Annotated in this window: 230 protein-coding genes, 5 tRNA genes, 3 pseudogenes and 1 riboswitch (2 of these 239 cut by a window edge); of the genes and pseudogenes, 141 read left to right on the top strand and 97 right to left on the bottom strand. The window is 63.0% G+C overall.

The genetic code is table 11. From position 1 onward, the window contains the following. Window positions 1-314, bottom strand: the beginning of a protein-coding gene (yaaA, locus tag ACVRRC_RS06550; RefSeq protein WP_017244355.1) for a peroxide stress protein YaaA. It extends 466 nt beyond the left edge of the window; the window shows 314 of its 780 coding nt (coding positions 1-314); it begins with the start codon at window positions 312-314; the stop codon falls past the left edge of the window. A 135-nt stretch (window positions 315-449) separates the two neighbouring features. Here yaaA and dmeF point away from each other — a divergent pair, with 135 nt between their 5' ends. From dmeF to moaE, 5 genes are all read left to right on the top strand, one after another. Then, the gene (gene dmeF, locus ACVRRC_RS06555; RefSeq protein WP_472996779.1) at window positions 450-1,481 is read left to right on the top strand and encodes a CDF family Co(II)/Ni(II) efflux transporter DmeF; all 1,032 of its coding nucleotides are present in this window, start codon (window positions 450-452) and stop codon (window positions 1,479-1,481) included. A gap of 259 nt (window positions 1,482-1,740) precedes the next feature. Next, complete coding sequence (locus ACVRRC_RS06560) at window positions 1,741-3,129, top strand: PhoH family protein (RefSeq protein ID WP_011912354.1); 1,389 nt, start codon at window positions 1,741-1,743, stop codon at window positions 3,127-3,129. A 102-nt stretch (window positions 3,130-3,231) separates the two neighbouring features. Beyond that, window positions 3,232-3,702 (top strand): cyclic pyranopterin monophosphate synthase MoaC, encoded by a 471-nt coding sequence (gene moaC, locus ACVRRC_RS06565; protein WP_014596023.1) that lies wholly within the window; start codon window positions 3,232-3,234, stop codon window positions 3,700-3,702. Beyond that, on the top strand, window positions 3,699-3,947 hold the full coding sequence (locus ACVRRC_RS06570; protein ID WP_011912356.1) for a MoaD/ThiS family protein: 249 nt from the start codon (window positions 3,699-3,701) through the stop codon (window positions 3,945-3,947). The genes moaC and ACVRRC_RS06570 overlap by 4 nt, the downstream gene beginning before the upstream one ends. 2 nt (window positions 3,948-3,949) lie before the next feature. After that, window positions 3,950-4,408 (top strand): molybdopterin synthase catalytic subunit MoaE, encoded by a 459-nt coding sequence (moaE, locus tag ACVRRC_RS06575; RefSeq protein WP_014596024.1) that lies wholly within the window; start codon window positions 3,950-3,952, stop codon window positions 4,406-4,408. 4 nt (window positions 4,409-4,412) lie between these two features. Here the strand turns inward: moaE and ACVRRC_RS06580 are convergent, their stop codons facing one another. From ACVRRC_RS06580 to ACVRRC_RS06590, 3 genes are all read right to left on the bottom strand, one after another. Continuing rightward, window positions 4,413-4,577, bottom strand: a complete 165-nt coding sequence (locus ACVRRC_RS06580) for a hypothetical protein (protein ID WP_014596025.1) — start codon at window positions 4,575-4,577, stop codon at window positions 4,413-4,415. A 142-nt stretch (window positions 4,578-4,719) separates the two neighbouring features. After that, entirely contained in the window at window positions 4,720-6,150 is a 1,431-nt protein-coding gene (gene rhlB / locus ACVRRC_RS06585; protein ID WP_041771663.1) for an ATP-dependent RNA helicase RhlB, read from the bottom strand. 184 nt (window positions 6,151-6,334) lie between these two features. Further along, window positions 6,335-6,991 (bottom strand): alpha/beta hydrolase, encoded by a 657-nt coding sequence (locus ACVRRC_RS06590; RefSeq protein WP_125882387.1) that lies wholly within the window; start codon window positions 6,989-6,991, stop codon window positions 6,335-6,337. A gap of 325 nt (window positions 6,992-7,316) precedes the next feature. Here ACVRRC_RS06590 and ACVRRC_RS06595 point away from each other — a divergent pair, with 325 nt between their 5' ends. The 6 genes from ACVRRC_RS06595 (at window position 7,317) to ACVRRC_RS06620 (ending at window position 16,021) form a co-directional block, all read left to right on the top strand. Beyond that, window positions 7,317-8,345 (top strand): amino acid ABC transporter substrate-binding protein, encoded by a 1,029-nt coding sequence (locus ACVRRC_RS06595; protein ID WP_013982037.1) that lies wholly within the window; start codon window positions 7,317-7,319, stop codon window positions 8,343-8,345. A gap of 87 nt (window positions 8,346-8,432) precedes the next feature. Further along, window positions 8,433-9,617: an amino acid ABC transporter permease gene (locus ACVRRC_RS06600; RefSeq protein ID WP_013982038.1), complete on the top strand. Its 1,185-nt coding sequence runs from the start codon at window positions 8,433-8,435 to the stop codon at window positions 9,615-9,617. 4 nt (window positions 9,618-9,621) lie between these two features. Continuing rightward, window positions 9,622-10,719 carry an amino acid ABC transporter permease gene (locus tag ACVRRC_RS06605; RefSeq protein WP_048328686.1) on the top strand — a complete coding sequence of 366 codons (1,098 nt, stop codon included), beginning with the start codon at window positions 9,622-9,624 and terminating at the stop codon, window positions 10,717-10,719. Window positions 10,720-10,728: 9 nt separating this feature from the next. Then, window positions 10,729-11,496, top strand: coding sequence for an amino acid ABC transporter ATP-binding protein (locus ACVRRC_RS06610; protein WP_014596028.1), 768 nt, complete (start codon window positions 10,729-10,731; stop codon window positions 11,494-11,496). A gap of 112 nt (window positions 11,497-11,608) precedes the next feature. After that, window positions 11,609-15,505, top strand: a complete 3,897-nt coding sequence (gene purL, locus ACVRRC_RS06615) for a phosphoribosylformylglycinamidine synthase (protein WP_053527962.1) — start codon at window positions 11,609-11,611, stop codon at window positions 15,503-15,505. Between the two features lie 198 nt (window positions 15,506-15,703). Next, window positions 15,704-16,021, top strand: a complete 318-nt coding sequence (locus ACVRRC_RS06620; RefSeq protein ID WP_013982042.1) for a YqfO family protein — start codon at window positions 15,704-15,706, stop codon at window positions 16,019-16,021. A gap of 40 nt (window positions 16,022-16,061) precedes the next feature. On the opposite strand, the gene ACVRRC_RS06625 is transcribed toward ACVRRC_RS06620, so the two are convergent. Then, window positions 16,062-16,565 carry a L,D-transpeptidase family protein gene (locus ACVRRC_RS06625; protein WP_014596030.1) on the bottom strand — a complete coding sequence of 168 codons (504 nt, stop codon included), beginning with the start codon at window positions 16,563-16,565 and terminating at the stop codon, window positions 16,062-16,064. Window positions 16,566-16,612: 47 nt separating this feature from the next. Further along, window positions 16,613-17,179: an NUDIX hydrolase gene (locus ACVRRC_RS06630; RefSeq protein WP_472996780.1), complete on the bottom strand. Its 567-nt coding sequence runs from the start codon at window positions 17,177-17,179 to the stop codon at window positions 16,613-16,615. Between the two features lie 185 nt (window positions 17,180-17,364). On the opposite strand from ACVRRC_RS06630, the gene ACVRRC_RS06635 reads away from it, so the two are divergent. The 4 genes from ACVRRC_RS06635 to purT all read left to right on the top strand — a co-directional run bounded on the left by ACVRRC_RS06635 (window position 17,365) and on the right by purT (window position 19,982). Then, the gene (locus ACVRRC_RS06635) at window positions 17,365-17,982 is read left to right on the top strand and encodes a CoA pyrophosphatase (protein WP_011912366.1); all 618 of its coding nucleotides are present in this window, start codon (window positions 17,365-17,367) and stop codon (window positions 17,980-17,982) included. A gap of 61 nt (window positions 17,983-18,043) precedes the next feature. Beyond that, window positions 18,044-18,565: a gamma carbonic anhydrase family protein gene (locus tag ACVRRC_RS06640; RefSeq protein WP_013982047.1), complete on the top strand. Its 522-nt coding sequence runs from the start codon at window positions 18,044-18,046 to the stop codon at window positions 18,563-18,565. Further along, entirely contained in the window at window positions 18,562-18,753 is a 192-nt protein-coding gene (locus ACVRRC_RS06645; RefSeq protein WP_011912368.1) for a DUF1289 domain-containing protein, read from the top strand. Before ACVRRC_RS06640 ends, ACVRRC_RS06645 begins: the two co-directional genes overlap by 4 nt. Before the next feature lie 47 nt (window positions 18,754-18,800). After that, on the top strand, window positions 18,801-19,982 hold the full coding sequence (gene purT, locus ACVRRC_RS06650) for a formate-dependent phosphoribosylglycinamide formyltransferase (RefSeq protein ID WP_011912369.1): 1,182 nt from the start codon (window positions 18,801-18,803) through the stop codon (window positions 19,980-19,982). Between the two features lie 28 nt (window positions 19,983-20,010). Here the strand turns inward: purT and ACVRRC_RS06655 are convergent, their stop codons facing one another. Beyond that, window positions 20,011-21,297, bottom strand: a complete 1,287-nt coding sequence (locus ACVRRC_RS06655) for an HlyC/CorC family transporter (RefSeq protein ID WP_011912370.1) — start codon at window positions 21,295-21,297, stop codon at window positions 20,011-20,013. A 17-nt stretch (window positions 21,298-21,314) separates the two neighbouring features. Continuing rightward, entirely contained in the window at window positions 21,315-22,115 is an 801-nt protein-coding gene (locus tag ACVRRC_RS06660; RefSeq protein WP_013982049.1) for a cytochrome C assembly family protein, read from the bottom strand. Between the two features lie 247 nt (window positions 22,116-22,362). Here ACVRRC_RS06660 and ffh point away from each other — a divergent pair, with 247 nt between their 5' ends. From ffh to thrC, 10 genes are all read left to right on the top strand, one after another. Next, a complete protein-coding gene (ffh, locus tag ACVRRC_RS06665; protein WP_013982050.1) occupies window positions 22,363-23,739 on the top strand; it encodes a signal recognition particle protein in 1,377 nt (458 codons plus the stop codon). A 194-nt stretch (window positions 23,740-23,933) separates the two neighbouring features. Beyond that, window positions 23,934-24,185 (top strand): 30S ribosomal protein S16, encoded by a 252-nt coding sequence (gene rpsP, locus ACVRRC_RS06670; RefSeq protein ID WP_011912373.1) that lies wholly within the window; start codon window positions 23,934-23,936, stop codon window positions 24,183-24,185. A gap of 5 nt (window positions 24,186-24,190) precedes the next feature. Next, window positions 24,191-24,727: a ribosome maturation factor RimM gene (rimM, locus tag ACVRRC_RS06675; RefSeq protein WP_011912374.1), complete on the top strand. Its 537-nt coding sequence runs from the start codon at window positions 24,191-24,193 to the stop codon at window positions 24,725-24,727. Window positions 24,728-24,732: 5 nt separating this feature from the next. Continuing rightward, window positions 24,733-25,485: a tRNA (guanosine(37)-N1)-methyltransferase TrmD gene (gene trmD, locus ACVRRC_RS06680; protein WP_011912375.1), complete on the top strand. Its 753-nt coding sequence runs from the start codon at window positions 24,733-24,735 to the stop codon at window positions 25,483-25,485. A gap of 44 nt (window positions 25,486-25,529) precedes the next feature. Next, window positions 25,530-25,880, top strand: a complete 351-nt coding sequence (rplS, locus tag ACVRRC_RS06685; protein WP_011912376.1) for a 50S ribosomal protein L19 — start codon at window positions 25,530-25,532, stop codon at window positions 25,878-25,880. 181 nt (window positions 25,881-26,061) lie between these two features. After that, on the top strand, window positions 26,062-26,958 hold the full coding sequence (xerD, locus tag ACVRRC_RS06690) for a site-specific tyrosine recombinase XerD (RefSeq protein ID WP_045633021.1): 897 nt from the start codon (window positions 26,062-26,064) through the stop codon (window positions 26,956-26,958). A 149-nt stretch (window positions 26,959-27,107) separates the two neighbouring features. Further along, window positions 27,108-27,836 (top strand): disulfide isomerase DsbC N-terminal domain-containing protein, encoded by a 729-nt coding sequence (locus ACVRRC_RS06695; protein ID WP_472996781.1) that lies wholly within the window; start codon window positions 27,108-27,110, stop codon window positions 27,834-27,836. A gap of 104 nt (window positions 27,837-27,940) precedes the next feature. After that, entirely contained in the window at window positions 27,941-28,429 is a 489-nt protein-coding gene (locus ACVRRC_RS06700) for a GFA family protein (protein ID WP_011912379.1), read from the top strand. A 102-nt stretch (window positions 28,430-28,531) separates the two neighbouring features. Beyond that, window positions 28,532-29,836, top strand: coding sequence for a homoserine dehydrogenase (locus ACVRRC_RS06705; RefSeq protein ID WP_045159294.1), 1,305 nt, complete (start codon window positions 28,532-28,534; stop codon window positions 29,834-29,836). Window positions 29,837-29,906: 70 nt separating this feature from the next. Next, on the top strand, window positions 29,907-31,316 hold the full coding sequence (thrC, locus tag ACVRRC_RS06710; protein WP_013982056.1) for a threonine synthase: 1,410 nt from the start codon (window positions 29,907-29,909) through the stop codon (window positions 31,314-31,316). A 100-nt stretch (window positions 31,317-31,416) separates the two neighbouring features. Here the strand turns inward: thrC and rnt are convergent, their stop codons facing one another. Further along, window positions 31,417-32,091, bottom strand: coding sequence for a ribonuclease T (gene rnt / locus ACVRRC_RS06715; RefSeq protein WP_013982057.1), 675 nt, complete (start codon window positions 32,089-32,091; stop codon window positions 31,417-31,419). Beyond that, window positions 32,088-33,131: a dihydroorotase gene (gene pyrC, locus ACVRRC_RS06720; protein WP_472996782.1), complete on the bottom strand. Its 1,044-nt coding sequence runs from the start codon at window positions 33,129-33,131 to the stop codon at window positions 32,088-32,090. Before pyrC ends, rnt begins: the two co-directional genes overlap by 4 nt. 163 nt (window positions 33,132-33,294) lie before the next feature. On the opposite strand from pyrC, the gene ACVRRC_RS06725 reads away from it, so the two are divergent. The 3 genes from ACVRRC_RS06725 to gloA all read left to right on the top strand — a co-directional run bounded on the left by ACVRRC_RS06725 (window position 33,295) and on the right by gloA (window position 35,978). Beyond that, window positions 33,295-34,188: a flagellar protein MotY gene (locus tag ACVRRC_RS06725; RefSeq protein WP_020308878.1), complete on the top strand. Its 894-nt coding sequence runs from the start codon at window positions 33,295-33,297 to the stop codon at window positions 34,186-34,188. Between the two features lie 84 nt (window positions 34,189-34,272). Continuing rightward, the gene (locus ACVRRC_RS06730; protein ID WP_011912385.1) at window positions 34,273-35,490 is read left to right on the top strand and encodes an argininosuccinate synthase; all 1,218 of its coding nucleotides are present in this window, start codon (window positions 34,273-34,275) and stop codon (window positions 35,488-35,490) included. A 95-nt stretch (window positions 35,491-35,585) separates the two neighbouring features. Then, on the top strand, window positions 35,586-35,978 hold the full coding sequence (gene gloA / locus ACVRRC_RS06735) for a lactoylglutathione lyase (protein WP_011912386.1): 393 nt from the start codon (window positions 35,586-35,588) through the stop codon (window positions 35,976-35,978). Window positions 35,979-36,018: 40 nt separating this feature from the next. Here gloA and ACVRRC_RS06740 read toward each other — a convergent pair whose 3' ends face one another. The 8 genes from ACVRRC_RS06740 to rsxA all read right to left on the bottom strand — a co-directional run bounded on the left by ACVRRC_RS06740 (window position 36,019) and on the right by rsxA (window position 43,213). Next, complete coding sequence (locus tag ACVRRC_RS06740; protein ID WP_013982061.1) at window positions 36,019-36,198, bottom strand: PA3496 family putative envelope integrity protein; 180 nt, start codon at window positions 36,196-36,198, stop codon at window positions 36,019-36,021. A 108-nt stretch (window positions 36,199-36,306) separates the two neighbouring features. Continuing rightward, window positions 36,307-36,945: an endonuclease III gene (gene nth / locus ACVRRC_RS06745; protein WP_125856707.1), complete on the bottom strand. Its 639-nt coding sequence runs from the start codon at window positions 36,943-36,945 to the stop codon at window positions 36,307-36,309. 10 nt (window positions 36,946-36,955) lie between these two features. Then, complete coding sequence (locus tag ACVRRC_RS06750; RefSeq protein WP_013982063.1) at window positions 36,956-37,669, bottom strand: electron transport complex subunit E; 714 nt, start codon at window positions 37,667-37,669, stop codon at window positions 36,956-36,958. Further along, entirely contained in the window at window positions 37,666-38,439 is a 774-nt protein-coding gene (rsxG, locus tag ACVRRC_RS06755) for an electron transport complex subunit RsxG (RefSeq protein ID WP_017244340.1), read from the bottom strand. The genes ACVRRC_RS06750 and rsxG overlap by 4 nt, the downstream gene beginning before the upstream one ends. A 1-nt stretch (window position 38,440) precedes the next feature. After that, window positions 38,441-39,469: an RnfABCDGE type electron transport complex subunit D gene (locus ACVRRC_RS06760; RefSeq protein ID WP_011912391.1), complete on the bottom strand. Its 1,029-nt coding sequence runs from the start codon at window positions 39,467-39,469 to the stop codon at window positions 38,441-38,443. Window positions 39,470-39,576: 107 nt separating this feature from the next. After that, entirely contained in the window at window positions 39,577-42,060 is a 2,484-nt protein-coding gene (rsxC, locus tag ACVRRC_RS06765; protein ID WP_472996783.1) for an electron transport complex subunit RsxC, read from the bottom strand. Beyond that, window positions 42,057-42,632 carry an electron transport complex subunit RsxB gene (gene rsxB, locus ACVRRC_RS06770; protein ID WP_011912393.1) on the bottom strand — a complete coding sequence of 192 codons (576 nt, stop codon included), beginning with the start codon at window positions 42,630-42,632 and terminating at the stop codon, window positions 42,057-42,059. The genes rsxC and rsxB overlap by 4 nt, the downstream gene beginning before the upstream one ends. Next, window positions 42,629-43,213, bottom strand: a complete 585-nt coding sequence (gene rsxA, locus ACVRRC_RS06775) for an electron transport complex subunit RsxA (protein ID WP_011912394.1) — start codon at window positions 43,211-43,213, stop codon at window positions 42,629-42,631. The genes rsxB and rsxA overlap by 4 nt, the downstream gene beginning before the upstream one ends. Window positions 43,214-43,445: 232 nt before the next feature. Here rsxA and ACVRRC_RS06780 point away from each other — a divergent pair, with 232 nt between their 5' ends. Continuing rightward, window positions 43,446-43,868, top strand: coding sequence for a hypothetical protein (locus tag ACVRRC_RS06780; protein ID WP_472996784.1), 423 nt, complete (start codon window positions 43,446-43,448; stop codon window positions 43,866-43,868). 7 nt (window positions 43,869-43,875) lie between these two features. Here ACVRRC_RS06780 and ACVRRC_RS06785 read toward each other — a convergent pair whose 3' ends face one another. The 3 genes from ACVRRC_RS06785 to ACVRRC_RS06795 all read right to left on the bottom strand — a co-directional run bounded on the left by ACVRRC_RS06785 (window position 43,876) and on the right by ACVRRC_RS06795 (window position 47,235). After that, entirely contained in the window at window positions 43,876-44,982 is a 1,107-nt protein-coding gene (locus ACVRRC_RS06785) for an enoyl-CoA hydratase/isomerase family protein (RefSeq protein ID WP_243364879.1), read from the bottom strand. Window positions 44,983-45,015: 33 nt separating this feature from the next. Next, on the bottom strand, window positions 45,016-45,834 hold the full coding sequence (locus tag ACVRRC_RS06790) for an enoyl-CoA hydratase (RefSeq protein ID WP_472996785.1): 819 nt from the start codon (window positions 45,832-45,834) through the stop codon (window positions 45,016-45,018). 156 nt (window positions 45,835-45,990) lie between these two features. After that, window positions 45,991-47,235 (bottom strand): ABC transporter substrate-binding protein, encoded by a 1,245-nt coding sequence (locus ACVRRC_RS06795; RefSeq protein WP_011912397.1) that lies wholly within the window; start codon window positions 47,233-47,235, stop codon window positions 45,991-45,993. A 250-nt stretch (window positions 47,236-47,485) separates the two neighbouring features. On the opposite strand from ACVRRC_RS06795, the gene ung reads away from it, so the two are divergent. Further along, window positions 47,486-48,181 carry a uracil-DNA glycosylase gene (gene ung / locus ACVRRC_RS06800; protein ID WP_013982071.1) on the top strand — a complete coding sequence of 232 codons (696 nt, stop codon included), beginning with the start codon at window positions 47,486-47,488 and terminating at the stop codon, window positions 48,179-48,181. A 36-nt stretch (window positions 48,182-48,217) separates the two neighbouring features. Here ung and ACVRRC_RS06805 read toward each other — a convergent pair whose 3' ends face one another. From ACVRRC_RS06805 to ygfZ, 3 genes are all read right to left on the bottom strand, one after another. Continuing rightward, window positions 48,218-48,733 (bottom strand): DUF4142 domain-containing protein, encoded by a 516-nt coding sequence (locus ACVRRC_RS06805; RefSeq protein ID WP_011912399.1) that lies wholly within the window; start codon window positions 48,731-48,733, stop codon window positions 48,218-48,220. Between the two features lie 142 nt (window positions 48,734-48,875). Beyond that, window positions 48,876-49,712, bottom strand: coding sequence for an HDOD domain-containing protein (locus ACVRRC_RS06810; protein ID WP_011912400.1), 837 nt, complete (start codon window positions 49,710-49,712; stop codon window positions 48,876-48,878). A 107-nt stretch (window positions 49,713-49,819) separates the two neighbouring features. Then, window positions 49,820-50,767 carry a CAF17-like 4Fe-4S cluster assembly/insertion protein YgfZ gene (gene ygfZ, locus ACVRRC_RS06815; RefSeq protein WP_472996786.1) on the bottom strand — a complete coding sequence of 316 codons (948 nt, stop codon included), beginning with the start codon at window positions 50,765-50,767 and terminating at the stop codon, window positions 49,820-49,822. A gap of 146 nt (window positions 50,768-50,913) precedes the next feature. Here ygfZ and ACVRRC_RS06820 point away from each other — a divergent pair, with 146 nt between their 5' ends. Both ACVRRC_RS06820 and ACVRRC_RS06825 read left to right on the top strand, forming a co-directional pair. Then, on the top strand, window positions 50,914-51,168 hold the full coding sequence (locus ACVRRC_RS06820; RefSeq protein ID WP_011912402.1) for an FAD assembly factor SdhE: 255 nt from the start codon (window positions 50,914-50,916) through the stop codon (window positions 51,166-51,168). Next, window positions 51,152-51,607, top strand: a complete 456-nt coding sequence (locus ACVRRC_RS06825; RefSeq protein ID WP_011912403.1) for a protein YgfX — start codon at window positions 51,152-51,154, stop codon at window positions 51,605-51,607. The genes ACVRRC_RS06820 and ACVRRC_RS06825 overlap by 17 nt, the downstream gene beginning before the upstream one ends. Here the strand turns inward: ACVRRC_RS06825 and nadB are convergent. Beyond that, on the bottom strand, window positions 51,576-53,192 hold the full coding sequence (nadB, locus tag ACVRRC_RS06830) for an L-aspartate oxidase (protein WP_013982075.1): 1,617 nt from the start codon (window positions 53,190-53,192) through the stop codon (window positions 51,576-51,578). The genes ACVRRC_RS06825 and nadB overlap by 32 nt on opposite strands. Before the next feature lie 347 nt (window positions 53,193-53,539). Between nadB and rpoE the strand changes: the two genes are divergently transcribed. The 12 genes from rpoE (at window position 53,540) to pdxJ (ending at window position 63,971) form a co-directional block, all read left to right on the top strand. Beyond that, window positions 53,540-54,121: an RNA polymerase sigma factor RpoE/AlgU gene (rpoE, locus tag ACVRRC_RS06835; protein WP_003282114.1), complete on the top strand. Its 582-nt coding sequence runs from the start codon at window positions 53,540-53,542 to the stop codon at window positions 54,119-54,121. A gap of 31 nt (window positions 54,122-54,152) precedes the next feature. Then, the gene (locus ACVRRC_RS06840) at window positions 54,153-54,740 is read left to right on the top strand and encodes a sigma-E factor negative regulatory protein (protein ID WP_014596050.1); all 588 of its coding nucleotides are present in this window, start codon (window positions 54,153-54,155) and stop codon (window positions 54,738-54,740) included. 8 nt (window positions 54,741-54,748) lie between these two features. After that, a complete protein-coding gene (locus ACVRRC_RS06845; RefSeq protein WP_014596051.1) occupies window positions 54,749-55,693 on the top strand; it encodes a MucB/RseB C-terminal domain-containing protein in 945 nt (314 codons plus the stop codon). Then, entirely contained in the window at window positions 55,690-56,142 is a 453-nt protein-coding gene (locus ACVRRC_RS06850; protein WP_013982078.1) for a SoxR reducing system RseC family protein, read from the top strand. The genes ACVRRC_RS06845 and ACVRRC_RS06850 overlap by 4 nt, the downstream gene beginning before the upstream one ends. Window positions 56,143-56,177: 35 nt before the next feature. Then, window positions 56,178-57,599, top strand: a complete 1,422-nt coding sequence (locus tag ACVRRC_RS06855; RefSeq protein ID WP_011912408.1) for a DegQ family serine endoprotease — start codon at window positions 56,178-56,180, stop codon at window positions 57,597-57,599. Window positions 57,600-57,778: 179 nt separating this feature from the next. Next, window positions 57,779-59,578: a translation elongation factor 4 gene (gene lepA / locus ACVRRC_RS06860; protein ID WP_013982080.1), complete on the top strand. Its 1,800-nt coding sequence runs from the start codon at window positions 57,779-57,781 to the stop codon at window positions 59,576-59,578. A gap of 1 nt (window position 59,579) precedes the next feature. Then, complete coding sequence (gene lepB, locus ACVRRC_RS06865) at window positions 59,580-60,434, top strand: signal peptidase I (protein ID WP_011912410.1); 855 nt, start codon at window positions 59,580-59,582, stop codon at window positions 60,432-60,434. A gap of 92 nt (window positions 60,435-60,526) precedes the next feature. Next, window positions 60,527-60,904: a DUF4845 domain-containing protein gene (locus tag ACVRRC_RS06870; protein ID WP_011912411.1), complete on the top strand. Its 378-nt coding sequence runs from the start codon at window positions 60,527-60,529 to the stop codon at window positions 60,902-60,904. Then, the gene (rnc, locus tag ACVRRC_RS06875; protein WP_013982082.1) at window positions 60,901-61,590 is read left to right on the top strand and encodes a ribonuclease III; all 690 of its coding nucleotides are present in this window, start codon (window positions 60,901-60,903) and stop codon (window positions 61,588-61,590) included. The genes ACVRRC_RS06870 and rnc overlap by 4 nt, the downstream gene beginning before the upstream one ends. Next, a complete protein-coding gene (gene era / locus ACVRRC_RS06880; protein ID WP_013982083.1) occupies window positions 61,583-62,494 on the top strand; it encodes a GTPase Era in 912 nt (303 codons plus the stop codon). Before rnc ends, era begins: the two co-directional genes overlap by 8 nt. A 48-nt stretch (window positions 62,495-62,542) precedes the next feature. Then, window positions 62,543-63,232 (top strand): DNA repair protein RecO, encoded by a 690-nt coding sequence (gene recO / locus ACVRRC_RS06885; protein WP_013982084.1) that lies wholly within the window; start codon window positions 62,543-62,545, stop codon window positions 63,230-63,232. After that, on the top strand, window positions 63,225-63,971 hold the full coding sequence (gene pdxJ / locus ACVRRC_RS06890; RefSeq protein ID WP_019407281.1) for a pyridoxine 5'-phosphate synthase: 747 nt from the start codon (window positions 63,225-63,227) through the stop codon (window positions 63,969-63,971). The genes recO and pdxJ overlap by 8 nt, the downstream gene beginning before the upstream one ends. A gap of 56 nt (window positions 63,972-64,027) precedes the next feature. Here pdxJ and ACVRRC_RS06895 read toward each other — a convergent pair whose 3' ends face one another. Further along, on the bottom strand, window positions 64,028-64,234 hold the full coding sequence (locus ACVRRC_RS06895) for a DUF2905 domain-containing protein (protein WP_061374109.1): 207 nt from the start codon (window positions 64,232-64,234) through the stop codon (window positions 64,028-64,030). Beyond that, window positions 64,219-65,169 (bottom strand): LysR substrate-binding domain-containing protein, encoded by a 951-nt coding sequence (locus tag ACVRRC_RS06900; protein ID WP_011912417.1) that lies wholly within the window; start codon window positions 65,167-65,169, stop codon window positions 64,219-64,221. Before ACVRRC_RS06900 ends, ACVRRC_RS06895 begins: the two co-directional genes overlap by 16 nt. A gap of 138 nt (window positions 65,170-65,307) precedes the next feature. Here ACVRRC_RS06900 and ACVRRC_RS06905 point away from each other — a divergent pair, with 138 nt between their 5' ends. Then, complete coding sequence (locus tag ACVRRC_RS06905) at window positions 65,308-65,580, top strand: hypothetical protein (protein WP_231099676.1); 273 nt, start codon at window positions 65,308-65,310, stop codon at window positions 65,578-65,580. Between the two features lie 19 nt (window positions 65,581-65,599). Here the strand turns inward: ACVRRC_RS06905 and cmoB are convergent, their stop codons facing one another. From cmoB to lon, 4 genes are all read right to left on the bottom strand, one after another. After that, window positions 65,600-66,562, bottom strand: coding sequence for a tRNA 5-methoxyuridine(34)/uridine 5-oxyacetic acid(34) synthase CmoB (cmoB, locus tag ACVRRC_RS06910; protein ID WP_049325610.1), 963 nt, complete (start codon window positions 66,560-66,562; stop codon window positions 65,600-65,602). Further along, the gene (gene cmoA / locus ACVRRC_RS06915) at window positions 66,559-67,302 is read right to left on the bottom strand and encodes a carboxy-S-adenosyl-L-methionine synthase CmoA (protein WP_061374162.1); all 744 of its coding nucleotides are present in this window, start codon (window positions 67,300-67,302) and stop codon (window positions 66,559-66,561) included. The genes cmoB and cmoA overlap by 4 nt, the downstream gene beginning before the upstream one ends. Window positions 67,303-67,367: 65 nt before the next feature. After that, window positions 67,368-67,772, bottom strand: a complete 405-nt coding sequence (locus tag ACVRRC_RS06920; RefSeq protein ID WP_017245691.1) for a protease inhibitor I42 family protein — start codon at window positions 67,770-67,772, stop codon at window positions 67,368-67,370. A gap of 128 nt (window positions 67,773-67,900) precedes the next feature. Next, window positions 67,901-70,276: an endopeptidase La gene (gene lon / locus ACVRRC_RS06925; RefSeq protein ID WP_013982089.1), complete on the bottom strand. Its 2,376-nt coding sequence runs from the start codon at window positions 70,274-70,276 to the stop codon at window positions 67,901-67,903. Between the two features lie 156 nt (window positions 70,277-70,432). Between lon and ACVRRC_RS06930 the strand changes: the two genes are divergently transcribed. The 3 genes from ACVRRC_RS06930 to putP (ACVRRC_RS06940) all read left to right on the top strand — a co-directional run bounded on the left by ACVRRC_RS06930 (window position 70,433) and on the right by putP (ACVRRC_RS06940) (window position 76,359). Next, the gene (locus ACVRRC_RS06930; RefSeq protein WP_017245692.1) at window positions 70,433-71,188 is read left to right on the top strand and encodes a helix-turn-helix domain-containing protein; all 756 of its coding nucleotides are present in this window, start codon (window positions 70,433-70,435) and stop codon (window positions 71,186-71,188) included. Between the two features lie 263 nt (window positions 71,189-71,451). After that, a complete protein-coding gene (putA, locus tag ACVRRC_RS06935) occupies window positions 71,452-74,613 on the top strand; it encodes a bifunctional proline dehydrogenase/L-glutamate gamma-semialdehyde dehydrogenase PutA (RefSeq protein WP_472996787.1) in 3,162 nt (1,053 codons plus the stop codon). Between the two features lie 261 nt (window positions 74,614-74,874). Further along, window positions 74,875-76,359 (top strand): sodium/proline symporter PutP, encoded by a 1,485-nt coding sequence (gene putP, locus ACVRRC_RS06940; RefSeq protein ID WP_472996788.1) that lies wholly within the window; start codon window positions 74,875-74,877, stop codon window positions 76,357-76,359. Window positions 76,360-76,493: 134 nt separating this feature from the next. On the opposite strand, the gene ACVRRC_RS06945 is transcribed toward putP (ACVRRC_RS06940), so the two are convergent. Then, window positions 76,494-76,718, bottom strand: a complete 225-nt coding sequence (locus tag ACVRRC_RS06945; RefSeq protein ID WP_011912425.1) for a DUF3203 family protein — start codon at window positions 76,716-76,718, stop codon at window positions 76,494-76,496. A gap of 224 nt (window positions 76,719-76,942) precedes the next feature. On the opposite strand from ACVRRC_RS06945, the gene ACVRRC_RS06950 reads away from it, so the two are divergent. Together ACVRRC_RS06950 and putP (ACVRRC_RS06955) are read left to right on the top strand one after the other, a co-directional pair. Further along, window positions 76,943-78,955, top strand: a complete 2,013-nt coding sequence (locus tag ACVRRC_RS06950) for a TonB-dependent receptor (RefSeq protein WP_239329985.1) — start codon at window positions 76,943-76,945, stop codon at window positions 78,953-78,955. 195 nt (window positions 78,956-79,150) lie between these two features. Continuing rightward, window positions 79,151-80,635, top strand: coding sequence for a sodium/proline symporter PutP (putP, locus tag ACVRRC_RS06955; protein ID WP_014596058.1), 1,485 nt, complete (start codon window positions 79,151-79,153; stop codon window positions 80,633-80,635). A gap of 164 nt (window positions 80,636-80,799) precedes the next feature. Here the strand turns inward: putP (ACVRRC_RS06955) and ACVRRC_RS06960 are convergent, their stop codons facing one another. Next, complete coding sequence (locus tag ACVRRC_RS06960) at window positions 80,800-81,615, bottom strand: DUF1206 domain-containing protein (protein ID WP_019406456.1); 816 nt, start codon at window positions 81,613-81,615, stop codon at window positions 80,800-80,802. A 136-nt stretch (window positions 81,616-81,751) separates the two neighbouring features. On the opposite strand from ACVRRC_RS06960, the gene pcaQ reads away from it, so the two are divergent. The 12 genes from pcaQ to pcaC all read left to right on the top strand — a co-directional run bounded on the left by pcaQ (window position 81,752) and on the right by pcaC (window position 92,963). Then, window positions 81,752-82,672 carry a pca operon transcription factor PcaQ gene (gene pcaQ / locus ACVRRC_RS06965; protein WP_472996789.1) on the top strand — a complete coding sequence of 307 codons (921 nt, stop codon included), beginning with the start codon at window positions 81,752-81,754 and terminating at the stop codon, window positions 82,670-82,672. 110 nt (window positions 82,673-82,782) lie between these two features. Further along, on the top strand, window positions 82,783-83,502 hold the full coding sequence (pcaH, locus tag ACVRRC_RS06970; protein WP_019406454.1) for a protocatechuate 3,4-dioxygenase subunit beta: 720 nt from the start codon (window positions 82,783-82,785) through the stop codon (window positions 83,500-83,502). A gap of 12 nt (window positions 83,503-83,514) precedes the next feature. Then, complete coding sequence (pcaG, locus tag ACVRRC_RS06975) at window positions 83,515-84,120, top strand: protocatechuate 3,4-dioxygenase subunit alpha (protein WP_048328705.1); 606 nt, start codon at window positions 83,515-83,517, stop codon at window positions 84,118-84,120. Next, window positions 84,110-85,204: a cell division protein ZapE gene (zapE, locus tag ACVRRC_RS06980; protein ID WP_472996790.1), complete on the top strand. Its 1,095-nt coding sequence runs from the start codon at window positions 84,110-84,112 to the stop codon at window positions 85,202-85,204. Before pcaG ends, zapE begins: the two co-directional genes overlap by 11 nt. 10 nt (window positions 85,205-85,214) lie before the next feature. Next, window positions 85,215-86,144: an AEC family transporter gene (locus tag ACVRRC_RS06985; protein ID WP_061374119.1), complete on the top strand. Its 930-nt coding sequence runs from the start codon at window positions 85,215-85,217 to the stop codon at window positions 86,142-86,144. 68 nt (window positions 86,145-86,212) lie between these two features. Continuing rightward, window positions 86,213-87,055 carry an IclR family transcriptional regulator domain-containing protein gene (locus ACVRRC_RS06990; protein ID WP_019406450.1) on the top strand — a complete coding sequence of 281 codons (843 nt, stop codon included), beginning with the start codon at window positions 86,213-86,215 and terminating at the stop codon, window positions 87,053-87,055. Between the two features lie 190 nt (window positions 87,056-87,245). After that, entirely contained in the window at window positions 87,246-88,103 is an 858-nt protein-coding gene (locus ACVRRC_RS06995; RefSeq protein WP_020308029.1) for a CoA transferase subunit A, read from the top strand. Further along, entirely contained in the window at window positions 88,103-88,885 is a 783-nt protein-coding gene (locus ACVRRC_RS07000; protein WP_011912436.1) for a CoA-transferase subunit beta, read from the top strand. The genes ACVRRC_RS06995 and ACVRRC_RS07000 overlap by 1 nt, the downstream gene beginning before the upstream one ends. Continuing rightward, window positions 88,882-90,087, top strand: coding sequence for a 3-oxoadipyl-CoA thiolase (gene pcaF, locus ACVRRC_RS07005; RefSeq protein WP_472996791.1), 1,206 nt, complete (start codon window positions 88,882-88,884; stop codon window positions 90,085-90,087). Before ACVRRC_RS07000 ends, pcaF begins: the two co-directional genes overlap by 4 nt. A 223-nt stretch (window positions 90,088-90,310) precedes the next feature. Then, complete coding sequence (locus tag ACVRRC_RS07010; RefSeq protein WP_106442929.1) at window positions 90,311-91,672, top strand: 3-carboxy-cis,cis-muconate cycloisomerase; 1,362 nt, start codon at window positions 90,311-90,313, stop codon at window positions 91,670-91,672. Window positions 91,673-91,680: 8 nt separating this feature from the next. Further along, a complete protein-coding gene (gene pcaD, locus ACVRRC_RS07015) occupies window positions 91,681-92,469 on the top strand; it encodes a 3-oxoadipate enol-lactonase (RefSeq protein ID WP_014596068.1) in 789 nt (262 codons plus the stop codon). A 95-nt stretch (window positions 92,470-92,564) separates the two neighbouring features. Continuing rightward, a complete protein-coding gene (gene pcaC / locus ACVRRC_RS07020; protein WP_014596069.1) occupies window positions 92,565-92,963 on the top strand; it encodes a 4-carboxymuconolactone decarboxylase in 399 nt (132 codons plus the stop codon). A 219-nt stretch (window positions 92,964-93,182) separates the two neighbouring features. On the opposite strand, the gene ACVRRC_RS07025 is transcribed toward pcaC, so the two are convergent. The 4 genes from ACVRRC_RS07025 to metG all read right to left on the bottom strand — a co-directional run bounded on the left by ACVRRC_RS07025 (window position 93,183) and on the right by metG (window position 96,331). Further along, a tRNA-Gly gene (locus ACVRRC_RS07025) sits at window positions 93,183-93,256 on the bottom strand. A 79-nt stretch (window positions 93,257-93,335) separates the two neighbouring features. Then, window positions 93,336-94,028, bottom strand: coding sequence for a pseudouridine synthase (locus tag ACVRRC_RS07030; protein WP_472996792.1), 693 nt, complete (start codon window positions 94,026-94,028; stop codon window positions 93,336-93,338). Further along, a complete protein-coding gene (locus ACVRRC_RS07035) occupies window positions 94,028-94,234 on the bottom strand; it encodes a cysteine-rich CWC family protein (protein WP_472996793.1) in 207 nt (68 codons plus the stop codon). Before ACVRRC_RS07035 ends, ACVRRC_RS07030 begins: the two co-directional genes overlap by 1 nt. Before the next feature lie 57 nt (window positions 94,235-94,291). Further along, window positions 94,292-96,331: a methionine--tRNA ligase gene (metG, locus tag ACVRRC_RS07040; RefSeq protein WP_125865223.1), complete on the bottom strand. Its 2,040-nt coding sequence runs from the start codon at window positions 96,329-96,331 to the stop codon at window positions 94,292-94,294. 170 nt (window positions 96,332-96,501) lie between these two features. On the opposite strand from metG, the gene apbC reads away from it, so the two are divergent. Further along, window positions 96,502-97,596: an iron-sulfur cluster carrier protein ApbC gene (apbC, locus tag ACVRRC_RS07045; RefSeq protein WP_472996794.1), complete on the top strand. Its 1,095-nt coding sequence runs from the start codon at window positions 96,502-96,504 to the stop codon at window positions 97,594-97,596. A 104-nt stretch (window positions 97,597-97,700) separates the two neighbouring features. On the opposite strand, the gene ACVRRC_RS07050 is transcribed toward apbC, so the two are convergent. After that, complete coding sequence (locus ACVRRC_RS07050; protein WP_003282211.1) at window positions 97,701-97,910, bottom strand: cold-shock protein; 210 nt, start codon at window positions 97,908-97,910, stop codon at window positions 97,701-97,703. Between the two features lie 327 nt (window positions 97,911-98,237). On the opposite strand from ACVRRC_RS07050, the gene dcd reads away from it, so the two are divergent. Further along, window positions 98,238-98,804, top strand: a complete 567-nt coding sequence (gene dcd / locus ACVRRC_RS07055; RefSeq protein ID WP_013982166.1) for a dCTP deaminase — start codon at window positions 98,238-98,240, stop codon at window positions 98,802-98,804. Window positions 98,805-98,864: 60 nt separating this feature from the next. Here dcd and ACVRRC_RS07060 read toward each other — a convergent pair whose 3' ends face one another. The 5 genes from ACVRRC_RS07060 to napE are packed head-to-tail and all read right to left on the bottom strand — an operon-like array spanning window position 98,865 to window position 102,969. After that, on the bottom strand, window positions 98,865-99,461 hold the full coding sequence (locus ACVRRC_RS07060) for a cytochrome c3 family protein (protein WP_011912445.1): 597 nt from the start codon (window positions 99,459-99,461) through the stop codon (window positions 98,865-98,867). A gap of 10 nt (window positions 99,462-99,471) precedes the next feature. Next, complete coding sequence (locus ACVRRC_RS07065; RefSeq protein WP_011912446.1) at window positions 99,472-99,960, bottom strand: nitrate reductase cytochrome c-type subunit; 489 nt, start codon at window positions 99,958-99,960, stop codon at window positions 99,472-99,474. 11 nt (window positions 99,961-99,971) lie between these two features. Next, window positions 99,972-102,476, bottom strand: a complete 2,505-nt coding sequence (gene napA / locus ACVRRC_RS07070) for a nitrate reductase catalytic subunit NapA (RefSeq protein WP_472996795.1) — start codon at window positions 102,474-102,476, stop codon at window positions 99,972-99,974. Then, on the bottom strand, window positions 102,476-102,730 hold the full coding sequence (locus tag ACVRRC_RS07075; RefSeq protein WP_014596119.1) for a chaperone NapD: 255 nt from the start codon (window positions 102,728-102,730) through the stop codon (window positions 102,476-102,478). The genes napA and ACVRRC_RS07075 overlap by 1 nt, the downstream gene beginning before the upstream one ends. Window positions 102,731-102,789: 59 nt before the next feature. After that, window positions 102,790-102,969, bottom strand: a complete 180-nt coding sequence (gene napE / locus ACVRRC_RS07080) for a periplasmic nitrate reductase, NapE protein (RefSeq protein WP_011912449.1) — start codon at window positions 102,967-102,969, stop codon at window positions 102,790-102,792. Window positions 102,970-103,152: 183 nt separating this feature from the next. On the opposite strand from napE, the gene ACVRRC_RS07085 reads away from it, so the two are divergent. Beyond that, window positions 103,153-104,328: an MFS transporter gene (locus ACVRRC_RS07085; protein ID WP_045158859.1), complete on the top strand. Its 1,176-nt coding sequence runs from the start codon at window positions 103,153-103,155 to the stop codon at window positions 104,326-104,328. A 15-nt stretch (window positions 104,329-104,343) separates the two neighbouring features. On the opposite strand, the gene ACVRRC_RS07090 is transcribed toward ACVRRC_RS07085, so the two are convergent. The 4 genes from ACVRRC_RS07090 to ACVRRC_RS07105 all read right to left on the bottom strand — a co-directional run bounded on the left by ACVRRC_RS07090 (window position 104,344) and on the right by ACVRRC_RS07105 (window position 107,098). Then, window positions 104,344-104,838 carry a SprT family zinc-dependent metalloprotease gene (locus ACVRRC_RS07090; RefSeq protein WP_151320142.1) on the bottom strand — a complete coding sequence of 165 codons (495 nt, stop codon included), beginning with the start codon at window positions 104,836-104,838 and terminating at the stop codon, window positions 104,344-104,346. 63 nt (window positions 104,839-104,901) lie between these two features. After that, window positions 104,902-105,603, bottom strand: coding sequence for a Yip1 family protein (locus tag ACVRRC_RS07095; RefSeq protein ID WP_011912452.1), 702 nt, complete (start codon window positions 105,601-105,603; stop codon window positions 104,902-104,904). A 162-nt stretch (window positions 105,604-105,765) separates the two neighbouring features. Then, window positions 105,766-106,365: a Yip1 family protein gene (locus ACVRRC_RS07100; RefSeq protein ID WP_011912453.1), complete on the bottom strand. Its 600-nt coding sequence runs from the start codon at window positions 106,363-106,365 to the stop codon at window positions 105,766-105,768. A gap of 139 nt (window positions 106,366-106,504) precedes the next feature. Beyond that, a complete protein-coding gene (locus tag ACVRRC_RS07105) occupies window positions 106,505-107,098 on the bottom strand; it encodes a DNA-J related domain-containing protein (RefSeq protein ID WP_013982171.1) in 594 nt (197 codons plus the stop codon). 133 nt (window positions 107,099-107,231) lie between these two features. On the opposite strand from ACVRRC_RS07105, the gene ttcA reads away from it, so the two are divergent. The 15 genes from ttcA (at window position 107,232) to nhaD (ending at window position 118,939) form a co-directional block, all read left to right on the top strand. After that, window positions 107,232-108,056 carry a tRNA 2-thiocytidine(32) synthetase TtcA gene (gene ttcA / locus ACVRRC_RS07110; RefSeq protein WP_011912455.1) on the top strand — a complete coding sequence of 275 codons (825 nt, stop codon included), beginning with the start codon at window positions 107,232-107,234 and terminating at the stop codon, window positions 108,054-108,056. Window positions 108,057-108,216: 160 nt separating this feature from the next. Next, the gene (locus tag ACVRRC_RS07115; protein WP_017244708.1) at window positions 108,217-108,345 is read left to right on the top strand and encodes a hypothetical protein; all 129 of its coding nucleotides are present in this window, start codon (window positions 108,217-108,219) and stop codon (window positions 108,343-108,345) included. A 266-nt stretch (window positions 108,346-108,611) separates the two neighbouring features. After that, on the top strand, window positions 108,612-109,688 hold the full coding sequence (locus ACVRRC_RS07120; RefSeq protein ID WP_427756738.1) for a 3-deoxy-7-phosphoheptulonate synthase: 1,077 nt from the start codon (window positions 108,612-108,614) through the stop codon (window positions 109,686-109,688). A gap of 141 nt (window positions 109,689-109,829) precedes the next feature. Continuing rightward, entirely contained in the window at window positions 109,830-110,501 is a 672-nt protein-coding gene (locus ACVRRC_RS07125; RefSeq protein ID WP_020307259.1) for a DNA-3-methyladenine glycosylase I, read from the top strand. A gap of 58 nt (window positions 110,502-110,559) precedes the next feature. After that, the gene (locus tag ACVRRC_RS07130; protein ID WP_045157704.1) at window positions 110,560-110,925 is read left to right on the top strand and encodes a DUF2946 domain-containing protein; all 366 of its coding nucleotides are present in this window, start codon (window positions 110,560-110,562) and stop codon (window positions 110,923-110,925) included. Between the two features lie 105 nt (window positions 110,926-111,030). Then, complete coding sequence (locus ACVRRC_RS07135) at window positions 111,031-111,582, top strand: putative natural product biosynthesis protein (RefSeq protein WP_407042756.1); 552 nt, start codon at window positions 111,031-111,033, stop codon at window positions 111,580-111,582. A gap of 343 nt (window positions 111,583-111,925) precedes the next feature. Then, entirely contained in the window at window positions 111,926-112,105 is a 180-nt protein-coding gene (cydP, locus tag ACVRRC_RS07140; protein WP_013982177.1) for a cytochrome oxidase putative small subunit CydP, read from the top strand. Next, window positions 112,102-113,733: a cytochrome ubiquinol oxidase subunit I gene (locus tag ACVRRC_RS07145; RefSeq protein ID WP_472996796.1), complete on the top strand. Its 1,632-nt coding sequence runs from the start codon at window positions 112,102-112,104 to the stop codon at window positions 113,731-113,733. The genes cydP and ACVRRC_RS07145 overlap by 4 nt, the downstream gene beginning before the upstream one ends. 10 nt (window positions 113,734-113,743) lie before the next feature. Next, the gene (gene cydB, locus ACVRRC_RS07150; RefSeq protein ID WP_472996797.1) at window positions 113,744-114,886 is read left to right on the top strand and encodes a cytochrome d ubiquinol oxidase subunit II; all 1,143 of its coding nucleotides are present in this window, start codon (window positions 113,744-113,746) and stop codon (window positions 114,884-114,886) included. Window positions 114,887-114,929: 43 nt separating this feature from the next. Beyond that, entirely contained in the window at window positions 114,930-115,034 is a 105-nt protein-coding gene (gene cydX / locus ACVRRC_RS07155) for a cytochrome bd-I oxidase subunit CydX (RefSeq protein WP_003292563.1), read from the top strand. Continuing rightward, window positions 115,031-115,327 (top strand): cyd operon YbgE family protein, encoded by a 297-nt coding sequence (locus ACVRRC_RS07160; RefSeq protein WP_013982180.1) that lies wholly within the window; start codon window positions 115,031-115,033, stop codon window positions 115,325-115,327. Before cydX ends, ACVRRC_RS07160 begins: the two co-directional genes overlap by 4 nt. A gap of 105 nt (window positions 115,328-115,432) precedes the next feature. Beyond that, window positions 115,433-116,197 carry an NAD-dependent protein deacylase gene (locus ACVRRC_RS07165; protein WP_472996798.1) on the top strand — a complete coding sequence of 255 codons (765 nt, stop codon included), beginning with the start codon at window positions 115,433-115,435 and terminating at the stop codon, window positions 116,195-116,197. 67 nt (window positions 116,198-116,264) lie between these two features. After that, window positions 116,265-116,897 carry a C40 family peptidase gene (locus tag ACVRRC_RS07170; protein WP_048328718.1) on the top strand — a complete coding sequence of 211 codons (633 nt, stop codon included), beginning with the start codon at window positions 116,265-116,267 and terminating at the stop codon, window positions 116,895-116,897. 76 nt (window positions 116,898-116,973) lie between these two features. Beyond that, window positions 116,974-117,498 (top strand): C40 family peptidase, encoded by a 525-nt coding sequence (locus tag ACVRRC_RS07175; protein ID WP_053528123.1) that lies wholly within the window; start codon window positions 116,974-116,976, stop codon window positions 117,496-117,498. A 187-nt stretch (window positions 117,499-117,685) separates the two neighbouring features. Next, window positions 117,686-118,939: a sodium:proton antiporter NhaD gene (nhaD, locus tag ACVRRC_RS07180; RefSeq protein WP_011912465.1), complete on the top strand. Its 1,254-nt coding sequence runs from the start codon at window positions 117,686-117,688 to the stop codon at window positions 118,937-118,939. Between the two features lie 22 nt (window positions 118,940-118,961). Here nhaD and ACVRRC_RS07185 read toward each other — a convergent pair whose 3' ends face one another. Beyond that, window positions 118,962-119,765, bottom strand: a complete 804-nt coding sequence (locus ACVRRC_RS07185) for a metallophosphoesterase family protein (protein ID WP_013982184.1) — start codon at window positions 119,763-119,765, stop codon at window positions 118,962-118,964. Window positions 119,766-119,910: 145 nt separating this feature from the next. Beyond that, window positions 119,911-120,130: riboswitch (cobalamin riboswitch) on the top strand. 118 nt (window positions 120,131-120,248) lie between these two features. Here ACVRRC_RS07185 and btuB point away from each other — a divergent pair. From btuB to ACVRRC_RS07250, 13 genes are all read left to right on the top strand, one after another. Next, entirely contained in the window at window positions 120,249-122,102 is a 1,854-nt protein-coding gene (gene btuB / locus ACVRRC_RS07190) for a TonB-dependent vitamin B12 receptor (RefSeq protein ID WP_053528122.1), read from the top strand. Between the two features lie 46 nt (window positions 122,103-122,148). Then, window positions 122,149-122,718, top strand: coding sequence for a hypothetical protein (locus tag ACVRRC_RS07195; protein ID WP_053528121.1), 570 nt, complete (start codon window positions 122,149-122,151; stop codon window positions 122,716-122,718). Continuing rightward, the gene (gene cobO / locus ACVRRC_RS07200; RefSeq protein WP_011912469.1) at window positions 122,715-123,326 is read left to right on the top strand and encodes a cob(I)yrinic acid a,c-diamide adenosyltransferase; all 612 of its coding nucleotides are present in this window, start codon (window positions 122,715-122,717) and stop codon (window positions 123,324-123,326) included. Before ACVRRC_RS07195 ends, cobO begins: the two co-directional genes overlap by 4 nt. Before the next feature lie 132 nt (window positions 123,327-123,458). Then, window positions 123,459-124,751: a cobyrinate a,c-diamide synthase gene (locus ACVRRC_RS07205; protein WP_017244694.1), complete on the top strand. Its 1,293-nt coding sequence runs from the start codon at window positions 123,459-123,461 to the stop codon at window positions 124,749-124,751. After that, on the top strand, window positions 124,748-125,395 hold the full coding sequence (gene bluB / locus ACVRRC_RS07210) for a 5,6-dimethylbenzimidazole synthase (protein WP_017244693.1): 648 nt from the start codon (window positions 124,748-124,750) through the stop codon (window positions 125,393-125,395). The genes ACVRRC_RS07205 and bluB overlap by 4 nt, the downstream gene beginning before the upstream one ends. Next, on the top strand, window positions 125,392-126,192 hold the full coding sequence (locus ACVRRC_RS07215) for a cobalamin-binding protein (protein ID WP_014596135.1): 801 nt from the start codon (window positions 125,392-125,394) through the stop codon (window positions 126,190-126,192). Before bluB ends, ACVRRC_RS07215 begins: the two co-directional genes overlap by 4 nt. Continuing rightward, the gene (gene cbiB / locus ACVRRC_RS07220) at window positions 126,189-127,100 is read left to right on the top strand and encodes an adenosylcobinamide-phosphate synthase CbiB (protein ID WP_472996799.1); all 912 of its coding nucleotides are present in this window, start codon (window positions 126,189-126,191) and stop codon (window positions 127,098-127,100) included. The genes ACVRRC_RS07215 and cbiB overlap by 4 nt, the downstream gene beginning before the upstream one ends. Then, window positions 127,093-128,082: a threonine-phosphate decarboxylase CobD gene (gene cobD, locus ACVRRC_RS07225; RefSeq protein ID WP_313288307.1), complete on the top strand. Its 990-nt coding sequence runs from the start codon at window positions 127,093-127,095 to the stop codon at window positions 128,080-128,082. Before cbiB ends, cobD begins: the two co-directional genes overlap by 8 nt. Then, window positions 128,079-129,536: a cobyric acid synthase gene (locus tag ACVRRC_RS07230; protein ID WP_243364136.1), complete on the top strand. Its 1,458-nt coding sequence runs from the start codon at window positions 128,079-128,081 to the stop codon at window positions 129,534-129,536. Before cobD ends, ACVRRC_RS07230 begins: the two co-directional genes overlap by 4 nt. Window positions 129,537-129,538: 2 nt before the next feature. After that, on the top strand, window positions 129,539-130,057 hold the full coding sequence (cobU, locus tag ACVRRC_RS07235) for a bifunctional adenosylcobinamide kinase/adenosylcobinamide-phosphate guanylyltransferase (RefSeq protein WP_045157696.1): 519 nt from the start codon (window positions 129,539-129,541) through the stop codon (window positions 130,055-130,057). Next, complete coding sequence (gene cobT / locus ACVRRC_RS07240; protein ID WP_472996800.1) at window positions 130,057-131,106, top strand: nicotinate-nucleotide--dimethylbenzimidazole phosphoribosyltransferase; 1,050 nt, start codon at window positions 130,057-130,059, stop codon at window positions 131,104-131,106. The genes cobU and cobT overlap by 1 nt, the downstream gene beginning before the upstream one ends. Beyond that, entirely contained in the window at window positions 131,103-131,681 is a 579-nt protein-coding gene (gene cobC / locus ACVRRC_RS07245; RefSeq protein WP_313288314.1) for a histidine phosphatase family protein, read from the top strand. Before cobT ends, cobC begins: the two co-directional genes overlap by 4 nt. Before the next feature lie 8 nt (window positions 131,682-131,689). Continuing rightward, window positions 131,690-132,421: an adenosylcobinamide-GDP ribazoletransferase gene (locus ACVRRC_RS07250; protein WP_125459674.1), complete on the top strand. Its 732-nt coding sequence runs from the start codon at window positions 131,690-131,692 to the stop codon at window positions 132,419-132,421. Here ACVRRC_RS07250 and ACVRRC_RS07255 read toward each other — a convergent pair. Further along, entirely contained in the window at window positions 132,418-133,353 is a 936-nt protein-coding gene (locus tag ACVRRC_RS07255; protein ID WP_125872424.1) for a LysR family transcriptional regulator, read from the bottom strand. The two genes, ACVRRC_RS07250 and ACVRRC_RS07255, sit on opposite strands and share 4 nt — an antisense overlap. Before the next feature lie 130 nt (window positions 133,354-133,483). On the opposite strand from ACVRRC_RS07255, the gene ACVRRC_RS07260 reads away from it, so the two are divergent. Further along, window positions 133,484-133,885: a RidA family protein gene (locus tag ACVRRC_RS07260; RefSeq protein WP_013982199.1), complete on the top strand. Its 402-nt coding sequence runs from the start codon at window positions 133,484-133,486 to the stop codon at window positions 133,883-133,885. Window positions 133,886-133,898: 13 nt separating this feature from the next. Here ACVRRC_RS07260 and modC read toward each other — a convergent pair whose 3' ends face one another. From modC to modA, 3 genes are read right to left on the bottom strand one after another with little or no spacing between them, the layout of a single operon-like run. Continuing rightward, on the bottom strand, window positions 133,899-134,996 hold the full coding sequence (gene modC / locus ACVRRC_RS07265; protein WP_472996801.1) for a molybdenum ABC transporter ATP-binding protein: 1,098 nt from the start codon (window positions 134,994-134,996) through the stop codon (window positions 133,899-133,901). Further along, window positions 134,993-135,673, bottom strand: a complete 681-nt coding sequence (gene modB / locus ACVRRC_RS07270) for a molybdate ABC transporter permease subunit (protein ID WP_003283954.1) — start codon at window positions 135,671-135,673, stop codon at window positions 134,993-134,995. The genes modC and modB overlap by 4 nt, the downstream gene beginning before the upstream one ends. Before the next feature lie 4 nt (window positions 135,674-135,677). Beyond that, entirely contained in the window at window positions 135,678-136,436 is a 759-nt protein-coding gene (modA, locus tag ACVRRC_RS07275) for a molybdate ABC transporter substrate-binding protein (RefSeq protein ID WP_013982201.1), read from the bottom strand. A gap of 147 nt (window positions 136,437-136,583) precedes the next feature. Between modA and ACVRRC_RS07280 the strand changes: the two genes are divergently transcribed. After that, on the top strand, window positions 136,584-137,132 hold the full coding sequence (locus ACVRRC_RS07280; RefSeq protein WP_045157688.1) for a glutathione peroxidase: 549 nt from the start codon (window positions 136,584-136,586) through the stop codon (window positions 137,130-137,132). Window positions 137,133-137,178: 46 nt separating this feature from the next. On the opposite strand, the gene ACVRRC_RS07285 is transcribed toward ACVRRC_RS07280, so the two are convergent. After that, on the bottom strand, window positions 137,179-138,501 hold the full coding sequence (locus ACVRRC_RS07285; RefSeq protein ID WP_243364130.1) for an outer membrane protein transport protein: 1,323 nt from the start codon (window positions 138,499-138,501) through the stop codon (window positions 137,179-137,181). Between the two features lie 196 nt (window positions 138,502-138,697). After that, window positions 138,698-139,543 (bottom strand): sulfurtransferase, encoded by an 846-nt coding sequence (locus ACVRRC_RS07290; RefSeq protein ID WP_472996802.1) that lies wholly within the window; start codon window positions 139,541-139,543, stop codon window positions 138,698-138,700. Between the two features lie 136 nt (window positions 139,544-139,679). Here ACVRRC_RS07290 and rnd point away from each other — a divergent pair, with 136 nt between their 5' ends. The 13 genes from rnd to ACVRRC_RS07355 all read left to right on the top strand — a co-directional run bounded on the left by rnd (window position 139,680) and on the right by ACVRRC_RS07355 (window position 149,803). Further along, window positions 139,680-140,804 (top strand): ribonuclease D, encoded by a 1,125-nt coding sequence (gene rnd, locus ACVRRC_RS07295; RefSeq protein WP_472996803.1) that lies wholly within the window; start codon window positions 139,680-139,682, stop codon window positions 140,802-140,804. Continuing rightward, window positions 140,801-141,094 (top strand): YcgL domain-containing protein, encoded by a 294-nt coding sequence (locus ACVRRC_RS07300; RefSeq protein WP_011912541.1) that lies wholly within the window; start codon window positions 140,801-140,803, stop codon window positions 141,092-141,094. The genes rnd and ACVRRC_RS07300 overlap by 4 nt, the downstream gene beginning before the upstream one ends. 90 nt (window positions 141,095-141,184) lie before the next feature. After that, complete coding sequence (locus tag ACVRRC_RS07305; RefSeq protein ID WP_011912542.1) at window positions 141,185-141,592, top strand: hypothetical protein; 408 nt, start codon at window positions 141,185-141,187, stop codon at window positions 141,590-141,592. 126 nt (window positions 141,593-141,718) lie between these two features. After that, window positions 141,719-142,168 carry a YcgN family cysteine cluster protein gene (locus tag ACVRRC_RS07310; RefSeq protein WP_013982207.1) on the top strand — a complete coding sequence of 150 codons (450 nt, stop codon included), beginning with the start codon at window positions 141,719-141,721 and terminating at the stop codon, window positions 142,166-142,168. Between the two features lie 72 nt (window positions 142,169-142,240). Then, window positions 142,241-143,461 (top strand): M61 metallopeptidase family protein, encoded by a 1,221-nt coding sequence (locus ACVRRC_RS07315; protein ID WP_279947061.1) that lies wholly within the window; start codon window positions 142,241-142,243, stop codon window positions 143,459-143,461. A 42-nt stretch (window positions 143,462-143,503) separates the two neighbouring features. After that, a complete protein-coding gene (gene ltaE, locus ACVRRC_RS07320) occupies window positions 143,504-144,520 on the top strand; it encodes a low-specificity L-threonine aldolase (RefSeq protein ID WP_472996804.1) in 1,017 nt (338 codons plus the stop codon). Window positions 144,521-144,690: 170 nt separating this feature from the next. Continuing rightward, complete coding sequence (alaS, locus tag ACVRRC_RS07325) at window positions 144,691-147,315, top strand: alanine--tRNA ligase (RefSeq protein WP_049326326.1); 2,625 nt, start codon at window positions 144,691-144,693, stop codon at window positions 147,313-147,315. Between the two features lie 79 nt (window positions 147,316-147,394). After that, entirely contained in the window at window positions 147,395-148,633 is a 1,239-nt protein-coding gene (locus tag ACVRRC_RS07330) for an aspartate kinase (RefSeq protein ID WP_013982211.1), read from the top strand. Between the two features lie 180 nt (window positions 148,634-148,813). Further along, window positions 148,814-148,999: a carbon storage regulator CsrA gene (gene csrA, locus ACVRRC_RS07335; RefSeq protein ID WP_003283978.1), complete on the top strand. Its 186-nt coding sequence runs from the start codon at window positions 148,814-148,816 to the stop codon at window positions 148,997-148,999. Between the two features lie 62 nt (window positions 149,000-149,061). After that, a tRNA-Ser gene (locus ACVRRC_RS07340) sits at window positions 149,062-149,152 on the top strand. Window positions 149,153-149,262: 110 nt separating this feature from the next. Next, a tRNA-Arg gene (locus ACVRRC_RS07345) sits at window positions 149,263-149,339 on the top strand. A 69-nt stretch (window positions 149,340-149,408) separates the two neighbouring features. Further along, window positions 149,409-149,485: transfer RNA gene (locus ACVRRC_RS07350), tRNA-Arg, on the top strand. Between the two features lie 72 nt (window positions 149,486-149,557). After that, on the top strand, window positions 149,558-149,803 hold the full coding sequence (locus ACVRRC_RS07355) for a hypothetical protein (RefSeq protein ID WP_472996805.1): 246 nt from the start codon (window positions 149,558-149,560) through the stop codon (window positions 149,801-149,803). Window positions 149,804-149,889: 86 nt separating this feature from the next. On the opposite strand, the pseudogene ACVRRC_RS07360 reads toward ACVRRC_RS07355, so the two are convergent. After that, a pseudogene (locus ACVRRC_RS07360) lies at window positions 149,890-150,015 on the bottom strand (DUF4124 domain-containing protein); the annotation flags it as partial. Window positions 150,016-150,344: 329 nt separating this feature from the next. Between ACVRRC_RS07360 and mgtE the strand changes: the two are divergent. From mgtE to ACVRRC_RS07380, 4 genes are all read left to right on the top strand, one after another. After that, the gene (gene mgtE / locus ACVRRC_RS07365; RefSeq protein WP_013982213.1) at window positions 150,345-151,787 is read left to right on the top strand and encodes a magnesium transporter; all 1,443 of its coding nucleotides are present in this window, start codon (window positions 150,345-150,347) and stop codon (window positions 151,785-151,787) included. A 140-nt stretch (window positions 151,788-151,927) separates the two neighbouring features. Further along, window positions 151,928-152,170: an OadG family protein gene (locus ACVRRC_RS07370; protein WP_084901178.1), complete on the top strand. Its 243-nt coding sequence runs from the start codon at window positions 151,928-151,930 to the stop codon at window positions 152,168-152,170. 22 nt (window positions 152,171-152,192) lie between these two features. Continuing rightward, a complete protein-coding gene (gene oadA / locus ACVRRC_RS07375) occupies window positions 152,193-153,968 on the top strand; it encodes a sodium-extruding oxaloacetate decarboxylase subunit alpha (RefSeq protein WP_186416129.1) in 1,776 nt (591 codons plus the stop codon). A gap of 10 nt (window positions 153,969-153,978) precedes the next feature. Then, window positions 153,979-155,115 carry a sodium ion-translocating decarboxylase subunit beta gene (locus ACVRRC_RS07380; RefSeq protein ID WP_014596192.1) on the top strand — a complete coding sequence of 379 codons (1,137 nt, stop codon included), beginning with the start codon at window positions 153,979-153,981 and terminating at the stop codon, window positions 155,113-155,115. A gap of 309 nt (window positions 155,116-155,424) precedes the next feature. Here the strand turns inward: ACVRRC_RS07380 and ACVRRC_RS07385 are convergent, their stop codons facing one another. The 4 genes from ACVRRC_RS07385 to ACVRRC_RS07400 form a co-directional block, all read right to left on the bottom strand. Beyond that, window positions 155,425-155,748: an Arc family DNA-binding protein gene (locus ACVRRC_RS07385; protein ID WP_013982217.1), complete on the bottom strand. Its 324-nt coding sequence runs from the start codon at window positions 155,746-155,748 to the stop codon at window positions 155,425-155,427. Window positions 155,749-155,960: 212 nt separating this feature from the next. Next, window positions 155,961-156,146, bottom strand: coding sequence for a PA3371 family protein (locus ACVRRC_RS07390; protein ID WP_013982219.1), 186 nt, complete (start codon window positions 156,144-156,146; stop codon window positions 155,961-155,963). Between the two features lie 42 nt (window positions 156,147-156,188). Next, window positions 156,189-156,401, bottom strand: coding sequence for a hypothetical protein (locus ACVRRC_RS07395; RefSeq protein ID WP_106442969.1), 213 nt, complete (start codon window positions 156,399-156,401; stop codon window positions 156,189-156,191). Between the two features lie 17 nt (window positions 156,402-156,418). Beyond that, complete coding sequence (locus ACVRRC_RS07400) at window positions 156,419-156,565, bottom strand: hypothetical protein (protein ID WP_472996806.1); 147 nt, start codon at window positions 156,563-156,565, stop codon at window positions 156,419-156,421. Window positions 156,566-156,678: 113 nt separating this feature from the next. On the opposite strand from ACVRRC_RS07400, the gene ACVRRC_RS07405 reads away from it, so the two are divergent. Continuing rightward, window positions 156,679-156,755, top strand: a tRNA-Arg gene (locus tag ACVRRC_RS07405). Window positions 156,756-156,853: 98 nt separating this feature from the next. Here the strand turns inward: ACVRRC_RS07405 and ACVRRC_RS07410 are convergent. The 4 genes from ACVRRC_RS07410 to flgA form a co-directional block, all read right to left on the bottom strand. Next, window positions 156,854-157,597 carry a flagellar brake protein gene (locus ACVRRC_RS07410; RefSeq protein ID WP_472996808.1) on the bottom strand — a complete coding sequence of 248 codons (744 nt, stop codon included), beginning with the start codon at window positions 157,595-157,597 and terminating at the stop codon, window positions 156,854-156,856. A 62-nt stretch (window positions 157,598-157,659) separates the two neighbouring features. Next, window positions 157,660-158,130 carry a flagella synthesis protein FlgN gene (locus tag ACVRRC_RS07415; RefSeq protein ID WP_041771675.1) on the bottom strand — a complete coding sequence of 157 codons (471 nt, stop codon included), beginning with the start codon at window positions 158,128-158,130 and terminating at the stop codon, window positions 157,660-157,662. Between the two features lie 39 nt (window positions 158,131-158,169). Continuing rightward, complete coding sequence (gene flgM, locus ACVRRC_RS07420) at window positions 158,170-158,499, bottom strand: flagellar biosynthesis anti-sigma factor FlgM (protein ID WP_013982224.1); 330 nt, start codon at window positions 158,497-158,499, stop codon at window positions 158,170-158,172. Window positions 158,500-158,606: 107 nt separating this feature from the next. Next, on the bottom strand, window positions 158,607-159,347 hold the full coding sequence (flgA, locus tag ACVRRC_RS07425; protein ID WP_020699866.1) for a flagellar basal body P-ring formation chaperone FlgA: 741 nt from the start codon (window positions 159,345-159,347) through the stop codon (window positions 158,607-158,609). Window positions 159,348-159,433: 86 nt separating this feature from the next. Here flgA and ACVRRC_RS07430 point away from each other — a divergent pair, with 86 nt between their 5' ends. The 18 genes from ACVRRC_RS07430 to ACVRRC_RS07515 all read left to right on the top strand — a co-directional run bounded on the left by ACVRRC_RS07430 (window position 159,434) and on the right by ACVRRC_RS07515 (window position 175,198). Next, complete coding sequence (locus ACVRRC_RS07430) at window positions 159,434-160,366, top strand: chemotaxis protein CheV (RefSeq protein WP_014596200.1); 933 nt, start codon at window positions 159,434-159,436, stop codon at window positions 160,364-160,366. Beyond that, window positions 160,356-161,225 (top strand): protein-glutamate O-methyltransferase CheR, encoded by an 870-nt coding sequence (gene cheR, locus ACVRRC_RS07435; protein ID WP_386416351.1) that lies wholly within the window; start codon window positions 160,356-160,358, stop codon window positions 161,223-161,225. The genes ACVRRC_RS07430 and cheR overlap by 11 nt, the downstream gene beginning before the upstream one ends. A 193-nt stretch (window positions 161,226-161,418) precedes the next feature. Next, a complete protein-coding gene (gene flgB, locus ACVRRC_RS07440; protein WP_013982228.1) occupies window positions 161,419-161,823 on the top strand; it encodes a flagellar basal body rod protein FlgB in 405 nt (134 codons plus the stop codon). 11 nt (window positions 161,824-161,834) lie between these two features. Then, the gene (gene flgC / locus ACVRRC_RS07445; protein WP_013982229.1) at window positions 161,835-162,278 is read left to right on the top strand and encodes a flagellar basal body rod protein FlgC; all 444 of its coding nucleotides are present in this window, start codon (window positions 161,835-161,837) and stop codon (window positions 162,276-162,278) included. A gap of 19 nt (window positions 162,279-162,297) precedes the next feature. Further along, window positions 162,298-162,981, top strand: coding sequence for a flagellar hook assembly protein FlgD (gene flgD / locus ACVRRC_RS07450; RefSeq protein ID WP_017244651.1), 684 nt, complete (start codon window positions 162,298-162,300; stop codon window positions 162,979-162,981). A 30-nt stretch (window positions 162,982-163,011) separates the two neighbouring features. After that, on the top strand, window positions 163,012-164,481 hold the full coding sequence (locus ACVRRC_RS07455) for a flagellar hook protein FlgE (protein ID WP_019407239.1): 1,470 nt from the start codon (window positions 163,012-163,014) through the stop codon (window positions 164,479-164,481). A 198-nt stretch (window positions 164,482-164,679) separates the two neighbouring features. Next, window positions 164,680-165,420 carry a flagellar basal-body rod protein FlgF gene (flgF, locus tag ACVRRC_RS07460; RefSeq protein ID WP_013982232.1) on the top strand — a complete coding sequence of 247 codons (741 nt, stop codon included), beginning with the start codon at window positions 164,680-164,682 and terminating at the stop codon, window positions 165,418-165,420. Between the two features lie 35 nt (window positions 165,421-165,455). Then, a complete protein-coding gene (gene flgG, locus ACVRRC_RS07465; protein ID WP_014596204.1) occupies window positions 165,456-166,241 on the top strand; it encodes a flagellar basal-body rod protein FlgG in 786 nt (261 codons plus the stop codon). An 81-nt stretch (window positions 166,242-166,322) separates the two neighbouring features. Continuing rightward, a complete protein-coding gene (gene flgH, locus ACVRRC_RS07470) occupies window positions 166,323-167,018 on the top strand; it encodes a flagellar basal body L-ring protein FlgH (RefSeq protein ID WP_013982234.1) in 696 nt (231 codons plus the stop codon). A 14-nt stretch (window positions 167,019-167,032) separates the two neighbouring features. Then, on the top strand, window positions 167,033-168,133 hold the full coding sequence (locus tag ACVRRC_RS07475) for a flagellar basal body P-ring protein FlgI (RefSeq protein ID WP_013982235.1): 1,101 nt from the start codon (window positions 167,033-167,035) through the stop codon (window positions 168,131-168,133). An 11-nt stretch (window positions 168,134-168,144) separates the two neighbouring features. Further along, complete coding sequence (flgJ, locus tag ACVRRC_RS07480; RefSeq protein ID WP_013982236.1) at window positions 168,145-169,320, top strand: flagellar assembly peptidoglycan hydrolase FlgJ; 1,176 nt, start codon at window positions 168,145-168,147, stop codon at window positions 169,318-169,320. A gap of 3 nt (window positions 169,321-169,323) precedes the next feature. Continuing rightward, window positions 169,324-171,339 (top strand): flagellar hook-associated protein FlgK, encoded by a 2,016-nt coding sequence (gene flgK, locus ACVRRC_RS07485; RefSeq protein ID WP_045158518.1) that lies wholly within the window; start codon window positions 169,324-169,326, stop codon window positions 171,337-171,339. Between the two features lie 11 nt (window positions 171,340-171,350). Next, on the top strand, window positions 171,351-172,616 hold the full coding sequence (gene flgL, locus ACVRRC_RS07490) for a flagellar hook-associated protein FlgL (RefSeq protein WP_472996810.1): 1,266 nt from the start codon (window positions 171,351-171,353) through the stop codon (window positions 172,614-172,616). Between the two features lie 121 nt (window positions 172,617-172,737). Continuing rightward, window positions 172,738-173,055, top strand: a complete 318-nt coding sequence (locus tag ACVRRC_RS07495; protein WP_013982239.1) for a ComEA family DNA-binding protein — start codon at window positions 172,738-172,740, stop codon at window positions 173,053-173,055. 376 nt (window positions 173,056-173,431) lie between these two features. Next, complete coding sequence (locus ACVRRC_RS07500) at window positions 173,432-173,872, top strand: YkvA family protein (RefSeq protein WP_013982240.1); 441 nt, start codon at window positions 173,432-173,434, stop codon at window positions 173,870-173,872. 167 nt (window positions 173,873-174,039) lie between these two features. Next, entirely contained in the window at window positions 174,040-174,366 is a 327-nt protein-coding gene (locus tag ACVRRC_RS07505) for a helix-turn-helix transcriptional regulator (RefSeq protein ID WP_013982241.1), read from the top strand. Then, window positions 174,363-174,731: a hypothetical protein gene (locus ACVRRC_RS07510; RefSeq protein WP_013982242.1), complete on the top strand. Its 369-nt coding sequence runs from the start codon at window positions 174,363-174,365 to the stop codon at window positions 174,729-174,731. Before ACVRRC_RS07505 ends, ACVRRC_RS07510 begins: the two co-directional genes overlap by 4 nt. Continuing rightward, the gene (locus ACVRRC_RS07515) at window positions 174,731-175,198 is read left to right on the top strand and encodes a tetratricopeptide repeat protein (protein ID WP_181120240.1); all 468 of its coding nucleotides are present in this window, start codon (window positions 174,731-174,733) and stop codon (window positions 175,196-175,198) included. Before ACVRRC_RS07510 ends, ACVRRC_RS07515 begins: the two co-directional genes overlap by 1 nt. Here ACVRRC_RS07515 and ACVRRC_RS07520 read toward each other — a convergent pair. Both ACVRRC_RS07520 and ACVRRC_RS07525 read right to left on the bottom strand, forming a co-directional pair. After that, window positions 175,165-176,958 (bottom strand): EAL domain-containing protein, encoded by a 1,794-nt coding sequence (locus tag ACVRRC_RS07520; protein ID WP_472996812.1) that lies wholly within the window; start codon window positions 176,956-176,958, stop codon window positions 175,165-175,167. The genes ACVRRC_RS07515 and ACVRRC_RS07520 overlap by 34 nt on opposite strands. Window positions 176,959-177,056: 98 nt before the next feature. Continuing rightward, entirely contained in the window at window positions 177,057-179,141 is a 2,085-nt protein-coding gene (locus ACVRRC_RS07525; RefSeq protein ID WP_019407233.1) for a carboxy terminal-processing peptidase, read from the bottom strand. Window positions 179,142-179,317: 176 nt separating this feature from the next. Between ACVRRC_RS07525 and ACVRRC_RS07530 the strand changes: the two genes are divergently transcribed. Beyond that, entirely contained in the window at window positions 179,318-180,280 is a 963-nt protein-coding gene (locus ACVRRC_RS07530) for an NAD(P)H-quinone oxidoreductase (protein WP_472996813.1), read from the top strand. Window positions 180,281-180,326: 46 nt separating this feature from the next. On the opposite strand, the gene ACVRRC_RS07535 is transcribed toward ACVRRC_RS07530, so the two are convergent. The 6 genes from ACVRRC_RS07535 to minC all read right to left on the bottom strand — a co-directional run bounded on the left by ACVRRC_RS07535 (window position 180,327) and on the right by minC (window position 184,840). After that, window positions 180,327-181,616, bottom strand: coding sequence for a M18 family aminopeptidase (locus ACVRRC_RS07535; RefSeq protein WP_014596213.1), 1,290 nt, complete (start codon window positions 181,614-181,616; stop codon window positions 180,327-180,329). A 67-nt stretch (window positions 181,617-181,683) separates the two neighbouring features. Further along, entirely contained in the window at window positions 181,684-182,253 is a 570-nt protein-coding gene (locus ACVRRC_RS07540) for a class I SAM-dependent methyltransferase (protein WP_472996814.1), read from the bottom strand. Then, complete coding sequence (locus ACVRRC_RS07545; protein ID WP_125875601.1) at window positions 182,253-182,888, bottom strand: RluA family pseudouridine synthase; 636 nt, start codon at window positions 182,886-182,888, stop codon at window positions 182,253-182,255. The genes ACVRRC_RS07540 and ACVRRC_RS07545 overlap by 1 nt, the downstream gene beginning before the upstream one ends. Window positions 182,889-182,948: 60 nt before the next feature. Further along, complete coding sequence (gene minE, locus ACVRRC_RS07550; protein WP_003301267.1) at window positions 182,949-183,206, bottom strand: cell division topological specificity factor MinE; 258 nt, start codon at window positions 183,204-183,206, stop codon at window positions 182,949-182,951. After that, entirely contained in the window at window positions 183,203-184,018 is an 816-nt protein-coding gene (minD, locus tag ACVRRC_RS07555; RefSeq protein ID WP_013982251.1) for a septum site-determining protein MinD, read from the bottom strand. Before minD ends, minE begins: the two co-directional genes overlap by 4 nt. A gap of 96 nt (window positions 184,019-184,114) precedes the next feature. Continuing rightward, complete coding sequence (minC, locus tag ACVRRC_RS07560) at window positions 184,115-184,840, bottom strand: septum site-determining protein MinC (RefSeq protein ID WP_013982252.1); 726 nt, start codon at window positions 184,838-184,840, stop codon at window positions 184,115-184,117. A gap of 158 nt (window positions 184,841-184,998) precedes the next feature. On the opposite strand from minC, the gene ACVRRC_RS07565 reads away from it, so the two are divergent. Beyond that, complete coding sequence (locus ACVRRC_RS07565; RefSeq protein WP_472996816.1) at window positions 184,999-185,946, top strand: lipid A biosynthesis lauroyl acyltransferase; 948 nt, start codon at window positions 184,999-185,001, stop codon at window positions 185,944-185,946. Window positions 185,947-186,069: 123 nt separating this feature from the next. Here the strand turns inward: ACVRRC_RS07565 and ACVRRC_RS07570 are convergent. Continuing rightward, window positions 186,070-186,705, bottom strand: a pseudogene (locus ACVRRC_RS07570) (pirin family protein); the annotation flags it as partial. Between the two features lie 51 nt (window positions 186,706-186,756). Between ACVRRC_RS07570 and ACVRRC_RS07575 the strand changes: the two are divergent. After that, on the top strand, window positions 186,757-188,343 hold the full coding sequence (locus ACVRRC_RS07575; RefSeq protein ID WP_200650012.1) for a recombinase family protein: 1,587 nt from the start codon (window positions 186,757-186,759) through the stop codon (window positions 188,341-188,343). Between the two features lie 52 nt (window positions 188,344-188,395). Continuing rightward, window positions 188,396-188,710 carry a hypothetical protein gene (locus tag ACVRRC_RS07580; RefSeq protein ID WP_472996817.1) on the top strand — a complete coding sequence of 105 codons (315 nt, stop codon included), beginning with the start codon at window positions 188,396-188,398 and terminating at the stop codon, window positions 188,708-188,710. 361 nt (window positions 188,711-189,071) lie between these two features. Here the strand turns inward: ACVRRC_RS07580 and ACVRRC_RS07585 are convergent, their stop codons facing one another. The 17 genes and pseudogenes from ACVRRC_RS07585 to ACVRRC_RS07665 all read right to left on the bottom strand — a co-directional run bounded on the left by ACVRRC_RS07585 (window position 189,072) and on the right by ACVRRC_RS07665 (window position 200,705). After that, window positions 189,072-189,626: a tyrosine-type recombinase/integrase gene (locus ACVRRC_RS07585; protein ID WP_368851879.1), complete on the bottom strand. Its 555-nt coding sequence runs from the start codon at window positions 189,624-189,626 to the stop codon at window positions 189,072-189,074. 126 nt (window positions 189,627-189,752) lie between these two features. Continuing rightward, a complete protein-coding gene (locus tag ACVRRC_RS07590) occupies window positions 189,753-190,007 on the bottom strand; it encodes a hypothetical protein (protein ID WP_472996818.1) in 255 nt (84 codons plus the stop codon). 225 nt (window positions 190,008-190,232) lie between these two features. Further along, window positions 190,233-190,937: a hypothetical protein gene (locus ACVRRC_RS07595; RefSeq protein WP_472996819.1), complete on the bottom strand. Its 705-nt coding sequence runs from the start codon at window positions 190,935-190,937 to the stop codon at window positions 190,233-190,235. 367 nt (window positions 190,938-191,304) lie between these two features. Then, window positions 191,305-192,168 (bottom strand): hypothetical protein, encoded by an 864-nt coding sequence (locus ACVRRC_RS07600; RefSeq protein WP_472996820.1) that lies wholly within the window; start codon window positions 192,166-192,168, stop codon window positions 191,305-191,307. A 10-nt stretch (window positions 192,169-192,178) separates the two neighbouring features. Continuing rightward, complete coding sequence (locus ACVRRC_RS07605; RefSeq protein ID WP_472996821.1) at window positions 192,179-192,568, bottom strand: hypothetical protein; 390 nt, start codon at window positions 192,566-192,568, stop codon at window positions 192,179-192,181. Between the two features lie 48 nt (window positions 192,569-192,616). Further along, on the bottom strand, window positions 192,617-192,892 hold the full coding sequence (locus ACVRRC_RS07610; RefSeq protein WP_472996822.1) for a hypothetical protein: 276 nt from the start codon (window positions 192,890-192,892) through the stop codon (window positions 192,617-192,619). Then, window positions 192,892-193,365 (bottom strand): hypothetical protein, encoded by a 474-nt coding sequence (locus tag ACVRRC_RS07615; RefSeq protein WP_472996823.1) that lies wholly within the window; start codon window positions 193,363-193,365, stop codon window positions 192,892-192,894. The genes ACVRRC_RS07610 and ACVRRC_RS07615 overlap by 1 nt, the downstream gene beginning before the upstream one ends. A gap of 188 nt (window positions 193,366-193,553) precedes the next feature. Beyond that, window positions 193,554-194,468, bottom strand: coding sequence for a hypothetical protein (locus ACVRRC_RS07620; RefSeq protein ID WP_472996824.1), 915 nt, complete (start codon window positions 194,466-194,468; stop codon window positions 193,554-193,556). Continuing rightward, the gene (locus tag ACVRRC_RS07625; protein ID WP_146032431.1) at window positions 194,440-194,625 is read right to left on the bottom strand and encodes a hypothetical protein; all 186 of its coding nucleotides are present in this window, start codon (window positions 194,623-194,625) and stop codon (window positions 194,440-194,442) included. Before ACVRRC_RS07625 ends, ACVRRC_RS07620 begins: the two co-directional genes overlap by 29 nt. A gap of 416 nt (window positions 194,626-195,041) precedes the next feature. Beyond that, window positions 195,042-195,206 (bottom strand): hypothetical protein, encoded by a 165-nt coding sequence (locus ACVRRC_RS07630; RefSeq protein ID WP_472996825.1) that lies wholly within the window; start codon window positions 195,204-195,206, stop codon window positions 195,042-195,044. Between the two features lie 2 nt (window positions 195,207-195,208). Continuing rightward, window positions 195,209-195,391 (bottom strand): hypothetical protein, encoded by a 183-nt coding sequence (locus tag ACVRRC_RS07635; RefSeq protein WP_472040308.1) that lies wholly within the window; start codon window positions 195,389-195,391, stop codon window positions 195,209-195,211. A gap of 485 nt (window positions 195,392-195,876) precedes the next feature. Next, the gene (locus ACVRRC_RS07640; protein ID WP_151320577.1) at window positions 195,877-196,362 is read right to left on the bottom strand and encodes a hypothetical protein; all 486 of its coding nucleotides are present in this window, start codon (window positions 196,360-196,362) and stop codon (window positions 195,877-195,879) included. Between the two features lie 896 nt (window positions 196,363-197,258). Continuing rightward, complete coding sequence (locus ACVRRC_RS07645) at window positions 197,259-197,714, bottom strand: hypothetical protein (RefSeq protein ID WP_472996826.1); 456 nt, start codon at window positions 197,712-197,714, stop codon at window positions 197,259-197,261. 173 nt (window positions 197,715-197,887) lie between these two features. Beyond that, window positions 197,888-198,118: pseudogene (locus tag ACVRRC_RS07650) on the bottom strand (pirin family protein); the annotation flags it as partial. Between the two features lie 93 nt (window positions 198,119-198,211). After that, window positions 198,212-198,967 (bottom strand): MlaA family lipoprotein, encoded by a 756-nt coding sequence (locus tag ACVRRC_RS07655; protein ID WP_472996993.1) that lies wholly within the window; start codon window positions 198,965-198,967, stop codon window positions 198,212-198,214. A 4-nt stretch (window positions 198,968-198,971) separates the two neighbouring features. Next, on the bottom strand, window positions 198,972-200,264 hold the full coding sequence (locus ACVRRC_RS07660; protein ID WP_014596220.1) for an alpha/beta fold hydrolase family protein: 1,293 nt from the start codon (window positions 200,262-200,264) through the stop codon (window positions 198,972-198,974). A 219-nt stretch (window positions 200,265-200,483) separates the two neighbouring features. Beyond that, window positions 200,484-200,705, bottom strand: coding sequence for a DUF2061 domain-containing protein (locus tag ACVRRC_RS07665; RefSeq protein ID WP_013982257.1), 222 nt, complete (start codon window positions 200,703-200,705; stop codon window positions 200,484-200,486). A gap of 279 nt (window positions 200,706-200,984) precedes the next feature. On the opposite strand from ACVRRC_RS07665, the gene ACVRRC_RS07670 reads away from it, so the two are divergent. The 5 genes from ACVRRC_RS07670 (at window position 200,985) to ACVRRC_RS07690 (ending at window position 205,805) form a co-directional block, all read left to right on the top strand. Continuing rightward, on the top strand, window positions 200,985-201,299 hold the full coding sequence (locus ACVRRC_RS07670) for a DUF485 domain-containing protein (RefSeq protein WP_014596222.1): 315 nt from the start codon (window positions 200,985-200,987) through the stop codon (window positions 201,297-201,299). Beyond that, window positions 201,299-202,954 carry a cation acetate symporter gene (locus ACVRRC_RS07675; protein WP_013982259.1) on the top strand — a complete coding sequence of 552 codons (1,656 nt, stop codon included), beginning with the start codon at window positions 201,299-201,301 and terminating at the stop codon, window positions 202,952-202,954. Before ACVRRC_RS07670 ends, ACVRRC_RS07675 begins: the two co-directional genes overlap by 1 nt. A gap of 238 nt (window positions 202,955-203,192) precedes the next feature. Further along, window positions 203,193-204,002 (top strand): SDR family oxidoreductase, encoded by an 810-nt coding sequence (locus tag ACVRRC_RS07680; protein ID WP_014596225.1) that lies wholly within the window; start codon window positions 203,193-203,195, stop codon window positions 204,000-204,002. A gap of 131 nt (window positions 204,003-204,133) precedes the next feature. Then, window positions 204,134-205,264, top strand: a complete 1,131-nt coding sequence (locus ACVRRC_RS07685; protein WP_014596226.1) for an MFS transporter — start codon at window positions 204,134-204,136, stop codon at window positions 205,262-205,264. A 112-nt stretch (window positions 205,265-205,376) separates the two neighbouring features. After that, window positions 205,377-205,805, top strand: a complete 429-nt coding sequence (locus ACVRRC_RS07690) for a hypothetical protein (RefSeq protein ID WP_472996827.1) — start codon at window positions 205,377-205,379, stop codon at window positions 205,803-205,805. A 12-nt stretch (window positions 205,806-205,817) separates the two neighbouring features. Here ACVRRC_RS07690 and ACVRRC_RS07695 read toward each other — a convergent pair whose 3' ends face one another. The 5 genes from ACVRRC_RS07695 to ACVRRC_RS07715 all read right to left on the bottom strand — a co-directional run bounded on the left by ACVRRC_RS07695 (window position 205,818) and on the right by ACVRRC_RS07715 (window position 213,998). Next, the gene (locus ACVRRC_RS07695; RefSeq protein WP_017244639.1) at window positions 205,818-206,045 is read right to left on the bottom strand and encodes a YheU family protein; all 228 of its coding nucleotides are present in this window, start codon (window positions 206,043-206,045) and stop codon (window positions 205,818-205,820) included. A gap of 31 nt (window positions 206,046-206,076) precedes the next feature. After that, entirely contained in the window at window positions 206,077-208,821 is a 2,745-nt protein-coding gene (locus tag ACVRRC_RS07700) for a hybrid sensor histidine kinase/response regulator (protein ID WP_045158512.1), read from the bottom strand. 196 nt (window positions 208,822-209,017) lie between these two features. Next, a complete protein-coding gene (locus ACVRRC_RS07705; protein WP_011912610.1) occupies window positions 209,018-210,223 on the bottom strand; it encodes an osmoprotectant NAGGN system M42 family peptidase in 1,206 nt (401 codons plus the stop codon). A 125-nt stretch (window positions 210,224-210,348) separates the two neighbouring features. Beyond that, window positions 210,349-212,088: an N-acetylglutaminylglutamine synthetase gene (gene ngg, locus ACVRRC_RS07710; RefSeq protein ID WP_013982264.1), complete on the bottom strand. Its 1,740-nt coding sequence runs from the start codon at window positions 212,086-212,088 to the stop codon at window positions 210,349-210,351. 137 nt (window positions 212,089-212,225) lie between these two features. After that, window positions 212,226-213,998, bottom strand: coding sequence for an N-acetylglutaminylglutamine amidotransferase (locus ACVRRC_RS07715; protein ID WP_472996829.1), 1,773 nt, complete (start codon window positions 213,996-213,998; stop codon window positions 212,226-212,228). 176 nt (window positions 213,999-214,174) lie between these two features. On the opposite strand from ACVRRC_RS07715, the gene ACVRRC_RS07720 reads away from it, so the two are divergent. Next, complete coding sequence (locus ACVRRC_RS07720) at window positions 214,175-214,648, top strand: MarR family winged helix-turn-helix transcriptional regulator (protein WP_170800404.1); 474 nt, start codon at window positions 214,175-214,177, stop codon at window positions 214,646-214,648. A 6-nt stretch (window positions 214,649-214,654) separates the two neighbouring features. Here the strand turns inward: ACVRRC_RS07720 and ACVRRC_RS07725 are convergent, their stop codons facing one another. The 3 genes in view from ACVRRC_RS07725 to egtB are tightly spaced (at most 3 nt apart) and all read right to left on the bottom strand, a layout consistent with a single transcriptional unit that may run on beyond the window. Next, window positions 214,655-216,424 (bottom strand): S8/S53 family peptidase, encoded by a 1,770-nt coding sequence (locus tag ACVRRC_RS07725; protein WP_019407225.1) that lies wholly within the window; start codon window positions 216,422-216,424, stop codon window positions 214,655-214,657. Window positions 216,425-216,427: 3 nt separating this feature from the next. After that, on the bottom strand, window positions 216,428-217,390 hold the full coding sequence (egtD, locus tag ACVRRC_RS07730; RefSeq protein ID WP_011912615.1) for an L-histidine N(alpha)-methyltransferase: 963 nt from the start codon (window positions 217,388-217,390) through the stop codon (window positions 216,428-216,430). A 2-nt stretch (window positions 217,391-217,392) separates the two neighbouring features. Next, window positions 217,393-218,435: the 3' portion of an ergothioneine biosynthesis protein EgtB gene (gene egtB / locus ACVRRC_RS07735; RefSeq protein WP_014596233.1), read on the bottom strand. The gene runs 253 nt beyond the window's last position; the window shows 1,043 of its 1,296 coding nt (coding positions 254-1,296); its start codon lies beyond the right edge, outside the window; the stop codon is at window positions 217,393-217,395.

The raw sequence follows: 218,435 nt of genomic DNA on the forward strand, positions 1-218,435 counted from the left end.
TGCGCGAACAGCAGGTCGTCTTCGGTGAAGTCATCGGCGTTGAGTCCGGTATAGACGTCACCCTTGAACGCAAGCAGCGCCTGCTTGGCGTTGCTCGGGGTGAACGCCGGTGTCCAACTGCCGTAGCGAGCAACGTTCAACGCTGCCAGCTTGTCGGAGAGGTGCATCAGTTCGCTGATCTGCGCCGGCGAGTAGCGACGAAGCAATTCGATCAACTGCTGTGAGTGGTCGAGGTACTGGGGCTGGGTGAAGCGTTCGGTTATCGGGGGCGTGTCGTAATCGAGTGTCTTGGCCGGGGAAATCACCATCAGCATGCAAGGTCTCCTTTCTGATGGCGCGATTGTAGGGGCACGGCCGGCGAGTCTCCAGCTATGGGCGTCATAGCCTCTGGTGTTGACCTTGCCCGTGGGGCAAGGCGCAAGCTAGTGCCAGTCGAGTTAGGAGTTCGTATGTCTGACTGCAATCACGCGCAATGGCAACCGCCACATGATTACCGCCCGCTCGAGCGCCGCTCGGAACGGCGGACATGGGCGGTGGTGATTCTCACCGGTCTGACGATGCTGCTGGAGATCGCCGCCGGTTACTGGTTCAACTCCATGGCATTGCTCGCCGATGGCTGGCACATGGCCTCGCACATGGTCGCTATAGGCCTCGCGGCGCTCGCGTATCTGTTGGCGCGGCGCTATGCAGCGGACCATCGTTTCACGTTCGGCACCTGGAAGATCGAGGTGCTGGCCGGTTTCGCCAGCGCGCTGCTGCTGGTGGTGGTGGCCCTGTTCATGATCGGTGAGTCGTTGCTGCGCTTCTGGGCGCCGGCGGCGATCGGCTTCGATGAGGCGCTGGTGGTTGCGGTCGTCGGCCTGCTGGTGAATCTGTTATCGGCCTGGTTGCTGCGGGACCAGCATGATCACGGCCACGGCCACGGCCACGGCCACGGCCACGGCCACGGCCACGGCCACGGCCACGGCCACGGCGATGATGCCCATAGCCATGCTGAGCGGGGTCATGCGCACGCACACGGTGCGCCAGGCAAGGACCTCAACCGCCATGCAGCCTTCATCCATGTGTTGACCGATGCCCTGACCTCGGTGGCGGCCATCATCGCCTTGCTGGGCGGCAAGCTCTTCGGCTGGGGCTGGCTTGACCCGGCGATGGGCATCATCGGCGCCCTGGTGATTCTCGTCTGGGCCCGCGGTCTGTTGAGCGATACGGCCAAGGCGCTGCTGGACCGTGAGATGGATGACCCGCTGGTGGGCAAGGTGCGCGAGGCGCTTGAACGGGTGCCCGACACGGAGGTCACCGACCTGCATCTGTGGCGTGTGGGGCGATCGCAGTACAGCTGCATCCTGAGCGTGGTGACGCATCAGCCCCACACGGCCGACCGCTACAAGGCGGCGCTGCAACCCTTTGCGCAGCTGGTGCACATCACCGCCGAAGTGAATCGCTGCGGCGAAAGCGCGCACCTTGATTCTCGACAATAACGCGCAGGAAAGCCGCGAGCCAAGGCCCTGTGGTCGATTCGTGAAAAAAAGCCGTGTTCAACGGAAAAGTCTTTTGCCTGTCATAAGTTTTACGGTATTACCAAGTTCAGACCGCCGAACCCTGCGACACAGGTGGCGGCTCCTGGGCAGCCCCGAATCCACCGGCTTCCCTCGTCCGCTCATCCCCAATCGCACGGCGGTCACTCTGCGGCGGAGCGCTTATCCGCTTCGCTTCTGACCCTAGAAGAAGGTGATCGGTATGGATGACTACGGCAGATCTCGCGCCACCCAGCCCACGCTCTACGTCCTCGACACGAACGTCCTGATACACGATCCCAACGCCTTGCTGAATTTCCAGGAACACCAGGTCGCCATTCCCATGACCGTGCTGGAGGAGCTCGATCAGCTCAAGACCGGCAAGCACAGCGTGGCGGCCGAGTGCCGCCAGGCGATCCGCCTGATCGACAAGCTGCTGGGCGATGCCACGCCGGAAGAAGTCGAGTTGGGTGTGCCGATCCAACGTGGCAAGAGCGGCCCATCCGGCAGCCTTTCGATCCTGATGAGCAAGGGCGGCGACTCCATCGCACTCCCGGAAGACCTGAACGACAACAAGATCATCAATCAGGTGGTCAGGCTCAGCAAACAGCGGCCCGAGGTCCCCGTGGTGTTGGTGACCAAGGACATCAACATGCGCCTGAAGGCGCGAGCCTGCGGGGTGGCGGCCGAGGATTACCACACCGATCAACTGGTCGACGACATCGGCCAGCTATCGCGGGGCTATCACAGTGTCAGTGGATCCTTCTGGGACCGGGTGAGCAAGGTGGAGACCCACCAGGGCCATGGGCGCACCTGGCATCGCGTCCAGCTGATCGACAACCTGCCGGCGGTGCACATCAACGAATTCATCATCGACGAGCAGGGCTTCGTGGGTTGGATCAAGGGCATCAAGGCCGATGAGCTGCTGCTGCTCGACCTGCATCAGGAGCCATTGCTGCACCAGGAAGCCTGGGGGTTGCGCCCGCGTGATATCCATCAGGCGCTGGCATTGTTCGCCTTGCTCGATCCGGATATCCATCTGGTCAACCTGTCCGGCGCCGCCGGCTCGGGCAAGACCATTCTGGCGCTGGCGGCGGCCATCGAGCAGACCGTGGTCAGCAAGCGCTACCGGCGCATCATTGCCACCCGCAGCGTGCAGGGGCTGGACGAAGACATCGGCTTCTTGCCCGGCACCGAGGCCGAGAAGATGGAGCCCTGGCTGGGGGCGATCACCGACAATCTCGAAGCGCTGCACATGGACGACGAGAACACCCACGGCAGCATCGATTACATCCTGCAGAAGGTGCCGTTGCAGTTCAAATCGCTGAACTACATCCGCGGCCGTAGCTTCCAGCAGAGCCTGATTCTGATCGACGAGTGCCAGAACCTGACGCCGCACCAGATGAAGACCATCATCACCCGTGCGGGCAACGGCTCGAAGGTGGTCTGTCTCGGCAACCTGGCGCAGATCGATACGCCCTATCTGTCCGCGACCAGCTCCGGGTTGACCTACCTCACCGAACGCTTCAAGGACTTCTCCCACGGCGTCCATATCACCCTGCAGGGTGTGCCGCGCTCGGTACTGGCGGAGTACGCCGAAGCGCACATGTAAGCAGCGGCGTGCAGTCAGCGATGCCCGGTCGTACCTCTTATGGGGGCGGGCTCATCGCTGACGGCTGGGGTAGACTCCTGATTTTCAGATCAGGAGCGCCGAATGCTCACCCATCTCGATTCTCAAGGCCGGGCCAGCATGGTCGACGTCACCGACAAGGCCGTGACGGCGCGCGAAGCCGTGGCCGAGGCGCGCGTCCGCATGCTGCCGCAGACGCTTCAGCTGATCCAGCAGGGCGGCCATCCCAAGGGCGACGTGTTCGCCGTCGCACGCATCGCCGGCATCCAGGCGGCGAAGAAAACCCATGAACTGATTCCGCTCTGTCACCCGCTGCTGCTGACCAGCATTAAGGTCGAGCTCCAGGCCGATGGCGAAGACAGCGTCCTGATCCGAGCGGTATGCAAGCTGGCGGGGCAGACGGGCGTGGAAATGGAAGCGCTGACCGCTGCCAGCGTCGCGGCGTTGACCATCTATGACATGTGCAAGGCCGTTGACCGCGGCATGGTGATCGAAGGGGTGCGCCTGCTGGAGAAGCTGGGCGGCAAGAGTGGGCATTGGCAGGTGCAGGCATGATTTCGATTCAGTTCTTTGCCCGTTATCGGGAAACCCTAGGCAGCGATGGCGAGCGCATCCAATGGGATGAATCGTTCGGCAGTGTGGATGATGTACGCCAGTACCTCCTGGCGCGCGGTGGCGTCTGGGAGGTACTCGGCGAGCAGAATCTGATGTGCGCGCGCAATCAGGAGCTGTGTGGCCTCGATGAAGCCGTTGTCGATGGCGACGAGGTGGCCTTCTTTCCTACCGTGACCGGAGGTTGAGCATGGCGGTTCGTGTTCAACAGGGCTCGTTCGATCCCGGCGCGGAGCTGAACGCGCTGCATGCCGCCAATCTGGGAATCGGCGCGGTCGCCGGCTTCGTCGGCTACGTGCGGGACTTCAATGACGGGCAGGATGTGGCCGGCATGTTTCTCGAGCATGCGCCCGGTATGACGGAAAAAGCGCTGGAGAAGATCGTGCAGGAGGCCGAACAGCGCTGGCCGTTGCTGCGCCTGGATGTACTGCACCGGGTCGGCCCGCTGGAGCCGGGCGAGCCGATCGTGTTCGTCGGGGCCGCGAGTGCGCATCGCGACGCCGCCTTCGACGCCTGCCGCTTCGTCATGGACTACCTGAAAACCCGGGCGCCATTCTGGAAGAAGGAAAACACCGCGGCCGGCCCGCGCTGGGTGGAAGGCCGTGCCAGTGATCAGTTGGCGGCCGAGCGTTGGAACGAGAAAAGCTGAGCCTTCAATAGAAGGTGATGTACATCTTAAAGGCCAGCGTGGAAAACATCGTGAGAATGCCGAGGCTCAGCAGTCCGACGCCCCATTGCTTGTCCCGGTAGTTGAAGCCCACGCAGAGCAGAACGAAACCGATGACGATGAGCGTCAGGAGCCAGTGCATGCTGTCCATCGGTGAACCTCCGAATACTGATACCTGGCTACAACTCTAGCCGCTTCGGCTGGGCCCCGGCCTGATTCAGGTCATCTGCGGGCGCGCGTGGTGCCGCAGCGCGGACGGACGCGGCAGCGGCACCGCGTCCATGAAGCACTCGTCAGCGGGAACGCGGCACCGGGGCGAGCAGTTCCGCCGGTGGCATTTCGCACTGAATCTTGCGGCCGATCAGCGCCTCGATGGGTGGCAGGGCGAAGGCATCGTCCTCCCCGGCGAAGCTGATGGAGGTGCCGCTGGTGCCGGCGCGGCCGGTGCGACCGATGCGATGGACGTAATCGTCCGGGTCTTCAGGCAGGGTGAAGTTGATCACATGGCTGATGCCGTCGACGTGAATGCCGCGACCGGCGACGTCGGTGGCGACCAGCACGCGAATCTTGCCCTCGCGAAAGCCCTCCAGCGTGCGGATGCGCTTGTGCTGCGGGACGTCGCCGGACATCTGCGCTGCACTGATGCCATCCTTGGTCAGGCGCTCTTCGATGCGTCGTACTTCGTCCTTGCGATTGGCGAAGACCATTACCCGCGTCCAGTCGTTCTGGGTGATCAGGTTGTACAGCAGCTTGTACTTGTCGCTGCCGGCAACGGCATAGACGTGCTGCTCGACGGTATCGCTGGCCACGTTCTCCGGTTCGATCTCGACCACGGCGGGGTTGGTCGTCCACTGCTGCGCCAGGTTCATCACGTCGTCGGTGAAGGTGGCGGAAAAGAGCAGGGTCTGGCGTTCGCTCTTGGGTGGCGTCTGCCTGATGATCTGGCGGACCTGCGGGATGAAGCCCATGTCGAGCATGCGGTCGGCTTCGTCGAGAACCATCACCTCGACCATGTCCAGATGGACTTCGCCGCGCTGGTTGAAGTCCAGCAACCGGCCAGGGGTAGCCACCAGGATGTCGCAGTAGCGCGACTCCAGCTGCTTGAGCTGCTTGTCGAAATCCATGCCGCCGACAAAGCTCATCACGTTGAGTCCGGTGTACTTGGTCAGGTCCAGCGCATCGTTGGCGATCTGCACCACCAGTTCGCGAGTCGGAGCGATGATCAGGGCACGCGGCTCGCCCATGTAGCGTTCCTTGGGCGGTGGCGTTTCCAGCAGCTGGGTGATGGTCGAGATCAGGAAGGCCGCCGTCTTGCCTGTGCCGGTCTGTGCACGGCCGATGGCATCGCGGCCCTTGAGCGTGTAGCCCAGCACCTGTGCCTGGATCGGTGTGCAATAGGGGAAGCCCAGGTCATGGATCGCGTGCATCAGCTCCGGTGCGAGCTTGAAGTCATGAAAGCGGGTCTTGCCTTCGGCCGGCTCGACTACGAAGTCTTCCAGCTTCCAGGCCGGCGCGGCGGGTTTCGGCGGTTTGCTGCTGCGCTGGCGACGCGGTTTGTCGGCGCTGCGCTGGGAGGGTTGCGGCTTGGACTGGGTTTCGTCCGTCGCGCCCGGCTGCGTCACGGGGTCGGGTTGCCGTTCGGTAGTGGCAGATGGGGCGCCGGTGGGTATGCCGGCCCGCTCGTCCGGGGCCTTGCCAAAGATTTTCTTGAGTGCTTTGAGCACGGTCTTCTCGTCGTCGAATTGGGAAAGAATCGCGCGTCAGTGTAATGCAAGACGCAAACCTGGCGAAGCCTCCCGCCCCGGCGGGGTCGGCCGGCGCGGTGGCACCGGTCGACGAAGGCAGGCGTGGCGCGGCGCGCCGCCTGCCACGATTGCCGCACGCCTGGCTTGCGCTCGATGCGCCGGGTCAGCCAAGGCGTTCGGCGAGCCAGGTGCCGATGTCACGGATTTCCTCCGGCAGTACCTCATGGCCCATCGGGTAATCGCGCCAGGTCGCGGCGACGCCGGCGCCCTGCAGAGCCTGATAGGCCGCATGGCCCATCACCATGGGCACGACATCGTCGCGGCTGCCGTGCAGGCATAGCACCGGATACCGCAGCGCGGTTGGGGAGAACGCCGGGGGCTCGGTAAAGGTAGGCGCATAGGTCGAAAGCGCGATGACGCCACCCAGCGGCCCCTGCCAGCGCAGAAACGCGGTGTGCAGCACAACCGCGCCCCCTTGGGAGAAGCCGGCAAGGAAGATGCGTGCCGGATCGATTCCTGCGTCACGTTGCGCCTCGATCAGCGAGATGACCTGCTGTGCCGAAGCCTCCAGTTGCTCGCGATCGATCGCGCGGGCTGGGCTCATGGTGAGGATGTCGTACCAGCTCGGCATGCTCCATCCGCCGTTGATGGTCACCGGCCGTGTCGGCGCCTGGGGTAGCACAAAGCGTGTGCTGTGCAGGCGCTGTTGCAGGGCCTCGGCCACCGGCAGGAAGTCATAACGGTCTGCGCCCAGGCCATGCAGCCAGATGACGCACGCGTCTGCGCTGGCGGTGGGTTCGAGGATCAGCGGTTCGCTCATGGATCGGCTCCAGTTCAGGGCAAGTCGCCTCGTCTTGGGGCAGGCGGGCGAGGAAATAGCGCGAGGGTACTCGCTCCTGCGACCGGATTGAACCCGCCCTAGAGCGTGGCGGGGCGGCGTCGCATCGAGCTGGTATGCCGCTTGCTTTGGCTGCCTGGCTCTGAACGGAACGGCCCTGGCGAGCGGGGCCGAGGCAGTGGAATAAAGAACATTGCCGATCATAAACGGACGACTAGACTCAGGTCAGGCTGCGGCCGCTTCGCTGGTCAAGGCATCGAAGCGCCAGGCCCGAACCCGAGAATAAGAAAGCAAACTGGAGGTTTCGATGATTAGGGTGAAATCCACACTGGCTGCGCTGGGTGCTGCGTCACTGCTGGGCATCAGCGGGCTGGCGCAGGCAGGGGCGACCCTGGATGCGGTGCAGAAGAAAGGATTCGTGCAGTGCGGTATCAGCGATGGCCTTCCGGGCTTCTCGTTCGCCGATGCCAAGGGGCAATTCCAGGGGATCGACGTGGACGTGTGCCGCGCGGTCGCCGCGGCCGTGTTCGGCGATGCTACCAAGGTCAAGTACAGCCCGCTGACCGCCAAGGAGCGCTTCACCGCGCTGCAGTCGGGGGAAGTGGATGTGCTGTCGCGCAATACCACCTGGACCAGCTCGCGGGACGCCGCGATGGGGCTGAACTTCACCGGCGTGACCTACTACGACGGACAGGGCTTCCTTGTGAACAAGGAGCTTGGGGTGTCCTCGGCCAAGGAGCTGGACGGTGCCACGGTGTGCATCCAGGCCGGCACCACCACGGAGCTGAACCTGTCCGACTATTTCCGCGCCAATGGCCACAAGTACACCCCCATCACCTACGACACCTCGGACGAAAGCGCCAAGTCGCTGGAGTCCGGCCGCTGCGACGTGCTGACCTCGGACCAGTCCCAGCTCTACGCACAGCGCATCAAGCTGGCCAAGCCTGACGACTACGTCGTATTGCCTGAAGTGATTTCCAAGGAGCCGCTCGGCCCGGCCGTTCGCCAGGGTGACGAGGAGTGGTTCGATATCGTGCGCTGGACGCTGTTCGCCATGCTCAATGCCGAAGAGCTCGGCGTGACCTCGGCCAACGTCGAGGAGATGGCTAAGAGCACCAAGAATCCTGACGTGGCGCGTCTGCTGGGTGCCGAAGGCGAATACGGCAAGGATCTCAGACTGCCGAAGGATTGGGCCGTCCAGATCGTCAAGCAGGTAGGCAACTATGGCGAGATCTTCGATCGCAACGTGGGTGCCGGCAGTGAGCTGAAGATCGAGCGTGGCCTCAATGCCCTGTGGAACAAAGGTGGATTGCAGTACGCGCCGCCGGTGCGTTGAGCCTCCGTGGCCGGCCTCGTGCCGGCTCGTTTCATGGATGAGTACGGCCGATCCGCGAGGGTCGGCCGTGCGGTATGAGGATTTTCGATGCGTTCGATCGCCAGAGGCACCGCGCCCCGACGTTCGCTGCTGACCGATCCACGAGTACGCGCCTGGGTCTTCCAGGTGATTGCAGTGTTGGCAGTGGTGGCGTTCGGCTGGTACCTGTTTCATAACACCCAGAACAATCTTGCCCATCGCGGCATCACGTCCGGATTCGGCTTTCTCAACAACGCCGCCGGCTTCGGTATTTCCCAGCATCTGATCGACTACAGCGAAAGCGACAGCTACGGGCGCGTTTTCTGGGTCGGTCTGCTCAACACCCTGCTGGTCAGCGTAATCGGGATCGTCCTGGCCACCATCATGGGCTTCATCCTCGGCGTGGGGCGCCTCTCCAGCAACTGGCTGATCCGCCAGCTGGCGACGCTTTACATCGAGATCTTCCGCAATATCCCGCCGCTGCTGCTGATCTTCTTCGTCTATTTCGCCGTAATCAGCCCGCTGCCGGGGCCGCGCAACAGCCTGAGCCTGTGGGATGCGGTGTTCGTCAACAATCGTGGCGTGCAGATGCCGGCGCCCAGTGCCGCCGATGGCTTCTGGGCGTTCTGGCTGGCGCTGCTGGTCGCGCTGGTCGCCGTGGTAATGCTGCACCGCTGGGCGCGGGCGCGACGGCATGCAACAGGACGCATGTTCCCAGTGTTCTGGACGAGCCTCGGGCTGTTCATCGCCATACCCTGGTTGGTGACGCTCGTTGCCGGGGCACCGTTCAGCTGGGAAGTGCCGGAGCTGCAGCGCTTCAACATCCGCGGCGGCTGGGTGGTGATACCGGAGCTGGTGTCGATCGTGGTGGCGCTTTCGGTCTATACCGCGGCCTTCATCGGAGAGACCGTGCGTTCGGGCATCCAGTCGGTCAGCCATGGCCAGACCGAGGCGGCCGCATCGCTCGGCCTGCGTCCGGGGCAGGTCCTGCGGCTGGTCATCGTGCCGCAGGCTTTGCGAGTGATCGTGCCGCCGCTGACCAGCCAGTACCTGAACCTGGCGAAGAACTCGTCGCTCGCAGCGGCGATCGGTTATCCGGACATGGTTTCGCTGTTCGCCGGTACGGTGCTCAACCAGACCGGGCAAGCCATCGAAACCATGGCCATCACCATGAGTGTCTATCTGGCCATCAGCATCAGCATCTCGCTGCTGATGAACTGGTACAACAAGCGCATTGCGCTGATCGAGCGGTGAGCGCATGACCATTCATACCTTCAAACCCGACCTGCCGCCACCAACGATCAGCATCGGTGCGCTCGGCTGGCTGCGGGCGAATCTGTTTTCCAGCTGGATCAACACGCTGCTGACCCTGGTCGGGCTCTATCTGCTCTGGTTGATCGTGCCGCCGGTACTGGAATGGGCGATCTTCAAGGCTGACTGGACCGGCGACACGCGGGCCGATTGCAGCCGCGAAGGTGCCTGCTGGGTGTTCGTGCAGGTCCGCTTCGGCCAGTTCATGTACGGCTTCTACCCCACGGAGCTGCGCTGGCGGGTCGATGCGGCGGCATGGTTGGCGATCATCGGCGCGGCGCCACTGTTTCTGCGGCAGATGCCGCACAAGCTGCGCTACGGCATCGGTTACCTGCTGGTCTATCCGCTGCTGGCCTACTGGCTGTTGCATGGCGGATTCCTCGGGTTGCAGACGGTGCCGACCAGTCAGTGGGGCGGCTTGATGCTGACGGTGGTGATCGCCGCGGTGGGCATTGCCGGCGCCTTGCCTTTGGGCATCCTGCTGGCGCTCGGACGACGCTCGGACATGCCGGCCATCCGGGTGCTCTGCGTGACCTTCATCGAGTTCTGGCGCGGCGTACCGCTGATCACCGTGCTGTTCATGTCGTCTGTGATGCTGCCGCTGTTCCTGCCCGAAGGCATGAACCTCGACAAGCTGTTGCGGGCGATGCTGATGGTGGTGTTCTTCGAGGCCGCCTACATCGCCGAAGTGGTACGCGGCGGCCTGCAGGCGATCCCCAAAGGGCAGTACGAGGCGGCGGCCGCCATGGGTCTGGGCTACTGGCGCAGCACGCTGCTGGTGATTCTGCCGCAGGCCCTGAAGCTGGTGATTCCGGGCATCGTCAATACCTTTATCGCCCTGTTCAAGGACACCAGCCTGGTGATCATCATCGGCCTGTTCGACTTCCTCAACAGCATCAAGCGCGCTACGGCGGACCCAGCCTGGCTGGGTATGTCCACCGAAGGCTATGTCTTCGCCGCGCTGGTGTACTGGATGTTCTGTTTCGGCATGTCCCGCTATTCCATGCGCCTGGAGCGCAAGCTGGACACCGGCCACAAGCGTTAGGAGTGAGATATGAATGATTCAATCGCGCAGGCCGGGCAGGCAAGCGAGCCGGTCATCCGCATGCAGGGCGTGCACAAGTGGTTCGGGCAGTTCCATGTGCTCAAGGACATCAACCTGTCCGTGCGGCAGGGCGAGCGCATCGTGTTGTGCGGGCCGTCCGGGTCGGGCAAGTCCACCACCATCCGCTGTCTGAACCGCCTGGAGGAGCACCAGCAGGGGCGCATCGTCATCAACGGCGTCGAGCTGACCAGCGACCTCAAGCAGATCGAGGCGATTCGCAGCGAAGTCGGCATGGTCTTTCAGCATTTCAACCTGTTCCCGCACCTGACAGTGCTGCAGAACTGCACGCTGGCGCCCATGTGGGTGCGCAAGCTGCCACGCCGGCAGGCCGAGGAGGTCGCCATGCATTATCTGGAGCGGGTACGCATTCCGGAGCAGGCCAACAAGTATCCCGGGCAGCTTTCCGGTGGCCAGCAGCAGCGCGTGGCGATCGCCCGCGCCCTGTGCATGAAGCCGAAGATCATGCTGTTCGACGAGCCTACCTCGGCCCTCGATCCGGAAATGGTCAAGGAAGTGCTGGACACCATGGTCAGCCTCGCCGAAAGCGGCATGACCATGCTCTGCGTGACCCACGAGATGGGCTTCGCCCGAACGGTGGCCGACCGGGTGATCTTCATGGACAAGGGTGAAATCGTCGAGCAGGCCGAGCCGGAGGTGTTCTTCACCAGCCCGGTGAACGACAGGACCAAGCTGTTCCTCAGTCAGATCCTGCATTGAGCGAGGCCGAAGGGGAGACCGTCGGGGCGGACGGCGTTCGGCTGTCTTCGGCCGGCCGTCATGGGCTAGAATACGCGCCCCGACTGCTCCCCCCTCCGAGGCTGTTCCGACGATGTTGATCCTGCGCGGTGCTCCCGCTCTTTCCGCCTTCCGTCACGGCAAGCTCCTGGCACAACTGACCGAAAAGGTTCCCGCCGTCAGCGGGTTGTATGCCGAGTTCGCCCATTTCGCCGAGGTTTCCGGCACGCTTGGCGCGGATGAGCAGAACGTACTGACCCGTCTGCTGAAGTATGGCCCCAGCGTACCGGTGCAGGAGCCGGCCGGTCGGCTGTTCCTGGTGGTGCCGCGCTTCGGCACCATCTCGCCCTGGTCGAGCAAGGCCAGCGACATCGCGCATAACTGCGGCCTGGAGAAGATCCAGCGGCTGGAGCGGGGTATCGCCTACTACGTGCAGGGCGAGTTGTCCGACAGCGATGCTCAGCTTGTCGCTGCCGCGCTGCATGACCGCATGACGCAGCTGGTGCTGGGCCGGTTCGAGGAAGCCGCCAACCTGTTCAGTCATGCCGAACCGAAGCCGCTCACGGCGGTGGACGTACTCGGCGGCGGTCGCGCCGCGCTGGAGAAGGCCAACGTGGAGCTGGGCCTGGCCCTGGCCGAGGACGAGATCGACTACCTGGTGCAGGCCTTCAGCGGGCTGGGACGCAACCCGCACGACATCGAACTGATGATGTTCGCCCAGGCCAACTCCGAACACTGCCGGCACAAGATCTTCAATGCCAGTTGGGATATCGATGGCGAGAGCCAGGAAAAATCCCTGTTCGGCATGATCAAGAACACCTACCAGCTGCACAGCGAAGGCGTGCTGTCGGCCTACAAGGACAATGCCGCGGTCATCGTAGGCAACGTCGCCGGTCGCTTCTATCCGAATCCCGAGACGCGCGAGTACGCCGCGAGCCAGGAGCCGGTGCACATTCTGATGAAGGTGGAAACCCACAACCACCCGACCGCCATCGCTCCGTTCCCTGGTGCTTCCACCGGCTCGGGCGGCGAGATTCGCGACGAAGGTGCGACCGGGCGCGGCGCCAAGCCGAAGGCTGGCCTGACCGGTTTCACCGTATCCAACCTGAACATTCCCGGCTTCGAGCAGCCCTGGGAGAAGCCTTACGGCAAGCCCGAGCGCATCGTCACGCCGCTGGACATCATGATCGAGGGCCCGCTGGGCGGCGCCGCGTTCAACAACGAATTCGGCCGTCCGGCGCTGACCGGCTACTTCCGTACCTTCGAACAGGCGATCAACACGCCTCGTGGCGAGGAAGTACGGGGCTATCACAAGCCGATCATGCTCGCCGGCGGCATGGGTAACATCCGCGAGGAGCATGTGCAGAAGGGCGAGATCTCGGTCGGCGCCAAGCTGATCGTGCTCGGCGGCCCGGCCATGCTGATCGGTCTGGGTGGTGGCGCGGCATCCTCGATGGCCACCGGCACCAGCTCGGCGGACCTGGACTTCGCCTCGGTGCAGCGCGACAACCCGGAAATGGAACGTCGCTGTCAGGAGGTCATCGACCGCTGCTGGCAGCTGGGCGAGCACAACCCGATCAAGTTCATCCACGACGTCGGTGCCGGCGGCCTGTCCAATGCGTTTCCGGAGCTGGTCAACGATGGTGGCCGTGGCGGTCGTTTCGAACTGCGCAACATCCCCAACGACGAGCCGGGCATGGCGCCGCTGGAGATCTGGTGTAACGAGTCCCAGGAGCGTTACGTGCTCTCCGTCGATGCGGCCGATTTCGAGCGCTTCAAGGCCATCTGCGAGCGTGAGCGCTGCCCGTTCGCGGTGGTCGGCGAGGCCACCGAGGAGCCGCATCTGACCGTTGCCGACAGCCATTTCGGCAACAAGCCGGTGGACATGCCGCTCAACGTGCTGCTCGGCAAGGCGCCGCGCATGCACCGCACTGCCAGCCGCGAAGCCGAGCTGGGTGACGACTTCAGCGCCGCTTCGGTCGATCTGGCCGAGGCCGTGACTCGCGTGCTGCGCCATCCCGCCGTGGCCAGCAAGAGCTTCCTGATCACCATTGGCGATCGCAGCATTACCGGTCAGGTGGCGCGCGATCAGATGGTCGGTCCGTGGCAGGTGCCGGTGGCCGACTGTGCCGTCACCGCGACCAGTTATGACGTCTATACCGGCGAAGCCATGGCGATGGGCGAGCGCACGCCGCTGGCGCTGCTGGACGCCCCGGCGTCGGGCCGCATGGCCATTGGTGAAACGCTGACCAACCTTGCCGCTGCGCGGATCGAGAAGATTTCCGACATCAAGCTGTCGGCCAACTGGATGGCCGCAGCCGGTCATCCGGGCGAGGATGCGCGGCTGTACGACACCGTTCGCGCCGTCGGCATGGAGCTTTGCCCGCAACTGGGCATCACCGTTCCGGTGGGCAAGGACTCGATGTCGATGAAGACGCGCTGGTCGGAGGAGGGGGGCGAGAAGAGCGTCACCTCGCCACTGTCGCTGATCGTCTCCGGTTTCGCTCCGGTCGCCGACATCCGCCAGACCCTGACTCCGCAGCTGCGCCTGGACAAGGGCGCCACCGACCTGATCCTGGTCGATCTGGGCCGTGGTCAGAACCGCATGGGTGCCTCGATCCTCGCTCAGGTGTACGGCCAGATCGGCCGTCAGGCGCCCGACGTCGATGACGCCGAGGATCTGCAGGCCTTCTTCGCCGTGGTCCAGGGCCTGAATGCCGACGGTCTGCTGCTGGCCTATCACGACCGCTCCGACGGTGGTCTGCTGACCACCGTGCTGGAGATGGCCTTCGCCGGTCATTGTGGCTTGAACCTGAATCTCGACGGCCTGCTGGACAGCGCCGACGACATCGCCGCCTTGCTCTTCAACGAGGAACTCGGTGCGGTGCTCCAGGTGCGGCAGGATGACACCGAGATCGTGCTGGCGCAGTTCAGCGCGGCCGGATTGGGCGATTGCGTCGCCGTGATCGGGCAGCCGGTGAACAATGGCCATGTGTCGATCAGGCACGGCGAGAACGAAGTGTTCGCTGGCGAGCGCCGTCTGCTGCAGCGCCAGTGGGCCGAGACCAGTTACCAGATCCAGCGTCTGCGCGACAACGCCGAGTGCGCCGATCAGGAGTTCGATGCACTGCTGGAAGAGGACAACCCAGGCCTGAGCGCCAAGCTCAGCTTCGACGTCAACGAGGACATCGCCGCACCCTTCATCAAGCGCGGCGTGCGCCCCCAGGTGGCGGTGCTGCGCGAGCAGGGCGTCAACGGCCAGGTGGAGATGGCCGCCGCGTTCGATCGCGCCGGCTTCGCAGCGGTCGACGTGCACATGAGCGATATCCTTTCCGGCCGCGTCAGCCTGGACGAATTCAAGGGTATCGTCGCGTGCGGCGGCTTCTCCTACGGCGACGTGCTCGGTGCTGGCGAGGGCTGGGCCAAGTCGATTCTGTTCAATGCCCGCGCGCGGGACGGTTTCCAGGCGTTCTTCGAACGCAAGGACAGCTTCGCCCTCGGCGTGTGCAATGGCTGCCAGATGATGAGCAACCTGCACGAGCTGATCCCGGGGACGGAGAACTGGCCGCACTTCGTGCGTAACCGCTCCGAGCAGTTCGAGGCACGCGTGGCGATGGTGCAGGTGCAAGACTCGCCGTCGGTCTTCCTGCAGGGCATGGCCGGATCACGCCTGCCGATCGCCATCGCCCATGGCGAAGGTCATGCCGAGTTCGAGAGCGAGGAAGCCATGCTACAGGCCGATCTGTCCGGCACCGTGGCGCTGCGTTTCGTGAATAACCACGGCAAGGTCACCGAGCGTTACCCGGCCAACCCGAACGGCTCGCCGCGCGGTATCACCGGTCTGTGCAGTCGTGACGGTCGCGTGACCATCATGATGCCGCACCCGGAGCGTGTTTTCCGCGCCGTGACCAACTCCTGGCGCCCTGACGAGTGGCAGGAAGACGGCGGCTGGATGCGCATGTTCCGCAACGCCCGGGTCTGGGTCGACTGAGCGTCCTGCTGAGCGCTACCAGATAGCCCGCTCGACGCATGCGTCAGCGGGCTTTTTCCTTTGTGAACCCGTTCCATGAACCGCGCGCCTCGGCTGTCGTCTCAGCTATGACGCACCGCACCGTTTGGTAGTTGCGTTGATGGCAAGCTGCCACCTCACTGCCTGGCGCCCGCCGGGTTCACCTGCATGGAGAGTTCGATGTACAAGCTGTGTTTCTATGTTCCGGACAGCCATCTGGAAGCGGTCAAGAAAGCAGTGTTTGCGATTGGCGCTGGCCGGATCGGTGCCTACGACAGCTGCTGCTGGCAGGTGCTGGGGCAGGGGCAGTATCGTCCGCTGGAAGGCAGTCAGCCCTTTCTCGGGCAAACCGGGCAGGTGCAACACGTGCCGGAGTGGAAAGTGGAGATGGTGGTCGCCGACGAGCTGATTCACGACAGCGTCAAGGCGATGAAAAAGGCCCACCCCTACGAAACGCCGGCCTTCGACGTCTGGCGTCTATCGGACATGCAGTTCTGATTCGATTGCCTGCTGGCGTGGCCGGCAGGCGCTTCCCGGCTTAGGGGCGTATCTCGATCAGGGTTCCGTCCTTCACCAATCCCCAGATTTCCCGCATGTCGCTGTTGGTGAGCGCGATGCAGCCCTCCGTCCAGTCGAGGGTGTGGAAGAACCATTCGGGATACTCTTCGTCCACTGGCGTGCCGTGCAGCATGATCATGCTTCCCGGGGCCACACCTTCCTGTTGCGCGCGCGCCAGGTCGCGTGCGTTGGGATAGGAGATGTGCATCGAGAGGTTGTACTTGTCGCTGGTCTTGCGCCAGTCGATCCAGTAGAAGCCTTCCGGCGTGCGCATGTCGCCCTCCCGCTGCTTGGCACCGTTCGGCTGTTTTCCGAGGGAGATGCGATAGCTCTTGAGCGTCTGCCCGGCGCTGACCAGATGGAGCTTGCGCTCGGATTTGATGACCAGCACCTTGTCGATGGGCGAGCCGCCCAGGCTGGGTGTCGCATTGGCGTGGGAGAAGGCGGTAAAGGTGAGGCAGAGCAGAGCGAGCAGCCAACGCATGGGGCTTTCCTGTCGAACTTCATCAGACCTGTGACCCGTTCGCCGACTCAGTCTGCCCGAGCGTTTTGTGGCTGGCGGTTCCGATAGCTCGTCACGGCCTCGGTGCGCACCGGGAAGGTCTGCTGCACCCGGTCGGCGAAGAAGCATTCTAGGGTACGGCCGATGGTCGGAAAAGCCAGCTCGGACCAAGGGATGTCCTGTTGTTCGAAGAGCTTCACCTCCAGGCTCTCGTCACCGGCACAGAACTCCAGATCCACCAGCTGAGCGCGAAAGAACATGTACACCTGATTGATGTGTGGCAGATCGAACAAGGTGTAGAGCTGCAGGTCCGTGACACGGGCGCAGGCTTCTTCGAGCGTCTCGCGTTCCGCTGCCTGCTGCAGGGTTTCGCCGTTCTCCATGAAGCCTGCCGGCAAGGTCCAGTAACCACGACGTGGCTCGATGGCCCGTCGGCAGAGCAGCACCTGGTCGCCCCAGATTGGCACGCACCCGGCGACTATTCGCGGGTTTTCATAGTGCACAGTGTGGCAACTGCCGCAGACGAAGCGCGGGCGGTTGTCCCCGTCCGGGATGCGGATCAGTACCGGGTTGCCACACTGGTTGCAGTAATTCATGGACGAATTCCTGTCGATTCCGGCAAATCTTGGTCCGTTCGCGATGATTCGGCAAGGAAGCCGCGGACCTCAGTGAGACCGACCGCGCATGTCGGTGTTCGTCCGCTTCTCATGGCTTTTCCGAGGTCTTGGGCGACTGCGCCTTTCATGCCATGATGCCGGTCAAAGACGAAACGAGAATATTCATGCTGGACACAATACTCCGACGGGTGCGCGGCCATTGCCCGTATCTCCTGGCGCCGGAGGACCGCCTGCCCGAGGCGGCCGTGTTGATGCCGATCACTCGCAGCGAGTCGCCGGAACTGGTACTCACACTCCGAGCGGCCGGCCTGTCCACCCATGGCGGGGAGGTCGCATTCCCTGGCGGTCGCCGCGATCCGGAAGACCGCGATCTGCTGCAGACTGCGCTGCGAGAGGCCGAGGAGGAGGTCGGGCTGGCGCCTGGCATGGTAGAGGTCGTCGGCCCGCTCAGCAGCCTGGTATCGGTGCATGGCATCCACGTCACGCCCTATGTCGGGCTGGTTCCCGACTACGTGGAGTACCGCGCCAATGACGCCGAGATCGCCTCGGTGTTTTCGGTGCCGCTGGAGTTCTTCTGCCAGGACCCGCGTGAGGTCACCCATCGCATCGACTACCAGGGCCAGAGCTGGTACATCCCGTCTTACCGTTATGGCGAATACCAGATATGGGGGCTGACGGCGATCATGATCGTCGAGCTGGTCAACGTGGTGTACGACGCCGGCATCGAAATGCGCCGTGCACCCGCTGCGTTCGTCGACCTGTCCGGGCGCGGCAAACCCTGAGCCACGCCGGTGACGCCGTCGGCGTCCCGGCGTTCATCATCCGACAACAAGAGGTGTCTGCGTGAAATACCGTCTGGGAGAGTCGCGAGTCGATGCACATCCGCAAAGCTGGGTGGCGCCCAATGCCACGCTGGTCGGCAAGATTCGTCTCGATGCTGGTGCCAGTGTGTGGTTCGGTGCGGTGCTGCGCGGCGACAACGAGCTGATTCATATCGGCGAGAACAGCAATGTGCAGGACGGTAGCGTGATGCACACCGATATGGGCCATCCGCTGACGCTGGGAACTGGCGTGACGGTGGGTCACAACGCCATGCTGCATGGCTGCACGGTGGGTGACTACAGCCTGATCGGCATCAATGCGGTGGTGCTCAACGGGGCGAAGATCGGCAAGCACTGCATCATCGGCGCCAATACGCTGATTGCCGAAGGCAAGGAAATTCCCGATGGCTCGCTGGTGGTGGGCTCGCCCGGCAAGGTGGTCCGCGAGTTGAGCGAGGAGCAGAAGAAAATGCTCGAGGCCAGCGCCGCTCACTACGTGCACAACGCCCAGCGCTACGCGCGTGATCTGGAGCCAGACGAGTGAGTGTCGCGGAAAAACCTGTCGCTTCCCCCTGTGTCAGCCTCTGCGCGCTGGACGAAGACGACCTGTGCGTCGGCTGCCAGCGCAGTGCTGACGAGATTCGCCGCTGGGGCCAGATGAACAACGAGGAGCGTCGCCTGGTACTGCAGCGTTGCGGCGAAAGGGCCCGTCTCGGCGGCCAGCTGATGTAAGACGTAGCCTTACCCGGTTCGTGTTTTCAACCGTAACGAGGAATCCCATGCCAAGAATAGGCACTCCGCTGTCGCCCAGTGCGACCCGTATCCTGCTCTGCGGCTGCGGCGAGTTGGGCAAGGAACTGGTCATCGAGCTGCAGCGCTTCGGCGTCGAAGTGATCGCCGTGGACCGTTATGCCAATGCGCCAGCCATGCAGGTGGCGCACCGCAGCCATGTGCTCGACATGCTCGACGGCGCCGCGCTGCGTGCCGTCATCGAGCAGGAGCGTCCGCACTACATCGTGCCGGAGATCGAGGCGATCGCCACTGCGACCCTCGTCGAGCTGGAGCGTGAAGGCTATACGGTGATCCCGACCGCCAGGGCTGCCCAACTGACCATGAATCGCGAAGGCATCCGCCGCCTGGCTGCTGAGGAGCTGGGGTTGCCGACCTCACCCTATCGCTTTGCCGACACGCTGGACGAGTGCCGCGCCGCCGCCATGGCGCTGGGCTTCCCGTGTCTGGTCAAGCCGGTAATGAGTTCCTCTGGCAAGGGGCAGTCGGTGCTGCGCAGCGACGCGGACATCGATGCGGCCTGGGAATATGCGCAGGCCGGTGGCCGCGCCGGTCGCGGGCGGGTCATCGTCGAAGGCTTCATCGATTTCGATTACGAGATCACTCTGTTGACGGTGCGTCATGCCGGCGGAACCAGCTTCTGCGAGCCGGTAGGGCATCGCCAGGAGAAAGGCGACTATCAGGAGTCCTGGCAGCCGCAGCCCATGGCACCGGCGGCGCTGGCCGAGGCGAAGCGCATCGCGCTGGCGGTCACCGATGCGCTGGGCGGGCGTGGCATCTTCGGGGTCGAACTGTTCGTCAAGGGCGAACAGGTCTGGTTCTGCGAGATATCGCCGCGGCCGCACGACACCGGTCTGGTCACGCTGGTCTCGCAGGATCTGTCGGAATTCGCCTTGCATGCGCGGGCCATCCTTGGCCTGCCGATTCCGGTCATTCGCCAGCTGGGGCCTGCGGCGTCGGCCGTGGTGCTGGTGGAGGGGGAGTCGACTCAGGTGAGCTTTGGCAACCTCGCGGAAGTGCTGGCCGAGCCCGATACCGCGCTGCGCCTGTTCGGCAAGCCTGGCGTCAGCGGTCAGCGGCGCATGGGCGTGGCGCTGGCACGAGACACTTCCATTGATGCTGCGCGGCAGAAGGCGCTACGCGCCGCGGCAGCGGTGAAGATCGAGCTCTGAGTGCAGCGGAGCCGGCTCTGGGTCGGCTCTAGCCCACTTGCTGCTCAGTCGATGGCGTCGCGCTCACGGTCCAGGCACGCACGCTTTTTACCCGATTGTCGGCTGCCTGGAGGATCTCCAGGCGATAGTTGCCGATCTGCAGGCAGATGCCGCTATCGGGGATATGCTCCAAGGCTTCGGTGATCAGCCCGTTGAGCGTCTTGGGCCCGTCGCAGGGGAGGTGCCAGTCCAGCGCACGGTTCACCTCGCGGATATAGGCCGCGCCATCGATGACCAGCGTGCCGTCTTCCTGCGGGTGGATGTCGGGGCTGCGCAGGGTATCCTGATTGCTGAATTCGCCGACGATCTCTTCGAGAATGTCCTCGAGCGTGACGACGCCGCGAACGTCGCCGTACTCGTCCACGACGATGCCGATCCTGCGCTTTTGTTTCTGGAAGTTCAGCAGCTGAGTGGAAAGCGGCGTGTTTTCCGGCACGAAGTACGGCTCGGTACAGGCGGCAAGCAGGCTTTCCTTGGTCAGCTGGTCGTGGCTGAGCAGGCGGGCGATCTGTCGCATGTGGACGATGCCCTCGATCTGGTTGATGTCGTTGCGGAACACCGGCAGACGCGTGTGCGGAGTGGTGCGCAACTGGCTGATGATCGCTTCCAGATCGTCATCGAGGTCGATACCGGCGACCTCGTTGCGCGGAATCATGATGTCGTCGACCGTCACTCGTTCCAGGTCGAGAATGCCCAGCAGCATACTCTGGCGATTGAGGGGCAGGTCGCTGCCCGATTCGCGCACCACGCTGCGCAGTTCCTCGGTGGACAGGCTGTCATTGCCCTTGTTGGACAGGTCGACGCCGAGCAACCCGAGCAGACCGTTGCTCACCCAGCTGAGCATGGCGACCAGGGGGTAGAGCACCTTCTGCAGCATCTTCAGTGGCAGACTGACCGGGTAGGCGATGATCTCCGGGCGCAGCGCCGCCAGCGTCTTGGGTGTGATCTCGCCGAATATCAGCAGGATGATCGTCAGGCCGATGGTTGCGATGGCGATGCCTGCTTCGCCCCACAGCTGCATCGCCAGCACTGTGGCAATGGATGAAGCAAGGATGTTGACGAAGTTGTTGCCGACCAGAATGGTGCCCAGCAGGCGGTCGGGGTGCGCCAGCAGCTCGCTGGCACGGCGGGCGCCACGATGGCCCTCCTTGGCCTGATGTCTGAGGCGGTAGCGATTGAGGCTGAGCATGCCGGTCTCGGAGCTGGAAAAGAACGCCGAGCACAGCAGCAGAAAGACCAGCAGGCCGACGAGAAAGCCGGGGTGTAGATTTTCCACGAGTTAGCCTGTTCGCTTCAGATATGCAGGATGAATTCGCGGACCAGCTTGCTGCCGAAGTACGCCAGCATCAGCAGGCAGAAACCAGCCAGCGTCCAGCGGATGGCCTTGTAACCGCGCCAGCCGAGTTGGTGCCGGCCCCACAGCAGCAAGCCAAATACGACCCAGGCGACCACCGAGAGCAGTGTCTTGTGGACCAGATGCTGGGCGAAAAGGTCATCGAGGAACAGCCAGCCCGACAGCAGCGATGCGGAGAGCAGTGCCCAGCCTGCCCAGAGGAAGCCGAACAGCAGGCTTTCCATGGTCTGCAACGGCGGGAAGTTGCGGATCAGCCCCGAAGGGTGCTTGTGCTTGAGGTGGTGGTCCTGCAGCAACAGCAGCAGCGCCTGGAACACCGCAATGGTTAGCATGCCGTAGGCCAGGATCGACAGCAGGATATGCGCGAGGATGCCCGGCTCCTCGGTGATAGCCGGTGCGGTGCCGGATGGGGCGAATTCTGCGAAGAGCACCGTCAGGCAGCCTAGGGGAAACAGAAGCAGCAGCAGGTTTTCCACGGGCATGCGGTACAGCGCCAGCAGTATCAGTAAGATGACGGCGGCGGCGATCAGGCTCGATGCGTTGAAGAAGTCCAGGTGCAGGCCGCTGGGCGACAGCAGCTGAATGAAGAGGCTGACCCCGTGGGCAAGCAATGCGAGCAGGCCCACGGCCAGCAGCAGGCGTTTGTCCGGCACGGTGCGTTGTGCCAGTCGCAAGCTTTGGTAACCCGTGACGCCGGCGTAGAGAATGGCGGCGGCAAGGCTGGGTAACAGAGGGTGCATAGGTTCCGCTAACGGGCTCGAAAGGTCGTGAGTGTGGCACAAACGCCCGAGGCACAAAAGCTGCGGCAAGGTTACGCGGCTCGTGGTGGGAACTGCTTCGTGTGGGGCCGCTGTCGCCGCACCTTCAGCAGGGCGGATCGGCGGCATGGATCGCGTCTGCTGAGAAAAGCGACGTGTGCGGGGTACCGGCGGGGCGTCCGCACCTTCTATAATCGCGCCCCTCAGCACATCCAGCGTGGAATGGCTCATGTTCGAAAACCTAACCGATCGTCTCTCTCAAACGCTTCGTCATGTCACCGGCAAGGCCAAGCTGACCGAGGACAATATCAAGGACACCCTTCGTGAAGTGCGGATGGCGCTGCTCGAGGCCGACGTCGCGCTGCCGGTGGTGAAGGATTTCGTCAATCGGGTCAAGGAGCGCGCGGTTGGTACCGAGGTGTCGAAGAGCCTGACCCCGGGCCAGGCGTTCGTGAAGATCGTTCGCGCCGAGCTGGAAGAGCTGATGGGCGCCGCCAACGAGGATCTGGCGCTCAATGTCACGCCTCCGGCCGTGGTGCTGATGGCGGGCCTGCAGGGTGCGGGTAAGACCACGACCGTGGGCAAGCTGGCGCGCTTCCTCAAGGAGCGCAAGAAGAAAACGGTGCTGGTAGTGTCTGCCGACGTTTATCGTCCAGCGGCTATCAAGCAGCTCGAGACGCTGGCCGGCGAAGTCGGCGTGACCTTCTTCCCCTCCGACACCAGCCAGAAACCGGTGGATATCGCTCAGGCCGCGATCCGCGAAGCCAAGCTCAAGTTCATTGACGTGGTACTGGTCGATACCGCTGGTCGGCTGGCGATCGACGCCGAGATGATGGCCGAGATTCAGGCTGTTCACGCGGCGATCAAGCCGGCGGAAACGCTGTTCGTGGTCGACGCCATGACCGGTCAGGATGCGGCGAACACCGCCCGTGCGTTCGGCGATGCACTGCCTCTGACCGGCGTGGTGCTGACCAAGGTCGATGGCGACGCCCGGGGTGGTGCGGCGCTTTCGGTGCGGCATGTCACCGGCAAGCCGATCAAGTTCCTCGGCATGGGTGAGAAGAGCGATGCGCTGGAGCCCTTCCATCCGGACCGAATCGCCTCCCGTATCCTTGGTATGGGCGACGTGCTCAGCCTTATCGAGCAGGCCGAACAGACCCTCGACCGTGAAAAGGCCGAGAAGCTCACCAAGAAGCTTAAGAAGGGCAAGGGCTTCGATCTCGAAGACTTCCGCGATCAACTGCAGCAGATGAAGAATATGGGCGGTCTTGGCGGCCTGATGGACAAGCTGCCCTCCATCGGTGGCGTCAACCTGTCGCAGATGGGGCACGCGCAAGGCGCGGCGGAAAAGCAGTTCAAGCAGATGGAAGCGATCATCAATTCGATGACGCCAGCCGAGCGACGCAACCCCGATATCATCAGCGGCTCGCGCAAGCGGCGTATCGCCATGGGCTCAGGCACCCAGGTGCAGGATATCGGGCGGTTGATCAAGCAGCACAAGCAGATGCAGAAGATGATGAAGAAGGTCACCGGCAAGGGTGGCATGGCCAAGATGATGCGCGGTATGGGCGGCATGTTCCCAGGTGGCGGGATGCCCAAGTTCTAGTCCCGCGGCTGCGATTGCACAGGTTTGGCGCCAGGACGGGCGCGCGCCTGTGTCCGGCGCGCTGGACGGCTGCGCGCCTCTAGCAAAAGAGTTTGCAAAATCCCCGGCATTCCTTAAAATGTGCGGCCTTTCGGGCCTAGGCCCATTTTAAGTGTGTGCCTTAAGTTAGCACCGACTACAGGAACGATGTTCACATGGTAACTATTCGTCTCGCCCGTGGCGGCTCCAAGAAGCGCCCTTTCTACCACCTGACCGTGACCAACAGCCGCAATCCGCGTGATGGTCGCTTCGTCGAGCGCATCGGTTTCTTCAATCCGATCGCCACTGGTGCGGAAGTGAAGCTCTCTGTGAATCAGGAGCGCGCTGCTTACTGGCTGAGCCAGGGCGCACAGCCGTCTGAGCGCGTTGCTCAGCTGCTGAAGGAAGCTGCCAAGGCCGCTGCCTGAACCCTATGAGCGCAATGTCCGCCCCGAGCGATGAGCTGGTCGTCATCGGCAAGATCGTTTCGGTGCATGGCGTGCGCGGTGACGTGAAGGTCTATTCCTTCACCGATCCAATCGACAACCTGCTGGACTATCGTCGCTGGACGCTGAGGCGAGGTGATGAGGTCAAGCAGGTCGAGTTGGTCAAAGGGCGCCTCCAGGGCAAGATCCTGGTGGCTTCGCTGAAAGGACTGACCGATCGCGAGGTGGCGCGTACGTACGCCGACTTCGAGATCTGCGTTCCACGCAGCGAACTGCCCGCGCTGGATGACGGCGAATACTACTGGTACCAGCTTCAGGGTTTGAAGGTGCTCAATCAGGCCGGGCAGTTGCTCGGTCAGGTCGATCACCTGCTCGAGACCGGAGCCAATGATGTTCTGGTCGTAAAGCCTTGCGCCGGAAGTCTGGATGATCGCGAGCGACTGCTGCCCTATACGGATCACTGTGTCTTGAAAGTGGACCTGGATTCGGGCGAGATGCAGGTCGACTGGGACGCGGATTTCTGAACGGCATGGCCGGCTTGCGCGTCGAGGTCATCAGCCTGTTCCCGGATATGTTCGCAGCCATCAGCGAATATGGGATTACCAGTCGTGCGGTGAAGCAGGGGTTGCTCCAGTTGAATTGCTGGAATCCCAGGAGCTACACCGAGGACCGTCATCAGACGGTGGATGACCGCCCGTTCGGCGGTGGCCCCGGCATGGTGATGAAGATCAAGCCGCTCGAGCTGGCGCTGGCTGATGCCAAGCGTGCCGCGGGCGGGAAGGCGAAGGTTATCTACCTGTCGCCGCAAGGGCGTCAGCTGAAACAGGCCGACGTTCGCGAACTGGCGAATGAGGAGGCGTTGATCCTCATTGCCGGTCGTTACGAAGGTATCGACGAGCGCTTCATCGAAGCGCACGTGGATGAGGAATGGTCGATCGGTGACTACGTGCTGTCCGGCGGCGAGCTGCCGGCAATGGTGCTGATCGATGCCGTGACCAGGTTGCTTCCGGGCGCCCTGGGGCATGCTGGTTCCGCCGAGGAGGATTCGTTTACCGACGGCCTGCTCGACTGCCCGCATTACACGCGTCCTGAGGTGTATGAGGGTAAATGTGTTCCTGAGGTGCTGCTCAGCGGCAACCATGAACACATCCGGCGTTGGCGCTTGCAGCAGTCCCTTGGGCGGACCTGGGAGCGACGCGCTGATCTTCTGGATAGCCGCTCGCTTTCTGGAGAAGAACAAAAGCTGCTGGCGGAATACATCCGTCAGCGGAACGATAGTTAACGTATCGATGGCAACCCGGCGGGTTGACCTTAGGAGCACACAGCATGACCAACAAGATCATTCAGCAGCTCGAAGCCGAGCAGATGACCAAAGAAATCCCGCCGTTCGCGCCGGGCGATACCGTCATCGTTCAGGTGAAGGTGAAGGAAGGCGACCGTCAGCGTCTGCAGGCCTTCGAGGGCGTGGTAATCGGCAAGCGTAACCGCGGCCTGAACAGCGCTTTCACCGTTCGCAAGATCTCCAACGGCGTTGGCGTCGAGCGTACCTTCCAGAGCTACAGCCCGATGGTTGACAGCATCAGCGTCAAGCGTCGCGGTGACGTGCGCAAGGCCAAGCTGTACTACCTCCGCGCGCTGTCCGGCAAGGCCGCCCGCATCAAGGAAAAGCTGGTCTAAGACCTCCTTTCCGCGAATCGAAAAAGCAGCCCTCGGGCTGCTTTTTTCGTTTCTGCAGCCTCGAAGCATCGCGCTGCGGTGACTACAGGCGGTCGACGCAGGCCGGGTTGCGCTTGCCGAGACCCTGGCCCGCCTCGGCCGGCTGTGGAACACTGTCGGGCCCGATCCGATTCGTACCGCCATGCCCACGCTCGACGACCCCGTAATAGACCGTTACCTCGATGCCCTCTGGCTGGAAAAGGGGCTGGCCGATAACAGTCGGGAGGCCTATCGCAACGACCTCGCCTCATTCAACGGTTGGTTGCAGGAGCGCGGCGTTCGGTTGGCGGCGGCGGGGCGGGAGGTCATTCTCGATCACCTCGCCTGGCGCCTGAACAATGGCTACAAGGCGCGCTCCACGGCGCGCTTTCTTTCCGGGCTGCGCGGCTTCTACCGCTACCTGCTGCGTGAGGGTGAGATTTCGCTCGATCCGACATTGCGTGTCGACTTGCCGCGCCTGGGGCGGCCGCTACCCAAGGCATTGTCCGAAGCGGACGTGGAGGCCTTGCTGGCGGCGCCCGATACGGGTGATCCGCTTGGGTTGCGGGATCGGGCAATGCTCGAGGTGCTTTATGCCTGCGGCTTGCGGGTCACCGAGCTGATCAGTCTGACCCTGGAGCAGGTGAGCATGCGCCAGGGCGTGTTGCGAACCTTCGGCAAGGGCAACAAGGAGCGTCTGGTTCCGCTCGGCGAAGAAGCGCTGCACTGGCTGCAGCGTTACCAGCGGGATGCTCGAGATCAACTGCTGGCAGGTCGGCCCAGTGACGTGCTTTTTCCGAGCCAGCGCGGCGAGCAGATGACCCGCCAGACCTTCTGGCACCGTATCAAGCTGCACGCCCGGGTCGCAGGTATCGCGACTGGCATTTCGCCCCACACCCTGCGCCACGCGTTCGCAACGCACCTGCTAAACCATGGGGCGGACTTGCGTACCGTGCAAATGCTGCTTGGCCACAGCGACCTGTCTACGACACAGATCTACACGCACATCGCACGCGCGCGGCTGCAGGAACTGCATGCGACGCACCATCCACGAGGCTAGCCAGCGGTGATTGGCAGCTCATGATGCCGCGGGAGCAGTCGCATCGAACGATCGGCTGCACAACGTAGTGAAGAGGTCTGTGGCAGTTTGCAGCACTTGGCTATGGTAGGCTTTGCGCCTTTCCTTGATTGTCGCTGCCAGGAGTTCCCATGGGCGTGATTCGTATGTTTGCTGCCGCCACAATTGGTCTGGTCAGCACCGTTGCAATGGCCGCCGATCCGGATCAGGCAATACGTCAATCGCTGCAGAAAATTCAGCCCGACGTGCCGATCGAGGCGGTAGCCGAGAGCCCGATGCCGGGGGTGTATCAGGTTCAGCTGGAAGGCGGGCGGCAGCTGTATGCCAGTGCTGACGGTCAGTTTGTCATTCAGGGTTATCTCTACCAGTTCAAGGATGGGCAGGCGGTCAACCTGACCGAGCAGGCGCAGAGCCGATCGGTGGCCAAGCAGATCAACGCCATTCCGGCGAGTGAGATGGTGGTGTTCGCACCCAAGGCGCCGAGAACCCATATCACCGTGTTCACCGATACCGATTGTGGCTATTGCCAGAAGCTGCACAGCGAAGTGCCTCAGCTCAACCGTCTCGGTGTGGAGGTGCGCTATGTGGCGTTCCCGCGCCAGGGGATGGGCAGCCACGGTGCCAATACCCTGACCAGTGTGTGGTGCGCCAAGGACCGTCAGGATGCCATGAACAAGGCCAAGGCTCGTGAAGAACTGCCGGCAGCCAGTTGCGATACCCCGATCGCCAAGCAATACCAGTTGGGGCAGATGATCGGTGTGCAGGGTACGCCGGCCATCATTCTCGCCAACGGTCAAATGATCCCCGGCTACCAGCCAGCGGCGCAGCTTGCAGAGGTGGCGCTCGCTGCGGCCAAGTAATCGATCCCAGCCCATCGGTCCGGTTGCGCCGGTCTGACGATCGGCAGCGGAACTGAGCAGCTGACCGCGTTCAAACCCTTCGGTACTGAACGAAGGTGGTCGCGATGAAGCTCGAAGGTTCCTGTCACTGTCAGGCTGTGCGGTTCACGCTCGAATCCGCACAGCCCTATCCTTTCATGCGCTGCTATTGCTCGATCTGCCGCAAGACGGCAGGTGGCGGCGGCTTCGCCATCAATCTGGGTGGCGACTATCGCACGCTCCAGATCGATGGGCGTGAACACCTCGGCATCTATCGGGCGAGGCTGACCGATGCGGACGGCGGGACGCGCGTCAGCGAAGGGCGCCGGCATTTCTGCCGCCTTTGTGGTAGCGCACTGTGGTTGTGGGACCCGAGCTGGCCGGACCTGGTGCATCCGTTCGCCTCGGCCATCGACAGCGACTTGCCGGTACCGCCGGAGCATACGCATCTGATGCTCGATTCCAAGGCCGGCTGGGTCGAGCCCCATATACAGGCCGGGGACCGCTGTTTCGCCGAGTACCCGGACGAATCCCTCGCGCAGTGGCATGAGCGGCTGGGGCTTGGACGGCCGTAGCGCTAGCTGTGGCTGATTGACTAAAAGCTGCTCCCTTCGTAATGTGCGACTCTTTTGTCGATCGGCAGGTCCGGTCGTTTCGCTGTGAATGGGGAGTTCAGCTTGAAACCGGTGAAAGTTGGCATCTGTGGGCTGGGAACCGTCGGTGGCGGTACCTTCAATGTGCTCAAACGCAACGCCGAGGAGATTGCCCGCCGTGCCGGGCGTGGAATCGAGGTTGCGCAGATTGCCACTCGTCACCCTAATTCCAAGTGCGACACCGGTTCGACCCCTATCACCGCCGACATCTTCGATATCGTGAACAACCCGGAAATCGACATCGTTGTCGAGCTGATCGGCGGCTACACGGTAGCCAAGCAACTGGTGCTCAAGGCCATCGAGAATGGCAAGCATGTGGTCACTGCGAACAAGGCACTGATCGCTGTGCACGGCAACGAGATCTTCGCCAAGGCGCGCGAAAAGGGCGTCATCGTCGCGTTCGAGGCTTCGGTGGCTGGCGGTATCCCGGTGATCAAGGCGATTCGCGAAGGCCTTGCCGGCAACCGCATCAACTGGCTGGCGGGCATCATCAACGGCACCGGCAATTTCATTCTCACCGAGATGCGAGAGAAGGGCCGCACCTTCGAGGACGTGCTCAAGGAAGCCCAGGAGCTCGGCTATGCCGAGGCCGATCCGACGTTCGACGTGGAAGGCATCGACGCTGCCCACAAACTCACCATCCTGGCATCCATCGCCTTTGGCATTCCGCTGCAGTTCGACAAGGCCTATACCGAGGGCATTGCACGCCTGACCACCGCCGATGTGAACTACGCCGAGGCCCTGGGCTATCGCATCAAGCACCTGGGCGTCGCTCGTCGCACCGAGGCAGGTATCGAGCTGCGCGTGCATCCCACGCTGATTCCGGCCGACCGCCTGATCGCCAATGTCAATGGCGTGATGAACGCCGTGATGGTCAATGGCGATGCCGTCGGCAGTACTCTCTACTATGGCGCCGGAGCCGGTATGGAGCCGACTGCCTCGGCCGTTGTTGCTGACGTCGTCGATGTCACTCGTGCGCTGACCACCGACCCGAACAATCGCGTGCCGCACCTGGCCTTCCAGCCGGACTCGCTGTCCGATCATCCGATCCTGCCGATCACCGCCTGCGAAAGCGCTTATTACCTGCGTATCCAGGCCAAGGATCATCCGGGCGTGCTGGCACAGGTGGCGACCATCCTTTCCGAGCGCGGCATCAATATCGAGTCGATCATGCAGAAGGAAGCCGAGGTCCAGGACGGCCTGGTTCCGGTGATCCTCGTGACCCATCGGGTCGTGGAGCAGCGCATTGACGACGCCATCGCTGCGCTCGAGCGGCTCGATGACGTCGTGGACAAGGTCGTACGCATCCGCGTCGAACAGCTGAATTAACAGGAGCCGAGCGAGCGCCGGGAGGCCCAGTGGCTTCAGGCGTCCAGGCCCAAATCGAAGGTTGAGAAAAATGCGCTACATCAGCACCCGCGGCCAGGCACCGGCCCTGAATTTCGAAGATGTGCTGCTGGCCGGTCTGGCCAGCGACGGCGGCCTCTACGTGCCGGAGAACCTGCCGCGCTTCACCGTAGAGGAAATCGCTTCCTGGGCCGGCCTGCCGTATCACGAACTGGCGTTCCGGGTCATGCGACCATTCGTTGCCGGCAGCATTCCGGATGCCGACTTCAAGAAAATCCTGGAAGAGACCTATGGCGTTTTCGCCCATGGCGCCATTGCCCCGCTGCGCCAGCTGAACGGCAACGAGTGGGTACTCGAGCTGTTCCACGGTCCGACCTTGGCCTTCAAGGATTTCGCCCTGCAGCTGCTCGGCCGTCTGCTCGACTACGTGCTGGCCAAGCGTGGCGAGCGCGTGGTGATCATGGGAGCCACCTCCGGTGACACCGGTTCGGCAGCCATCGAAGGCTGCCGCCGTTGCGAGAACGTCGATATCTTCATCTTGCACCCGCATCAGCGCGTGTCGGAAGTGCAGCGCCGGCAGATGACCACTATCCTCGGCGACAACATCCATAACATCGCCATCGAAGGCAATTTCGATGACTGCCAGGAGATGGTCAAGGCCAGCTTCGCCGACCAGGGGTTCCTCAAGGGCACCCGCCTGGTGGCAGTCAACTCGATCAACTGGGCGCGGATCATGGCCCAGATCGTCTACTACTTCCATGCCGCACTGCAGCTGGGCGGCCCGGCGCGTTCGGTCGCCTTCTCGGTCCCGACCGGCAATTTCGGTGACATCTTCGCCGGCTACCTGGCGCGCAACATGGGGCTGCCGATCAATCAGCTGATCGTTGCCACCAACCGCAACGACATCCTGCACCGTTTCATGTCCGGCAATCACTACGACAAGGACACGCTGCATCCGTCGCTGTCGCCGTCCATGGACATCATGGTGTCCTCCAACTTCGAACGCCTGCTGTTCGACCTGCACGGTCGCAACGGCAAGGCCGTAGCCGATCTGCTGGATGGCTTCCGCGCCAGCGGCAGACTTTCGGTGGAAGAGGATCGCTGGGCCGAAGCGCGTCGACTCTTCGATTCGCTGGCGGTGGACGACGAGCAGACTTGCGCGACCATCGCCCGGGTGTTCAAGGAGACCGGTGAGGTGCTTGATCCGCATACCGCCATCGGCGTGCACGCCGCTCGTGAATGCCGTCGTAGCCTGAGCATCCCGATGGTCACGCTGGGCACCGCGCATCCGGTGAAATTCCCGGATGCGGTGGAGAAGGCCGGTATCGGTCAGGCGCTGGCGCTGCCGGCGCACCTTGCCGACCTGTTCGAGCGCAGCGAGCGGTGCACGGTGTTGCCAAACGAGCTCAAGGCGGTGCAGGCCTTCGTCGGCCAGCACGGCAATCGCGGCAAGCCGCTCTAAGGGACGGTGATGTAAAAAAGGCCAGTCATGTGACTGGCCTTTTTCGTTATGGCGTGGGGCGAGCGACAAACGTCGCCTCGCACATCGGCATCGGGCGGTGCTAGTCGTCGAACTCTTCCCAGCCGCCCATTTCCTTCCAGCGATTGACGATCCCGCAGAACAGCTCGGCGGTCTTCTCGGTGTCGTAGCGGGCCGAATGCGCCTCGCGACCGTCGAAATCGATGCCCGCGGCCTGGCAGGCCTTGGCCAGCACGGTCTGGCCGTAGGCGAGGCCGGCGAGGGTGGCGGTATCGAAGCTGGAGAAGGGGTGGAAGGGGTTGCGCTTGATCTCGCAGCGGGCAATGGCAGCGTTCAGGAAGCCCAGGTCGAAGCTGCTGTTATGCCCGACCAGGATGGCACGCTTGCAGCCGGCGGACTTCACCGCCTTGCGCACGCTGCGGAAGATGTCGGTCAGCGCCTGCTGTTCGGGTACCGCCATGCGCAACGGGTGATCGAGCTTGATGCCGGTGAACTCCAGCGCGGCCGGTTCGATATTGGCGCCGGCGAAGGGCTCGACCCGGTAGAACAGCGTGTCCTGCGGGTAGAGCAGGCCCTGTTCGTCCATACCGATGGTCACTGCGGCGATCTCCAGCAGTGCATCGGTCGCGCAGTTGAATCCACCGCACTCGACATCGATCACCACCGGCAGGAAGCCGCGGAAGCGCCGCGCCATGGGCGAGCGGGGCTTGCCGGGCAGGTGCTCCTCGAGTTCGTCTTCGAAGTGTTCCTCGCTCATGCATTGCTCTCCAGGCGCCAGTGCAGGCGTTCGCCAGCGCGCAACGGGACCACGACCTGTTCGCCGAACGGCAGGCTGGCCGGGACGTCCCACTCCGTGCGCACCAGCGTGATCTCATCCGTATTGCGCGGCAGGCCATAGAAATCAGGACCGAAATGGCTGGCGAAGGGTTCCAGCTTGTCCAGCGCCTGGCGCTGTTCGAAGGCTTCGGCATACAGCTCGATGGCCGCGAAGGCGGTGTAGCAGCCGGCGCAGCCGCAGGCGGCTTCCTTGGCATGCTGCGCATGGGGTGCCGAGTCGGTTCCGAGAAAGAACTTCGGGCTGCCGCTGGTGGCGGCGTCCAGCAGGGCTTCCTGGTGCAGGTTGCGCTTGAGCACCGGCAGACAGAACAGGTGCGGGCGGATTCCGCCCACCAGCATGTGGTTGCGGTTGTAGAGCAGATGGTGCGCGGTGATGGTGGCGCCGACGTTGGCTCCGGCCGCCTGCACGAACTGCACGGCATCACGCGTGGTGATGTGCTCGAAGACCACCTTCAGGGTCGGGAAGCGAGCGGTGACGCGGCTCAGCTGCTCGTCGATGAAGTACTTCTCGCGATCGAAAATGTCGATCTCGCTGCGGGTGACTTCGCCGTGCACCAGCAGCGGCAGACCGACTTCGGCCATGGTTTCCAGCACGCCGAAGATATTGTCGATGGCGGTGACGCCGGAGGCCGAGTTGGTGGTGGCGCCCGCCGGGTAGAGCTTGGCTGCGTGGACGAAGCCGCTGGCCTTGGCGCGGCGGATGTCGTCCGGAGTTGTACTGTCGGTGAGGTAGAGCACCATCAGCGGTTCGAAGCGACTACCCGCGGGGCGGGCCACGAGAATGCGCTGGCGATAGGCCTCTGCCTCGTCGGCATTGCGCACCGGCGGCACCAGGTTCGGCATGATGATGGCGCGGGCGAACTGGCGAGCCGCATCTGCGACGGTATGGGGCAGGGCGGCTCCGTCGCGCAGGTGGATGTGCCAGTCGTCGGGGCGCAGCAGGGTGAGTCGGTCGGACATGCGGGGCTTTCCAGGCGGGTGAAACGTGCGCGAATGCTACCGGAAAAGCCCGGGCGGGGCACCTTGCCTTCGTCTGCGGCGGTCGACCCTCACCGCCCAACGCTCAAGTTTGCTGACCGGGCACCGATACCTAGATGGAACCAGCATCCTCCCGGAGCCCACCGTGCGCCTGCGCCCCCTCGTACTGTTGTGCCTGCTCGCTTCACCGGCCAACGCCCTGACATTCCAGACTCGGCTGGAGCGGGTGCAGTGGCAGGTGGAGGGCGATCAGTTCGAGTGTCGGCTGATCCAGCCCATCGCCGGTTTTGGCAGCGGCCAGTTCGTGCGTCGGGCCGGCGAGCAGGCAATTTTCCGCCTGCATTCCCCGGAACGCTGGCTGAGTACCGGTTCGGCGACGCTGCTGGCCGCTGCCGCGCCGTGGCAGCCTTCACGCAGCGATATCAATCTGGGGGTTGTGTCGGTGGGCGGTGGCGATATCCCGTTCAACAGCACCCAGGCGCAGGCCGGACGGCTGCTCAGCGGGTTGCTCGAAGGTCGTAGCCCGGTGGTGCGCCATCGCACGCTGCATGGCGGCGATGCGCTGGAGATCCGCCTGCTGCCGGCGCGTTTCGCCAAGGCCTACGAAGACTACCGCGCCTGCACGGCGAAATTGCTGCCGGTCAACTTCGATCAGCTGCGCCAATCGCAGATCGGCTTCCCCAGCAGCGACGTAGCGCTCGATGCGCTGGGGCGTGCCAAGCTGGACATCATCCTGCAGTACCTGCGTGCCGATCCCAGCGTGAATCGCATCCAGCTCGACGGCCATTCCGACAACAGCGGCAATCGGCTGGTCAATCGTGATCTGTCGAGACGCCGGGCGCTGGCGGTGCAGGAGTACCTGATCGCCAATGGCGTGCCGGAGCAGCAGATCACCGTGCGCTTCCATGGCGAGCGCTATCCGCTAGTGGCCAACAGCAGCGAAGCCAACCGGGCCAAGAACCGGCGAGTCACCCTGCGTCTGGAGCGCGAGGCAGCGGCCGCGGCGAACTCGACCGAAACAGCGGCGCCATCTTCCTGACCGCGCGACCGCCGCGCCCCTGTAAAAGCAGCCCCGCGACCGGTAGAATCGCAGGTTTTCCGTATAACCCGTGGAGCTGATGGCATGGCGGACGTTAAGAAGGTAGTTCTGGCCTATTCCGGTGGCCTGGACACCTCGGTGATTCTCAAGTGGCTGCAAGACACCTACAACTGCGAAGTGGTGACCTTCACCGCCGACCTCGGCCAGGGCGAGGAGGTCGAGCCGGCCCGCGCCAAGGCTCAAGCCCTGGGCGTCAAGGAAATCTACATCGATGACCTGCGCGAAGAGTTCGTCCGCGATTTCGTCTTCCCGATGTTCCGTGCCAACACCGTCTATGAAGGCGAGTATCTGCTGGGTACCTCCATCGCCCGTCCGTTGATCGCCAAGCGACTGATCGAGATCGCCAACGAGACCGGCGCCGATGCCATCTCCCACGGTGCGACCGGCAAGGGCAACGACCAGGTGCGTTTCGAGCTGGGCGCCTATGCACTCAAGCCCGGCGTAAAGGTAATCGCTCCGTGGCGCGAGTGGGACCTGCTGTCCCGCGAGAAGCTGATGGACTACGCCGAGAAGCACGCCATCCCGATCGAGCGCCACGGCAAGAAGAAGTCGCCGTACTCCATGGACGCCAACCTGCTGCACATCTCCTACGAGGGTGGCGTGCTGGAAGACACCTGGACCGAGCACGAAGAGGACATGTGGCGCTGGACCAAGTCCCCGGAAGCGGCGCCGGACACCCCGACCTACATCGAGCTGACCTACCGCAAGGGTGACATCGTCGCCATCGACGGCAAGGACATGACGCCGGCTCAGGTCCTGGCCGAGCTGAACCGTATCGGTGGCGAGAACGGCATCGGCCGCCTCGACATCGTCGAGAACCGCTATGTCGGCATGAAGTCCCGTGGCTGCTACGAGACCCCTGGCGGCACCATCATGCTCAAGGCCCACCGCGCCATCGAGTCGATCACCCTCGACCGCGAAGTGGCACACCTGAAGGACGAGCTGATGCCCAAGTACGCCAGCCTGATCTACAACGGCTACTGGTGGAGCCCCGAGCGCAGCATGCTGCAGCAGATGATCGACGCCTCCCAGGTCAACGTGAACGGTGTGGTGCGCCTGAAGCTGTACAAGGGCAACGTCATCGTGGTCGGCCGCAAGTCGGACGATTCGCTGTTCGATGCCAACATCGCGACCTTCGAAGAAGACGGCGGCGCCTACAACCAGGCCGACGCTGGCGGCTTCATCAAGCTCAATGCGTTGCGCATGCGCATCGCCGCGGGCAAGGGCCGCACCCAGTTCTGATAAGCTGACGCGCCTGAGCCAACCGACCCCGGCCATGTGCCGGGGTTGTACTTTCTGCACTGCCACAAGCGCTGCCGAACGAGGAGACCTGAATCATGAGACTGCTGCATACCATGCTGCGTGTCGGCGATATGGAGAAGTCCATCGCCTTCTACACCGAAGTGCTGGGCATGACCCTGCTGCGCCGCAAGGATTATCCGGACGGTAAATTCACCCTGGCCTTCGTCGGTTACGGCGACGAGGCGCATAACAGCGTGATCGAGCTGACCCACAACTGGGGCGTGGAAAAGTACGAGCTGGGCGACGGCTACGGGCATATCGCCCTGGAAGTCGAAGATGTCTACAAGGCCTGCGAAGACATCCGCGCACGTGGTGGCAAGATCACCCGTGAGCCTGGGCCGATGAAGCATGGCTCCAGCATCCTGGCCTTCGTCGAAGACCCGGACGGCTACAAGATCGAGCTTCTATCGCCGACGCGGGCCGACTGAGCAGCAGGCATGAAAAAGCCCCTTTCGGGGCTTTTTCTTTTTACAGATCGAAGTCGAAGTCGTTCAACTCTTTCTGCAGACGTCGTTCCTCGAGCAGGTTGTCGATGATCCGGCGCTTGGTCAGATTGGTCTTGGCGACCTCGACAGGGGCTTCGCTGCTCTCGTCGTCATCTTCGGCGATGAAATCGTCTTCGATCTGGATATCTTCTTTCTCGGCCACTTGTTCACTCCAAGGCTACGGGGCGCTCTTGGCGCACCTTATAGCGGCAAATTCGGGGCCGGTAAAAAAGTTTTTTTCAATCATGGGGCGAGCTTTTCTGCTATCCGCTCAATCGTCAGATGTCTTGTGCTTGTACTCGCAGAGGTCTTCGATCCTGCAGCTGCCACACTGTGGTTTGCGCGCCTTGCAGACATAGCGACCATGCAGAATCAGCCAGTGATGCGCGTCCAGCAGATATTCCTTTGGCACGAAGCGGATCAGCTTGCGCTCGACCTCCAGCACGTTCTTGCCGGGCGCGATGCCGGTGCGGTTGCTGACCCGGAAGATATGCGTATCCACCGCCATGGTGAACTGGCGGAAGGCGGTGTTCAGTACCACGTTGGCGGTCTTGCGACCCACCCCTGGCAGCGCTTCCAGTGCCTCGCGGTTGTCCGGTACCTGGCCGCCATGCTGCTCGATCAGGATGCGGCAGGTTTCGATGACATTCTTCGCCTTGCTCGGGTACAGGCCGATGGTGCGGATGTACTCGCACAGGCCATCGTAGCCGAGGGCATAGATGGCTTCCGGGGTATTGGCCACCGGGAACAGCTTGGCGGTGGCCTTGTTCACGCCGACGTCGGTGGCCTGAGCCGAGAGGATCACCGCGATCAGCAGTTCGAAGGGTGTGCTGTAGGCCAGCTCGGTCTTCGGCTCCGGATTATCCTCATGAAAGCGGCGAAAGATTTCCCGGCGTTTCTCGGCATTCATCGCGGTGCACTCACTCGATCACACCGGTCACCCGCACTCGGCGGCTGGCCGCAGGCGCGACTGGCTGCGCGGCGCTGGCGCGTTCGGCGAGGTGCTGGTCGATGCGGTTCTTCAGGGCGATCAGCAGGCCGAGCACAATGAAGGCGCCAGGCGGCAGGATGGCCAGCAGAAAGCCCTTGTAGTCGCTGAACAGGGTGATCTGCCAGTCACTGGCGACCGGCCCGAACAGCAGGTGCATGTTGGCGAACAGCGCGCCGGTGCCGAACAGCTCGCGCAGACCGCCCAGCACCACCAGAACCAGACAGAAGCCGATACCCATCACCAGGCCGTCGAAGCCGGCGATCAGCGGATTGTGCTTCGCAGCGAAGCCGTCGGCGCGGCCGAGGATCACGCAGTTGGTGGTGATCAGCGGGATGAAGATGCCGAGGATCTGGTACAGCTCGTAGGTGAAGGCCTGCATCAGCAGCTCGATGCAGGTGGTCAGCGCGGCGATGATCATCACGAACGCCGGCAGGCGCACCGCGGTGTTGACCACGCCTCGCACCAGCGAGACACCGATATTCGAACAGGTCAGTACCAGCATGGTCGCCAGGCCAAGGCCGAGGGCGTTGACCGCCGAGTTGCTGACGCCGAGCAGCGGGCAGAGACCGAGCAGCTGCACCAGCGCCGGATTGTTCTTCCACAGGCCGTTGACGGTCAGTTCGCGGTAGCTGGGTGTGCTCATGGCTGATCCCCTTGCGGCTTGGCGGCCGGCTCGGTGGTGCGCAATTCGTCGCGCGTGGCGGCGCTGCCGGCCCGCGAATGCACGGTGGCTTCGTCTGGTTCGCTGCGGCCTTCCAGGGCGTTCCCGGCCGCGTCGGCCGTCGCGCCTTCGGCTGCCAGTAGTTCGGCCTTGTGTGCATCGAAGTACTGCAAGGCACGATGCACTGCGCCGACCACCGCGCGCGGTGTGATGGTGGCGCCCGCGAACTGGTCGAACTCACCGCGATCCTTCTTCACCGCCCAGCCATCGGCTGCCGGGTTCGTTAGCGACTTGCCGTCGAAACTTCGAATCCAGGGGCTCTTTGCGAGCTCGATCTTGTCGCCCAGCCCGGGTGTTTCCCGGTGGCCGATGACTCGCACGCCAGCCACCCGGCCGTCGGCATGGATGCCCACCAGCAGATGAATGGCGCCGCTGTAGCCGTCCGGAGCGATGGCCTGGAGGATCACTGCGGAGGGGCGCCCATCCTTGATGGCGATATAGGCGGGCAACGGGCTTCGGTTGCCAAGCAGGCGATCCTGAACCAGCACGCTGTCATCGAGCAGATGGTTGTCATAGCTGCCAGTCGGGAGGATCTCGCCCAGCGCACGTACCTGGGCGGCGCGTTCAGCGGCCTGGATGCGCTCGGCAGTGCCCTGTTGCAGCAGAGTCACCGCGCCCACGGTGACGATGGCGAACAAGCCCAGCACCGTGGCGTTCTTCAGCATCGAACGGCTGATTTCCGGAACTATCATGTCATTCGCCCAGCTTGAAGCCGCGCTCGGCCTTGCGATGGCCGTAGGTGCGCGGGCGGGTGTAGTAATCGATGGTGGGAGCGGCAAGGTTCATCAACAGCACGCCAAAGGCGACACCGTCCGGATAACCGCCCCAGGCGCGGATGACGTATACCAGCACACCGACACCAGCACCGAAGATCAGGCGTCCACGTGGGCTGGTGGCGCTGCTGACGGGGTCGGTGACAATGAAGAAAGCGCCGAGCATGGTGGCGCCGCTGAGCAGATGGAACAGCGGCGAACCGTTGCTATCCGAACCCGAGCCGTTCCAGAACACCAGGCTCATCAGCATCAGCGCGCCGAGCATGCCGACTGGCGCGTGCCAGCTGAACAGCCGCTTATGCAGCAGGAACAGGCCGCCAGCAAGAAACGCCAGGTTCACCACTTCCGAGCCGATGCCGCCGAAGTGGCCGAAGGCCGGATTGCGCCAGAGTTCGTCGATGGTCAGGCTCTTGTTCACCTTGAGCACATCCAGGGCGGTGGCCTGGGTCCAACCGTCGGGAAGCGAAGCGATACCGAGGATATGCTGCAGACCGGCGCTCAGCCCGACACTGTGCGGCACCGGCCAGGTGGTCATTTCCACCGGGAAGGAGATAAGTACCACCACGTAGCCGATCATCGCCGGGTTGAAGGGATTCTGGCCCAGGCCGCCATACAGCTGCTTGCCGAACACCACAGCGCAGCCGGTGGCGATCAGCGTCAGCCACCAGGGCGAATAGGGCGGCAGCGCCAAGGCCAGCAGCACGGCGGTGACCAGCACGCTGCCGTCGCGCAGAAAGAAGCCCACCGGCCGCTGCCGCAGGCGGAGAATCGCCGCTTCGAAGGCAAGTGCAGCGAGCGATGCCCAGGCGAGGTTGATCAGCGTGCCGGCGCCGTAGAGCCAGGTCAGCACGACCACGCCGGGCAGGGTGGCCGCGAGTACCAGCAGCATGACTCGCTGGGTACGGTTGGCGCCCTTGGCGTGGGGCGAGGTGATGCGGGGCAGGGCCATTGGCTCTCCGGTGAAGGCGTTGTCTTGGGGCGTGGCCTGGGCCACTTCCTCGAATCTCTCTGACTTGTCGAGCGACTACACCAGCACACCGGTGCAGCGGTCATTTCTCACGATTGCTGATAGTCCGCCAGCTGCCGTTCGGCTTCGCTGAGTCGCAGGCGAGCGGCCTCCAGTGTCGTTGGCTCGGTCTGTTCGTCTCGCTCCAGCTTGCGCAGATCGGCGCGGGCGAAGGCGACCTCGGTCTTCAGTTCGCGCTGGCGCTCATCGATACCAGGCTTGCTGGTACGCACCAATTCCGGAGCGGGCTTGTGCGATGCGTCTTCGGCCGCATGCAGGGCTTGTTCGGCCGCCTGCAGCGCGTCGCGCAGGCGGCTGAGTTCCGCCTCTTGCGCGCCGGCCTTCTCGGCCTTCTTCAATTCGGCGCGCTTCATCGCCAATTCGATCTTGGCCTTTTTCAGCGCCTCGTCGTCCGCTGGCTTGGCGGCCGGAGCGGGCGCGGCGCACTGGGCGGCTGCCAAGGCCTGTTCGGCTTCGTGCAGCTGCTGACGCAGACGAGCGAGCTCGGCCTGCTGGTCGTCGTCCGGCGCTTCGAGCTTTTCCAGCTTGCGGAGCTGCGCCTTGAGCATGGCGGCTTCGATCTTGGCCTTTTTCAGCGCCTCGTCATTCGCTGGTTTAGCGGCGGGAGCGGGCGCGGCGCTCTGCGCGGCTGCCAAGGTCTGTTCGGCTTCGTGCAGCTGCTGACGCAGACGAGCGAGCTCGGCCTGCTGGTCGTCGTCCGGCGCTTCGAACTTTTCCAGCTTGCGGATCTGCGCCTTGAGCATGGCGGCTTCGATCTTGGCCTTCTTCAGCGCCTCGTCGTCCGCTGGGCTGACGGTAGGTGCTGCGCTGGCATTCTCCTGCATGACGGCATCGAGTGCCTGCTGCGCCGCTTCGGCGGCTTTGCGCAGATCGGCGACCTGGGCTTGCAGTTCGGGCGTGTCGTGTGCGGCGAGCTGCTTTTCGGCCTTCTTCAGTGCGACCTGAGCCATGCTGGCTTCGATCTTCAGTTTCTTCTGGGTCTCCGAGAGCCCCGACTTGGGCGCTGCGCTCGGGGTCGCAGCGGTGGTATCAGAGACCACCTGCGCGCTTTCGCCCTGCGCCGCCTTGGCGCGTGCGGCGCGCTCGGCGCGGGCCTTGCGCTCGGCTTCCTTCTGTTCCTCGGCACGGCGCAGACGCTCCTGGCGCAGTTCGAAGCGCTGCTTGGAATGCTCGGCCTTCTGCTGCTTCTGCTCCAGCTCGCGGATCTCGGCCTTGGCGGCGCGGTAGTACTGCACCAGCGGGATGCTCGACGGGCAGACGTAGGCGCAGGCACCACACTCGATGCAGTCGAACAGATGGTGGGCCTTGAGCTGCTCATGCTCCTGGCCCAGTGCAAAGAAATGCAACTGCTGCGGCAGCAGGCTCACCGGACAGGCCTCGGCGCACTCGCCGCAGCGGATGCAGGGCAGCGCTGGTGGCGGCGGAGGCAGCTCTTCGAGCGTGCTGGCGAGCAGGCAGTTGGTGGTCTTGATCACCGGCACGTCGAGGGACGGCAGGGTAAAGCCCATCATCGGCCCCCCCATGATCAGACGGTTGAGCCTGTTATGCTCGAGTCCGGCGAACGCCAGCAGTTCTCCGGTCGGTGTACCGATCAGCGCCTCGACGTTCATCGGGCGTGCCAATGCTTCGCCGGTGAGGGTGGTGATTCGCGAGATCAGCGGCTTGCCGAGCAGCACCGCGTCATGGATGGCAACGCAGGTGCCGACGTTCTGGCAGAGCATGCCGATGTCCGCCGGCAGGCCACCGCTGGGCACCTCTTCACCCGTGAGGATCTGGATCAGCTGCTTCTCGCCGCCGGAGGGGTACTTGGTCGGAAAGACCTTGAGCACGAAGGGGCGCTCCCCGATGGCGGCGCGCACCGCGGCGATGGCCTCGGGTTTGTTGTCCTCGATGCCGATCAGCACGTCCTGCGGTTGGACCAGGTGCGCGAGGATTTCGATACCCGCCACCAGTTCGGCGGCTTTCTCGCGCATCAGCAGATCGTCGGCGGTGATGTACGGCTCGCACTCGGTACCGTTGATGATCAGCGTGCGGATGCGCTGTGTCGGTGGCGGGGTCAGCTTGACTGCCGTCGGAAAGCCTGCACCGCCGAGGCCGCTGATACCAGCCTGACGAATCAGCTCGAGCAGCGCCGGACGCTCCAGCGCACGATAATCGAGGTGGGGCTCGAGCTCGATCCAGCGGTCCTCGCCATCGCTATCGATGACGATCGCATTGGCGAGCATGCCTGAAACGTGTGGGTAGGGCTGCGGGCCGATGAAGCTGACCACGCCGGATGTCGGCGCATGGAGCGCGGCGCTGACGAAGCCGCTGGCGATCGCGATCTGCTGGCCCTTTAGCACGTGCTCGCCGAGCGTCACACAGGGTTCGGCGGGCGCACCAAGGTGCTGCGCCAGCGGCAGAATCAGGCGCTTGGGCAGTGGCGCCGGCTGGATCGGGGTGCGGTTGGACAGCTCCTTGTGCTCCGGCGGATGGATGCCGCCGTGGATGTCCCATACCTTTAGTGAGGTCATGCCGCCTGCTCCCGGTCAGTCGCGATCAGCTGGCCGGGCGCCAGCGGCCGGTTCCACTTCCAGCTCTGCAGGTTGCTGCCGACCTCGATCATGTCGATGCAATCCACCGGGCAGGGCTCGACGCAGAGGTCGCAGCCGGTGCACTCGGAGATGATGACGGTGTGCATCTGCCGTGCCGCGCCGACGATGGCGTCCACTGGGCAGGCCTGGATGCACTTGGTGCAACCGATGCATTCGGCTTCGCGGATATAGGCGACCATCTGCGGTTTCTCGCCGCCTTCGGCATCCAGCGGTTCCGGCTCGACATCGAGCAGGTCGGCCAGCGCCTGGATGGTCGCTTCGCCGCCTGGCGGGCACTTGTTGATCTTGTCGCCGCCGGCGATGGCCTCGGCGTAGGGCTTGCAGCCCGGGTAGCCGCACTGGCCGCACTGGGTCTGCGGCAGCAAGGCATTGATCTGCTCGGCGATGGGGTCGCCTTCGACGCGAAAGCGCACGGCGGCGAAACCGAGGATGGCACCGCCAAGCAGGCACAGGGCGAGCAGTGCAAGCACTGCGATGAGAACCGCACTCATAGCTTGATCAGTCCGGTGAAGCCCATGAAGGCCAGCGACATGAGGCCGGCGGTGATCATGCCGATCGCCGCGCCCTGGAACGATCTGGGCACATCGGCAATGGCGATGCGCTCACGCATGGCGGCGAACAGCACCAGCACCAGGGAAAAGCCCAGCCCCGCGGCGAAGCCATTCACGGTGGCAGTCAGGAAGGTGAACTCGGCCTTGTTGGCGTTGAGCAGGGCCACGCCTAGGACGATGCAGTTGGTGGTGATCAGCGGCAGGAAGATGCCGAGCACGCGATAGAGCAGCGGGCTGGTCTTGTTTACCACCATCTCGGTGAACTGGACGGTTACGGCGATCACCAGGATGAAGCTGATGGTGCGCAGAAATTCCAGGTCCAGCGGCTTGAGCACGTACTGCTGAACGAGATAGCTGCACATCGCTGCCAGGGTCAACACGAAGGTGGTCGCCAGCGACAGGCCGATGGCCGTCTCGATCTTCTTCGACACGCCCATGAACGGGCACAGACCGAGGAACTGCACCAGCACGAAATTGTTGACCAGAATGGCGCTAACCATGATCAGGGCGAGTTCGGTCATCTAGGGTCTGTTCCCGTTCCGTCGCGCTCTGCGAGAGCCGTGGGGCTAAAGGGCCGCTATTATCGGGAAGCGGCGGCGGGCATACAAGCTGCGGCAGCCGGTCGCGCTGATCCGGCGACATCCGGAGCAGTCCAAGGGCAGGACATGACTGCCGGTTGTCCGCCGTTTCAGCAGCTGGCCGCTGGTTGTGGTCTGATGAGCTGAAGCCCGCGACACCATCGGAGGTGTTCTCATGAGCATTCGATCGTTGTTGGTCCTGCTGTGCCTTGGCCTTGGGACGAGCCTGCAGGCACAGGCGGATCGGCGAGGCGGCGTCTGGGTGTACCAGGCCGAAAGCCCCCGCTATTACAACCAGGGTTACAGTGCGGGTTACGGCCAGGGGTACAGCCGTGGCTATCGGCACGAAAGCCGTCCGCATCAGTACGATCCGCGCAGCCCCTATTCGCACTATCCGCAGTACCCGCGCAACCTGCCGCCGCGCTATCAGAGCCAGCTGCCACCGCAGTATTACGACCGTCATCGCGGCTTCGAGCGCCGCGACCACTGGCGTCAGGAGCATCGCCATCAGCGGCCACACGTCATTCGTGATGGCAGCGACTATCGGCTGCGGCCGCACTACGAGCGGGACGGGCGCTACCAGCAGTATCGGCGCTGAGTGTGCTTCAGGGCAGATCCAGGAGCGGGTGCGCACCGCTCCATGTTGGCTCGAAGTGGGCGTCGACCACTGCCTGCGGTACCTGGTGGACGTCTGGCCAGCGCCAGTGCGGTTGCCGGTCCTTGTCGATCAGGTGCGCCCGAACGCCTTCGGCGAACTCGGGGTGACGGCAGCAGTTGAGGCTGAGTGCATATTCCATTTGCAGCGCCTGGCTCAGCGACAGTTTCCGGGCACGCCGCTGTTGCTGCCAGACAATATGAGCGCTAAGGGGGCAGCCCGTGCTGAGAGCATGGGCGGATTCGGCGAGCAGCTCGTCGGGGTCGCTCTGGAGGGCGGTCAATGCCTGCCACGCATGGGGTAGTTCAGCCACGTCCAGCAGCTCGTCGATCCGTGTGCGCCGTGGCAGCAAACGGGCATCCGGCAGCCGCTCGGCGGCCTGTCGGCCGAGTGCTCGCAGCAGGCTGTGCAGCTGGCTGTCGGCCTGCTCTTGCCAATTGATCTGCACCAGGCCGTCCAGCAGCTCGGTCTGCTGATCTTCGCGCAGACAGCGATCGGCGAGGTCGAGGTCCAGCGCATCGCGCGCGTTGATCTGTGTACCGGTGAGGGCGACAAACAGGCCCAGCCGGCCGGGCAGGCGTGGCAGGAACCAGCTGGCGCCGACATCCGTGTGCAGGCCGATGGAAACCTCCGGCATCGCCAGGCGGCAGTCCGGTGTGACGATGCGTAAGGTGCCGGCCTGTAGCAGGCCCATGCCGCCGCCCATGACATAGCCATGGCCCCAACAGATCAGCGGCTTGGGGTAGTCATGCATTCGATGGATCAGACGGTACTCGTCGGCGAAGAAGCGTTCGGCGAGCGACGGTATCGTGCCGGGCTCGGATCGGCATGCCTCCGCCAGCTTGCGCACATCGCCACCGGCGCAGAACGCTTTCGGGCCGTTGCCACGCAGCAGTACACAGACCACGGCGGGGTCGGTTGCCCAGCGATGGAACTGGTCGAGCAGGGCTTCGATCATCGGCAGACTCAGCGCGTTGAGTTGCCGTGGGGCGTCCAGAGTGGCGATGGCGATCCGCGTTCCGTGCAGCGCCGGGCGATCTTCGAACGTGACCTTCATGGGGATCCTCGTCGCCTGCGGTGTTGCCGTGGATTATCGGTTGCGCCAGCGTGGGTCGCGCTTTTCCAGGAAGGCATTGACGCCCTCAAGCGTGTCCTCGGCTTCGAACAGATCGACGAAGGCTTCCCGCTCGGCGGCGGCGAAGGTGTCCGGGATGCGTTGGCGTGCGCCATTGATCAGAGGCTTGATCGCGCGTACGGCCACCGGACTCTGCCGAGCGACACGGGAGGCGAGCAGCAGGGCGTGGCCGCGTGACTGCCCTTGCTCCACCACCTGTTCCACAAGACCGATGCGCAGTGCGGTGTCCGCAGTGATGCGCTCGCCGCAGAGAATCATGCGTTTGGCCCAGCCTTCGCCCACCAGCCAGGCCAATGCCTGGGTGCCACCGGCACAGGGCAGCAGTCCGACCGAGGCTTCCGGAAGCCCCATCTGCGCTTGCTGTTCGGCGATCCGCAGGTCGCAAGCCAGCGCGCATTCCAGGCCTCCGCCGAGGGCGAAACCGTTGATCGCGGCAATCGACACGCCGCGGAAGTCGCGTAGCGCTTCGAATGCCTCGCCGAAGCGCCGGGCCATTTCGCGGGCCCGGTTGCGATCCCCGTCGGCAAACAGTTTGAGATCCGCCCCCGCGCTGAAGAACTTCTCACCCTGGCCGCAGATCACCAGTGCGTAGATGTCGTCATCATGGTTGAGATGGTCGATGACCTGCTTGAGCCCGATCAGCGACTCGCGGTCCCAGGTATTGGCGGGCGGATGGTTGATGGTGATGAGCGCGGTGTGGCCGTGCTTTTCCACGGTCAGCTTGTGGGTCAGGTCGAAGACGCCAGCCTGGTAGGGCTCTACGGCAGTGCTCATGGTCGAATCCTCGTGGCGGTTCTGGGCTCCGCTGACAGGCGACGGAGTACGTCGCACCTCTTCAGAGTCCTTCAGTGCAGCGAGGTTGCAGCGTTCCGGGCGGTCACGAAGCCGGCACGGTGCGCCTGGGCGGGGCCAATGCGCACCGTGGTTCTCTTACTGTAGCCTAGCTGGCTGGCCGGCCGCGCGGCGCTCTTCCTGCCATTCGGCCAGCGTAGGCGCCGCCTGTTCGCCGGACAGGCGATGGACGATCTCGAAGTAGTCCTGCTTGAAGCGATCCTTGAGTACTTCCTCACGGGGCTTCACGCGCACGGCGTAGACCGTCTGGACGTTCTGATGATCGAACGCTCGCCACTGCTGTTGGCCCTTGAGCAGGCTGTAGCTGTGGTTTTCCAGGGCTGCGATGACCGGCTCGCTGGCGATGGTCTTGGCGCGGCTGACCGCATCCGCCCACTGGTAGACGATGCTGTAGGCCGATGCGGCCGAGCTGGAGGGGTGCGTCTGGTAGCGCTCGCCGAAGTTGCGCACGAAGGCCTTGCCGCGCTCGGAGCCTTCCAGCTCGGGCACTCGCCAGGTCCAGGGCTCGGTGCCGAGCACGCCGCGCATGATGTCCGGGCCGGCCAGTTCGACCATGGACAAGGTCAGGTTGGGGACGGCAATCTGCATCTTCTTGTTCAGGCCGAGTTCGTCGGCGATGCGCATGGCGCGCACCATGTCCTCGCCGAACAGTACCAGCACCAGAACCTCGGCGCCGCTGTTGGCAGCCTTCTCGAGCGCGGCGCGGTAGTCGGACAGGCGTGCGCCTGGGAAGGCGGTACGCACACCCTGGTGCTTGCTGGTGTCGACGGTGCCGGTGGCCTGGCGCAGCGAGCTCTCGCTGGTGTGGCCCCAGGTGTAGTCAGATGTGATGTAGAAGTAGGTCTTGCCCGGCATGTTCTCGTTCAGGTATTGCCCCAGCACCCGTGCACTCATCCAGGCGTTGTTGCACTCGCGGAACATGTAGCGGTGCCCATCCTTGCCGGTGGTGTCGTTGGAGTAGGTCAGCGTGCCGAAATAGAGAAGGCCCCGCTCCTTGGCGCGCTTGCTGGCGGCAATCGCCACCGCGCTGGATACGCCCCCGAACAGCATCGCAACGCCTTCATCAGCCATCTTGTCGACGTTGGCGATGGCCTTGTCCGGGCGCGAGGCAGTGTTTCGGCTGATCAACTGCAGCGGGCGACCCAACACGCCGCCGGCCTGGTTGATCTCGTCGATGGCCAGCAGCGCACCGCGCATCTGCGCCAGGCCTTCTTCCTTGTAGCTTCCGGTACGGGGATAGTTGAGACCAAGCGTGATGGGGTCGGCTGCCTGAGCCGCAAGACAGAACCCCAGCCCTAGTGCCAGAAGGGTAATCCGGTTCATAGCATGTTCCTTGTTATCGCTTTTGTTATTGGTTTATTGGCAGTGGGCTTTTTTACCTTGCGGCTGGGGCTTGCGTCACTCTTTATGTGAGGCTCGAAAGCCATGCCTGCGTCAGTACGTGAGCCAGGCGCGATTATGACTAAAGGAGGGGGGCTGATATTGCGGCAACGCAACGATTGAGCGGTTTTGTCGTTGACAACCCCACCGAGCTTTCTTAGGGTTCGGCGGCTTGGCCAACCGGAAATCGACCATGACTCAAGACGATCGCATCAGGCTCGAGGCAGGCTGGAAGGATGCGCTGCGCGAGGAGTTCGACAAGCCCTACATGGTCGAACTCGGTGCCTTTCTCAGGCGCGAGAAGGCTGCTGGCAAGACGATCTATCCACCGGGGCCGATGATCTTCAACGCGCTCAATTCGACGCCGCTCGAGCAGGTCAAGGTGGTCATCCTGGGTCAGGATCCCTATCACGGGCCGGGGCAGGCGCATGGCCTGTGCTTTTCCGTGCAGCCGGGAGTGGCGCCGCCGCCGTCACTGCAGAACATCTTCAAGGAACTCAAGCGCGACCTGAATCTGGATATTCCGCAGCATGGCTACCTGCAGCGCTGGGCAGAACAGGGTGTGCTGATGCTCAACACCTCGCTCACGGTGGAGCGGGGTTTGGCGGGGTCGCATGCCAAGGCGGGGTGGCAGCAGTTCACTGATCGCATCATCGAGGTAGTCGGCGAACGGCGCCCGCACCTGGTGTTCATGCTTTGGGGAGCGCACGCTCAGTCGAAGGCAAAGCTGATCGATGCGACTCGGCATCTGATGTTGAAATCCGTGCATCCGTCGCCGCTATCGGCGCACCGCGGCTTCATCGGCAACGGTCACTTCAGTCGCGCCAATCAGTTCCTTCGGCAGCAGGGCATGCAGCCTATCGATTGGCAGCTTCCGGCGCAGGTGTGACCCGATGCCTGCACGGCGGGCACCGGGTCTGAGGGGTCAGTTGCGCTCGCCGTGCTTGGCCTGCAGCTCCTTGGCGTGCGTCAGGTGTTCTTCCAGTTTGGGCAGCGTCTGCTGAGCGAACTGTTTCAGATCGGCGTTCTCGCCGCTCTCTACGTAGTCCCGATACAGCTCGATGGTTTGCTCGTGGGCGACGACCTGGTTGTTGGCGTAGGCCTTGTCGAAATTCTCGCCGTCGCGCAGTTTCAGGATCATGGCCTTGGCCTTGTCCATGAGCGTGGCCTCGTCCGACATTTCGAGATCTTTCTGCTGCGCCAGCTGTGCGAGCTGCTGATTGGCTTTGGTGTGGTCGTCGATCATCTTCTGGGCAAACTGCTTCACATCCTCCGATGTGCCTTTTTCCAGCGCCATCTTGGCTGTCTCGATTTCCGCGATGCCTTTGGCAGAGGCTTCATCGACGAAGTTGTCGCCTTCCGCAGCCAGAGCCATGTTGGCTGCCAGCCCGACGAGCAAGGCGAAAGCGCCTGAGAAGATTGTCTTGGTTGTTTTGTTCATTGCCGTTCTCCTACGTCACCTGGCTCATGCCCGCCGGCAGGCGGGGCACAAGGCGCGATGCGGCGAAATTGCCGTCCCTTTTTGTGACTAGGTGCCTAGGGGACGGTTCCTCGCTTTCAGGCGAACGGCGCGGTGAAGAGAGTTACTGCAGCATGGTCATTGCCGCATCCATGGCCGCGGACAGGTCCTCGTCTTCCTGCATCAGCTCGCTTGGGTCGAGCCCCAGCTTGGAAAACGCCGGGACGCTACTCCAGTCCAGCTGCGCATAGGGATGCTGCGTACCCATGTAGCTCTGCAGGGTGGCCACCTGCACGATGTCGACGTAATCGACCTTGTCCGAGTCGCGCTGGAAATTCGTGTACTGGCCGGCGACCGAGGCGATGGCATCCGGAAAATCCCAGGTGCGCAGAATTTTCTCACCGACGATGGGATGGATCTTGTCGATCACATGGTTGAGGCTGAAGGAATCCGCCAGCAGCGCGCTGTGCTCTTCTGCGTAGGTCAGGATGGGCAGGATGCCGATCTGGTGGACAAGGCCGGCGAGCGTCGCCTGGTCTGGCATCAGGCGGGTGTAGTGGCGGCAGAGCACATGGCTGATCGCCGCGACCTCGGTGCTCTTGTTCCAGACTTCGCGCATCTTTCGGTCGACCACGTCGGTGGTGGCCTGGAACATCTGCTCCATCGCCAGGCCCGTGGCGAGGTTGCAGGTGTAGTTAATGCCCAGACGGCTGATGGCCATCTGCAGGTCGTCGATTTCTCGGCTGCTGCGCAGCAGCGGACTGTTGACCACCTTGATGATGCGCGCGGTAACGGCGGCATCGTTCCCGATCACCTTGCTCAGCGCGGGAATGCTGATGTTGGGGTCTTCGGCAGCCTCGCGCACGCGCAACGCCACTTCCGGCAGCGTAGGCAGGACCAGTTCATCGTTCTCGATCGCAAGGGTCAGCTCACGCTGGACTTTCTCGGCAAGGGTGCTCATGTCATTCCTTTATGTGTCGGTCAGTGTCGCTTGGGCGCTTCTGTCTGTCGGCTGGCATGCCGCTATGGTGCGCCTCTTTGGTGAATGCTTTCTGGCTCCGGTTCGCACTAGCGCTGGATTTCCTGGTCGGGATTCAGGCTGTAGGGCAGCTCGAGCAGGCTCAGCGGCAAGCCATCCGGCGAGCCGAGGTAGAGTCGGCCGTCAGCGGCAGCGTCTTCCTGCACCACGGCGAGCAATTCGATGCCATCGGCACTGGTTGCCGCCAGTACCACCTCGCCGACGCTGGAGTTATGGACAGGTGAGAACAGTTCCACACCCGGCGCCGGCAGCTCACCCGGTTCACCTTCGACGGCCAGGTGCTGCAGGCGTCGTTTGAGTTTGCCGAGATACTGCATGCGAGCCACGATTTCCTGGCCCGTATAACAGCCCTTCTTGAAGCTCACGCCGCCGAGTGCCTGCAGATTGATCATTTGCGGGATGAACAGCTCGCGCGTGCTACCGAAGACCTGGCCGATCCCGGCGCGGACCTGATCGAGCAGCCAGCGGTTGACCGGCACCTCGCCAAGCTGCGCGCTCAGGCGGGTGCGAACCTGCTCGGCTTCTGCTTTCGGTGCCCAGAGTTCGGCGCGGCCATCGGGCAGTCGGATAGCGATCAGGCCATTGCCGCGTACGATGCTGTCCGCTGCCTGGGATAGATCCAGCCCCAGGCTGACCAGCGTGCCATCTCCGCCAGCGATGCCGAATCGGCACCAGTCGGCGCTTTCGTCGCTCAGGCGAGACTTGGAAAAAACCGCGTACTTGGCGAGGTCGGCCAGCTGCGGTTGCAGCAGCTCGCCGGCCATCGCCAGCAGGTACCCATCACCCTCCGGCACGATGCGGAAACTCGACTGCATGCGGCCTTTGGGCGTGCAGCGTGCTCCCAGGCTGGAGGTGTGCGCATCGAGGTAGTTGAGATTGCAGGTCAGCTGACCCTGGAGGAACTTGCTGGCATCCGGGCCGCGTACGGCAAGGACGCCTTCATGCGACAGAACGCAGAAATAAGCTGTGTCGGTCATGATCAGTCGTCGTCAGAATCCGGGTGGGCATCATAGCAGGCTGGCGAAAACGGTTGCGTGGGGCGGGTTCGCCGCGGGGCGAAAAAAGCGGCTGATCAGCGCAACGCAGTCGTTATAATGCGCGCCTTCTCAAAAGGAGCCGATGTATGGCCGAGCAATCCGAACTCAATCGTCTGTTCTGGCAAAGTCGTCGCGGCATGCTGGAGCTGGATGTCCTGCTGGTGCCTTTCGTCAAGGAGGTGTATCCGGGCCTCGACGAAGAAGACCAGCGTCGTTATCGCAAGCTGCTCAGCTGCGAGGATCAGGACATGTTCGGCTGGTTCATGCAGCGCGAAGAGCCCGAGGACGAGGATCTGCGCCGCATGGTTCGCATGATCCTCGATCGTGTCCAGCCCAAGTAATCCGCCTTTCGAGTGCCACTGGCGGCCGTCCGGTCTGCTGCTGGCGTTCTATCTAGCCGTTCAGGCATGCGCGCTCACGGCCATTCTGCTGTCTGGCGCGCCGCCTGCGGTACGGCTGGTCTGCCTGCTGCTGTGTCTGACGCATGCCTGGTTCGCGCTGCCGCGCCACATCCTGTTGTCCGACCCGAATGCCTGGCGCGGTCTGCGTCATGATGAGCAAGGCTGGCATCTCTGGAGCGAGCGGCACGGCTGGCAGGCTGTTCAGTTACTGCCCGACAGCCTGGCGCTGCCGTTGGTGGTGGTGTTGCGCTTTCGTTTGCCTGGGCGACGCCTTGCCAGCAGTGTCTGCGTGCCTTGTGATGCACTGCCGCACGAGCAGCATCGCCGCCTGCGGCTGTGTCTGAAATTCAGTCGACGTAGGTGGGCGGCACCAGAATAGTGTCGATGGCTTCGGGAAGCAGGTTGGGGTAGTCGAGGGTGTAATGCAGGCCGCGGCTTTCCTTGCGCTCCATCGCTGAACGGATCATCAGGTCCGCCACCAGCGCCAGGTTGCGCAGCTCGAGCAGGTCGCGGCTGACCTTGTAGTTGCTATAGAACTCGTCGATCTCGCTCAGCAGCAGGCGCACGCGATGCTGGGCACGCATCAGGCGTTTGGTGGTGCGCACGATGCCGACGTAGTCCCACATGAAGCGCCGCAGCTCATCCCAGTTGTGCGCGATGATCACGTCTTCGTCGGAATCGGTGACCTGGCTGGCATCCCAGGCGGGCAGGGTCGCCGTGCTGGTGATCTGGGGCAGCTCGCGCACGATGTCCTGCGCCGCGGCGCGGCCGTAGACGAAGCACTCGAGCAGCGAGTTGCTGGCCATCCGATTGGCGCCATGCAGGCCGGTGAAACTGGTTTCGCCGATCGCGTAGAGCCCGGGAATGTCGGTGCGGCCGGCCTGATCCACGACCACGCCGCCGCAGGTGTAGTGCGCCGCCGGAACGACCGGGATCGGCTGGGTGGTGATGTCGATGCCATATTCCAGGCAACGTTCGTAGACGGTGGGGAAGTGGCTTTTGACGAAGTCGGCGGGCTTGTGGCTGATGTCCAGATAGACGCAGTCGATACCCAGCCGTTTCATCTCGTGGTCGATTGCGCGCGCGACGATGTCGCGCGGAGCCAGTTCCTCGCGGGGGTCGAAGCGGGGCATGAAGCGCTCGCCATTGGGCAGCCTGAGCAGTGCGCCTTCGCCGCGCAGCGCTTCGGTAACCAGAAAGCTCTTGGCCTGCGGGTGATAGAGACAGGTCGGATGGAACTGGTTGAATTCCAGATTGCCTACTCGGCAACCTGCGCGCCAGGCCATGGCGATGCCGTCGCCGCAAGCGCTGTCGGGGTTGCTGGTGTACAGGTAGACCTTCGCGGCACCGCCCGTGGCCAGCACGACGAAGCGAGACTGAAAGGTTTCGACCTCGCCCGTGTTGCGGTTGAGCACATAGGCACCCAGGCAACGCCTGCCTGGCAGGCCCAGCTTGTGCTCGGTAATCAGATCAACCGCGACACGCTGCTGCAGCAGTTCGATGTTGTCCTTCTGCCTGGCCTGGCCGAGCAGGGTGTTGAAGATGGCGGCGCCAGTGGCGTCGGCGGCATGGATGATCCGCCGGTGACTATGGCCACCTTCGCGAGTCAGGTGGAACTCGAAACCGCCATCCTCGCGGTCAGGGCCCTCGTCGCGTGTAAAGGGTACGCCCTGCTCGATCAGCCACTGGATCGCCTCGTTACTGTGTTCGACGGTGAACCGTACGGCGTCTTCACGGCACAGTCCGCCGCCAGCCACCAGCGTATCGGCGACATGGGATTCCACGGTGTCGGTGGTGTCCAGGACCGCAGCGACTCCGCCCTGAGCCCAATAGGTGGAGCCATTGGACAGGTCACCCTTGCTCAGTACCGCAATGCGCAGGTCGGACGGAAGATTGAGCGCGAGGGTAAGGCCGGCGGCACCGCTGCCGATGACCAGCACGTCGTATCGAAGAACCTGGTTCATGTCCATTTCCGCGGAAAAACGAACCCTAGTATATAGACGGGATGTAGCGCCAAAATAGATGACTGTGCAGTTGTCTTCTAACGAACGGAACTTTTTCCTCTGCGGACAGCTCAATAGGCAGTTATGAATGCAAACCAGCTGGCCATCGTGAATGGGCGGTGCGAGTTTGCTATGGACACCAGGACGGCGTCGTCAGCAAATCTGGCGCAACGCTGTGGTGCAATCGCCGTCAGGTATTGCAGGATAGCTTGCTAGGAGGGGGGAGAACTTTTGCGTAAAGCCCGGGTCTATTCTGGCAGGTCGGTTCACTGGTGTGAGCGACGCTGCTCCGACAAGGAGGAGCGTTCATGCTGACTCAGGAGCAGGACCAGCAACTGGTTGAACGAGTGCAGCGTGGGGACAAGCGGGCGTTTGATCTGCTGGTGATGAAGTACCAGCACAAGATCCTTGGGTTGATCGTACGGTTCGTACATGACTCCCACGAAGCTCAGGACGTCGCGCAAGAGGCGTTTATCAAAGCCTATCGCGCACTCGCCAATTTTCGCGGGGACAGCGCCTTTTATACATGGCTGTACCGCATCGCCATCAACACGGCGAAGAATCATCTGGTGGCGCGCGGAAGGCGTCCGCCGGACAGTGATGTGAGCTCTGAGGATGCCGAGTTCTACGAAGGCGATCACGCCCTCAAGGACATCGAGTCACCGGAACGCTCGCTGCTCAGGGATGAGATAGAAGATACCGTTCATCGAACCATTCAACTTTTGCCAGAAGATTTGCGTACGGCTCTAACACTGCGCGAATTTGATGGTCTTAGTTATGAAGACATTGCGAGCGTCATGCAGTGTCCGGTGGGCACAGTACGTTCTCGGATCTTCCGGGCGCGTGAAGCCATAGATAAAGCGTTGCAACCCTTGTTGCATGAATCCTGAGACAGCGGCGACAGCCAAGAGAGGAACCGCCATGAGTCGTGAAGCCCTGCATGAATCGCTGTCCGCGGTGATGGATAACGAAGCGGACGAGTTGGAATTACGTCGCGTACTCGCAGGCGACAACCCCGAGCTGCGTGCCACCTGGTCGCGTTATCAGCTCGCTCGTGCCGCAATGCACAAGGAACTGATCGAGCCGCGCCTGGACATCGCAGCTGCGGTATCGGCTGCGCTGGCCGACGAGGCTGCTCCGGTCAAGGAGCAGCAGCGGACCGGCTGGAGAAGTCTGGGACGTCTCGCGGTAGCGGCTTCGGTCACGGTAGCTGTTCTGGCAGGTGTACGCCTGTACAATCAGAACGAAGTTGCCGGTCCGCAGCTTGCCCAGCAAGCGCCGCAGCCGACCATCTCCGTCCCGCAGGCCAATCAGGGGCCGACGGTGCTGGCTGGTTACAGCGAGCAGGCCGAGCTGCCCGCGCAGACAGCGGAGTCAGCACCGGTAGAGCGTTGGCATGAGGAGCGTCTGCCTTCTTATGTTCGCCAGCATGCACAGCAGGCTGCCTTTGGCACCGGATCGGAGAGCGCGCTGCCGTACGCTCGTGCGGCCAGCATGGAAGAACGTTAGGGAGAAACATGCGCGTATTACCGCTGTATGTGGTGATGGGGGGCTGGCTATCGATGCCGGCCCTCGCTGCTGATGCTGAGTCTTGGATGGGGCGCCTCGCGATAGCCGAGCAGCAGCAGAGTTATGCAGGGACTTTCGTCTACGAGCGTAACGGCAGCTTTTCCAGCCATGCTGTTTGGCAGCAGGTCGACGGAAAGCGGGTGCAGGAGCGCTTCCTCCAGTTGGATGGGGCGCCTGCCGAAGTTCTATTGGTCGATGGACAGATGCAGTGCGCCACCGATGAGCTGGCGGCTCAGGTGCGCGAGGCGCAGGCGTGGCACGGTCAGCGTCTGGACCCCAAGGCACTTTCCGAATGGTACGAATTCCGTGAGATCGGTGACTCTCGTGTCGCCGGCCGTTCTGCGGTGGCGCTTGCCGTCGTTCCGCGTGACCAGCATCGCTACGGATTCGAGCTTCACCTCGATCGCGAAACCGCACTGCCGCTCAAGTCCCTGATGCTCAATGAGAAGGGTCAGCTGCTCGAGCGTTTCCAGTATGCGCAGTTCTCTACCGGTCCGATCGATGCCAAACAACTGAAGCCAAGTGCCGATTGCAAGCCGGTATCGGTCAGCAAGCGTGAAGCCAACCCCTCTTCAGTCTGGCGTTCCGATTGGCTGCCGGCCGGTTTCAAGTTGCTTGATGCCAACCAGCGTCCGAGTCCCGCGTCTTCCGAAACGGTGTCCTGGTTGTCCTATGGCGACGGCCTGGCCAAGTTTTCGGTGTTTCTCGAGCCTTTGCGCGGCGCCTTGGTCGAAGATGCGCGTAGTCAGATGGGCCCCACCGTCGCCGTGTCCAAGCGCATCAGCACCGAGGACGGTGACGTGATGGTTACCGTCGTCGGAGAGATCCCGCTCGGTACGGCCGAACGCGTGGCGCTCTCCATGCGTGCTGGTGCCGAACAGGCGCAGCGATGATCGAAGAGTCGGGGCGGGTCGTTGCGCTGGATGACGGCGCCGTTTGGGTCGAAACTCGGCGCAAAAGCACCTGCTCTGGCTGTTCGGCGAAGAACGGCTGCGGGCAGGGCTTGATGGATACCCTCGGGGTGCGTGAGCAACGAGGGCTGATTCGGGCGCTTAGCGACCTGCAGCTCCAGGTGGGTGACTCGGTCATCGTCGGGGTCCGCGAGGACGTGTTGCTGCGCGGTGCCGTACTTGTCTATCTTCTCCCTCTGCTCATGCTGATGGCGGCAGCAACGCTCGCCGCCCAGTTTTCTGCGCATGAACCGCTCGTCATCCTGGCGGGGTTCGGGGGATTCTTCGTTGCCTGGCTGTTCGTGCGCATGAGAAGCCGAACGGTGGCAAGCGATCCGAATCTGCAGCCGGTGGTTTTGCGCGCTATGCTCGCGGGGCCTGCGAGTCCCTGAGCTTCCTTGTTTTGTCAGTGGGGAGACTTGTAGTCATGCTCAATCGAAACAGCTGCTTTGCCTTCGTGGCAGGCCTGGCCCTGTTCGGGCAGGCCGTGGTGGCGCAAGCGCAAGCGGCTTTGCCTGATTTTACGCCGCTGGTTGAAAATGCCTCGCCAGCGGTCGTCAACATCAGTACCAAGCAGAAAGTGCCCACACGTGGGGCCACCGCGCAGATTCCTGAACTCGAAGGGTTGCCGCCGATCTTTCGCGAATTCTTCGAGCGCAGCATTCCACAAATGCCGGGCGCGCCGGGCCAGGGCCAGCAGCGCGAGGCGCAATCACTGGGCTCCGGATTCATCATCTCCGATGACGGCTATGTGCTGACCAACAACCATGTGGTGGCCGGTGCCGACGAGATCATTGTGCGCCTGCCCGATAGAAGCGAGCTCGAAGCCAAGCTGATCGGCGCCGACCCTCGCTCCGATGTGGCCGTTCTGAAGGTCGAAGGCAAGGGCCTGCCGACTGTGAAGATCGGGCGCTCCGACGAGCTCAAGGCTGGCGAGTGGGTGCTGGCCATCGGCTCGCCGTTCGGCTTCGACCATACCGTGACCGCGGGTATTGTCAGTGCGACTGGCCGCAGCCTGCCCAACGAGAGCTACGTGCCCTTCATCCAGACCGACGTGGCGATCAACCCGGGCAATTCGGGCGGCCCGCTGTTCAACCTCAAGGGCGAGGTGATCGGTATCAACTCGCAGATCTTCACCCGTTCAGGCGGCTTCATGGGCCTGTCCTTCGCAATTCCGATCGATGTAGCGATGGACGTGGCCAATCAGCTGCGCACCGACGGCAAGGTCAATCGCGGCTGGCTCGGCGTGGTGATTCAGGAGGTGAACAAGGACCTGGCCGAGTCCTTCGGGCTGGAGCGCCCGGCCGGAGCCCTGGTGGCCCAGGTAATGGATGGCGGTCCGGCGGCTCGTAGCGGGCTGCGCGTCGGCGACGTGATCCTCAGCCTCAACGGCAAGCCGATCGTCATGTCTGCGGATCTGCCTCATCTGGTCGGTGCGCTGAAGCCCGGCAGCAAGGCGCGCATGGAAGTGGTGCGCGACGGTGATCGCAAGACGCTGGACGTCAGCATCGGCGCTATGCCGGAGGAAGGCGAAGCGGTGGCGGCGTCTGGCGGTGGTCAGGAGCGCAGCGACAATCGCTTGGGCGTGAAGGTCACCGAGCTGACCGAGGAGCAGAAGAAGAGCCTCGATCTGCCGGGCGGCGTGGTGATCACCGAGATCCTCAATGGCCCGGCAGCGATGATCGGCCTGCGCCCCGGGGATGTCATCACTCATCTGAACAACCAGGCGATCAATTCGGCGGCGACGTTCAGCCGGGTTGCCGAGCAGCTGCCCAAGAACCGCTCGGTTTCGATGCGCGTGCTGCGTCAGGGGCGTGCGAGCTTCATTACCTTCAAGCTGGCCGAGTAAGCGCGGGTGCAGCAAACGAAGGGCGGCTCAGGCCGCCCTTCTTCGTTTCTGCCGTTTGGCCACTGGATGCAGCTGATCGTGATGCGGGCGGCTTGTGCGTGGCACTGCAGGGGCTGATCAGTTACACTTCGCGGCTATTTTCGGCGGGCAATCGGCCCGCGACTACCGAGTGTTGAGCTGTGAGTGACCTGAGTCATATCCGCAATTTCTCCATCATTGCCCATATCGATCACGGCAAGTCGACCCTGGCGGACCGTTTCATCCAGATGTGCGGTGGCCTGTCCGAGCGCGAAATGGCCGCTCAGGTACTGGATTCGATGGACCTCGAGCGTGAGCGTGGTATCACCATTAAGGCCCACAGCGTCACGCTGCACTATAAGGCGCGGGACGGAAAGACCTACCAGCTGAACTTCATCGATACCCCCGGACACGTCGACTTCACTTATGAAGTCAGCCGCTCGCTGGCCGCGTGCGAGGGCGCGTTGCTGGTGGTGGATGCCGGTCAGGGGGTGGAGGCACAGTCGGTTGCCAACTGCTACACCGCCATCGAGCAGGGCCTCGAGGTCATGCCGGTGCTCAACAAGATGGACCTGCCGCAGGCAGAACCCGAGCGCGTCAAGGAAGAGATCGAGCACATCATCGGCATTGATGCCACCGATGCGGTCGCCTGCAGTGCCAAGAGCGGAATGGGCGTCGACGAGGTGCTCGAGCGTCTGGTCGCAGTGATTCCTCCGCCCACCGGTGATATCGAGGCGCCGCTGCAGGCGCTGATCATCGACTCCTGGTTCGACAACTACCTGGGTGTGGTGTCGCTGGTGCGGGTACGCCACGGTCGCATCAAGAAGGGCGACAAGGTGCTGGTGAAGTCCACCGGCAAGGTGCATCAGGTGGACAGCGTTGGTGTCTTCACGCCCAAGCACACCGCCACCGCCGATCTCAAGGCCGGCGAAGTGGGCTTCATCATCGCCGGGATCAAGGATATCCATGGTGCGCCGGTGGGCGATACCCTGACGCTCTCCAGCACGCCGGACGTGGAGATGCTGCCCGGCTTCCAGCGCATCAAGCCGCAGGTATATGCCGGCCTGTTCCCGGTCAGCTCCGACGATTTCGAGGACTTCCGCGAAGCCCTGCAGAAACTCACCCTCAACGACGCGGCACTGCAATACGAGCCGGAAAGCTCCGAGGCGCTGGGATTCGGATTTCGTATCGGCTTCCTCGGCATGCTGCACATGGAGATCATCCAGGAGCGCCTGGAGCGCGAGTACGACCTGGACCTGATCACCACGGCGCCGACGGTGGTCTACGAGCTGCTGCTCAAGAACGGCGACACCATCTACGTCGACAACCCGTCGCGCCTGCCGGACCTGTCCTTCATCGAAGACATGCGCGAACCCATCGTGCAGGCCAACATTCTGGTCCCGCAGGATCACCTCGGCAACGTCATCACCCTGTGCATCGAGAAGCGCGGCGTGCAGCGCGACATGCAGTTCCTCGGCTCGCAGGTTCAGGTGCGCTACGACCTGCCGATGAGCGAAGTGGTGCTGGATTTCTTCGATCGTCTGAAGTCGGTGAGCCGTGGTTACGCCTCGCTGGACTACAGCTTCGTGCGTTTCCAGTCGGCGAACCTGGTCAAGCTGGACGTGCTGATCAATGGCGAGAAGGTCGACGCTCTGGCATTGATCGTGCACCGAGACAATGCGCATTACAAAGGCCGTCAGCTGACCGAGAAGATGAAGGAGCTGATCCCGCGGCAGATGTTCGATGTGGCGATTCAGGCGGCCATCGGCGGGCAGATCGTCGCGCGGACGACGGTCAAGGCGTTGCGCAAGAACGTTCTGGCGAAATGTTACGGCGGCGACGTAAGCCGTAAGCGCAAGCTGCTGGAAAAGCAGAAGGCCGGTAAGAAGCGCATGAAGCAGGTAGGCAGCGTGGAAATCCCGCAAGAGGCGTTCCTCGCGGTACTGAAGGTAGATAGCTGATATGTCGATCAATTTCCCGTTGTTGCTGGTTATCGCCGTGGCCGTCTGCGGTCTTTTGGCACTGAGCGATCTGTTGTTCTTCGCACCCCGGCGTCGGGCTGCGATCGCCAACTACGAAGGGCGCACCGGGGAAATCGATCCATCGACGCTGGAGGCGCTGAACAAGGAGCCATTGCTGATCGAGTATGGCAAGTCCTTCTTCCCGGTGCTGGCCATCGTGCTGGTACTGCGCTCGTTTCTTGTCGAACCCTTCCAGATCCCGTCCGGTTCGATGATTCCGACGCTGGAAGTCGGTGACTTCATCCTGGTCAACAAATTCGCCTACGGCATCCGCCTGCCGGTGGTGGACACCAAGGTGATCGAAGTCAGTGATCCGAAGCGCGGCGACGTGATGGTCTTCCGCTATCCCAACGAACCCAGCATCAACTACATCAAGCGGGTCGTCGGTCTGCCGGGTGACACCGTGCGCTATAGCAGCGACCGCCGTCTGTTCGTCAACGATCAGCCGGTGGCCGAAATGCTGGTCGGCGAAGAACCGGGCAGTCTCGGCAGCGCCGTGCTGTATCGGGAAAAACTCGGCGAAGTGGAGCACCTGATCCGCAAGGAAATGGGGCGCTATCGAATCGAACCGAGCCGCCAGTGGACCGTGCCGGCCGAGCATTACTTCATGATGGGCGACAACCGCGACAACTCCAACGACAGCCGCTACTGGCAGGATGACTCGATCCCCGCCGAGCTTGCTGGCATGGTTCCGGACCGCAACATCGTCGGCAAGGCCTTCGCCGTGTGGATGAGCTGGCCCGATCCGAAACTCAGCAATCTGCCGAATTTCTCCCGCGTGGGCCTGATTCACTGAAAGCTGTGAATTGCGGCCCCCGTCGAGCGTAGTGGGCTCGTTATATTTGTCTTGCCCCGATCGGTGGGTATCGTTACGACATAGAGGTCGACATGAGTTTTGCGCGTTCGCAAAAAGGGCTGTCCATGCTGAGCTGGATCATGCTCCTGGCGGTTGTGGCGTTTGTGGCCAGCACCGGGTTCAAGATGTTCCCGCATTATTTCGACTACATGTCCATGGACAAGATCATCCAGTCCGTGGAAACCGACGAAGCGCTTGAGATTCGCAGCGTCGGGGAGTTCTATAGTCATGTCAGCAAGGGGATGCAGGTCAACGGCATCCAGAATATCGATCTGAAGGAAGCGCTGAAGGTCGAGATCCAGAACAATGAATTCAGGGCACACCTGAAGTACGAAAAACGCGAGCCGCTGATCCGCAATCTCGATCTGGTGGCGAACTTCGACAAAGAATATCGCCTAAGGATGCCGTGAGCACTTCGTTAGCCCGCCTCGAGCGCAAGCTCGGCTATCAATTCAAGGACCAGGAGCTGATGCTCCTGGCCCTTACCCATCGCAGCTATGCCGGACGCAACAACGAGCGTCTGGAGTTTCTCGGCGACGCCATCCTCAACTTCGTTGCTGGCGAGGCGCTGTTCAACCATTTTCCGCAGGCCCGTGAAGGCCAGCTGTCGCGGCTGCGGGCCCGGCTGGTCAAGGGCGAGACGCTTGCCGTGCTGGCACGCGGCTTCGAGCTTGGTGATCACCTGCGTCTCGGCTCCGGTGAACTCAAGAGCGGTGGCTACCGCCGCGAATCGATTCTGGCCGATACCCTCGAGGCGCTGATCGGCGCCATTTATCTCGATGCCGGCATGGATGTCGCCCGTGAGCGGGTTATCGCCTGGCTGGCCAACGAGCTGCAGGGCTTGACGCTGGTGGACACCAACAAGGATCCCAAGACCCGCCTGCAGGAGTTTCTCCAGTCGCGTGCCTGTGAGCTGCCGCGCTACGAAGTGGTGGACATCCAGGGCGAACCGCATTGCCGCACGTTCTTCGTCGAATGCCAGGTGGCCTTGCTCAACGACAAAACTCATGGGCAGGGCGCCAGTCGCCGCATTGCCGAACAGGTTGCCGCAGCAGCCGCATTGATCGCCCTGGGCGTGGAGAATGGACATGACTGACGAGCAGCAACAATCCGAAGACGTCAGCCGTTGCGGTTATGTCGCCATCGTCGGCCGGCCGAACGTCGGCAAATCCACCTTGCTCAACCACATCCTCGGGCAGAAGTTGGCGATCACCTCGCGCAAGCCGCAGACGACCCGTCACAACATGCTCGGCATCAAGACCGAGGGCAGCGTGCAGGCGGTCTATGTCGATACCCCGGGTCTGCACAAGAATGGCGAGACCGCGCTCAACCGCTACATGAACCGCACCGCGGCCTCGGCGCTAAAGGATGTCGACGTGGTGATCTTCGTCGTCGACCGCACCCGCTGGACCGATGAAGACCAGGCCGTGCTGGAGCGCGTGCAATACGTCACCGGACCGCTGATCGTCGCCGTCAACAAGACCGACCGCATCGAGGACAAGGCCGAGCTACTGCCGCACCTGCGCTGGCTGGCCGAGCAGCTGCCGAATGCCGAGATCGTGCCGATCTCTGCGCAGCACGGGCAGAATCTGGAAACCCTGGAACAGCTGGTGGCCGAGCGCCTTCCCGAGGGCGAGCACTTTTTCCCGGAAGATCAGATCACCGACCGCAGCAGCCGCTTTCTTGCCGCCGAGCTGGTGCGCGAGAAGATCATGCGTCAGCTTGGCGCCGAGGTGCCGTACCAGATCACCGTCGAGATCGAGGACTTCAAGCAGGAAGGCCACGTGCTGCACATCCACGCGCTGATTCTGGTCGAGCGCGACGGGCAGAAGAAGATCATCATCGGCGACAAGGGCGAGCGCATCAAACGCATCGGCCAGGAAGCGCGCAAGGACATGGAGGTCCTCTTCGACTCCAAGGTCATGCTCAACCTGTGGGTCAAGGTGAAGGGCGGCTGGTCCGACGACGAGCGCGCACTGCATTCGCTGGGCTATCAGTAACAGCCTCTTCGCACTCACCCGTGCGCATTGCGCACCCCCTGGGCCGCCATGCACCAGCCTGCATTCGTTCTGCACAGCCGTCCGTACAAGGAAAGCAGCGCGTTGGTCGACCTGTTCACTCCGCAGGGGCGGCTGCGCGCCGTCATGCGTGCGGCGCGGGGCAAGGCCGGCAGCCTGATCCGCCCGTTCGTATCGCTGGAAGTCGAACTGCGCGGCAAGTCAGAACTGAAGACCGTTGCCCGCCTGGAAAGTGCCGGGCCCGCCCACTGGCTCGATGGCCAGGCGCTGTTCAGCGGCATGTACCTCAACGAGCTGCTGATCCGCCTGCTGCCGGCGGAGGACGCGCACCCTGCACTGTTCGAGCATTACGTCGCGACTCTGCCGGCGCTGGCCGAGCACCGGCCGCTTGAGCCGTTGCTGCGGGCCTTCGAATGGCGACTGCTCGACGAGCTGGGCTATGGTTTTGCCCTCGACATCGATATCGCCGGTCAGCCGATCGACGCGCAGCGGCTGTATCGGCTGGTGCCGGACGCCGGCCTGGAGCCGGTTGTGGGGTTCCAGCCAGGGCTGTTCAATGGCGCGGAACTTCTCGCGATGGCCGAGGCCGACTGGCAGGTGCCGGGCGCGCTGGCCGCCGCCAAGCGGCTGATGCGCCAGGCTCTGGCACCGCATCTGGGCGGCCGACCGCTGGTTAGCCGCGAACTGTTCATGAATCTGAAGGAGTCCCCGCGTGACTGAAGCCAATCGAATCCTGCTCGGTGTCAACGTCGACCATGTCGCTACCCTGCGCCAGGCCCGCGGCACCCGCTATCCGGACCCGGTCAAGGCCGCGCTGGACGCCGAAGAGGCAGGCGCGGACGGCATTACCGTGCACCTGCGCGAGGACCGTCGACATATCCAGGAGCGCGATGTGCTGATGATGAAGGACGCCCTGCAGACGCGCATGAATTTCGAGATGGGTGTCACCGAGGCGATGCTGGCCTTTGCCGAGCAGCTGCGGCCGGAGCATGTCTGCCTGGTGCCGGAAACCCGCCAGGAGCTGACCACAGAGGGTGGTCTGGATGTCGCCGGCCAGGAGGCGCGCATTCGCGAGGCGGTGGAGCGGTTGCGCGGCTGCGGTGCGGAAGTCTCGCTGTTCATCGATGCCGATCCGCTGCAGATCGAGGCGGCGGCCCGGGTCGGTGCGCCGGCCATCGAACTGCACACCGGTCGCTATGCCGATGCTCACAGCGTGGCTGAACGTGCCTGCGAACTGGCGCGGATTCGCGACGGTGTCGAGGTCGGTCTCAGCCACGGGCTGATCGTCAATGCCGGGCATGGTCTGCACTACCACAACGCCGAAGCCATCGCCGCCATCCGTGGTGTCAATGAGCTGAACATCGGTCACGCCATCGTCGCTCATGCGCTGTTCGTCGGCTTCAAGCAGGCGGTCAAGGAAATGAAGCATCTGATCCTCAGCGCCGCAGCGCGAGGGTGAGACAAGCCGTCCGCTGAAGGGTCCATTCGCGGTCCTCTCCGCGGGGACGGCGCTGTTCAGCGGCGGAACAGGTTGATCAGCACGGTCAGGACCAGGCTGAGAATCACCATCGAGGTGATCGGGATGAACACCCGGCTGCGTTCGGACTCGATGCGGATGTCGCCCGGTAGGCGGCCGAACCAGTTCAGCAGCCAGGGGAAGTACTGCCAGGCGACGCCGAGCAGGAGCAGCACCGCCCCGGCGAGGATCATCCAGCGTGCCATGTCGGTTCCTCGCTGGCTTCCGGGCGATGGCCGCCAAAACGGCTGCGGTACTCGGCGAAGGCGGCAATCACCTGGGCGGCCAACACCTCGACCGCATCGCTGCGATTGCTACCACGCAGCAGGTTGATCCGATAGTCGCCCAGTTGCGGTAGCCCGTACTGCCCGTCCAGCCGCTGCAGGGGCGGGCGGACCAGGCTCGCCGGGTAGGGCGCGATTGCCAGATCGGCGATCATCGCCGCTTCCTGGCCGGAGGTCTGCTCGCTCGAGTAGGCGATGCGGTAGCCGCGCCCGATTCGGTCGAGCGCGTCCAGGGCCTGCCGGCGCCAGGCGCAGTCCGGGCTGGCCAGCGCCAGCGGCAATGGCGTGCGCAGCGCGGCGACGCCGCCGCTGCGGCCGGCCCAGACCAGAGGTTCGCTGTGGATCGGCTCGCCCCGCGAATCGTCCTGCCCGAGATTGCCGGTAGTGATCAGCGCCAGATCCAGTTCGCCGGCATCGATACGTTCGATCATGTCGATGCTGCGGGCGACCGAGACGTCGACCTCCACGCCGGGATGGCTGCGGGCGAACAGCGCCAGCAGGCCGGGCAGGATGCGTGTGCCGACATCGGCCGGCGTGCCGAAACGCACACGCCCTTGCAACGCCGGCTGCAGAAAATGGGCGATCGCTTCCTCGTTGAGCTTGAGCAGGCGCCGCGCGTAGCCGAGCAGCGTCTCCCCAGCGGGGGTGAGGCGCACCTGACGAGCCTCACGGACAAACAGCGGGCGGCCCAGGGTATCTTCCAGCCGCTTGATCTGCATGCTGACCGCCGAGGTGCTGCGATAGATCTGTCCGGCCGCGCGAGTAAAGCTGCCGCTCTCGGCGATGGCGACAAAGGTGCGTAGCACGTCGCTTTCCAGCAGCGGGGCAGTCGTACCGGGGTTGGATGGTTCCAGCATGAGCCACCATTCAATAATCTTGAACGCAGGCTTTTATATTAGTCGTTTGTTTGAACAGTGGGCGTCCGCTCATCCTGTTCGTGAACCCGTGGCCGCCATATCCATGACGTGCCCACGGCCAGCGAAACGGAGGTGAGCATGTCTACAGAGCCACGCAAAATCCGATCACGGCGGCCAGTGGAGCCCCAGATTCCTGACGTCTACATGCCGGCCATGTGGCCGCTCGGTCTGCAACGCAGCCTGCATGACTGGTACCGGGCGTGGCGGCAGCGCAGCCGTTATCGGCAGTTGTTGCGACTGGACGACGCCGAGCTGGCCAAGCGCGACCTGAGCCGCCAGCAGTTGCTCGAACGGGCGCGCCTGCCGCTGCGGCAACTCGTGGAGGGGCGGCGCCGCAAGCGTGGCGCCTGACATCATTAGGCCGAGATGCTCAGGGCTTGCGTGCCAGCAGTACGGCGCGCATGGGGGCCGGCAGCCCTTCGACGGTGCGGCCGTGGTCCTGAGGGTCGAGGAAATCCGGTAGCGACTGGTAGCGCATCCAGTCGGTGCTGCGCTGTTCCTCGACGCTGGTCACGCTGACGTCCACACAGCGCACGTCGACGAAGCCGGCCCGCCGCAGCCAGCGCTCCAGCGCCGGCACCGAGGGCAGGAACCAGACGTTGCGCATCTGTGCGTAGCGGTCTTCCGGTACCAGCGCGGTGTTCTCGTCGCCCTCGACCACCAGCGTTTCCAGCACCAGCTCGCCGCCGCGGACCAGGCAGTCCTTCAGATCGAGCAGGTGATCGACGGGCGAACGGCGATGGTAGAGCACGCCCATGGAGAATACCGTTTCGAAGCCTTCGAGCTTGGGTGGCAGGTCTTCCAGGGCGAACGGCAGGTGCCAGGCGGGTAGCTCTGGCAGGTAACGTTTCATCGCATGGAACTGGCAGAAGAACAGCCAGTTCGGGTCGACACCGACCACGCTGTCAGCACCGGCGCCGAGCATGCGCCACATGTAGTAACCATTGCCGCAGCCGACGTCGAGGATGCGCTTGCCGGCAAGGTCGAGATGCGGCGCGACCCGGGCCCATTTCCAGTCCGAGCGCCATTCGGTGTCCACATGCACGCCGAATACCTCGAACGGCCCCTTGCGCCACGGCGACAGCCCCATAAGCGCCTCGCGGGTGGCCTGGCGTGTGGCTTCGTCGCAGGGGGCCGCGAGGCGGAAACATTCGCGCAGCTCGATCTGCGTCGGCATCAGCGCCGGTAGCGCATCGACGGCCCGGCGCCAGCGCGGCAGATCGCCATGACCGATGGCGAGTTTGGCGTCCAGTTGCTGTTGAACGTCGTTGGCCCAGGCAGCGAGTGGTGTGCCGGCCAGGCGCCAGGCGAGGGGAGTGAGGTCGAGATTCATGGCAGGGCGATCAGCGAAGCGAAATTCAGGCATTGGAACCAGGGCACGACCTTGGAAAAGCCGGCCTCGAGCAGGCGTTGGCGATGGGTTTCCAGGCTATCGGGCTTCATCACGTTCTCGATGGCGCTGCGCTTCTGGGCGATCTCCAGTTCGCTGTAGCCATTGGCGCGCTTGAAGGCAATGTGCAGGTCGGTCAGCAGCTGCTGCTCCTCGTCGTCCTCGAAGCGCAGTTTCTCCGACAGGATCAGCGCGCCGCCCGGCACCACTGCCTGACGAATGCGGCCGAGCAGGGCCGGGCGCTGTTCGGGGGCGATGAACTGCAGGGTGAAGTTCAGCGCCACCAGCGAGCTGGACTGGAACTCCAGGGCCAGAATGTCGGCTTCTAGGACCTCCACCGGCAACAGCTCCTGGTACATGGAGTCCTGCGCATGCAGGTATTCGCGGCAGCGCTCGACCATGGCGGTGGAGTTGTCCACGGCAATCACCTGGCAGTTGTCCTGACTCACATGCCGGCGCAGCGCCTGGGTCACCGCACCCAGCGAGCAGCCAAGGTCGTACAGGCGGGTATTGGGCTGAGCGAACTGTGCGGCGATCACGCCCATATTCTCAACGATCGTCGGGTAACCAGGTACCGAACGCTTGATCATGTCGGGGAACACCCGTGCCACGTCCTCGTTGAAGACGAAGTCCTGGACACGGGCTAGGGGCTGGGCGAACAGACGGTCGGGATCGTGACTCACGGTGGCGGCGGCGTGTTGGAAAAATGGGGCGGCATTGTAGCGGAAAGCGGCTGCCTGGCCCTGCCTCAGTGCACCTCGATCCGACAATCGAACAGCCCGGCCGGCTCGCCATCGGCCTCCCAGGGGCGCTGGTAGGTCAGGTAGAGCCGACCGCTGCCGGCCTGCCGCGCTTCGAAACGCCAGGTGGATAGCCCGTCGCCGCCGATCATGTCGTCCTTCGGGTTGCTGAACACTTCAGGCCCAAGACTGCGCAGCTGCTCCGGGGCCGACTCGTGGAGGATCCAGCGATAGCCGGTGGTCGGGTTGCTCGGCAGGCTGACGATCAACTGCTGACCGTTCTGCAGGCTCTGCGGGCAGCGTCGATCGTCGCTGAGTACCACGCTCGAAGGCGGTGCGCTCTCTTGGCCGGCGCAGGCGGTCAGCAGGGCGAGGCTGGTGGGTAGCAGCAGGCGAGGGATGTCGAAAGGCATGATCGGCACCAGTCGGAATGGAACCGGAAGGATAGCCCAAAAGCGTCCGGCTGCAGACGTGTCAGGGGTGCGGCGAGCGCAGGGCGGCTGTGCAAGCGCACCGTCCGCCCCGCGCAGGCTGTTTCTACTCAGAAGAGCACCTTGGCCACATCGGCGAAGCGCCTGGCGAAGTGCACCGTCAGCCCTTCCTTCAGGTAGTCCGGCAGCTCGTCGAAGTCGCCACGATTGGCTTCCGGCAGGATTAGCTCGAAGAGCTTCTGCCGCCGCGCGGCGATGACCTTCTCGCGTACCCCGCCGATGGGCAGCACATGGCCGGTCAGGGTCAGCTCGCCGGTCATCGCCACGCCCTTCTTCGGCGGCTGGTTGCGTGCCAGCGACAGCAGTGCGCTGGCCATGGTGATGCCGGCGCTGGGGCCGTCCTTGGGTGTCGCGCCTTCCGGCACGTGCAGGTGCACGAAGGCCTGGTCGAAGAACTGCGGATCGCCCTTGAACGTCTTCAGGTTCGAGGTCACGAAGCTGTAGGCGATCTCCGCCGATTCCTTCATCACGTCGCCGAGCTTGCCGGTGAGCTTGAAGCCGCGGTTGAGCGTATGGATGCGCGTCGCCTCGATCGGCAGCGTGGCGCCGCCCATGCTGGTCCAGGCGAGGCCGGTGATCACGCCGACGCCGGAGAGCACCTGTTCGCTGCGGAACACCGGTTTGCCGAGGTAGCTTTCGAGATCCTTCGGCGTGATCTTCAGCACCGCTTGCGGATCTTCCAGCAGCTTGACCACCGCCTTGCGCACCAGTTTGCCCAGCTGCTTTTCCAGCTGGCGTACACCGGCCTCGCGGGCATAGCCTTCGATCACCGCCTTCAAGGCGCTGTCGCTGATGGCCAGGCGCTCCTTCGGCACGCCGGTCTTGTCCAGCAGCTTCGGCCACAGGTGGCGCTTGGCGATTGCCAGCTTCTCTTCGGCGATATAGCCGGACAGGCGGATCACCTCCATGCGGTCGAGCAGTGGGCCGGGGATCGAGTCCAGCGTGTTGGCCGTGCAGACGAACAGCACCTTGGACAGGTCCAGGCGCAGGTCCAGGTAATGGTCGAGAAATTCGACGTTCTGCTCCGGGTCGAGGGTCTCCAGCAGCGCCGATGCTGGATCGCCCTGGTAGCTGCTGCTGAGCTTGTCGATCTCGTCGAGCATGATCACCGGGTTCATCACTTCGACATCCTTGAGCGCCTGCACCAGCTTGCCGGGCAGGGCGCCGATGTAGGTACGGCGGTGGCCCTTGATCTCCGCCTCGTCGCGCATGCCGCCGACGCTGAAACGGTAGAACGGTCGGCCGAGGGATTCGGCGATGGACTTGCCGATGCTGGTCTTGCCCACGCCCGGCGGGCCGACCAGCAGCACGATGGAGCCGGCGATCTCGCCCTTGAAGGCGCCGACGGCGAGAAACTCGAGGATGCGGTTCTTGATGTCGTCGAGTCCGGCGTGATGCTTGTCGAGCACCTTGCGCGCGCGCTTGAGGTCGAGCTTGTCCTTGCCGTAGACCCCCCAGGGCAGGGCGGTGGCCCAGTCGAGGTAGTTGCGGGTGACGGCGTATTCCGGCGAGCCGGTCTCGAGGATCGACAGCTTGTTCAGTTCCTCGTCGATGCGCTTCTGCGCGGCCGGTGGCACCACCTTGCCTTCCAGGCGCGCGCGGAACTCGTCGGCGTCGGCGCTTTTGTCGTCCTTGGTGATGCCCAGCTCGCGCTGGATGATCTTCAGCTGTTCCTTGAGAAAGAACTCGCGCTGGCGCTCGCCGATCTTGCGATTGACCTCGCCGGTGAGCTCCTTCTGCAGCTTGCCGACCTCGACTTCCTTGCGCAGCAGCGGCAGCACCTTTTCCATACGCTTCAAGACCGGCACGGTGTCCAGTACTTCCTGCAGTTCGGCGCCCGGCGCGGTGGTCAGCGCGGCGGCGAAGTCGGTCAGCGGCGACGGGTCGTTGGGGCTGAAGCGATTGAGGTAGTTTTTCAGCTCCTCGCTGTACAGCGGATTGAGTGGCAAGAGCTCCTTGATCGCGTTGATCAGCGCCATGCCGTAGGCCTTGACCTCGTCGCGCGGGTCCTCGTCGCTCTTCGGGTAATCGACTTCCACCAGATACGGCGGCTTGCGCCGCAGCCAGCCGCGGATGCGCACCCGCGCCAGGCCCTGGGCGACGAACTGCAGCTTGCCTCCCTCCTGCGAGGCGTGGTGTACGCGGACCATGGTGCCATGTTCCGGCAGGCTATCCGGGTCGAAGGTGGCCATGTCCAGCACCGGCGAGTCGACGAAGAACAACGCCACCCGCTGGTGCGGCGTCTTGGCCACGCGCTCCAGGGTCTCGGCCCAGGGGTCTTCATTGACGATGACCGGCAACACCTGAGCCGGGAAGAACGGCCGGTTGTGCACCGGGATGATGTAGAGCTTGTCCGGCTGCTGCTGGTCAGGCAGCACGAGGCCGTTGGAGATGATTTCCTGATCCTGATTGATGTCGTCGTTCATGCGGCACCCGTTGCGAATACGTGCTCCTTAGATGGGTAGTGCCCCGGATGATTTCAATCCCGGCCGCGGGGTGGGCACCTTCCCCGGCGTTAGGTAGAGTGCGCACTGGCCGGCGTCTTTCATCAACGGCGACGGCTGCCAACCTCAGGTGCCCACATGCTCAATGCCCGTCTGCTTCGCCTGGATGACCAGACTCACCAGCACGCCCACGACTATCACCAGTTGGTGATGTCGCTGGCCGGTCGTGCGGAATTCGAGGTCAACGGCTCGGGCGGGGAGGTGTGCCGGATGCGCGCCTGCCTGGTGCCGGGGGATGCCGATCATGGTTTCGCCGGCATGGGCGACAACCGCATGCTGATCATCGACCTGGACGAGCAGGAAGTCGGCACCGAAGATCCCGAACTGCTGGCGCGCCTGTTCGAGGCGCCGCGCTATCCGGCGCTGGATGCCGACTTCCAGAACCTGTTGGCGTACGCCGGTGCCGAGCTGGCGCGCTACGGCAGCGATCCGCTGCTGGCCCGCGCGCTGGGTGGCGTGTTGTTACGGGCACTGCACCTGCGGCTTTTCGGCGAAGCCCAGCAGCGTCCGGCCGGCCCGCTGGATCTGCAGCGACTGGACAGCCACATCCAGAGCAATCTGGCGCGGCGCATCACGGTCGCCGAGCTGGCCCAGGTGGTCTGCCTGAGCCCCAGCCATTTTCACGCCCAGTTCAAGGACAGCGTCGGCCTCACCCCGCACCAGTACCTGCTCAAGGCCCGCCTCGATCGCGCCGCGCGCCTGCTGCGCGAGACGCCGCTGCCCTTGGTGCGCATCGCCGAGGAGTGCGGCTTCTCCAGTCAGAGCGCATTGACCACGGCCACCCGCCGCTACCTCGGCCTGACCCCTCGCGGGCTGCGCAAGTCGGATCGCTGATCGGTCCTGGATCGCCCTGTTTTCGCGCCGGTCAGAGATTACGCAGATATTCCTGCGCCATCCTGGTGCGCTTTTGTTACCACAGCTTTTCCGCCTTTCCCTATCGGAGTTTTTCGCAAAACTTCCGTAGTTTTGCGTAAGAACGGCTCGACGCGCTGACCCTACATTCCGCTTCCCGACCTGGCTCATCGTCTTGTGCTGCATCATCAGCCCGGCCGTGGACTAGACCTATAAGCAGACACAACTCAAAAGAGGAGCGGCGCATGTTCAAGGCCGGTCACGTGCTGGATGGCGCCTTCGCCAACCAGACAGCAGCAGAATTCTTTCCCGCCATCAGCGCCAACTACAGCGTTGACGAGGCGGCCTATCTCACTGAACTGCTGCAGCTCGCCGATCCAGGCGAGGCAGGCATCGCCGCCATTCGCGAACGAGCGCGCACGCTGATCGAAGCCGTGCGCGCTCGTGACAACGCGGTCGACACCCTTGATGCGCTGCTGCGCCAGTACAGCCTCGATACCCAGGAAGGGCTGATGCTGATGTGCCTGGCCGAAGCGCTGCTGCGCGTACCGGACGCGGCGACCGCCGATGCGCTGATCCGCGACAAGCTCAATGCCGCTGAATGGGAGCGCCACCTGGGCCAGAGCGACAACGTGTTGGTCAACTTCGCTGCCTGGGGCCTGGTGATGACCGGCAAGGTGGTCGATCCGGAGACTGCCGACGGCCGGCCGAAGAACGTCATCGGCCGCCTGCTCAAGCGCTCCGGCGAGCCAGTGATCCGCGCCGCGATGAACCAGGCCATGAAGCTGATGGGCAAGCAGTTCGTGCTCGGTCGCACCATCGCAGAAGCCCTCAAGAACGGCCGACCGGAGCGGGAGAAGGGCTACACCTATTCCTTCGACATGCTCGGCGAGGCCGCGCTGACCGCTGAAGACGCCGCCAAGTACATGGCCGACTACCGCCAGGCCGTGGAAACCGTGGGCGCCGAGCCGCAGGTCGGGCCGGGGCCACGACCTTCGGTGTCGATCAAGCTGTCGGCGCTGCACCCGCGCTACGAAGTCGCTCAGCGCGATCGGGTGCTCAACGAGCTGTTCGCCAGCGTCCGCGAGCTAGCCATCCTGGCCCGCCGCCTGGATGTCGGTATCACTATCGATGCCGAGGAGGCCGACCGCCTGGAGCTGTCGCTCGAACTGTTCGAGAAGCTCATGCGTGATCCGGCTATCGCCGGCTGGGGCGAGTTCGGCCTGGTCATCCAGGCCTATTCCAAGCGCTGCCTGCCGGTGCTTGTCTGGCTGACACTGCTGGGCCGCGAGCTGGACGCGCGCATTCCGCTGCGCCTGGTCAAGGGCGCCTACTGGGACAGCGAGATCAAGCAGTGCCAGGTCCAGGGGCTGGACGGTTACCCGGTCTATACCCGCAAGGAAGGCACCGATACGTCTTACCTCGCCTGCGCCCGCTACCTGCTCTCCGAGCACACCCGCGGCGTGATCTACCCACAGTTCGCCAGCCACAACGCGCATACCGTCAGCTGCATCCTGGACATGGCCGAGCGGGCGGCGCAGCCGCGCGAATTCGAGTTTCAGCGCCTGCACGGCATGGGCGATGCGCTGTACGACACGGTGATCGAGAAGTACCGCAAGCACGTGCGCATCTATGCGCCGGTCGGCGCCCACAAGGACCTGCTGCCCTATCTGGTGCGCCGCCTGCTGGAGAACGGTGCCAACTCGTCCTTCGTCCATCAGCTGGTCGATCCGCGCGTGCCGGTCGAGTCGCTGATCGATCACCCGGTTAGCCAGCTGCGCAGGTTCGCCGCGCTGGGCAACCCGCGCATTCCGCTGCCGCCGGCCTTGTACGGCAATCGCAAGAACTCCCAAGGGATCAACATGAACATCCAACAACAATGGAACGAACTGGCCAGCGCCTATCAACCTTTCCTCGATCGTCAATGGCAGGCCGCGCCGGTGATCGGCGGGCAGACCCTGGCCGGTGCGCCGTCCGAGGTACGCTGCCCCTATGACCTGAACAAGGTCGTCGGCCAGGCCCAGTTCGCCAGCGCCGAGCAGGCACGCCAGGCGGTCGAGCGGCTGGCCGCCTACTGGCCGACCTGGAACGCGACACCCGTGGAGAACCGCGCGGCGGTGCTCGAGCGTCTCGGCGATCTGCTGGAAAAACACCGTGCCGAGCTGATGGCGCTGTGTACGGTGGAAGCCGGCAAGTCGCTGCAGGATGGCATCGACGAGGTGCGCGAGGCGGTGGATTTCTGCCGCTACTACGCCCAGCAGGCACGCCTGAAGCTCGGCCGCGAAGAGCTGAAAGGCCCGACCGGCGAGCGCAACGAGCTGTTCCATGAAGGCCGCGGCGTGTTCGTCTGCATCAGCCCGTGGAACTTCCCGCTGGCGATCTACCTCGGTCAGATCACCGCGGCCCTGGTGGCCGGCAACACTGTGCTGGCCAAGCCGGCCGAGCAGACCAGCCTGATCGCCGCCCGTGCGCTGCAGCTGATGTTCGAAGCCGGCCTGCCGAAGGAGGCAATCGCCTTCCTGCCGGGCGATGGCGCCACCCTGGGTGCTGTGTTCTGTCGCGATCCGCGGGTGGTCGGTGTGTGCTTCACCGGTTCCACCGACACGGCGCGCATCATCAATCGCCAGCTGGCCGAGAAGGAGGGCGCCATCGCCACGCTGATCGCCGAGACCGGCGGGCAGAACGCGATGATCGTCGACTCCACGGCGCTGCCCGAGCAGGTGATCAAGGACGCGGTCGGTTCGGCCTTCACCAGTGCCGGCCAGCGTTGCTCGGCGTTGCGCGTGCTTTACGTGCAGCGTGATATCGCCGACCGCGTTATCGAATTGCTCAAGGGTGCCATGGCCGAGCTGCGGGTGGGGCCGACCCATCTGCGTGAGAACGACATCGGCCCGGTGATCGATCAGGAGGCGCGCGAAGGCCTGCTGGCGCATATCCAGCAGCTCAAGAGCGAAGGGCGCTTGATCGCCGAAGCCCGATTGCCGGAGGGGCTCAACGGCCATTTCGTGGCGCCGGTGGCCTTCGAGATCGACGGCATCCACCAGCTGAAGAAGGAGCATTTCGGCCCCGTGCTGCATGTGGCGCGCTACGACGCGGCGGACCTGGAAAAGGTCGTCGCGGCGATCAATGGCACCGGCTACGGCCTGACGCTCGGTGTGCACAGCCGCAACGAGGAAACCGCCGAACGCATCGAGCGTCTGGCGCGGGTCGGCAACCTTTACGTCAACCGTAACCAGATCGGTGCGGTGGTGGGCGTGCAGCCGTTCGGTGGCTGTGGCCTGTCCGGCACCGGCCCGAAGGCGGGCGGCCCGAGCTACCTGCTGCGCTTCGCCAACGAGCGCACCACCTCGACCAACACCACGGCTGTGGGCGGCAACGCCTCGCTGCTGTCGCTCGGCGACGACTGAGCGGGTTGTTGACGCCCGCAGGGGCGTCGGCGTGTAACCGCGGGGGCTGGCTTCGGCCGCAACCCGCGCATGACATCAACCCGGCTGTCCCAGCAGCCGGCGTACAACAACAAATTGGACAGTTGGCGGACGCTCTTCCGCCACTGACGGGCCCGGTTTGGGCCTGTCGCCGGTGATGGCCGCTTTCGCCATCGCCCTCTGCCAAGGTGGCACGCGGGTTCGCTCGCGCTCCGCCGAACAACAACTAACGAGGGATTCACAATGAGCGTCAGTACACCCACGCTGATCACCTTTCTGATCTACATCGCCGCGATGATCCTGATCGGCTTCATCGCCTACCGCGCCACCAAGAACTTCTCCGACTACATCCTCGGCGGGCGCAGCCTCGGCAGCTTCGTCACCGCGTTGTCGGCGGGCGCCTCGGACATGAGCGGCTGGCTGCTGATGGGCCTGCCCGGCGCGATCTTCGTCGCCGGCCTGTCGGAAAGCTGGATCGCCATCGGCCTGATCATCGGCGCCTGGCTCAACTGGCTGTTCGTTGCCGGTCGCCTGCGCGTGCACACCGAGCACAACCACAACGCGCTGACCCTGCCGGACTATTTCTCGCACCGCTTCGAGGACGAGAGCCGCATGCTGCGGATCTTCTCCGCGCTGGTGATCCTGGTGTTCTTCACCATCTACTGCGCCTCGGGCGTGGTGGCGGGCGCGCGGCTGTTCGAGTCCACCTTCGGCATGCCCTACGAATACGCACTGTGGGTCGGCGCTGCGGCGACCATCCTTTACGTGTTCATCGGCGGCTTCCTGGCGGTGAGCTGGACCGACACCGTGCAGGCCACGCTGATGATCTTCGCGCTGCTGATCACGCCGCTGTTTGTCATCCTCGCCCTTGGTGACATGGGCACCGTGATGGCCACCATCGAGGCGCAGAACCCGGCCAACTTCGACATGTTCCGCGGGCTGTCCTTTGTCGCCATCATCTCGCTGCTGGCCTGGGGCCTGGGCTACTTCGGCCAGCCGCACATCCTGGTGCGCTTCATGGCCGCCGACTCGATCAAGACCATTCCCAACGCCCGTCGCATCGGCATGACCTGGATGATCCTGACGCTGGCCGGTGCCGTGGCGGTGGGTTTCCTCGGCATCGCCTACTTCGCCGATCACCCGGACCAGGCCGGTGCGGTGAGCCAGAACGGCGAGCGGGTGTTCATGGAGCTGGTGAAGATCCTGTTCAACCCCTGGGTGGCCGGCATCATCCTCTCCGGCGTGCTGGCGGCGGTGATGAGCACCCTCAGTGCGCAACTCTTGGTCAGCTCCAGTGCGCTGACCCAGGACTTCTACAAGGCCATGCTGCGCAAGCATGCCTCGCAGACCGAACTGGTGTGGGTCGGCCGCGGCATGGTGCTGCTGATCGCCCTGATTGCCATCGGCATCGCCTCCAACCCGGAGAGCAAGGTGCTGGGCTTGGTGTCCTATGCCTGGGCCGGCTTCGGTGCAGCGTTCGGTCCGGTGGTGCTGATCTCGCTGCTGTGGAAGCGCATGACCCGCAACGGCGCGCTGGCCGGCATGCTGGTGGGCGCGGTCACCGTGGTGGTGTGGAAGGAGTTCATCGGCCTGGGCCTGTACGAAATCATCCCGGGCTTCATCCTCGCCAGTATTGCCATCGTGGTGGTGAGCAAGCTGGGCGCCGACCCGGCGCCGAGCATCGTCAAGCGCTTCGAAGAGGCGGATGCGGATTACCACGCCGGTTGATGACCGGAGTGGGTGCGCGCTCGCTGCGCGAATAGAGGATGGCAAGGCAGGCCCCATTTGAGCCCGCCCGGATGGATCGCCACCGACTCGCAGAAAACCCCGGCTAGCCGGGGTTTTTGTTTTCTGGCCTGGGCCTAGTCGTCTGCCACCAGGTTGGAGCGATCGTCCACCGCGCCGGCGGCGATCAGATGTTCGGCTTCGTCCTCCGGCACATGGATGCTGGTGCCGTCGATGTTCATCACCGACATGCGTGCCTCTGGATCGGTGGTGATGCGCACGTCCATCAGGGCGCTGCGGTGCGTGTTGCCGTTGATGACCACGCAGCAGGTGCCGGTGGTGGTGTCGATGTCGACGGTCATGATCTACCTCCCGAAGCAATCCAGAGCCGCACGCGGCTCGCACGGCCTCTTCGTTTGGACCACGTACGAGTGGCATCGGTTGTGGCTGCCAGGGAAAAACAGACTGAAACGTTACGATATAACATGTTAGATTCTCGCCCCGCATGCCGGTGCTCGTGTCCCGATGCCGGCGCACAGCCTCTTCGGTTGCCTCGGAAGGCAACCGCCACTGTCTGGAGAATCACATGAAACTGAAGCGTCATCCCCTGGCCTGGGCGATCAGCCTGGCTCTGGTTCCGGCTGCCTGGGCCGCCGATCCGGTCGAACTGCAATCCGTCGTGGTCAGCGCCAGCGGCCTGGCCAAGCAGAGCCATGAGATGACCACCCCGGTCGCCGTGATGGAAAACGATGAGCTGGTGCTGCGCCGTGAAGCGACACTGGGCGAAACCCTGGAAAGCTTGCCGGGCGTGCGCTCCAGCAGCTTCGGCGCCGGCGCGGCACGTCCGGTGATCCGCGGGTTGGATGGCGCCCGGGTCAAGGTGCTGAGCGATGGCGTCGAGCTGCTCGACGCTTCCACCATCAGCCCCGACCACGCGGTGACCAGCGAGCCGTTGCTGGCCGAGCGCATCGAGGTGCTCAAGGGGCCGGCGACCCTGCTCTACGGTGGCGGCGCCATCGGCGGGGTAGTCAACGTGATCGACAAGAAGATACCCACCCGCGTCCCGGAGAAGGGCTACGAAGGCGAGCTGGAGCTACGCGCCAACAGCGCCGCCAACGAAGGTGCCGGGGTGTTCGGCATCACTGCCGGCAGCGGCAACTACGCCGTCCGCGCCGAGGGTACCAAGCGTCAGGCCGACCCCTATGAAATCCCCGGCTCGCCGAACAAGCAGGAAGGCTCCTACAACGACACCGACAGCTTCAACCTGGGCGCCAGCTTCATCGGCGAGCGTGGCTACATCGGCGCCGCCTACGGTGAGCAGAACAACCGCTACGGGCTGCTGGCCCACGAGCACGCCGATTGCCACACCCACGGCAGCGACTGGCATTGCGGCGGCCACGATGACGACGACCATGATCACGACCACGAACACGGCAGCGTGCCCTACGTCGACATGCGGCAGAAGCGCTGGGATCTGCGCGGCGAGCTGAGCGATCCGCTGCCGGGCTTTGAACTGGCACGGCTGCGTGTCGGCCACAGCGATTACCAGCACAAGGAGATCGAAGGCGGGGAAGTGGGCACTCGCTTCAACAACGACGCCACCGATGCCCGCCTGGAGCTGACCCATCAGCCGCTGTTCGGCTGGCGTGGCGTGCTCGGTGCACAGACCCTGCGTCGCGACTTCGAAGCCCTCGGCGAGGAGGCCTACGTGCCGCAGACGCTGACCCGCAACCACGGTCTGTTCCTGCTGGAGGAATACACCGCCGGCGCCTGGCGCTACGAACTCGGCCTGCGTCACGAATGGCAGGACATCGATGCCGATGGCCGCCCGGATACCGACCACAGCGGCACTTCGATGTCCGCCGGCGCGGTCTGGACCTTCGCTCCGCAATACTCGCTGGGCTTCTCGCTGACCCGTTCGCAGCGCCTGCCCAGTGCCGAGGAGCTCTACGCCAACGGCCCGCATGCGGCGACCCGCACCGTCGAGCTGGGTAACGTCGATCTGAAAGAGGAAACCTCCCACAACGCCGAGGTCACCCTGCGCAAGTTCGCCGGCCGTACCACCTTCAGCCTCAGCGTTTTCCGCAACGAGGTGGATGACTTCATCTATGCCGCCGACACCGGCAACGACATCGGCGGCGGTTACCGCGAGATCGAATACCGTCAGCAGGACGCCGTGCTCACCGGCGCGGAAGGGGAGGTGCGCTTCCAGGCCACCGACGCCACCGCGTTCACTCTGTTCGGCGACCACGTGCGCGGCAAGCTTCGCGGGGACGGTGGCGACCTGCCGCGCATTCCCGCCGATCGCCTCGGCGTGCGGTTGGACCAGAGCTTTACCCCGGCGCTCAATGGTCAACTGGAGTTCTATCGCGTGCAGCGTCAGGACGACCTGGCCGACTACGAAACCGAAACCGGCGGCTACAACATGCTCGGTGCCAGCCTCGGCTACAGCGGCTCGCTGAGCCAGACCGACTACCTGCTCTATCTCAAGGCGAACAACCTGCTGGACGAGAAGGCCCGTCAGCACACCTCGTTCATCAAGGATGAGGTGCTGTTGCCCGGTCGCAACCTGACCGTAGGCGTGCGCCTGGCGTTCTGACGGCACGGTGATCGCGCCAAAAGGGCTGGCGCCGTTTGCCGGCCCTTTTTCGTTATAGCAGTGGTGCTGGCGCGGCTGAAGAACCTGGCGGTCACGCGCACGCAGGCGGGCGACGCGCTATCCTTGCGCCCCTCGATGGTTCCGCGGCCGGGCTCGGCGGGCGGAGCGTCAGGACACACAAGGAAAACAAGTCCCATGAACGTCAGCACCCCTACTCTGATCACTTTCGTGGTCTACATCGCCGCGATGATCCTGATTGGTTTCATCGCCTACCGTGCCACCAAGAACTTCTCCGATTACATCCTCGGCGGGCGCAGCCTCGGCAGCTTCGTCACCGCGTTGTCGGCGGGCGCCTCGGACATGAGCGGCTGGCTGCTGATGGGCCTGCCCGGCGCGATCTTCGTCGCCGGCCTGTCGGAAAGCTGGATCGCCATCGGCCTAATCATCGGCGCCTGGCTCAACTGGCTGTTCGTCGCCGGTCGCCTGCGCGTGCACACCGAGCACAACCACAACGCGCTGACCCTGCCGGACTATTTCTCGCACCGCTTCGAGGACGAGAGCCGCATGCTGCGGATCTTCTCCGCACTGGTGATCCTGGTGTTCTTCACCATCTACTGCGCCTCGGGTGTGGTGGCCGGCGCGCGGCTGTTCGAGTCCACCTTCGGCATGCCCTACGAATACGCACTGTGGGTCGGCGCTGCGGCGACCATCCTTTACGTGTTCATCGGCGGCTTCCTGGCGGTGAGCTGGACCGACACCGTGCAGGCCACGCTGATGATCTTCGCGCTGCTGATCACGCCGTTGTTCGTCATCCTCGCCCTTGGTGACATGGGCACCGTGATGGCCACCATCGAGGCGCAGAACCCGGCCAACTTCGACATGTTCCGCGGGCTGTCCTTCGTCGCCATCATCTCGCTGCTGGCCTGGGGCCTGGGCTACTTCGGCCAGCCGCACATCCTGGTGCGCTTCATGGCCGCCGACTCGATCAAGACCATTCCCAACGCCCGTCGCATCGGCATGACCTGGATGATCCTGACGCTGGCCGGTGCCGTGGCGGTGGGTTTCCTCGGCATCGCCTACTTCGCCGATCACCCGGACCAGGCCGGTGCGGTGAGCCAGAACGGCGAGCGGGTGTTCATGGAGCTGGTGAAGATCCTGTTCAACCCTTGGGTGGCCGGCATCATCCTCTCCGGCGTGCTGGCGGCGGTGATGAGCACCCTCAGTGCGCAGCTCTTGGTCAGCTCCAGCGCGCTGACCCAGGACTTCTACAAGGCCATGCTGCGCAAGCATGCCTCGCAGACCGAACTGGTGTGGGTCGGCCGCGGCATGGTGCTGCTGATTGCCCTGATCGCCATCGGCATCGCCTCCAACCCGGAGAGCAAGGTGCTGGGTCTGGTGTCCTATGCCTGGGCCGGCTTCGGTGCAGCGTTCGGTCCGGTGGTGCTGATCTCGCTGCTGTGGAAGCGCATGACGCGCAACGGCGCGCTGGCCGGCATGCTGGTGGGCGCGGTCACCGTGGTGGTGTGGAAGGAGTTCATCGGCCTGGGCCTGTACGAAATCATCCCGGGCTTCATCCTCGCCAGTATTGCCATCGTGGTGGTGAGCAAGCTGGGCGCCGAGCCGGCGCCGAGCATCGTCAAGCGCTTCGAGGAAGCGGATGCGGATTACCACGCCGGTTGATGACCGGAGTGGGTGCGCGCGCGTGGTGGGCTGAAGCCCACCCTACAAAAAGCGGACGTGCACAGCCGTCATGCCAATCCTGCGTAGGGTGGGCTTCAGCCCACCGCTACGGTCGATCCGATTCAAGGCGTAATGCATCCCGCCCGGCCCTTCGCCAAATCTGCTCAATCCATCACCTCGGACAAATCGATCCGCCGCCAGCGCGCTTCGGCGAAGCTGTACACGGCGAAGGCCAGCAGGCCGACGCCGATTGCCAGCAGCAGCGCGCCACCGGCGGGCATGCCCTGCAGCGCTTCCAGCGCTTCCTTGAGGCCGGGTGGGTCGGTCGGTTCGTAACGGCTGCCACCCATGAACAGCAGCCCGGCAATGATCAGAAAGGAACAGCCACGTGCAGCCAGGCCGATACGCGAGACGGGCCGAACCAGGCGCATGGTGCCCTCGTCGCACTGGAAGTAGCGCTCGAAATGCGCGCGCCATGCTTTGATCAGGTGGGCGATGCCGACGCCGAGCGGGATCAGCGCGATCGCCCAGATCAGCCAGTGCGAATGTTTCAGGCCCAGCAGCCGCATCAGGCTGTCGGTGCTGTCGCTTCCGGAACCGCCGCCGCCCTCGGCGAAACGGTCCAGGCCGCTCACCAGCAGGCTCAGGGTGAACAGCGCGAGCAACAGATTCACCGCGCCGCTGCTGACCAGCCCCGTGCGTACCAGCAGGCCCTTGGCATCGCGGCCGTGCCGGTCGGTATCGCCGATGCCTTGTGTCAGGCGCCAGGCCACATGGGCCAGCAGGCCGATCACCACCAGCCAGAGCAGCACGGCACCGAAGGGCTGCCCGAGCAGCTGCTGCACGGCGCCGCGGGTGTCCACGGTGTCTCCCGAGCCCAGTGCGGCCATGACGGCGAAGAATCCGACGATCACATACACCAGGCCACGCGCTGCATAGCCGCTGCGCGCCAGCCAGACCACCCCGCGGGTCACGTTCATCGTTGTCCTCCGTAGGCCATCCACCCTTTCAGTAGATGCCCTCTTTGCGTCTCGGTTCGAACCTGCTGCGATATGGATGCACAGCGCCGTGACCCGCTGAGGCTACAATCGACCGGCACCGCCAACGGGGGCTCCGGTGAACATCGATAACCGAATCAAGTACCGTCATCTGCTCTGCTTTCTGGAAATATCCCGGCAGGGCAGTCTGGCGCGCGCCGCCGAAACGCTCGCGGTGAGCCAGCCAGCGATCTCCAAGACCTTGAAGGAACTCGAGGCGCTACTTGGCACCAGCCTGTTCGAGCGCAGCAAGACCGGCGTCAGCCTGACGGCCGCCGGCAGCGCCTTCCTGCGCTACGCCGGGCCGAGCGTGCAGGCGCTGCGTGAAGGCGTGCGCAGCCTGCGAGCGGGCGAGCATGAGGCCGGCATGGTGCGCCTGGGCGTGCTGTCCACGGTGGAAAGCGCGTTACTACCTGATGTGGTGCGTCGGCTGCATGCCCAGCATGCGGCGCTGGTGGTGAGCGTTGCCACGGGGCCGGGCGCATACCTGCTGGGCCAGCTGCGCAGCGGCGAGCTGGACCTGGTGATCGGCCGGGTCACCGACAATCCGCAGATCGAGGGGCTCAGTTTCGAGCACCTCTATAGCGAGTCCATGACGCTGGTGGTGCGCCCGGACCATGCACTGCTAGGCGCCGGCGCCGGCGCCGGGCAGCTGGGCGATTATCCGGTGGTGCTGCCGCTGGCCGGCACCAGCATCCGGCGCTCGGCGGACAGCCTGTTCATGCAGCTGGGCATCGGTGCGCCGCCGCGCCGCCTGGAAACGCTGTCCGTCGCGTTGAGCCGTCGCTACGTGCTCGACAGCGATGCCGTCTGGGTTGCGCCACTGGATGCGGTGCGCCAGGACCTCGCGTGCGGAGAGCTGGTGGAGCTGGATCTGGGTTTGAAGGAGCCCGGCGGCTCGGTGGGCATTTGCAGCAACCCATCGCTACCGCCCACTCTGGCCATGCAGTGGTGCTGCGAGGCGCTGCGTGAAGCAGCGGTAGTTTACCGCAATCCATAACCCCTGGGTTATGGATCGGCCCGTTCTTTTCAATTTCAGCCTGCGGCAGGCTGTCGCACACTGGCTCCGCCTTGAAGGCTTCGTGCCCAACGACAAGAAAGGAGCCCGCCATGTCCGAACCGGACACCCGCCTGTTCGTCGCCCGTGATCGCACCTGGCATCCGGCGGCGCTGACGCCCGACTACAAGACCTCCGTAGCCCGGTCGCCACGTCAGGCGCTGATCAGCATCCCCGCATCGCTGTCCGAAACCACCGGCCCGGATTTCTCGCACCTGAAGTTCGGCGAGCATGACAATGATCTGCTGCTCAACTTCAACCATGGTGGCTTGCCCATCGGCGAGCGGATCATCGTCTCCGGGCGGGTCATGGACCAGTACGGCAAGCCGATTTCCAACACCCTGGTGGAGATGTGGCAGGCCAATGCCGGCGGGCGCTACCGGCACAAGAACGATCGCTATGTGGCGCCGCTCGACCCGAACTTTGGCGGTGTCGGTCGTACGCTGACCGATAGCGAAGGCAACTACATCTTTCGCACGATCAAGCCGGGTCCGTATCCCTGGCGCAACGGGCCGAACGACTGGCGGCCCTCGCACATCCACGTCTCGGTCAGCGGCCCGTCGATCTCCACGCGGTTGATCACCCAGCTGTATTTCGAAGGCGACCCGCTGATTCCGCTGTGCCCGATCGTCAAGACCATCGCCAACCCCGCCGCGGTGCAGACGCTGATCGCCAGGCTCGACATGGGCAACGCCAATCCCATGGATTGCCTGGCCTATCGCTTCGACATCGTGCTGCGCGGGCAGCGCAAGACCCATTTCGAGAACCGCTGAGGAGGCTCTGACATGCCCGTTGAACTGCTGCCGGAGACCCCCTCGCAGACGGCCGGCCCCTATGTGCACATCGGCCTGGCGCCGGCTGCCGCCGGCAACCCGACCCGCGAACAGGAAATCTGGAACGAGATGGCCAGGCCGGACGCGTCAGGTGAGCACATTCTGCTGCTGGGCAGCGTCTACGATGGCAGCGGCCATCTGGTGCGCGATTCGTTTCTCGAGTTCTGGCAGGCCGACAGCACCGGCCGGTATCAGCCGCGTTTCGATCCGGAGCAGTCGTTCAACAGCTTCGGCCGTACCGCCACCACCTTCGATGCCGGCGAGTGGACCCTTCGTACGGTCAAGCCGGGTGTGGTGAAGAGCCGTGCCGGGATACCGATGGCGCCGCACATCAACGTGTCGCTGTTCGCCCGCGGGATCAACATCCACCTGCACACGCGCATCTACTTCGATGATGAGGCGCAGGCCAATGCCACCGATCCGGTGCTGAACCTGATCGAATGGACCCATCGGCGCGAGACCCTGATCGCCCGACGCTGCGAGGTCGACGGCAAACTGGCGTATCGTTTCGACATTCATCTCCAGGGCGAGGCGGAAACGGTTTTCTTTGACTTCTGAGCTCAGCGCCGTCGCGGGCGTAACCAGCGAGCGGGTTGCCCCGCATATCCAGCAACGGTTTGCCGATGCCTTGCAGGCCCGTGGCTACCGCGCCGACCCGGCACAGCAGCGCGCGATCGACCAGCTCGCCGGCTGGCTCGAGCGCTGGCTGCGTGGCCGCGGCAGCTGGTTGCGCGCGCCGTCCTCCGGCGTCTACCTGTGGGGCGGCGTCGGCCGCGGCAAGAGCTTCGTCATGGACGCCTTCTTTGCTGCAGCCCCGGTGACGAGCAAGCGCCGCGTGCATTTCCATGCCTTTCTCCACGAGGTGCAGCTGCGCCTGCAGGAGATCGCCGGCCAGCCCGATCCGCTGCGGCTGATCGCCGCCGAGATCGCCGGGCAGAGCCGGCTGCTGTGCTTCGACGAATTCCATGTACATGACATCGGCGACGCCATGCTGCTCGGTCGGCTGCTGCAGCACCTGGTGCAGGCCGGTGTCGGGCTGGTGTGCACGTCTAACTATCCACCGGCCGGGCTGTGCCCCAATCCGCTGTATCGCGACCGGTTCAAGCCGGCCATCGCGCTGCTCGAGCGGCGCTTCCAGGTGCTGCAACTCGATGGCGGTGAGGATTACCGTCTGCGCGGCGACTACCGATCGGGAGATTACGCGGTCGCGCCGGAGTCGGAGCAGGGCGCCCGGGTCGCCGCGCTGCTGCCCCTGAGCGAGGCTGCCGAGCACGATCTGATGCTGGAGGTGAACCGTCGTCCGCTGCCGCTGCTGGCCCGCGAGGCAGAGCGCGGCTGGCTGCATTTCGACACGCTGTGCCGCGAACCACGCGCCAGCGCCGACTTCCTCTGGCTGGCCGAAGAGTTCCATGCGCTGGCGTTGTCCGGGGTGCCTCCGCTCGACGGACAGGGCATCGACGTGCAACAGCGCTTTCTCAACCTGGTGGACATTCTCTACGACCACGGCAACCGGCTGCTGCTGGTGAGCGACATGCCGTTGTCGGCGCTGCTGAGCGAAAGCGCCCACGTGGATTTCTCCCGCACCCGCAGCCGGTTACAGCAGTTGCGCTTGCTGCCACCGGGCGATGCCCCGACCGCCTGACGAGACTTCCGTGCTCGCGATCCTCGGGATTACCGCGCCCATCTTCATCCTCGTTGGTATCGGCTTTCTCGCCTGTCGCAGCGAGCTGATCAGCCGCGAGCAGGCGGCGGGCATGGGGCGCTTCGTCATCACCTTCGCGCTGCCGGCGCTGGTGATCAAGGCGCTGATCGACCAGCCGCTGGAGCAGGTGCTGAACTGGAACTACCTGTGCGCCTATGGCCTGGGCTCGCTGGCGTCCTTCGCCCTGGGCTACGGCATCTCACGCCGCGTGCGGGGCGACAGCCTGAGCGGCAGCGCGTTGGCGGGACTCGGCAGTTCGGTCTCCAACAGCGGGTTCGTCGGCTATCCGATCGTGGTGATGGTGGTCGGCTCGCCGGCCGCGGTGGCGCTCGCGCTGGGCATGATGATCGAGAACCTGCTGATGATTCCGCTGGCGCTGACGCTGGCCGAACTCGGACGGCAATCGGACGCGAGCGTCTGGCGAGCACTGAGCGGCACGCTGAAAAGCCTGGTACGCCACCCGGTGCTGATCGCGATCACGCTGGGATTGACGCTGGCGGTGCTCGGGCTGCGCCCGCCGGCCGTCATGATGCGGGTCATCGACATGCTGGCGCTGGCCTCCGCACCGGTGGCGCTGTTCGTCATTGGTGCCAGCCTCAACGGCCTGCGCGTCGGCGCACTGTATACCGACATGGCGCAGCTGGCAGTGGGCAAGTTGCTGCTGCATCCGCTGCTGGTGATGGGGTGCTTCCTGCTGTTTCCGGTGAACGATCCGGAGCTACGCCTGGCCGGCATCCTCATGGCGGCGGCGCCGATGCTGAGCATCTACCCGATCCTTGGCGCACGCTACGGCCTGGAAGGACGCTGCGCGGCCGCCGTGGTCAGCGCGACGGTGCTGTCCTTCCTGTCGATCAGCCTGTTTCTCTGGCTGCTGCACTAAAGCCGCATTGGCGATTATCGGTCACCGTGTCGATAATCGCCCTACATCAGCTGTCCGGGGTTTCCGCCATGACCGACGAATCGCGCGTTCACCAACCACCGATGGCACCGCCCATCGTCGCTTCGCCTGCCAAGCGCATCGAGGCACTGACCGGCGATCCCAACTTCATGACGTCGCTGGCCCGTGGCCTGGCGGTGATCCATGCGTTCCAGGAGCGCAAGCGTCACCTGACCATCGCGCAGATCAGCCACCGCACCGAAATCCCCCGCGCCGCCGTGCGCCGCTGCCTGCATACGCTGATGAAGCTCGGCTATGTCACTACCGACGGCCGCACCTATTCGCTGCTGCCGAAGGTGTTGACGCTGGGGCACGCCTACCTGTCCTCCACACCGCTGGCGATGACCGCGCAGCCGATCCTCGACCGCCTCAGTGAACAGCTGCACGAGGCCTGTTCGATGGCCACGCTGGAGGGTGACGAGGTGCTCTATGTCGCCCGTTCCGCCACGCCGCAGCGGCTGATCTCGGTGGATCTGTCGGTGGGCAGCCGGCTGCCGGCGTACTGCACGTCCATGGGCCGTATCCTGCTGGCCGCGCTGGACGATGCAGCCCTCGACGAATACCTCGAACGCGCCGACTTGCAGGTCAAGACCAGCCGTACCCTGCATACGGCCGAGGCCCTGCGGCAGAACATCGCCGAGATTCGCCACCAGGGCTGGGTGATCATCGATCAGGAGCTGGAAGTGGGCCTGCGCTCGCTGGCGGTGCCGCTGAAGGATTCCGCCGGGCAGGTGCTGGCGGCACTCAACGTCGGCACCCATGCCGGCCGCGTTTCGCGCCAGGAACTGGAAACGCGCTTCCTGCCAGTGTTGCTGGAAGCCAGCCGTGAACTGAGCACGCGGCTGTTCCACTGAAGATACGGACCGCCTAGTCGAAATGCCGGGGAAGGAGGCCAGGCGGACGTTGCAGATAAAAACGGGGATGGCATGCTAATCCGTTCGATAATCGAACGCTATGTCGATTATCGGATTGTGGCCCGGGAGTTGGACCGTTACCGTTTTCACAACGCAATCAGCGTACCGAAAACAACACGAGATTCGACTCATGGCTGAACTCCTTACGCTCCGCGAAGCCGTCGAGCGCTTTATCCAGGACGGTGACACGGTTGCCCTGGAAGGCTTTACCCACCTTATTCCCACCGCCGCGGCCCACGAGATCGTGCGTCAGGGCCGCAAGGACCTGACCCTGGTACGCATGACCCCGGACCTGGTCTACGACCTGTTGATCGGCGCCGGCTGCGCGAGGAAGCTGGTCTTCTCCTGGGGCGGCAACCCCGGGGTCGGCTCGCTGCACCGCCTGCGCGACGCGGTGGAGAAGGGCTGGCCGCAGCCGCTGGAGATCGAGGAGCACAGTCACGCGGATCTCGCCAACGCTTACGTCGCCGGTGCTTCCGGCCTGCCATTCGCTGTGCTGCGGGCCTACGCCGGCTCCGACCTGCCCAAGGTCAACCCGCTGATCAAATCGGTTACCTGCCCGTTCACTGGCGAGGTGCTGGCTGCAGTGCCTTCGGTACGCCCGGATGTCACCGTGATCCACGCGCAGAAGGCCGACCGCAAGGGCAACGTGCTGATCCAGGGCATCCTCGGCGTGCAGAAGGAGGCCGCCCTGGCCGCCAAACGCTGCATCGTGACCGTCGAGGAAATCGTCGACGACCTCAATGCGCCGATGAACGCCTGTGTGCTGCCCACCTGGGCGCTGACTGCGGTCTGCCTCGTCCCGGGCGGTGCGCATCCGTCCTATGCCCATGGCTACTACGAGCGCGACAACCGCTTCTATCAGGCCTGGGACCCGATCGCCCGCGACCGCGAGGCGTTCAGCGCCTGGGTCGACACCTACATCCGTGGCACCGAAGACTTCGCCGAATTCCAGCGCAAGCTGGCCCAGCAGCAGGAGGCCAACTGATGAGCGCCTACAGCACCAATGAAATGATGACCGTGGCCGCCGCCCGCCGCCTCGGTAACGGCAGCGTCTGTTTCGTCGGCATCGGCCTGCCATCGAAGGCCGCCAACCTGGCGCGCCTGACCCATGCACCTGAAGTCGTGCTGATCTACGAATCCGGCCCGATCGGTGCCAAGCCGTCCGTGCTGCCGCTGTCCATCGGCGACGGCGAACTGGCCGAGACCGCAGACACTGTGGTGCCCACCGGCGAGATCTTCCGCTACTGGCTGCAGGGAGGACGCATTGATGTGGGCTTTCTCGGCGCGGCACAGGTGGACAAGTACGGCAACATCAACACCACTGTGATCGGTGATTACCACAAGCCCAAGGTACGCCTGCCCGGCGCCGGCGGCGCGCCGGAGATCGCCGGTAGCGCCAAGGAGGTGCTGATCATCCTCAAGCAGTCGCATCGCACCTTCGTCGACAAGCTGGCCTTCATCACCTCCGTCGGCTTCGGCGAGGGCGGCGAGCACCGCAAGCAACTGGGGCTGCCTGGCAAGGGCCCGGTGGCGATCATCACTGACCTGTGCATCATGGAACCGGAGGTCGGCACCCACGAGTTCGTCGTCACCGCGCTGCACCCAGGCGTGACGCGCGAGCAGGTCGTCGAGAACACCGGCTGGGCGATCCGTTTCGCCGAGCAGGTAACCACCACCGAGGCGCCGCGTGCCGAGGAGCTTCAGGCGCTGCGCGCCCTGGAGGCCCGCACCGCCGCCGCCCACGGTCAGCCAGGAGGTGAGGAATGAGCCGCGACGTATTCATCTGCGATGCCGTACGAACGCCCATCGGCCGCTTCGGCGGCGCGCTGGCGGGCGTGCGAGCCGACGACCTGGCGGCGATTCCGCTCAAGGCGTTGCTCGAACGCAACCCCGGTCTCGACCCGGCGGCGGTCGATGAAGTCTTCATGGGTAGCGCCAACCAGGCCGGCGAGGACAACCGCAATGTCGCACGCATGTCCGCGCTGCTTGCCGGGCTGCCGGAGACGGTTCCGGGCGTGACGCTCAACCGTCTCTGCGCCTCGGGTATGGACGCGGTGGGCACCGCTTTTCGCGCCATCGCTTGCGGCGAACTGGAGCTGGCCATCGCCGGCGGCGTCGAGTCCATGTCCCGCGCGCCCTATGTGATGGGCAAGGCCGACAGCGCATTCGGCCGCAGCCAGAAGATCGAGGACACGACCATCGGCTGGCGTTTCATCAACCCGAAGATGAAGGACATGTATGGCGTGGATGCCATGCCGCAGACCGCCGACAACGTCGCCGACGAGTGGGGCATCAGTCGCGAGGATCAGGACGCCTTTGCCCTGCGCAGCCAGCAGCGCACCGCTGCCGCGCAGCAAGCCGGTTTCTTTGCCGAGGAGATCGTCCCGGTGGTGATCAAGGGCAGGAAGGGCGACACGGTGATCGATACCGATGAGCACCCGCGTGCCGATACCACGGCCGAGGCCCTGGCGAGGCTCAAGCCGGTCAATGGCGAAGGCAAGACGGTCACCGCCGGCAACGCCTCGGGCGTCAACGACGGCGCGGCGGCGATGATTCTCGCCAGCGCCGAGGCGGTGCAGAAGTACGGCCTCAAGCCGCGCGCCCGGGTGCTCGGCATGGCCAGTGCCGGCGTTGCCCCGCGCATCATGGGTTATGGTCCGGTGCCGGCGGTGAAGAAGTTGTGCGAGCGGCTGAAGCTGGCCGTCAGCGATTTCGACGTCATCGAACTCAACGAGGCTTTCGCCGCTCAGGGCCTGGCCGTCACGCGTGATCTCGGGTTGGCGGATGACGATGCCCGTGTGAATCCCAACGGTGGCGCCATCGCCCTCGGCCATCCGCTGGGGATGAGCGGCGCGCGGCTGGTACTGACAACGGTCCATCAACTGGAGAAATCCGGCGGCAAGCTGGGCCTGGCGACCATGTGCGTCGGGGTCGGCCAGGGGGTGGCGCTGGTGGTGGAGCGGGTCTGACAGGTCGCGGTAGCTTGGCCTGTGAATGGGCGAGGGTGGATGGGCTGAACTCGCCCTGCGACATGGCAGGTGGCAATCCGGCAGGTTGGGCTGCAGCCCACCAACCCCGGCATCCTCGCCGAGCGACGTTCACACCGGTGCCCGGATATGTTCATCCAGCGGTGGGCGCGAGCAGGCATTTGGACCACACTGATCCGTCGATCGAACAACAAGGAATCGGGTTTTGAACCGGCCGAGCAACCAACTCTTCGATGTCTATTTCACCAGCGCCCCGATGCGTGACGTGTTTTCCGACCGCGGCCGTGTGCAGGGCATGCTGGATTTCGAGGCGGCGCTGGCCCGGGCCGAAGCGCGGACCGGGGTGATCCCCGCCACTGCGGTCGACGCCATCGAGGCGGCCTGCCATGCCGAGCACTACGACCTGTGCGCACTGGCCGAGGCGGTCGCAACGGCCGGCAATTCGGCGATTCCGCTGGTCAAGGCGCTCGGCCGGCAGGTTGCGGCCAACGACCCGGATGCCGAGAAATACGTGCACCTGGGCGCCACCAGCCAGGATGCCATGGACAGCGGGCTGGTCCTGCAGCTGCGTCAGGCCCTCGCGCTGCTCGAGACGGACCTGCGCCGTCTCGGCGACGCGCTGGCCGACCAGGCCGCGCGCCATGCCGAGATCCCGATGGCCGGGCGTACCTGGCTGCAGCATGCCACCCCGGTAACCCTCGGCATGAAGATCGCCGGCTGGCTCGGTGCCGTGACCCGTCATCGCCAGCGGCTCGCCGAACTCAGACCGCGGCTCCTGTGCCTCCAGTTCGGTGGTGCCTCCGGCTCGCTGGCTGCGCTCGGCGAGCAGGCCTGGCCGGTTTCCGAGGCATTGGCCGGTGAACTAGGGCTCAATCTGCCCGACCAGCCCTGGCATACCCAGCGCGATCGCCTGGTGGAGTTCGCCAGCCTGCTTGGCTTGATCGCCGGCAGCCTGGGCAAGCTCGGCCGCGACCTGGCCCTGCTGATGCAGACCGACGTCGGCGAGGTCTTCGAACCCGCCGCGCCGGGCAAGGGCGGTTCCTCGACCATGCCGCACAAACGCAACCCGGTCGGCTGCGCGGTGATAATCGCCGCCGCCACCCGGGCGCCGGGGCTGGTGGCTACCATGCTGTCGGCGCTGCCGCAGGAACACGAGCGCAGCCTCGGTCTCTGGCACGCCGAATGGGAAACCTTGCCGGAACTCTGTTGCCTGGTTTCCGGCGCCCTGAGCCAGGCGCTGATTGCCGTCCCGGCGCTGGAGGTGGACGGCGAACGGCTACGCGGCAACCTGGAGTTGACCCGCGGGCTGGTGCTGGCTGAGGCGATAAGCATCGCCCTGGCGCAGCGCGTCGGTCGCGAGAAAGCCCACGAACTGGTCGAGCAGTGCTGCAAGCAGGCCGTGGCCGAGGGCCGCCACCTGCGCGGTGTGCTGCGCGACAGTCCCGAGGTCAGCAGCCGATTCAACGATGCCGAACTGGATCGCCTGCTCGATCCGGCCAACTATCTGGGCCAGGCGCGCCGCTGGGTCGAGCGCGCCGTGGCCGAACACCATGCCCTGAACGAGTGAGAACGACGATGCCGAGCGTACAACTGGCCGATGTCAGCCTGAACTACCGATTCGACGGCCCGGAAAGCGCGCCTGTGCTGGTGCTTTCCAATTCCCTGGGCACCGACCTGCACATGTGGGACGCGCAGATTCCGGCCTTCGCCGAGCATTTCCGCGTGCTGCGCTACGACACCCGCGGCCATGGCGCTTCGGGCGTCACGCCGGGGCCATACAGCATCGAGCAGCTGGGCCATGACGTGCTCGGTATGCTCGCTGCATTCGGCATCGAGCGCTTCTCCTTCTGCGGGCTGTCCATGGGCGGACTGATCGGCCAGTGGCTGGGTATCCATGCCGCGGACCGCCTCGAGCGCCTGGTGCTGTGCAATACCGGGGCGAAAATCGGTACCGACGAGGTCTGGAACGCGCGCATCGAGGGCGTGCTGACCGGCCGTGAGCAGGCCATGCGCGACATGCGCGATGCCTCCATCGCGCGCTGGTTCACGTCGGCCTTCGCCCAGGCCAACCCGGCGGTGGCGGCGCGTATCACCGAGATGATCGCCAGCACCGCGCCGGATGGCTACGCGGCCAACTGCGCGGCGGTGCGCGATGCCGATTTTCGCGAGCAGCTGGGTGCGATCAAGGCGCCGACCCTGGTGGTCTGCGGCACACAGGACCCGGTCACGACGGTAGAGCATGGCCAGTTCATGGAGCAGCGCATCGCCGGCGCCAAGCGGGTGGATTTCGACGCGGCGCACCTGTCCAACGTTGAGGCGGGCGAGGTCTTCACCCGGGCCGTGCTGGATTTTCTTCGAGGCTGAGCGCTGGTCGTTCAGTCCACCGCAACCTCTAAACACTGCTTATCTCGGCGGACCGGCCTCAGTCGCCGGCTCGCCCTGACAGGAGACGCCCCACAATGGACGAGAAGCAACGCTACGAAGTCGGCATGCAGGTGCGCCGCGCGGTGCTCGGCGATGCCCATGTCGACCGCAGCCTGAGCAACATCAGCGAGTTCAACGCCGAGTTCCAGGAGATGATCACCCGCCATGCCTGGGGTGATATCTGGACCCGCCCCGGCCTGCCACGTCACACCCGCAGCCTGATCACCATCGCCATGCTGATCGGCATGAACCGCGAGGGCGAGCTGAAGCTGCACCTGCGCGCCGCGCGCAATAACGGCGTCACCCGTGAGGAGATCAAGGAAGTGCTGCTGCAGAGCGCCATCTACTGCGGCATCCCGGCGGCCAACGCCAGCTTTCACCTGGCCGAGGAAGTCTACGCCGAGCTGGGCGTCGAATCGCTCGGCAAGTCCTGAACCCACCGCGCCAGCCGCTCTCGCCCCACCCACGCCCCGTACCGCCTTACCGGTGGCCGGGGTGTTTTGCCTGGCGTCCTAGCGCGGGATGCCACATGCCTCGACAACGTAATGCGGCCATGCCGGTGGCGGCGGCGTAGGGCCTGGCGGTGGATAGCTCAGAAGCAAAAGCCAGAAACGAAAAAGCCCTGTAAAAACAGGGCCTTAACGTTAGGTGTCTGGAGCGGGCGAAGGGAATCGAACCCTCGTCATGAGCTTGGGAAGCTCAGGTAATGCCATTATACGACGCCCGCTCAGGGGTGCCTTTTTACCAGAAGGCGGGGGTGAAATGAAGCGTGGCGGCAGGTTTTTCTGGCCGGTGGCTATGGGCGGTCAGATTTGTGCGATCTCGTTGTCCGTCAATGGTCGGTAGCAGCCAGGTGACAGGCTGGCGTCCAGCAGCAGTGGGCCCATGCTCTCGCGGTGCAGGGTGGTGACCTTGTTGCCGAAGTGGCCGAACATGCGTTTGACCTGGTGGTAGCGCCCTTCATGCAGGGTCAGGCGGGCTCGGCGAGGGCTCAGCAGCACCAGTTCGGCCGGTAGGGTGGTGAGATCCTCGAAACGAAAGTACAGGCCTCGGGCGAAGGCCTCGACGCAGCCGGGATCGATCACGTCTTCGGTTTCCACCAGATAGACCTTGCCTTGCAGGCTGGTCGGTTGAGTCAGGCGGCGTGACCACTGGCCGTCGTTGGTCAGCAGCATGAGGCCGGTGGTATTGAAGTCGAGGCGGCCGGCGATATGCAGGTCATCCTTGTCCGGTTCATCGATCAGGTCGATCACCGTGCGATGTGCGGCATCACGGGTGGCGCTGACGCAGCCGGGGGGTTTGTGCAGCATCAGGTAGCGGGCGACCTTGCCCGGTTGCAGAACCTGACCATCAAGTTCGACACAGTCGAATATGCGCACCTCCCGGTCCAGGGTGCGAGTGACTTCGCCGTTTACCCGTGCTCGGCCATCGCTCACCAGCCGGCGGACGTCCTGGCGGCTGAGCTGTGCGCGGCTACCGAGATAGCGATCGAGGCGCATCAGCTTTTGGCTGCGGTTTCACGACGAGCGCAGCGAGGACAGATGCAGGCCCGGTTTCTGAGGGCAGCGGAAATGCCGTCGAGCGTGTCCTGCGGAATGGTGGCGGTAAAGCACCAGCAGGGCTGGTCCGCGGCGGGATCGCACTCGGCGCACTGGTTGGGCTGGCCGCAGAGCGGGCAGCGTGACGGATCTATAGGCTCGCTCATGGCATTTCCGTTTAACGACGAGCTTCGCGTGCCGGCGGGCCGGCACGCGAAGCCGGGTTACATGACGCGCTGGCCGGGCTTGGCGCCGTTATCCGGGCTCAGCAGATAAATCTCGCTGCCGCCAGGGCCTGCCGCCAGCACCATGCCCTCGGACATGCCGAACTTCATCTTGCGCGGCGCCAGGTTGGCGACATACAGGGTCAGCCGGCCTTCGAGCTTGCTCGGGTCGGGATAGGCGCTCTTGATGCCGGAAAAGACATTGCGCGTGGCATCGCCGATATTCAGGGTCAGGCGCAGCAGCTTGTCGGCCCCCTCGACGAACTCGGCCTTCTCGATCAGGGCGATACGCAGGTCCACCGCGGCAAAGGTGTCGAAGTTGATCTCGGCGGCCAACGGTGCCTTGGCCAGTTCGCCATTGCCAGCTGGAACAGCGGCTTCGCTGGCGGCCAGATCTTCCTTGGAGGCTTCGATCATGGCGTCGATCTTTGCCGGCTCGATGCGGGTCATCAGCGGGGTAAACGCGTTGAGCTTGTGGTTGGCCAGCAGCGTGGCATGGTCGTCCCAGCTCAGCGGCGCTACGTTGAGGAACTGCTCGGCAGCGGCCGCCAGGTTCGGCAGCACGGGCTTGAGGAAGATCACCAGCTGGCGGAACAGGTTGACGCCCAGGGCGCAGATTTCCTGCACCTCGGCCTGCTTGCCCTCGACCTTGTTCAGCGCCCAGGGCGCCTTGTCGGCGATCCAGGCGTTGGCGCGGTCGGCCAGGGCCATGATCTCCCGCATGGCGCGAGCGAAATCACGTGCCTCGTAGGCGTCGGCGATGCTCGGCGCGGCGGCTTGGAAGGCTGCCCAGAGTTCCGGCTCTGGGTTGGCCTCGACCATCACGCCGTCGTTGCCCTTGTGGATGAAGCCGGCGCAGCGGCTGGCGATATTCACCACTTTGCCGACCAGGTCGGAGTTGACCTTCTGCACGAAGTCGTCGAGGTTCAGATCGAGGTCGTCGACACCACGGCCGAGCTTGGACGCATAGTAGTAGCGCAGGTATTCGGGATTGAGATGATCGAGGTAGGTGCGCGCCTTGATGAAGGTGCCGCGCGACTTGGACATCTTCTGCCCGTTCACCGTCAGGTAGCCGTGCACGTTGACCGCGGTCGGCTTGCGGAAGCCCGCGCCTTCGAGCATGGCTGGCCAGAACAGGGTGTGGAAATTGATGATGTCCTTGCCGATGAAGTGGTACAGCTCGGCGCTCGATTCCTTGCTCCAGAAGGCATCGAAGGAAAGTTCGGGGCGGCGCTTGCAGAGGTTCTGGAAGCTCGCCATGTAACCGATCGGCGCGTCCAGCCAGACGTAGAAGTACTTGCCCGGCTGGCCGGGGATCTCGAAGCCGAAGTAGGGCGCATCGCGGGAGATATCCCATTCCTGCAGGCCACCGTCGAGCCATTCGGCGATCTTGTTGGCCACCGATTCCTGCAACGCGCCGCCGCGGGTCCACTCCTTGAGCATCGCCTCGAAGTCGGGCAGCTTGAAGAAGAAATGCTTGGAATCCTTGAGCACCGGGGTGGCGCCGGAGATTGCCGAGCGTGGATCCTTCAGCTCGGTGGGCTCGTAGGTGGCGCCGCATTTTTCGCAATTGTCGCCGTACTGATCTTCGGCCGCGCAGCGGGGGCAGGTGCCCTTGATGAAGCGGTCGGCGAGGAACATGCCCTTCTCGGGATCGAAATACTGGGTCACCGAGCGGGTGGCAATGTGCCCGGCATCGCGCAGGCGGGTGTAGATCAGCTCGGCCAGTTCGCGGTTCTCTGGCGAGTGGGTGCTATGGAAGTTGTCGAAATTGACAAGGAAGTCGGCGAAATCGGCGCTGTGCTCGGCCTGGACGTTGGCGATCAGCTGTTCGGGGGTGATGCCTTCCTTTTCCGCCCGCAGCATGATCGCCGAGCCATGGGCGTCGTCGGCGCAGACATAGATGCACTGGTTGCCGCGCAGCTTCTGGAAGCGTACCCACATGTCGGTCTGGATGTACTCGAGCATGTGGCCGAGGTGGATCGAACCGTTGGCGTAGGGCAGGGCGCTGGTAACGAGGATCTGGCGGGCTTCGGACATGGGGACTCGGCAGTCGGAATGGCGAAAGAAAGTCTGCAACTATATAGCTCTGCCACGGTTTTTTCACCCGCGTGACCAAGGTTGGCCGTAGTCCCGGTCGTCGGTGGGCTCGGAACTACAGGGCAGGGTAAGATGCCTGTCTGATTTGCTCGGTCTTTCCAGGAGTAACCATGTCCGTCACCCGCGAAGCTGTGGAAACCGTACTGCGCCAGTACACCGACCCCCATCTGAATCAGGATCCGGTGAGCGCCGGCTGTGTGCGTTCAATCGACATCCAGGGCGACCGGGTCAGCGTGCAGCTGGAGCTGGGCTACGCCGCCGGGCTGTTTCGCAGCGGTTGGGCGCAGATGCTGGCGATGGCCATTGAAGGGGTCGAGGGCGTCAACCGTGCCGATGTGCAGGTGGACTGCGTGATTCGTGCGCACAAGGCGCAGGATCAGGTGCCGGCGCTGGCCAATGTGAAGAACATCATCGCGGTGGCGTCCGGCAAGGGCGGCGTCGGCAAGTCCACCACGGCGGCTAATCTGGCGCTGGCGCTGGCCCGTGAGGGGGCGCGGGTCGGTGTGCTGGATGCCGACATCTACGGGCCGAGCCAGGGCATCATGTTTGGCATCGCCGAGGGCACCCGGCCGGAGATCCGTGACGGCAAGGCGTTCATTCCATTGCAGGCGCATGGCGTGCAGGTCATGTCGATGGCCTTCCTCGCCGATGACAAGACGCCGATGGTCTGGCGCGGGCCCATGGTGTCCGGTGCGCTGCTGCAGCTGATCACCCAGACCGAGTGGAACGATCTCGACTACCTGGTGGTGGACATGCCGCCGGGCACCGGGGATATCCAGCTGACGCTGGCGCAGAAGGTCCCGGTGACCGGCGCGGTGATCGTTACCACGCCACAGGACCTGGCTCTGCTGGATGCCAAGAAAGGCATGGAGATGTTCCGCAAGGTCAATATCCCGGTGCTGGGCGTGGTGGAAAACATGGCCATCCACATCTGCTCCAACTGCGGTCATGCCGAACACCTGTTTGGCGAGGGTGGCGGCGAGAAGCTGGCTTCGCAGTACAACGTCGATCTGCTGGCCTCGCTGCCGCTGTCGATGGCGATCCGCAGCCAGTCGGATGCCGGCAAGCCGACCACCATTGCCGATCCGGACAGCCAGATCGCCATGATCTATCAGCAGATGGCGCGTACCGTCGGCGCTCGCATCGCCCAGAGTGGGCAGATCATCGCCCAGTCGATGCCGAAGATCGTGGTGTCCGAGGACTGAGTCGACAGCCTGCGGGCGGCCTTTGCTCGCCGTCCGCAGGCTGAAGGAAATCGCAGGCACAAAAAAGCCCCGCCGAAGCGGGGCTTTTTCAGAGAAGCCTCAGGTTAGATAACCTGAACTTCCTCAGCTTGCATGCCTTTCTGGCCGCGGGTAGCGACGAAGGAGACTTGCTGGCCTTCTTTCAGGCTCTTGAAGCCGTCACCCTGAATGGCACGGAAGTGTACGAAGAGGTCGTCACCGGATTGCGGAGTGATGAAGCCGAAGCCTTTCTCATCGTTGAACCACTTAACGGTACCGGTTTGGCGATTGGACATTTGATGTCTCCTTGAACCAAGTTTTGAAGAATAAAGTGCGGGCTAAAAGGCCCGAACATCACTGTGTGCAAGGAGATAGGAGTCGTATCGATATTTGGATCGAAATCTAAACATGTAGCGATTCACGGTGACACATGCAGCAGCAGCCCAGTAACAATACCGTTTTTCTGGAGCAAAGCGAGCTTTATTTTGGATTTCTTCGCCGAGTGGCTGCTGCTGGCTGTGACGGCCGTTGCGGCGCGCCAGTAGCCAGGCTTTGAACACCCGCGCCAGGCTCGGTAAGATGCGCCTCTTCGCGGGCCCATTAACCTATTCAGGACGCCAGCCATGAGCATCAAATCGGACAAGTGGATTCGCCGCATGGCCCAGGAACACGGCATGATCGAGCCTTTCGTCGAGCGCCAGGTGCGCAATGAAGGCAATGACCGGCTGATCTCCTACGGTGTCTCCAGCTACGGTTACGATGTGCGCTGCGCTGACGAATTCAAGGTCTTCACCAATATCAACTCGGCAACGGTGGACCCGAAGAATTTCGACGAGAAGAGCTTCGTCGATATCAAGAGCGACGTCTGCATCATCCCGCCGAACTCCTTCGCGCTGGCCCGCACCGTCGAGTACTTCCGCATTCCACGCAACGTGCTGACCATCTGCCTGGGCAAGAGCACCTATGCGCGCTGCGGCATCATCGTCAATGTGACGCCGCTGGAGCCTGAGTGGGAAGGGCATGTGACCCTGGAGTTCTCCAACACCACCACGCTGCCGGCGAAGATCTACGCCAACGAAGGTGTGGCGCAGATGCTGTTCCTCGAATCGGATGAGGAGTGCGAGGTGTCCTACCGCGACCGCGGCGGTAAGTACCAGGGCCAGCGCGGCGTGACGCTGCCGAAGGCCTAAGCTTTTCCGGATATGAAAAAACCTGGCCTGAGCCAGGTTTTTTTTGCGCCGATCTGCCGGTTACCAGCCCGGCACCCCTCGCATGTCCGGCAGTTTGTGGGCGATGCCCTTGTGGCAGTCGATGCAGGTCGCCTCGCCGCTGGCCAGGGCGGTGGAGTGGAACTCCGCTGCGCGCTTGCCCTGCCGGGTAAAGTCCATGTAGTCGAAGTTGTGGCAGTTGCGGCACTCCAGCGAGTCGTTCGCCTTGAGCCGTGCCCATTCGTGCTCGGCCAGCTCGCGGCGTTTCTCGAGGAATTTCTCGCGGGTGCTGATGGTGCCGAAGATCTTGCCCCAGACTTCCTTGGAGGCCTGCATCTTGCGCGCGATCTTGTCGGTCCACTGGTGTGGCACGTGGCAATCCGGGCAGGTCGCACGCACGCCGGAGCGGTTGCTGTAGTGGATGGTGTCCTTGATCTCCATGAACACGTTGTCTTCCATCTCGTGGCAGGAGATGCAGAACGCCTCGGTGTTGGTGGCCTCCAGCGCCGTGTTGAAACCGCCCCAGAAGATGATCCCGGCGATGAACCCGCCAAGCGTCAGCGCGCCGAGGCTGTAGTGGACGCTCGGTCGCCGCAGGACGGCCCAGTAGCGTTTGAAAAACGACTTGATCGACTTCATCCAGGCCCCCTCAGTTTCCGCCGGTGGATGGTGAGGTTTCCCGGTACAGCAGCTCGTCGATGTTCTTGAAGCGGTTTTCCACCAGCGGCTTCACATCCTGCTGCGGCACGTGGCACTGCGTGCAGAAGTACCGTCGTGGCGCCACCGCGGCGAGGGTCTGCTGATCGCGGTCGGTGTAGTGGGTGATGCTGATCATCGGTGCCTGGGCGCGGGCGCTGTTGGCTCGGCTATGGCAGCTCAGGCATTTGTTGGCGTTCTTGTCGACGTGATAGCCGCGGATGCTGTGAGGGATGGTCGGCGGTTGCTCCGGGTAGTTGCGTTCGCGCCGGACATCCTTGTTTTCCTCGTCGTGCAACGGCGGCGGGGTGAATTCCTGGGTGATGGTGCCGCCCGGGCGTCGGCCGTCCGGCGCCGGGGCGTCGAGGGGATAGTTGGTTTCGGCGGCAACAGCCAGACCGAACACCGCGAGCAGGGTCAGCGGCAGTAGGCAGAATTTCATGGCGGCTCTCCTCAGGCGATGCTGACCACTTCGATCTTCACGGCGCATTTTTTGAAATCGGTCTGTTTGGAGATCGGGTCGGTGGCATCGAGCGTGACCTTGTTGATCAGCTTGTTGGCATCGAAGAACGGGACGTACACCAGCCCCATTGGCGGCTTGTTGCGCCCGCGCGTTTCGACCCGGCCCTGCATCTCGCCGCGTCGGCTGACGATCTTGACCACACTGCCGCGGCGCACGTTGAGCTTGCGCGCATCCTCGGGGTGCATGTAGACGAGGGCGTCAGGAACCGCCTTGTGCAGTTCGTCGACACGCTGCGTCATGCTGCCGGTGTGCCAGTGCTCGAGCACCCGACCGGTGCTCAGCCAGAACGGATACTCTTCATCCGGCACCTCGGCGGGCACCTCATAGGGAAGCGCGAAGATGATCGCCTTCTTGTCCGCATTGCCATAGAACTGCACACCGCTGCCGGCTTCGACGTAGGGGTCGTAACCCTCGCGGTAGCGCCACTGGGTCTCCTTCTCGTCGACCACCGGCCAGCGCAGGCCGCGTTCACGATGGTAGACGTCGAACGCCGCCAGATCGTGGGCGTGGCCGCGGCCGAACTCGGCGTACTCCTCGAACAAGCCCTTCTGCAGATAGAAGCCGAATGCCTCCGCCTCATGGTTGGCATAACCCTCGGCGATTTCGTCGTTGGAGAAACGATCGACCTGGCCATTCTTGAACAGTACGTCGAACAGCGTCTTGTCCTTGAACTCCGGCGCCTTGCTCAGCAGCTCCGCCGGCCATACCTCATCGACGCGGAAGCGCTTGGAAAACTCCACCAGTTGCCACAGATCCGAGCGCGCCTCGCCGGGTGCGGTGACCAGCTGGTGCCAGAACTGGGTGCGGCGCTCGGCATTGCCGTAAGCGCCTTCCTTCTCCACCCACATGGCGCTGGGCAGGATGAGGTCGGCGGCCTGGGCGGAGACCGTGGGGTAGACGTCCGACACGATCACGAAGGTTTCCGGGTTGCGCCAGCCTGGCAGGATCTCCTGCATCACGTTGGGACCGGCCTGCATGTTATTGGTCACCTGTGTCCAGTACACCTTCAGCACGCCGTCCTTGAGCTTGCGGCTCTGGTCGACGGCGTGGAACCCGGGCTTTTCCTGGATGGTGCCTTCGGGCAGCTTCCAGATCTTTTCGGTAATGGCGCGATGCTTGGGGTTGGTGACGGCCATGTCCGCTGGCAGGCGGTGGGAGAAGGTCCCGACCTCGCGCGCGGTGCCGCAGGCCGAGGGCTGGCCGGTGAGCGAGAACGGGCTGTTGCCCGGCTCGCTGATCTTTCCGGTGAGCAGATGGATGTTGTAGATCATGTTGTTCGCCCAGACACCGCGGGTGTGCTGGTTGAAGCCCATGGTCCAGAAGGACATCACCTTGACCTTGGGGTCGGCGTACAGCTCGGCCAGGGCCTTCAGGCGCTCGGCCGGTACACCTGATTCCTTGACGGCGTGTTCTAGGGTGTAGGGTTTGAGGAACTCGACGTAGTCCTCGTAGCCAATGTCGGTCCAGGTGTTGGCCACCGCGGCATTCTCGGCCTTCAGCTCCAGTGGATCGGTCGGACGCAGGCCGTAGCCGATGTTCGTGGCACCCTTGGCGAATCGGGTGTGCTTGTCGATGAACTCCTTGTTCACCGCGCCGCTCTGGATGATGTGGTTGGCGATGTAGTTGAGGATCACCAGGTCGGTCTGCGGGTTGAAGATCATCGGGATGTCGGCCAGCTCGAAGCTGCGATGCTCGAAGGTGGACATCACCGCGACCTTGACGTGTGGTGCGCTCAGTCTGCGGTCGGTGAGGCGCGTCCACAGCACCGGGTGCATCTCGGCCATGTTCGAGCCCCACAGCACGAAAGCGTCGGCAGCCTCGATGTCTTCGTAACAGCCCATCGGCTCGTCCATGCCGAAGGTGCGCATGAAGCCGAATGCTGCCGAGGCCATGCAGTGGCGCGCGTTGGGGTCGATGTTGTTGGAACGAAAGCCGGCCTTCATCAGCTTGTTCGCGGCGTAACCTTCCCAGATCGTCCACTGCCCCGAACCGAACATGCCGATGGCTTCCGGGCCGCCAGCCTTGAGTGCCGCCTTGTACTTTTCCTCCATGATGTCGAAGGCCTGATCCCAGGTGACCGGCTGGAACTCGCCCTGCTTGTCGAACTTGCCGTCTTTCATGCGCAGCAGGGGCTGGGTGAGGCGATCGGTGCCGTACATGATCTTCGACAGGAAGTAACCCTTGACGCAGTTGATGCCGCGGTTGACGTCCGCCTTGACGTCGCCGTGCGTGGCGACCACCCGATTCTCTCGCGTCGCCACCATCACGCCGCAGCCCGTGCCGCAGAAACGGCATGGGGCCTTGTCCCACTTGAGGTTAGTGGCGTCCGCTTCGGTGACCAGATTGCTCGCGGTCGAAGCGATGGGCATGCCGGCCACGGTCGCCGCGATGGCGGCGGCATTGGCCTTGGCGAATTGACGTCGGGTAAGGCTCATCAGGCGTCTCCTTCGAGGAGTTCTTCGTGGTAGACCAGGGCGGCGTTAAGGACGCCAGGCAGCTGCTGGATGTGGTCGATCGCAGCGAGGATGCGCGACTCGTGCTCGGCCTCGAGCACCACCACCAGCTTGCCGCTGGGGCTTTCCTGATGCAGCTCGAGACCGGGTAGCAACTGGAGGTTGGTTTTCAGCGCGGCCAGCCACTCGGGGCGGCAGTGCACCAGGAGGCTGGCGATATGCAAAGGGTGTCCCATCACGCGTTTCCGTCTGGCTTGGTGGCAGGGCGTGAGCGCCCCGGTCAATGGTGCGGGAGCTAGGCTGGGCCCGGCGGCCCGAAGATCATCTGCACGATCCAGACGATGAAACCGTAGCCGCTGACCAGCGCGACGCTCAGGATGGGAAACAGAAACACGATCAGGAAGACGAACAGGCGGGTCTCGTCCCGCTTGGTCGAGGCGACAGAGGGGCGGGTGTCATTCGGCGTTACTGTCATTGTTCTACTCCGACTGGCATATAGGGGAGTCTAGTCACTGACCAACATAGGGCAATGTTCGTTTCGATAGTTTTGCAGTCGGCGCGGTCCCATCGATTGGCGACTCACTCGATCGGCGCGCGGCGACGGGGCAACCGTGCTAGCCTGCGCGGCTTTTTTTGCAGCCTGCTGCAGGCGTTGACGATGATCGAAACCTCCCACCTCAAACGCGGTACTGCCGCCTATCGACGCGCCACGCTGGCGCTGTTCTGTGCCGGCTTCGCCACCTTCGCGCTGTTGTATTGCATCCAGCCGTTGCTGCCGTTGCTGGCCGCGCATTTCGCCGTCTCCGCGGCCAATAGCAGCCTGGCGCTGTCGCTGACGACGCTGTCGCTCGCACTCTGCCTACTGATCTCCGGCGCGCTGGCCGAAAGCTGGGGGCGCAAGCCGGTCATGGCTGCAGCGCTCGGGTTGGCGAGCCTGCTCGGCCTGGCATGCGTGCTGGTGGAGTCCTGGCATCTGCTGCTGCTATTGCGCACGCTGTTGGGCCTGGCGCTGAGTGGCCTGCCGGCGCTGGCGATGGCCTATGTCGGTGAAGAGTTCGACCCGGACTCGCTGCCGGCGGCGATGGGGCTGTACATCGGCGGCACTGCTCTGGGTGGGATGCTCGGGCGTTTGCTGTCCGGCCTGTTGAGTGATCTGGGCGGCTGGACGCTGGCGCTCGGCGGTATCGCCGCGCTGGGAATGGTGGCCTTGAGCCTGTTCGTCTGGTTGCTGCCGGCGTCGCGCCACTTCAAGGCGCAGCCGCTCTCGTTGACGGTCCTGCTGGCCAATTTCCGCCTGCACCTGTCGAACCCGGCCCTGCGTAGCCTGTTCCTGCAGGGCTTCCTGCTGATGGGGGGCTTCGTCGCGCTGTTCAATTACATTGGCTTCCGCCTGGCCGGCGCGCCATTCGGCCTGTCTTCCACGTTCATCGGTTTGTTGTTCGTCGTCTATCTCGGCGGCATTTTCAGTGCCGGCTGGGCAGGCCGTCTGGTGCCGCGCTTCGGTGCGCGGCAGGTTCTGCGCGGCGGCGTGGCGCTCATGCTGCTCGGCGTCGGGCTCTGCGCAACGCCCTGGCTGGCCAGCATTGTCGTCGGCCTCGGCGTGTTCACCCTCGGTTTCTTCGCCGCGCATGCAGTGGCGAGCGGCCAGGTCGGCAGTCATGCCCAGGGCGCGCGTGCGCAGGCCTCGGCGCTCTATCTCTGCGCCTATTATCTGGGGTCGAGCGTGGTGGGGTACGGTGCCGGGTATGTCTGGGATCACGCCGGCTGGCAGCCGTTGATGGCCCTGCTGGCGGGGCTGTTCGTCATGGCCGGCTGGCGGGCGCGAGCACTCTGAGCAGCCGCGACGGCTTCATTCGCGGCGCTGTTCGCCAGTGAACGACAGCGTCGTCTTGCAGCGCCGACAGTAGTAGCGTCGACCCTTGGCAACCAGCGCATGACGCTGCGGCGTGAAGGCGAAATCCTGATCGGCGCAGCTGCAGCGATAGACGTAGCGTGTGCCGACGCGGCGGCGTATCGCATAGGTGTGGCAGCGATCCGGTGGCAGCTCGTAGACACCGCGCATGATCAGTTGCCATTCCTCACCGTGGGGCTGAATCCGTGCGCCGAACATCTGATGCGCCACCAGGTGCGCCACCTCATGAGCCACGGTCTGGCGCAGGAAGGGTTCGGTGTTCTCGCGGTAGAGCTGTTCGTTGAAACGCAGCAGATTCTGATGCAGGTGAGCCACGCCGGCCTTCTGGCCGCGCAACTTCAGGCTCACCTCGGGGCGGGGGAAGCGGCGCTTGAAAAATTGCTCGGCCAGCGCGTAGCAGGCTTCGACGCGGGCATTGAGACGCTCGGGCATTGAGACAACTCCTGGGAGCGCCGCATTATGCCAAAGCGCCTCGGGGCCGAGCAGTCTCGTTGGTCACTCGTTCGGTCGTTCGTTGAATCGGCGTTCGTTGTCCAGACCGCCCGGTTCGTCCTGCGGGCGATTCTCCTCGAAGCCGTAGCTCTGGTTTTCCGGCGTATTGCGCTCATAGGTGGGCTCCAGCACCTGCAGCCAGAACAGGATCATCGGCACCTTCAGGTTGACCAGCACCAGCAGCCCGACAGCCCAGGTACAGGCGCCGTAGAGAAAGGTGTTGCGGTTGTCGATACGCATGAATTTCGGCAGGCCGACAAAGAGCAGGTAGGTCGAGTAGACCCCCGCGGCCACGATCACCAGGATGGCGATCCAGCGCGTCGGGTACAGCGCGCCAAGCCCGGCTAGGAAGAATGGCGTGATGACGTAGGCGGTGAAGCCGACGCACTGGTTGAATGTCGGGCGGGCGTCGAAGGTCCGCGACATCCAGCGCAGGAAGAAACCCATGATGAAGGTGCCGAGGATGATCGTCAGATAGATCAGCAGGCTCAGCTGGAACGCGCTGCGGGTGTCGAGCCAGATGCGTTCGTTTTCCACCAGGCTCCAGCCGACGTAGCGGGTGCCGATGAACATGCAGATGGCAGGCAGCAATGCCCAGAGCAGCAGATGGACTAGGTAGTTGGAGCTGTTCTTCTCCTCGTCGCGGCGAATGTCGGTCCACGCCTTGTCGGGGCGGGTAAGCAATGTGAAAAAGTGCGGGATCATACCGAGTCTCCGTCTGCCTTGAGGGCCGCTGCGCTACGAGTCGCCAGCGGCGTTATGGCTTTAGAACGGCAGATGCGGCGAGGGTTTCCCTGTCGTTTCGTCGCGCTCCCTTGGCGAGTACGAAAAAGGCCGCCCGAAGGCGGCCTGATCAAGCACAGCGGCTCAGCGCACGTAGACGGGGCCGATGCCCATGCCCCAGGTAATGACCGACAGCGCGATGATGGCCACAAGCACCACCAGCCCCACGGCGAGCACCGAGCTGGAGAACATGAAACCCTCGTCTTCCGGGATGTTCATGAACTTCGGCAAGCCAACGTAGAGCAGGTAGGCCGTGTAACAGACCGCCGCGGTGCCCACCAGCATCCCGAGCCACAGGTGCGGGTAGAGGCCGGCGAGCCCGCCGATGAACAGCGGCGTCGCGGTGTACGCGGCGAATACGATGCACTGCGTAAGCGTCGGGTTGGCGTCGTAGGTGCGCGCCATCCAGTGGATGAAACCGCCCATTACCGCCACACCGGCCAGCATCGCAAAGTAGGAGAGTATCGCCAGCTGCATGCAACTGGCCTGTGTCAGCTTGACCGGCTCGCCACCTCCGATGCTCCAACCCACCTGGGTCGCGCCGATGTAGGCCGACACAGCCGGGATTGCCGCAAGCAGCAGCACATGGGTCAGATACATGTGGCTGACGGTCTCTTCCTCGCCACGGATTTCGTTCCACTCCTGACCAGGGTGGGTGAACAAACCCCAAACGTGATGGATCATGCCAGCGTCTCCTCTGCTTATGGAGGGTCGCTTCGCCTGGCGGTCGTCATCGAGGACGGCGCGTGCGACCTTATGTCGCAGTATAGGAATGCGGCTCGTAGATGCATCAGCCCGATTAGAGCGTTTCGAAGCTATGCGGTCAGTGGTAATAGCGCGCGAGTATTTCCATGGCCAGATTGATCGACTGCAGACGCTGGGTGCTGCCGCCGCGATCGGGATGATGCAGGCTCACCAGCTGTCGGTAGCGATGCTTGATCAGCTCCAGCGTGAGCGGCTGGGGCGAGCGGTCCAGCTCGAACAGCTCGAGTGCTGCACGCTTCTCGTCGCTGCCCTGCATGCGCGTCCAGAAGCTTGCCAGCAGGCGTTCTACATCGTCCTCGTCGGTGTCGCGCAGGTTGCTGAGGTCCAGGTAGTACTCGCGCAACGCGTCCTGTTCGGCGAGCCCGGCGGCTGCACTGGCATAGGGCAGCAACTGGATGTGCAGGGGGCTGATCTGCAGATGCCCGCTGCCCTCGGCCCAGAGCCGGTCGCGCAGCAGGTACAACGCGTTGAACACCAGGAAATGCGTGCGGAAAAGCACCAGCTTGTCGGTCAGCGGCAAATTGGGCACGTGCGTGCTGTGCCGTCGCTTGAGCTGTTGGATCAGCTCGTATTCGCTGCGGCCCTCGGGCTTTTCCTGCAACAGCAGAAGCAGATGGTCTGGCAGATCCAGTGCGGGGGAGAGGTCGTCCATCGGCCGAGACTAGCACAGGGCCAGCAACGGCGGGTCAGCGCTGGTTCACATCGGTCACACGGCGAACGGGCTGCGGTCGGGTCTGCTTTACGCGTAAAATGCGCGGTTTTCGCATCTCACCCGGACACCTGACATGGGCAACCTCTCGGTCAACCAGAACAAACTGCAGAAGCGCCTGCGCCGCCTCGCCGGCGAGGCCGTCACCGACTTCAACATGATCGAGGATGGCGACAAGGTCATGGTCTGCCTGTCCGGCGGTAAGGACAGCTACACCATGCTCGACGTGCTGCTCTATCTGCAGAAGGTCGCGCCGATCAGGTTCGAAGTGGTCGCGGTGAACATGGACCAGAAGCAGCCGGGGTTCCCCGAGCACGTCCTGCCTGAGTACCTGAAGTCCATCGGCGTCGAGTACCACATCATCGAGAAGGACACCTACTCGGTGGTGAAGGAGAAGATCCCGGAAGGCAAGACCACCTGTTCGCTGTGTTCACGTCTGCGCCGCGGCACGCTGTACACCTTCGCCGACGAGATCGGTGCGACCAAGATGGCGCTCGGGCACCATCGCGACGACATACTGGAAACCTTCTTCCTCAACATGTTCTACGGCGGCACGCTGAAGGCCATGCCGCCCAAGCTGCTCTCTGACGATGGACGCAACGTGGTGATCCGGCCCCTTGCCTACTGCAGCGAGGCAGACATCGAGGCGTATTCGAAGATGAAGGAGTTCCCCATCATCCCGTGCAACCTCTGCGGCTCGCAGGAAAACCTGCAGCGCCAGGTGGTCAAGGAAATGCTGCAGGAGTGGGAACGCAAGTCGCCGGGACGCACCGAAATCATGTTCCGCGCGCTGCAGAATGTGGTGCCCTCGCAACTGGCCGATCGCAATCTCTTCGACTTCAAGAGCCTGCGCATCGACGACAGCGCCACGCCGCGCTTCGTCGATGTGATGAGCCTGTAGGTCGCGCTAGCGGTTTCCGCAGGGCCGGCTTGTTCAGCCCGCCATCGTCATTCACCGCATCGCCTCGGTGGGCTGAACCCACCCAGCGAGCTTTTTCGCCATGCGGGTTGAAAGCCGCACGCCTGGCGGAGTATGGTTCGGTCATCTTCTGGAGATCAGCATGTCCCTGAACCCTGTAGCCCTCAACGTTGTCGATGCCGGTGCCATTCGCACCGTGGTCGTTCGTGGGCAGCAGGTTGCCGCCGCTGGTTATTACTTTGGGTATTGGTTTAGCCACAGGCGCGCCTGATACCCCACAGGCGCCCTAGCAAGCAGGGTCGCCACCAGAGCAGTTTTCGAACCCCCGGTCGGCCACCCGACCGGGGGTTTTGTTTTTTCGGCCATCCGATGGCCATAACGCTACGAGGAACACGCCATGACCACCTACCGCACCGATCGTTACTACCGCTACGACTGGCGATTTAGCCGCTTCGACGTCAAACAGCCCTCACGCGACCGAACACCCGACTAGCGCCGCCGCGGACCACCCGCGCCGGCAGAAGGAACCGCCAGATCATGAATGCATCCGCCACCGTACTTGCCAAACAACCCGCCGCCACCGCCGAAGCCAGCGTCGCTCGCCGCAGCGCACAGCCGCTGCCAAGCCCCGCTGTATTGCGCCAGCGTCTGCCCTTGAGCGACGCCCTTGCCGCACGCATCCGCAACGACCGCGACGCCATCCGCGCTGTACTCGACGGCCACGATCCGCGCCTGTTGGTCGTCGTCGGGCCCTGTTCCCTGCACGATCCCGTCGCCGCGCTGGAATACGCCGAGCGCCTGGCCGCGCTGGTGCACGAAGTCAGCGACCAGCTGCTGCTGGTGATGCGCACCTATGTGGAAAAGCCGCGCACTACCGTTGGCTGGAAAGGGCTGGTCTACGATCCGCATCTGGACGGCAGCGGTAACATGGCCGAGGGGCTGCATCTGTCCCGGCGGCTGATGCTGGATATTCTCGCAACCGGTTTGCCCATCGCCAGCGAACTGCTGCAGCCGCTGGCTGCCGGGTACTTCGACGATCTGCTTGGCTGGGCCGCGATCGGTGCACGCACCAGCGAATCGCAGATCCATCGCGAGCTGGTCAGCGGGCTGGACCTGCCGGTGGGCTTCAAGAACGGTACCGATGGCAGCCTCGGCATCGCCTGCGACGCGATGCGTTCGGCCGAGCACCCGCACCAGCATTTCGGCATCGACGAACTCGGCCATCCGGCCCTGCTGCAGACACACGGCAATCCGGATACGCATCTGGTGCTGCGTGGTGGGCACGGCGCACCCAACTACGATGCCGCCAGCGTCGCCGCCGCACGTGCCGCCCTCGCGCAGCAGGGCATCGCACCGCGAATCATGGTGGATTGCAGCCACGCCAACAGCGGCAAGAACCCGCTGCGCCAGCCGGCAGTGCTGGAGTCGGTCATCACCCAGCGCCTGGCCGGCGATGCGAGCTTGCGCGGCGTGATGCTCGAAAGTCACCTGTTCGATGGTTGCCAGCCGCTCTCCGGCGAGTTGCGCTATGGCGTATCGATCACCGACGGCTGCCTGGGCTGGAGCGGCACCGAGCAGCTGCTGCGCGAGGCAGCCGAGCGATTGCGTGGTTGAGGCATCCGGGGCGGGTGAGGGTGGGCAGGCCGTGGCGTAGCGGTCGCCATCCACGCCTGCGGGCGGTCGGAGTGCCGGCTTGCAGGCAATCGCCAACCTCGGCACCCTTTGCCGTCGCTTGATCAACCGAAAGGCCCATCCATGCACGACTACAAATGGCTGCACGAATACTGCCTCAATCGCTTCGGTTCCGCGGCGGCGCTGGAAGCGCGGTTGCCGCAGCCGCGCAGCACCGATGAGCTGCGAGCCGTCGCGGACGATCGCTACCTTTCGCTGATCAGCCTGCGCATCTTCCGCGCCGGGCTCAAGCACAGCCTGGTGGACGCCAAGTGGCCGGCCTTCGAGCAGGCGTTCTTCGGTTTCGATCCGGAAAAGGTGGTGCTGATGGGCGGCGAGCACATCGAGCGGCTGATGCAGGACGCCCGGTTGATCCGTCATCTGGGCAAGCTCAAAAGCGTACCGCGCAATGCCCAGTTCGTGCTGGACGTGGCCAAGGAGCGGGGCAGCTTCGGCAATCTGCTGGCGGACTGGCCGAGCAGCGACATCGTCGGCCTGTGGCGCTATCTCGCCAGGCACGGCAGCCAGCTCGGCGGCCTGTCAGCGCCGCGTCTGTTGCGCATGGCCGGCAAGGACACCTTCGTGCCCAGTAATGACGTGGTAGCCGCGCTCAAGGCGCAGGAAATCGTCGACAAGGTGCCCAGCAGCCAGCGCGATCAGGCTGCGGTTCAGGCGGCCTTCAATCAATGGCAGGCCGAAAGTGGCCGCCCGCTCTGTCAGCTTTCGGCGATGCTGGCCTTCACCGTGAACCACTGAGAACGCTGCGACGGTTTGGCACAGCGCTGCGTGAATAGGCGCGGTGTAGAGTTCAAACATGACCATCGTCAAAGACAAACGTGCGCAGATCGTATGGGTGCTTCTGGCCTGCATCCTGCTCAATGTCTTTGTCTGCAGCCTGAACCATGCCAGCCATGTGGGTTTCGAGCTGGCCATGGGGCAGGACGCCTTCTGTTTCACCGATGGCACGTCATCCGGCGGCAAGATGCCCGCTGCAGGTGCCCATGACTCCCCCGAACAGGCTTTCGACTGCCCGCTGTGCAGTTCGCTGTTCCTCGCCGTCGTCGTGCTGCTGGCCCTGGGCTGGCTGGGCCGGCGGGCGAGGGTGCCGCTCGCGCGCCCGCGCGATGATCTGCGCGGCCCGCGCCAGCAATGGCCGGCGCTGAATCCGCAGGCTCCCTGAAGCTTTCCTGACTGACGTACCGCCGCCGCTGTTGCGACAGTGCTGCAGTCGGCCGGCCAACTGTCGGAACCCTCCGACGGCACGCTCGCTTCAGGGGATTTCAGCATGACCATGATGGAACGATTCACCCGCGCCGATAGCCGCGTCAGCTATCGGCTGCCTTTTCCCGACTACCCCAGCAACGCCCGCAGCTTTGTGCATCTGGATGCCAAGTTGCTGCCGTACTGGCATGCGCTGTTCGATGTCTGCCCGCGGCTGCTCAAGCTCGACCCACCAGAGGGGCTGGAGATCTTTCGCCAGTTCATGACCTGGGCCTACGGCTGCCAGCTGGCGCTGGACTGGACCTTCCACCTCGGCGTGTGCCGCTGGCTGCTCGCTTCGGACTATCGCGAGCTGATCGAGGCGCAGGACATCGAGGCGATGATGCTCGCCGCCGCGGCGCGCTGGGTAGCCAGCGACGACAGCCCGGCCATCGGCATCGTGCTGGCCTGGCAGGCTGGCGACGAGCCGGTCTTCGACTGGAAGCCGCGGGTTCGCCAGGCCGCGCGGTTGACGGCACAGGCCGAGGAACTGCCGCCGACGCGCTGGGACTTCGCCTGGACTCCGCTCGCCTCCAGCGGCGGTAACGGCTTTCGCCGCTGGCTGCGTGTGCCATGACCGCGACCGGATGCCGCATCCCCAGGTTTTCTGCTGCCTTTGCATGGGACCTGCCGGTCGCGCCGCTACGTTCTGCAAGCGACGCCGCGCGGCGATCACGGCCGGCTCGGCGGGGTGGGGCAGCCTGTCGCAGTTGTCGCCAGATCCGGCGCTTCCGACACTGCGCTCGCCCTGAACCCGAGCAGTGCTTCCACGGGTGGGTTTGGGGCGCGGCGATTGAGTCCGGGCCGCGTGCCCGGGTCCCGGCCCCCACCCCAAGGGGGCCTTCAATCGCAACTGGCGGTGATGGCAGCAGGCGTTGCGGCAGGTTTCTGCCGGGCGTCGGGCGAGCCGGGAGGTAAGCATGTTCAAGTCATCGCTCAAGCGAGACATCGTGCTGGTGTTGCTGGTCAAGGTCGCGATCCTCACAAGCATAAAAACCATCTGGTTCGATGCTCCCAGCATTCCCGAGAACGGTTCGGCGAGGGTCGCCGAGCATTTGCTTGATAAGCGGGATACCAATCCCGAGGGAGGGCCGAGATGATCTCGGAAAGCGTTGTCGATCTGTCCCGTCTGCAATTCGCCATGACGGCGATGTACCACTTTCTCTTCGTGCCGCTGACCCTGGGGCTCGCGTTCCTGCTGGCCATCATGGAGTCGGTCTACGTGATGACCGGCAAGCAGGTCTACAAGGACATGACCCAGTTCTGGGGCAAGCTGTTCGGCATCAACTTTGCGTTGGGCGTCACCACCGGGCTGACCATGGAGTTCCAGTTCGGCACCAACTGGGCCTATTACAGCCACTACGTCGGCGACATCTTCGGCGCGCCGCTGGCCATCGAGGGGCTGATGGCGTTCTTTCTGGAATCGACCTTCATCGGCCTTTTCTTCTTCGGCTGGGATCGCCTCTCCAGGGTGCAACACCTGGCGGTGACCTGGCTGGTGGCGCTGGGCTCGAACCTCTCCGCACTTTGGATTCTCATTGCCAACGGCTGGATGCAGAACCCGGTGGGTTCGGAGTTCAACTTCGAGACCATGCGCATGGAACTGGTGGACTTCGGCGCGCTGCTGTTCAACCCGGTGGCACAGGTCAAGTTCGTCCACACGGTGTCGGCCGGCTATGTCACCGGGGCGATCTTCGTGCTGGCGATCTCGTCGTTCTACCTGTTGAAGAAGCGCGACCTGGGCTTTGCCCGCCGTTCGTTCGCCATCGCCGCGGTGTTCGGCCTGGCTTCGACGATCTCGGTGATCATCCTCGGTGACGAATCCGGTTACGAGATCGGTGACGTGCAGAAGGTCAAGCTGGCGGCCATCGAGGCCGAGTGGGAGACCCACCCGGCGCCGGCCGGCTTCACCCTGTTCGGCCTGCCGAATCAGGCCGAGCAGCGCACCGACTACGCGGTGAAGATCCCTTACGTGCTGGGGCTGATCGCCACCCGCTCGGTGGATGAGGAGGTAAGGGGCATCAAGGACCTGATCGCCGAACACGAGCTGCGCATCCGCAACGGCATGCTCGCCTACGAGCGCCTGCAGGTCCTGCGCAGTGGCGACAAGTCGGCCGCGGCGATTGCCGCCTTCAACGAGGTCAAGCAGGACCTGGGCTACGGCTTGCTGTTGAAGAAGTACACCGCCGATGTGGTGGACGCCAGTGACGAGCAGATCCACCGAGCCGCGCTGGACACCATCCCTGATGTGTTCAGCCTGTTCTGGACCTTCCGCGTGATGGTCGCCGCCGGTTTCCTGATGCTGGTGCTGTTCGCCCTGGCCAGCTGGGCCTCGATCAAGCGCAATGCCGAGCGCAAGCCCTGGCTGCTCAGGTTCGCGCTGTTCAGCCTGCCGCTGCCTTGGATCGCCGCGCAGACCGGCTGGTACGTCGCCGAGCATGGCCGCCAGCCCTGGTCCATCGCCGAGGTGCTGCCGACCCATCTGTCCACCTCGACGCTGGCCGCCGGCGATATCTGGGGGTCGCTGATCGCTCTGGTGGCCTTCTACAGCCTGCTGCTGGTGGTGGAGATGTTCCTGATGATCCGCTTCGCCCGCCTGGGGCCGAGCAGCCTGCACACCGGTCGTTATCACTTCGAGCTGCAGGCCGCCGGCCAGGCGAAGAAGTTGCGCGATGCGGTCGCCGTGCCTGCCGCCAAGGGTGTTCCCACCGAACCGTCCGCCGTGTGAGGGAAAGAAAATGTTCGACTACGAGGTTCTCAAGCTGGTCTGGTGGGTGCTGATCGGTGTGCTGCTGATCGGCTTCGCCCTGACCGATGGCTTCGACATGGGCGCTATGGCACTGATGCCCTTCGTCGGCCAGACCGACAACGAGCGGCGCGTCGCGATCAACACCATCGCGCCGCATTGGGATGGCAACCAGGTGTGGTTCATCACCGCGGGCGGCGCGCTGTTCGCTGCCTGGCCGATGGTCTATGCGGTGGCCTTCTCCGGGCTGTACTGGGCGATGCTGCTGGTGCTGTTCGCGCTGTTCTGCCGGCCGGTGGGCTTCGACTACCGCAGCAAGGTCGAGGACCCGCGTTGGCGCAACGCCTGGGACTGGGCGCTGTTCGTTGGTGGGGCGGTGCCGGCGTTGGTGTTCGGCGTTGCCTTCAGCAACCTGTTTCTCGGTCTGCCGTTCCAGCTCGACGAATTGATGCGCTCGACCTATCACGGCTCGTTCTTCGCACTGCTCAACCCGTTCGCGTTGCTCTGCGGCGTCGTCAGCCTGAGCATGCTCAGCGCCCATGGCGGCGCCTGGCTGATGCTGCGCACCGACGGCGCGCTGGCCGAACGCTCGCGGCAGGCAACACGGCTGTGTGCGCTGGTATTCCTGCTCGGTTTCGCCGCCGCCGGCGCCTGGCTGGTGTTGGGGGTTGAGGGCTTCAGCCAGCTGTCTGTCAGCGATCCGGGCGCGGCACTCAATCCGCTGCTGGACAAGCAGGTAGCGCAGGACAACGCCGGCTGGCTGGCCAACTATGGCCGCTATCCGGTCACTCTGATCGCGCCGGCTGCGGGCATCCTCGGGGCGTTGCTGGCGCTGCTCGGTGCCAGTCGCAACAGCGGTGGAGTGAGCTTTCTCGGCACCAGTCTGATGATCGTCGGCGCCATCTGCACTGCTGGCTTCGCGCTGTTCCCCTTCGTCTTTCCGTCGAGCCTGGACCCGGCCTCGAGCCTGACCATCTGGGATGCGGTTTCGAGCCACAAGACCCTGGGCATCATGTTCGTCGTCGCCTGCCTCTTCGTGCCGCTGATCGTCTGCTACACGCTGTGGAGCTACGTGCGCATGTGGGGCCGGCTCACCCAGAAAACCATCGAAGCCAACCCTCACGGGCTCTACTGATCGAGCGGGCGGGCTTCCGTACTCGCCCGCCAAGGAGACGACTATGTGGTACTTCACCTGGATACTCGGCGTGCTGCTGGCCTGCAGCTTCGGCATCATCAATGCGCTGTGGCTGGAAGCCACCCAGGATCTGGATGCCGAGCCGTGAGCGGCATGGCGCACCGGCTGCTGTACCGGACCCCCGCGCGGCTTCTCTCGCTGCTGCTGGCGTCACCGCTGGCGCTGGTGCTGCTGATCCATCCGGCGGCGATGCTCGACGGGCAAGGCGGCTACAGCCACCCCCAGCTGATGCTGGTGATGTGGGGGATTTCCGCAGGTTTCGTGCACGGCGTCGGCTTCGTTCCGCAGTGGTGGGGCTGGCGCTGGCTGCTCGGGCCACTGCCGGCTTGGCTGTTCTGCGCGCTGGGCTATGCCGTGCTGGCGCACGCGCGGCTGGGCTGAGCGGGCTCGGATGCTCGGGCAGACAGATGCCCTGGTTCGTGGTCTGATGGTGACAACCCCGCGGCGTGGCCGCGGGCCAGTCATCGAACCGGGCTCGCCGTCATCATGGACATCGACAAGGCCGCGCGTGCGCTGGCCGCGGCCGAACGCCTGCTGATCATCACCGGAGCCGGGCTTTCCGCCGACTCCGGGCTGCCCACCTATCGCGGACTGGGCGGGCTATACAACGGGGCGACGGACGACGGCGTGCCGATCGAGGTGGCGCTTTCGGGGCCGACGCTGCAGCGCCAACCGGCGCTGTGCTGGAAATACCTCGCCAAGATCGGCCGCGCCTGCCTGCGCGCCGAGCCCAACGCCGGCCATTTCGCCATTGCCGAGTGGCAGCGGCAGAGGCCTGGCACCTGGCTGCTCACGCAGAATATCGATGGCTTCCATCGCCGGGCCGGCAGTCCGCCCGAGCGCCTGATCGAGATTCACGGCGAGCTGGCACCGCTGTCCTGCATGGCCTGCGGCGAGATTGACAGGCGCCCGTTGGCCTCGCTGCTGGACGAGCCATTGCCGCCACGCTGCGAGGTTTGCACCGGCGTGCTGCGGCCGGCCGTGGTGCTGTTCGAGGAGATGCTTCCGGAGCGCGCCCTGGCTCGCTTGCAGGAACAATCGCGCATTGGTTTCGATGCCGTGCTGGTGGTCGGCACCACCGCTAGCTTCGGCTATATCCTCGAACCGATATGGCGTGCCCGGCAGAGCGGGGGCCTGGTCGTGGAGGTGAACCTGCAACCCACCGACATCAGTCCGCTGGCAAACCTCAGCCTGCAGGGAAGGGCCGCAGACGTTTTGTCGCACTTATTACGTCACATTTCATCCGATTGAATTTGATCATCGAAGCGATAGCGGGCATAGTCGCGGGCACTTTGAAATCACCGACACGGTCGTGCCCATGCGCCAACGCTTCGCACCCCTCGTGCCTCTCGCACTCATCGCCCTGCTGACGGCCTGTGCCGGTCAGCCTGTACAGACCGAGCAGCAGATCGAATCGCCTCGGCTGTCGCAAAACCATCCCCTGGCTGGCTTCGACTTCACGGCCCTCGACAAGAGCGAAGAAGAGTCGCTGGCCGAGCTGACCGACGAGCACGAATACCAGTTGCCGGAACTGGCCGACAGCATCCTCGAACGCGGCTTTACCCTGGTCGGTACGCCTTATCGCTTCGGTGGCAATTCGGTGAAGACCGGGTTCGATTGCAGCGGCTTCGTCGGCTTCCTGTTCCGCAAGGAAGCAGGGCTCGAGCTGCCACGCTCCACCCGCGAGCTGATCAACCTCGACGCGCCGGTCGTCAAACGCAACGAGCTCGAGCCGGGTGATGTGGTGTTCTTCAACAACCGTGGCCGTGGCCGCGTCAGCCATGCCGGCATCTACATCGGCGACGACCAGTTCATCCACGCCTCCAGCAGCCGCAGCGGCGGCGTGCGCGTCGACAGCCTGGACGACAAGTACTGGCGCGCCAGCTATATGGAAGCCAAGCGCGTGCTGGCACTGGCTTCGGAGCTGACCCCGCACACCGCGCACCGCTGACCAGACGATCTGCGGGGGTTGCGTCTTCCCCCGCATGCCGGCAGAGTGATGGCTCGTTTGCCTGGACCGCTCTGCCATGCGCTATCTGGCCCGTTCCACCCTCGTGATTCTTTTCGCCTTGCTGGCTGCCTGTGCCGGCAAGCCGCCGGCGCCGCCAATCGCCGAGGCGCCTAGCACTCCCCACGCCATGCCCGGTATCGCCGAGGATGTGCTGTTCAGCGCACTCGGGCTGGTCGGTACGCCCTATCGCTGGGGTGGCAACACGCCGGACAGCGGCTTCGACTGCAGCGGGCTGATCGGCTACGTCTACCGTGGTGCAGCCGGTATCGATCTTCCTCGTACCACTCAGGAAATGAGCAATCTGCGCGGGCCGAACGTGCGTCGTCACGCGCTGCAACCCGGCGATCTGGTGTTCTTCGCCACCAACGGTGGGCGCCGCGTCAGCCATGCCGGCATCTATGTCGGCCAGGACCGGTTCGTCCACGCGCCTTCGTCCGGCGGCACCGTACGCCTGGACAGCCTGACCGCCAGTTACTGGCAGAAGAGCTACCTCGGCGCCAAGCGTGTGCTCGACCACGAGCAACTGGCACGCAATCCCTGAAATCGGCTGTCGTTTCAACGTGCCGGTTCGTCGCCTTTAGTCCTGTTCATATCCTGCAACAGTCTGCGTTTGACATGCGGTGATATCGCTTCGCCGGCCGTTTGGCTACCATGCGCATCCCCAATTCCTCACGTGCGTCGATCCGTCGCGCACAGACCCTTTTCCCACTTCCTCCTTTAGGTGAGTTATGCCTGTATTGCTGACGTACGTGCTGATCGCACTGGCGGTGGCGGCACTGCTTGGTGTCGTGCTCGAAGAAATTACCCATGTGAACAAGGCCAAGGTCACGCTGTTCTTCGGCACCCTGGCCTGGTTGCTGCTGTTCATGTTCGCCCCGGCAGGCGAGGTGCGCGAAACCGTGCTGGAAAGCCTCAACGAGAACATCGCCGAGATTGCCGGCTTGTGGATATTCCTGGTGGCGGCGATGACCTTCGTCGCCTACCTGAACAAGAAGGGCATGATCGAGAACCTGATCTACCTGGTGTTGCCCAAGCGGATCAGCGAGCGGGCCTTGCTGTTTCTCACGGCGACCTTCTGCTTCGTGTTCTCGTCGCTCGCCGACAACATCACCGCGACGCTGGTCTCCATCACGCTCATCCTGTCGTTGCAGCTGGATAGGGCCAAGACCATCAAGTTCGCCACGCTGGTGGTGTTCGCGGTCAACTCCGGCGGCGTTGCGCTGATCACCGGTGACGTCACCACGCTGATGATCTTCCTCGCCGGCAAGGTGGCGATTCTCCAGCTGCTGGCCCTGGCCGTGCCCGCCTTCGTCGCGGTGATGGTGCTGGCGGCGATGCTGTCGATCGGCATGAAGGGCGAAGTGGTGGTGCAGGGCCATCGCAACGATGTACGCGGCGTGGATGTGGCCATCGCGCTGATCTTCCTCTGCACCATTCTGAGCACCATCATCGGCAACTTCCTGTTCCAGATTCCGCCTGTGCTGACCTTCCTCGCCGGGTTGTCGGTGATGTTCCTGGTGGCGCGCTTCTTCAGTGATGACAACGATTCCGACCCGATCCTCGAGTACGTGCGCCAGGTGGAGTTCGAGACGCTGTTCTTCTTCCTCGGCATCCTGCTGCTGGTGGGCATGCTCAAGGAAATCCGCGTGCTCGACGGGCTGGTGCACATTTATGACCAGGTGCCGGCGGTGATGGCCAACTACCTGATGGGGGTGATGTCGGCGGCGATCGACAACGTGCCGCTGACCGCCGCGCTGCTCAAATCCGGGTTGGAAATGGGCGTTGCCGAATGGATGGTGCTGACCTACGCGGTCGGTGTCGGCGGTTCGCTGCTGGTGATCGGTTCGGCCTCCGGTATCGTCGCGATGAGCAAGGTTCCGGGGCTGACCTTCGGCAGCTACCTGCGGCACATGCTCTATCTGTTCGTCGCCTTCAACATCGGTTTTGCCGGCGTTTACCTGATCGGTCTGTCGATAGGCTGATCACCCCGCGCGAGCGCCGGGATCACCAGCTCAGGTTGAAGTGCGAACCCAGCACGAAACGGCCAGCGGAAAGATCCCAGCGCTCGACGCAGACCTTCTTCTCATCGCCCGGGTGCAGTTTCAGCCGGTTGAAGGAGTTCGGCGAGGTGCCGCGCAGGCGAGTGGAGAGCGTGGTGCCGGCCTGCACCATCCAGATTTCGCGGGCGAGCCCGGGATACTGCCTGGACAGCGGCAGCACGTAGGGCAGGTGGATATGCCCGCCCATGACCAGGTCCAGGCCATGCTCTGCCCAGCGCTGCAGCGCGGGTTCGGCGCCGTGCTGCAGGTTGCTCAGGTCGCTCGGCACCATGGCGCCGAACGGCTGATGCGCCACCACGATGCGAATCTTGCCCGGGTCGCTTTCCTCCAGACGCCGCGCCACGCGCTCGACCTGCCGTGCCGTTACCACGCCGTCCTTGTGCCGGCGGGGATGGGTGGTGTTGAGCCCGATCACCAGCATCTGTTCGTTCTCAAAGACCGGCTCCAGATCGTCACCGAAATGCTGGCGGTAATTGCCGTAGGGTGTGAACAGGCGTGCGAAGACGTTGTACAGCGGGATGTCGTGGTTGCCCGGAATCACCAGCGTATCGCCGACGCCATCGGCCTCCAGGCGGCGGACGAAGGCGGCGGCACTGGCGAACTGGCCGCGGCGGGCGCGCTGGGTGATGTCGCCGGAGAACACCAGCAGGTCTGCTCGATGCTCGCGTACATGATCCTCCAGCGCCTGGACCACGGCGGGTTGCTCGGTGCCGAAATGGGTGTCGGAGATCTGCACGATGCTGGTCATGGGCTTGGCTGATGGTCCTGGCTGATGGCTGGCATTGTTGCATTCGAAGCCTTTCGGCGTCCGCCGTTCCAAGCGGCGAGATGCAAGCGGAAATTGCAGAGGCTGCGCGGCAACCTCATGGTTGCGCGATGTTCGACCTTGGACTAACCTCCGCGTCGCCTCAGGTGCCCCCTGGCCTTGTGCCAGACGGGTGAAACAGGGAAGCCGGTCCATTCTCACGAAGATTCCGGCGCTGCCCCCGCAACGGTAGGCGAGTCGAGAAACCGCAACGGCCACTGTGCATGACGCATGGGAAGGCGCGGTTTCGGGATGCCGCAAGGCATACGCTCGCAAGCCCGGAGACCGGCCTGTCGCATTTCACTGACAGTGCGGCGGGCGCTGGGCGGGTGCGTATCCCTCGCGGTATTCACTTCCTTTTGCGGTTCCTCCGTCTGTCTTCGTCGACTTTCAGTCGTGCGGGTGGGCACGACGGAGACCTGAACCTTGACTGGCAAGCCCCGTTTCAAGCCAGCGGCCTATGTGCTGCTCGGCAGTTTTCCCTTTTCCATCGGCCTACTGGCCGCAGCCCCGCTGGACCTCGAACAGCAGGTGGTGACCGCCACCCGTACCGCGCAAACCGCCCAGCAGAGCCTGGCCGCAGTCACCGTGCTGGACCGCGAGCGCATCGAGCGCAGCCAGGCGGCTTCGTTACCCGAGCTGCTCAAGCAGGTGCCTGGCGTTTCGCTGGCCAACAACGGCGGGCCTGGCAAGTCCACCGCGCTGTTCATGCGCGGCACCGAGTCCGACCACGTGCTGGTGATGATCGACGGTATCAAGATCGGCTCGGTGTCCGCCGGCGGGGCGGCCTTGCAGGATCTGCCACTGGAGTTGATTGAACGTATCGAGGTGGTACGCGGCCCGCGTTCCAGCCTGTACGGCTCGGAAGCCATCGGCGGGGTGATCCAGATCTTCACCCGCAAGGGCCAGGGGCAGGGCGTCAAGCCGTTCTTCTCCGCCGGCTACGGCACTCATGACACCTACACGGGCAGCGCCGGCGTTTCCGGCGGCGACGGCCGTGGCTGGTACAGCCTGGGCGTCAGCGGTTCGGACACCGATGGCATCAATGTGAAGTCGGCAGGCACCAGCGGTTATGAAAACGATGCCGATGGCTATCGCAACCTGTCTGCCACGCTTGCCGCCGGCTACCGCTTCGACAATGGCCTGGAGCTGGACGCCAACCTGCTGCAGGCCAAATCGCACAACGATTACGACAGTGTGAACAGCCGACGCACATCTGGCTTCGGCGCCAATGCCGATGGAGAGTCGAAGGTGTTCGGCACGCGCGCGCGCTTCAGCCCACTGGAGCCCTGGCGGGTAACCCTGCAGGCCGGGCGCAGCGAGGACAAGTCCGATGCCTATCAGGACGGGCGATTCAGCTCGCGTTTCGACAGCCGTCGCGACTCGCTGGCCTGGCAGAACGACATCGACATCGCCGCGGGCCACATGCTGACGGTAGGCGCCGACTACCAGCGCGACGAGATCAACGGCACCACAGCGTACGCCGAGGATTCGCGCGACAACTTCGGGCGCTTCGTCCAATACCTGGGCGAGGCCGGCCGCCATGACTGGCAGCTGTCACTGCGTCGGGACGACAACGAGCAGTTCGGCCTGCACGATACCGGCAACATCGGCTACGGCTATGCGCTGACCGACTGGTTGCGTGCCACCGTCAGCTACGGCACGGCATTCAAGGCGCCAACGTTCAACGAGCTGTACTTCCCGGACTACGGCAACCCGGCGCTGGACGCGGAGACCTCCCGCAGTCTCGAAGCCGGCCTGGCCGGTCAGCACGGTTGGGGACACTGGGCGGTGAACGCCTATCGCACCGTAGTGGATGACCTGATCGCCTATGACGCCAGCCTCTCCGCTCCGGCCAACGTGCAGGAAGCGCGTATCCGAGGCGTCGAGCTGGTGCTCGGCAGCCAATTGCTCGGCTGGGACTGGAACGCCAACTACAGCCTGCTGGAACCGGAGAACCGCTCCGCTGGTGCCAACCGGGGCAACGAACTGGCGCGTCGCGCCAAGCAGCTGTTCAACCTTGACCTCGATCGCCGGCTCGGCGCCTTCAGCATCGGTGCCAGCCTGCATGCTGAGGGACAGCGCTACGACGATCTGGCCAACACCCGCGAGCTGTCCGGCTACGCCACCCTCGATCTGCGCGGCGAATACCGCATCACCCCCGAGTGGCGCCTGCAGGCGCGCGTCGCCAACCTGCTGGATGCCGACTACGAGACCGCGGAGGGTTACAACCAGCCCGGCCAGGCGGCCTACCTGACGGTGCGCTACCAGGCCTTGTAAGACTGCGGCGCGGGCATGTCGCCCGCGCCCAACAAAGGAGACTGCAATGATCAAGCTTGCCCCGAGATACCAGCTGCTGGTGGGCCTTGCGCTCGCTGCGCTGCTGGCCATGACCCGCGGACAGCACTTCGCCAGCGTCAACCTGCCCAGCGCGTCCTGGGCGGTGTTCTTTCTCGCCGGTGTGCTCGTACGGCCGAAGTGGATGTTTCCGGCGCTGTTTCTCGAGGCTTCGCTGCTCGATTTCGCCGCCATCCAGTGGGCGGGTGTGAGCGACTGGTGCATGTCGCCGGCCTACTGGATGCTGGTGCCGGCCTACGGTTCGCTGTGGTTGGGCGGGCGCCTGTATGCCCGCTGGCATCGTGACCAGTTCAGCAGTCTGGCGACCCTGGCCCTGTGCGTGATGGTCAGCGCCTTCGTCTGCTACCTGTTCTCCGGCGGCGGCTTCCTCTATTTCTCCGGGCGCTACCCCGAGCCGAGCCTGATGCTGCTGGTCGACCGAATCGCCACCTACTACCCGCGTTACCTGTCGTCTCTGGCGCTGTATGTCGGCGTCGCCGCGCTGCTGTTCGTCGGCCTGCGCGCCTGGAGCGCCCAGCGCGGCGAGGCGCGGGCATGAGCGAGTCGAGCGAACGCGACGAACGCCACAAGGCGCGCATGCAGCGCAAGAAGGCGCTGATGGACGAGAAGATCGCCGAGGCGCAGGACGAGTACGGCCTGCTGCTGGTGCATACCGGCAACGGCAAGGGCAAGAGCAGCTCGGCCTTCGGCATGCTGGCGCGAGCGCTGGGCCATGGCATGAAGGTCGGCGTGGTGCAGTTCATCAAGGGCGCGGCCAGCACCGGCGAGGAGGCGTTCTTTCGGCGCTTTCCGGACGAGGTGCGCTACCACGTCATGGGTGAAGGCTTTACCTGGGAAACCCAGGATCGCCAGCGCGACATCGCCAAGGCCCGCGAGGCCTGGGCGGTGGCGGCCGAGTTGCTGTCCGATCCCGAAATCGGCCTGGTGGTGCTGGACGAACTGAACATCGCCCTTAAGTACGGCTACCTGGAGCTCGCGCCAGTGCTTGCCGACATCGAATCACGGCCGCTGCTGCAGCACGTGGTGGTCACCGGCCGCGGCGCGCCCGCCGGACTGATCGAGGCGGCGGACACCGTCACCGAAATGGGCCTGATCAAGCACGCGTTCAAGGCCGGAGTAAAGGCGCAGAAAGGCGTTGAATTCTAATGCTCTCGTTCGCCATGCGCCGGGGCTTGCGTCAGCGCCGATTGCCGCACTGGACGTACTGCTGCGCGGCGCTTCCTTGCGCGCACATGGGCGAAACGAGATGAGTCGCGATGAACAGCAGGAGAGACCGCGATGACCAGTAGAAACTGCCCGGCGCTGTTGATTGCCGCCCCTGCATCCGGCCAGGGCAAGACCACCGTCACCGCGGCTCTGGCGCGGTTGCATGCGCGGCAGGGCAAGCGCGTGCGGGTGTTCAAGTGCGGGCCGGACTTTCTCGACCCGATGATCCTCGCGCGTGCCAGCGGCAAGCCGGTCTATCAGCTCGACCTGTGGATGGTCGGCGAAGAGGAGTCGCGGCGCCTGCTCTGGGAAGCGGCGGGCGAGGCCGACCTGATCCTGATCGAAGGGGTGATGGGCCTGTTCGATGGCGCGCCCTCGGCGGCCGATCTGGCGCGGCGCTTCGGCGTGCCGGTGCTGGCGGTCATTGATGGCTCGGCCATGGCGCAGACCTTCGGCGCCATGGCGCACGGGCTGAGCAGCTTCCAGCCGGACCTGCCGTTCGCCGGCGTGCTGGCCAATCGGGTCGGCAGCGCACGGCATGGCGAGATTCTGCGCGACAGCCTGCCGGAATCGATCCGCTGGTACGGCGCCCTGCCGCGCAGCCTCGACGTGGAGCTGCCGAGCCGCCACCTCGGGCTGGTGCAGGCCGAGGAGCTGGCCGATCTCGATGCGCGCCTCGATGCCGCGGCCGATGCACTCGCGCAGAGCGCGGAAACCGAACTGCCCCCGGCCGTCAGCTTTGCGGCGCCGACTCGCGTTTCGCTGGAGCCGCTGCTGGCCGGCGTGCGCATCGGTGTGGCGCGCGATGCCGCCTTCGCCTTTCTCTATCAGGCCAACCTCGACCTGTTGCAGGCGCTGGGTGCCGAACTGCTGTTTTTCTCGCCGCTGCGCTTTGCCCGCCTGCCCGCGGTGGACAGCCTGTACCTGCCGGGGGGCTACCCCGAGCTGCACCTGCGTGCACTGTCGCGCAACGGACCGATGGCCGAGGCGATCCGCGCGCATCATGCAGCCGGCAAACCCATCCTGGCCGAATGCGGGGGGATGCTCTACCTGCTCGACGGGCTGACCGATCGCGGCGACGAGCGAGCCGAGATGCTCGGCCTGCTGCCCGGCGAGGCGCGCATGCAGCAGCGCCTGAGCGCACTGGCGCTGCAGGAAGTGGAACTGCCGGAAGGGCGATTGCGCGGCCACACCTTTCATCATTCGACGCTGGAATCGCCGCTGCAGCCGCTGGCCCGCGGCGAGTGTCCGAACTACAAGCGCACCGCCGAGGCGGTCTATCGAAGCGGGCGGCTGACCGCGTCCTACATCCATTTCTACCTGCCGTCCGATCCGCTGGCGGCCGCGGCGCTGCTCAGGCCATGAGTGCACACGCCTTCAGCGCCGAGGAGCGCGCCGCGGTCTACCGCGCCATTGCCGAGCGCCGTGACATGCGCCATTTCGCGGGCGGCGAGGTAGCACCGGAGTTGCTGTCGAAACTGCTCAACGCTGCGCACCAGGCACCCAGCGTCGGCCTGATGCAGCCGTGGCGTTTCGTTCGCATCACCTGTCCGACACGGCGTCAGGCCATCGCTAATCTGGTGGGCGAGGAGCGCCAGCGCACGGCCGTGGCGCTGGGCGAGCGGTCCGCCGAGTTCCTGCGGCTCAAGGTCGAGGGCATCGAGGACTGCGCCGAACTGCTGGTCGCCGCGTTGATGGATGGCCGCGAGGGGCACCTTTTCGGCCGCCGCACCCTGCCGGAAATGGATCTCGCCTCGCTGGCCTGCGCGATCCAGAACCTGTGGCTGGCCGCTCGCGCGGAAGGCCTGGGGATGGGCTGGGTGTCGCTGTTCGATCCCTTGGCGCTGGCTGCGCTGCTCGGCATGCCGGAAGGCGCCAAGCCGGTGGCGATCCTCTGCCTCGGCCCGGTGCACGAATTCTACCCGGCGCCGATGCTGGCGCTGGAGGGCTGGACGACGCCGAGGCCGCTGCAAGAACTGGTTTTCGAGAACGGATGGGGGGTGACATGAGCAAGGGGCCGCAGCGGATCGTCTGTCTGTCCACCGAGACCTGCGAAACGCTCTACCTGCTGGGCGAGCAGGCGCGCATCGTCGGCATTTCCGGTTTTACCGTGCGCCCGCCGCAGGCGCGCAAGGAAAAGCCCAAGGTCAGCGGCTTCACCAGCGTCAAGCACGAGCAGATCCTGGCCCTGAAACCGGACCTGGTACTGGGCTACTGCGATCTGCAGGCCGACATGCTCGCCGAGCTGGCCCGCGAGGGGCTGGAGGTGCATCTGTTCAACCAGCGCGACATTGCCGGCATCCTGCGCATGATCGAGACGCTCGGCGCACTGGTGCACGCCAGCGAGCGCGCGCGGGCGCTGACCGCCGAGCTCCAGGCCGGGCTGGACGTCATCCGCGCCAGCGCGGCCAGCTTGCCTCGCCGGCCGCGGGTGTATTTCGAGGAGTGGAACGAGCCGCTGATTTCCGGCATCGGCTGGGTCAGCGAACTGATCGAACTGGCCGGCGGCGAGGACTGCTTCGCCGAGCTGGCGCCGTTCAAGCGCGCCAAGCAACGCATCATCGAGGATCCGCAGGACGTGGTGCGGCGCGCGCCGGAGCTGATCGTCGGCTCCTGGTGCGGCCGCCGTTTCCGCCCGGAACAGGTGGCGGCCCGACCGGGCTGGCAGGCGATCCCGGCGGTACGCGATGGCCAGCTGCACGAGATCAAGTCGCCGGACATCCTCAACCCCGGCCCGGCGGTGCTGACCGATGGCGTGCGGCAGCTGCATGCCCTGATTCGCGCGTGCGCGGAGCGCCCGGAGTGAGCGTGTTCCTCAGCGTCATCGCGGCGCTGCTGCTGGATGCGCTGCTGGGTGAGCCGAAGCGGGCCCATCCGCTAGTGGCCTTCGGACGCCTGGCCGACCGCCTGGAACGGCATTTCAACGGTGCTGCGGGCCGTGGCTGGCGCAGCCATGGGGTAACGGCCTGGTGCCTGGCCGTGCTGCCACTGACGCTGCTGGCCTGGCTGCTCAGCCTGTTGCCGGGCATCGGCTGGCTGGCGGAGATCGTGCTGCTCTATCTGGCCCTCGGCCTGCGCAGCCTGGGCGAGCATGCGCTGCCGGTGGCCCAGGCGTTGTGGCGCCACGACCTGCCCGAGGCGCGTCGGCGGGTGGCCTTCATCGTCAGCCGAGACACCAGCCAGCTGGATGAAGAGGGCGTGGCCCGTGCCGCCACCGAGTCGGTGCTGGAGAACGGCAGCGATGCGGTGTTCGCCGCGCTGTTCTGGTTCATCGTCGCGGGTGCGCCGGGTGTGGTGCTGTACCGCCTGAGCAACACGCTGGACGCCATGTGGGGCTATCGCAACGCGCGCTTCGAGCGCTTTGGCTGGGCCGCGGCGCGCATCGACGATCTGCTCAATTACGTGCCGGCACGGCTGGTCGCTCTGACCTATGCCTCGCTCGGCCGGACCCGTCGCGCGCTGCGTTGCTGGCGTACCCAGGCGCCCTTGTGGGACAGCCCCAACGCCGGCCCGGTGATGGCCGCAGGGGCCGGTGCGCTGGGCGTGGTGCTGGGCGGCGCGGCGATCTATCACGGTGAACTGCACGCCCGGCCGGAGCTGGGCCGGGGCGGTGCCCCGCAGGCGCGGCATATCGAACATGCGCTGGATCTGGTCTGGGCCGGTGTCGGCGTCTGGCTGCTGGTGCTGCTGTTCGGAGGCTGGCTCTATGCTTGAGCACGGCGGTCGGCTGCGGCTGGCCGCGCAGCGCCACGGAATCCCATTGTCGGACTGGCTGGACCTGTCCACCGGCGTGGCGCCCTATCACCCGGACCTGCCGACCATCACCAGCGATGCCTGGGCACGCCTGCCGGAGCCCGATGATGGGTTGGACGCGGCGGCGCAGCAGTACTACGGGGCACGCGCGGTGCTGCCGGTGGCCGGCTCGCAAAGCGCCATCCAGGCCTTGCCGCGCCTGCGCGGGCCGGCGCGGGTCGGCATCGTCTCGCCTTGTTACGCCGAACACGCCAAGGCATGGCGGCGTGCCGGTCACCGAGTTGTCGAGCTGTGCGAAGCCAGCGTGCCACGGGCGCTGGATCAGTTGGACGTGCTGCTGGTGGTCAATCCGAACAACCCAACCGGGCAGCTGATCGCAGCGCAGCGCCTGCTGCAATGGCGCAGCGCGCTGGCGACCTACGGGGGCTGGCTGGTGGTGGACGAAGCGTTCATGGACTGCACGCCCGAGCACAGCCTGGCCGCGCACAGCCATCTGCCGGGGCTGGTGGTGCTGCGCTCGTTCGGCAAGTTCTTCGGCCTGGCGGGTGCGCGATTGGGCTTCGTGCTGGCCCATGCCGGTGTCCTGCGTGCGCTCGCCGAACTGCTTGGCCCCTGGACGGTGAACGGCCCGACGCGTCAGCTCGGCCGCCAGCTGCTGGCCGACCAGATCGGGCAGCAACGGCAGCGTGAACGCCTGCACGGCGATGGTCAGCGCCTGGCCGAGCTGCTGCGGCGACATGCGCTGACTCCACTGGGAGGCTGCGCCCTGTTTCAGTGGTGGGTCGCTGCCGAAGCCGCGCAGTTGCACGAATTTCTCGCCCGCCGCGGCATCCTCACTCGGCTGTTCGCGCAGCCATCCAGCCTGCGTTTCGGGCTGCCGACCGACGCCGGTTGGCAACGTCTGGACCATGCACTGCAGGCCTATCGGGAGCAACATTCATGACCACGCTGATGGTGCAGGGCACCACGTCCGACGCCGGCAAGAGCACGCTGGTGACCGCGTTGTGCCGCTGGCTGGCGCGCCAGGGTGTCGCGGTGGTGCCGTTCAAGCCGCAGAACATGGCGCTCAACAGCGCGGTGACCGCCGACGGCGGCGAAATCGGCCGTGCCCAGGCGGTACAGGCGCAGGCCGCCAACCTTGCGCCGCACACCGACATGAACCCGGTGCTCCTGAAGCCCAACAGCGACATCGGGGCCCAGGTGATCGTCCATGGCCGCGCGGTGACCAGCATGGATGCCGCTGCCTACCACGACTACAAACGCGTCGCGTTGCAGGCCGTGCTCGACTCGCACCGGAGGCTTTCTGCGGCGTATCGCGTGGTGATGGTCGAGGGCGCAGGCTCGCCTGCGGAAATCAATCTGCGCGCCGGTGATATCGCCAACATGGGCTTCGCCGAGGCGGTGGACTGCCCGGTGATCCTGATCGCTGATATCGACAAGGGTGGGGTGTTCGCACACCTGGTCGGGACCCTGGCGTTGCTCTCGGAAAGCGAGCAGGCGCGCGTGCAGGGCTTCGTCATCAACCGGTTTCGCGGCGATATCGCGCTGCTGCAACCGGGGCTGGACTGGCTGGAGCAGCGCACCGGCAAGCCGGTACTGGGCGTGCTGCCGTACCTGATGGATCTGCACCTGGAGGCCGAAGATGCCATCGATGTGCGCCAGGCCGGCAAATCCGCCGAGGTCCTGAAGGTGGTGGTGCCGGTGTTGCCGCGGATCAGCAACCATACCGACTTCGATCCGCTGCGCCTGCATCCGCAGGTCGATCTGCAATTCGTCGGACCCGGCCAGCCCGTTCCCTCCGCGGACCTGGTCATCCTGCCCGGTTCGAAAAGCGTGCGTGCCGACCTCGCCTGGCTGCGTGCCAACGGCTGGGAGGCGGCGATCCAGAAGCACCTGCGCTACGGCGGCAAGCTGCTTGGCATCTGCGGTGGCCTGCAGATGCTCGGCACGCGCATTGCCGATCCGCTCGGGCTGGAAGGCCCAGCGGGAGAAAGCGCCGGGCTTGGTCTGCTGGACTTCGCCACCGTGCTCGAAGCCGACAAGCAGCTGCGTACCGTGCAGGGCCGGCTGCTGCCGGAAGCTGTGCCAGTCACCGGCTACGAGATCCATGCCGGCGTCAGCACCGGGTCGGCCCTCGCGCGGCCCGCGGTGCAGCTGGACGACGGCCGCAGCGATGGCGCCATCAGCGCCGATGGGCAGATCCTCGGCACCTACCTGCACGGCCTGTTCGAAAGTCCCGATGCCTGCGCCGCGCTGTTGCGCTGGGCGGGGCTTGAAGCAGTGCAGCAGGTCGACTACCACGCGCTGCGTGAGCGCGACATCGAGCGGCTGGCCGATCTGGTCGAGACGCATCTGGACACCGCGAAGCTGCGCCGATTCTGCGGACTGGGAGGCTGACGATGCTGGAACTGATCCTAGGTGGTGCCCGCTCGGGCAAAAGCCGCTTTGCCGAACGTCTGGCTGCCGAAAGCGGCCTGGCGGTCACCTATATCGCCACCAGCCAGGCGCTGGATGGGGAGATGAGCGCGCGCATCGCCCATCATCGGCAACGGCGCCCGGTGCACTGGTCGCTGGTGGAGGAACCGCTGCAGCTGGCGCGGGTACTGCGCGAGCAGGCCGCGCCGCAGCGCTGCCTGCTGGTCGACTGCCTGACTCTCTGGCTGACCAACCTGCTGATGCTGGACGACGCGGCCCGCCTCGCGGAGGCGCGTGATGCGCTGCTCGAGTGTCTGCCTGAGCTACCGGGGCGGATCATCCTGGTCAGCAACGAGACGGGCCTCGGCGTGGTGCCGCTGGGCGAGCTGACCCGTCGTTACGTGGACGAGGCCGGCTGGCTGCACCAGGCGGTGGCGGATCGGGCGCAGCGGGTGACCTTCATGGTCGCCGGGCTGCCCATGACCCTGAAGGGAGCACAGTGATGCAAGAGTGGTGGAACGAACCCTGCCGGCAGCCGGACGAAGCCGCGCGTATCCGTGCCATGGCGCGCCAGGATCAGCTGACCAAACCGCGCGGCGCGCTGGGCCAGCTCGAGGCGCTGGCGGTGAACCTGGCGGCGCTGCAGGCATGCGACCGGCCCGCCGTCGAGCGGCTGCACCTGTGCGTCTTCGCCGGTGATCACGGCATGGTCGAGGAGGGCGTTTCCGCCTATCCGCAGGCGGTCACCGGGCAGATGTTGCACAACTTCGTCGCCGGTGGCGCGGCACTCTCCGTGCTGGCGCGGCGGCTCGGCGCAGTGCTGGAGGTGATAGACCTCGGCACCGCGGAGCCGCTGGAACTGGCCGGTGTCACTCATCTGCGATTGGGGCCGGGTACGGCTAACTTCACCCGCGAGCCGGCCATGAGCGAGGCACAGCTGGATCAGGCGCTGGCGGCGGGGCGGAGCAGCGTCCAGCGCGCAGCGGCGAATGGCGTGCAGCTGTTCATCGGCGGCGAGATGGGGATCGGCAACACCAGCAGCGCCAGTGCCCTGGCCGCGGTGCTGTTGCCGCGCTCACCGCTGACCCTGGTCGGGCCGGGGACGGGCTTGGATGTACCCGGCGTTCGACACAAGGAACAGGTCATCCAGAGCGCCGTGCGGCTGCATGCCGGGCATTGCGGCGTGCCGCTGGAAGCCCTGCGCCGGCTTGGCGGCTTCGAAGTGGCGGCGTTGACCGGCGCCTATCTCGCCTGTGCTCAGCAGGGTATCCCGGCGCTGGTGGACGGCTACATCTGCAGCGTCGCGGCGCTTTGCGCGGTGCGCCTGAACCCGGCGTGTCGGGCCTGGCTGCTGTTCGCCCATCGCTCCGCCGAACCGGGGCACCTGGCTGTGCTGGAGGCGCTCGAAGCGGCGCCGCTGCTCGATCTGGGTCTGCGTCTGGGGGAGGGCAGCGGTGCGGCGCTGGCGGTACCGCTGCTTCAGCAGGCGTGCGCATTGCACAATGAGATGGCCACCTTCGCCGAGGCGGCGGTGGCGGACCGGCCGGCATGAGCACGCGCATCGACCTGCTGCGTCATGGCGAGACCGAGCGGGGCGGCGGCTTTCGCGGCAGCCTTGACGACGCCCTGACCGCTCACGGCTGGCAACAGATGCGCGATGCGGTGGCGCTTGCCGGCCCCTGGGACGTGCTGGTCAGCTCGCCGCTGCAACGCTGCGCAGCTTTCGCCCGCGAGCTTGCCGCCGAACGTAGGCTGCCGCTCCGCATCGAGCCTGAGTTGCGCGAGCTGCATTTCGGTGCCTGGGAAGGGCGCAGCGCCGCCGAGCTGATGAGCACGGATGCCGAGGCGCTGGGACGCTTCTGGGCCGATCCCTACGGTTTCACGCCGCCTGGTGGCGAGCCGCTGCTGCGGTTCGAAGCGCGCGTGCTGGCGGCCATCGAGCGCGTGCGCCTGCATTTTGCCGGCCGACGCGTGCTGGCCATCGGTCACGCCGGGGTGATGCGCCTGCTGCTGGCGCAGGGGCGGGGATTGCCGCGGGAGCGGCTGCTGGAAGTGAACGTGGCCCACGGTGAATTGCTGCCGCTCAGTCCTTGTCCGGCGGGCGAACCCGCTGCCCTGGACAAATAGGTGTGTCGATGCTGCCGCTGTTGATCGCCCTTCAATTTCTCACCAGCCTGCCAATCCGGTTGCCTGCCATGCCTACGCCGCGGCAGCAGGGCCGTTCGTTGCTGCATTATCCCGCGGTGGGCCTGTTTCTTGGCGCGCTGCTCTGGCTGGCGGTGCTGCTGCTGGAAAGTGCATCGCCACTGCTGCAGGCGGCATTGCTGCTGGCGCTGTGGGTCGCATTGACCGGCGCACTGCACCTCGATGGTCTGGCTGACAGTGCGGACGCCTGGCTCGGCGGCTTCGGCGACCCGGCGCGTACGCTGGAGATCATGAAGGACCCGCGCAGCGGCCCGGTGGCCGTGGTGGTGCTGGTGCTGCTGCTGTTGCTCAAGTTCAGCGCCCTGCTGGTGGTGGTGCAGGCGCAGCAGCCCGCCGCGCTGGTCCTGGCGCCCCTGCTCGGGCGCGCGGCGCTGCTGGCGCTGTTTCTCTGCACCCCTTATGTGCGCCCGAATGGCCTCGGCCAGGCACTGGCGGCGAACCTGCCGCGCAGCGGGGCCTTGATCGTGCTGGCACTGGTCGTTATGGGTTGCGTGCTGCTCGGCGCCACCGGCTTGCTGGCCCTGACGCTGGCCGGCGTGACCTTTCTGCTGGCGCGTCGCGCCATGCTCCGCCGCCTCGGTGGCACCACGGGCGATACCGCCGGTGCGCTGCTGGAGCTGGTGGAATGCGCCGTGCTGGTCGGGTTGGCGTTGCAGCTTTAGCCCTCGACCGTCGCGCGACGGTCGAGCACGGGAGCATGCTGGGCCATCAGCTCGACGACCCAGTCGATGAACACCCGCAGCTTGGCGCTGACATGGCGATTCGGCGGAAACGCCAGGTACAGCGGCATCGCATCGAGTTGCCAGTCCTCCAGCAACGGCACCAGCTCGCCATTGGCCAGATGCGTCTTCACCATGTAATGCGGCAACCAGAGCACGCCCAACCCGGCCAGCCCCGCGGCCAGACAGGCGTTGCCATCGTCCACCGCGAGCACGTAGCGGCCATGTACCCGGATGCGCTCGTGCTGCCGCTGCATGACGTACGGCGTGGGCTTGCCGGTGCGTCCCCAGAGAAAGCCGACCACGCGGTGATGGCTGTTTTCCAGTTCGCTTGGGTGGCCCGGTACCCCGGCACGCGCCAGATAACTCGGCGCCGCGTACACGCCCAGGCTTAGGTCGCCGACGCGGCGGGCGATCAACGACTGGTCGGTGAGTTCGCCGCCGCGCACGACGCAGTCCACGTTCTCGCCGATCAGGTCCACCCGCCGATCGCTGACGCCCATGTCCAGCTGGATGTCCGGGTACCGGGCATGAAACGCCGGTAACTCCGGTATCAGGATCATGCGTGCCAACGGGCTGGGCACGTCGACGCGCAGGCGTCCCCTCGGCAACGCCGCAGCGGCGGACAGGCCGGTCTCGGCGTCGTCCAGGTCCGCCAGCAGGCGCAGCGCCCGTTCGTAAAAGGCGGCGCCATCGGCGGTGACGTTGACCCTGCGCGTGGTGCGGTTGAGCAGGCGGACACGAAGCCGAGCCTCCAGTTGCTGGACCTGCTGGGTCACGCTGGTCTTGCTGATGCGCAACGTTTCCGCAGCCTTGGTGAAGCTGCCGGTTTCCACTACGCGAACGAAGGCCTGCATCGCATCGAAACGGTCCATCGTCACTCCAGGATTGTTTGGTTTGAGCAAACAGTGTTGAGCGCACTCGCGCGTTTATCCAGTGTTCGTCGAGTTCTACAGTGAGTTCTCACTTGAACGGGTCGCCTCGACCCTTGCTGGAGGTTTGCACATGACACAGCGTGACGTTGTTTTTCCGCCGGGACGCCAGGCGCTCTACGAGCACAACCGCTATTCACCGGCCATCCGCGCCAATGGCCTGCTGTTCGTCTCCGGGCAGGTCGGCAGCCGCGAAGACGGCTCGCCAGAGCCTGAGCTGGAGGCACAGGTCCGGCGCGCCTTCGACAACCTGAATGCGATTCTCGAGGCTGCAGGCTGCACCTTTGAGGATGTCATCGACGTCACGGTGTTCATGGTCGATCCGCAGGCGATCTTCGAGCGGGTCTGGAACCTGGTGGTGTCCGAGTACTGGGGGCAGGCACCGCATCCGACGGTTACCGCCGTGGGCGTGACCTGGCTCTATGGCTTTCAGTTCGAGATCAAGGTCATCGCCAGGCTGCCAGATGCGGCCTGAGCGGCCGCGACGTTCAACCCAGCAAGGCGACAGTCTTGATCTGTGCCCACAGCTGCTGGCCAGGGGCGATCGCCAGCTGATCCGCCGACCGCCGGGTGATCCGCGCCAGCAGCGGCGTGCCTCCGGCATCCAGGCGCACCAGCACGTGCGCGGGAGTATCGGCCGCTACCACGGCTGCGACGCGCGCCGGCAGCAGGTTGGTGATGCTGCTGCCTTCGGCGCGCAGCAAGGCCAGGCTTACGTCCCGCGCATGCACACGAAAGCGCAGGCGCTGCCCCGGTGCTTCCGGGCGCTGCGAAACCAGCACTTCGCCACCGGGGAAAGTCAGTCGGGTCAGATGATAGTGGGCGTCGTGCTCAGCGACTTCGGCCTCGACCACCACGCCGGCGTCCTCGCTGAAGGCGGTGGGCAGGTCCAGCCGCGCCAGGGTCTCGCGCAGTTCGCCCTGGGCGATGGCTCGGCCCTGCTCCAGCAGCACCACGTGGTCGGCCAGCCGCGCCACTTCATCCGGGGAGTGGCTGACGTAGAGCACGGGGATATCCAGCTCGTCGTGCAGGCGCTCCAGGTAGGGCAGGATTTCGTTCTTGCGCTTGAGGTCCAGCGCCGCCAGCGGCTCGTCCATCAGCAGCAGGCGCGGGCTGGTCAGCAGCGCGCGGGCGATGCCGACACGCTGGCGCTCGCCGCCGGACAGCCGATCCGGCATGCGTTCGAGCAGGTGAGCGATGCCCAGCAGTTCCACTGCTTGTTCCAGCGCTACACGGCGCTGCGCTGCCGCCACGCGGCACATGCCGAATTCGAGATTGCGCCTCACCGACAAGTGGGCGAACAGGTTCGCTTCCTGAAACACGTAACCGATGGAACGGCGATGCGGTGGCACGAACAGATTCTGCACGCTGTCCTGCCAACGTTCGCCATTGACGGTCAGCTCGCCTTGGCCTGAGCGCTCCAGGCCCGCCACGCAGCGCAGCAGGGTGGTCTTGCCCGAGCCGGAGTGACCGAACAGCGCGGTCACCCCGCGGCCGGGCAGCTGCAGATCGACATCCAGGCTGAAGTCGGCATAGTCGAGGCGAAAACGTGCCTGGATTCCGCTGTTGCTTGCAGCACCGCTCATCCGCGCCACCCTTGCTTCAACCGGCTGCCATAAAGCACCAGCAGCACCAGGAAGGAGAACAGCAGCATGCCGCCGGCCAGCCAATGCGCCTGGGCATACTCCATGGCCTCGACATGATCGTAGATCTGCACCGACACCACGCGCGTCTGGCCCGGAATGTTGCCGCCGATCATTAGCACCACGCCGAACTCGCCGACGGTATGGGCGAAACCGAGGATGCTGGCAGTGATGAAACCGGGGCGGGCGAGTGGCAGCACCACGCTGAAGAAGGTGTCCCAGGGGCCGGCGCGCAGCGTGGCGGCGGCTTCCAGCGGGCGCTCGCCAATGGCTTCGAAGGCGTTCTGCAAGGGCTGCACCACGAACGGCAGCGAGTAGAACACCGAGCCGACCACCAATCCGGCAAAAGTGAAGGGCAGGGTGCCCAGGCCTAGACTCTGGGTGAACTGGCCGATGAAGCCATTGGGCCCCATGGCCACCAGCAGGTAGAAGCCGAGCACCGTCGGCGGCAGCACCAGCGGCAACGCGACCACGGCCCCGATCGGCCCTTTCATGCGCGAAGGGGTGCGTGCCAGCCACCAGGCGATGGGCGTGCCGATCAGCAGCAGGATCAGCGTGGTCACGCTGGCCAGTTTGAAGGTCAGCCAGATTGCTGCCAAGTCGACGCTGTCCAGCGGCATGTTGCTACTCCAGCCCGTAGCCGTAGGACTGGATCAGCTCGCGGATCTGCGGCTGGGCCAGGTAAACCAGCAAAGCCTTGGCAGCCGGATTGTCCTTGCCCTTGGTCAGCAGCACGGCGTCCTGACGAATCGGCGCGTGATAGTCGGTGGGCACGATCCAGCCGGAACCGGTGGTGATCTCGCCATCCTTCGCCACCTGAGACAGCGCAACGAACCCCAGTTGTGCATTGCCGCTGGCGACGAACTGGTAGGTCTGGGCGATGTTTTCACCCTGCACCAATCGACCGCGGAGGGTTTCGGCAAGGCCGAGCTGCTCCAGTGTGGCCAGGGCGGCAGCGCCATAGGGCGCGGTCTTGGGATTGGCCACGGCGAGGTGACGGAAATCGCCATTGCGCAGCAGTTCGGGGCCGTCCTGCACCGCGCCCGCAGTCGGCGACCACAACACCAGCCGACCCACGGCATAGGTGAAGCGGCTACCGGGTATGGCAGCGCCCTCCTGTTCGAGCCGTTGCGGCGTGGTGTCATCCGCTGAAAGCAGCACTTCGAATGGCGCGCCATTGCGAATCTGGGCGTAGAACTTGCCGCTGGCGCCGAAGGCAAGGCGCGCCTGGTGGCCTGTGTCGCGCTCGAAGCGTGCTGCAATCTCCTGCATCGGAGCGGTGAAATTGGAGGCGACGGCAACCTGTACCTGGGCGGCAAAGGCAGTGCTGCCGTGTAGCAGAAGCAGTGCCATGGCGTAGTGGAACAGTCGAGATAGCGTCATACGGCCTCGTTCGGTGCAAAGCGGCTGGCCGCATCATATTGCAGTTTGGCCAGGCTGTGATTGACCGGGCACGCTTCGACGCTCACCGGCATTGTCGCGAGCACGCCGGGGGAGTAGCGTGTTGAATCCGTGATCGGAGAGCTGACCATGAATATCACCCGCTCACTGGTAGTTCTGATGTTGGCCTTCGCCAGCGCCTCGGTGGTTGCCGCCGAATGTCCGGCACTGTTGCAACACGAGCTACCCAAGCTGCGCTCCAAGGACACCGTCGATCTGTGCAGCCAGTTCCAGGGCAAGGCACTGGTAGTGGTCAATACGGCCAGCCATTGCGGATTCACTCCGCAGTTCAAGGGGCTTGAAGCGCTCTACCAGCGTTACAAGGAGGAAGGCCTGGAGGTGCTTGGCGTGCCGTCAGACGATTTTTTTCAGGAGTCAGACGACGAGGCCGAGACGGCTGAGGTCTGTTACGTCAACTACGGCGTGACGTTCACCATGACCCAGACCCAGCCGGTGCGCGGGCGTGACGCTACGCCACTGTTTCGCGAACTGGCAGAGCAGGCCGGGGCAGCGCCGCGCTGGAACTTCTACAAGTACGTCGTCGACCGTGAAGGGCGAGTCGTTGCGCATTTTTCCAGCAAGGTGAAGCCGGATGACCCGCGGGTGATCGCTGCGGTGGAAAAAGCGCTGGCAAGGTAGAAAAGAAAAAGCCCCGGAGAACCGGGGCTTTTTTGTAGCGCTTGAATCAGAAGCGGTAGCTGAGCGAGGCACCGAAACCGTGGGCGCGGTTCTTGAACGTCGCGTCGTAGTTGGCTTCAAGCAGTCCGCCCTGATAGCTGCGGCTGCGGCTGATATCGACTTCTTCCTCTCGCAGGTACGAGTAAGCCAGGTCGACGGTCATGTCGTCGGTGGGATTCCACGCCAGGCCGAAGCTGATCGCGGTGCGGTCGCCCGTCGGGATGCGCGGAGAACGATGGAGGTTGTTGGTCGGGCTCTGGTCGAAGGCCAGACCGGTACGCAGCGTCCATTCGCGGTTCAGCTTGTAGGCGGCACCGATGGCATAGGACCAGGTGTCATGCCAGTCCTGCTCTTCGACGATGGGCGCCAGGTTGCCTTGCAGCGGGCCCGGAATTCCGTCGTTCTCGATGACGATCGCTTCGAAGCGGCTCCAGCGGGTCCACATGGCACCGCCGTACAGCGTCCACTGGTCGTTGAGTTCGTGCGTCAGCGATACATCCACCGACTCTGGCGTGTCCAGGTCCAGGGAGGCATCGTACTTGCCAGATGCGCCGGATACATCGAACCCTGGTCCGGAAAGCTTGGTGTCGCCCTCAAGCTTGTACTTGACCTTGGAGTGGTAGGTGACACCCGCGCGGGTCTGCGGAGTGAATTCATAGAGCACGCCGGCATTGAAGCCGAGCGCCGTATCATTGCCCGTGACCTTCACTCGGCCATCGTTCGAGCCCAGCGGGCCGACAGGGTTCGGCGAGTTGCTTTGCAGCTCACCATCGATGCGGTTGATGGTCGGGCCGAAACCGACAGACAACTTGTCGTTGAAGCGGTAGCTGACGGTGGGCTGTACGGTGATCACGCGCACTTCACTGTAGTTGCCGAAGTAGCGCCCCTGATAGCCGCTCTCGTAGTCGGTGACCAGGCCGAACGGCACATAAACGCCAACGCCTGCAGCCCATTTGTCGTCGATCGGCTTGACGTAGTAGCCCATCGGCACTGCCGTGAAGGGGACCATGTCTCCGTCGTTGCTGCCACTGTATGGCACGGTCGCACCGCCGAGCGCCGGGCCCGAGAACGAACCGGAATTGTTCTTGATATCCGTCTTCGCATGGATCGCTGCCATGCCGAAGCTGACTTCTTCACGCTTGAGGCGGGACATGCCGGCCGGGTTGCCGAAGAGGGTGGTGGCGTCGTCGGCGGAAGATGAGCGGCCTGCGAAGGAGGTGCCCATGCCGCTGATGCTTTGCTCGTTGAGGGCGAAACCGGCTGCCATTGCCTGGCTGGACAAGGCGCCTACGGCTACCGCGAGTGCGGTCTTCAACCATGTTGTTTTCATTGTTGTACTACTCCGGGATAAAAGCGGGTCGGAACCTAGCAACTTTCTCGGACAGGTAGCAAGACAATGAATTGCAATTTTTCGTAAAGATGGCGACTAACGGTTGTGAAAACAAATGTAACTTCGGCAAAACCGCAGAGGCGTATTGTGACTCGTCAGCCACGCCGCGCCTGCTGGCGCCGCGTGGTGGTCGGACTCAGGCGCGAGGCCGCCGGGTGTCGGTGATCCACTCGCTCCAGGAGCCGGGATAGAGCGTCACCAGCGGATAGCCAGCCAGACACAGGGCAAACAGGTTGTGGCAGGCGGTCACGCCGGAGCCACAGTAGGCGACGGTGCGCTGGGGTGGCTTGTTGCCCAGCAGCGGTTCGAAGCGCCTGCGCAGCTGTTCGACCGGGAGAAACCGGCCGTCGCCGCGGAGATTCTCGGTGAACGGAACGCAAGTGGCATTGGGGATATGCCCGGCGATCGGATCGATGGGTTCGACTTCGCCGAGAAAGCGGGGCAGCGCGCGGGCGTCGAGCAGCGCCAGTTGCGGATCGTCGAGGCGCTCCTGAAGCGTGGAGGCATCGATGATCAGGCTGCTGTCGGCGCGCCCGCTGAAGGTGCCTGGCTCAGTATCGGGGATCGCTTCGTCCATCGGTAGACCGGCTTCGCGCCACGCCTTGAGGCCGCCATCGAGAAGGTAGATGCCGTCGCGTTTACCGAGCCAGAGCAGCAGCCACCATGCCCGTGCGGCAAAGGCACCGGGGCCGTCGTCGTACAGCACCACGTCGCTGTCGTCATCGAGGCCCCATTGGCGAAAGCGCGCCGCCAGCCGCTCCGGATCCGGCAGTGGGTGCCGGCCGGTGACACCAGGGGTGACCGGGCCGGATAGGTCCTTCTCCAGGTCGGCGAACCGGGCGCCGGGAACATGGCCCTGGCGGTAGCTGCGCTCGCCGTAGGTGGAATCTTCCAGGGCGAAGCGGCAATCGAGAATGCGCAGCGCGGAATCGTCCAGGCGCCGGGCCAGTTGCTCGGCTGTGATGAGTTGTGCAAGTGGCATCGTACGCCTCCGGGGAAACATCGCTAAACACTACCAGCGTGCGCGCCGGCCATGAATGCCCGGCCGGTCGGATGCTCGATATATACTGCGCGCCTCGTTCGGCCGCGCGCCGGTCGTCAGCCGAAAAGGAGGCCGTGTGGCCATCGAAACTCAATGGGTCGTGGATGATGCACATCTGGCCCGCCTCTGCGCCGAATGGCGCCAACTGCCATTTGTGGCGGTGGACACCGAATTCATGAGGGTGGACACCTTTTATCCCATCGCCGGGCTGGTGCAGGTGGGTGACGGGCGGTGCGCCTATCTGATCGACCCGCTGGCGGTGCGCGATTGGCGTCCGTTTGCCACACTGCTGGACGATGCTGCTGTGGTAAAGGTGCTGCATGCCTGCAGCGAGGACCTCGAAGTATTGCTGCGCCTGACCGGCAGCCTGCCGCAGCCGCTGTTCGATACCCAGTTGGCCGCCGGCTACCTGAACATCGGCTTTTCCATGGGCTATTCGCGGCTGGTCCAGGCCGTGCTTGGCATCGAACTGCCCAAGGGCGAAACGCGCTCGGACTGGCTGCAGCGGCCGCTGAGCGAGATGCAGGTGCGCTACGCCGCCGAGGATGCGCAGCACCTGGCCGAACTCTACGAAGCGCTGCTGCCGAAGCTGTCGGACGACAAGCGAGCCTGGGTGCTGGAGGACGGTGCCGAGCTGGTCGCCAACCTGCAGCGCGAATCCGACCCGGAGGAGGCCTATCGAGAGGTCAAGCAGGCCTGGCGCCTCAAGCCTCAACAGCTGGCCGTGCTCAAGGTGCTGACCGCCTGGCGTGAGCGCCAGGCCCGAGCGCGCAACCAGCCGCGCAATCGCGTGTTGCGCGAGGCCAGTCTGTGGCCGCTGGCGCGTACCCAGCCGCGCGATCTGGTTACGCTGGCGCGCATCGATGAGATGCATCCGCGCACCGTACGCCAGGATGGTGAAGCCTTGCTGGCGATGATCCGCGAGGCCGCCGCGACGCCCGAACAGGATTGGCCGGCGGCGCTGCCGGAGCCGTTGCCGCTGGAAGTTTCCGGCGTGTTGAAGAAGTTGCGGGCGGTCGGCCAGCGCGAGGCGAAGGCGCTGGATATCGCGCCGGAGCTCATGCTGCGCAAGAAGACCCTGGAGGCACTGCTGAAAAGCGGTTACCCCGACGGCCCTTATCAACTGCCCGATTCGCTGCGCGGCTGGCGCCGCGAGCGGATGGGGCAGGCCCTGCTGGATGTTCTGGAAAAACGCTCATGAAACTCATCTGTTCCATTTACAAGAGCCCCCGCAAGGACGGCATGTACCTCTACGTCGACAAGCGCGATGCGCTCAAGCGCGTGCCCGAGGGCTTGCTCGCCGCATTCGGCGCGCCGCAGCTGGCATTCGAGCTGGTGCTCACCCCGGAGCGCCAGCTGGCGCGCGAGGACATCAACAAGGTGCTCGCCAACATAGAGGCGCAGGGCTATCACCTGCAGATGCCGCCGGCCGAGGACGAGTACATCGAGCACCTTCCCGAGGAACTGCTGCGCATGAACGATCCCATGTGAAGGTGCCCGGCCAGGCATGACCGGGGACAAGGTCGTGCCGGCGGATCGGACTATTCTGAAGTCGTCCGCACATGCATAGGGAGACGGCTCATGAAAACGCGTTCCTGGGTACTCGGTTCGATCCTTGCCGGTCTGGCGATGTCTGCCAGCGCGCAGCCGGCGCCGGCCTACGACAACGAAGCCTGGCAGCAGCACTGGCAGAAGATGCAGGAATATCGTCAGGCCTGGCAGGCCGCGAAGACGCCGGAAGAACGGCAGAAGCTGCGGGACGAACACTGGCAGAGCATGCAGTCGACCATGGGCGCCATGGGAGGCTGCCCGATGGGCGGCCCGGGTGCCGGCATGGGCAAACAGGGCGGCAAGCCGATGCAGGGGGCAATGGGCGGCGGCCGCATGATGGCGGCACCGTCCAAGGAAATGCTCGACATGCGCATCCAGCACATGGAACAGATGCTCGAGCAGATGCGCAGCCATCGCGACATGCTCGACAAGCAGTAATCCGCCGCGTGGCTGCCTGCCGCTCCGGCCGGCGGCCACGGGTCAGACCTTGATCCGCCTGCCGGCTATTGGCCGGATATCCTGCAGTGGCTAGACTTGCCGCTTTTTCCCGGTAGTGACAGAGAGATGGCGGCCAAAGTCGAACCCTTCTGGAAGCGCAAGACCCTCGCCGAGCTCGATTCGGCCGAGTGGGAGTCGCTATGCGACGGCTGCGGCCTCTGCTGCCTGCAGAAGCTCGAGGATGAGGAAGATGGCGCCGTGTACTACACGCGCATCGCCTGCCGCTTGCTCGATCTGAAGACCTGTCAATGCAGCGATTACCCCAATCGGCGCGCCAGCGTACCGGACTGCATTCAGCTCAATGCCCAGGACGCCGCACAGTTCAAGTGGCTTCCGCCCACCTGCGCCTACCGCCTGGTGGCCGAGCGCAAGGACCTGCCGCTCTGGCACCATCTGGTCTGTGGTGACCGCGAGGCGGTACACGTCGAGCGCATTTCCCAGGCCGGCAGGATGCTCGCCGAAGGCAGCGTTGCCGAGGAGCATTGGGAAGACCACCTGATTTTCCGTGCTGGTTGAATCTAAGCGCCGATTGCATCGTCTCAAGATCAGCACACCCCTCGCGTTATCCGATCCGTGGAGTTCTCTTCGATGCTTGCTCGACTGCTGTCGCTGTTCGCTCTCGTTCTTTTCGTCGTCGGCCCGGCACAGGCGGCCAAGCGGGTCGATCTTGACTATCACGTGCGCTTCCTCCCGGCGGAAGATCAGGCAGTGGTGCAGCTGATCCTGGAGAAGGGCGAGGCGGTCCGCAGCCTCCAATTCAACCTGGGCGACGAGGGTTACTACAGCGACTTCCAGGCGGACGGCGAATGGCAGCAGGAGTCGCCGGCACTGGGCACCTGGCGACCTGCCCCCGGCAAGGCGACCCTTAGCTATCGCGTTCGCATCAGCCATCCCCGTGACAATGGGCGCTTCGATGCACGGATGACGCCCGATTGGGCGCTGTTCCGCGGCGATGATCTGGTGCCGCCGGCGCGGCTGGATCAGGTCGATGGCGTGAGCTTGGTGTCACGCATCAGCTTCGAGCTGCCGGAAGGCTGGAAGAGCATCGAAACCGGCTGGCCGCGGATCGGCAAGAACCGCTTTCGCGTGGACAACCGCGAGCGTCTGTTCGATCGCCCGACCGGCTGGATGCTGGCCGGCAAACTGGGCACCCGTCGCGCCAAGCTTGGCGAAACCGAGGTCACCGTCGCAGCGCCGGTAGGGGAGGGCGTGCGGCGGATGGACATCCTGACCATGCTTACCTTCGTCTGGCCGCAGGTGCAGAACGTCTTTCCCCGCGATCCGGCAAAGCTGCTGATCGTCGGCGCCGGCGATCCCATGTGGCGCGGTGGGCTGTCCGGACCCAATTCCCTGTACATGCATGCCGACCGCCCGCTGGTCAGCGAGAACGGCACAAGCTCGCTGGTGCATGAGCTGGTGCATGTGTTCAGCCGCATCAAGGACACCGATCGCAGCGACTGGATCAGCGAAGGGCTGGCCGAATACTACGCCATCGAACTGGTGCGCCGTGCCGGAGGGATGAGCGAGGATCGTTACCAGGCAGTTCGGGAGCACCTGATCAAATGGAGTCGCAAGGTCGATAGCCTGCGCACCGAGCATTCCACCGGCCCGATTACCGCGCGCGCCGTGTTGCTGTTGCAGGATCTGGACAAGGAAATCCGCCAGCGCAGCAAGGGGCGGCATTCGCTGGACGATGTCGCGCGCGGCCTGATGCGCATGGATACCGTCAGCACGGACGACTTCATCACCATGACCGAAACGCTGCTTGGCGGCGGCTCGAAGGCGCTCAACACCCGACTGCTGCGCTGATTCCGAATCGCCAGGGTCAGCCCGCCCCATGAGGAGACTTCTGTGACCATCATCGATCTTCGCAGCGACACCGTCACTCAGCCGTCCAGCGCAATGCGTGAAGTGATGTGTTGTGCTGTGACCGGTGATGACGTTTACAGCGAGGACCCGACGGTCAGCCTGCTCGAGAGCCGCCTCGCCGCGAGTCTGGGGTTTGCCGCAGGGCTCTTCGTTCCTTCGGGGACGATGAGCAATCTGCTGGGGCTGATGGCGCACTGCGAGCGGGGTGACGAGTACATCGTTGGCCAGCAGGCGCACACCTACAAATACGAAGGCGGCGGAGCAGCGGTGCTGGGCTCGATTCAGCCGCAGCCGATCGAAATGGAGGCGGACGGGACGCTGGACCTTGCCCGCGTCGAAGCGGCGATCAAGCCGGACAACTTCCACTTCGCCCGTAGCCGTCTGCTGACGCTGGAAAACACCATGCAGGGCAAGGTGCTGCCGCTGGACTATCTTGCCGCGGCTCGCGACCTCATGCGCCGGCACGGCCTGGCGCTGCATCTGGATGGTGCCCGGCTGTTCAATGCGGCGGTAAGGCTCGGTTGCGATGCCCAAGAGATCACCCGGCATTTCGATACGGTTTCGGTGTGTCTGTCCAAGGGGCTCGGTGCGCCGGTGGGGTCGGTGCTCTGCGGTGGCGAGGCATTCATCGGCAAGGCGCGGCGCCTGCGCAAGATGGTCGGCGGTGGCATGCGCCAGGCTGGCGTGCTCGCCGCCGCCGGGCTCTACGCGCTGGAGTACAACGTCGCTCGGCTCGCCGAGGATCATCGTCGCGCCCAGTGGCTCGGAAAGGAGCTGGCCGCGCTTGGCTTCGCGGTCGAGCCCGTGCAAACCAACATGGTTTATGTGACGGTGGGTGACAGGGCTTCGGCATTGGCGGAGTTCTGTTCGACGCGTGGCATCCGGCTGACCCCTTCGGCACGGCTGCGTCTGGTGACCCATCTCGACGTGCACGACGAGCACCTGCCGATGGTGGTACGTGCCTTCGCCGAATTCGCCGGGAACATGAGCGGCAATTGACGTCGAATTGCTTGATTCAATCGCCTTTATCCCCTATACCCGGCGCGCAGGCCCGATATAATGCGGCCCTTTGCCGGCTATCCGTTGGATAGTTGCGAACCGGCTTTCGGTGGTCCCGCCTCGCCGTGTCGTTTTGCAGCCGTTCGGCCGCAGTCCTCTGGAAGAAATCTATGAAAAGCGCAGAAATCCGTGAAGCCTTCCTCCGCTTCTTCGAAGAGAAGGGCCACACTCGCGTGGCCTCCAGTTCGCTGATTCCGGCGAACGACCCGACCCTGCTGTTCACCAACGCCGGCATGAACCAGTTCAAGGACTGCTTCCTCGGCCTGGAGAAGCGCGCCTATACCCGTGCCACCACCAGCCAGAAGTGCGTACGTGCCGGCGGCAAGCACAACGACCTGGAAAACGTCGGCTACACCGCGCGTCACCACACCTTCTTCGAGATGCTCGGCAATTTCAGCTTCGGCGATTATTTCAAGCGCGACGCGATTCACTACGCCTGGGAGTTTCTGACCAGCGACAAGTGGCTGAACCTGCCCAAGGAGAAACTCTGGGTCACGGTCTATGCCACCGATGACGAGGCCTACGACATCTGGACCAAGGAAGTCGGCGTGCCGGCCGAGCGCATGGTGCGCATCGGTGACAACAAGGGCGCGCCCTACGCCTCGGACAACTTCTGGGCGATGGGCGATACCGGCCCTTGCGGTCCCTGCACCGAGATCTTCTTCGACCACGGCGAACACATCTGGGGTGGCCCGCCCGGTTCGCCAGAGGAAGACGGCGACCGCTACATCGAGATCTGGAACAACGTGTTCATGCAGTTCAACCGCACCGCGGACGGTGTGCTGCACCCGTTGCCGGCACCGAGCGTCGACACCGGCATGGGCCTGGAGCGCATCAGCGCCGTGCTCCAGCACGTCAATTCGAACTATGAAATCGACCTGTTCCAGAGCCTGCTGAACGCGGCGGCGGACGCCATCGGCTGCGCCAACGAAGGCCAGGCTTCGCTGAAGGTCGTTGCCGACCATATCCGTTCCTGCGGCTTCCTCATCGCCGATGGCGTGACGCCGTCCAACGAAGGCCGTGGCTACGTGCTGCGCCGCATCATTCGCCGCGCCTGCCGCCATGGCAACAAGCTCGGCGCCAAGGGCAGCTTCTTCCATCGCATCGTCGCCGCGCTGGTAGCGGAGATGGGCGACGCCTTCCCCGAACTCAAGCAACAGCAGGCGCATATCGAGCGCGTGCTGAAGAATGAGGAAGAGCAATTCGCCAAGACCCTGGAGCAGGGGCTGAAGATCCTGGAGCAGGATCTGGCCGGGCTTGCCGGTAGCGTCATTCCCGGCGAGGTGGTGTTCAAGCTGTACGACACTTACGGCTTCCCGGTCGATCTGACCGGTGACATCGCGCGCGAGCGTAATCTGACTCTGGATGAAGAGGGCTTCGAGCGCGAGATGCAGGCCCAGCGCGAGCGTGCCCGCTCGGCGAGCGCCTTCGGCATGGACTACAACAGCCTGGTCAAGGTGGAAGGCGAGACGCGCTTTATCGGTTACCAGGGCACGTCGGGCAGCGGCAAGGTTCTGGCGCTGTTCAAGCAAGGCATGCTGGTCGATAGCCTGAGCGCTGGCGAGGAGGGCGTCGTGGTGCTCGATCAGACGCCGTTCTACGCCGAATCCGGCGGGCAGATCGGTGACTGCGGCTACCTCGAGGCACAGGGTCTGCGCTTCGATGTGCGCGACACCAGCAAGGCTGGTGGCGCATTCCTGCATCACGGAATCGTCGACAGCGGCACGCTGACCACGGGCGCGCAAGTCGAGGCGACGGTCGACGCTTCAGTGCGCCAGGCTACGGCGCTCAACCACTCGGCGACCCACCTGCTGCATGCTGCGTTGCGTGAAATTCTCGGTGAGCACGTGAGCCAGAAGGGCTCCTTGGTGGACAGTCAGCGCCTGCGCTTCGACTTCAGCCACTTCGAAGCGATCAAACCGGAGCAGCTCCGCGCACTGGAGGATCGCGTCAATGCCGAGATCCGCCGCAATTCGGCGGTGGAGATCGAGGAAACCGATATCGATACCGCCAAGGCCAAGGGCGCAATGGCGCTGTTCGGCGAGAAGTATGGCGACACCGTTCGGGTGCTGACCATGGGTGGCGGTTTTTCCGTCGAGCTGTGCGGTGGTACCCACGTGAACCGCACCGGCGACATCGGCCTGTTCAAGATCACCAGCGAAGGCGGCGTGGCCGCTGGCGTGCGGCGGATCGAAGCGGTAACTGGCGCACCGGCGCTCGCCTACCTCAATGACGCCGAGGAACAGCTGAAGGAGGCGGCCAGCCTGGTCAAGGGCAGCCGCGAGAATCTGTTGGACAAGCTCGGTGGCCTCCTGGAGCGCAACCGTCAGCTGGAAAAGGAGCTCGAGCAGCTCAAGGCCAAGGCCGCCAGCGCTGCAGGTAATGACCTGGCGGCATCGGCGGTTGAGGTGAACGGCATCCGCGTGCTGGCGGCACGTCAGGATGGGCTCGACGGCAAGGCGTTGCTGGCGCTGGTCGACCAGCTGAAGAACAAATTGGGCAGTGCGGTCATTCTGCTGGGCGGGGTTCAGGACGATAAGGTCGTCCTGGTTGCCGGCGTGACGCAGGACCTGACCTCGCGCCTGAAGGCCGGGGATCTGATGAGGCAGGCCGCTGCCGCGGTAGGTGGCAAGGGCGGTGGTCGCCCGGATATGGCCCAGGGCGGCGGTACCGATGCCGCCAAGCTGGACGAGGCGTTGGCCTTGGCCCTGCCGTTTGCTCAGCAGGCACTTTGATTACGTTGCCGGAGGCGCCTCCGGCATCTGCAGGTTGTTTGTTTAATGAATGCCCTTTGCGGGCTCTAGGCGGCTAACAATGGCTTTGATCGTACAGAAGTTTGGGGGCACCTCGGTCGGCACCGTCGAGCGAATCGAGCAGGTGGCCGAAAAGGTCAAGAAATTCCGCGACGGTGGCGATGACATTGTCGTGGTCGTCTCGGCAATGAGCGGCGAAACCAACCGTCTGATCGATCTGGCCAAGCAGATCAGCGAGCAGCCGGTTCCGCGCGAGCTGGACGTCATGGTGTCCACGGGCGAGCAGGTGACGATCGCCCTGCTGGCCATGGCGCTGATCAAGCGCGGCGTTCCGGCGGTGTCCTACACTGGCAATCAGGTCCGTATCCTCACCGATAGCGCCCACACGAAGGCGCGCATCCTGCAGATCGATGCGCAGCGCATCCAGCGCGACATCAAGGCGGGGCGTGTCGTCGTTGTGGCTGGCTTCCAGGGTGTGGACGAGAAGGGCAACATCACCACGCTGGGGCGCGGTGGCTCCGACACCACCGGCGTGGCGTTGGCGGCAGCGTTGAAGGCCGATGAATGTCAGATCTACACCGATGTGGATGGCGTCTATACCACCGACCCGCGCGTCGTTGCCAAGGCCCAGCGTCTGGACAAGATCACCTTCGAGGAAATGCTGGAAATGGCCAGCCTTGGCTCCAAGGTGCTGCAAATCCGCGCGGTTGAGTTCGCCGGCAAGTACAGTGTCCCGCTGCGTGTACTGCACAGCTTTCAGGAGGGTCCGGGTACCCTCATTACCCTTGATGAAGAGGAATCCATGGAACAGCCCATCATTTCCGGCATCGCCTTCAATCGTGACGAGGCCAAGCTGACCATCCGTGGGGTGCCGGACACGCCCGGCGTAGCGTTCAAGATTCTCGGGCCGATCAGCGCCGCGAATGTCGAAGTGGACATGATCGTGCAGAACGTCGCGCACGATAACACCACCGATTTCACGTTCACCGTGCACCGCAACGACTACAACAATGCGCTTCAGGTGCTGCAAGGGATTGCCGCCGAGATGGGCGCCCGGGAAGTCATAGGTGACACCAACATCGCCAAGGTGTCTATCGTCGGTGTCGGTATGCGTTCGCACGCGGGCGTCGCCAGCCGGATGTTCGAGGCGCTGGCCAAGGAAAACATCAATATCCAGATGATTTCGACGTCCGAAATCAAAGTTTCGGTTGTCATTGAAGAGAAGTATCTGGAACTTGCAGTACGTGCGTTGCACACCGCATTTGAGTTGGATGCGCCGGCTGGCAATACTGCGGAGTGATTCGCAGAAGGCGCGCTAGTCCGCGCCTTCTGTCGTATTGGGCCGTGCTAAAAGGAACTTTAGGCTCCCGAGCGCGGGTCAATACCTGGTGAAAGGCTCTAGCTTCATGTTTTACGGGACATTTTCCGTATTTATCTTTGCAGACTGTTTACTGAACTGAATCCGTTTAAGGAGAAAGGAATGCTGATTCTGACTCGCCGGGTAGGAGAAACCCTGATGGTGGGTGACGATGTGACTGTCACTGTGTTGGGTGTGAAAGGAAACCAGGTACGTATCGGCGTCAATGCGCCCAAGGAGGTGGCGGTGCATCGCGAGGAGATTTACCAGCGGATCCAGAAAGAGAAGGATCAGGAACCAAGCCACTAATTTTTCTGTAATTTTTGGCTTTGCAAACGGGGTAAAGATGGGTATGATGCGCCCCGTGTTGCGGAGAGGTGGCCGAGTGGCCGAAGGCGCTCCCCTGCTAAGGGAGTACACCTCAAAAGGGTGTCGGGGGTTCGAATCCCCCCTTCTCCGCCATTTTGCGTTCTAGGGTTTTTGATTCTTGCGTCAGCCTGCTTTCAGATGGAAAGCGCCACGGCAAAGTGCTTGACCATCATTGTTTACTCCCTATAATGCGCACGCTCAGCGCACTCATAGCTCAGCTGGATAGAGTACTCGGCTACGAACCGAGCGGTCGGAGGTTCGAATCCTCCTGAGTGCGCCATATTCGAATGACTGGCATCTTGCGAGTCGCTCGGGCAACCAGCAGTGATCTGGTTTATCAAGCACTTACGCACTCATAGCTCAGCTGGATAGAGTACTCGGCTACGAACCGAGCGGTCGGAGGTTCGAATCCTCCTGAGTGCGCCAATCAAGAGAAGGGCCTGCAGCGATGCAGGCCCTTTTTCGTTTTGGCGTCTAGCGCTTGCCCAGCACGCAGCCGTGTTCATCGAAGCTGACCGTGCGCACCTGCCCCTTGCCGTCCCGAAAGCGCAGGCGTCTCTGCCGTTGGTGCTTGTGGTGCTTTCCGGTCGGCCCAGCGCGCTTTCCACGTCGCTGCGTGTCATCCCCGCACGAATGCTCTTGCTGATGATCGCGCTGCGCCGCTCGCTGCCGGTCACCCTGTTGCCGCACCCGTCGTCTTTCTCGGCAACTACCGCCACGTCGTTGCCGACCTTGCGCTCGTGATTCGTACTTCTGGCAGTCGTGGCCATGCGCACGGTCTCGTCGGAGCTGGGCTTCGGGTTGACCGCCTGTTGTCGCTCGCTGCTCTGGTCCGTGGGGCAGCCCTGCTGACTGAAAGTGACGTGCCCCGCGGTATCGATGCAGCGAAACACGCTTGCGGAAAACGCCGGATTCGCCAGCAAAAGCAGGCCAGTGCAGATCACCCACATTTTCATTGTCGTCCTCCTTGACTGAACAAGCGCCTTGCAGGCTACTCAATAAAAGCTGTCCGTACATCCGTGTCTCATTGCGCCGTGAAGGCGTCGACAGAAAAGTCGGCGTCCAGGCTGCTGACGTGTCTGTGTGCAAGTTGCCCGAAAGGGCTGTACTTGAGCACGTCCGGCACGCCGCGGCGATGGTATGATTGCCGCATCTGCCCCTATGGGTCTGTGGAACAACCTTTCCTTATGGACTTACCCAGTAGCCATTCAAGTTTCCCGCTTGCCAATCACGTGAAGATTGATTGATTCCCCCGGCGCGCTCCCGGCCGGGGGTGGAGTGCGCCATGACAGAAGTAGAAGCAAAAAAGCCACAAGAGACCTTGCAGGACCGCCTGGCGCAGGTGGTCGAACTGCTGCAACGCCATCGCCTCGGTGAGGATGGCGAATACCGGCAGGACAATCTGCAGGTCGAGCCCGCCGAGAATTATGATCAGGGGCAGATCCTTGCCGAGCTGCAACGCAAGCTCGACGAGCTGCACCCTGCGGACGTCGCCCACATCCTGGAAGCATTGCCGCTCGAAGAGCGCCTGACCGTCTGGCAGCTGGTCAAGGCCGAGCGCGATGGCGACATTCTGCTCGAGGTCTCCGATGCGGTGCGGGAGACGCTGATCGCCGACATGGACGATCACGAACTGCTCGCCGCGGCCAAGGAGATGGACGCCGACGAGCTGGCCGACCTGGCCCCTGAACTGCCCCGTGATGTCGTTCATGAGCTGATGGAGAGCCTGGACGCCCAGCAGCGCGAGCGTGTGCGCTCGGCTTTGTCGTACGAGGAGGATCAGGTTGGCGCGCTGATGGACTTCGAGATGGTGACCATCCGCGAAGATGTCAGCCTGGAAGTCGTGCTGCGCTACCTGCGGCGGCTCAAGGAGCTACCCGGTCACACCGACAAGCTGTTCGTGGTCGATTACGACGGTGTGCTCAAAGGTGTGCTGCCGATCAAGCGGCTCCTGGTCAACGATCCCGACAAGCAGGTCGCCGAGGTAATGGCCAGCGACCCGGTCACCTTCCATCCTGACGAAGACGCCTACGAGGCGGCTCAGGCGTTCGAGCGCTACGACCTGGTTTCGACACCGGTCGTCGACAAGGGAGGCAAGCTGATCGGGCGCCTGACCATCGACGAGATGGTCGACCTGATCCGCGAGGAGAGCGAAAGCGAAGTCCTCAACATGGCCGGTCTGCGCGAGGAGGAAGATATCTTCGCTTCGGTCTGGAAGTCCGTGCGCAACCGTTGGGCCTGGCTGGCGGTCAACCTGGTCACCGCATTCGTCGCTTCGCGAGTGATCGGTCTGTTCGATGGCTCGATCGAGAAGCTGGTGGCGCTGGCTGCGCTGATGCCAATTGTCGCAGGTATCGGCGGCAACTCCGGCAACCAGACGATCACCATGATCGTACGCGCCATGGCGCTGGATCAGGTGGGCACTGGGAACACCGTACGCCTGTTGCGCAAGGAGGTCGGGGTCGGTCTGGTCAATGGTCTGGTGTGGGGTGGCGTGATAGGCGCGGTGGCCTGGTGGCTTTACGGTAGCTGGTCTCTGGGTGTCGTGATGACGGCTGCGATGACCTTGAATCTGCTGCTCGCGGCGCTGATGGGTGTGCTGATTCCGATGACGCTGGCGCGACTGGGGCGCGATCCGGCGATGGGGGCCAGCGTGATGATCACGGCCATGACCGACAGTGGCGGTTTCTTCATTTTCCTCGGATTGGCGACAATTTTTCTGCTGTAGCGGCGCTTTTCGCGTCGTGTTGGGGTTTGCCTTGTTTCGTTGTTTCGGGCTAAGGTTCGGCCGTTTCGCGTGTCGCGGAACGTGTCCGAACTAACGCAGCGAATAACAAGCAGCTTGAGCTGCTGACAAGGGAACTCCCGATGACCCCCAGCCAACTCCTGCTCGAAGGCGTCGAACTCATGCTGTTCGGCATCGGTTTCGTCTTCGCATTCCTCGTTCTGTTGATCCTTTGCATTCGCCTGATGTCGTATCTGACCGGTCGCTTCGTAAGTGCACCGGCGCCTCAGGCTGCGCCTGCACCGCATGTCGGTGCTGAAACAGACGCGGACATTCTTGCAGCCATCCAGGCCGCGATTCATCAACACCGCGCGCGCCGCGGTTGACTCTGGAAAGGGAGTTCCTTCCATGACAGTTGCTAAAAAGCCGCTCGGTATCACCGATGTGGTGCTGCGTGATGCCCATCAGTCCATTCTGGCCACCCGCGTCCGGCTAGAGGACATGTTGCCGATAGCCGCCAAGCTCGATCAAGTCGGGTTCTGGTCGGTTGAGAGCTGGGGTGGAGCGACGTTCGATGCCTGTATCCGCTACCTCGGCGAGGATCCGTGGGAGCGCATCCGTGAGTTGAAGAAGGCCATGCCCAACACGCGCCAGCAAATGCTGTTGCGTGGGCAGAACCTGCTGGGCTATCGCCACTATGCCGACGATGTGGTGGAGAAGTTTGTCGAGCGCGCTGCGGTCAACGGCGTCGACGTGTTCCGCGTGTTCGATGCGATGAACGATCCGCGTAATCTGGAAACGGCACTGCGTGCGGTGAAACAGCACGGCAAGCACGCCCAGGGCACCATTTCCTACACCACCAGCCCGGTGCACACCCTGGAGATGTGGGTCGATCTGGCGAAGCAGATCGAAGATATGGGCGCCGACTCGGTGGCGATCAAGGACATGGCCGGCATCCTCACCCCCTATACGGCGTTCGAACTGGTCTCGCGCCTGAAGGCCAGCCTGGCTATCCCGATCCATATGCAGTGCCACGCCACTGCTGGTTTGTCCTCGGCGGCTATTCTCAAGGCGGTGGAAGCCGGTATCGATAATGTCGACACTGCCATCTCCTCGCTGTCGATGACTTATGGTCATTCGCCGACCGAGTCGGTGGTGGCCATGTTCCAGGGTACCGAGCGCGACACCGGGCTGGACCTGGAGCTGCTGGAAGAGATTGCCGCCTACTTTCGAGAGGTGCGCAAGAAATACGCGAAGTTCGAGGGCAACCTCAAAGGCGTCGATTCGCGCATCCTGGTCGCCCAGGTGCCGGGCGGCATGCTCACCAACATGGAAAGCCAGCTCAAGGAGCAGGGCGCTCAGGACAAGTTCGATCAGGTGCTGGCTGAGATTCCGCGCGTGCGCGAGGATCTGGGCTTCATCCCGCTGGTAACCCCGACCTCGCAGATCGTTGGCACCCAGGCGGTGATCAACGTGCTCACCGGTGAGCGCTACAAGTCCATCACCAAGGAAACTGCCGGTGTGCTCAAGGGTGAGTACGGCTCAGCGCCTGCTCCCTTCAACGCCGAATTGCAGGCGCGCGTGCTCGACGGCGCAGAGGTCATCACTTGCCGTCCTGCGGACCTTTTGCAGCCGGAGATGCAGCGGTTGACGGCCGAGCTCGAAGGGTTGGCCCGCGAGAAGAACATCAAGCTGGCCGAGGATGCCATCGATGATGTCCTGACCTATGCATTGTTCCCGCAGATTGGTCTTAAGTTCCTCGAGAATCGCGGCAATCCCTCGGCGTTCGAGCCGGCACCCACCGGCAGCGAGCCGGGCAAGCCCGAGGTGTACACCGTCGAGGTCAATGGCAAGTCGTTCGTCGTGCAGGTCAACGAGGGGGGCGACATCGAAGGCATCAAGCCGCTCGGTGCGGATCCTGCGACCAGCGCCGCCAGTGCCGGTTCGACTGCAGCAGCCGTTCCGGCTGGTGGCGAGCCGCAGGCAGCACCGCTGGCCGGCAACATATTCAAGGTGTTGGTGCAGCCTGGGCAGCTCGTTCAGGAGGGCGACCTGGTGGTGATTCTCGAGGCCATGAAAATGGAAACCGAGATCCGTGCGTTCAAGGCCGGTACCGTTGCCTCGGTCAACGTCAAGGTTGGCGACGCGGTTTCGGTCGGCGACAGCTTGTTGAGCATCGCTTAAGGGGAGTCACATGGATAAGTTGCTCAAGCTGTGGCAGGGAACCGGTCTTTATCACCTCGAGCCTGGGCAGGCGCTGATGATCCTCGTCTGCCTGGGGCTGATCTATTTGGCGATCCGCAAGGGTTTTGAGCCGCTGTTGCTGATTCCGATCGGTTTCGGCGGCATCCTGGCGAACATCCCGGTGGCGAACATGGGTGAGGGGGCTGGCATCCTGCACCTGTTCTATGAGGTCGGCCTGCCGACCAGCGTGTTTCCGCTGCTGATCTTCATGGGTGTCGGAGCAATGACCGATTTCGGTCCGATGCTGGCCAATCCGAAGACGCTGTTGCTCGGGGCGGCAGCCCAGTTCGGTATCTTCGCCACCCTGCTCGGTGCGCTGGCGCTGACTGCGCTGGGAATCCCGGGAATGGAGTTCACGCTGCGTGAGGCGGCCTCCATCGCGATCATCGGCGGTGCGGACGGCCCGACGTCGATCTTCGTGACCTCCAAGCTTGCGCCTGAACTGTTGGGGCCGATTGCCGTGGCGGCTTATTCCTACATGGCGCTGGTTCCGCTGATACAACCTCCGATCATGCGTGCGCTGACCACCAAGGAAGAGCGTGCCATCGTCATGATGCAGCTGCGCCATGTCAGCCAGGCGGAGAAAATCGTTTTCCCGTTGGTCCTCTGCATTCTGGTTGGCTTGTTGCTGCCGGATGCGGCGCCCCTGGTGGGCATGTTCGCTTTCGGCAACCTGCTGCGCGAATGCGGCGTTGTGGATCGTCTGGCCGATACGTCGCGCAACGCCCTGATCAATATCGTCACCATTGCGCTGGGCCTGACGGTGGGTTCGAAGCTGTCGTCCGAGGCGTTTCTGCAAATGAAGACGCTGGGGATTCTGGTCTTGGGGATGGTGGCCTTCTGTGGCGGTACGGCGGCGGGCATTTTCATGGCCAAGGTGATGAATCGCTTCAGCCAGAACAAAATCAACCCGCTCATCGGTTCCGCCGGTGTGTCGGCCGTGCCGATGGCGGCGCGCGTTTCGAATAAGGTTGGTCTGGAGGCTAATCCGCAGAACTTTCTGTTGATGCATGCCATGGGGCCAAACGTGGCGGGCGTCATTGGCTCTGCGGTAGCCGCAGGAGTGCTTCTCAACTTCGTCGGCTAGCGCCGCATGTCCTGTCTTCCTCAGGCGGCCTCTTTCTGAGGTGCGTCTGAGGTGACCTTGTTCACCTTTTTCCCTTCCGATCAAGCAAGTCGAATGGTCAGTGTCCGCCCGATGCGCGGTTGCTGATGGCGGCGCCTGCGTCAGTGCTTTTCATCGGGCATTGCCATCATGCAAGTGGTGGCTTCGTGCCAAGCGGCTTGGTTGGCTGGGGGCAGGCAGATAGAAGGGGGGGGGCGGCGGGGAAGGTGCTGGCCAGGTGAGGCCGTGGATGCATGGACAGGGGCCTGTCACGCCCCTGTCCAGCTGCTGTCAGTCCTCCTTGGCGAGCTCGGTATCCTGAGCGATCAGCGCGATCAAGGCGTTCTGCTGTCGGTGAGCCAGCTGACGGAAACGCTGGAGCAGCTCCCGTTCATGCAGTGACAGCTCAGGGCTGTCCAAGCGCATGCTCAGATCGTCGTCCAGAGCGCCTTCCTGCAGCAGGCTTTGCTCCAGGCGGGCGATGATTTCCGAGTTCATGCTGCGGTGATGATTGCGCGCTACCTCAGCGATGCGTTCGCGCATGCCATCGGGAAGCCGAACCACGAATTTGTCAGCCGTGCGGCTGGAATAAACTGCCTGTTTCATAGGGCGCATAATTAACCGGTTAGTCAGGTGGGCGTGCTGGCGTATTGCCGGGGTAGTCACCGGTCTGACAACCACCAGTACTCGCTGTTCCGTCGACCAAGGGAAAAAATAGAAGACGGCTTCATGGCGCCAATTGTACGACGAATCGGTGATTAGTAAAGTGGTTGTGCTATCAAAGTGCCTTTACTGTGATGCAGTCCATTTTCCACAGCGGGGATGAATCAACGCAGTACCGGATCGAACTTTATTTTGCGCCCGATCATCAGGGCTATCAGGAACAGCGTCCCAAAGACTCCGATGCCCGCCTTGCAAGCGGCAGCTAGCGCGCCCGGCTCCTGTATTTCTGCGAATGCACCATACACACAGGCCGCGGTGAGCAGTAGGCAAGTCAATGCGAACTTGGACATGAATATCTCCTTTGCGGAACGATCCGCTCAAAATCCAATCCCTTAAAAGACCCAGCGTTGCGGCTGAGCCAATGTGCTGCCCTGGGCGGCGCTCAGGGTCGTGATCTGGGCCTTTTCAGCGAACTGCACGCGCTGAGTGGAAACTTGCGGGGTGGGCTCGTATTGATGCGCTTGCGGTTCGGCTGCTGGCATTTGCATCGCCGCCAGCGCGGCCAGTGCGAACCCAGTACTCAGGAGGGAAACCGGCTTGATCATGAGCGTCATCCTTCGCGTCACATTTGATTGCCTTTCATATTGCACGCGCTGTGCCAAGCCTGAATTGCTTTTAAGTCCTTTAAAATCAATAACTTAGCTTGGAGCGTGTCAGGGGCGAGCTTGCGCTTTGCACGGATGCACGTCGCGACCAATGCAATTTGCATGATGGCAAATCCCGGCCGAGACAGGGTTCCAGAGATGGCGGGTGAGCAGCGTTGGCCCCACGAACGACATGACAAAGCGCATCTGGCTCGCTAACATGCCGGCCGCGCAATCAGTCCCAGTAGCTCAATTGGATAGAGCATCCCCCTCCTAAGGGGAAGGTTGTGAGTTCGAACCTCGCCTGGGACGCCATCAAAGCCTGCATGACGAGGCAAAGCCGCAGCGGGCGGCTCGCCAGCTGCCAAGCGCTGCAGGGCTAGTTGGTGGGGTAGCTAGGGTGTCGTAGATGATTAGCCGAATGGCGAGTCGGTATTGTCGCGGCGTGCATCGCGCTGTAGCTGGTAGACCAATCGTTCGATCTGCCGTTGGGTCAATCCGCTAAGGCGGTGGAAGCGCAGCCCGCACATGGTCATATCCAGCTTTTCATCGACCACCAGGTGGCGGAGTTCGACTTCCGTCTGAATGGTTCCGATCGGGAGCTTGGCGGCCAGTTCATAAACCTGGCCTGTCTGCAGATTACCCTGATTGCCTTTGATGCTCAGTTTGCAGCCCGTTGCGGAGATATCGAGCAGGCGGCCTTCCAATGCATTTCGTACCGCTGCGCCGCCTAGCTGGGCGGTGACGGCAAGCTCCTTCAGCTGCGCGCGATAAGCGTTGCGGCGCTGATGATAGGTCAGTTCGGCAGGGGTAGGGATCCAGTAGCAACGTGTCCCATCTATTTCTCCAAGATGCACGTCTTGCTGGCTTGTCCAGAAGATGCGTGCGCCTTCGTAGAAGCCTTCGACGTGAAAGGCTTCGCCCTGCAGGAGCAGTCTCTCGCCATCGTTGGGGATAAGCTCGTCGAGGGCGATCCAGCCGGTTTCGCGGTTCATCTCGACCAGATAACTCTGGTATCGCTGGCTGCGCTCGTGGAAGCGCAGTGTCAGGGGAATATTGTTATCCAGCAGGGGACGCAGATTGGCGTAGATCTCTAGCGGTGCCGTCAGTACCTTGGGCGGTTGCGGGCCCTCGTCACCAAAAAATGAGTTAGACACGGTCCGGTGTTCTCCGGCGCATTGTTATCACCATCGCGTGGCGTCCTTGTAGCGGTCTATCGTCAGGCTTGGCTGAGAGGTCGTTGCTGCTTGCTCTTGGACGCTCCGCCTCGATTGTCATACAGGTCGGGAGTATCGTCCTTGCCCTGGAGTATGTGCAGCATGCTACCCAAGGCGCTCTGGTTGGCGCGTATCAGCCGGCCATTGCGCTCGTTGGCGCTACGGCAGCTTTCCAGCTCGGCTTCGAGCGTGCGGGCTTGTTCGAGAATGGTCTCACCGCTCGGTGAGCCACTGACTGCGGCCTGCAGGCCATTGCGATCAGGTGTCAGTTGTTGTCCGGTCAGCCACTGACTGCGCTGGGCGCCATGCTGGCCGAGCAGTGCCAGCAAAGGCTGCTTTTTTGTCAGGATCGCTTCAAGCCCAGCAAGATCACGATTGCCCAGAGCAGCAAACTCCTCATCGATAAGCTCAAGGAGTTGGTGTGCAATGCCGATATCTTCGGTTAGCTGCTCAAGCAGGGCTGTTTCGTGCATTTCGGTCTCTGGGCTTGCTCGCGTTAGTCGGGCTCAGGCTCAGCGTTGCGTCTCGAACGCCAGCAGCTTGGCTGCTACGCGCTGGTTGTCGACTTTATAAGAGCCGTCTGCAATCGCTGCTTTCAGTTTTTCTACGCGCTCTTGGTCTACAGCGGGTTGATCAGCCAATTTGTCGGCCGCTTGCTGCAGGCGTTGAGCTTCAGGGCTCAGTTGAACGGTGTCGCTGGCATTGCCGCTGACGGTGCTGGTTTTCGTTGCCTCGCTTGCCGGCCCTTGCTGCGGGTTGGCTGCGCGTTCGCTACCTTGCACACCGTTGCGCCCGCTGGGGGCATTCAGTGGGCTGTTAGGCCGATTGAAGTCGATGACCATGATGCAAACCTCGAAGGAATCAGGACGCTTGCCATGTGTTCGGCAACAGTGATGGAAACTTTAGCGTTTTTTTCCTGGGTACACATCGGAAAACTGTTGAATCCCGGTTACATCGCGACCTCCACCTGGCCGGGGCCGGTTACTCTGGCCTTGATCGTGCGGCCCGAACGCTGATTCTTGACAGGAATCTGCTTGCCCGGAGCGCCATCAGCCATTGCCTCGCCGGGCATGCGTACGCTGATCGAACCCGTCTTGGCGGTGATGACGACCTGATCCCCCTTGCGGACAACCTTGGCCATCTCCAGTTGATTGGGTGTGATCACCTGATCGGGTTGCACGGGGCGGGTAAGCTTGTTGCCCAGGGCCTCGTCCATTCGGGTCAGATAGCCTTGATTGAGCGCGGACACATCCCGCTCGGCGAGGCTGACATCCGCTTGGCTCAGCACGGTGTCGCGTAGAAGGGATCTGTTTGCGACGATCACCTCGCGATACAGGCGCACCTGCGCCGGTACGAAAACCGACCACGGGCTGCTGCCTTCGCAACTTACCCTTACCGTGACACGTCCAACGGGAGCGGTGGTTCCGCCAAGGCTGGCGGCGAGTGGTTGATCGCAAGGGTTGAGGCGCAGCCTAGGGTCCAATCGATTGACGCTGATCTCATGCCGGGCGGTGATTGCGCTGCGGATCAAATACTCGCCAACCGTGCGCTCAAGAAACTGCTCGGTCACGTCGATAAGCTGTTCAGGATGTGACATGGTTGACGCGTGGGCGAGTGAGCCCGTCGCGCAAAGTACTGGTAGCAGCGCAATCCGGCACAGCGCCAGATCGGCGCGTCGGAAAATGGTCATAAGGACGTTCATATCCCAACCAAAGCAAGGGGCGTGCCGCGTCTGAATCGTTCGGCCCCGTAATCTGCAAGCAGAGAGGAACTGGCATGGCCGGTGTATTGGATTCGGTTAACCAGCGTACCCAATTGGTGGGACAGAACCGTCTGGAGCTGTTGCTGTTTCGCCTCGATGGCGAGCAGCTCTATGGCATCAACGTTTTCAAGGTGCGGGAAGTGCTGCAGTGCCCGCGCCTGACGATCATGCCCAAGTGTGGTCGAGTGGTTCGTGGCGTGGCCAGCATCCGCGGTAGCACGCTGCCGATCCTGGATCTTTCGCTAGCGACCGGTAAGTCGGCGCTGATGAATCTTGAAAATTCGTTCGCAGTAATCACCGAATACAACAACAGGACGCTGGGTTTTCTGGTGAGTTCTGTCGAGCGGATCGTCAATCTGAACTGGGAGGCCATTCTGCCTCCTCCGCGCGGTGCTGGGCGCGATCATTACCTGACCGCTGTGACGCACATCGACAACAAGCTGGTGGAAATCATCGACGTCGAAAAGGTGCTGGCGGAAGTTGCGCCTACCTCGGAAGAGGTTTCGCCGGAAGTGGTGGACGACGATACTCGCGCCAAGGCGCTGTCGTGTCGCGTCCTGGTTGTGGATGACTCGTCGGTGGCGCGCAAGCAGATTACCCGCTGCCTGGAGAATATTGGTATCGAGGTCGTCAAGCTCAACGATGGCCGCGAGGCACTCAATTACCTGAAGCGGATGGCCGACGAGGGCAAGAATCCGGCGGAAGAGTTTCTGATGATGATTTCCGATATTGAAATGCCGGAAATGGATGGCTATACCCTGACTACCGAGGTGCGACACGATCCGCGCATGCATGCAATGCATATACTCCTGCATACTTCCCTTTCCGGTGTGTTCAACCAGAACATGGTGAAGCGAGCGGGGGCGGATGATTTCCTCGCCAAGTTCCAGCCTGATGATCTTGCTGCTCGGGTGGCCGAGCGGATCAGGCAGGCGGATGCAAACTGAGGCTAGCTCCTCTCATGATGGTGAGGCTTTATTGGTGTCAGTCGATCTGGATTTCGAGCAGTTCCGGGTATTTCTTGAAAAGACATGCGGCATCCTGCTGGGCAGCAACAAGCAGTATCTGGTATCCAGCCGCCTGAACAAGCTGATGGAACAGCAGGGCATCAAGACGCTTGGTGATCTGGTCAGAAAGATTCAGGCGCAGCCACGCAGCGGTTTGCGCGAAGCGGTTGTCGACGCGATGACGACCAACGAAACGCTGTGGTTCCGTGATACCTATCCGTTTGAGGTGCTGAAGAGCCGCGTGCTGCCAGAGATGCTCAAGGCCGGTTCCGGGCAGCGTCTGCGTATCTGGTCGGCAGCCTGCTCGTCCGGGCAGGAGCCTTATTCGCTGTCCATGGCGATCGACGAGTACGAGCGCAGCAATCCGAGTCAGCCAAAGACGGGCATTCAGATCGTCGCAACGGAGCTGTCCGGGGCAATGCTGGCAGCGTCCAAAGCGGCGGAGTACGACAGCCTGGCGATTGCCCGTGGGTTGTCCTCGGATCGCCTGCAGCGCTACTTCGATGTCAAGGCGCCGGGTCGGTGGGCGGTCAAGCCCGCCATCCGATCGCGAGTCGAGTTCAGGGTGCAGAACCTGCTGGATAGCTATGCGGCACTGGGCAAGTTCGACATCGTGTTCTGTCGCAACGTGCTGATCTATTTCTCCGCCGATGTGAAGAAGGACATCCTCAAGCGTATTCACGCGACGTTGCGACCAGGTGGCTATCTCTTCCTTGGCGCGTCCGAAGCGCTCAATGGTCTTCCCGAGCTGTACCAGATGATTCAGTGCAGCCCAGGCATCATCTACAAGGCCAAGTGAACCTCACTTGGCGGCAGAAAACCGTCATGCAAGGTGGCGGTCTGCGGCAATAAAGCGGTAATGGCTTGCCGCTTTTGACGCGACCGGCGATACCGCCAGGTTGGAAGTCCTTGAAAATCAGCGATTTGTGTTTGATGGCATGAGCTTTGCTGGAGTATGCGCAAGCAGACTTGTATCCGGCAGAGGGCCAGACATGAGCATCAGTTTCGACAAGGCACTTGGCATCCACGAAAAGGCGCTGGGCTTTCGCTCCCAGCGTGCAGAGGTGCTGGCCAACAACATCGCCAACGCCGATACCCCCAACTACAAGGCCCGCGATCTGGATTTCAGCAGCGTGCTCGCCGAGCAATCTGCTCGTAGCCAGGGCGGCTTCGGCGTCGCCCGGACCAGTGAAAGGCACATTGCCGCCGAGGGGCTGGAGATCGCTGATGCCTCGCTGCGCTTTCGCACGCCGGCGCATCCGTCTCTCGATCAGAACACCGTCGATCTGCAGATCGAGCAATCCAACTACGCGAAGAACGCTGTGGACTTCCAGGCGAGCTTCACCCTGCTCAATAGCAAGTTCAAAGGGCTGATGAGCGCCCTGCGCGGCGAATAAAGGAGTGTCTCATGTCTCTTAGCAGCGTTTTCAACATTGCCGGCAGCGGCATGAGTGCCCAGAGCACTCGGCTGAACACCATTTCCAGCAACATCGCCAACGCCGAGACCGTTTCGTCAAGCGTCGATCAGACCTACCGGGCGCGTCATCCGGTATTCGCCACGGTCTTCCAACAGGCCAACGGTCAGCCCGACCAGTCGCTGTTCGCCGGTCAGGACCAGGCCGGGGTTGGTGTTCAGGTGCTGGGTGTAGTCGAGGACCAGAGCGAGCTGCAGGCCCGCTACGAGCCCAATCATCCGGCTGCCGACGAGGCCGGTTACGTCTATTACCCGAACGTCAACGTGGTGGAAGAGATGGCCGACATGATCTCGGCCAGTCGTGCCTTCCAGACCAACGCCGAGCTGATGAACACGGCCAAGACCATGTTGCAGAAAGTGCTGACGCTGGGTCAGTGATAGTTACGAGAGCGCAATTATGAGCACTACGAACGGCGTCGGTGGAACCGGCTCGATACTGGATCAGTACCAGTTCGGCGAAAAGCGCGAGGCCAAGGGTAACGACCTCGGCAAGAACGAGTTTCTTGAGTTGCTGGTGGCCCAGTTGAACAACCAGAACCCGCTGGAGCCGCAGGAAAACGGCGAGTTCATCGGTCAGCTGGCGCAGTTCAGCACCGTGGAAGGCGTCGAGAAGCTCAACTCGAGCATGCAGACGATCCTGTCCGGCTACCAATCGTCCCAGGCGCTGCAGGCCTCGTCGCTGGTAGGGCGCAAGGTCATCGTGCCGACTGACAAGGCAGTTGTCGATACCAGCGAAACCTTCAAGGCGAGCCTGGTATTGCCGACCTCCAGCAGCAACGTCTTCGTGAATATCTACGACAGCACGGGTGCTTCGGTCGCGCGCGTGAACATGGGCCAGCAGCAAGCCGGCAACGTGTCCTTCATGTGGGATGGCAAAGATGCCAGTGGCAATGTCTTGCCGCCTGGTACCTATCGCTTCGAGGCGCAGGCTACCTATCAGGGCGAAACCAAAGGGCTTTACACCTTGCTGCCGGCGAACGTCGACAGCGTCACGCTTGGGCAGAACGGCGGGGAGCTGATGCTCAACCTTGCCGGTATCGGCAGCATCGGCCTCTCCCAGGTCCAGATCATCGGACAATAACCGCCGGCACCTCGGCAAAGGAGTAATTCCATGTCCTTCAATATCGGTCTGAGCGGCCTGCGTGCCGCGAGCAAGGACCTCAACGTCACTGGTAACAACATCGCCAACGCCGGCACCGTGGGCTTCAAGCAATCGCGCGCGGAGTTTTCCGACGTCTACGCGGCGTCCGTCCTCGGCACGGGCAAGAACCCGCAGGGCAGCGGCGTGCTGATGTCCAACATCTCTCAGCAGTTCAACCAGGGCAATATCAACTACACCCAGAACGCGCTGGACCTGGCCATCAACGGCAACGGCTTTTTCCAGGTTTCCAATAACGGTGCGGTGAGCTACACCCGCGCCGGTTACTTCGGTACGGATCGCGAAGGCTTTCTGGTCGACAACTTTGGCTACAAGCTGCAGGGTTTTCCGGTGGACAACAACGGCAACCTGCAAAATGGCGTCGTTGGCAACCTGCAGGTCCAGACGACCAACCAGGCGCCGAAAGCTACCAGCCAGATCAATACGGCCTTCAACCTGAACTCGACCCAGAAAGCCCCTGCGACCTGGCAGGCATCCTATGATGCCGAGTACCAGAGCTGGATCAGCAACCCGGCAAACGTTGCCGATGTCGCGGCACCGACCGCTGCCGAAAGGGCGCAGGCGGCGGCCTATGCTGCCACGCAGGCTAGTGGCACGTTCAACCCCGCCGATCCAACCACCTACAACAGCTCGACGTCGCTGAATATCTACGACTCCCAAGGCAATGCGCACGTCATGACGCAGTACTTCGTCAAGACCAGTGCCAATACCTGGGACATGAAGGTGCTGATCGACGGTCGCAACCCGGCCGATCCGGCGCAGGAGCCGCCGCAGCCATATGTGATGGGGCTGACTTTCGATGCGTCGGGAGCGCTTACATCCGTTGACAATGGCGGTTCGGCACTCTTCAGCGTTGCGCCGGATCTGAAGGTGACGCTGAACTCCGCGACCGGCAATCCGCCAACCGGAGGCTGGATTCCGGCAATTTCCAACGGTGCCACTCCGGCGACCTGGTCCGCCAATGGAGCATTGGCCAATCCGGGCGGCATCGTGCTGGACTTTTCCAAGTCGTCGCAGTACGCCAGTGCCTTCGCCGTGAACAGCGTCGCGCAGGACGGTTACACCACCGGCGAGCTGGCCGGCCTGGAGATCGACGATACCGGTGTGATCTTCGCGCGGTATACCAACGGCCAGTCGAAAGTGCAGGGGCAGATCATCCTGGCCAACTTCGCCAACGTCCAGGGCCTGACTCCCGTGGGCAAGACCCAGTGGGTACAGTCGTTCGAATCAGGCGAACCGGTAGTGGGTACACCTGGCTCCGGAACGCTCGGTGCGCTCCAGGCTGGAGCGCTGGAAGACTCCAACGTCGAGTTGTCGGACCAGCTGGTCAATCTGATCGTTGCGCAGCGTAACTACCAGGCCAACGCCAAGACCATCGAGACCGAAAGCGCCATCACCCAGACGATCATCAATCTGCGTTGATAGGTACGGCAGCGGAAGATTGCCGCCGACGGCAGTATTCCGCCGCTCTTGCCAGAGAAGGCCCTTCGGGGCCTTCTTGCTTTTCGAAAAACCTATCAGAATCAAGCAGTTGAATGATGCTGTCCGGAGTGGCATGCGCCTTGCATTTTTGCTCATCAACAGAATCGCTAGCGTCAAACTCGCGTCTCGGAGAAGTCGATGGACAAGATGCTCTACGTGGCCATGACCGGTGCCAGCCAGAACGCGCGGGCCCAGCAGGCTCATGCCAACAATCTGGCGAACATTTCCACTACCGGTTTTCGCCGTGACTTCGAGCAGGCCCGCTCGATGCAGGTTTTCGGCGACAGCCATCCGGCGCGCGTCTATGCGATGTCGGAGCGTCCGGGCACCGATTTTACTCCGGGGACCTTGCAGGAGACCGGTCGGGATCTGGATGTGGCCGTCGAAGGGCAGGGCTGGATCGCCGTGCAGGCTCCGGATGGGAGCGAGGCTTATGTCCGTACCGGCAGCCTGAATATTGACGTGCTGGGCATGTTGCGCACCGCCGATGGCATGCCGGTGATGGGCAATGGCGGGCCGATCGCCATTCCGCCGGAGGAAAAGGTGGATGTCGGCCATGACGGCACCATCAGCATCCGCGCCTTGGGTGAGGATCCGAACATCGTGGTTACCGTGGACCGCATCAAGCTGGTCAATCCCGATCCGCAACAGCTGGAAAAGGGAACCGATGGCCTGATCCGGCTCAAGAGTGGCCAGCCGGTAGAGGCGGACGGGAACGTACGGGTCGTGTCGGGCTTTCTCGAAACGAGCAACGTGAACGCGGTTTCCGAAATGACTTCCATCCTGGCGCTGTCCCGCCAGTTCGAACTGCACGTAAAGATGATGCGCACCGCCGAAGATGATGCGGCTGCCATGGCGCGCGTACTGCAACTCAGCTAATAGCGTAGCGCCGGCGGCGCACGAGGAGAAAGCTCATGCTTCCAGCACTTTGGGTCAGCAAGACGGGTCTGTCCGCTCAGGACATGAACCTGACGACCATTTCCAACAACCTGGCCAACGTTTCCACGACCGGCTTCAAGCGCGACCGTGCCGAGTTCCAGGATCTGCTCTATCAGATCCGTCGTCAGCCCGGCGGCCAGTCCAGCCAGGACAGCGAACTGCCGTCCGGCCTGCAACTGGGTACCGGTGTACGCATCACCGGTACGCAGAAAATCTTCACCACCGGCAGCCTGCAAACCACTGAGCAGCCGCTGGATATGGCCATCAATGGGCGTGGTTTCTTCCAGGTGCTGCTGCCGGATGGCACCGTGTCCTACACCCGAGACGGTAGTTTCCATCTGAGTTCCGATGGCCAGCTGGTGACCTCCAACGGCTATGCGCTGGAGCCCGCCATCGTTGTTCCGCCGGAAACCCAGACCTTCACCGTTGGTGAGGACGGCACCGTCTCGGTGACCACCGTGGGCAATCCGCAGCCGCAGATCATCGGCAACATCCAGACCGCCGACTTCATCAACCCGGCCGGTCTGCAAGCCATGGGCAGCAACCTGTTCCTCGAGACCGCTGCCAGCGGCGCGCCGCAGGTCAGCACGCCGGGGCTCAATGGTCTGGGCACCGTGCTGCAGAACACCCTGGAAAACTCCAACGTCAGCGTCGTTGAGGAGCTGGTGAACATGATCACCACTCAGCGCGCCTACGAGATGAATTCCAAGGTCATTTCCACCGCGGACCAGATGCTGTCGTTCGTGACGCAGCAGCTCTGATCGCGGGTTTGCCGTTGTTTGCGGGTAGGCATCACGTCCCCCCGCTGTAGTTTCGATGGCCTGTCATGGCTTGAGGTGTTTATGAGCCGTTTGTTGATTGTTGTTTCGATGTCTTCTGCCTTGGCGCTGGTCGGATGTGTTGCTCCTGCGCCGAAACCGAACGATCCGTACTACGCGCCGGTGCTGCCACGCACGCCGTTGCCGGCTGCGCAGAACAATGGCGCGATCTACCAGGCGGGCTTTGAAACCAACCTCTACGACGACCGCAAGGCTCATCGGGTTGGTGACATCATCACCATTACCCTCAACGAGCGGACCCAGGCCAGCAAGAACGCGACGTCGAAACTCTCGAAGGACAGCAGCGCGAACATAGGTCTCGGCTCGCTGTTTGGCGGCGCGGTGTCCATGGCCAACCCTCTGACCGGCAACTCAATGAACCTGGGAGCCGAGTACGAGGCGTCGCGCGACACCTCCGGCTCTGGCCAGGCAGGGCAGAGCAACAGCCTGTCCGGCTCCATTACTGTCACCGTTTCCGAAGTGCTGCCTAACGGCATCCTTGCCGTGCGCGGCGAGAAGTGGATGACGCTCAATACCGGTGACGAACTGGTGCGTATCGCAGGTCTGGTTCGCGCGGACGATATCTCCACCGACAACACCGTGCCGTCCACCCGTATTGCCGATGCGCGCATCACCTACTCGGGCACCGGCGCCTTTGCCGATGCCAGCCAGCCGGGCTGGCTCGACCGTTTCTTCATGAGCCCGATGTGGCCCTTCTGACCGGAGCTGATGCCATGTGGAAAAAACTGCTTCTGCTCGCGGGTTCACTCATGCTCTGCAGCGCTGCTCAGGCCGAGCGGCTGAAGGATGTCGCGACCATTCACGGTGTGCGCAGCAACCAGCTGATCGGCTATGGCCTGGTCGTTGGCCTGAATGGCAGCGGTGACCAGACCACCCAAACGCCGTTCACCGTGCAAACCTTCAACAACATGCTGGCGCAGTTCGGCATCAAGGTGCCGGCCGGCGGCAATATCCAGTTGAAGAACGTCGCCGCGGTGTCGATTCATGCCGAGCTGCCACCCTTCGCCAAGCCGGGGCAGACCATCGACATCACCGTATCGTCCATCGGTAATGCCAAGAGTCTGCGCGGCGGCAGCCTGCTGATGGCGCCCCTGAAGGGGATCGATGGCAACGTCTATGCCGTTGCTCAGGGCAACCTGGTTGTCGGCGGCTTTGACGCCAGTGGCGCCGATGGATCGCGCATTACCGTCAATTCGCCGTCGGCTGGACGCATCCCCGGTGGTGCCACGGTCGAGCGACCGGTGCCGAGTGGCTTCAATCAGGGCAACACGCTGACGCTGAACCTCAATCGCCCGGATTTCACCACGGCGAAGAACATCGTCGATCAGATCAATGACCTGCTCGGCCCGGGCGTGGCCCAGGCGCTGGATGGCGGTTCGATCAGCGTGACTGCGCCGCTGGATCCGAGTCAGCGGGTGGATTACCTGTCGATTCTGGAGAACCTCGAGGTCGAGGTCGGCCAGGCGGTGGCCAAGGTCATCATCAACTCGCGTACCGGCACCATCGTCATTGGCCAGAACGTGCGGGTTCAGCCGGCCGCGGTTACCCACGGCAGCCTGACGGTCACCATTACCGAAGACCCGCAGGTGAGCCAGCCCGAGCCGTTCTCTGATGGGCAGACCGTGGTAGTGCCCAACTCGAAGGTGAAAGCCGAAGAGGAAGCCAAGCCGATGTTCAAGTTCGGCCCGGGCACCACGCTGGATGAGATCGTCCGGGCGGTGAACCAGGTGGGTGCTGCGCCCAGCGACCTGATGGCCATTCTCGAAGCCCTGAAGCAGGCTGGCGCGCTGCAAGCCGATCTGATCGTGATCTAAGGATTAGCGACATGGAAAACCGACTCGGCAGCGGGGCCCGCGCCCTCGACAGCGGCAGTTACAACGATCTCAATCGACTCAGCCAGCTCAAGGTCGGCAAGGACCGGGATGGCGAGGAGAACGTGCGCAAGGTTGCGCAGGAATTCGAGTCGCTGTTTCTGAACGAGATGCTCAAGTCGATGCGCTCGGCTACCGAGGTGCTGGCCAAGGACAACCCGCTGAACAGCCAGGCGACCAAGCAGTACCAGGACATGTACGACCAGCAACTGTCGGTCAGTCTCTCGAAGGAGGGCGGCGGCATCGGGCTTGCTGACGTACTCGTGCGCCAGCTGAGCAAGCAGACCGAGACGGTGACCCGCAACAACCCGTTCGCTCAGGTCGCACGAACCGAGGGCGCGGCCTGGCCGAGCAAGCCGGCGGCGGCTGCGGTCGAGTCCGGCCGGGATGACTCGCGCCTGCTCAATCAGCGTCGACTGGCTCTGCCGGGCAAGGCGAGCGATCGCCAGCTGGCCAACGTATCGGCTACCGCGCCGACGACAACCGGCGAAGGCGCGCAGCCGCTGGTCAATGTCGACTGGAAGCCCGCCACGGCGTTCGTTCCGCCGAAAGACCGGCCATTGACGGTCAATGGAGTGGAGAAGAGCGCGCCCAATTCACCGAGCAAGACGCGCTTCAGTTCTTCCGAAGAGTTCATTACCACCATGTTGCCGATGGCCGAGAAGGCGGCCGAGCGCCTGGGTATCGAACCGCGATTCCTGGTAGCGCAAGCCGCGCTGGAAACCGGCTGGGGCAAGTCCATGATCCGCCAGGCCGATGGCAGCAACAGCCACAACCTGTTCGGCATCAAGGCAACTGGCTGGAAAGGCGCCTCTGCCACCGTAATGACCACCGAGTACGTCAACGGCAAGGCAACCCGCGAGAAGGCGGGGTTTCGCGCGTACGACTCGTTCGAGCAGAGCTTCGATGATTTTGTCAGCCTGCTGGAGAACAACGACCGCTATCGGACCGCTATCCAGGTCGCGAGCAACACGGGTGATTCGGAGCGTTTCGTCAAGGAACTGCAGAAAGCCGGCTACGCCACCGATCCCCAGTACGCCCGCAAGATCACCCAGATCGCGCGCAAGATGCAGACCTATCAGACCGTTGCCGACGCGAATTCGGTGCCCGCGATGCGGACCAGAGGCTAAATCATGGCTGACCTATTGAGCATTGGCCTTTCCGGCCTGGCCGCCAGCAAGACCCAGCTGTCCATCACCGGCCACAACATCACCAACGTCAACACGCCTGGCTATAGCCGGCAGGACGCAACCCAGGCTACCCGCTCGCCGCAGTTCAGCGGCGCCGGCTATATCGGCTCTGGCACGACGCTGGTCGACGTGCGTCGCACCTACAGCGAATTCCTGACCAGCCAGCTGCGCAGCAGTACATCGCTGAATCGCGACGTCGAGGCTTACAAGAGCCAGATCGATCAACTCGATTCGCTGCTGGCCGGCACCACCACCGGTATCACGCCCTCGCTGCAGAAGTTCTTCTCGGCCTTGCAAACGGCTGCCGAAGATCCGGCGAACATCCCGGCACGCCAACTGGTTCTGGCGGAGGCAGAAGGCCTGGCCAGGCGCTTCAACACGGTCTATGACCGGCTCTCTGAGCAGAACAATTTCACCAACAAGCAGATGGCCGCAGTGACCGACCAGGTCAATCGTCTGGCGGGCAGCATCGGCAGTCTGAACGAAGCGATTGCCATCGCGGCGGCCAACGGTAAGCAGCCGAACGACCTGCTCGATGCCCGCGATGAAGCCGTCCGCCAGCTGTCGGGCTATATCGGCGTGACCGTTGTCCCGCAGGATGACAGCAGCTTCAACGTTTTCATCGGCAGCGGTCAGCCGCTGGTGGTTGGCAGCAAGGTGGCGCGTCTCGAGGTAGTGCCGGGGCAGGGCGATCCCAACCGCCATGAGGTGCAGTTCATTAGCGGCGGTTCACGGCAAGGCATCACTTCGCAGATTACCGGCGGCGAGCTGGGCGGCTTGATTCGCTATCGCGAGGAAGTGCTGGACTCCACCATGAACTCGCTCGGCCGGCTGGCGCTGTCAGTGAGTGATCAGGTCAATGCTCAGCTTGGGCAGGGTCTCGATCTCAAGGGGCAGGTCGGTTCGGCGCTGTTTGGCAACTACAACGATCCGGCGCTGGCCAAGTTGCGTGTCAATGCGTTCGTGGGCAACAGCAACGCGCAGCCGCTGATGAATATCACCGATACCAGCGTGCTCACCACCAGCGACTATCTGATGGAGTATGACGGTAGCAGCTACAAGGTGAGGCGCCTGAGCGACAACCAGTTGATGACCGTGGCGGAAAATCCCGTTGGGACGTTGTCCTTCACGGACAAGAACGGACGGGATCAGGGCTTCCAGGTCGTCTTGGGAAATCCCGCTCCGACAGCGGGGGACAAGTTCAGCCTGCAGCCGACCCGCCGTGGCGCGTCCGATATCAAGGCGACGCTGGATCAGGCCGACCAACTGGCCTTCGCCGCCCCGGTACGAGCGCAGAGCACGCTGCAGAACAGTGGGACAGGGGCCATCGGCCAGCCGAACTTGCTGTCTGCCCCGTCGCCCATCGACCCCGCTGCGTTGGCCGCGGCCTTCGAGGGGCTGACGCTGACCTATGATGGCAGCGGGCTGACGCTTCCGACTCCGGCGCCAGCAGGGTTGGTGCTGTCGCCGTCCACCGTGACTGCCGGCCAGACCAATACACTGAACCTGACGCTGACCACCGGAACGGCACCCAACGAGCAGCAATACAGTTTCGAGTTCACGCTGAGCGGCAGGCCCGCCGCAGGCGACACCTTCACCTTCAACTACAACCAGAGTGGTGTGTCCGACAACCGCAACGCCTTGAAGCTGGTGGATCTGCAAAGCAAGCAGACCGTCGGCGTGACAGCGGGCATTGCCGGCTCGGGTTTCAGCTTCACCGATGGTTACGGTGAGCTGGTCGAACGCGTTGGTACGCTGACGGCGCAGGCCCGGATGGACAGCGAAGCCACCGGGGCCATTCTGAAGCAGGCGACCGACAACCGTGATTCGCTCTCGGCGGTGAACCTGGACGAAGAGGCCGCCAACCTGATCAAGTTCGAGCAGTACTACAACGCCTCGGCTCAGATCATTCAAGTTGCCCGCTCCCTGTTCGATACACTGATCAGCACCTTCAGGTAATAGGCCGCCCCATGCGCATTTCCACCCTGCAAGCATTCAATAACGGCGTCGCCGGACTGCAGCGCAACTACGCCAACGCGACCCGTACCCAGGAACAGATCAGTACCGGCAACCGCATCCTGACACCAGCAGATGACCCGGTAGCGTCGGTGCGTCTGCTGCAGCTGGACCAGCAGCAGAATGTGCTTAGTCAGTACAACGCCAACCTGACCGCGGCTAAGAACAGCCTGACCCAGGAAGAAGTCACTCTCAACTCGGTCAATACCGTGTTGCAGCGTGTACGCGAACTTGCCGTACAGGCGGGCAACGGTGGTTTGAGCGCCGAGGATCGGAAATCCATCGCTGCCGAACTGCGCGAGCGCGAAGATGAACTGCTGTCCTTGATGAACACGCGCAACGCTCGCGGCGAGTACCTTTTTTCGGGCTTTCAGGGCAAGACACAGCCATTCGTGCGGGCCGCGGACGGCAGCTATAGCTATCAGGGTGACGAAGGACAGCGGAAGTTGCAGATCGCCAGTTCGCTGAATATCCCGATCAGTGACAGCGGCAAGTCGATCTTCGAGAACGTAATCAACGCCGGACGTTACGTCAGCGCGCTGGACACTACCGCGCAGCCAGGCTCCACATTGAGTGTGTCGGCGCCGCTGGTGCAGGACGAAGTTGCCGTGAGCGGCAACCCGCCATTTCCAGCGGCTGGGGTCGGTGTGCACTTCACATCCGACACCGAGTACGTGGTCTACGACCTGGCGTCGCCCCCTGACTTTGCCAATCCCCCGATCGATCCCAATCTGGTGCTGGCCTCGGGGGCAGTCGATAAGGAAAGCAAGACCACCGAGAAGCTGGCGTTTCGGGGTGTGGTGATCCAGTTCGATGGCATTCCGGTCGGAGGCGAAACCGTCGAGATTCAGTTGGACCCCAGCGCACAGAAGCAGGGACTTCTCGGAACGGTCTCCAGTTTGCGCATGGCGCTGGAAAGTCCGTCCGGCAATGCCCAGGTTCGTGACGCCGTCGCGGTAGCCCTGACCAATCTCGACCACGGCATGGTCAGCCTCGATGCGGCTCGCGGTAACATCGGTGCTCGCCTCAATGTGATCGAAACGACTCAGACCGACAACGAAGATGTCGCGTTGGTGAACAAGGCCGTCCAAGCCGAGCTGCGTGAGCTGGATTACGCCGAGGCCCTGTCCAGGCTGTCGTTTCAGACCATTCTTCTCGAGGCGGCTCAGCAGAGCTACGTCAAGATCAGCGGCCTGAACCTGTTCAACGCGATGCGCTGAGAGGTTTGACGAGGTTCGCAAAAAAACGACCTCGTTTTGACATCGGTGGGTAGGCGGCTAGATTGGCTGACGCGGAGCAGGATGTCCCGCAGAACTCCCCAATCGCATAAGGAACATGCTCATGCGCAACGCGTTTATTGCCGCAGCGGCTTTTGCCGTACTTTCCAGCTTCTCGTTCGGCAGCTACGCCGCCAGCCAAGCCCAACCGGCTCCGACCGCCCCGGCGGCAGCCGTGGCGCAAGCGCCGGTGAACCTCAATACCGCCGACGCCGCTACGCTTACCCGCGAGTTGAAAGGCATCGGTGCAACCAAGGCCAAGGCCATCATCGACTACCGGGAAGAGCATGGACCGTTCAGTTCGGTCGATGAGCTGCTCGAGGTAAAAGGGATCGGCTCGGCCACTCTGGAAAAATTGCGGAGTCAACTCAGCGTTCAGTGATTGAAAGACCGGGCCGTTCGCAATGGGCGGCCCCGTCGTGGCTTGATCGGCTGCCCAGATAGTCGCCCGCCTGCCACACCGAACACCCTGTGCAATGGCCAGTCAAAGAGCTTGAAAGGCATTGACATTCCGCGGTTATGCACATTCGAAATAGCTCCATTCATTCTGCTCCCTCATTTGTACATTGCTTTTGTGGCCTTTTGTAAATCATTGATTTAAAAGGGAATCATGAGCTGAGTAAAAAAACACCGATCTGTTCGCCACCCCCGTGGCACGGGCGTTAGCGGCGGTCATCCAGAAACTGTTCACAAGGTTATCCACAGGTTCGGTGGATAACGTAGCCGAGGTCACGGATGGCGCTGGCTGGAGGTGTCTGATGAAAGCTCCCTGGAATTTGCTGCGCTATCTGCCGCTGGCGCGGCGTCTGATCAAGCACGGAAAAATCCCCGCTCTGCTTCTCGCCGTGGCCCGCAAGTCATCATCCAAGCGTGGGCTGATAAAGGGGCTTCGCGAGGACCTGTCGCTGCTACAGGCGCTGTGTGTTGCCTGGTGGCGCGGCGAGTATCGGGCCATCAGCCCCAACGCGCTGGTAGCGGTGGTCGCCGGCCTGCTCTATTTCCTCTCACCATTGGATGCGATTCCCGATTGGATTCCCGGGCTGGGATTTGTGGACGATCTCGCTGTTCTGGGCTGGGTGATGCGTAAGTGGTCGGCTGAACTGGATGCGTTCAGAGCCTGGAAGCAGACGCAGACGGCCGAGCGCCAGGCCGCCCTGAAAGAGCTCCCGCAACTTGACGAGCCCCGGGCTGGCGGATGATCAGGCCGATGCAGCGGCTACGGGGGTACGCCCGTTGGTCGGCAGCATTCGGACATTTGCGGTGTCGATCCCGATTCGCTTTTGCCTGCTGCAGGCAGGTGGCTTCAACGAGCCGCGAGGGCTGTTAAGATTCCGCCTCTGATCGAGAAGCCAGGGGAAATAGACGGATGAACGTACAGGTCATCATGCGTGACGGCTCGCCGGAATACGCCGTACTGCCATGGGACGAGTACCAGGCTCTGCTTGCCGCCGTAGGCGCACCATCTTCCTCGGCTACGGTTTCCAGCCCGGACACGCAGCGGCTATCGGCGCTTACCGAATTGTCTTCGCTTCGTGAGGGCAAGGGACTCAGCCAGGACACGCTGGCGCGCTCGGTCGGGATCAGTCCCGCCTATCTCGCACTGATCGAGGCGGGCGAGCGGGTTCCCGATGCGGCCATTCGCCGGGCACTGGCCCGCGCATTAGAGATCGATGGCTGGGAGGGCGACGCTTGACCTCGGTATCCATCAGCCGCCAGCACTGGCAGGCATTGCTCGGCGAACTGGATGATGCGCGGCGGCAGCGGCACCTGGTGACCTACCGAGCGCTAATCGAGCGCCTTCAGCTGCCCACGCCGGCGATGCAAACCCTGACCGCGGCACTGGAATACCTGGCCGCTCTGGACGCCCGCTCGGAGCGCCCATTGCGTAGTGCGTTGGTCATCAGCCAGGGCGCCAGCCGTCTGCCGCGAACCGGTTTCTTCGAATGCGCCGCCCGGCTCGGACGGTTCTCCGGTCCGGTCGATGGCGCCGCAGCCGCATCGTGGCATGCCGGCGAGGTGGCTCGGGTGTTCGAATTCGACTATCCGGAGGATGTCTGATGTTGAGAAGGCTGCGTGCCAGGCTCGGGTACTTCACAGCGCGCAAACTGATGAAGTCGCATCGTGCGGTCCAGCAACCGAAACTCTGGCGCTGGATGGAGGGGCAGTTCGCGCGCATGGCGGCACAAGGCGATGTCGAGGCCCAGTGCTTCTACGGGCATATCCTCTATTTTCGTGGCCTTGGTCATGGCGCCAAGCGTGAAGGGGTTCGCCTGCTGCGGCTCGCGGCAACGGCCGGTGATGTGAAGGCCGCGTACCAGATGGGTGTCATCAGCCTGAGCGAGGATGCCTCCCACGGCCCTGATGGCAGCGAAGCGGCGCGATGGTGGGCTCAGGCCGCCGAAGCGGGGCACCCGCTGGCGGCAGTTCGCCTCGAGCAGCTCTATCGGGCCGGGGGGCATGGTCTGGCTGCCGACACTCGTCAGGCCGACCGCTACAAGGAGAAGGCAGCACAGCTCGGATTGTGAGCATCCTTCGACGTACTGTCCGCATCCAGGACATGCACGCTCGGGCCGAACGTCTGCTTGGCTTGCCGTTTGGCCTCCGATGCCAGGGCGGCAAGCCTTCCAGCGTCCAGCCGGTCGGTGTGTTCCGGTCGTACATCGACGATCCCAATCGACAGCGACAGGAGGGCAAAGCGCTGCTCCCGTCCGTCTCGGTTGGCAGAGACGAAACCTCCCGATTCCAGGTGCTCGCGTTGGTAGAAGGTCTTGCTGCGGCGTAGAAACTCATGTTGCAGCTGATCGATCCGCTGCAGACCGTCCTGTCCACCCAGAACCAGCATGAAGTCATCGCCACCGATATGGCCGACGAAGTCCACCCGCGGATCGACCCGTTCGTTCAGGCATTGCGCCAGGCACAGCAGGACCTCGTCACCCTTGGCATAGCCGTAGAGGTCGTTGAAGGGTTTGAAGTTGTCGATATCCACATAGCAGACCAGCGCCTGGCGCCGTTGCAGCAGCAGGCGCGTCAGGCATTGCTGGATAGGCACATTGCCAGGTAACAAGGTGAGCGGGTTGGCATGACGCGCCTGCTGGATCTTCAGTTCGGTTATCAGCCTCAGCACATCGATGACCCGACCGAGGCCGTGATAGCGCCCAGCCTGGGTGATGACAAAATCCTCCTCGATGCGCTGGCGGGCTCGGCTGGTCAGCAGTCGGCTTACCTGCTGCAGTGACTGGCCGAGCTCAACGGCAAGGAAGTCCGTGCTCATCAGGCGGCTCAGGGGTTTGCGCGCCAGCAGGTCGGTCGCGAACGGCTTGAGCAGCGCCTCCGAGATGAGATTGCGGTGGATAATGCCAACGGGCCTGGCGTCGGTATCGAGAACCGCAATCGAGTTCAGGTTGGGCTGCAGGCGAAACGCTTCCAGCATCTCCGCAACCGGGCGATCGGCCGACATGGCCGGTTGCTGGATGAGCAGGGCGCTGAGGTTGCCGGTTTCCTCGCCGAAGGCAGTCTGCACTTCCGACTGGGGCAGCACTTCGTCGATATCCTGAGGCGGCAGCTCCATCGGACGTCCGAGCAGGTAGCCCTGAACCAGATCGATGCCCATGCTGGCGAGCACGACCAGCTCCTCCTGCAGTTCGATGCCTTCGGCGATGACCTGGGCTCGTGAAGCGCGGGCGATCTTCAGGATCGATTCGACGAACTCGCGCTTCACCGGGTCGAGATGGATGCCGTCTATGAAGTAGCGGTCGATCTTCACATAGTCGGGACGCAGCTCCGACCACAGACGCAGGCTCGAATAGCCGGCGCCGAGATCATCCAGGGCGATGCTGAATCCCATTGAGCGGTAATGGTGAAGCGCTTTGTCGAGCAGCTCGAGGTCATCTGCCGGGGCCTGTTCGGTAAGTTCGATGACGACCTCATCGGCGGAGATGCCATAGGCCTGGAGCAGCTCGAGCGTCCGCCCGGGCTTGTGCGTGGCATCGAGCAGGGTCTCTGGCGAGGCGTTGAGGAAGAGTTTGCCGCGTAGCGCGCCCTGACTGTATCGCCGGCACGCCGTTTCGCGACAGGTCATTTCCAGCTCGTTGAGGCGGCCGGCATGACGGGCCGTGGTAAGCAGGTTGATCGGCGAGTGCAGGGGGCTGTTGGACGGTCCGCGACTGAGCGCTTCGTAACCGAGTATTCGTCGCTCGGAGAGCGACACGATGGGTTGGAACAGGGTGGTGATGTCGCCGTGAGCAAGGATCTGTCCCAGCGTGCTCAACTGCTCGGTGACTGTCATGGGAGGACTCTGGGCTGAAAGAAAAGGGGCCGCATTGCGGCCCCTTCATTTCACGTCACCGTGATGTCAGTTTGATGACATCGCGGGTTGCGCGCCCTTCAGTGCTTGGCCATTGCCGAGCTGAGGCCGAGATAGTCCAGCAGGATGCGACCGCTTTCGGACAGGTAGGCATCGTCCTCTGGTTTCGGTTTGTCCATCTCCTGATGCGGCGTGGTTTCGTCGTCCTTCTCCAGCTTGGCCAGCGGCTGTTCACCCTTAGCCAGCCGCAGCGCGTTCTCCAGCGCTAGCTGACGCTTCTCGATATCCGCCTGCTGAGCACGGCGTTTCTCTTCGTTGAGACTGACGGTGGTTTCGTGCATCAGCTCCTGGGCGAGCGCCAGGCGGTCACGGGTGAAGACGAAGTCCGGGTTCTCGCCGGTGCGCGCCTCATGGCGAGCCTTGAGTTCGGCCAGGAAGGGTTTGAAGGGGTTCATGTCGGGATTGATCGCAGCGCGGATGCTGTCCCACGGCAGCGCTTCGGGTAGGGCGCTTTCGCCAATCTCCTTGGTGTCGACATCGGCCGGGTAAGCGATGTCCGGAATCACGCCCTGGTGCTGCGTGCTCTGCCCGGAAACGCGGTAGAACTTGGCCAGGGTCAGCTTGAGCTCGCCATGATTGAGGGGCTGGATGGTCTGCACGGTACCCTTGCCAAAGGTCTGGCCGCCAAGGATGAGCGCGCGATGATAGTCCTGCATGGCTCCGGCGAAGATTTCCGAGGCGGAGGCCGACAGTCTGTTCACCAGCACCGCCAGCGGGCCTTTGTAGAATGCGCCGGTCTGCTCGTCGGCCAGCACGTCGACACGGCCGTCGCTGTTGCGCACCAGCACCGTCGGGCCCTGGTCGATGAACAGGCCGGTGAGTTCGGTGGCTTCCTGCAGCGAGCCGCCGCCGTTGTTGCGCAAGTCGATGACTACGCCGTCGACCTTTTCCGCTTCCAGTTCGGATAGCAGCTTCTTCACATCGCGGGTGGTGCTCTTGTAGTTCTGGTCGCCGGCACGCAGGGCCTTGAAGTCGAGGTAGAACGCCGGAATCTCGATCACGCCGAGCTTGAAGTTCTGGCCCTGATGCGCGAGGTTCAGCACCGACTTCTTGGCGGCCTGCTCCTCGAGCTTGACCGCCTCACGGGTGATGGCCACCACCTTACTGCTCTGGTCGTTCGGTGCATTGCTCGCCGGGATGACTTCGAGGCGGACCACCGAGCCCTTTGGACCGCGGATGAGCTTGACCACCTCATCCAGGCGCCAGCCGATCACGTCGACCATTTCGTCGTTGGCCTGGCCAACGCCGATGATCTTGTCAGCCGGTGCCAGCTGCTTGCTCTTTTCTGCCGGGCCGGCCGGCACCAGGCGTACGATCTTGACGTGCTCGTTGTCGCTCTGCAGCACCGCGCCGATACCTTCCAGCGACAGGCTCATGTTGATGTCGAAGTTCTCGGCATTGTCCGGCGAGAGGTACTGGGTGTGCGGATCGTAGGACTGGGCGAACGCGTTGATGTAGGTCTGGAACACGTCTTCGCCGCGAGTCTGGTTGAGGCGCGCCAGCTGGTTCTTGTAGCGTTTGGTCAGCAGCTCCTCGATGGCCTTGGGCTCCTTGCCTGCAATCTTCAGGCGCAGGACCTCGTCCTTGACGCGCTTGCGCCAGAGGTCGTCGAGCTCGGCCATGTCCTTGGCCCAGGCGGCTTTCTCGCGATCGACCAGCAGCTCTTCATCGACGGTGAAATCGAAGCTGTCGACGCCCTTGCCGAGCAGGCCCAGGGCAAAGTTGAGACGGTTCTGCAGCCGCTCGAGGTGCCGCTTGTAGATGGCGAAGCCGGGTTCGAGGTTGCCGCCTTTGAGGAAATCATCGAACTGGTTGCGCCACTTGCCGAATTCTTCGATGTCGGATGCCAGGAAGTAGCTGCGCGCAGGGTCGAGCATCTTGATATAGCTGTCGAAGATCTTCGCTGAACGGGCATCGTTCAGCGGCGGCTTGTTGTAGTGATGGCGCTTGAGCAGCTCGACGACGTTGAGGCTGGCGATCACCTGATCACGATCGGGTTGCAGGTAGTCCCAGTTCTCCGGCGTGCTGACCGCTTTGGCCATCGCCAGGGATGCGTGAAGGCCGAACAGGACGGCGAGAACGGTGCAGGTCAGCGTACGTTTCATGGCTTGGGGGCGACGTAAGGCAAGGGAATAACGCATATTAGGCCATCTAAAGTAGGCGCCGGTTCGGTTTTTCCGTCCGGCGGTGGAAAGCACGAGCCCGATGGTACAGGGTGGTCAGAAGAGGCCAGCGAGCGATCAGTTGGGTGGACATAGATAAGAACCACTATGGAGGCAGCATGAAGGCATTGCAAGGTATCGAGGGGCATCTGGAGTGGGCCGAGCGGCCCGCTCCCGCATGTGGCGAAGGGGAGGTCCGCATCCAGGTGGCGGCCGCTGGGCTGAACCGGGCGGATCTGCTGCAGCGCGCCGGCCATTACCCGCCGCCCGCAGGCGTGACCGACATCCTTGGCCTGGAGTGTGCCGGCGTGATCGCCGAGGTGAACGGACGCAGCCGCTGGAAGGTGGGCGACCGCGTCTGCACCTTGCTGGCCGGAGGCGGCATGGCCGAGGAAGTGGTGGTCGATGCCCGCCAGGTGCTGCCGGTGCCGGAAGGCATGTCGCTGCACGAAGCGGCTGCGATTCCCGAGGTATACGCCACCGCCTGGCTCAATCTCTACCGCCTCGGCGCGTTGCTGGCCGGCGACAAGGTGCTGCTGCATGCCGGTGCCAGCGGTGTCGGCTCGGCGGCCATCCAGTTGTGCAAGGCGTTCGGCAATCCCTGCTGGGTCAGCGTCGGCTCGGCCGAGCGTCTGGCTTATTGCGAGTCACTGGGCGCAGAGGGTGGTGTGCTGCGTGGCGACTCGCTGGAAGCGCTGCGTGACTTCGGGCCGTTCGACATGATCCTCGATCCGGTCGGCGCCAAGTACGCCGCGCTCAATCTGCAGCTGCTGGCGATGGACGGGCGCTGGGTGATGATCGGCCTGATGGGCGGCCGCAAGGCCGAGATGGACCTGGCGGGGCTGCTGGCCAAGCGTATCCAGTTGATCGGCTCCACCCTGCGCAGCCGCGACGCCGACTACAAGGCCGGCCTGCTGGCAGAGATGGAGGAGAAGGTCTGGCCGCTGTTCACCCAGGGCAAGCTGTCGCCGCGGCTGGAGCGCACCTTCGCCATCGGCGATGTCGAGGCCGCGTTCGAGGCTCTGGCCAGCAATACCGTGTCCGGCAAGCTGGCCCTGGTGATCGACAGCTCGCTGTCCTGACGCGCCTCCGGCAGGCTCGCGGCGATCGCGGGCCGGCCGGGACAGCTCAGGGCAGCTGGTTGCTCGCGTAGAAGGCGGTCAGCACCTTGACCAGATGGGCCAGGTCCTGGCTGCCGGCCAGCTCGCGAATCGAATGCATGGCGAAGGTCGGCAGGCCGATGTCGACGGTGCGCACGCCCAGCTGGCTGGCGGTGATCGGGCCGATCGTCGAGCCACAGCCCATGTCGCTACGAGTGACGAAGCTCTGCACCGGCACCTCGTTTTCCAGACAGAGATGGCGGAAGAAGCCGGCGGTTTCGCTGCTGGTGGCATAGCGCTGGTTGTTGTTCACCTTGATCACCGGGCCGGCGTTGAGCTTCGGACCGTGGTTACCGTCGTGCTTGTCCGCATAGTTCGGGTGAACGGCGTGGGCGTTGTCCGCGGAGATCAGCAGCGAATGGCTGACCGCACGCTGGAAGTCGTCTTCGTCCGGCAGCAGGCGACGCAGTACCTGCTCCAGGAACGGGCCGTCCGCGCCGCACATGGAGGTAGAGCCGACTTCCTCGTGGTCGGTGCAGACCAGCACGCAGGTATGTTCGCGCTCGGCAGCGAGCAGGGCCTGCAAGCCGGCAAAGCACGACAGCAGGTTGTCCAGCCGAGCCCCTGCGATGAAATCTCCATGCAGGCCGATGACCGCGGCGCTCTGGGTGTCGTAGAAACTCAGTTCGAAATCCAGCACCACATCGGCGACCAGCCCATGCTCACGGCCGAGCTGATCGGCGAGCAGTGCACGGAAGTCCGGGCTTTCCTGGCTGGCAATCTGCGCGAGGATCGGCGGTAGTTCGTTCTGCGCGTTGATCGCCCAACCCTGATTGGCTTCCCGGTTGAGGTGAATCGCCAGGTTGGGGATCGTTGCGATCGGCAGCTTGAAATCGATCAGCTGGCTCTCGATGCGGCCATCCCGGCTGTAGGTCACCCGTCCGGCCAGGGACAGATCGCGGTCGAACCAGGGGGCCAGCAGGGCGCCGCCGTAGACTTCGACTCCTACTTGCCAGAACCCCTGGCGCTGCAGTTCCGGCTGTGGCTTCACACGCAGACAGGGGCTGTCGGTGTGGGCTCCGACCAGACGCAGGCCGTGCTCGACCAGCGATTTGCTGCCCAGCTGAAACGCCACGATGGCCGAATCGTTACGGGTGACGTAGTAGCGTCCACCAGGTTCGGTGTGCCAGACCTCGCGCTCATCCAGCGCACGGTAGCCGGCCGCCTGCAGTGCCTGGGCGAGATTCTGGGTGGCATGGAACGGGGTGGGCGATGCCTGCAGGTACTCGATCAGGCCTTGGTTGAGAGCTTTGCGCATTTCGGACTCCGGACTGCAAGGTCACGAAGTCTATCCCATCGCATGGCATGGCTGCATTCCCACGGCCTCAACTGCGCCGAGCGATGGCCTCGAACAGATGCCAGTGCTTGTCCTGGCCGGTCGCCGTCTTGCCGTCGAACTCGATCTCGTTGAGCTCCAGCAGCTCCCAGTCTTCGAACAACTCCATAAGCTGCTCATAACGGTGACAGGTGAGGTTGCGCCCCGCCCAGCTGTCACGAAGCCCGAAAAAGTGACCGCTGAACAGGCCACCCCTGCGCAGGCACTCCATGATGCGCGTCCAGAGACTCGTGAATGCCTCCGGTTTGCAGAACGGTAAAGCGAAACTGGCATTAACCAGCTCGACGGTGGGAAGGGGAGCACCGTTCTCGAATGGCTCGCAAAGCGTGGTGAGCTTGTGTGCACCGGTGTCCACCTGTGCTCGCAGCGCATCGAGCGCGGCGCTGGACTGATCGAGTGCGACCACGCTCCAGCCATCGCGCAGCAGCGCCAGGCTGTCGCGACCTGCGCCGCAGCCCAGGTCAAGCGCGGTTCCGGGGGGCGCTTTCCAGAGGTTGAGCGCCTTGCGCAGGCTGGGATGTTCGGGGGCGCCGCGGGTCGCCTGAAGAAATCGCTCCATCAGAATGGCGCGGGACACTCGAAGCGCAGGCGCTCGCCTGTCTGCGGATGAGTCAGGGTAAGCATACTGGCGTGCAGGCACAGCCGCTCATGCGCATGCAGCGCCTGTTCATGCGCGTAAAGCCGGTCGCCGAGCAACGGGTGACCGATCGACAGCATGTGCACCCGCAACTGGTGAGAGCGCCCGGTGATGGGGGTCAGTTCGACGCGGCTGTAGTCGCCGCAGCGCTCGAGTACGCGCCAGAAGGTCAGCGCATGCTTGCCCAGTTCGTGATCGACCACATGCCGTGGCTTGGTCGGCGGGTCGTAACGCAGCGGCAGGTTGATGCTGCCACTGTCCTGCTCCGGCTGGCCCCAGCACAGCGCGGTATAGGCCTTTTCCGTTTCGCGGTCATGAAACTGACGGGACAGCTCGCGGTGCGTATCGGCGTCGCGGGCGAGCACGATGAGCCCGGAGGTCTCCCAGTCCAGACGGTGCACGATGCGGGCTTCGGGGTAGCCGTTCTCCTGCAGGCGGGTCACCAGACAGTCACGATTGTCTTCAGCCCGTCCTGGCACGGAGAGCAGCAGGGTCGGCTTGTTGATCACCAGCAGGGCGGCGTCCTGGTGAATGATCTGGATGTTGCTAAGAGGCATTGTTCTTCCCACAAACGAAGACGGCGACCCGTGGGCCGCCGCTTCTGTACGCCGTGCCGCTCAGCGATCCGGCAGGGTGATGTTCAGTTCGAGAATCGAGCAGCTGCCCTGATCCTCGAGGGCGACCTGAACCTGATCGCTGTCGATGTTGACGTACTTGCGGATCACCTCGACCAGCTCCTTCTGCAATGCCGGCAGGTAGTCCGGCTCGGTGCGCTGGCCGCGTTCGTGGGCGACGATGATCTGCAGGCGTTCCTTGGCAATGGCGGCCGGTGTTTCCTTCTTCTTGCGTTCACGGAAGAAGTCGAAGAGGTTCATTCGCGGCCTCCGAAAAGTCGTTGCAGGAAGCCAGGCTTCTTGACGTCGAGGAAGCGGTGCGCCACTTCCTTGCCCAGCAGGCGATCCACCGCGTCGCTGTAGGCCTGACCGGCATCGCTCTGGTCATCGAGGATCACCGGGATGCCCTGGTTGGACGCCTTGAGCACAGCCTGCGACTCGGGGATCACGCCCAGCAGGCGGATGGAGAGGATTTCCTCGACGTCTTCGACGCCGAGCATTTCGCCCTTGGTGACGCGCTCAGGGTTGTAGCGGGTCAGTAGCAGGTGTTCCTTGATCGGCTCTTCGCCGTTTTCGGCGCGACGCGACTTGCTGGCCAGCAGGCCGAGCATGCGGTCGGAGTCGCGTACCGAGGAGACTTCCGGGTTGGTCACGACGATGGCTTCGTCGGCGAAGTACATGGCCAGATGCGCGCCTTTCTCGATGCCCGCCGGGGAGTCGCAGATGACGTATTCGAAGTTCTTGCCCAGCTCGTCGATCACCTTGCCGACGCCTTCCTGGGTGAGGGCGTCCTTGTCGCGCGTCTGGCTGGCAGCCAGCACGTAGAGGTTCTCCAGACGCTTGTCCTTGATCAGGGACTGGGTCAGGGTGGCATCGCCATTGATGACGTTGACGAAGTCGTAAACCACCCGGCGTTCGCAGCCCATGATCAAGTCGAGGTTCCGCAGACCGACGTCGAAGTCGACGATGACAGTCTTGTGGCCGCGCAGAGCGAGGCCGGTACCGATGGCGGCGCTGGTGGTGGTTTTACCAACGCCACCTTTGCCGGAAGTGACTACGATGATCTTGGCCAAGGTGATTCACCCTAAAAATTGAAAAATCGGGACCTTCCGCCCGGTTTTGGCGTCAGGATTGCCCGTTTGGTCCTTGAAAATTCGCGGCAGTATCCGTTAAAGGCGGGTGATGTTCAACACGTCGCCGGAGAGGCTGATGCGTACCGCTTCAGCCCAGAGAGGATCGCGTCGCAGGTCCTCGGCGACCTTGTATTGGCCGGCGATGGAGACCATTTCCGCTGCGAGCTGCTGGCAGAAGATCCGCGCCGAAGTATCGCCCTTGATGCCAGCCAGGGCGCGACCGCGAAGCGGACCGTAGACATGGATGTTGCCATCGGCGAGAAGTTCCGCACCGGGGCTTACCGGCGCCAGCACAATGAGGTCGCCGCCCTGTGCGTAGATCTGCTGGCCGCCGCGGATGGGCGTGGTGACCACGCGGGTCGGGCGGTAGACCGGTTCGGCAGGCTTGGCCGGAGCCTTCGATGCCAGGTCGACCTGGCGCTCGCGAGCCCCCGAAGGCGGCAGCACCGGTAGATCCAGCACCGCCGCTGCTTCGATATGCGCCGGCTCGCTGGCGCGCAGGGCCAGGGTGCGCAACCGATGCTTGCGGCAGAGTGCGACCAATGCCTTGATGTCGATTTCCCGCGCCGCCTCGGGCAACTTGTCCAGCGCCAGGACCAGCGGCGTATTGTTGAAGAAGTCCGGGGCTTGCTCGACCTTGGCCGCGAGCTGCTCGTCGAGACGTTCGATGTCGTTGCTGGCCAGCTCCAGCACGGTGATGGCGAGCATGCTGCCCTTGAGCTGGAAGGCTGGGGACTGGTCGGGGAGGTCGGCTTGGCTCATGGTCTGCCTGCTGCGGTAAATGGCGAGGACTTATAACGAGGTGTGCCGCTGCCTGCAACCCGCCGCGTGTGTCCCGGGCGATCGCTGGTGCGCCGAGGCTCGGTCAACCACGGCTTTTGCCGCTAGAATGCGTCGCTTCATCGGTTGTCGAGCTATTCATGGACCGTCCTCAGTTTCGTGCGTACTTCCTGCATCCGCGCTTCTGGCCGCTGTGGCTGGGGCTTGGCCTGCTCTGGCTGCTGGTGCAGTTGCCGTATCCGCTCTTGCTGCAACTGGGCCGTGGGCTCGGCGCGCTGATGTTCCGATTCGCCGGTTCCCGGCGCTACATCGCGCGACGCAACCTGGAACTGTGCTTTCCCGAACTCAGCCAGGCGCAGCGTGAACGTCTGTTGCGCGAGAACTTCGCGTCCACCGGCATTGCTTTCTTCGAAATGGCGATGAGCTGGTGGTGGCCGCAGGCGCGCCTGCAGCGGCTGGCAAAGATCGAGGGACTGGAGCATCTGCAGCAGGCCCAGGCGGCCGGGCAGGGGGTGATCCTGATGGCGCTGCATTTCACCACGCTGGAAATCGGCGCCGCATTGCTCGGTCAGCGCCACACCATCGATGGCATGTACCGCGAGCACAAGAATCCGCTGTTCGACTATGTACAGCGCCGCGGACGCGAGCGGCACAACCGCGACGCCACCGCCATCGAGCGGGAAGACGTGCGGGCCATGCTCAAGATTCTGCGTGCCGGCCGCGCCATCTGGTACGCGCCGGATCAGGACTATGGCCGCAAGCAGAGTCTGTTCGTACCGCTGTTCGGTATCCAGGCCGCCACGGTGACCGCCACCACCAAGTTCGCTCGGCTAGGCAGGGCCAAGGTCGTACCGTTCACGCAGGAGCGCCTGGCGGATGGTTCGGGTTATCGGTTGGTGATCCATCCGCCGCTGGAGGATTTCCCTGGCGAGAGCGAGGAGGCCGATTGTCTGCGCATCAACCAGTGGGTCGAGGAGGCCGTCAGCGCCCTGCCTGAGCAGTATCTCTGGGCGCACCGGCGCTTCAAGACCCGGCCGGACGGCGAGCCGGGGCTGTACAAGAAAAAGAAGAAGCGCAAGGCGGTGTAATGCGCTTTCCTGCCCGTGCAGCGTGGCGGGCGTGTGGTGCGCTAACGCCACCCCACAGGTGACGGCCGGCTACATCCCGGGCGGCGTCCCGGTGGTTCCGGCCATCCAGTCGACCCAGCCGAATCAGGCCAGCGTTCCATCGCGGAAATCCCGCAGCGCCTGCTCGATCTCCTCCCGGCTGTTCATCACGAAGGGGCCGTACTGCACGATGGGCTCGCCCAGGGGGCGCCCGGCCAACAGCAGCAGGCGGGTTCCCGACTCGCTGTGCAACCGCACCTCACCATGTTCGGACAGGCGCACCAGCTGGCGTTTGCCCAGCGTGTGTTCGCCAAGGCGCAGCGCACCCTCATAGACATAAAGCAACAGCCGATGGCCTTCCGGCACTTGCGGGCTGATGCCGCTACCGGCCGGCAGATGCAGATCGAAAAGCTGCGGCTCGGTATCCGGACGCTGCACGACGCCCGGCTGCTCGATGCCGTCGACCTTCAGCGTGCCGGCGATGACTTTCGCCTGTACCCCGCCTGGCAGCGTCAGCTGTGGAATTTCCGCCGGTGCGAAGTCACGGTAGCCCGGCTCGCCGAGCTTGGCGTAGGCGGGCAGGTTCAGCCACAGCTGGAAGCCGCGCATGAGACCTTGCTCCTGCTCCGGCATTTCGCTGTGGATCACGCCGTGCGCTGCGGTCATCCACTGCACGCCGCCACTTTCCAGCCGCCCGACATTGCCCATGTGATCCTCGTGACGCATGCGCCCCTCGAGAACACCGGGGCAATGATACAATGGCTATCTTAGTTAGCTCGGAATCAGCATCCCATGCCCACTGCATTCTCATACGTCCGTTTTTCTTCAGCCAAGCAAGCGCGGGGGTCGAGCCTTGAACGCCAACAAACAATGGTGGCTCAGTGGCTGGCATCCCATCCTGATTACACTCTCAGCCTCACGAGCTTTGAAGACCTGGGGCGCAGTGGTTGGAAGGGCGAACACCTTGAGAATGGATTCGGCAAACTCTTGGCCGCTGTTGAGGCAGGAGTGATCCAGCCGGGGGACTGCATTCTTGTCGAGGCTATCGACCGGACCGGGCGACTTGAACCATTAGAGATGCTTCCTCTATTAGGAAGGATCGTTCAGGCAGGGGTGATGATTGTCACGCTCGATGATGGGCTGACATACGATCAGAAGTCAGCGAACAGCAATCACTTGTTCCTACTCGTGGCGAAGGTGCAGCAGGCATATAACTATAGTGAGGCGCTGTCCCGTCGAATCAATGCCGCGTATGACCGTAGGAGGCGAGCAGCTAAGGAAGGTAAGGCTGTAAAGCGTCACACGCCGATGTGGATCGACAAGGAAGGAAAGCTAATCGAATCCGTTGCACCGCTTGTAAGGCAGGCATTCGAGGACTATGCGGCAGGGTTGGGCGAGCGGCGTATCTGTCGCCGGTTGCGTGAGTCAGGACACGAGCTGCTGCAAACCATCAATGGCACCACTGTTAAAAGGTGGCTGACGAACACCACGGCCATTGGCAATTGGGGTGAGATTCCAAACGTCTATGAACCAGTTGTACCGAAGGAGCTGTTCTACCGTGTGCAGGAGCAGCTAAGCCGCAACAAGGATCAGAAGCGTAGCGCACCAACAGCGTACCTCCTGACTGGCCTAGTCAAATGTGGACATTGCGGGCGTAACTTCAACGTCAAGAAGCACCCCAACACCGGAGCCACAATGCAATGCACAAGCCGGGCGCGTCTGACGCTGGACGGGTGCAGCAATTCTAAATCCATCCCTAAACAGCTTCTCGAACACATCCGTGTGAAAACTTCTCTGCCGTATGTGGAACGTGCATTGGCAGGCCAGTTGCTCACTGAACACCAGAAACGAAAGATCGAGATAGAAGGCGAGCTTGAAGACCTGTCCAAAAGGATCGGAAACCTTGCTAACACCATCGCAGCAATCGGGCTGGTGCCAGAGATACAAGAACAGCTTGAGCAGCTACAGGCGCAGAGAAAGCAGCTACAAGACGAACGCCTGATCCTTGATCGCTCTACTGATGAAGCCGTGTCCACCAATACGATCATCAACGTGGAGCGTGACTATCTGGCAAACGATCCAATCAAGCTCAACGCATTGCTTCAGCAGGCGGAATATTCCATCACTTGCTTCTCTAATGGGGAAATTTGGGTGAGTGGGGATGAGCACCCTTGGAAATACAAGGGGTATGACCGTTCTGCAAAAAGTTATGTGTATGAAGATTTAGGGCAGGAATATCGACTGCTGATGCTACGTCCAGAGCATCAAGAGCTTCTTGATAGGGTGAACAAGCAGCCTCTGCCAGAGCCGACACCGGAGTTCAATGACCTGCTATCTCTGATTGCTCGGGGCCATCGCAGGCGCGGTGATGATGCATAGGGAAAATATCGTGTGATACCTTTGTGCTACCTACACGAAAAGGGCTAACACAATGGTAAAGGGTATTCGCTACGCCGATGAGCAGAAGCAAGCATTGATCGAGGAATATCAAACAAGTGGTATGAGCCTCAGCCGCTTCTGTTCGCAACAAGGAAAGCCAAGCTATGCGGTGATGTCTAAGTGGATCAAGGCCGAAGGCGAACCTGTACGGCAGATCAGCAGATCGAACAGTGTTGGGGGTGATTCTGGGCTGTTTACTGAGTTTACAAAATCACTAATGCCTGATGACGTACAGACCCGGTACATTGCCTTTCTCGAAAAGCGTGTTCGAGAGCTTGAAGCACAACTAGCACAAAAAGACGAGTAACCCAACCCCCTGTCAGACAGGCCCCCATACTTTGCACAGGTGTGGGGGGATTCTCCCGTAGCAAATATCACATCCCCTGTTTCCTCTCCTATATGCAGAACGTTTGCTGAGATTCCCCGCTCGGAGGTGATAGGGCTTAACTCCCGCCCGCTGATCACTTTTTGACCAGTTACACGAATTTAAAATATCGAGCGTAGGGCTACAGTGAGCGCTGTTGAGCGTTTGAGCTAAGACACACCACGCAAAGGAAACGAAGAGAACGCACGTTCTAGGCTGCTCAGCGACGCTCTAAGGGGCATTCCTGAAGGGAATTGAGGGAATGCAGGAAGCCCCGCCATGTAGCAGGGCTTGAGGGAGGCTGTCAGATAACAAACTCGTGATAGGTGGCGTCAATCTCGGCTTGAGTCAGACCGATATAGGCCATCGTAACGGCGGGGCTGGAGTGGTTGAGCACCCTGCAAATCTTCTCGATGCTTACCCCAGCACTGTGCATGATCCAGCCACGAGTCTTGCGCATAGAGTGGGTGCCGAGCTGGATACCAATCTCATCGCCTACGGCCTTGAATGCATTCGCTACAGCGATACGGGAGACGGGCTTACCCTTGGCCCTGTTCGATTCCACTTCAAACAGATAGATGTGCTGGGGATGCTCAGCGGCTCGTTTAGCCACAATGCCCCGTGCCTTCTCATTCAGGTCGATAGAGCGGGTTTTCCCTGTCTTCTCTTCCTTTAGCACGATGCGGCCTTGCTTGGCCTCTTCCATCGTCACAGAGAGCAGGTCAGAGATTCGGAGCGCTACCTGCAAGCCAAACTCCCAGATATCGGAATACAGGGTGTTGCCCTTGGCGTTCAGCTTGAGCTTACGGCTGATGAAAGCCACATCCTCAACTGTCTTAACGGCGTCTACGCTCTTCATTTCTAGTTTACTCCCTGTTGCCATGCCTCTGATGTGTTAATTAAAGCATCGACTGAGAGAGCTTGTCCAGCATTTACGGGCTTTCTTAGTTAACAAAATACCATTCTGTTAAGTAGAGATGAGCTTTCAGCGTCCTGCCTTCACTTCCAGCATCTGCACCCGGCGATCAATCTTGTTCAGACGTTCCGTCACTCGTGCGTCCAGGGCATTCGTTCGTCCTTCGTTGTAACTGAGATGGTTGGTCACTCTGTCTTCGATCTGGGACACACGGCTATTGGTGGCCTGTAGGTCAGCAGCCGATGGCAAAGACCAGATCACCAGCAAGACGGTGGACAGGGCAAAGATGTTGCAGATTTGAAGGCTATTAGCAAAAGTAATCAATTATCTCTCCTTTATTGGGGATTTATATTCTTGGATTGAAAATGTTTAGCAATTATTTGACTTTGGAGTCAGAAACGGCTTAACACAAAATAGAATGTTATTAAGTAACATCAGGGGTGTAGGCAGGCTATGGGGAATAGCCGGGGAAGGCAGAGCGTGTTTATCCCTGCCTTTTTGTATACAACTTTGTATGTTTACTGGGGTTTTATAGCACGTATGTGTGTGCTACTCCTTCTGGGAATATTCAAGCTTTGTAGAGCTGAGAAGACTCTGCATCTCGTGCCTGAAGATTCCTTGCACCCGTCCTTCTAATTCACCAACAAGCTTTTCCTCTGATACGCCGTGGGCTGTGATGTTGATTGCTCCAGGCTGAACAGTGACGGTGCTATTGATCGAGGCTCCTGACATTTGCTGTAGGAGGTTTCGCGGCATGACGAAGCTATCAGCGGCTTGTTTCCAAGCTGGGGACTCAGGGATGAGGGGGCTAATGAAAGGAGCCTGATTGTCTCTAATGCGGCGAATGTCTGGAACGCTGAGCATTCCCCGTCCCATTGCAGAACTGAAAGGAGCTGTAGCGCGTTGCTCGTTTGACACTTCGTTGTTAAGAGCCGGGGCTGTCTGTAGCCGTGTGCTGAGCCATCCCACCATATCAGCGGCGAGAGATGTACCAGCGGCAGCCACCTTATAGAAACTGTCTCGCAATGGCTCGCTTGCTTCGAAGAGCTTTTGCTGACTCTCTACAAACCGCCTTGCTGCATCCGTCATCGGACCCTTGGAGCGTTCCAGTTCTTCAGCGAATCGAGCGTTAGCTAAGCGGGCCTCTTCACCCTGTACAGTGTTGGCAAGCTCTTTAACGCGGCCTGATGCTTCCTTAGCGGCCAACTCATAGCCTCTCATTACATCGTTGAAGGACACTTGACGCTTGGCCATAGCTGATAGAAAAGCTTCAACACCCTTAGCGCCTGTGCGCTCTTCCCAAGCCTTGATGATGTAAGAGCGGATGGCAGGGTTGCTATCTGCCAGTTGGGTATTACCTGATCTTCAAAGAGGGTCGCTAATCCTCTCCCGCTTTATTCAAGCTGCTCATGCTTTCACATGAGAGGAGGCCATATCTTCACCTTCGGCATTGTCCGGTAAGGTGCTCCCCGTTTCGGGCTGCTTAGCCCTACGCCTTGCGGCTGGTCGTTGAACGTTCCTTCTGACTAGAAGGCTTCGCTGCTGATTGCCCTCGTCTTTACGTTAGGGGTTTCCAGCAATTAAAGGAGTTTATTTTTCTGTGCATTTCGGCACAGCGAGCCTAACCGTTAAGCTCTTCAGCACGTAGGTATCCCAAACCCCCGATCTGGGTTAGGGCCAGACTCTGCCTTTCAATACTCTGTTGGTCGCCACCGTTGCCCCTTGTGGCAATCCCCATATTTGAATACAAGTCAAAAGCTCGCTGAGCTGTAAGGCCCATACTGTTTTGTCCCTGTTTCATAAAGCGTGTGAAGCCATCTACTTGAGACTGAGCTTGAACACCGAGCTTATTACTAAGATCAATCAGAACATCGATTGCGCTTTGTCTGCGCTCCTTAGAACCACCTACGGAGATTTCAAGCTGTAGACGCTCCAATTCTCGCTGTGAGATGAGGCGGCGGGCGTCATTGATCTTTGATACACCATAAGCTCCTGTGCCCACTACAGCAGCAGCGGCAATGCCAGCTGGGCCAAACATGGGAAGCGATGCACCTAGCCCGCCACCAGTGGCAGCAGCCCCAAGAGTATTAAAGCGTGGTACAGCAGGGAATGGGTTGCCCCCGCCACCGGCCCCGGCAATTGTCTTGACGTTCATTCGGGCCTGATTAGCCGCACGCTGGAAGGTTGTCTGCACTTGTGCATTGATCTTTGCTTGGTCTAAACGAATGTTGCCCACCTTCAACTCCAAGAGCCTCCCCATTCTGTTTAGATCACCTTGGATGGAGCGTTGTGCAGAGAGAGGGTCTAACTCTATTTTTTTGATTTTGAGAGAAGGAAGGGCGAAGCTTTTCTCAAAGTTGGCTTTCATGCGCTGTGTCATCAATGCCAGCTTCTTTTCCATCAATCGAATCTGTGTATCGACGACCCTTATACTTCTTTGATTCAGGCTGAAATTAAGCCCGACTGTATACTTTGCAATTTCCATTGTTTAACCTCTATTTATATTTGTTCCAGAAGCCACCACCTTGTGGCGGGGTGATAGCGGGATAGCCTGGGAGATCGGGAAGGAAATTCACTTTCTCGTTTAGAAAGCCTGTTCCGTAAGTGTCCAAGAACTGATCGAAAAGCCACTTATCCTTGATTGCTGGCTGGCTACACAAACAAACAGCACCGGCTTCTGTGTTTTCCCACAAGTCTCGCTCTTTGAAGGGAAGCTGTTCTGCATCTACAGCAACGATTAGCGCAAGCTTGTTCATTCGTGCGTTATGCTGCCACTGCACTGCCTTAACGGATGAGATGTTGTTTAGGTAGGTATCAACTGAGCTTCTTACGTCTTGAGCGCTGCCGTTAGGCAAGGGGCGGATTACGATAATTGAATAGATCATTGTTCTTATCCTTTGAAAAGAAGGGGGGCATTGCGCCCCCTGTCCTTGTTAGTCGTTGGGCTGTAGCCCCATAGCTTCCAGACGTTCACGGATGATTCGGTTAGTGGGATTATTTGGATGACTTGGAGAACGAGCGTTCGCTTCGTGGATGAGGTTGCAATAATACTGGACCTCTTCTTCCGTCAAATTGCTCTTCAGAGCAGGCTCTTCTTCCTTAGGAGCTACAACAGGAGCTTTGACAGCAGGGGAAGTAGTGGAGAGAGACGTTTTCTTCTGGCGTGCAACAGCGCGGTCTAGGCCACGGCGAATATGATCAAGAGACATTATTTACCCTCCTTAATGGAAGCGAAGTAGTCGGCGGCTTCCTTCTTGGCAGCCTCCCGAGCCTTGTGCTCTTTCTCTTCAGCGGCCTTGCGTTCCTTAGCCACTTGAGCCTGATACAACTGCTCGGCAAGGATGGATTCTTGTTCAGCGTTGAATGCTGCGACTTCTGCCTTCAGCTTATCTTCTACTTGAAGCTTGAGAGCTTCCATCTCTTGTTCTTGCATAGCTGCTGGCTTTGTAAAATACGCTGCAAAGGTATTGGGGCCGGAGCGACAGGGGAGCTTTTCATTTAGGCTGTATCCGGCTGCTACAAGCTCCACCACCTTCTTTGTATAAAGGAGAAGGATGGGTTCATCTACTGCTTGGCAAGCTGCGTGAGAGCCTTTGTAACGCTCAATTGCTTTAGCCTGACGTTCTGCCAATACTTCAGGAGAAAGGATCATTGGCTGTTGGACGTGTTGTTTAGTAGTCATATTTGTGTTTCCTCTTTTATGGTTTATATAAATTGCAGACAATAGCTGCCTGCGGCTTTAACTCTTGCGAGTTAAATTCGTTGGTGTTTTAAGGGTTGTTTGTTGCTTGTTTCTGCCACCCTGTGGGGTAGGGTGGGTTTGTAGCAGATCGTTTAAAACAGAGTTGTTTTTCCGTAGTAAATAGCTATTTAGAACGGGCTTTCGAACTCTTCTACCATCTGTTTACGTGCAGGCTTGCTTGAGCACGGAACAAACGTATTGTTATTGAATACGTGTGGGATTCCTTGGATTAGAAACTGCACATCATATTCAGCTTCAAATATCTTTACGTTCTTGCGAGCGCACCATTCAACCATCTCGGCACTAACATCACCATTAGGCTGGAACCGCCGTGTTGGCATATCAGCCAGCGACACACCGTGTATTGTTTCTGGAACATCAGGCTTTGACTGCTTTACCGAAGAACACGGTTCATCTTCCTGTGCGTTGTAAGTGAGCGAGTCGGCACAAGAGCCATCGTCTTCAGGCTCGGGCATGAAGTCGTCGTATGCGTCCATTGGCACAGCCTCAGAGGCCCATTCAGCACCAGCAGGCACGAAGTCATCTATTGTCGGGGCTGCAAGCTCCTGGAGGGCTTGTGTGGGCTGCTCCTTGGCCTGTACAGGGGCTTTCGCCTTGTCTTCCTGCTGCACCAACACCAAGTCACGGACGATCACATAGCTGTTGCTAACACGTGCTCCGCCCATTGGCTTCTTTTGAACGTGCAGCACACCAGAAATAATAAGCTTCTTAATAAACCGTTTGACTGTAGACAGACCCACACCACAATAGGCGGCGATCTCATCTTGGTTATCAAACCAAACACCATTTTGTTCTTTGAAGAACTGGAACCGATCAAGCATCCAGCACCAGATGACTTTCTCTTCACAGGACAAAGGATAAACGATTTCCACAACCTCGCCGGTAGGGACAAGCTTACCTTTGTCGTTCTCTACCATTACTAATTCCAAGCCGTTCCAGCCGGTGGCAGTTAGCAGCTCACGATACACAGCGAAGTAGGGCGACAGTTCTTTTTCAGTTTTTGCAAACAGTTGCGTTGCCATTGTTGTTCTCCTTAAAGGATGGAATTTGAATTAGTTGTTTAAATACAGCAGATACTGCTTTGTTGCAGGAGTGGGTGGGACTCTCATGCCCCCATAGCTCCATAAGCTGCAACAGTTCTTCGCTTGCTTGTTCGCCAAGTGTGATTCTGATTTTCATATTGCACCTCTAAACATTAATTAGATTCCCGTGGTTCTCCCAGACACTCGGGGAATTATTCTTCCTACGATCTTCGATCTTTGCACCAACACAAATGTATAAGAGCCGAAGGCTCATGCACCAACAAATCAAATACAGTCAACACAGAACCAAGCTTTGCTTTATGCTCTTTCTCTTATTACTGTGCCAAGCGTGAGTCGAAGACGAACAGGTTGCACAGGAGTCTTTCTAATGGGGCTACGTGCGAAGGTCGAAGACCTGAGCAAAGTAGAACCATTCAAACAGAGTAAGAAAATTAAGCTTTTAAAGCTTTATTCTTTTTCTTTACATCATTGTTATTACATCATTATTATTACTGGTTCTCCCAGACCCATGGCCGAGTGTCTCACAGACCTACGGGCGAGTGTCTGACAGACCTATGGGATTCTCTGTGGCTTTACCTCGCGTTGAGAGTTTAGGACGATTTGTTTGTAAGCTTGGGTGATGATGACGTTTAACGTGTGGTTGGTGCTGGTGAATCCGAGAGCTTGCATAACTGCAATCAGCTCATCTTTACTGCGGTCGTTCAGATGTGTGCGCATAACTACTGCTCCTTATTGACACGAGCCAATTCTTTTTTCAGTTCGAGGTTTGTAAAATGATCGGCTAAGAGTTTTGCTGCCAAAGCTGCTAAGCCCATACCACAATTGTATTCATCTACCAGCGCATAATATTCAACTGGCACATACACCTTCAGGCGACGGTGGGTTTCTTTGTCAAACATCATTGGTTAAGCTCCTTATGTAGAATTGTGTTTAGGTATTCAGATGGTGATTGGTTGTGTTGTTTCGCTTCTACTTCCAAGCGTGCTAACAGCTCAACCTGTAGCAAGAAAGTTTGTTTCTGATAACACTGAGTGCCAAGGTAAAGTGTGTCTCTCAATTGTTGTTCTCCTTTTGTAGTTGTGCTACAGCTTCAATGTATTCAAGCTGTTCGTAGCTCAGTTGGCGTAGCAGCTTCTTGATTCGCTCTCGTCTAATATATGAACGAGCCACGCAAGTGTTAGAGCAATGGCGGTGTTTCCGATTTGTTGGGGCAAAGGGTTCCCCACATACGCAACATGGTTGCATGTTATGCACCTCATAGATTTGGTTAGAAACGGCCCTAGGTGTTTTTCCTGACACATCTGAAGGCCGCGTATTTACTGGGTTCTATATGTGCAAAAATAGGGGGGTCGGTAGCCCTGTACTGAGTAGGGTGTTTTTGCACATATCAGGCGTGTTCCTTCTGAGCCTGTTTCTTTTCTTGCCGCTTTTTGAGCATATGTTGTATTTCTGGTGACAGTGCTTCAGAGTCTTCACCAAAGTCTTCTGGCTGAAGGCCAGTGAGCTTCAAAGTTTCTCGCTCAGAACACCGGAGTGCATAACACACAAAAGATAGCGACTTACCTTGCTGGACCATACGAAGGGCATCTTCTTTGAAAGTTTGCAGATGCTCAGCAGGTAGACGGTCAAAACCAATTGGGTCTGGTGCAATAATCTTTCGCTTGGCTCGATAAGTTTTTCGAGCGGTTAGCAGATCGGCGAAATCGACACAATCGCCAGCACTAAGCTTTTTATGTAGACGATAGTAAACGGATAGATCGTCATCAGTAGCTCGGAAGAAACGAGTGGTCTTGGTATCAACTGGAGTGTAGTGCGAAGAGATTACGCCAGTGATGAGATTCGATGCGGGGTTTACAGCGATGAAGTTAGCCATTATTGGTCTCCTTTGTATTAGAGACTCTGTTGTTCTACGACTTGAAAGCCTTCGATCTAATTGTGATCCTCTGTGGCATGTGAGCGGTAGTGAACTGAGTCAGGGGTTTTTAGTTTTCTTGATTTTCTTGAGCTTCTAGAAGCTCGTCTTTCAGTAGTGCAATCATCTCTCGTGTACTAAGCCCAAGCTTCGCGCGTTTCTTGTGCATCTTGCTGTGGCATAGATTGGAACAACAATACTTGTTAGCCCGTGAGCAGTGCATCAATTGATGGCAAACGATGCAGGGGCGGTATGTGACAGCCATAAGGCAACCTCCTGTGATTAAGGTGGAATAAGAAAGTATGGGTAAAAAGAAACGGCAACCCTGAAGAATGAGAGTTGCCGCTAAAATAACGTTAGGCTGGTTAACACTCCCCGCAAACCAAGAAAGGGGAAACCTAACGTAGAGGAAGCCTGTCAGCCCTTGGGAAAGGAAATTGCCAAGGTTGATATGTCCGACAGGAGAGGTAACACAAAAACTGCAGAACGCAAAAACCGCCAAAGGGCGGGTATGTTTTCCGGGATATAAAACTTAGACGAGGGAAGTGCTAAGGAAAGTCACATAATAGGGGAAAAAGTTTAAATTTATTCCTTCTGTGCTTGCAATATATTATACACCCTAAGTCCGATTTTGGATATAGCTCTAAAGTGTGATTCAGCAACTTTGGCATAAATAACACATACATTTGCTGATATGCCTTATTGCGGACTTAGTGTATAAAACAATTCTTGAGCTGATGGGATTAGTATATCATGTTTTTCTAAAATTACAATACTATGCGGGGTATAAAAGCAACTATTTTATTAATTATTTCATATCTGGTAGTGCAGGAAGCAATAAACATCGGGTGTGTAGCCTAAACATCGTTATTCATTACCAAATGCTTGTTCAGCAATGACCATCTTCTAACCTGATGCTTGTTAAAGAAGCGTTCGAGGTTGTGCGGTTTCTGAGCTTTGATAACAGATGCCATCCGCTCTAATCGTTGTTGTGTGCAGACACGTCCCAGCACCACCACATCAGCAGAGAATGTTTTGTCGGCAATGTCCTGAATGTCTTCAATGCGTGCAGGAGCCAGGATCGACAGGAAGGCTTGGGGCTTCTTCTCCCGGTTCAGGAGCTGGATGCGTATCAGGAACGGGTGTTGAGGATGGCGACGGCGTAGGAGCTGTTTAAACGCAATCATGTCATCGAGCAGGGCAATGGAGTCTGGTTCATCCGTGTAGAAGACAGAATGCTGATGGTGCCAAGGGTGGGCACGGAGCATCGAGAGATATTTTCTCTTGGTCTTGTCCTCTGAAGCTTCAGTCACCTAGTACATCCTCCTGTGAATCAAAGTCTTTTCCTAAACCTACCCTCGATATGTGATGGTGGGGGCTGTGTGTCATCTGGCTACGCATCAGGCGCAGCAAGGGGTGACACGGAAAAAGAGTGTACTCTGATTTTCAGAAGGTGTGCATTAGTAGTGCGGTGGATTTACGTTGTGTATCTGCACCTATGTTCGAGCATGTAGGTGATGGTTTCGAAGCCGCGGTGCGGATGTGGTGGAAAGCCGGCGATGTACTCGTCGGGATCGTTGGAGCCGAACTCGTCGAGCATCAGGAACGGATCGAAGCGTTCCGGCGCGGCGCCACCAAATACGCGGGTAAGACTGACGCCGGCGCCGTCGGAAGTGGCGCGGCCGGTGGTGATGGAAAGGATTTCACGCTGGGACATGTCGAATGCCTCTGGTCTGGAATGTCACCAGAATAATGGTGCGGCTTCGATCAATGGTTGCGCATTATCGCTCTATCCAATCGACTGATTGGATCATTCCTTCACCATGAGGTCCCTCGCACGGCTGTAGACATAGCGCACCTTCTCGTACTCGAACGGCGAGTTCAGCTGGCCGTAACGGAAGCTGGTGACGTGGCGGGCGTTGATGGCGCGCAACGCGGTCAGGCTCAGCTCGCCACCGGTGGTCTCGGAGTACTGGAGGAAGTCGACCTGTCGCTCGACGGCAAAATCGGTGACGCGGCCGGTGGCATCGCGCAGGTTGGAGGGGCCGAGAGCCGGAATGATCAGGTAGGGCCCCTGGGGAACGCCCCAATATCCGAGCGTCTGGCCAAAGTCTTCGCTCTGGCGCACCAGACCCATGCGCGTGGCCGGGTCCCAGAGTCCGCCCACGCCCAGAATGCTGTTGAACAGGAAGCGGGCGGTGGCATTCGCCGCACGCTGTCCCTTGAGCTGCGCGACGCTGTTGAACAGCGTCGGAATCTCCCCGAGGTTGGCGAAGAAGTTGCTCACACCGGTGCGCACCGGTTGCGGCGTGACATAGCGATAGCCTCGCACCACCGGCAGCATCACCCATTGATCGAGCCGGTAGTTGAAGTGGTAGATGCGCCGGTTGACCGATTCGAACGGGTCGTAGACATCCAGCGCCTGAAAGGTGGCGCGCTCGAACTCACGTTGATCCAGCCCCGGATTGAACTCCAGGTTGCGTAACGGACGGGTGAAACCATCCTCGTCGACCGCCGGTGTGTCGGCGAAGGCCAGGCCGCTGAGCAGCAGCAGCGGCAACAGCATTCCTTTAGCCACGGAAGAACTCCAGCATGTGTTGGGCGTTGACGCGGTAGGTGAGGTTGCCGCAGTGGCCGCCGCGCGGATAGAGCGTCAGGCGGTCGCCGAAGGTGCGGCGTAGAAAGCCGATGTCACCGGCACCGAGGATCACGTCGTCGGCGTTGTGCATGACCGCGATCTTCGGGCTCTGGCGCAGATAATCCTCGAGGGCATAGAGGCTGACCTGCTGGATCAGCTGCGGCAGGCTACCGCCGTCGTACTGCGCCCGCCACATGGGGATCAGCTGCTCGGTGATGTAGCAGTCGAAATCGCAAAGCAGGGCGCGCTTGAAGAATGGCTCCAGGCGTGTGCCCTCGTTGATCGGATAGTCCTGCGGCACGATCAGTCCGCGACGGTTGATCAGGTCCGAGGTGAAGTTGATGTCGGCGGCGGAAAAACGGAACACCGAGCCGATCAGCATGGCCATCTGCTCGTCGCTGAGCTTCAGCGCCGACTGCTGGAAGTCGTAGAGCATCGCCTCGTCGAGGTCGATGTAGCCGCGCTGCCGGTAGTAGCGGGTGAGCTTTTCCAGCACCACCTCATAGAAGGTGGTGTGGTTGTCGATGCCGTCGACGCGGGTCTGCACCAATTTGTCCAGGTTGCCGACCGAGGTGTAGAGGTTCACCGGCGGGTTGAGCAGCAGCACGCGCTTGAAATTGAAGCTGCCGCGGGTTTCGTCCAACTGGCTGACGAACGCGGCGTTCAGCGCGCCGAGGCTGTAGCCGGTGAGGTGGAACTCGGTGACAGGCAGCTTGTGATGCCTGGCGCGAATGGCCTGCATGACCCGATAGAGATCCTTTGCATCGTCGGCACTGATGCCCGGTGTGGCATAGCGCGAGGCAGCGGACATGAAGTCGTAGCTGGTAGGCGAAGACAGCTGCACCACGTGGTAGCCGGCGCCGTAGAACAGCCGCTTGAGGGCCTCGGTCTTGCCCGCCGAGTAATGCGCACCGGTGCCGGAAATGATGAAGATCAGCGGCGCCGGCCCGCGCTGGCGCGCCAGGCGATAGCGCAGCTGTTTGACCGGCCAGAAGTTGTCCGGCAGGGTGAATTCGCGCTCCGGCCGCAGACGCAGGCTGTAGTCAGCCTGGTCGATGGCGTCGTCACTGGGTACCTCGGCGCGCAATGCGCTCGGCGTGCCGGCGATGGTCGCTTCGAAAGGATTGGCCAGGGGGTAGCCATACTCCTCGATGCTGAGATCAGCCGCGTGCAGCGGCGTAACGATAAGGGCGAGCAGGGCGGTCAGGCGCAACAACAGCTGCATGGTGTATCTCCGTTGACAGGCCATCGCGGCCTGTAGCGAGGCGGCAACGGATGTCTCGTGCCGCCTGTCCCATCAGAACTGCATTGGCAGCGCAGTGCAAGCCAACATCTCTATGGCAGCGGCGCGGGGAATTCGATCCCTGCGCGGAGATGGAAATGCCGACGGCTCGACAGTTGCTGTCGAGCCCCGATGGCAAGCGGTACCCGTGCGGGGCAGGCGTCAGGCCTGGTGGTGCAGCCAGGCATGCTTAGGAATCGCTGCGCTGCGTCTACTGCGTTCGAATCGCTGCCAGACCTTCTCGTGGAAGTAGAAACCTACCGAATTGCACAGCGGCTCGATGGCGGCGACCAGTCCACCGATGGCGATGCTGCCGGTCAGCGCGTAGGTCACCGAAAAGGCGATGCAGAAGTGCATCAGGGTGAACGTCACGGTCTTGAGCATGGCCTGTCTCCTTGTGCAGTCGAGAATCGTTCTCGCGACAAGGAGAGTCTGGTCGAGGTCGAGCAATGTCTGAAATCAACGTTCTGCATGTGCGACATAGCGCCACACTATTTGTGTTTGGAATTGTTGCGAAGCGCCGATTCATGCGGCTCGAGGGCTCTATGTCGGGCCTTTTCGCAAGACGCATTCAGACCAAAGTCGGGTGGTGTTCGCTTCGGCCGGGCCTAAAGTGGCCGCCCTGCCTCCATCAGGGGGCAGCGACCGTGGAGACAGATTCCAATGCACAATGAAAATGTTTACCGGCAGATCTATGCCAATCCGCGTTTCCAGGAGCTGGTGGCCAAGCGCGGGCGTTTCGCCTGGATGCTGTCGGCCGTCATGCTCGGCGCCTACCTCGCGTTCATCCTGCTGATCGCCTTCGAGCCAAAGATCCTCGGCATCCCGCTTGCCGCCGATACCGTCACCACCTGGGGCATTCCGGTGGGCGTGGGCGTGATCTTCATGGCTTTCATCCTGACCGGTGTCTATGTGCAGCGTGCCAACGGTGAGTTCGATCGCATCAACCAGGAAATCCTCAACGAGGCCCAGAAATAATGATCCTGCGTTTCCTGATGACTGCCCTGCTGTTGGCAGTCTCGCCCGCGCTGCTCGCCGATGCCATTACCGGCGAAGTTCAGAAGCAGGCCACCAATTACACCGCCATCATCATGTTCGTGGTGTTCATCGTGTTCACCATGGGCATCACCAAGTGGGCGGCCAAGCGCAACACCTCGACCGCTGACTACTACACTGCCGGCGGCAGCATCACCGGCTTCCAGAATGGTCTGGCGATTGCCGGCGACTTCATGTCGGCGGCGTCCTTCCTGGGCATTTCCGCGCTGGTCTACACCAGCGGCTATGACGGCCTGATCTACTCCATCGGCTTCCTCGTCGGTTGGCCGATCATCCTGTTCCTGATGGCTGAACGCCTGCGCAACCTGGGCAAGTTCACCTTCTCCGACGTGGCGTCCTATCGCCTCGGCCAGACGCAGATCCGTCTGCTCTCGGCATTCGGCTCGCTGATCGTGGTGGCCTTCTACCTGATCGCGCAGATGGTCGGTGCCGGCAAGCTGATCCAGCTACTGTTCGGCCTGGACTACTACGTGGCTGTGGTGCTGGTCGGTGTGCTGATGGTCATGTACGTGCTGTTCGGCGGCATGCTGGCGACCACCTGGGTGCAGATCATCAAGGCGGTCCTGCTGCTGTCGGGCGCCAGCTTCATGGCCATCATGGTGATGAAGACCGTCGGCTTCGATTTCGGCAGCCTGTTCGCCGAAGCGGTGAAGATCCACGAGAAAGGCGCGCAGATCATGAGCCCGGGCGGTCTGGTTTCCGACCCGATCTCGGCGATTTCCCTGGGTCTGGCACTGATGTTCGGTACCGCCGGCCTGCCGCACATCCTGATGCGCTTCTTCACCGTGTCCGACGCCAAGGAAGCGCGCAAGAGCGTGTTCTACGCCACCGGCTTCATCGGCTACTTCTACATCCTGACCTTCATCATCGGCTTCGGCGCGATCCTGCTGGTCAGCACCAACCCGGACTTCAAGGACGTGACCGGTGCCATCGTCGGCGGCACCAACATGGTCGCCATCCACCTGGCCAGCGCCGTGGGCGGCAATCTGTTCCTCGGTTTCATCTCCGCGGTCGCCTTCGCCACCATTCTCGCGGTAGTGGCCGGCCTGACCCTCGCCGGTGCCTCGGCGGTTTCCCATGACCTCTATGCCTGCGTGATCAAGCAGGGCAAGGCGCGGGAAGAGGACGAGATGCGTGTGACCAAGCTGACCACCCTGACCCTGGGCGTGGTGGCGATTCTGCTCGGCATCATCTTCGAGAAGCAGAACATCGCCTTCATGGTCGGCCTGGCGTTCTCCATCGCCGCCAGCTGCAACTTCCCCGTGCTGTTCCTTTCCATGTACTGGAAGGGGCTGAGCACGCGCGGTGCGCTGTTCGGCGGCGCGCTGGGCCTGATCACCGCGCTGGTGCTGACCATCATCAGCCCCACCGTGTGGGTCGACGTGTTCGGCTATGCCGAGGCGATCTTCCCCTACAAGTACCCGGCGCTGTTCTCTATGGTCGCCGCCTTCGTCGGTATCTGGTTCTTCTCGGTTACCGACAACTCCAAGCGGGCAGGGGAGGAGCGTGAGCGCTTCTTCGCCCAGTTCGTCCGTTCGCAGACCGGTCTGGGTGCAACCGGCGCCGTCGCTCACTAAGGCGATCAGCCGGCAAGCGAAAGGGCAGCCCACGGGCTGCCCTTTTTCATTGGTGGCGGGCAAATCACCGACCTGCACCGCGCCCATGTTGCCGTCATATTGCCTGCCGGGGACCGGGCGGTCAGCCCCATTGGCCAAGGGTTTGCCAGGGGCATTCATCAATCTGATGGATGCCGGTACGGCTCCGGGCATTCGCTAGACTCGCTGCCACTACCCGAACAACAAAGGCAGCACAACAATGCACAATCGCATGATGATCACCGGCGCCGGTTCCGGACTCGGACGGGAAATCGCCCTGCGCTGGGCGCGCGAGGGCTGGCAACTGGCGCTTTCCGACGTCAATGAGGCCGGGCTGGCGGAAACCCTGAAAATGGTTCGCGAGGCGGGCGGCGATGGCTTCACCATGCGCTGCGACGTGCGTGACTACAGCCAGCTGATCGCCTTCGCCCAGGCCTGCGAAGAGAAGCTCGGCGGCATCGATGTCGTGGTCAACAACGCCGGCGTGGCATCGGGCGGTTTCTTCGACGAGCTGTCGCTGGAAGACTGGGATTGGCAGATCGCGATCAACCTGATGGGGGTGGTCAAGGGCTGCAAGGCGTTTCTGCCGCTGGTTCAGAAGAGCAAGGGCAAGATCATCAACATCGCCTCCATGGCGGCGCTGATGCAGGCGCCCGGCATGAGCAACTACAACGTGGCCAAGGCCGGTGTGGTGGCGCTCTCCGAGAGCCTGATGGTCGAGCTGCGCCAGGCCGAAGTGGGTGTGCACGTGGTCTGTCCGTCGTTCTTCCAGACCAACCTGCTGGATTCCTTCCGCGGGCCGACGCCGAACGTGAAGGCGCAGATCGGCAAGCTGCTGGAGTCATCGCCGATCACCGCGGCGGACATCGCCGACTACATCCACCAGCAGGTCGCCAAGGGCGAGTTCATGATCCTGCCGCACGAGGAGGGGCGCATGGCCTGGAAGGTCAAGCAGCAGAATCCTCAGGCAATCTATGACGAGATGGCGCTGCTCGCCGAAAAGAAGCGGGCCAAGAGCAAGGCCGTCTGAATCCGGCCGGCCGCTGCCTTCAAGCGGCCGGTGCGGTTGCCTCCGGGGAGGCTGGGGAGTAGGGTTGCCTGTCCGGTTTCTTGCCGTAACCCTATGGATCGCTTGTGAATTTCCCTTCCCGCGGACTGTTGATGCTGGCCCTGGTGCTGGCAGCGATCAACCTGCGTCCTGGTATCACGTCCTTCGCCCCGCTGATCGAACGCATCGCCGAAGAGCTTGCCCTGTCCCGTGGCCTGATCAGCCTGACCACAGCCTTGCCGGTATTGCTGATGGGCCTGCTGGCGCCGTTGGCACCGCGGCTGGCGGTGCGCTTCGGTCTGGAGCGCAGCATTGCCCTGTGTCTTGGTCTGATCGCCGCGGCGCTGGTGCTGCGCCTGTTCGGCCACAATGCCGTGCTACTGATCGTCACCGCCGGCCTGGTCGGCGCCGGCATCGCCGTTGCCGGGCCGTTGTTGTCCGGTTTCATCAAACGTTACTTTCTCGAACGCATGGGCAAGGTCGCCGCCTGGTACTCGCTGAGCATGGCGGTGGGCGGGACCCTCGGCGTCGTGCTGACGGCGCCGGCCACCGAAGCGTTGGGCCAGCAGTGGAATGCCGGCCTGGCGGTCTGGGCGCTGCCAGCGGTGATGGCGCTGTTGATCTGGTTGCGGCTGCCCAATCAGCCGGAGGCCGCCAGTGAAAGCGGTGCGGGCTTGCCCTGGAAGGAGCCGCGGGCCTGGCTGTTGAGCATCTACTTCGCGCTGCAGGCCGGGCTGTTCTACGCGCTGGCCACTTGGCTGGTGGCGCGTTATCACGAGGTGGGCTACAGCTTGCTGCAGAGCAATGCGTTCTTCAGTGGCTTCATGCTGATCGGCCTGCCGAGCGCCTTCGCCATGCCCTGGCTGGCGCAGCGCCTGGGCAACCGTCATCGCATCATGGCGACCTGCGGAGTGCTGGCGACCCTGTGCCTGGCGCTGATCGCGCTGCGACCCGGCTGGCAGCCGCTGGTGGTCTGCATGCTGCTGGGTGTTGCGCTCAATGGCACCTTTTCCCTGGCGCTGATTTCGCCGATGTACGAAGCCGGCACGCCGCTGGCCGTCAGCCGACTCACCGCGATGATGCTCTGCACGGGTTACTGCCTGGCCTGCCTGACACCGGTGCTAGCCGGACTCGGTCGCGATCTGGCCGGGGACTATCGCATGCCATTCCTGGTGCTGACCGGCATGGCGGCGTGCATGTCACTGCTGGCGATGCGGCTGCGGCCACGACATGTCGATCGCTGAGCGGTCTGGCTGTGGCCTGCGTCACCGCTTGCCATGCCGCGGATGACCGGCTCGCCGTGCTGTGCTAGAAAGCTCGCCGTCCACGTCCCAACCTAGCGCGCCGGAGTTCTGCTTGGAGTCTGAATCCATCGTTTATGGCTGCATCCGCGATTGGCCATCCGCCGACCTCGAGCAGTGCCGCCAGCGCCGGGCGAACAATCTGGCCGCCGTGCAGGCGTTGCCGCAGGGTGAGGCCTGGCCGCTCATCGGCCGCGAGATGTTTTCCTTCTGCCGTGACGAGGATCTGGGCCTGTATCAGACCCAGGTGATCCACTTCGGCGCCAGTTACCGCGCCGTCGAGTACGAGTGGGCGCTGTGGGTGCAGCGCTTCGAGGCGCTGCTCAAACAGCTGTACTGGACCAGCGCCGTGGTGCACCTGGAGACCGAGCTCAACGGCACCCATACCTTTCGCTGGGAAACCGACTCGGGTAGCCACAGCCCGCAGCAGAGCGACCTGCGCATGCGCTGCGCCTGGGAGCGGGAAAGCGGGTTGTTCGGCTGACCCCGGTGCGGCTCAGTCCAGCCACTCCCTGGGCACGTCGCGCTTGAGCGCGAGCTGGCACTGCTGACTGTCCGCATCGAAGACGATAACGGCTTCGCCTTTGTCCAGGGCGCGGCGTACCCGCGCGACCCGGGTTTCCAGTGGCGTTTCGTCGCCATTGTCGGTGCCGTCACGAGTGACGAAATCCTCGATGAGGCGGGTCAGGGTGTCCGGTTCGAGCTGGTCGTGGGGTATGAGCATGGGGCTTCTTCGATAAGACGGAGGGGCGATGCTAGGTCGCGCCGCCCTGCAGGTAGCTGTCCAGGCAAGCATACAGCTGCCGGCTCTCCAGCGGCTTACCGATGAACTCGTCCATCCCGGCGTCGAGGCCACGCTGGCGGTGCTCGGCCAGCACATGGGCGGTCACCGCGATGATGGGCACGGCCTGCAGCTGCTGTTCCGCTTCCAGTTCACGGATCTGGCGGCTGGCCTCGAAACCGTCCAGCTCGGGCATTTCGCAGTCCATCAGGATCAGCTGAACGGCGTGCGGATCGCGGCGGTAGAGATCCACGGCCTGGCGGCCGTTGTCGGCGAGCTGCACGGCGTAGCCGCGTTTCTTCAGCAGGCCGCGCACCACCATCTGGTTCACCGGATTGTCTTCGGCGACGAGGATGCAGGGTTCGCCCTGCGGCTGCGCCGGTGAGGGGGAACCGCGCTCGCCGGCGGTTGCCGGTTCCTGGGCGTAGAGCATTTGCAATGCCTCGCGCAGCGGCGCGCTCTGCAGCGGCAGCGCCAGACTGACCAGACGCAGCCCCGGCGTGACGGGTGGCGGCTCGTGAATCGGCGAATAGAGCATCAGCACGCGCTGATTGCTCTCCAGATGCGGGCGCAGACGTTCCAGCCACTGGCTCGGACTGCCCGGCCAGGGCGCCAGCAGTACCAGCAATGGCGGGGCGGTGAAGTCGGCAAGGCAATCCGGCAGGCGCTCCGGGTCCTGACAACGCTCGGTACGCATGCCCCAGCGACGCAGCAGATGACTGAGTGCCTCCAGCCCCTGGGCGTCCTGCGAGGCGAGCAGCGCCGGCCGGCCCGCCAGCAGCTGGTTCAGCGGGTCTTCCACATCGCTGGCGGCATGCAAAGGAATCTCGAAGCAGAAACGGCTGCCACGGCCCGGTGCGCTCTGCACCTCGATATGGCCGTTCATCATTTCCACCAGCTCTTTGCTGATGGCCAGGCCCAGCCCGCTGCCGCCATAGCGGCGCGTGGTGCTGGAGTCGCCCTGGGAGAAGGATTCGAACAGCTGAGCCAGAACCTCCTGGCGCATGCCGATGCCGCTGTCGCTGACGCAGAACACCAGGCGCCGCGAGCCGTCCTGAGTCTGCCGGCTGGACACTTCCAGCAGCACATGGCCGTGTTCGGTGAACTTCAGCGCATTACTCAGCAGGTTCATCAGAATCTGCTTGAGGCGGGTGGGATCGCCGCGGATGCGTCGCGGGACGCCGGGCTCCAGGCCGACGTGCAGGCTCAGCTGCTTTTCCAGCGCCTGGGCGGTGAACAGGCGAATGGTCTCGGAGATGAGGATTTCCAGGTCGAAGTCGATGTCTTCGAGGCTCAGCTTGCCGGAGCCGATGCGGGCATAGTCGAGGATGTCGTTGATGACTGCCATCAGCGAATTGCCGGAGCTGGAGATGGTATCCAGGTAAAACTGCTGGCTGCGATCCAGCGGCGTTTCGCGCAGCAGTTGCAGCATGCCGAGCACGCCGTTGAGCGGAGTACGGATCTCGTGGCTCATCTTGGCGAGGAAGCGGCTCTTGGCCTCGTTCTCGCTGGCGGCCCGCTCGGCAGCCTCGCGGGAGCGGTAGCCCTCTTCCTTGAGCAGGTTGATGCGGTCGGCAAGTCCGATGGACAGGGTGATCAGCTCGAAAGCGACGCTGGCTTTCACCACGGCCGCCCCGTATAGCCCCAACAGCTCGATGCCGAGGGAGCCGGCGGTGACCAATATGAAGGATGCCAGCAGCACGCCCCAGGCCAGGGTGTAGTAGACGCCGTAGCGCACGCCTCGGCGCCAGACAAAGGCGCCCGCCAGCAGCAGCCCGGCCGACACGATGATCACCGTGATGCTCGCCAGGATGCTCCAGCTCTGCACGTCCAGCACGAGGCCGGAAATCATGCTGCCGAACGCGGCCAGCAGGGTGCAGCGCAGGAGCAGGTCGAGTCGCGGGAACAGTTCGCGGGTATGCAGGAAGTGCCGGCTGAACTGGATGGCGATCAGGCAATGGCTGAACATCAGCACGTAGATGCCCTGAGCGACCCAGCCGCCATCGTCGGCCAGCCACTTGACCAGGAAACCGTCGAAGGACAGGGCGAACAGGCCGACGTTGAGGGTATAGACCAGGTACCAGAAATAGGCCGGCTCACGCAGCGAGGCGAAGAGGAACAGGTTGTAGCAGAACATCGCGAACAGCACGCCGTAGAAGGCGCCGCTGAGCCCGTTCAGCTCCTCGTGCTGGGACGCGCTGGCATTGTAGGTGCTGAAGTACAGCGGCACGTAGAGCGTGCTGGTGGTCTTGATGCGCAGCAGCAGGGTGGTTTCGCCGGGCGGCAGGTTCACCGGAAACCAGAAATTGCTGACCTTCACCGGGCGCTCGGCAAATGGGTGGAGGTCTCCGGTCAACTGCTGGCTCAGACTGCCATCGGGGTATCGCAGGAACAGCTCGATATGGTCGAGCAGCGGGTAGTTGATCTCGATGAAGCCGCTCAGCGGCTCGGCGAGACGGTTGGACAGACCGGCGCGCAGCCACCAGGTCGAACTGTTCTTGCCTTCGTTGACGTGGCCACCCTCGACGGCACGAAAGCGCTCGGGCGGTAGTGCCAGGACCTCATCGACGTCCAGACGGCCGGTGCGGTCTTCCAGGTAGAAGGTGCCATTGCCGAGGGACTGGCGCGTATCGATCGAGTCGAGCACCACAGGCGTGAATGCCCAGGCTTGAAGCGACAGGCAAAACAGCAGCAGAGCCAGGCATAAACGCGGCAACATTTTTCGATCCGGCAGGTGCGCCCGTTGGGCAGGGCGACACAGATTAGTAGAGCGGTGTGACGGTACCGATTCCTTCGGGCTCTACATGGCGCCTTCAGAGTGCCGCACGTCCTTGTCCGGACAACTTTGCCGAGTTACGCGCCGAGCGGCAAGCCTCGCCTGCGGCAAAGCAGGCGGCTTGTCACGCAATCGGATTTCAGCTGTTGCGCTCCTGCGGATTGGAATGGCGGCCAATCAGGGTATCCACCGGCGGCACGCGGGTATCGTTTTCCATTTGCGCATCGTGCTCCAGTTGATGGCTGAAGCGCTCCAGAGAGTCCTTCGCGTGCTGGGCATCGCTGGCGAATACCGGCTGGCTGAGCATGTAGCCGCAGAGCAGCCGGCTCATGGCGGCGAGGCTGTCGATGTGGGTGCGCTCGTACCCATGGGTGGCGTCGCAGCCGAAGGCCAGCAACGCGGTACGGATATCGTGCCCGGCCTCCACGGCCGATTGCGCATCGCTGTGGTAGTAGCGGAACAGATCGCGGCGTACCGGTATCTCGTGCTCGGTTGCGAGCTTGAGCAGATGGCGCGACAGGTGGAAGTCATAGGGACCGCCGGAATCCTGCATCGCCACGGTGACCGCATGCTCGCTTGAGGCCTGGCCCTTGGCGGCGGGGGCGATGTCGATGCCGACGAACTCGCTGACATCCCAGGGCAGGGCGCCGGCGGCACCGGAGCCGGTTTCCTCGGTGATGGTGAACAGCGGGTGCACGTCGATCGGCGGCTCGCGGCCGCTTTCCACGATGGCCTTGAGCGCGGCCAGCAAAGCCGCGACGCCGGCCTTGTCGTCCAGGTGGCGAGCACTGATGTAGCCGCTCTCGGTGAACTCGGGCATGGGATCGAAGGCGACGAAATCACCAACGTTGACCCCCAGGGCACAGGTCTCGTTGCGGCTGTAGGTGTAGGCGTCCAGGCGCAGTTCGACGTGGTCCCAGCTGACCGGAGCCTCGTCCACCGCGGTGTTGAAAGCGTGCCCGGAGGCCAGCAGCGGCAAGACGCTGCCGCGGATCACCCCGGTATCGGTGAAAACGCTGACGCGGCTGCCCTCGGCGAAGCGGCTCGACCAGCAACCCACCGGCGCCAGGCCCAGGCGGCCGGTATCGTGAATCTCGCGGACGATGGCGCCGATGGTGTCCAAATGAGCGGCGACCGCGCGGTCCGGGCTGTAACGGCGCCCCTTGAGCGTGGCGCGGATGGTGCCGCGGCGGGTCAGCTCGAAGGGGATACCCAGTTCGGTCAGGCGCTCGGCGACATAGCGCACGATGGTGTCGGTGAAGCCGGTGGGGCTGGGGATGGCGAGCATCTCCAGCAGCACCCGTTGCATGTAGTTGAGATCGGGCTCGGGTAGTTGTGCGGTCATGAAAACCTCCCGTTGACGGCGGCCTTGCAGCCACCCGATGAAATGAATGGAGACAGCGTGATGGGCGCCCGTGGGCTGCCCGGCGATGGATGGCCTGCGCCCGGCCGAGGCCGGGCGGGAGGCGATCAGCCAGCGACGCTGAGCGGAAAGAGCAGGTCGATGAAGCGCTCGGCGGTCGGCTGCGGCTCGTGATTGGCCAGGCCGACGCGCTCGTTGGCTTCGATGAAGACGTACTCCGGCTGGTCCGGCGCCGGCACCAGCAGGTCGAGGCCGACCACCGGGATGTCCAGCGCGCGGGCGGCACGCACAGCGGCATCGATCAGCACCGGATGCAGCTGGGCGGTGACGTCCTCCAGCGTACCGCCGGTGTGCAGGTTGGCGGTGCGCCGCACGGACAGGCGCTTGCCCTCGGGCAGTACGCTGTCGAAATCGAAACCGGCATCACGCAGGCAGCGCTGGGTTTCCTCGTCCAGCGGGATCTGGCTCTCCCCACCGGTAGCGGCCTGGCGCCGCCGGCTCTGCTTCTCGATCAGCGCGCCGATGCGGGTGCGGCCGTCACCGATGACTTCGGCCGGGCGGCGGACGGCTGCCGCAACCACCTCGTAGCCGATGACCACGATGCGCAGGTCCAGGCCCGGATGGTAGCTCTCCAGCAGCACCCGGCTGTCGTACTGGCGGGCGCGCTGGATCGCTTCCTCCATCTCGGCACCGTCACGCAGGTCCACCGCCACGCCCATGCCCTGCTCGCCATCCACCGGCTTGACCACCACGCTGCCATGTTCGGCGAGAAAGGCGGCGTTTTCCTCCGCCGTGCCAGCCAGCCGCTGCGCCGGCAGGCAGATCCCGGCGTGGGACAGGGTGCGGTGGGTCAGGCGCTTGTCCTGGCAGAGCGTCATGCTCACGGCCGAGGTGAGATCGGACAGCGACTCCCGGCAACGCACCCGCCGACCACCCTGGGTGAGCGTGAACAGTCCGGCCTCGGCATCGTTGACCTCGATCTCGATGCCGCGCCGGCGGGCTTCGTCGACGATGATCTTGGCGTAGGGGTTGAGCTTGGCTTCCGGCCCCGGGCCGAGGAACAGCGGCTGGTTGAAGCTGTTCTTGCGCTTGACGGTGAAGGTCTGCAGGTCGCGGAAGCCGAGCTTGGCATAGAGCGCCTTGGCCTGCTGGTTGTCGTGCAGCACGGACAGGTCCAGGTAGGCCAGGCCGCGCCCCATGTAGTGCTCGATCAGATGGCGTACCAGTGCCTCGCCGACGCCGGGTCGCGGGCAACTGGGCGAGACTGCCAGGCACCAGAGGCTCGAACCGTTTTCCGGATCATTGAAGGCGCGGTGGTGATCGATGCCCATCACGCTGCCGATGATCTGCCCGGAGGTGTCGTCCTCAGCCAGCCAGTACACCGGCCCGCCTTGCTCGCGTGGCGTGCAGCGCTCCGGGTCGACCGGCATCATGCCGCGCGACTGATAGAGGCCGTTGATCGCATGCCAGTCCGCCTCGCTCTGGGCGCGGCGCACGCAGAATCCGCGAAATGGCTTCTGTGACGGGCGGTAGTCGCTGAACCAGATGCGCAGAGTGTCGGAGGGATCGAGGAACAGCTGCTGTGGTGCGTAGGAGAGGACCTGATGGGGCGCCGCCACGTACAACGCGATATCGCGTTCGCCGGCCTGCTCGTTGAGCAGCTCGGCGGCAAGCTGCGCGGGATCCGAATAGGTGTGGCCGACAAGGATGCGCCCCCAGCCGCAGTGCAGGACCACGGGCCCACAGGGTTCTTCCTGACCATCCTCCGCGAAGCGTGCCTGCAACCGCTGGTAGGTCGGGGCCTGGCCGCGCAGCAGGCGCTGACCGTAGGCTTGGGACTTCTGCATGGTACGTTCCTTGATGCTAAGTCACGAACCGGCTAGCGGCGGGGCGAAACGGTCGCCCCCGTGGCGCGTGCCAGCCGCAGCCGTTCGTGAGCGGGTTATTGGGGCCGTCTAGCCATGGCGCGACCTCATCGATGCCCCTAGAGGCCTTGTTCGCTCAACCATAGGTTGACCGCCGCCAGCTGCCAGAGTTTGGAACCGCGCAGCGGGGTAAGCTCGCCATCCGGATCGGCGAGCAGCTTCTCCAGCATCTGCGGGTTATACAGCCCGCGCTCCTGGCTGGGGTCGAGCAACATCTCGCGCACCCAGTTCAGCGTGGCACCCTGCAGGTGCTTGAGGCCCGGCACCGGGAAGTAGCCTTTGGGCCGGTCGATCACCGCGGCGGGGATCACCTGGCGTGCGGCTTCCTTGAGGACGTACTTGCCGCCTTCGGGCAGCTTGAACTTCGCCGGAATCCGCGCCGACAGTTCAGCCACGCGGTAATCGAGGAACGGCGTGCGCGCCTCCAGGCCCCAGGCCATGGTCATGTTGTCCACGCGCTTGACCGGGTCATCCACCAGCATCACGGTGCTGTCGATGCGCAGCGCCTTGTCCACCGCGGCCTCGGCACCCGGCTGGGCGAAGTGGCGGCGCACGAAATCACCGGAGAAATCGCCCTGCACCCATTGCTGCTGCATGGTCTGGGCATATTCCTCGTAGCTGCGGTCGCGGAACGCGGCGAGGTAGGCCGCCACCGGGTCCTTGGCACCATCGACCAGCGGATACCAGTGGTAACCGGCGAACAGCTCGTCCGCGCCCTGGCCGCTCTGCACCACTTTGCAGTGCTTGGCCACTTCCCGCGAGAGCAGGTAGAAGGCGATGCAGTCGTGGCTGACCATCGGCTCGCTCATGGCCTGGAAGGCGGCCGGCAGCTGCTCGAGGATTTCCTTTTCCTGGATGCGCAGCTGGTGATGGCGGGTGTTGTAGTGCTTGGCGATGATGTCCGAGTACTTGAACTCGTCGCCGCGCTCGCCGCCGGCGTCTTCGAAGCCGATGGAGAAGGTCAGCAGGTTGTCGTCGACACCCGCCTCGCGCAGCAGACCCACCAGCAGGCTGGAGTCGACGCCGCCGGACAGCAGCACGCCGACGTCCACCGCAGCACGCTGACGGATCGCCACCGCTTCGCGCATGGTGTCCAGGGTCAGACGCTTCCAGTCTTCGAAGCTGTAGTCGCGCTCGTCTTCGCGGGCACCGAACTGCAGCTCCCACCAGCGCTCGGTGGTGGTCGTGCCATCGGCGTCGACACGCATCCAGCTGGCCGGGGGTAGCTTCTCGATGCCGGCAATCAGGGTGTCCGGTGCCGGCACCACGGCATGGAAGCTCATGTAATGGTTCAGCGCCACTGGGTTCAGCACACCGGCGATGTCGCCGCCCTTGAGCAGGGCCGGCAGCGAGGAGGCGAAGCGCAGGCGCTGGTCGGTGCGTGACAGGTACAGCGGCTTGACGCCGAGGCGATCACGGGCGATGAACAGCTGCTGGCGGTCGCGCTCCCAGATAGCGAAGGCGAACATGCCGTTAAGGCGTGGCAGCAACGCCTCGCCCCAGGCGTGGTAGCCCTTGAGCAGCACCTCGGTATCGCCTTCGGAGAAGAAGCGGTAGCCGAGGTTTTCCAGCTCTGCGCGCAGTTCGGGGTAGTTGTAGATGGCGCCATTGAAGACCATCGACAGGCCGAGAGCCGAATCGATCATCGGCTGGCCGGACGCCTCACACAGATCCATGATCTTCAGGCGTCGATGGCCGAGGGCCAGCGGCCCCTGGCTGTGGAAACCGCACGCGTCCGGGCCGCGTGCCGTCAGGTGTTGGGTGATGCGTTCAACCGCGGCCAGATCGGCGGGGCGGTTATCGAAACGAAGTTCTCCAGCTATGCCACACATAAGGTCCTTACCGGTTTTGCCGTTGGGGAGTGTGACTGACCCGTCATCGCCTAAGTTCAGCTTTTCGGACCAGCGCAGCGGCGCTGGATCGGCTTGAGGCCGGGTCAGTCATCTTTTTACACCAAAGCAAAAAAATGCTTTGATGTCAAAGTGAGTTGGTCAATGAAAGCGTGATTATGGCTGAACAAACAGTTTCAAATGAAATCAATGCGCTGGAGGTTCAGGCCTTCGAACTGCCGCTGTTCCAGGCCATGCGCCGGCTGCAGCAGGATGCCGAAGTGCATGCCAAGCGTCTGGCGCGTTACGGCGGCCTGAGCCCGGTGCAGCTGATGATCCTGCAGGTGCTGGCCGGTGAAGGGCAGATGACCGCCAGTGCCCTGAGCCGGCGCGTGAGCCTGACCGCCGCGACGCTGTCCGGTCAGCTCGATCGACTGGAGGAACGCGGGTTGCTGCAACGTCAGCGCGACGACCAGGACCGCCGCCGCCAATGGCTGCTGCTCAGCGACAGCGGCCGGGAATTGCTGCATGACGCTCCGGCGTTGCTGCCGCCGGAATTCCGCACACGTTTCGCCGCGCTGCCGCCGTGGGAGCGCCACGCGCTGACGGCGGCCTTGCTGCGTGCCGCCGAGCTCTGTGGCGACATGGAGTGACGTGGCCTAGCGCGTGTTCTCCAGGCTCTTGACCGTCAGTTCCAGGGCCTTGCGCATGTCGAGCCGAGCCGAGCGGCCGACATCGTTGTCATCCAGCCGATAGCCGCGCTCGGACGGCAGGATCGGCGCGGTAAGGTCGTCCGCCTCGGCCGGTTCGAAGTCCGAGTCGCGGCCGATGGTCATGGCGCTGCGGCGCAGCAATTCACGCACCTGATCGGGTTCGAGCTCGGGATTGACCGACAGCATGGCCGCCACCGCGCCGGCCACCAGCGGTGTGGCGTAGGAAGTGCCGCAGTGCACGTCACCGCGCTGCTCCGGATCGAGCGTGGCGGCGCGCGTACAGGCCGCGGCGGTGATGTCCACACGCATGTCGACATTGGATGACTTGCGCTTGCGCACATAGTCCGGGTGTTCCACCGAGACATCCTTCTTGTCGTTGCGCTCATGGCCGCCGACCACCAGCAGCTGCTCGGTGATGAAGGACGACGGCAGGCGATAATCGTCGCGCCCGGAGTGCGCCGACCCGTTGCCCGCGGAGTTGATCACCAGCACGTCGGGATGTTCGCGGCGCAGCCAGAGGAAGAATTCTTCCAGCAGCTCCTCGTAGCCGCTCATGGCGATGCCCGAGCGCAGCAGCGAATCCACCGGTTCACCTTCCACGTCCACCGTGCCGATGCGATGGATGCCCCAGCTCCAGTTGAGAATCCGCGCGCCGTCTTCGACCAGATTCACCGAGGCCGCCACATTGGCGGTGATGCCGGCGTCCGAGTTGCGCTCGACGATCACCTCGAAGCCCGGGCCGGTGCCGTCCAGGGAGGCGAGAAAGCCCTGGTCTCGGGCGTCGCTGGCGTGGGCGGCGAGGATGCCGGCCACGCTACTGCCGTGGTTGTCCGGCTTGTCGGCGTCGCGGGCATAGAGGCAGGTGCGTTGCCGGTGCGGATCGCAGGGCTGGAGGTATTCGGCGAAGTGCGGGGCGTCGAAGTCCACCGCGCGTTCGATGATGCCGATGCGTACCGGCGCGCGGTCGGCGGCGCGCTGGTCATCCGGGATGCGCTCGCGGTAATAGTCGACAGCATCGAGAAAGCGGTTGGCCGCCCATTCGCGATTCTGCCGGCGCGGCCGTTCCTGTTTGTCCTGTTCGTCGCTTTCCGCGGCGGATTCCTCGATCACCACGGCATCTACGCCGACCTCGCTGCCAAGGCGAAGCACCATGGCATCGCGCTCGGTCAGGTCTTTCACCGGCAGGCGCAACTGGTAGGTATTGAGCGGCGGGATGGCACCGACCACCTCGGCGCCGTACTTTTCGGCCAGCTGGCGGGCCTTCTCCAGACCTTCGTGGTCTTCCTCGATGATCAGGCTGACCAGATCGACATAGGTGGTGAGGTCATCCATGTTGCGCGCCACCTCGTCGGGCTTGGCGGCGAGTACCTGGCTGCGACCTGCCGAGAGCCAGACCGGATTGCTGCGCTTGCCGTCGTGCTCGATCCACAGCGGGCCGCTGCGGACCTGGTCGGCGGGCAGGGTCAGACGCAGCTGATTGCCGTCGCGGCTGATCTGCTCGGCGGGCAGCGCCTCGCCGCTCAGCTTCAGCTGCACGTCGGCACGGGGCAGGCCTCGGGCATTCAGGCACCAGCTAAGCGCGTTCTCGGCGAACAGATCGCCGCACCGCGTGAGCTGGGCGATGCGCAGTTCCTCACTGGCAGCCACCGGGCCGGTGGCCATGGCCCCGAACATGGCGAGGCCGAGGGCGAACGAAGCAGGTAATCGACACGTCATGGGTCAACGCCGTTGCAGGTAGTTGACGCTGAACAGCCCGCGCGGATCGGTCCACTGGCCGCGGCAGTCGAAGCCGGCGGAGTCGGCCAGGGCGGCAAAGGAGTCCAGCGTGTACTTGTAGGAGTTTTCCGTATGCAGGCTCTCGCCGGCATCGAAGTGAAAACGTCGGCCCTCGATGGTCACATCCTGCGCCTCGGGGCTGATGAGGTGCATCTCGATGCGCGACTCGCCCTCGTTGAAGAACGCCCGATGGACAAAGCGCGACGGGTCGATGTCACTGTCCAGCTCGTTGCGGATGCGCTGCAGCAGGTTGAGGTTGAACGCAGCGGTGACATGGGCGCGGTCGTTGTAGGCCGCTTCCAGCACCGCCCGATCCTTGACCAGGTCGACGCCGATCACCAGACCGCCGCCGGCCGGCAGCACATCGTGCAGGCGCTGCAGGAATGCCGCGGCCTCGGCGGGTGTGAAGTTGCCGATGCTCGAGCCCGGGAAGAACACCAGCGGGTGCTCGCTGGAGAAATCATCCGGCAGGTTCAGCTCATGAGAGAAATCGGTGCAGGCAGCATGCACCTCCAGCCAGGGGTAATCCGCGGCCAGGCGCTGGGTGCTGCTGAGCAGGAAGTCCTCGGAGATGTCGATGCCCAGGTAGCTGGTGGGGTGCAGCGCTTCCAGCAGGAGGCGAACCTTGCGGCTGGCGCCGCTGCCCAGTTCGATCAGGTCGCTGTGAGGGCCGGCGATGTCGAGGATGTCGTTGGCCGCCTCGGCGAGGATCTGCTCCTCGGTGCGGGTGATGTAATACTCCGGCTGCCGGCAAATCTGCTCGAACAGCTCGGAGCCGCGACGATCGTAGAAGAATTTCGGCGACGCCCACTTGGGCGTGGCGGCGAACCCGGCCAGGGTCTCGTCGCGCAGCGAGGCCTCGTGCGGCTGCTGCAGCTGATCGTGAAAATGTATCGCCAATGCCATGTTCAAAGCCCCCTTGCCAGGCGCAGCCCGGCGAACTGCCAGCGCATCGCCGGCTGGAAGAAGTTGCGGTAGGTCACCCGCACGTGGGATTCCGGTGTGGCGCAGCAGCCGCCGCGCAGCACCATCTGTCCAGACATGAACTTGCCGTTGTATTCGCCGAGGCTGCCTTCCAGCGGGCGAAAGCCGGGGTAGGGCAGGTAGGCGCTGGCGGTCCACTCCCAGACGTCGCCGAACAGCTGCTGCGGGCCGTGGTGACCGGCAGGCGCGGCGACCGGTTGCAGGTAATCGCTTTCCAGGAAGTTGCCACGCAGCGGCTGGTCGGCTGCCGCCACTTCCCACTCGGCTTCGCTGGGTAGCCGTGCGCCGGCCCAGCGCGCATAGGCGTCGGCCTCGTAATAGCTGACATGGCAGACCGGCGCTTCCAGATCCAGCGTGCGCAGCCCGCCGAGGGTCATTTCGTGCCAGGCTCCATCCTCGCGCAGCCAGTACAGCGGGGCATTCCAGCCAGCCTGCTGGATCAGATCCCAGCCGTCCGACAGCCAGAGCTCCGGTCGCGCGTAACCGCCATCGGCGATGAAGGACAGGTACTCGCCATTGCTCACCAGGCGTTCGGCCAGTTGGAAATCTTCGACGAACTGGCGGTGCCGCGGTGTCTCGCAGTCGAAGGCGAACTCACTGCCAGCATGGCCGATATGCTGCACGCCGCCAGCGAACTCGTGCCAGCGCGGGCGCTCCGGGCTGCTTGGCTGCGGCCTGGCGAGGTCGTCGCGATAGACCGGGTGCATGGGGTTCTGCGCAAGAATGTGCTTGATGTCCATGAGCAGCAGCTCCTGGTGCTGTTGCTCGTGCTGCAGGCCCAGGCCGACGCGACGGACGATCTCGGCAGCCTGCTCGCGCGGCGGATTGACCAAGAGCTCGCCCATGGCCTGATCGACATGCCGGCGATAGGCATAAATCTCCTCGACCCCCGGACGCGAGAGCACGCCGCGCCGCGTTCGCGGGAAGGGCAGGCCATGGGTCTGGTAGTAGGAGTTGAACAGGTAGT

The organism is Stutzerimonas sp. LR2 (assembly GCF_055755175.1).

Excerpts from the sequence above, each read along its gene's own strand:
- ACVRRC_RS06960 (WP_019406456.1), bottom strand. The coding sequence starts at position 81,615 with ATGAACGTGACCCGCGGGGTGGTCTGGCTGGCGCGCAGCGGCTATGCA.
- mgtE (WP_013982213.1), top strand. The coding sequence starts at position 150,345 with ATGACAGAAGTAGAAGCAAAAAAGCCACAAGAGACCTTGCAGGACCGC.
- ACVRRC_RS07115 (WP_017244708.1), top strand. The coding sequence starts at position 108,217 with ATGTCCCTGAACCCTGTAGCCCTCAACGTTGTCGATGCCGGTGCCATT.
- dcd (WP_013982166.1), top strand. The coding sequence starts at position 98,238 with ATGAGCATCAAATCGGACAAGTGGATTCGCCGCATGGCCCAGGAACAC.
- ACVRRC_RS07315 (WP_279947061.1), top strand. The coding sequence starts at position 142,241 with ATGCTTGCTCGACTGCTGTCGCTGTTCGCTCTCGTTCTTTTCGTCGTC.
- ACVRRC_RS07540 (WP_472996814.1), bottom strand. The coding sequence starts at position 182,253 with ATGGAGCGATTTCTTCAGGCGACCCGCGGCGCCCCCGAACATCCCAGC.
- ACVRRC_RS07615 (WP_472996823.1), bottom strand. The coding sequence starts at position 193,365 with ATGACTACTAAACAACACGTCCAACAGCCAATGATCCTTTCTCCTGAA.
- ACVRRC_RS07675 (WP_013982259.1), top strand. The coding sequence starts at position 201,299 with ATGATCCTGCGTTTCCTGATGACTGCCCTGCTGTTGGCAGTCTCGCCC.
- rsxC (WP_472996783.1), bottom strand. The coding sequence starts at position 42,060 with ATGACCTCACTAAAGGTATGGGACATCCACGGCGGCATCCATCCGCCG.
- ACVRRC_RS07090 (WP_151320142.1), bottom strand. The coding sequence starts at position 104,838 with ATGCCCGAGCGTCTCAATGCCCGCGTCGAAGCCTGCTACGCGCTGGCC.
- ACVRRC_RS06660 (WP_013982049.1), bottom strand. The coding sequence starts at position 22,115 with ATGCACCCTCTGTTACCCAGCCTTGCCGCCGCCATTCTCTACGCCGGC.
- ACVRRC_RS07100 (WP_011912453.1), bottom strand. The coding sequence starts at position 106,365 with ATGATCCATCACGTTTGGGGTTTGTTCACCCACCCTGGTCAGGAGTGG.
- ACVRRC_RS06635 (WP_011912366.1), top strand. The coding sequence starts at position 17,365 with ATGCTGGACACAATACTCCGACGGGTGCGCGGCCATTGCCCGTATCTC.
- era (WP_013982083.1), top strand. The coding sequence starts at position 61,583 with ATGACTGACGAGCAGCAACAATCCGAAGACGTCAGCCGTTGCGGTTAT.
- dmeF (WP_472996779.1), top strand. The coding sequence starts at position 450 with ATGTCTGACTGCAATCACGCGCAATGGCAACCGCCACATGATTACCGC.
- cydB (WP_472996797.1), top strand. The coding sequence starts at position 113,744 with ATGTTCGACTACGAGGTTCTCAAGCTGGTCTGGTGGGTGCTGATCGGT.
- ACVRRC_RS07065 (WP_011912446.1), bottom strand. The coding sequence starts at position 99,960 with ATGAAATTCTGCCTACTGCCGCTGACCCTGCTCGCGGTGTTCGGTCTG.
- purL (WP_053527962.1), top strand. The coding sequence starts at position 11,609 with ATGTTGATCCTGCGCGGTGCTCCCGCTCTTTCCGCCTTCCGTCACGGC.
- ACVRRC_RS06990 (WP_019406450.1), top strand. The coding sequence starts at position 86,213 with ATGACCGACGAATCGCGCGTTCACCAACCACCGATGGCACCGCCCATC.
- pcaD (WP_014596068.1), top strand. The coding sequence starts at position 91,681 with ATGCCGAGCGTACAACTGGCCGATGTCAGCCTGAACTACCGATTCGAC.
- ACVRRC_RS07250 (WP_125459674.1), top strand. The coding sequence starts at position 131,690 with ATGCTGCCGCTGTTGATCGCCCTTCAATTTCTCACCAGCCTGCCAATC.
- modC (WP_472996801.1), bottom strand. The coding sequence starts at position 134,996 with ATGAGCGGTGCTGCAAGCAACAGCGGAATCCAGGCACGTTTTCGCCTC.
- ACVRRC_RS07500 (WP_013982240.1), top strand. The coding sequence starts at position 173,432 with ATGAAAGCTCCCTGGAATTTGCTGCGCTATCTGCCGCTGGCGCGGCGT.
- lon (WP_013982089.1), bottom strand. The coding sequence starts at position 70,276 with ATGAACGACGACATCAATCAGGATCAGGAAATCATCTCCAACGGCCTC.
- ACVRRC_RS07400 (WP_472996806.1), bottom strand. The coding sequence starts at position 156,565 with ATGCAAATTGCATTGGTCGCGACGTGCATCCGTGCAAAGCGCAAGCTC.
- rsxA (WP_011912394.1), bottom strand. The coding sequence starts at position 43,213 with ATGACCGAACTCGCCCTGATCATGGTTAGCGCCATTCTGGTCAACAAT.
- ACVRRC_RS07705 (WP_011912610.1), bottom strand. The coding sequence starts at position 210,223 with ATGACCGCACAACTACCCGAGCCCGATCTCAACTACATGCAACGGGTG.
- ACVRRC_RS07260 (WP_013982199.1), top strand. The coding sequence starts at position 133,484 with ATGACACAGCGTGACGTTGTTTTTCCGCCGGGACGCCAGGCGCTCTAC.
- ung (WP_013982071.1), top strand. The coding sequence starts at position 47,486 with ATGACTCAAGACGATCGCATCAGGCTCGAGGCAGGCTGGAAGGATGCG.
- ACVRRC_RS07505 (WP_013982241.1), top strand. The coding sequence starts at position 174,040 with ATGAACGTACAGGTCATCATGCGTGACGGCTCGCCGGAATACGCCGTA.
- ACVRRC_RS06750 (WP_013982063.1), bottom strand. The coding sequence starts at position 37,669 with ATGAGCACACCCAGCTACCGCGAACTGACCGTCAACGGCCTGTGGAAG.
- ACVRRC_RS07125 (WP_020307259.1), top strand. The coding sequence starts at position 109,830 with ATGCACGACTACAAATGGCTGCACGAATACTGCCTCAATCGCTTCGGT.
- pcaC (WP_014596069.1), top strand. The coding sequence starts at position 92,565 with ATGGACGAGAAGCAACGCTACGAAGTCGGCATGCAGGTGCGCCGCGCG.
- cydX (WP_003292563.1), top strand. The coding sequence starts at position 114,930 with ATGTGGTACTTCACCTGGATACTCGGCGTGCTGCTGGCCTGCAGCTTC.
- pyrC (WP_472996782.1), bottom strand. The coding sequence starts at position 33,131 with ATGTCCGACCGACTCACCCTGCTGCGCCCCGACGACTGGCACATCCAC.
- ACVRRC_RS07280 (WP_045157688.1), top strand. The coding sequence starts at position 136,584 with ATGAATATCACCCGCTCACTGGTAGTTCTGATGTTGGCCTTCGCCAGC.
- pcaF (WP_472996791.1), top strand. The coding sequence starts at position 88,882 with ATGAGCCGCGACGTATTCATCTGCGATGCCGTACGAACGCCCATCGGC.
- ACVRRC_RS07105 (WP_013982171.1), bottom strand. The coding sequence starts at position 107,098 with ATGGACGACCTCTCCCCCGCACTGGATCTGCCAGACCATCTGCTTCTG.
- ACVRRC_RS06805 (WP_011912399.1), bottom strand. The coding sequence starts at position 48,733 with ATGAACAAAACAACCAAGACAATCTTCTCAGGCGCTTTCGCCTTGCTC.
- ACVRRC_RS06600 (WP_013982038.1), top strand. The coding sequence starts at position 8,433 with ATGCGTTCGATCGCCAGAGGCACCGCGCCCCGACGTTCGCTGCTGACC.
- ACVRRC_RS07455 (WP_019407239.1), top strand. The coding sequence starts at position 163,012 with ATGTCCTTCAATATCGGTCTGAGCGGCCTGCGTGCCGCGAGCAAGGAC.
- ACVRRC_RS07060 (WP_011912445.1), bottom strand. The coding sequence starts at position 99,461 with ATGAAGTCGATCAAGTCGTTTTTCAAACGCTACTGGGCCGTCCTGCGG.
- thrC (WP_013982056.1), top strand. The coding sequence starts at position 29,907 with ATGCGCTACATCAGCACCCGCGGCCAGGCACCGGCCCTGAATTTCGAA.
- ACVRRC_RS07720 (WP_170800404.1), top strand. The coding sequence starts at position 214,175 with ATGGCTGAACAAACAGTTTCAAATGAAATCAATGCGCTGGAGGTTCAG.
- ACVRRC_RS07525 (WP_019407233.1), bottom strand. The coding sequence starts at position 179,141 with ATGAAACGTACGCTGACCTGCACCGTTCTCGCCGTCCTGTTCGGCCTT.
- ACVRRC_RS07215 (WP_014596135.1), top strand. The coding sequence starts at position 125,392 with ATGAGCAAGGGGCCGCAGCGGATCGTCTGTCTGTCCACCGAGACCTGC.
- ACVRRC_RS07175 (WP_053528123.1), top strand. The coding sequence starts at position 116,974 with ATGCGCTATCTGGCCCGTTCCACCCTCGTGATTCTTTTCGCCTTGCTG.
- apbC (WP_472996794.1), top strand. The coding sequence starts at position 96,502 with ATGTCCGTCACCCGCGAAGCTGTGGAAACCGTACTGCGCCAGTACACC.
- ACVRRC_RS07285 (WP_243364130.1), bottom strand. The coding sequence starts at position 138,501 with ATGAAAACAACATGGTTGAAGACCGCACTCGCGGTAGCCGTAGGCGCC.
- minC (WP_013982252.1), bottom strand. The coding sequence starts at position 184,840 with ATGAGCCAAGCCGACCTCCCCGACCAGTCCCCAGCCTTCCAGCTCAAG.
- rsxB (WP_011912393.1), bottom strand. The coding sequence starts at position 42,632 with ATGAGTGCGGTTCTCATCGCAGTGCTTGCACTGCTCGCCCTGTGCCTG.
- ACVRRC_RS07330 (WP_013982211.1), top strand. The coding sequence starts at position 147,395 with ATGGCTTTGATCGTACAGAAGTTTGGGGGCACCTCGGTCGGCACCGTC.
- pcaG (WP_048328705.1), top strand. The coding sequence starts at position 83,515 with ATGCCCGTTGAACTGCTGCCGGAGACCCCCTCGCAGACGGCCGGCCCC.
- ACVRRC_RS07635 (WP_472040308.1), bottom strand. The coding sequence starts at position 195,391 with ATGATGTTTGACAAAGAAACCCACCGTCGCCTGAAGGTGTATGTGCCA.
- ACVRRC_RS07135 (WP_407042756.1), top strand. The coding sequence starts at position 111,031 with ATGACCATGATGGAACGATTCACCCGCGCCGATAGCCGCGTCAGCTAT.
- moaC (WP_014596023.1), top strand. The coding sequence starts at position 3,232 with ATGCTCACCCATCTCGATTCTCAAGGCCGGGCCAGCATGGTCGACGTC.
- nadB (WP_013982075.1), bottom strand. The coding sequence starts at position 53,192 with ATGAACCAGGTTCTTCGATACGACGTGCTGGTCATCGGCAGCGGTGCC.
- cobD (WP_313288307.1), top strand. The coding sequence starts at position 127,093 with ATGCTTGAGCACGGCGGTCGGCTGCGGCTGGCCGCGCAGCGCCACGGA.
- ACVRRC_RS07185 (WP_013982184.1), bottom strand. The coding sequence starts at position 119,765 with ATGACCAGCATCGTGCAGATCTCCGACACCCATTTCGGCACCGAGCAA.
- ACVRRC_RS07310 (WP_013982207.1), top strand. The coding sequence starts at position 141,719 with ATGGCGGCCAAAGTCGAACCCTTCTGGAAGCGCAAGACCCTCGCCGAG.
- ACVRRC_RS07230 (WP_243364136.1), top strand. The coding sequence starts at position 128,079 with ATGACCACGCTGATGGTGCAGGGCACCACGTCCGACGCCGGCAAGAGC.
- cobT (WP_472996800.1), top strand. The coding sequence starts at position 130,057 with ATGCAAGAGTGGTGGAACGAACCCTGCCGGCAGCCGGACGAAGCCGCG.
- ACVRRC_RS06820 (WP_011912402.1), top strand. The coding sequence starts at position 50,914 with ATGGCCGAGCAATCCGAACTCAATCGTCTGTTCTGGCAAAGTCGTCGC.
- ACVRRC_RS07600 (WP_472996820.1), bottom strand. The coding sequence starts at position 192,168 with ATGGAAATTGCAAAGTATACAGTCGGGCTTAATTTCAGCCTGAATCAA.
- ACVRRC_RS07530 (WP_472996813.1), top strand. The coding sequence starts at position 179,318 with ATGAAGGCATTGCAAGGTATCGAGGGGCATCTGGAGTGGGCCGAGCGG.
- flgH (WP_013982234.1), top strand. The coding sequence starts at position 166,323 with ATGAGCCGTTTGTTGATTGTTGTTTCGATGTCTTCTGCCTTGGCGCTG.
- ffh (WP_013982050.1), top strand. The coding sequence starts at position 22,363 with ATGTTCGAAAACCTAACCGATCGTCTCTCTCAAACGCTTCGTCATGTC.
- rsxG (WP_017244340.1), bottom strand. The coding sequence starts at position 38,439 with ATGATAGTTCCGGAAATCAGCCGTTCGATGCTGAAGAACGCCACGGTG.
- cobC (WP_313288314.1), top strand. The coding sequence starts at position 131,103 with ATGAGCACGCGCATCGACCTGCTGCGTCATGGCGAGACCGAGCGGGGC.
- minE (WP_003301267.1), bottom strand. The coding sequence starts at position 183,206 with ATGAACCTCTTCGACTTCTTCCGTGAACGCAAGAAGAAGGAAACACCG.
- ACVRRC_RS06810 (WP_011912400.1), bottom strand. The coding sequence starts at position 49,712 with ATGAGCACCCTTGCCGAGAAAGTCCAGCGTGAGCTGACCCTTGCGATC.
- putP (WP_472996788.1), top strand. The coding sequence starts at position 74,875 with ATGAGCGTCAGTACACCCACGCTGATCACCTTTCTGATCTACATCGCC.
- lepB (WP_011912410.1), top strand. The coding sequence starts at position 59,580 with ATGTCGATCAATTTCCCGTTGTTGCTGGTTATCGCCGTGGCCGTCTGC.
- ACVRRC_RS07170 (WP_048328718.1), top strand. The coding sequence starts at position 116,265 with ATGCGCCAACGCTTCGCACCCCTCGTGCCTCTCGCACTCATCGCCCTG.
- ACVRRC_RS07695 (WP_017244639.1), bottom strand. The coding sequence starts at position 206,045 with ATGCTCATACCCCACGACCAGCTCGAACCGGACACCCTGACCCGCCTC.
- ACVRRC_RS06870 (WP_011912411.1), top strand. The coding sequence starts at position 60,527 with ATGAGTTTTGCGCGTTCGCAAAAAGGGCTGTCCATGCTGAGCTGGATC.
- flgF (WP_013982232.1), top strand. The coding sequence starts at position 164,680 with ATGGACAAGATGCTCTACGTGGCCATGACCGGTGCCAGCCAGAACGCG.
- ACVRRC_RS07390 (WP_013982219.1), bottom strand. The coding sequence starts at position 156,146 with ATGTCCAAGTTCGCATTGACTTGCCTACTGCTCACCGCGGCCTGTGTG.
- ACVRRC_RS07630 (WP_472996825.1), bottom strand. The coding sequence starts at position 195,206 with ATGCGCACACATCTGAACGACCGCAGTAAAGATGAGCTGATTGCAGTT.
- ACVRRC_RS07415 (WP_041771675.1), bottom strand. The coding sequence starts at position 158,130 with ATGCACGAAACAGCCCTGCTTGAGCAGCTAACCGAAGATATCGGCATT.
- ACVRRC_RS07085 (WP_045158859.1), top strand. The coding sequence starts at position 103,153 with ATGATCGAAACCTCCCACCTCAAACGCGGTACTGCCGCCTATCGACGC.
- pcaH (WP_019406454.1), top strand. The coding sequence starts at position 82,783 with ATGTCCGAACCGGACACCCGCCTGTTCGTCGCCCGTGATCGCACCTGG.
- ACVRRC_RS06945 (WP_011912425.1), bottom strand. The coding sequence starts at position 76,718 with ATGACCGTCGACATCGACACCACCACCGGCACCTGCTGCGTGGTCATC.
- ACVRRC_RS07165 (WP_472996798.1), top strand. The coding sequence starts at position 115,433 with ATGGACATCGACAAGGCCGCGCGTGCGCTGGCCGCGGCCGAACGCCTG.
- ACVRRC_RS06595 (WP_013982037.1), top strand. The coding sequence starts at position 7,317 with ATGATTAGGGTGAAATCCACACTGGCTGCGCTGGGTGCTGCGTCACTG.
- ACVRRC_RS07475 (WP_013982235.1), top strand. The coding sequence starts at position 167,033 with ATGTGGAAAAAACTGCTTCTGCTCGCGGGTTCACTCATGCTCTGCAGC.
- ACVRRC_RS06625 (WP_014596030.1), bottom strand. The coding sequence starts at position 16,565 with ATGCGTTGGCTGCTCGCTCTGCTCTGCCTCACCTTTACCGCCTTCTCC.
- ACVRRC_RS06790 (WP_472996785.1), bottom strand. The coding sequence starts at position 45,834 with ATGAGCACTGCCGTAGAGCCCTACCAGGCTGGCGTCTTCGACCTGACC.
- ACVRRC_RS07670 (WP_014596222.1), top strand. The coding sequence starts at position 200,985 with ATGCACAATGAAAATGTTTACCGGCAGATCTATGCCAATCCGCGTTTC.
- ACVRRC_RS07035 (WP_472996793.1), bottom strand. The coding sequence starts at position 94,234 with ATGAGCGAGCCTATAGATCCGTCACGCTGCCCGCTCTGCGGCCAGCCC.
- ACVRRC_RS07255 (WP_125872424.1), bottom strand. The coding sequence starts at position 133,353 with ATGGACCGTTTCGATGCGATGCAGGCCTTCGTTCGCGTAGTGGAAACC.
- csrA (WP_003283978.1), top strand. The coding sequence starts at position 148,814 with ATGCTGATTCTGACTCGCCGGGTAGGAGAAACCCTGATGGTGGGTGAC.
- flgC (WP_013982229.1), top strand. The coding sequence starts at position 161,835 with ATGTCTCTTAGCAGCGTTTTCAACATTGCCGGCAGCGGCATGAGTGCC.
- ACVRRC_RS07580 (WP_472996817.1), top strand. The coding sequence starts at position 188,396 with ATGGTAAAGGGTATTCGCTACGCCGATGAGCAGAAGCAAGCATTGATC.
- ACVRRC_RS07595 (WP_472996819.1), bottom strand. The coding sequence starts at position 190,937 with ATGGCCAAGCGTCAAGTGTCCTTCAACGATGTAATGAGAGGCTATGAG.
- ACVRRC_RS07585 (WP_368851879.1), bottom strand. The coding sequence starts at position 189,626 with ATGAAGAGCGTAGACGCCGTTAAGACAGTTGAGGATGTGGCTTTCATC.
- ACVRRC_RS06895 (WP_061374109.1), bottom strand. The coding sequence starts at position 64,234 with ATGGCACGCTGGATGATCCTCGCCGGGGCGGTGCTGCTCCTGCTCGGC.
- ACVRRC_RS07655 (WP_472996993.1), bottom strand. The coding sequence starts at position 198,967 with ATGCTGTTGCCGCTGCTGCTGCTCAGCGGCCTGGCCTTCGCCGACACA.
- rplS (WP_011912376.1), top strand. The coding sequence starts at position 25,530 with ATGACCAACAAGATCATTCAGCAGCTCGAAGCCGAGCAGATGACCAAA.
- ACVRRC_RS07075 (WP_014596119.1), bottom strand. The coding sequence starts at position 102,730 with ATGGGACACCCTTTGCATATCGCCAGCCTCCTGGTGCACTGCCGCCCC.
- trmD (WP_011912375.1), top strand. The coding sequence starts at position 24,733 with ATGGCCGGCTTGCGCGTCGAGGTCATCAGCCTGTTCCCGGATATGTTC.
- ngg (WP_013982264.1), bottom strand. The coding sequence starts at position 212,088 with ATGCAGAAGTCCCAAGCCTACGGTCAGCGCCTGCTGCGCGGCCAGGCC.
- nth (WP_125856707.1), bottom strand. The coding sequence starts at position 36,945 with ATGAATGCCGAGAAACGCCGGGAAATCTTTCGCCGCTTTCATGAGGAT.
- modB (WP_003283954.1), bottom strand. The coding sequence starts at position 135,673 with ATGCCGCTGGACAGCGTCGACTTGGCAGCAATCTGGCTGACCTTCAAA.
- cobU (WP_045157696.1), top strand. The coding sequence starts at position 129,539 with ATGCTGGAACTGATCCTAGGTGGTGCCCGCTCGGGCAAAAGCCGCTTT.
- modA (WP_013982201.1), bottom strand. The coding sequence starts at position 136,436 with ATGACGCTATCTCGACTGTTCCACTACGCCATGGCACTGCTTCTGCTA.
- flgG (WP_014596204.1), top strand. The coding sequence starts at position 165,456 with ATGCTTCCAGCACTTTGGGTCAGCAAGACGGGTCTGTCCGCTCAGGAC.
- ACVRRC_RS07515 (WP_181120240.1), top strand. The coding sequence starts at position 174,731 with ATGTTGAGAAGGCTGCGTGCCAGGCTCGGGTACTTCACAGCGCGCAAA.
- ygfZ (WP_472996786.1), bottom strand. The coding sequence starts at position 50,767 with ATGACCGACACAGCTTATTTCTGCGTTCTGTCGCATGAAGGCGTCCTT.
- ACVRRC_RS06570 (WP_011912356.1), top strand. The coding sequence starts at position 3,699 with ATGATTTCGATTCAGTTCTTTGCCCGTTATCGGGAAACCCTAGGCAGC.
- ACVRRC_RS06795 (WP_011912397.1), bottom strand. The coding sequence starts at position 47,235 with ATGAACCGGATTACCCTTCTGGCACTAGGGCTGGGGTTCTGTCTTGCG.
- gloA (WP_011912386.1), top strand. The coding sequence starts at position 35,586 with ATGAGACTGCTGCATACCATGCTGCGTGTCGGCGATATGGAGAAGTCC.
- ACVRRC_RS07520 (WP_472996812.1), bottom strand. The coding sequence starts at position 176,958 with ATGACAGTCACCGAGCAGTTGAGCACGCTGGGACAGATCCTTGCTCAC.
- ACVRRC_RS06845 (WP_014596051.1), top strand. The coding sequence starts at position 54,749 with ATGCGCGTATTACCGCTGTATGTGGTGATGGGGGGCTGGCTATCGATG.
- cheR (WP_386416351.1), top strand. The coding sequence starts at position 160,356 with ATGCAAACTGAGGCTAGCTCCTCTCATGATGGTGAGGCTTTATTGGTG.
- ACVRRC_RS07605 (WP_472996821.1), bottom strand. The coding sequence starts at position 192,568 with ATGATCTATTCAATTATCGTAATCCGCCCCTTGCCTAACGGCAGCGCT.
- ACVRRC_RS07680 (WP_014596225.1), top strand. The coding sequence starts at position 203,193 with ATGCACAATCGCATGATGATCACCGGCGCCGGTTCCGGACTCGGACGG.
- ACVRRC_RS06995 (WP_020308029.1), top strand. The coding sequence starts at position 87,246 with ATGGCTGAACTCCTTACGCTCCGCGAAGCCGTCGAGCGCTTTATCCAG.
- rpsP (WP_011912373.1), top strand. The coding sequence starts at position 23,934 with ATGGTAACTATTCGTCTCGCCCGTGGCGGCTCCAAGAAGCGCCCTTTC.
- ACVRRC_RS07395 (WP_106442969.1), bottom strand. The coding sequence starts at position 156,401 with ATGATCAAGCCGGTTTCCCTCCTGAGTACTGGGTTCGCACTGGCCGCG.
- ACVRRC_RS07120 (WP_427756738.1), top strand. The coding sequence starts at position 108,612 with ATGAATGCATCCGCCACCGTACTTGCCAAACAACCCGCCGCCACCGCC.
- ttcA (WP_011912455.1), top strand. The coding sequence starts at position 107,232 with ATGGGCAACCTCTCGGTCAACCAGAACAAACTGCAGAAGCGCCTGCGC.
- napA (WP_472996795.1), bottom strand. The coding sequence starts at position 102,476 with ATGAGCCTTACCCGACGTCAATTCGCCAAGGCCAATGCCGCCGCCATC.
- ACVRRC_RS07030 (WP_472996792.1), bottom strand. The coding sequence starts at position 94,028 with ATGCGCCTCGATCGCTATCTCGGTAGCCGCGCACAGCTCAGCCGCCAG.
- flgL (WP_472996810.1), top strand. The coding sequence starts at position 171,351 with ATGCGCATTTCCACCCTGCAAGCATTCAATAACGGCGTCGCCGGACTG.
- ACVRRC_RS06700 (WP_011912379.1), top strand. The coding sequence starts at position 27,941 with ATGAAGCTCGAAGGTTCCTGTCACTGTCAGGCTGTGCGGTTCACGCTC.
- ACVRRC_RS07370 (WP_084901178.1), top strand. The coding sequence starts at position 151,928 with ATGACCCCCAGCCAACTCCTGCTCGAAGGCGTCGAACTCATGCTGTTC.
- metG (WP_125865223.1), bottom strand. The coding sequence starts at position 96,331 with ATGTCCGAAGCCCGCCAGATCCTCGTTACCAGCGCCCTGCCCTACGCC.
- ACVRRC_RS07610 (WP_472996822.1), bottom strand. The coding sequence starts at position 192,892 with ATGTCTCTTGATCATATTCGCCGTGGCCTAGACCGCGCTGTTGCACGC.
- ACVRRC_RS07640 (WP_151320577.1), bottom strand. The coding sequence starts at position 196,362 with ATGGCTAACTTCATCGCTGTAAACCCCGCATCGAATCTCATCACTGGC.
- rpoE (WP_003282114.1), top strand. The coding sequence starts at position 53,540 with ATGCTGACTCAGGAGCAGGACCAGCAACTGGTTGAACGAGTGCAGCGT.
- ACVRRC_RS06590 (WP_125882387.1), bottom strand. The coding sequence starts at position 6,991 with ATGAGCGAACCGCTGATCCTCGAACCCACCGCCAGCGCAGACGCGTGC.
- ACVRRC_RS07725 (WP_019407225.1), bottom strand. The coding sequence starts at position 216,424 with ATGACGTGTCGATTACCTGCTTCGTTCGCCCTCGGCCTCGCCATGTTC.
- ACVRRC_RS07130 (WP_045157704.1), top strand. The coding sequence starts at position 110,560 with ATGACCATCGTCAAAGACAAACGTGCGCAGATCGTATGGGTGCTTCTG.
- ACVRRC_RS06695 (WP_472996781.1), top strand. The coding sequence starts at position 27,108 with ATGGGCGTGATTCGTATGTTTGCTGCCGCCACAATTGGTCTGGTCAGC.
- ACVRRC_RS06855 (WP_011912408.1), top strand. The coding sequence starts at position 56,178 with ATGCTCAATCGAAACAGCTGCTTTGCCTTCGTGGCAGGCCTGGCCCTG.
- ACVRRC_RS06610 (WP_014596028.1), top strand. The coding sequence starts at position 10,729 with ATGAATGATTCAATCGCGCAGGCCGGGCAGGCAAGCGAGCCGGTCATC.
- ACVRRC_RS07290 (WP_472996802.1), bottom strand. The coding sequence starts at position 139,543 with ATGCCACTTGCACAACTCATCACAGCCGAGCAACTGGCCCGGCGCCTG.
- ACVRRC_RS07300 (WP_011912541.1), top strand. The coding sequence starts at position 140,801 with ATGAAACTCATCTGTTCCATTTACAAGAGCCCCCGCAAGGACGGCATG.
- ACVRRC_RS07620 (WP_472996824.1), bottom strand. The coding sequence starts at position 194,468 with ATGGCAACGCAACTGTTTGCAAAAACTGAAAAAGAACTGTCGCCCTAC.
- ACVRRC_RS06760 (WP_011912391.1), bottom strand. The coding sequence starts at position 39,469 with ATGGCCCTGCCCCGCATCACCTCGCCCCACGCCAAGGGCGCCAACCGT.
- flgA (WP_020699866.1), bottom strand. The coding sequence starts at position 159,347 with ATGACCATTTTCCGACGCGCCGATCTGGCGCTGTGCCGGATTGCGCTG.
- ACVRRC_RS07000 (WP_011912436.1), top strand. The coding sequence starts at position 88,103 with ATGAGCGCCTACAGCACCAATGAAATGATGACCGTGGCCGCCGCCCGC.
- ACVRRC_RS06630 (WP_472996780.1), bottom strand. The coding sequence starts at position 17,179 with ATGAATTACTGCAACCAGTGTGGCAACCCGGTACTGATCCGCATCCCG.
- ACVRRC_RS07205 (WP_017244694.1), top strand. The coding sequence starts at position 123,459 with ATGACCAGTAGAAACTGCCCGGCGCTGTTGATTGCCGCCCCTGCATCC.
- ACVRRC_RS07380 (WP_014596192.1), top strand. The coding sequence starts at position 153,979 with ATGGATAAGTTGCTCAAGCTGTGGCAGGGAACCGGTCTTTATCACCTC.
- ACVRRC_RS06850 (WP_013982078.1), top strand. The coding sequence starts at position 55,690 with ATGATCGAAGAGTCGGGGCGGGTCGTTGCGCTGGATGACGGCGCCGTT.
- ACVRRC_RS07305 (WP_011912542.1), top strand. The coding sequence starts at position 141,185 with ATGAAAACGCGTTCCTGGGTACTCGGTTCGATCCTTGCCGGTCTGGCG.
- ACVRRC_RS07495 (WP_013982239.1), top strand. The coding sequence starts at position 172,738 with ATGCGCAACGCGTTTATTGCCGCAGCGGCTTTTGCCGTACTTTCCAGC.
- rimM (WP_011912374.1), top strand. The coding sequence starts at position 24,191 with ATGAGCGCAATGTCCGCCCCGAGCGATGAGCTGGTCGTCATCGGCAAG.
- putP (WP_014596058.1), top strand. The coding sequence starts at position 79,151 with ATGAACGTCAGCACCCCTACTCTGATCACTTTCGTGGTCTACATCGCC.
- ACVRRC_RS07565 (WP_472996816.1), top strand. The coding sequence starts at position 184,999 with ATGGACCGTCCTCAGTTTCGTGCGTACTTCCTGCATCCGCGCTTCTGG.
- ACVRRC_RS06840 (WP_014596050.1), top strand. The coding sequence starts at position 54,153 with ATGAGTCGTGAAGCCCTGCATGAATCGCTGTCCGCGGTGATGGATAAC.
- ACVRRC_RS07385 (WP_013982217.1), bottom strand. The coding sequence starts at position 155,748 with ATGCGCCCTATGAAACAGGCAGTTTATTCCAGCCGCACGGCTGACAAA.
- ACVRRC_RS06930 (WP_017245692.1), top strand. The coding sequence starts at position 70,433 with ATGCTCAATGCCCGTCTGCTTCGCCTGGATGACCAGACTCACCAGCAC.
- cobO (WP_011912469.1), top strand. The coding sequence starts at position 122,715 with ATGAGCGAGTCGAGCGAACGCGACGAACGCCACAAGGCGCGCATGCAG.
- ACVRRC_RS07535 (WP_014596213.1), bottom strand. The coding sequence starts at position 181,616 with ATGCGCAAAGCTCTCAACCAAGGCCTGATCGAGTACCTGCAGGCATCG.
- moaE (WP_014596024.1), top strand. The coding sequence starts at position 3,950 with ATGGCGGTTCGTGTTCAACAGGGCTCGTTCGATCCCGGCGCGGAGCTG.
- ACVRRC_RS06785 (WP_243364879.1), bottom strand. The coding sequence starts at position 44,982 with ATGAAGGTCACGTTCGAAGATCGCCCGGCGCTGCACGGAACGCGGATC.
- flgB (WP_013982228.1), top strand. The coding sequence starts at position 161,419 with ATGAGCATCAGTTTCGACAAGGCACTTGGCATCCACGAAAAGGCGCTG.
- ACVRRC_RS07660 (WP_014596220.1), bottom strand. The coding sequence starts at position 200,264 with ATGCAGCTGTTGTTGCGCCTGACCGCCCTGCTCGCCCTTATCGTTACG.
- ACVRRC_RS07545 (WP_125875601.1), bottom strand. The coding sequence starts at position 182,888 with ATGCCTCTTAGCAACATCCAGATCATTCACCAGGACGCCGCCCTGCTG.
- ACVRRC_RS06620 (WP_013982042.1), top strand. The coding sequence starts at position 15,704 with ATGTACAAGCTGTGTTTCTATGTTCCGGACAGCCATCTGGAAGCGGTC.
- ACVRRC_RS07625 (WP_146032431.1), bottom strand. The coding sequence starts at position 194,625 with ATGAAAATCAGAATCACACTTGGCGAACAAGCAAGCGAAGAACTGTTG.
- ACVRRC_RS06905 (WP_231099676.1), top strand. The coding sequence starts at position 65,308 with ATGTCTACAGAGCCACGCAAAATCCGATCACGGCGGCCAGTGGAGCCC.
- flgJ (WP_013982236.1), top strand. The coding sequence starts at position 168,145 with ATGGAAAACCGACTCGGCAGCGGGGCCCGCGCCCTCGACAGCGGCAGT.
- ACVRRC_RS06730 (WP_011912385.1), top strand. The coding sequence starts at position 34,273 with ATGGCGGACGTTAAGAAGGTAGTTCTGGCCTATTCCGGTGGCCTGGAC.
- ACVRRC_RS07095 (WP_011912452.1), bottom strand. The coding sequence starts at position 105,603 with ATGATCCCGCACTTTTTCACATTGCTTACCCGCCCCGACAAGGCGTGG.
- ACVRRC_RS07430 (WP_014596200.1), top strand. The coding sequence starts at position 159,434 with ATGGCCGGTGTATTGGATTCGGTTAACCAGCGTACCCAATTGGTGGGA.
- recO (WP_013982084.1), top strand. The coding sequence starts at position 62,543 with ATGCACCAGCCTGCATTCGTTCTGCACAGCCGTCCGTACAAGGAAAGC.
- purT (WP_011912369.1), top strand. The coding sequence starts at position 18,801 with ATGCCAAGAATAGGCACTCCGCTGTCGCCCAGTGCGACCCGTATCCTG.
- rnt (WP_013982057.1), bottom strand. The coding sequence starts at position 32,091 with ATGAGCGAGGAACACTTCGAAGACGAACTCGAGGAGCACCTGCCCGGC.
- ACVRRC_RS07700 (WP_045158512.1), bottom strand. The coding sequence starts at position 208,821 with ATGTTGCCGCGTTTATGCCTGGCTCTGCTGCTGTTTTGCCTGTCGCTT.
- ACVRRC_RS06605 (WP_048328686.1), top strand. The coding sequence starts at position 9,622 with ATGACCATTCATACCTTCAAACCCGACCTGCCGCCACCAACGATCAGC.
- nhaD (WP_011912465.1), top strand. The coding sequence starts at position 117,686 with ATGCCTGTATTGCTGACGTACGTGCTGATCGCACTGGCGGTGGCGGCA.
- ACVRRC_RS06950 (WP_239329985.1), top strand. The coding sequence starts at position 76,943 with ATGAAACTGAAGCGTCATCCCCTGGCCTGGGCGATCAGCCTGGCTCTG.
- egtD (WP_011912615.1), bottom strand. The coding sequence starts at position 217,390 with ATGGCATTGGCGATACATTTTCACGATCAGCTGCAGCAGCCGCACGAG.
- ACVRRC_RS06920 (WP_017245691.1), bottom strand. The coding sequence starts at position 67,772 with ATGCCTTTCGACATCCCTCGCCTGCTGCTACCCACCAGCCTCGCCCTG.
- flgK (WP_045158518.1), top strand. The coding sequence starts at position 169,324 with ATGGCTGACCTATTGAGCATTGGCCTTTCCGGCCTGGCCGCCAGCAAG.
- ACVRRC_RS07050 (WP_003282211.1), bottom strand. The coding sequence starts at position 97,910 with ATGTCCAATCGCCAAACCGGTACCGTTAAGTGGTTCAACGATGAGAAA.
- ACVRRC_RS07145 (WP_472996796.1), top strand. The coding sequence starts at position 112,102 with ATGATCTCGGAAAGCGTTGTCGATCTGTCCCGTCTGCAATTCGCCATG.
- bluB (WP_017244693.1), top strand. The coding sequence starts at position 124,748 with ATGAGTGCACACGCCTTCAGCGCCGAGGAGCGCGCCGCGGTCTACCGC.
- oadA (WP_186416129.1), top strand. The coding sequence starts at position 152,193 with ATGACAGTTGCTAAAAAGCCGCTCGGTATCACCGATGTGGTGCTGCGT.
- alaS (WP_049326326.1), top strand. The coding sequence starts at position 144,691 with ATGAAAAGCGCAGAAATCCGTGAAGCCTTCCTCCGCTTCTTCGAAGAG.
- putA (WP_472996787.1), top strand. The coding sequence starts at position 71,452 with ATGTTCAAGGCCGGTCACGTGCTGGATGGCGCCTTCGCCAACCAGACA.
- ACVRRC_RS06780 (WP_472996784.1), top strand. The coding sequence starts at position 43,446 with ATGAGCATTCGATCGTTGTTGGTCCTGCTGTGCCTTGGCCTTGGGACG.
- cmoB (WP_049325610.1), bottom strand. The coding sequence starts at position 66,562 with ATGAATCTCGACCTCACTCCCCTCGCCTGGCGCCTGGCCGGCACACCA.
- cydP (WP_013982177.1), top strand. The coding sequence starts at position 111,926 with ATGTTCAAGTCATCGCTCAAGCGAGACATCGTGCTGGTGTTGCTGGTC.
- ACVRRC_RS07195 (WP_053528121.1), top strand. The coding sequence starts at position 122,149 with ATGATCAAGCTTGCCCCGAGATACCAGCTGCTGGTGGGCCTTGCGCTC.
- ACVRRC_RS06900 (WP_011912417.1), bottom strand. The coding sequence starts at position 65,169 with ATGCTGGAACCATCCAACCCCGGTACGACTGCCCCGCTGCTGGAAAGC.
- ACVRRC_RS07685 (WP_014596226.1), top strand. The coding sequence starts at position 204,134 with ATGCTGGCCCTGGTGCTGGCAGCGATCAACCTGCGTCCTGGTATCACG.
- xerD (WP_045633021.1), top strand. The coding sequence starts at position 26,062 with ATGCCCACGCTCGACGACCCCGTAATAGACCGTTACCTCGATGCCCTC.
- ACVRRC_RS06580 (WP_014596025.1), bottom strand. The coding sequence starts at position 4,577 with ATGGACAGCATGCACTGGCTCCTGACGCTCATCGTCATCGGTTTCGTT.
- ACVRRC_RS07715 (WP_472996829.1), bottom strand. The coding sequence starts at position 213,998 with ATGTGTGGCATAGCTGGAGAACTTCGTTTCGATAACCGCCCCGCCGAT.
- ACVRRC_RS06560 (WP_011912354.1), top strand. The coding sequence starts at position 1,741 with ATGGATGACTACGGCAGATCTCGCGCCACCCAGCCCACGCTCTACGTC.
- flgD (WP_017244651.1), top strand. The coding sequence starts at position 162,298 with ATGAGCACTACGAACGGCGTCGGTGGAACCGGCTCGATACTGGATCAG.
- flgM (WP_013982224.1), bottom strand. The coding sequence starts at position 158,499 with ATGGTCATCGACTTCAATCGGCCTAACAGCCCACTGAATGCCCCCAGC.
- ACVRRC_RS07575 (WP_200650012.1), top strand. The coding sequence starts at position 186,757 with ATGCCCACTGCATTCTCATACGTCCGTTTTTCTTCAGCCAAGCAAGCG.
- napE (WP_011912449.1), bottom strand. The coding sequence starts at position 102,969 with ATGACAGTAACGCCGAATGACACCCGCCCCTCTGTCGCCTCGACCAAG.
- ACVRRC_RS07665 (WP_013982257.1), bottom strand. The coding sequence starts at position 200,705 with ATGCTCAAGACCGTGACGTTCACCCTGATGCACTTCTGCATCGCCTTT.